General features: G+C 71.6%; 213 protein-coding genes, 3 tRNA genes, 2 pseudogenes and 1 riboswitch (2 of these 219 running past the window's edge). Of the genes and pseudogenes, 103 read left to right on the top strand and 115 right to left on the bottom strand.

Annotation, left to right across the window (positions count from 1 at the left end; all coding sequences use genetic code 11):
* The 4 genes from ACF059_RS19775 to ACF059_RS19790 form a co-directional block, all read left to right on the top strand.
* Positions 1–1,035 carry the 3' portion of a DUF4246 domain-containing protein gene (locus ACF059_RS19775; protein ID WP_392058763.1) on the top strand. The gene continues 474 nt to the left of window position 1, outside the view, so 1,035 of the gene's 1,509 nt are visible here — the last part of the coding sequence; the start codon falls outside the window, past its left edge; the stop codon is at positions 1,033–1,035.
* Between the two features lie 33 nt (positions 1,036–1,068).
* Positions 1,069–2,013, top strand: a complete 945-nt coding sequence (locus ACF059_RS19780; protein ID WP_392058766.1) for an RNA polymerase sigma-70 factor — start codon at positions 1,069–1,071, stop codon at positions 2,011–2,013.
* A 112-nt stretch (positions 2,014–2,125) separates the two neighbouring features.
* Complete coding sequence (locus ACF059_RS19785; protein WP_392058769.1) at positions 2,126–3,340, top strand: NAD(P)/FAD-dependent oxidoreductase; 1,215 nt, start codon at positions 2,126–2,128, stop codon at positions 3,338–3,340.
* A gap of 80 nt (positions 3,341–3,420) precedes the next feature.
* Positions 3,421–3,828 carry a hypothetical protein gene (locus tag ACF059_RS19790; RefSeq protein WP_392058772.1) on the top strand — a complete coding sequence of 136 codons (408 nt, stop codon included), beginning with the start codon at positions 3,421–3,423 and terminating at the stop codon, positions 3,826–3,828.
* Here ACF059_RS19790 and ACF059_RS19795 read toward each other — a convergent pair.
* Genes ACF059_RS19795 through ACF059_RS19805 form a run of 3 tightly spaced genes read right to left on the bottom strand, consistent with a single transcriptional unit; the run spans position 3,803 to position 5,118 of the window.
* On the bottom strand, positions 3,803–4,009 hold the full coding sequence (locus tag ACF059_RS19795; protein WP_392058775.1) for a YncE family protein: 207 nt from the start codon (positions 4,007–4,009) through the stop codon (positions 3,803–3,805). The two genes, ACF059_RS19790 and ACF059_RS19795, sit on opposite strands and share 26 nt — an antisense overlap.
* 10 nt (positions 4,010–4,019) lie before the next feature.
* A complete protein-coding gene (locus tag ACF059_RS19800; RefSeq protein WP_392058778.1) occupies positions 4,020–4,409 on the bottom strand; it encodes an STAS domain-containing protein in 390 nt (129 codons plus the stop codon).
* Positions 4,410–4,449: 40 nt separating this feature from the next.
* Positions 4,450–5,118 carry an HSP18 transcriptional regulator gene (locus ACF059_RS19805; protein WP_392058780.1) on the bottom strand — a complete coding sequence of 223 codons (669 nt, stop codon included), beginning with the start codon at positions 5,116–5,118 and terminating at the stop codon, positions 4,450–4,452.
* Positions 5,119–5,247: 129 nt separating this feature from the next.
* Here ACF059_RS19805 and ACF059_RS19810 point away from each other — a divergent pair, with 129 nt between their 5' ends.
* The 8 genes and pseudogenes from ACF059_RS19810 to ACF059_RS19845 all read left to right on the top strand — a co-directional run bounded on the left by ACF059_RS19810 (position 5,248) and on the right by ACF059_RS19845 (position 11,107).
* Entirely contained in the window at positions 5,248–5,682 is a 435-nt protein-coding gene (locus ACF059_RS19810; RefSeq protein ID WP_366867576.1) for an Hsp20/alpha crystallin family protein, read from the top strand.
* 157 nt (positions 5,683–5,839) lie between these two features.
* Positions 5,840–6,235: a DUF2267 domain-containing protein gene (locus tag ACF059_RS19815; RefSeq protein WP_366867577.1), complete on the top strand. Its 396-nt coding sequence runs from the start codon at positions 5,840–5,842 to the stop codon at positions 6,233–6,235.
* A gap of 95 nt (positions 6,236–6,330) precedes the next feature.
* The gene (locus ACF059_RS19820; protein ID WP_392058783.1) at positions 6,331–6,774 is read left to right on the top strand and encodes a DUF2267 domain-containing protein; all 444 of its coding nucleotides are present in this window, start codon (positions 6,331–6,333) and stop codon (positions 6,772–6,774) included.
* A gap of 308 nt (positions 6,775–7,082) precedes the next feature.
* Complete coding sequence (locus ACF059_RS19825) at positions 7,083–7,286, top strand: cold-shock protein (protein ID WP_392058786.1); 204 nt, start codon at positions 7,083–7,085, stop codon at positions 7,284–7,286.
* A gap of 248 nt (positions 7,287–7,534) precedes the next feature.
* Complete coding sequence (locus tag ACF059_RS19830) at positions 7,535–9,073, top strand: DEAD/DEAH box helicase (RefSeq protein WP_392058789.1); 1,539 nt, start codon at positions 7,535–7,537, stop codon at positions 9,071–9,073.
* A gap of 46 nt (positions 9,074–9,119) precedes the next feature.
* Positions 9,120–9,449: pseudogene (locus tag ACF059_RS19835) on the top strand (hypothetical protein); the annotation flags it as partial.
* A gap of 59 nt (positions 9,450–9,508) precedes the next feature.
* Complete coding sequence (locus ACF059_RS19840; protein ID WP_361951953.1) at positions 9,509–9,820, top strand: SCO5918 family protein; 312 nt, start codon at positions 9,509–9,511, stop codon at positions 9,818–9,820.
* Positions 9,821–10,768: 948 nt separating this feature from the next.
* On the top strand, positions 10,769–11,107 hold the full coding sequence (locus tag ACF059_RS19845; protein WP_366867582.1) for a MerR family transcriptional regulator: 339 nt from the start codon (positions 10,769–10,771) through the stop codon (positions 11,105–11,107).
* A 65-nt stretch (positions 11,108–11,172) separates the two neighbouring features.
* On the opposite strand, the gene ACF059_RS19850 is transcribed toward ACF059_RS19845, so the two are convergent.
* On the bottom strand, positions 11,173–11,424 hold the full coding sequence (locus ACF059_RS19850) for a DUF6213 family protein (protein WP_392058793.1): 252 nt from the start codon (positions 11,422–11,424) through the stop codon (positions 11,173–11,175).
* Between the two features lie 813 nt (positions 11,425–12,237).
* On the opposite strand from ACF059_RS19850, the gene ACF059_RS19855 reads away from it, so the two are divergent.
* The 3 genes from ACF059_RS19855 (at position 12,238) to ACF059_RS19865 (ending at position 16,528) form a co-directional block, all read left to right on the top strand.
* Positions 12,238–13,734 (top strand): hypothetical protein, encoded by a 1,497-nt coding sequence (locus ACF059_RS19855; RefSeq protein ID WP_392058796.1) that lies wholly within the window; start codon positions 12,238–12,240, stop codon positions 13,732–13,734.
* 281 nt (positions 13,735–14,015) lie between these two features.
* Entirely contained in the window at positions 14,016–14,477 is a 462-nt protein-coding gene (locus ACF059_RS19860) for a C40 family peptidase (protein WP_392058799.1), read from the top strand.
* 482 nt (positions 14,478–14,959) lie between these two features.
* Positions 14,960–16,528, top strand: a complete 1,569-nt coding sequence (locus tag ACF059_RS19865; RefSeq protein WP_392058801.1) for an ice-binding family protein — start codon at positions 14,960–14,962, stop codon at positions 16,526–16,528.
* A gap of 61 nt (positions 16,529–16,589) precedes the next feature.
* On the opposite strand, the gene ACF059_RS19870 is transcribed toward ACF059_RS19865, so the two are convergent.
* From ACF059_RS19870 to ACF059_RS19890, 5 genes are all read right to left on the bottom strand, one after another.
* Positions 16,590–17,450 carry a helix-turn-helix domain-containing protein gene (locus tag ACF059_RS19870; RefSeq protein ID WP_392059541.1) on the bottom strand — a complete coding sequence of 287 codons (861 nt, stop codon included), beginning with the start codon at positions 17,448–17,450 and terminating at the stop codon, positions 16,590–16,592.
* 163 nt (positions 17,451–17,613) lie between these two features.
* Positions 17,614–18,543 (bottom strand): GNAT family N-acetyltransferase, encoded by a 930-nt coding sequence (locus tag ACF059_RS19875; protein WP_392058804.1) that lies wholly within the window; start codon positions 18,541–18,543, stop codon positions 17,614–17,616.
* A gap of 73 nt (positions 18,544–18,616) precedes the next feature.
* Positions 18,617–19,783, bottom strand: coding sequence for a serine hydrolase domain-containing protein (locus ACF059_RS19880; RefSeq protein WP_392058807.1), 1,167 nt, complete (start codon positions 19,781–19,783; stop codon positions 18,617–18,619).
* Positions 19,784–19,964: 181 nt separating this feature from the next.
* Entirely contained in the window at positions 19,965–21,335 is a 1,371-nt protein-coding gene (locus ACF059_RS19885; protein WP_392058810.1) for an FAD-binding oxidoreductase, read from the bottom strand.
* Between the two features lie 19 nt (positions 21,336–21,354).
* Complete coding sequence (locus ACF059_RS19890; protein ID WP_392058813.1) at positions 21,355–21,690, bottom strand: hypothetical protein; 336 nt, start codon at positions 21,688–21,690, stop codon at positions 21,355–21,357.
* Between the two features lie 156 nt (positions 21,691–21,846).
* Here ACF059_RS19890 and ACF059_RS19895 point away from each other — a divergent pair, with 156 nt between their 5' ends.
* The 3 genes from ACF059_RS19895 (at position 21,847) to ACF059_RS19905 (ending at position 23,470) form a co-directional block, all read left to right on the top strand.
* Positions 21,847–22,596 carry a PP2C family protein-serine/threonine phosphatase gene (locus tag ACF059_RS19895; RefSeq protein WP_392058815.1) on the top strand — a complete coding sequence of 250 codons (750 nt, stop codon included), beginning with the start codon at positions 21,847–21,849 and terminating at the stop codon, positions 22,594–22,596.
* 191 nt (positions 22,597–22,787) lie between these two features.
* Positions 22,788–22,991: a cold-shock protein gene (locus ACF059_RS19900; RefSeq protein ID WP_030011983.1), complete on the top strand. Its 204-nt coding sequence runs from the start codon at positions 22,788–22,790 to the stop codon at positions 22,989–22,991.
* A 107-nt stretch (positions 22,992–23,098) separates the two neighbouring features.
* Positions 23,099–23,470 carry a hypothetical protein gene (locus tag ACF059_RS19905; protein WP_392058820.1) on the top strand — a complete coding sequence of 124 codons (372 nt, stop codon included), beginning with the start codon at positions 23,099–23,101 and terminating at the stop codon, positions 23,468–23,470.
* A gap of 124 nt (positions 23,471–23,594) precedes the next feature.
* Here the strand turns inward: ACF059_RS19905 and kdpC are convergent, their stop codons facing one another.
* The 5 genes from kdpC to ACF059_RS19930 form a co-directional block, all read right to left on the bottom strand.
* Positions 23,595–24,230, bottom strand: a complete 636-nt coding sequence (kdpC, locus tag ACF059_RS19910) for a potassium-transporting ATPase subunit KdpC (protein ID WP_392058823.1) — start codon at positions 24,228–24,230, stop codon at positions 23,595–23,597.
* Between the two features lie 6 nt (positions 24,231–24,236).
* A complete protein-coding gene (gene kdpB / locus ACF059_RS19915; protein ID WP_392058825.1) occupies positions 24,237–26,339 on the bottom strand; it encodes a potassium-transporting ATPase subunit KdpB in 2,103 nt (700 codons plus the stop codon).
* The gene (gene kdpA, locus ACF059_RS19920) at positions 26,336–28,030 is read right to left on the bottom strand and encodes a potassium-transporting ATPase subunit KdpA (protein ID WP_392058828.1); all 1,695 of its coding nucleotides are present in this window, start codon (positions 28,028–28,030) and stop codon (positions 26,336–26,338) included. The genes kdpB and kdpA overlap by 4 nt, the downstream gene beginning before the upstream one ends.
* Before the next feature lie 6 nt (positions 28,031–28,036).
* On the bottom strand, positions 28,037–28,126 hold the full coding sequence (kdpF, locus tag ACF059_RS19925) for a K(+)-transporting ATPase subunit F (RefSeq protein WP_392058831.1): 90 nt from the start codon (positions 28,124–28,126) through the stop codon (positions 28,037–28,039).
* Positions 28,127–28,326: 200 nt separating this feature from the next.
* The gene (locus tag ACF059_RS19930) at positions 28,327–29,343 is read right to left on the bottom strand and encodes an alpha/beta hydrolase family protein (protein ID WP_392058834.1); all 1,017 of its coding nucleotides are present in this window, start codon (positions 29,341–29,343) and stop codon (positions 28,327–28,329) included.
* 64 nt (positions 29,344–29,407) lie between these two features.
* Between ACF059_RS19930 and ACF059_RS19935 the strand changes: the two genes are divergently transcribed.
* The 4 genes from ACF059_RS19935 (at position 29,408) to pucL (ending at position 33,427) form a co-directional block, all read left to right on the top strand.
* Positions 29,408–29,995 carry a GNAT family N-acetyltransferase gene (locus ACF059_RS19935; protein WP_392058837.1) on the top strand — a complete coding sequence of 196 codons (588 nt, stop codon included), beginning with the start codon at positions 29,408–29,410 and terminating at the stop codon, positions 29,993–29,995.
* A complete protein-coding gene (locus ACF059_RS19940; RefSeq protein ID WP_392058840.1) occupies positions 29,992–30,864 on the top strand; it encodes a PaaX family transcriptional regulator C-terminal domain-containing protein in 873 nt (290 codons plus the stop codon). The genes ACF059_RS19935 and ACF059_RS19940 overlap by 4 nt, the downstream gene beginning before the upstream one ends.
* 58 nt (positions 30,865–30,922) lie before the next feature.
* Complete coding sequence (locus ACF059_RS19945) at positions 30,923–32,278, top strand: aspartate aminotransferase family protein (RefSeq protein WP_392058843.1); 1,356 nt, start codon at positions 30,923–30,925, stop codon at positions 32,276–32,278.
* A 231-nt stretch (positions 32,279–32,509) separates the two neighbouring features.
* Positions 32,510–33,427, top strand: a complete 918-nt coding sequence (pucL, locus tag ACF059_RS19950) for a factor-independent urate hydroxylase (RefSeq protein ID WP_392058846.1) — start codon at positions 32,510–32,512, stop codon at positions 33,425–33,427.
* Positions 33,428–33,431: 4 nt separating this feature from the next.
* On the opposite strand, the gene ACF059_RS19955 is transcribed toward pucL, so the two are convergent.
* Positions 33,432–33,887, bottom strand: a complete 456-nt coding sequence (locus ACF059_RS19955) for a histidine phosphatase family protein (protein WP_392058850.1) — start codon at positions 33,885–33,887, stop codon at positions 33,432–33,434.
* Between the two features lie 81 nt (positions 33,888–33,968).
* Here ACF059_RS19955 and ACF059_RS19960 point away from each other — a divergent pair, with 81 nt between their 5' ends.
* From ACF059_RS19960 to ACF059_RS19980, 5 genes are all read left to right on the top strand, one after another.
* Positions 33,969–34,187: a CbtB-domain containing protein gene (locus ACF059_RS19960; protein WP_366867600.1), complete on the top strand. Its 219-nt coding sequence runs from the start codon at positions 33,969–33,971 to the stop codon at positions 34,185–34,187.
* 162 nt (positions 34,188–34,349) lie between these two features.
* Positions 34,350–34,592, top strand: a complete 243-nt coding sequence (locus ACF059_RS19965; RefSeq protein WP_360896481.1) for a hypothetical protein — start codon at positions 34,350–34,352, stop codon at positions 34,590–34,592.
* A gap of 205 nt (positions 34,593–34,797) precedes the next feature.
* Positions 34,798–35,397 carry a hypothetical protein gene (locus ACF059_RS19970; RefSeq protein WP_392058854.1) on the top strand — a complete coding sequence of 200 codons (600 nt, stop codon included), beginning with the start codon at positions 34,798–34,800 and terminating at the stop codon, positions 35,395–35,397.
* A gap of 157 nt (positions 35,398–35,554) precedes the next feature.
* The gene (locus ACF059_RS19975) at positions 35,555–35,923 is read left to right on the top strand and encodes a hypothetical protein (protein ID WP_392058857.1); all 369 of its coding nucleotides are present in this window, start codon (positions 35,555–35,557) and stop codon (positions 35,921–35,923) included.
* Positions 35,924–35,992: 69 nt separating this feature from the next.
* Positions 35,993–36,175, top strand: a complete 183-nt coding sequence (locus tag ACF059_RS19980) for a hypothetical protein (RefSeq protein ID WP_392058860.1) — start codon at positions 35,993–35,995, stop codon at positions 36,173–36,175.
* A 65-nt stretch (positions 36,176–36,240) separates the two neighbouring features.
* Here ACF059_RS19980 and ACF059_RS19985 read toward each other — a convergent pair whose 3' ends face one another.
* Positions 36,241–36,648 carry a hypothetical protein gene (locus ACF059_RS19985; protein WP_366867604.1) on the bottom strand — a complete coding sequence of 136 codons (408 nt, stop codon included), beginning with the start codon at positions 36,646–36,648 and terminating at the stop codon, positions 36,241–36,243.
* 141 nt (positions 36,649–36,789) lie between these two features.
* Between ACF059_RS19985 and ACF059_RS19990 the strand changes: the two genes are divergently transcribed.
* The 4 genes from ACF059_RS19990 to ACF059_RS20005 all read left to right on the top strand — a co-directional run bounded on the left by ACF059_RS19990 (position 36,790) and on the right by ACF059_RS20005 (position 41,744).
* Positions 36,790–37,617, top strand: a complete 828-nt coding sequence (locus tag ACF059_RS19990; RefSeq protein WP_392058863.1) for a hypothetical protein — start codon at positions 36,790–36,792, stop codon at positions 37,615–37,617.
* 80 nt (positions 37,618–37,697) lie between these two features.
* Positions 37,698–39,692, top strand: a complete 1,995-nt coding sequence (locus tag ACF059_RS19995; RefSeq protein ID WP_392058866.1) for an FUSC family protein — start codon at positions 37,698–37,700, stop codon at positions 39,690–39,692.
* A 94-nt stretch (positions 39,693–39,786) separates the two neighbouring features.
* The gene (locus ACF059_RS20000; RefSeq protein WP_392058869.1) at positions 39,787–40,497 is read left to right on the top strand and encodes a hypothetical protein; all 711 of its coding nucleotides are present in this window, start codon (positions 39,787–39,789) and stop codon (positions 40,495–40,497) included.
* Positions 40,485–41,744 carry a sensor histidine kinase gene (locus tag ACF059_RS20005; RefSeq protein WP_392058872.1) on the top strand — a complete coding sequence of 420 codons (1,260 nt, stop codon included), beginning with the start codon at positions 40,485–40,487 and terminating at the stop codon, positions 41,742–41,744. The genes ACF059_RS20000 and ACF059_RS20005 overlap by 13 nt, the downstream gene beginning before the upstream one ends.
* Before the next feature lie 58 nt (positions 41,745–41,802).
* Here the strand turns inward: ACF059_RS20005 and ACF059_RS20010 are convergent, their stop codons facing one another.
* Entirely contained in the window at positions 41,803–43,890 is a 2,088-nt protein-coding gene (locus ACF059_RS20010) for a PhoX family protein (protein WP_392058875.1), read from the bottom strand.
* A gap of 309 nt (positions 43,891–44,199) precedes the next feature.
* On the opposite strand from ACF059_RS20010, the gene ACF059_RS20015 reads away from it, so the two are divergent.
* Positions 44,200–45,735: a VWA domain-containing protein gene (locus ACF059_RS20015; protein ID WP_392058878.1), complete on the top strand. Its 1,536-nt coding sequence runs from the start codon at positions 44,200–44,202 to the stop codon at positions 45,733–45,735.
* A gap of 72 nt (positions 45,736–45,807) precedes the next feature.
* Here the strand turns inward: ACF059_RS20015 and aspS are convergent, their stop codons facing one another.
* Positions 45,808–47,625 carry an aspartate--tRNA ligase gene (aspS, locus tag ACF059_RS20020; protein WP_392058881.1) on the bottom strand — a complete coding sequence of 606 codons (1,818 nt, stop codon included), beginning with the start codon at positions 47,623–47,625 and terminating at the stop codon, positions 45,808–45,810.
* A gap of 159 nt (positions 47,626–47,784) precedes the next feature.
* On the opposite strand from aspS, the gene ACF059_RS20025 reads away from it, so the two are divergent.
* Both ACF059_RS20025 and ACF059_RS20030 read left to right on the top strand, forming a co-directional pair.
* The gene (locus ACF059_RS20025) at positions 47,785–50,010 is read left to right on the top strand and encodes a SpoIIE family protein phosphatase (RefSeq protein ID WP_392058883.1); all 2,226 of its coding nucleotides are present in this window, start codon (positions 47,785–47,787) and stop codon (positions 50,008–50,010) included.
* A 17-nt stretch (positions 50,011–50,027) separates the two neighbouring features.
* Positions 50,028–51,092 carry an AI-2E family transporter gene (locus ACF059_RS20030; protein ID WP_392058886.1) on the top strand — a complete coding sequence of 355 codons (1,065 nt, stop codon included), beginning with the start codon at positions 50,028–50,030 and terminating at the stop codon, positions 51,090–51,092.
* Positions 51,093–51,104: 12 nt separating this feature from the next.
* On the opposite strand, the gene ACF059_RS20035 is transcribed toward ACF059_RS20030, so the two are convergent.
* A complete protein-coding gene (locus tag ACF059_RS20035; RefSeq protein WP_392058889.1) occupies positions 51,105–51,683 on the bottom strand; it encodes a TetR/AcrR family transcriptional regulator in 579 nt (192 codons plus the stop codon).
* Between the two features lie 66 nt (positions 51,684–51,749).
* Here ACF059_RS20035 and ACF059_RS20040 point away from each other — a divergent pair, with 66 nt between their 5' ends.
* Entirely contained in the window at positions 51,750–52,250 is a 501-nt protein-coding gene (locus ACF059_RS20040) for an SRPBCC family protein (protein WP_392058892.1), read from the top strand.
* Positions 52,251–52,417: 167 nt separating this feature from the next.
* Positions 52,418–52,987, top strand: a complete 570-nt coding sequence (locus ACF059_RS20045) for a GNAT family N-acetyltransferase (RefSeq protein WP_392058895.1) — start codon at positions 52,418–52,420, stop codon at positions 52,985–52,987.
* Positions 52,988–53,138: 151 nt separating this feature from the next.
* Here ACF059_RS20045 and ACF059_RS20050 read toward each other — a convergent pair whose 3' ends face one another.
* The 5 genes from ACF059_RS20050 to ACF059_RS20070 form a co-directional block, all read right to left on the bottom strand.
* Complete coding sequence (locus ACF059_RS20050; protein WP_361948361.1) at positions 53,139–54,140, bottom strand: pirin family protein; 1,002 nt, start codon at positions 54,138–54,140, stop codon at positions 53,139–53,141.
* A gap of 129 nt (positions 54,141–54,269) precedes the next feature.
* Positions 54,270–54,644: a hypothetical protein gene (locus ACF059_RS20055; RefSeq protein ID WP_392058897.1), complete on the bottom strand. Its 375-nt coding sequence runs from the start codon at positions 54,642–54,644 to the stop codon at positions 54,270–54,272.
* Between the two features lie 118 nt (positions 54,645–54,762).
* The gene (locus tag ACF059_RS20060; RefSeq protein ID WP_392058900.1) at positions 54,763–55,728 is read right to left on the bottom strand and encodes a helix-turn-helix domain-containing protein; all 966 of its coding nucleotides are present in this window, start codon (positions 55,726–55,728) and stop codon (positions 54,763–54,765) included.
* A 27-nt stretch (positions 55,729–55,755) separates the two neighbouring features.
* Positions 55,756–56,217, bottom strand: coding sequence for an SseB family protein (locus ACF059_RS20065; RefSeq protein WP_360896431.1), 462 nt, complete (start codon positions 56,215–56,217; stop codon positions 55,756–55,758).
* A 157-nt stretch (positions 56,218–56,374) separates the two neighbouring features.
* Entirely contained in the window at positions 56,375–57,274 is a 900-nt protein-coding gene (locus ACF059_RS20070; protein WP_392058903.1) for a helix-turn-helix transcriptional regulator, read from the bottom strand.
* A gap of 115 nt (positions 57,275–57,389) precedes the next feature.
* Here ACF059_RS20070 and ACF059_RS20075 point away from each other — a divergent pair, with 115 nt between their 5' ends.
* The 5 genes from ACF059_RS20075 to ACF059_RS20095 all read left to right on the top strand — a co-directional run bounded on the left by ACF059_RS20075 (position 57,390) and on the right by ACF059_RS20095 (position 62,175).
* Complete coding sequence (locus ACF059_RS20075; RefSeq protein WP_392058906.1) at positions 57,390–57,596, top strand: hypothetical protein; 207 nt, start codon at positions 57,390–57,392, stop codon at positions 57,594–57,596.
* Complete coding sequence (locus tag ACF059_RS20080) at positions 57,593–57,985, top strand: ATP-binding protein (RefSeq protein ID WP_392058909.1); 393 nt, start codon at positions 57,593–57,595, stop codon at positions 57,983–57,985. The genes ACF059_RS20075 and ACF059_RS20080 overlap by 4 nt, the downstream gene beginning before the upstream one ends.
* A 94-nt stretch (positions 57,986–58,079) precedes the next feature.
* On the top strand, positions 58,080–59,906 hold the full coding sequence (locus tag ACF059_RS20085) for an acyl-CoA dehydrogenase (RefSeq protein WP_392059544.1): 1,827 nt from the start codon (positions 58,080–58,082) through the stop codon (positions 59,904–59,906).
* Positions 59,907–60,053: 147 nt separating this feature from the next.
* Positions 60,054–60,782, top strand: coding sequence for a hypothetical protein (locus ACF059_RS20090; RefSeq protein ID WP_361947704.1), 729 nt, complete (start codon positions 60,054–60,056; stop codon positions 60,780–60,782).
* Positions 60,783–60,882: 100 nt separating this feature from the next.
* On the top strand, positions 60,883–62,175 hold the full coding sequence (locus ACF059_RS20095) for a M18 family aminopeptidase (RefSeq protein WP_392058912.1): 1,293 nt from the start codon (positions 60,883–60,885) through the stop codon (positions 62,173–62,175).
* Positions 62,176–62,243: 68 nt separating this feature from the next.
* Here ACF059_RS20095 and ACF059_RS20100 read toward each other — a convergent pair whose 3' ends face one another.
* Both ACF059_RS20100 and ACF059_RS20105 read right to left on the bottom strand, forming a co-directional pair.
* Positions 62,244–64,115: an NHL domain-containing thioredoxin family protein gene (locus tag ACF059_RS20100; RefSeq protein ID WP_392058915.1), complete on the bottom strand. Its 1,872-nt coding sequence runs from the start codon at positions 64,113–64,115 to the stop codon at positions 62,244–62,246.
* Positions 64,112–64,843 carry a helix-turn-helix domain-containing protein gene (locus tag ACF059_RS20105; RefSeq protein ID WP_392058918.1) on the bottom strand — a complete coding sequence of 244 codons (732 nt, stop codon included), beginning with the start codon at positions 64,841–64,843 and terminating at the stop codon, positions 64,112–64,114. Before ACF059_RS20105 ends, ACF059_RS20100 begins: the two co-directional genes overlap by 4 nt.
* A 222-nt stretch (positions 64,844–65,065) precedes the next feature.
* Here ACF059_RS20105 and ACF059_RS20110 point away from each other — a divergent pair, with 222 nt between their 5' ends.
* Positions 65,066–65,737, top strand: a complete 672-nt coding sequence (locus tag ACF059_RS20110; protein ID WP_392058921.1) for a DUF4097 family beta strand repeat-containing protein — start codon at positions 65,066–65,068, stop codon at positions 65,735–65,737.
* A 7-nt stretch (positions 65,738–65,744) separates the two neighbouring features.
* Here the strand turns inward: ACF059_RS20110 and ACF059_RS20115 are convergent, their stop codons facing one another.
* Positions 65,745–66,560: a hypothetical protein gene (locus ACF059_RS20115; RefSeq protein ID WP_392058924.1), complete on the bottom strand. Its 816-nt coding sequence runs from the start codon at positions 66,558–66,560 to the stop codon at positions 65,745–65,747.
* Between the two features lie 32 nt (positions 66,561–66,592).
* Here ACF059_RS20115 and ACF059_RS20120 point away from each other — a divergent pair, with 32 nt between their 5' ends.
* Entirely contained in the window at positions 66,593–67,093 is a 501-nt protein-coding gene (locus ACF059_RS20120) for an LURP-one-related/scramblase family protein (protein ID WP_392058927.1), read from the top strand.
* 83 nt (positions 67,094–67,176) lie between these two features.
* On the opposite strand, the gene ACF059_RS20125 is transcribed toward ACF059_RS20120, so the two are convergent.
* Complete coding sequence (locus ACF059_RS20125; RefSeq protein WP_392058930.1) at positions 67,177–67,956, bottom strand: carbon-nitrogen family hydrolase; 780 nt, start codon at positions 67,954–67,956, stop codon at positions 67,177–67,179.
* 149 nt (positions 67,957–68,105) lie between these two features.
* Between ACF059_RS20125 and ACF059_RS20130 the strand changes: the two genes are divergently transcribed.
* The gene (locus ACF059_RS20130; RefSeq protein ID WP_392058933.1) at positions 68,106–68,936 is read left to right on the top strand and encodes a maleylpyruvate isomerase family mycothiol-dependent enzyme; all 831 of its coding nucleotides are present in this window, start codon (positions 68,106–68,108) and stop codon (positions 68,934–68,936) included.
* A gap of 31 nt (positions 68,937–68,967) precedes the next feature.
* Here ACF059_RS20130 and ACF059_RS20135 read toward each other — a convergent pair whose 3' ends face one another.
* The 3 genes from ACF059_RS20135 to ACF059_RS20145 form a co-directional block, all read right to left on the bottom strand.
* Complete coding sequence (locus ACF059_RS20135; protein ID WP_392058937.1) at positions 68,968–70,302, bottom strand: nitrate/nitrite transporter; 1,335 nt, start codon at positions 70,300–70,302, stop codon at positions 68,968–68,970.
* Complete coding sequence (locus ACF059_RS20140) at positions 70,299–71,006, bottom strand: GntR family transcriptional regulator (protein ID WP_392058940.1); 708 nt, start codon at positions 71,004–71,006, stop codon at positions 70,299–70,301. The genes ACF059_RS20135 and ACF059_RS20140 overlap by 4 nt, the downstream gene beginning before the upstream one ends.
* Positions 71,007–71,092: 86 nt before the next feature.
* Positions 71,093–72,985 carry a C1 family peptidase gene (locus tag ACF059_RS20145; protein WP_392058943.1) on the bottom strand — a complete coding sequence of 631 codons (1,893 nt, stop codon included), beginning with the start codon at positions 72,983–72,985 and terminating at the stop codon, positions 71,093–71,095.
* Between the two features lie 171 nt (positions 72,986–73,156).
* Between ACF059_RS20145 and ACF059_RS20150 the strand changes: the two genes are divergently transcribed.
* A complete protein-coding gene (locus tag ACF059_RS20150) occupies positions 73,157–74,362 on the top strand; it encodes a DUF1266 domain-containing protein (RefSeq protein ID WP_392058946.1) in 1,206 nt (401 codons plus the stop codon).
* Positions 74,363–74,382: 20 nt separating this feature from the next.
* On the opposite strand, the gene ACF059_RS20155 is transcribed toward ACF059_RS20150, so the two are convergent.
* The 11 genes from ACF059_RS20155 to pdhA (ACF059_RS20205) all read right to left on the bottom strand — a co-directional run bounded on the left by ACF059_RS20155 (position 74,383) and on the right by pdhA (ACF059_RS20205) (position 86,864).
* A complete protein-coding gene (locus tag ACF059_RS20155) occupies positions 74,383–75,321 on the bottom strand; it encodes a GNAT family N-acetyltransferase (RefSeq protein ID WP_392058949.1) in 939 nt (312 codons plus the stop codon).
* 75 nt (positions 75,322–75,396) lie between these two features.
* On the bottom strand, positions 75,397–75,807 hold the full coding sequence (locus ACF059_RS20160; RefSeq protein ID WP_392058951.1) for an Imm50 family immunity protein: 411 nt from the start codon (positions 75,805–75,807) through the stop codon (positions 75,397–75,399).
* Entirely contained in the window at positions 75,794–76,279 is a 486-nt protein-coding gene (locus ACF059_RS20165) for an Imm50 family immunity protein (protein WP_392058954.1), read from the bottom strand. Before ACF059_RS20165 ends, ACF059_RS20160 begins: the two co-directional genes overlap by 14 nt.
* Positions 76,280–76,346: 67 nt before the next feature.
* Positions 76,347–76,940: a DUF4291 domain-containing protein gene (locus ACF059_RS20170; RefSeq protein WP_392058957.1), complete on the bottom strand. Its 594-nt coding sequence runs from the start codon at positions 76,938–76,940 to the stop codon at positions 76,347–76,349.
* Positions 76,937–77,494: a hypothetical protein gene (locus ACF059_RS20175; protein WP_392058959.1), complete on the bottom strand. Its 558-nt coding sequence runs from the start codon at positions 77,492–77,494 to the stop codon at positions 76,937–76,939. Before ACF059_RS20175 ends, ACF059_RS20170 begins: the two co-directional genes overlap by 4 nt.
* Before the next feature lie 13 nt (positions 77,495–77,507).
* Entirely contained in the window at positions 77,508–82,133 is a 4,626-nt protein-coding gene (locus ACF059_RS20180) for a putative T7SS-secreted protein (RefSeq protein WP_392058962.1), read from the bottom strand.
* Complete coding sequence (locus ACF059_RS20185) at positions 82,133–82,690, bottom strand: hypothetical protein (protein ID WP_361947654.1); 558 nt, start codon at positions 82,688–82,690, stop codon at positions 82,133–82,135. The genes ACF059_RS20180 and ACF059_RS20185 overlap by 1 nt, the downstream gene beginning before the upstream one ends.
* A complete protein-coding gene (locus tag ACF059_RS20190) occupies positions 82,690–83,097 on the bottom strand; it encodes a hypothetical protein (RefSeq protein WP_392058966.1) in 408 nt (135 codons plus the stop codon). Before ACF059_RS20190 ends, ACF059_RS20185 begins: the two co-directional genes overlap by 1 nt.
* 148 nt (positions 83,098–83,245) lie before the next feature.
* The gene (locus tag ACF059_RS20195) at positions 83,246–84,673 is read right to left on the bottom strand and encodes a dihydrolipoamide acetyltransferase family protein (RefSeq protein ID WP_392058969.1); all 1,428 of its coding nucleotides are present in this window, start codon (positions 84,671–84,673) and stop codon (positions 83,246–83,248) included.
* An 11-nt stretch (positions 84,674–84,684) separates the two neighbouring features.
* Positions 84,685–85,665, bottom strand: a complete 981-nt coding sequence (locus tag ACF059_RS20200) for an alpha-ketoacid dehydrogenase subunit beta (protein ID WP_392058972.1) — start codon at positions 85,663–85,665, stop codon at positions 84,685–84,687.
* Positions 85,665–86,864, bottom strand: coding sequence for a pyruvate dehydrogenase (acetyl-transferring) E1 component subunit alpha (gene pdhA / locus ACF059_RS20205; protein WP_360897256.1), 1,200 nt, complete (start codon positions 86,862–86,864; stop codon positions 85,665–85,667). Before pdhA (ACF059_RS20205) ends, ACF059_RS20200 begins: the two co-directional genes overlap by 1 nt.
* Positions 86,865–87,187: 323 nt before the next feature.
* On the opposite strand from pdhA (ACF059_RS20205), the gene ACF059_RS20210 reads away from it, so the two are divergent.
* Positions 87,188–87,847 carry a response regulator gene (locus tag ACF059_RS20210; protein WP_392058975.1) on the top strand — a complete coding sequence of 220 codons (660 nt, stop codon included), beginning with the start codon at positions 87,188–87,190 and terminating at the stop codon, positions 87,845–87,847.
* A 126-nt stretch (positions 87,848–87,973) separates the two neighbouring features.
* Here ACF059_RS20210 and ACF059_RS20215 read toward each other — a convergent pair whose 3' ends face one another.
* Complete coding sequence (locus ACF059_RS20215) at positions 87,974–89,557, bottom strand: protein kinase (protein WP_392058978.1); 1,584 nt, start codon at positions 89,555–89,557, stop codon at positions 87,974–87,976.
* A gap of 229 nt (positions 89,558–89,786) precedes the next feature.
* Between ACF059_RS20215 and ACF059_RS20220 the strand changes: the two genes are divergently transcribed.
* From ACF059_RS20220 to ACF059_RS20265, 10 genes are all read left to right on the top strand, one after another.
* On the top strand, positions 89,787–91,445 hold the full coding sequence (locus tag ACF059_RS20220; RefSeq protein ID WP_392058981.1) for a protein kinase: 1,659 nt from the start codon (positions 89,787–89,789) through the stop codon (positions 91,443–91,445).
* Positions 91,446–91,629: 184 nt separating this feature from the next.
* Positions 91,630–92,043 carry a hypothetical protein gene (locus tag ACF059_RS20225; protein WP_392058984.1) on the top strand — a complete coding sequence of 138 codons (414 nt, stop codon included), beginning with the start codon at positions 91,630–91,632 and terminating at the stop codon, positions 92,041–92,043.
* Between the two features lie 74 nt (positions 92,044–92,117).
* Positions 92,118–92,789: a PadR family transcriptional regulator gene (locus ACF059_RS20230; RefSeq protein ID WP_392058987.1), complete on the top strand. Its 672-nt coding sequence runs from the start codon at positions 92,118–92,120 to the stop codon at positions 92,787–92,789.
* 25 nt (positions 92,790–92,814) lie between these two features.
* Positions 92,815–93,567: an ABC transporter ATP-binding protein gene (locus tag ACF059_RS20235; RefSeq protein ID WP_392058990.1), complete on the top strand. Its 753-nt coding sequence runs from the start codon at positions 92,815–92,817 to the stop codon at positions 93,565–93,567.
* 101 nt (positions 93,568–93,668) lie between these two features.
* Complete coding sequence (locus ACF059_RS20240; RefSeq protein WP_392059546.1) at positions 93,669–96,425, top strand: FtsX-like permease family protein; 2,757 nt, start codon at positions 93,669–93,671, stop codon at positions 96,423–96,425.
* A gap of 92 nt (positions 96,426–96,517) precedes the next feature.
* On the top strand, positions 96,518–97,054 hold the full coding sequence (locus tag ACF059_RS20245; protein ID WP_360897242.1) for a bacterial proteasome activator family protein: 537 nt from the start codon (positions 96,518–96,520) through the stop codon (positions 97,052–97,054).
* A gap of 50 nt (positions 97,055–97,104) precedes the next feature.
* A complete protein-coding gene (locus ACF059_RS20250) occupies positions 97,105–97,995 on the top strand; it encodes an NTP transferase domain-containing protein (protein WP_392058993.1) in 891 nt (296 codons plus the stop codon).
* Positions 97,992–99,296 (top strand): molybdopterin molybdotransferase MoeA, encoded by a 1,305-nt coding sequence (locus tag ACF059_RS20255; RefSeq protein ID WP_392058996.1) that lies wholly within the window; start codon positions 97,992–97,994, stop codon positions 99,294–99,296. The genes ACF059_RS20250 and ACF059_RS20255 overlap by 4 nt, the downstream gene beginning before the upstream one ends.
* Positions 99,284–100,384, top strand: coding sequence for a potassium channel family protein (locus ACF059_RS20260; RefSeq protein WP_392058999.1), 1,101 nt, complete (start codon positions 99,284–99,286; stop codon positions 100,382–100,384). Before ACF059_RS20255 ends, ACF059_RS20260 begins: the two co-directional genes overlap by 13 nt.
* Before the next feature lie 26 nt (positions 100,385–100,410).
* Entirely contained in the window at positions 100,411–101,388 is a 978-nt protein-coding gene (locus ACF059_RS20265; protein ID WP_392059002.1) for an NAD(P)H-quinone oxidoreductase, read from the top strand.
* Positions 101,389–101,464: 76 nt separating this feature from the next.
* Here ACF059_RS20265 and ACF059_RS20270 read toward each other — a convergent pair whose 3' ends face one another.
* From ACF059_RS20270 to pdhA (ACF059_RS20280), 3 genes are read right to left on the bottom strand one after another with little or no spacing between them, the layout of a single operon-like run.
* Complete coding sequence (locus ACF059_RS20270; RefSeq protein WP_392059005.1) at positions 101,465–102,787, bottom strand: dihydrolipoamide acetyltransferase family protein; 1,323 nt, start codon at positions 102,785–102,787, stop codon at positions 101,465–101,467.
* Complete coding sequence (locus ACF059_RS20275; RefSeq protein ID WP_361949329.1) at positions 102,787–103,806, bottom strand: alpha-ketoacid dehydrogenase subunit beta; 1,020 nt, start codon at positions 103,804–103,806, stop codon at positions 102,787–102,789. The genes ACF059_RS20270 and ACF059_RS20275 overlap by 1 nt, the downstream gene beginning before the upstream one ends.
* Positions 103,803–104,963 (bottom strand): pyruvate dehydrogenase (acetyl-transferring) E1 component subunit alpha, encoded by a 1,161-nt coding sequence (gene pdhA / locus ACF059_RS20280; protein ID WP_392059008.1) that lies wholly within the window; start codon positions 104,961–104,963, stop codon positions 103,803–103,805. Before pdhA (ACF059_RS20280) ends, ACF059_RS20275 begins: the two co-directional genes overlap by 4 nt.
* 202 nt (positions 104,964–105,165) lie before the next feature.
* Between pdhA (ACF059_RS20280) and ACF059_RS20285 the strand changes: the two genes are divergently transcribed.
* Positions 105,166–105,762, top strand: coding sequence for an Lrp/AsnC family transcriptional regulator (locus tag ACF059_RS20285; RefSeq protein WP_392059011.1), 597 nt, complete (start codon positions 105,166–105,168; stop codon positions 105,760–105,762).
* Between the two features lie 65 nt (positions 105,763–105,827).
* Here the strand turns inward: ACF059_RS20285 and ACF059_RS20290 are convergent, their stop codons facing one another.
* The gene (locus ACF059_RS20290; protein ID WP_392059014.1) at positions 105,828–106,436 is read right to left on the bottom strand and encodes a TetR/AcrR family transcriptional regulator; all 609 of its coding nucleotides are present in this window, start codon (positions 106,434–106,436) and stop codon (positions 105,828–105,830) included.
* Complete coding sequence (locus tag ACF059_RS20295; RefSeq protein ID WP_392059017.1) at positions 106,433–107,947, bottom strand: 3-hydroxyacyl-CoA dehydrogenase; 1,515 nt, start codon at positions 107,945–107,947, stop codon at positions 106,433–106,435. The genes ACF059_RS20290 and ACF059_RS20295 overlap by 4 nt, the downstream gene beginning before the upstream one ends.
* 124 nt (positions 107,948–108,071) lie before the next feature.
* Between ACF059_RS20295 and paaN the strand changes: the two genes are divergently transcribed.
* Positions 108,072–109,763: a phenylacetic acid degradation protein PaaN gene (paaN, locus tag ACF059_RS20300; protein ID WP_392059020.1), complete on the top strand. Its 1,692-nt coding sequence runs from the start codon at positions 108,072–108,074 to the stop codon at positions 109,761–109,763.
* Here paaN and ACF059_RS20305 read toward each other — a convergent pair.
* The 3 genes from ACF059_RS20305 to ACF059_RS20315 form a co-directional block, all read right to left on the bottom strand.
* Entirely contained in the window at positions 109,760–110,518 is a 759-nt protein-coding gene (locus tag ACF059_RS20305; RefSeq protein ID WP_392059023.1) for a TrmH family RNA methyltransferase, read from the bottom strand. The genes paaN and ACF059_RS20305 overlap by 4 nt on opposite strands.
* A gap of 182 nt (positions 110,519–110,700) precedes the next feature.
* The gene (locus ACF059_RS20310) at positions 110,701–111,876 is read right to left on the bottom strand and encodes an HTTM domain-containing protein (RefSeq protein WP_392059027.1); all 1,176 of its coding nucleotides are present in this window, start codon (positions 111,874–111,876) and stop codon (positions 110,701–110,703) included.
* A complete protein-coding gene (locus ACF059_RS20315) occupies positions 111,861–112,523 on the bottom strand; it encodes a DUF5819 family protein (RefSeq protein WP_392059030.1) in 663 nt (220 codons plus the stop codon). Before ACF059_RS20315 ends, ACF059_RS20310 begins: the two co-directional genes overlap by 16 nt.
* 136 nt (positions 112,524–112,659) lie before the next feature.
* On the opposite strand from ACF059_RS20315, the gene paaA reads away from it, so the two are divergent.
* The 6 genes from paaA to ACF059_RS20345 all read left to right on the top strand — a co-directional run bounded on the left by paaA (position 112,660) and on the right by ACF059_RS20345 (position 117,553).
* A complete protein-coding gene (paaA, locus tag ACF059_RS20320) occupies positions 112,660–113,688 on the top strand; it encodes a 1,2-phenylacetyl-CoA epoxidase subunit PaaA (protein ID WP_392059033.1) in 1,029 nt (342 codons plus the stop codon).
* Positions 113,685–113,969 (top strand): 1,2-phenylacetyl-CoA epoxidase subunit PaaB, encoded by a 285-nt coding sequence (gene paaB, locus ACF059_RS20325; protein ID WP_030009045.1) that lies wholly within the window; start codon positions 113,685–113,687, stop codon positions 113,967–113,969. Before paaA ends, paaB begins: the two co-directional genes overlap by 4 nt.
* Before the next feature lie 17 nt (positions 113,970–113,986).
* Positions 113,987–114,691 carry a 1,2-phenylacetyl-CoA epoxidase subunit PaaC gene (gene paaC, locus ACF059_RS20330; RefSeq protein WP_366866208.1) on the top strand — a complete coding sequence of 235 codons (705 nt, stop codon included), beginning with the start codon at positions 113,987–113,989 and terminating at the stop codon, positions 114,689–114,691.
* On the top strand, positions 114,685–115,191 hold the full coding sequence (gene paaD, locus ACF059_RS20335; RefSeq protein WP_361949295.1) for a 1,2-phenylacetyl-CoA epoxidase subunit PaaD: 507 nt from the start codon (positions 114,685–114,687) through the stop codon (positions 115,189–115,191). Before paaC ends, paaD begins: the two co-directional genes overlap by 7 nt.
* Positions 115,192–116,295 (top strand): 2Fe-2S iron-sulfur cluster-binding protein, encoded by a 1,104-nt coding sequence (locus tag ACF059_RS20340; protein WP_392059037.1) that lies wholly within the window; start codon positions 115,192–115,194, stop codon positions 116,293–116,295.
* A gap of 115 nt (positions 116,296–116,410) precedes the next feature.
* Positions 116,411–117,553, top strand: a complete 1,143-nt coding sequence (locus ACF059_RS20345; protein ID WP_392059041.1) for an acyl-CoA dehydrogenase family protein — start codon at positions 116,411–116,413, stop codon at positions 117,551–117,553.
* A 7-nt stretch (positions 117,554–117,560) separates the two neighbouring features.
* On the opposite strand, the gene ACF059_RS20350 is transcribed toward ACF059_RS20345, so the two are convergent.
* From ACF059_RS20350 to ACF059_RS20375, 6 genes are all read right to left on the bottom strand, one after another.
* Positions 117,561–117,905, bottom strand: a complete 345-nt coding sequence (locus ACF059_RS20350) for a rhodanese-like domain-containing protein (protein WP_366866058.1) — start codon at positions 117,903–117,905, stop codon at positions 117,561–117,563.
* A gap of 70 nt (positions 117,906–117,975) precedes the next feature.
* Entirely contained in the window at positions 117,976–118,809 is an 834-nt protein-coding gene (locus tag ACF059_RS20355; protein ID WP_392059044.1) for a J domain-containing protein, read from the bottom strand.
* Positions 118,810–118,933: 124 nt separating this feature from the next.
* Positions 118,934–120,334: a DUF2252 domain-containing protein gene (locus tag ACF059_RS20360; RefSeq protein WP_392059047.1), complete on the bottom strand. Its 1,401-nt coding sequence runs from the start codon at positions 120,332–120,334 to the stop codon at positions 118,934–118,936.
* Positions 120,335–120,386: 52 nt separating this feature from the next.
* Complete coding sequence (locus ACF059_RS20365; protein WP_360897198.1) at positions 120,387–121,046, bottom strand: response regulator transcription factor; 660 nt, start codon at positions 121,044–121,046, stop codon at positions 120,387–120,389.
* 8 nt (positions 121,047–121,054) lie between these two features.
* Entirely contained in the window at positions 121,055–122,737 is a 1,683-nt protein-coding gene (locus ACF059_RS20370; RefSeq protein ID WP_392059050.1) for a sensor histidine kinase, read from the bottom strand.
* A gap of 222 nt (positions 122,738–122,959) precedes the next feature.
* Positions 122,960–123,042: transfer RNA gene (locus tag ACF059_RS20375), tRNA-Leu, on the bottom strand.
* A 293-nt stretch (positions 123,043–123,335) separates the two neighbouring features.
* Between ACF059_RS20375 and ACF059_RS20380 the strand changes: the two genes are divergently transcribed.
* From ACF059_RS20380 to pknB, 6 genes are all read left to right on the top strand, one after another.
* Positions 123,336–124,181 (top strand): DUF3662 and FHA domain-containing protein, encoded by an 846-nt coding sequence (locus ACF059_RS20380; RefSeq protein ID WP_360897194.1) that lies wholly within the window; start codon positions 123,336–123,338, stop codon positions 124,179–124,181.
* 10 nt (positions 124,182–124,191) lie between these two features.
* Entirely contained in the window at positions 124,192–124,689 is a 498-nt protein-coding gene (locus ACF059_RS20385; RefSeq protein ID WP_360897191.1) for an FHA domain-containing protein, read from the top strand.
* A gap of 147 nt (positions 124,690–124,836) precedes the next feature.
* A complete protein-coding gene (locus tag ACF059_RS20390) occupies positions 124,837–126,294 on the top strand; it encodes a PP2C family serine/threonine-protein phosphatase (protein ID WP_366866064.1) in 1,458 nt (485 codons plus the stop codon).
* 31 nt (positions 126,295–126,325) lie between these two features.
* The gene (locus tag ACF059_RS20395) at positions 126,326–127,750 is read left to right on the top strand and encodes an FtsW/RodA/SpoVE family cell cycle protein (RefSeq protein ID WP_392059053.1); all 1,425 of its coding nucleotides are present in this window, start codon (positions 126,326–126,328) and stop codon (positions 127,748–127,750) included.
* Positions 127,747–129,210 carry a peptidoglycan D,D-transpeptidase FtsI family protein gene (locus ACF059_RS20400; protein WP_392059056.1) on the top strand — a complete coding sequence of 488 codons (1,464 nt, stop codon included), beginning with the start codon at positions 127,747–127,749 and terminating at the stop codon, positions 129,208–129,210. The genes ACF059_RS20395 and ACF059_RS20400 overlap by 4 nt, the downstream gene beginning before the upstream one ends.
* Positions 129,211–129,404: 194 nt before the next feature.
* Positions 129,405–131,414, top strand: coding sequence for a Stk1 family PASTA domain-containing Ser/Thr kinase (pknB, locus tag ACF059_RS20405; RefSeq protein WP_392059059.1), 2,010 nt, complete (start codon positions 129,405–129,407; stop codon positions 131,412–131,414).
* Between the two features lie 344 nt (positions 131,415–131,758).
* On the opposite strand, the gene ACF059_RS20410 is transcribed toward pknB, so the two are convergent.
* The 6 genes and pseudogenes from ACF059_RS20410 to ACF059_RS20435 all read right to left on the bottom strand — a co-directional run bounded on the left by ACF059_RS20410 (position 131,759) and on the right by ACF059_RS20435 (position 135,746).
* On the bottom strand, positions 131,759–132,484 hold the full coding sequence (locus tag ACF059_RS20410) for a class E sortase (protein ID WP_366866069.1): 726 nt from the start codon (positions 132,482–132,484) through the stop codon (positions 131,759–131,761).
* Between the two features lie 22 nt (positions 132,485–132,506).
* A pseudogene (locus ACF059_RS20415) lies at positions 132,507–133,361 on the bottom strand (class E sortase); the annotation flags it as partial.
* Positions 133,328–133,966, bottom strand: coding sequence for an aminodeoxychorismate/anthranilate synthase component II (locus ACF059_RS20420; protein WP_366866070.1), 639 nt, complete (start codon positions 133,964–133,966; stop codon positions 133,328–133,330). The pseudogene ACF059_RS20415 and the gene ACF059_RS20420, both read right to left, overlap by 34 nt.
* A complete protein-coding gene (locus ACF059_RS20425) occupies positions 133,963–134,139 on the bottom strand; it encodes a hypothetical protein (RefSeq protein WP_185902496.1) in 177 nt (58 codons plus the stop codon). Before ACF059_RS20425 ends, ACF059_RS20420 begins: the two co-directional genes overlap by 4 nt.
* Before the next feature lie 91 nt (positions 134,140–134,230).
* Positions 134,231–135,001 (bottom strand): class E sortase, encoded by a 771-nt coding sequence (locus ACF059_RS20430; protein WP_392059064.1) that lies wholly within the window; start codon positions 134,999–135,001, stop codon positions 134,231–134,233.
* A complete protein-coding gene (locus ACF059_RS20435) occupies positions 134,973–135,746 on the bottom strand; it encodes a DUF881 domain-containing protein (RefSeq protein ID WP_392059066.1) in 774 nt (257 codons plus the stop codon). The genes ACF059_RS20430 and ACF059_RS20435 overlap by 29 nt, the downstream gene beginning before the upstream one ends.
* A gap of 91 nt (positions 135,747–135,837) precedes the next feature.
* Here ACF059_RS20435 and crgA point away from each other — a divergent pair, with 91 nt between their 5' ends.
* Entirely contained in the window at positions 135,838–136,092 is a 255-nt protein-coding gene (gene crgA / locus ACF059_RS20440) for a cell division protein CrgA (RefSeq protein WP_319721979.1), read from the top strand.
* Positions 136,093–136,207: 115 nt separating this feature from the next.
* On the opposite strand, the gene ACF059_RS20445 is transcribed toward crgA, so the two are convergent.
* Complete coding sequence (locus ACF059_RS20445; protein WP_392059069.1) at positions 136,208–137,083, bottom strand: rhomboid family intramembrane serine protease; 876 nt, start codon at positions 137,081–137,083, stop codon at positions 136,208–136,210.
* 148 nt (positions 137,084–137,231) lie between these two features.
* Positions 137,232–137,759 (bottom strand): peptidylprolyl isomerase, encoded by a 528-nt coding sequence (locus ACF059_RS20450; protein WP_366866209.1) that lies wholly within the window; start codon positions 137,757–137,759, stop codon positions 137,232–137,234.
* Between the two features lie 175 nt (positions 137,760–137,934).
* Here ACF059_RS20450 and ACF059_RS20455 point away from each other — a divergent pair, with 175 nt between their 5' ends.
* Positions 137,935–138,642 carry a DUF5324 family protein gene (locus ACF059_RS20455; protein WP_392059072.1) on the top strand — a complete coding sequence of 236 codons (708 nt, stop codon included), beginning with the start codon at positions 137,935–137,937 and terminating at the stop codon, positions 138,640–138,642.
* 78 nt (positions 138,643–138,720) lie between these two features.
* Here ACF059_RS20455 and ACF059_RS20460 read toward each other — a convergent pair whose 3' ends face one another.
* Positions 138,721–139,245 carry a LysM peptidoglycan-binding domain-containing protein gene (locus ACF059_RS20460; protein WP_392059073.1) on the bottom strand — a complete coding sequence of 175 codons (525 nt, stop codon included), beginning with the start codon at positions 139,243–139,245 and terminating at the stop codon, positions 138,721–138,723.
* A gap of 193 nt (positions 139,246–139,438) precedes the next feature.
* Between ACF059_RS20460 and ACF059_RS20465 the strand changes: the two genes are divergently transcribed.
* Positions 139,439–140,356: a hypothetical protein gene (locus ACF059_RS20465; protein WP_392059075.1), complete on the top strand. Its 918-nt coding sequence runs from the start codon at positions 139,439–139,441 to the stop codon at positions 140,354–140,356.
* An 88-nt stretch (positions 140,357–140,444) separates the two neighbouring features.
* Entirely contained in the window at positions 140,445–140,618 is a 174-nt protein-coding gene (locus tag ACF059_RS20470; RefSeq protein ID WP_392059078.1) for a hypothetical protein, read from the top strand.
* A 77-nt stretch (positions 140,619–140,695) separates the two neighbouring features.
* On the opposite strand, the gene ACF059_RS20475 is transcribed toward ACF059_RS20470, so the two are convergent.
* Complete coding sequence (locus tag ACF059_RS20475; RefSeq protein WP_392059079.1) at positions 140,696–144,055, bottom strand: BTAD domain-containing putative transcriptional regulator; 3,360 nt, start codon at positions 144,053–144,055, stop codon at positions 140,696–140,698.
* Between the two features lie 173 nt (positions 144,056–144,228).
* Between ACF059_RS20475 and ACF059_RS20480 the strand changes: the two genes are divergently transcribed.
* Positions 144,229–145,683: an NB-ARC domain-containing protein gene (locus ACF059_RS20480; protein ID WP_392059082.1), complete on the top strand. Its 1,455-nt coding sequence runs from the start codon at positions 144,229–144,231 to the stop codon at positions 145,681–145,683.
* 3 nt (positions 145,684–145,686) lie between these two features.
* On the opposite strand, the gene pepN is transcribed toward ACF059_RS20480, so the two are convergent.
* Genes pepN through ACF059_RS20545 form a run of 13 tightly spaced genes read right to left on the bottom strand, consistent with a single transcriptional unit; the run spans position 145,687 to position 161,230 of the window.
* Positions 145,687–148,311, bottom strand: a complete 2,625-nt coding sequence (gene pepN / locus ACF059_RS20485; RefSeq protein ID WP_392059085.1) for an aminopeptidase N — start codon at positions 148,309–148,311, stop codon at positions 145,687–145,689.
* Complete coding sequence (locus ACF059_RS20490) at positions 148,308–149,300, bottom strand: MmcQ/YjbR family DNA-binding protein (protein ID WP_392059087.1); 993 nt, start codon at positions 149,298–149,300, stop codon at positions 148,308–148,310. The genes pepN and ACF059_RS20490 overlap by 4 nt, the downstream gene beginning before the upstream one ends.
* 29 nt (positions 149,301–149,329) lie before the next feature.
* Positions 149,330–150,475: an FAD-dependent oxidoreductase gene (locus tag ACF059_RS20495; RefSeq protein WP_361938921.1), complete on the bottom strand. Its 1,146-nt coding sequence runs from the start codon at positions 150,473–150,475 to the stop codon at positions 149,330–149,332.
* Between the two features lie 36 nt (positions 150,476–150,511).
* Positions 150,512–151,792 (bottom strand): ATP-grasp domain-containing protein, encoded by a 1,281-nt coding sequence (locus ACF059_RS20500; RefSeq protein WP_392059090.1) that lies wholly within the window; start codon positions 151,790–151,792, stop codon positions 150,512–150,514.
* A gap of 5 nt (positions 151,793–151,797) precedes the next feature.
* Positions 151,798–152,301 carry a YbaK/EbsC family protein gene (locus tag ACF059_RS20505; RefSeq protein WP_360897148.1) on the bottom strand — a complete coding sequence of 168 codons (504 nt, stop codon included), beginning with the start codon at positions 152,299–152,301 and terminating at the stop codon, positions 151,798–151,800.
* On the bottom strand, positions 152,301–154,136 hold the full coding sequence (locus ACF059_RS20510) for an ABC transporter substrate-binding protein (protein ID WP_392059093.1): 1,836 nt from the start codon (positions 154,134–154,136) through the stop codon (positions 152,301–152,303). The genes ACF059_RS20505 and ACF059_RS20510 overlap by 1 nt, the downstream gene beginning before the upstream one ends.
* Complete coding sequence (locus tag ACF059_RS20515) at positions 154,133–154,468, bottom strand: hypothetical protein (RefSeq protein WP_361938912.1); 336 nt, start codon at positions 154,466–154,468, stop codon at positions 154,133–154,135. Before ACF059_RS20515 ends, ACF059_RS20510 begins: the two co-directional genes overlap by 4 nt.
* The gene (gene ddaH, locus ACF059_RS20520) at positions 154,465–155,274 is read right to left on the bottom strand and encodes a dimethylargininase (RefSeq protein ID WP_392059096.1); all 810 of its coding nucleotides are present in this window, start codon (positions 155,272–155,274) and stop codon (positions 154,465–154,467) included. The genes ACF059_RS20515 and ddaH (ACF059_RS20520) overlap by 4 nt, the downstream gene beginning before the upstream one ends.
* Complete coding sequence (locus tag ACF059_RS20525) at positions 155,267–156,514, bottom strand: ATP-grasp domain-containing protein (protein WP_392059099.1); 1,248 nt, start codon at positions 156,512–156,514, stop codon at positions 155,267–155,269. The genes ddaH (ACF059_RS20520) and ACF059_RS20525 overlap by 8 nt, the downstream gene beginning before the upstream one ends.
* A 14-nt stretch (positions 156,515–156,528) precedes the next feature.
* Entirely contained in the window at positions 156,529–157,869 is a 1,341-nt protein-coding gene (locus ACF059_RS20530; RefSeq protein WP_392059102.1) for an MFS transporter, read from the bottom strand.
* 17 nt (positions 157,870–157,886) lie between these two features.
* Entirely contained in the window at positions 157,887–159,506 is a 1,620-nt protein-coding gene (locus ACF059_RS20535) for a class I tRNA ligase family protein (RefSeq protein ID WP_392059105.1), read from the bottom strand.
* Positions 159,503–159,871 (bottom strand): cupin domain-containing protein, encoded by a 369-nt coding sequence (locus ACF059_RS20540; RefSeq protein ID WP_392059108.1) that lies wholly within the window; start codon positions 159,869–159,871, stop codon positions 159,503–159,505. The genes ACF059_RS20535 and ACF059_RS20540 overlap by 4 nt, the downstream gene beginning before the upstream one ends.
* Before the next feature lie 54 nt (positions 159,872–159,925).
* Positions 159,926–161,230 (bottom strand): lysine N(6)-hydroxylase/L-ornithine N(5)-oxygenase family protein, encoded by a 1,305-nt coding sequence (locus ACF059_RS20545; protein WP_392059111.1) that lies wholly within the window; start codon positions 161,228–161,230, stop codon positions 159,926–159,928.
* A 337-nt stretch (positions 161,231–161,567) separates the two neighbouring features.
* Here ACF059_RS20545 and ddaH (ACF059_RS20550) point away from each other — a divergent pair, with 337 nt between their 5' ends.
* Positions 161,568–162,434 carry a dimethylargininase gene (ddaH, locus tag ACF059_RS20550; RefSeq protein ID WP_392059114.1) on the top strand — a complete coding sequence of 289 codons (867 nt, stop codon included), beginning with the start codon at positions 161,568–161,570 and terminating at the stop codon, positions 162,432–162,434.
* A gap of 57 nt (positions 162,435–162,491) precedes the next feature.
* Here the strand turns inward: ddaH (ACF059_RS20550) and ACF059_RS20555 are convergent.
* Positions 162,492–162,564, bottom strand: a tRNA-Ala gene (locus ACF059_RS20555).
* Positions 162,565–162,725: 161 nt separating this feature from the next.
* On the opposite strand from ACF059_RS20555, the gene ACF059_RS20560 reads away from it, so the two are divergent.
* A complete protein-coding gene (locus tag ACF059_RS20560) occupies positions 162,726–163,274 on the top strand; it encodes a DNA-binding protein (protein ID WP_392059117.1) in 549 nt (182 codons plus the stop codon).
* Between the two features lie 51 nt (positions 163,275–163,325).
* Positions 163,326–164,537 (top strand): serine/threonine-protein kinase, encoded by a 1,212-nt coding sequence (locus ACF059_RS20565; RefSeq protein ID WP_392059120.1) that lies wholly within the window; start codon positions 163,326–163,328, stop codon positions 164,535–164,537.
* Here ACF059_RS20565 and ACF059_RS20570 read toward each other — a convergent pair.
* The 11 genes from ACF059_RS20570 to dnaA form a co-directional block, all read right to left on the bottom strand.
* A complete protein-coding gene (locus tag ACF059_RS20570; protein ID WP_392059549.1) occupies positions 164,524–165,834 on the bottom strand; it encodes a hypothetical protein in 1,311 nt (436 codons plus the stop codon). The genes ACF059_RS20565 and ACF059_RS20570 overlap by 14 nt on opposite strands.
* A 122-nt stretch (positions 165,835–165,956) precedes the next feature.
* The gene (locus ACF059_RS20575) at positions 165,957–166,091 is read right to left on the bottom strand and encodes a DLW-39 family protein (protein ID WP_208809277.1); all 135 of its coding nucleotides are present in this window, start codon (positions 166,089–166,091) and stop codon (positions 165,957–165,959) included.
* 145 nt (positions 166,092–166,236) lie between these two features.
* Positions 166,237–166,310, bottom strand: a tRNA-Ile gene (locus ACF059_RS20580).
* Positions 166,311–166,427: 117 nt separating this feature from the next.
* Positions 166,428–166,964 carry a DUF3566 domain-containing protein gene (locus tag ACF059_RS20585; protein WP_392059123.1) on the bottom strand — a complete coding sequence of 179 codons (537 nt, stop codon included), beginning with the start codon at positions 166,962–166,964 and terminating at the stop codon, positions 166,428–166,430.
* An 87-nt stretch (positions 166,965–167,051) separates the two neighbouring features.
* A complete protein-coding gene (gyrA, locus tag ACF059_RS20590; protein WP_366866094.1) occupies positions 167,052–169,670 on the bottom strand; it encodes a DNA gyrase subunit A in 2,619 nt (872 codons plus the stop codon).
* Positions 169,671–169,713: 43 nt separating this feature from the next.
* On the bottom strand, positions 169,714–171,735 hold the full coding sequence (gyrB, locus tag ACF059_RS20595; RefSeq protein WP_392059552.1) for a DNA topoisomerase (ATP-hydrolyzing) subunit B: 2,022 nt from the start codon (positions 171,733–171,735) through the stop codon (positions 169,714–169,716).
* 391 nt (positions 171,736–172,126) lie between these two features.
* A complete protein-coding gene (locus ACF059_RS20600; RefSeq protein ID WP_366866095.1) occupies positions 172,127–172,666 on the bottom strand; it encodes a DUF721 domain-containing protein in 540 nt (179 codons plus the stop codon).
* Positions 172,663–173,799: a DNA replication/repair protein RecF gene (recF, locus tag ACF059_RS20605; RefSeq protein ID WP_361938827.1), complete on the bottom strand. Its 1,137-nt coding sequence runs from the start codon at positions 173,797–173,799 to the stop codon at positions 172,663–172,665. Before recF ends, ACF059_RS20600 begins: the two co-directional genes overlap by 4 nt.
* Before the next feature lie 65 nt (positions 173,800–173,864).
* Entirely contained in the window at positions 173,865–174,740 is an 876-nt protein-coding gene (gene gnd, locus ACF059_RS20610; RefSeq protein WP_392059127.1) for a phosphogluconate dehydrogenase (NAD(+)-dependent, decarboxylating), read from the bottom strand.
* A 232-nt stretch (positions 174,741–174,972) separates the two neighbouring features.
* Positions 174,973–176,103 (bottom strand): DNA polymerase III subunit beta, encoded by a 1,131-nt coding sequence (dnaN, locus tag ACF059_RS20615; protein ID WP_360897114.1) that lies wholly within the window; start codon positions 176,101–176,103, stop codon positions 174,973–174,975.
* 909 nt (positions 176,104–177,012) lie between these two features.
* On the bottom strand, positions 177,013–178,809 hold the full coding sequence (dnaA, locus tag ACF059_RS20620; RefSeq protein ID WP_392059130.1) for a chromosomal replication initiator protein DnaA: 1,797 nt from the start codon (positions 178,807–178,809) through the stop codon (positions 177,013–177,015).
* Between the two features lie 356 nt (positions 178,810–179,165).
* On the opposite strand from dnaA, the gene rpmH reads away from it, so the two are divergent.
* The 9 genes from rpmH (at position 179,166) to ACF059_RS20665 (ending at position 185,630) form a co-directional block, all read left to right on the top strand.
* A complete protein-coding gene (rpmH, locus tag ACF059_RS20625; RefSeq protein ID WP_008741645.1) occupies positions 179,166–179,303 on the top strand; it encodes a 50S ribosomal protein L34 in 138 nt (45 codons plus the stop codon).
* A gap of 21 nt (positions 179,304–179,324) precedes the next feature.
* Positions 179,325–179,699, top strand: a complete 375-nt coding sequence (rnpA, locus tag ACF059_RS20630; RefSeq protein WP_078658317.1) for a ribonuclease P protein component — start codon at positions 179,325–179,327, stop codon at positions 179,697–179,699.
* On the top strand, positions 179,696–179,977 hold the full coding sequence (gene yidD, locus ACF059_RS20635; RefSeq protein WP_076043740.1) for a membrane protein insertion efficiency factor YidD: 282 nt from the start codon (positions 179,696–179,698) through the stop codon (positions 179,975–179,977). The genes rnpA and yidD overlap by 4 nt, the downstream gene beginning before the upstream one ends.
* A gap of 3 nt (positions 179,978–179,980) precedes the next feature.
* Positions 179,981–181,087 (top strand): membrane protein insertase YidC, encoded by a 1,107-nt coding sequence (gene yidC / locus ACF059_RS20640; RefSeq protein WP_361938816.1) that lies wholly within the window; start codon positions 179,981–179,983, stop codon positions 181,085–181,087.
* A 15-nt stretch (positions 181,088–181,102) separates the two neighbouring features.
* Complete coding sequence (locus ACF059_RS20645) at positions 181,103–181,615, top strand: protein jag (protein ID WP_392059135.1); 513 nt, start codon at positions 181,103–181,105, stop codon at positions 181,613–181,615.
* A 141-nt stretch (positions 181,616–181,756) separates the two neighbouring features.
* Positions 181,757–182,473, top strand: a complete 717-nt coding sequence (rsmG, locus tag ACF059_RS20650; protein ID WP_360897101.1) for a 16S rRNA (guanine(527)-N(7))-methyltransferase RsmG — start codon at positions 181,757–181,759, stop codon at positions 182,471–182,473.
* Between the two features lie 264 nt (positions 182,474–182,737).
* Complete coding sequence (locus ACF059_RS20655; protein ID WP_366866098.1) at positions 182,738–183,826, top strand: ParA family protein; 1,089 nt, start codon at positions 182,738–182,740, stop codon at positions 183,824–183,826.
* Positions 183,823–184,911, top strand: coding sequence for a ParB/RepB/Spo0J family partition protein (locus tag ACF059_RS20660; protein WP_392059139.1), 1,089 nt, complete (start codon positions 183,823–183,825; stop codon positions 184,909–184,911). Before ACF059_RS20655 ends, ACF059_RS20660 begins: the two co-directional genes overlap by 4 nt.
* A gap of 101 nt (positions 184,912–185,012) precedes the next feature.
* Positions 185,013–185,630 carry a GNAT family N-acetyltransferase gene (locus ACF059_RS20665; RefSeq protein WP_360897092.1) on the top strand — a complete coding sequence of 206 codons (618 nt, stop codon included), beginning with the start codon at positions 185,013–185,015 and terminating at the stop codon, positions 185,628–185,630.
* Positions 185,631–185,696: 66 nt separating this feature from the next.
* On the opposite strand, the gene trxA is transcribed toward ACF059_RS20665, so the two are convergent.
* The 7 genes from trxA to ACF059_RS20700 form a co-directional block, all read right to left on the bottom strand.
* Positions 185,697–186,038, bottom strand: coding sequence for a thioredoxin (gene trxA / locus ACF059_RS20670; RefSeq protein ID WP_361938803.1), 342 nt, complete (start codon positions 186,036–186,038; stop codon positions 185,697–185,699).
* Between the two features lie 50 nt (positions 186,039–186,088).
* Entirely contained in the window at positions 186,089–187,048 is a 960-nt protein-coding gene (gene trxB / locus ACF059_RS20675; RefSeq protein ID WP_392059143.1) for a thioredoxin-disulfide reductase, read from the bottom strand.
* A 123-nt stretch (positions 187,049–187,171) separates the two neighbouring features.
* Entirely contained in the window at positions 187,172–188,089 is a 918-nt protein-coding gene (locus tag ACF059_RS20680; RefSeq protein WP_392059146.1) for an anti-sigma factor family protein, read from the bottom strand.
* Positions 188,086–188,781 (bottom strand): RNA polymerase sigma factor SigM, encoded by a 696-nt coding sequence (gene sigM / locus ACF059_RS20685; RefSeq protein WP_392059149.1) that lies wholly within the window; start codon positions 188,779–188,781, stop codon positions 188,086–188,088. The genes ACF059_RS20680 and sigM overlap by 4 nt, the downstream gene beginning before the upstream one ends.
* 25 nt (positions 188,782–188,806) lie before the next feature.
* Positions 188,807–190,528, bottom strand: a complete 1,722-nt coding sequence (locus ACF059_RS20690; RefSeq protein ID WP_392059151.1) for a serine/threonine protein kinase — start codon at positions 190,526–190,528, stop codon at positions 188,807–188,809.
* 117 nt (positions 190,529–190,645) lie between these two features.
* A complete protein-coding gene (murJ, locus tag ACF059_RS20695) occupies positions 190,646–192,820 on the bottom strand; it encodes a murein biosynthesis integral membrane protein MurJ (protein ID WP_366866103.1) in 2,175 nt (724 codons plus the stop codon).
* Positions 192,821–192,866: 46 nt separating this feature from the next.
* A complete protein-coding gene (locus tag ACF059_RS20700) occupies positions 192,867–195,131 on the bottom strand; it encodes a DUF6049 family protein (RefSeq protein ID WP_392059154.1) in 2,265 nt (754 codons plus the stop codon).
* A 186-nt stretch (positions 195,132–195,317) separates the two neighbouring features.
* Between ACF059_RS20700 and ACF059_RS20705 the strand changes: the two genes are divergently transcribed.
* Positions 195,318–196,784 (top strand): CCA tRNA nucleotidyltransferase, encoded by a 1,467-nt coding sequence (locus ACF059_RS20705; protein WP_366866105.1) that lies wholly within the window; start codon positions 195,318–195,320, stop codon positions 196,782–196,784.
* A 67-nt stretch (positions 196,785–196,851) separates the two neighbouring features.
* On the opposite strand, the gene ACF059_RS20710 is transcribed toward ACF059_RS20705, so the two are convergent.
* The 3 genes from ACF059_RS20710 to ACF059_RS20720 form a co-directional block, all read right to left on the bottom strand.
* Entirely contained in the window at positions 196,852–198,120 is a 1,269-nt protein-coding gene (locus ACF059_RS20710) for an MFS transporter (RefSeq protein ID WP_392059158.1), read from the bottom strand.
* 105 nt (positions 198,121–198,225) lie between these two features.
* A complete protein-coding gene (locus ACF059_RS20715; RefSeq protein ID WP_366866107.1) occupies positions 198,226–199,308 on the bottom strand; it encodes an inositol-3-phosphate synthase in 1,083 nt (360 codons plus the stop codon).
* A 49-nt stretch (positions 199,309–199,357) separates the two neighbouring features.
* Entirely contained in the window at positions 199,358–199,960 is a 603-nt protein-coding gene (locus ACF059_RS20720; RefSeq protein WP_360904659.1) for a helix-turn-helix transcriptional regulator, read from the bottom strand.
* A gap of 274 nt (positions 199,961–200,234) precedes the next feature.
* Here ACF059_RS20720 and ACF059_RS20725 point away from each other — a divergent pair, with 274 nt between their 5' ends.
* Positions 200,235–202,823, top strand: a complete 2,589-nt coding sequence (locus tag ACF059_RS20725; protein ID WP_392059161.1) for a transglycosylase domain-containing protein — start codon at positions 200,235–200,237, stop codon at positions 202,821–202,823.
* Positions 202,824–202,925: 102 nt separating this feature from the next.
* Complete coding sequence (locus ACF059_RS20730) at positions 202,926–204,386, top strand: glycosyltransferase family 87 protein (protein ID WP_392059164.1); 1,461 nt, start codon at positions 202,926–202,928, stop codon at positions 204,384–204,386.
* Positions 204,387–204,396: 10 nt separating this feature from the next.
* Here ACF059_RS20730 and ACF059_RS20735 read toward each other — a convergent pair whose 3' ends face one another.
* The 3 genes from ACF059_RS20735 to ACF059_RS20745 form a co-directional block, all read right to left on the bottom strand.
* Positions 204,397–205,428 (bottom strand): alanine racemase, encoded by a 1,032-nt coding sequence (locus ACF059_RS20735; RefSeq protein ID WP_361938770.1) that lies wholly within the window; start codon positions 205,426–205,428, stop codon positions 204,397–204,399.
* Positions 205,429–205,472: 44 nt separating this feature from the next.
* Positions 205,473–206,591 (bottom strand): peptidoglycan bridge formation glycyltransferase FemA/FemB family protein, encoded by a 1,119-nt coding sequence (locus ACF059_RS20740; RefSeq protein ID WP_361938767.1) that lies wholly within the window; start codon positions 206,589–206,591, stop codon positions 205,473–205,475.
* 132 nt (positions 206,592–206,723) lie between these two features.
* A complete protein-coding gene (locus tag ACF059_RS20745) occupies positions 206,724–207,047 on the bottom strand; it encodes a hypothetical protein (RefSeq protein ID WP_392059167.1) in 324 nt (107 codons plus the stop codon).
* A gap of 248 nt (positions 207,048–207,295) precedes the next feature.
* Between ACF059_RS20745 and rpsF the strand changes: the two genes are divergently transcribed.
* The 4 genes from rpsF to rplI all read left to right on the top strand — a co-directional run bounded on the left by rpsF (position 207,296) and on the right by rplI (position 209,000).
* Positions 207,296–207,586, top strand: a complete 291-nt coding sequence (rpsF, locus tag ACF059_RS20750; RefSeq protein ID WP_004950685.1) for a 30S ribosomal protein S6 — start codon at positions 207,296–207,298, stop codon at positions 207,584–207,586.
* A gap of 72 nt (positions 207,587–207,658) precedes the next feature.
* Positions 207,659–208,255, top strand: coding sequence for a single-stranded DNA-binding protein (locus ACF059_RS20755; RefSeq protein ID WP_360902751.1), 597 nt, complete (start codon positions 207,659–207,661; stop codon positions 208,253–208,255).
* A 43-nt stretch (positions 208,256–208,298) separates the two neighbouring features.
* On the top strand, positions 208,299–208,535 hold the full coding sequence (rpsR, locus tag ACF059_RS20760) for a 30S ribosomal protein S18 (protein ID WP_005315025.1): 237 nt from the start codon (positions 208,299–208,301) through the stop codon (positions 208,533–208,535).
* Between the two features lie 18 nt (positions 208,536–208,553).
* Positions 208,554–209,000 carry a 50S ribosomal protein L9 gene (gene rplI, locus ACF059_RS20765; RefSeq protein WP_360902748.1) on the top strand — a complete coding sequence of 149 codons (447 nt, stop codon included), beginning with the start codon at positions 208,554–208,556 and terminating at the stop codon, positions 208,998–209,000.
* Between the two features lie 134 nt (positions 209,001–209,134).
* Here rplI and ACF059_RS20770 read toward each other — a convergent pair whose 3' ends face one another.
* A complete protein-coding gene (locus ACF059_RS20770; protein ID WP_392059170.1) occupies positions 209,135–210,472 on the bottom strand; it encodes an MATE family efflux transporter in 1,338 nt (445 codons plus the stop codon).
* Positions 210,473–210,923: 451 nt separating this feature from the next.
* Here ACF059_RS20770 and dnaB point away from each other — a divergent pair, with 451 nt between their 5' ends.
* Together dnaB and ACF059_RS20780 are read left to right on the top strand one after the other, a co-directional pair.
* Entirely contained in the window at positions 210,924–212,393 is a 1,470-nt protein-coding gene (dnaB, locus tag ACF059_RS20775) for a replicative DNA helicase (protein ID WP_366866213.1), read from the top strand.
* 9 nt (positions 212,394–212,402) lie between these two features.
* Complete coding sequence (locus tag ACF059_RS20780) at positions 212,403–213,788, top strand: serine hydrolase domain-containing protein (protein ID WP_392059173.1); 1,386 nt, start codon at positions 212,403–212,405, stop codon at positions 213,786–213,788.
* 9 nt (positions 213,789–213,797) lie between these two features.
* Here the strand turns inward: ACF059_RS20780 and ACF059_RS20785 are convergent, their stop codons facing one another.
* Genes ACF059_RS20785 through ACF059_RS20795 form a run of 3 tightly spaced genes read right to left on the bottom strand, consistent with a single transcriptional unit; the run spans position 213,798 to position 216,395 of the window.
* Positions 213,798–214,973, bottom strand: a complete 1,176-nt coding sequence (locus tag ACF059_RS20785; protein WP_392059177.1) for a winged helix DNA-binding domain-containing protein — start codon at positions 214,971–214,973, stop codon at positions 213,798–213,800.
* 54 nt (positions 214,974–215,027) lie between these two features.
* On the bottom strand, positions 215,028–215,489 hold the full coding sequence (locus tag ACF059_RS20790; protein WP_392059180.1) for a GNAT family N-acetyltransferase: 462 nt from the start codon (positions 215,487–215,489) through the stop codon (positions 215,028–215,030).
* 15 nt (positions 215,490–215,504) lie between these two features.
* The gene (locus ACF059_RS20795; RefSeq protein ID WP_392059183.1) at positions 215,505–216,395 is read right to left on the bottom strand and encodes a GNAT family N-acetyltransferase; all 891 of its coding nucleotides are present in this window, start codon (positions 216,393–216,395) and stop codon (positions 215,505–215,507) included.
* A 175-nt stretch (positions 216,396–216,570) separates the two neighbouring features.
* Here ACF059_RS20795 and ACF059_RS20800 point away from each other — a divergent pair, with 175 nt between their 5' ends.
* Together ACF059_RS20800 and ACF059_RS20805 are read left to right on the top strand one after the other, a co-directional pair.
* The gene (locus tag ACF059_RS20800; protein ID WP_392059186.1) at positions 216,571–217,221 is read left to right on the top strand and encodes an HAD family hydrolase; all 651 of its coding nucleotides are present in this window, start codon (positions 216,571–216,573) and stop codon (positions 217,219–217,221) included.
* A gap of 121 nt (positions 217,222–217,342) precedes the next feature.
* On the top strand, positions 217,343–218,548 hold the full coding sequence (locus ACF059_RS20805) for a globin domain-containing protein (protein ID WP_392059189.1): 1,206 nt from the start codon (positions 217,343–217,345) through the stop codon (positions 218,546–218,548).
* A gap of 35 nt (positions 218,549–218,583) precedes the next feature.
* Here the strand turns inward: ACF059_RS20805 and ACF059_RS20810 are convergent, their stop codons facing one another.
* From ACF059_RS20810 to ACF059_RS20830, 5 genes are all read right to left on the bottom strand, one after another.
* Positions 218,584–219,063 carry an NUDIX hydrolase gene (locus ACF059_RS20810; RefSeq protein ID WP_360902724.1) on the bottom strand — a complete coding sequence of 160 codons (480 nt, stop codon included), beginning with the start codon at positions 219,061–219,063 and terminating at the stop codon, positions 218,584–218,586.
* 59 nt (positions 219,064–219,122) lie between these two features.
* Positions 219,123–220,064: a LysR family transcriptional regulator gene (locus tag ACF059_RS20815; RefSeq protein WP_392059192.1), complete on the bottom strand. Its 942-nt coding sequence runs from the start codon at positions 220,062–220,064 to the stop codon at positions 219,123–219,125.
* Between the two features lie 174 nt (positions 220,065–220,238).
* Positions 220,239–221,405 carry a cystathionine gamma-lyase gene (locus tag ACF059_RS20820; RefSeq protein WP_392059555.1) on the bottom strand — a complete coding sequence of 389 codons (1,167 nt, stop codon included), beginning with the start codon at positions 221,403–221,405 and terminating at the stop codon, positions 220,239–220,241.
* Between the two features lie 56 nt (positions 221,406–221,461).
* The gene (locus ACF059_RS20825; RefSeq protein ID WP_392059195.1) at positions 221,462–221,953 is read right to left on the bottom strand and encodes a low molecular weight protein-tyrosine-phosphatase; all 492 of its coding nucleotides are present in this window, start codon (positions 221,951–221,953) and stop codon (positions 221,462–221,464) included.
* A gap of 11 nt (positions 221,954–221,964) precedes the next feature.
* Positions 221,965–222,345 carry a phage holin family protein gene (locus ACF059_RS20830; RefSeq protein ID WP_360902712.1) on the bottom strand — a complete coding sequence of 127 codons (381 nt, stop codon included), beginning with the start codon at positions 222,343–222,345 and terminating at the stop codon, positions 221,965–221,967.
* A gap of 89 nt (positions 222,346–222,434) precedes the next feature.
* On the opposite strand from ACF059_RS20830, the gene ACF059_RS20835 reads away from it, so the two are divergent.
* From ACF059_RS20835 to ACF059_RS20850, 4 genes are all read left to right on the top strand, one after another.
* Positions 222,435–222,752: a cupin domain-containing protein gene (locus ACF059_RS20835; protein ID WP_366866123.1), complete on the top strand. Its 318-nt coding sequence runs from the start codon at positions 222,435–222,437 to the stop codon at positions 222,750–222,752.
* A 148-nt stretch (positions 222,753–222,900) separates the two neighbouring features.
* Positions 222,901–223,128: a DUF5326 family protein gene (locus ACF059_RS20840; RefSeq protein ID WP_392059199.1), complete on the top strand. Its 228-nt coding sequence runs from the start codon at positions 222,901–222,903 to the stop codon at positions 223,126–223,128.
* Positions 223,129–223,491: 363 nt separating this feature from the next.
* On the top strand, positions 223,492–224,238 hold the full coding sequence (locus ACF059_RS20845; RefSeq protein ID WP_392059202.1) for an IclR family transcriptional regulator: 747 nt from the start codon (positions 223,492–223,494) through the stop codon (positions 224,236–224,238).
* Positions 224,239–224,334: 96 nt separating this feature from the next.
* Positions 224,335–224,784 (top strand): SsgA family sporulation/cell division regulator, encoded by a 450-nt coding sequence (locus tag ACF059_RS20850; protein ID WP_360902700.1) that lies wholly within the window; start codon positions 224,335–224,337, stop codon positions 224,782–224,784.
* 82 nt (positions 224,785–224,866) lie between these two features.
* On the opposite strand, the gene ACF059_RS20855 is transcribed toward ACF059_RS20850, so the two are convergent.
* Positions 224,867–226,297 carry a YibE/F family protein gene (locus ACF059_RS20855; RefSeq protein WP_392059205.1) on the bottom strand — a complete coding sequence of 477 codons (1,431 nt, stop codon included), beginning with the start codon at positions 226,295–226,297 and terminating at the stop codon, positions 224,867–224,869.
* A 39-nt stretch (positions 226,298–226,336) separates the two neighbouring features.
* A riboswitch (TPP riboswitch) is annotated at positions 226,337–226,482 on the top strand.
* Here ACF059_RS20855 and thiC point away from each other — a divergent pair.
* Positions 226,477–226,567: the 5' end (the start) of a phosphomethylpyrimidine synthase ThiC gene (gene thiC, locus ACF059_RS20860; RefSeq protein WP_392059208.1), read on the top strand. Its footprint extends 1,700 nt past the window's final position; the window shows 91 of its 1,791 coding nt (coding positions 1–91); its start codon is at positions 226,477–226,479; the stop codon falls past the right edge of the window. Its footprint overlaps the riboswitch before it by 6 nt.

A 226,567-nucleotide genomic window follows, 5' to 3' on the forward strand; every position in this document is an offset into this window, starting at 1 on the left:
AGCACGTGGCAGAACCCGGCGGACCGGTACGCGAAGTACGAGTTTTCGGAGAAGTTCCAGTGGCTGCCCACGGACGTGGACGTCACCGAGGACGGCGAGGTCGTCTTCCGCTCCTACGTCAACAACCTCCACCCCGAGGCCCATCGCGAGCTGGCCGACGTCCTGCCGGACGTGTTCGCGCGCATGCGCCCGCTGCTGGAGAACGTGCTCACCGATCTGCGTCATCCGCGGCCGCTGCGGATCGAGGCCGATCCGTACGGCTGGTACGACTCGGAGCCGGTGTATCCGGACAAGGCCTCCTACAGTGACGCCGACGCCTACGCGGAGGCCCGCAGCGCATGGGACGACGCCATCGAGGACTGGTGGGAGAACCGCCGTCCGGTCGTCCCGGACGCCCCCGACTTCACCCCGCCCCCGTCGCCCGCCGCATCCGCCCGGGTCGACCTGCGCGGCCGCGGTCTCCAGGTCATCGTCAAGCTCGCCACGATTCACCTGACCCCGGACAAGCCCGAGTACCCCGGCGGTTCCTGGCACGTCGAGGGGATGATGAACGAGCGGATCGTCTCCACCGGCATGTACTACTGGGACAGCGAGAACATCACCGAGAGCCGCCTCGGTTTCCGGGCGGCGCTCGACGACCCGCACTACCAGCAGAACGACGACAACGGCATGCGCGAGGTCTACGGCCTGGAGGACGAGGACGCGCTGAACCAGCTGCTGGGGTCGGTGGCGACCCCGGCGGGCCGCTGCCTGGCCTTCCCGAACATCCTGCAGCACCGCGTCGACTCGTTCCGCCTCGCCGACCCCACCCGGCCGGGACACCGCAAGATCCTCGCGTTCTTCCTGGTCGACCCGTCGGAGAGGATCGTCTCGACGGCCGACGTGCCGCCGCAGCAGCCGTGGTCCGACACCGCGACGATGACGCTCGAACAGGCCAAGGAGTACCGCGAACAGCTCATGCACGAGCGCAAGTTCTTCGTGGACGAGCACAACGAGCAGCTCTACGAGCGAGAATTCTCGCTCTGCGAGCACTGACCCGCCGGGAGGGTCCCCTCTAGGATCGGGAGCATGGCCCTGATCATGAGTGACGTGGACCGGTTCGAGACCGCCAGGCCCCGGCTGGAGGCCATCGCCTACCGGCTGCTGGGCTCGGCGAGCGAGGCGGAGGACGCCGTGCAGGAGACGTTCCTGCGCTGGCAGGCCGCCGACGTCGAGCGGATCGAGGTGCCCGAGGCCTGGCTGACCAAGGTCCTCACCAACTGGTGCCTCAACATGCTCACTTCGGCGCGGGCCCGGCGCGAGACGTACGTGGGCAGGTGGCTCCCCGAGCCCCTGCTCGCGGGGGACCCGATGCTCGGCCCCGCCGACACCGCCGAGCAGCGCGAGTCGGTGTCGTACGCCGTCCTCGTGCTGCTGGAGCGGCTGTCGCCGGGCGAGCGGGCGGTGTACGTGCTGCGCGAGGCCTTCGACTACCCGCACCGGGAGATCGCCCAGATCCTGGACGTCACCGAGGCGGCCAGCCAGCAGATCTACCACCGGGCCAAGAAGCACATCGCGGACGGCAAGGCGCGCACCGACATCGACGAGGCCGCCGCCCGCAGGATCGTCGAGGAGTTCCTGGCCGCGGCGACCAGCGGCCGCACCGAGCCCCTCGTACGCCTGCTCACGCAGGACGCCGTCTCCGTGGGCGACGGCGGCGGGAAGGTCCCGGCGCGTGCGAAGGCGTTCGAGGGTGCGCGCGCCGTCGCCACGTTCCTGCGCGGCCTGTTCAAGCCCAGCCCGGCCAAGCGGGCCCATGTCGGCGGGGCGCCCGACATCTACGCCACGACCGCCAACGGCGAGCCCGCCATCGTGGCCGTCGTGGACGGCAAGGTCGTCGGGATCAGCTGCCTGGAGGTCACCGCGGAGGGCATCGCCGCGGTCCGCAGTCAGGTCAACCCGGACAAGCTCGTCCGCGCGACCGAGCAGTGGGCCGCCACGGGCCGCGGTCAGGCGCCGCTCCACACCCTCTGAGAGCGTGTGACGCAGGTCACATCTCGATCCTGTCAGGGAACGGGGGGCTGTCCGGTTCAAGAGGCGAAACCACGCCGGACACGGCAGCCCCCGCCCAGACAGGAGCACGGACATGCAGCACCGCATCGTCGTCCTCGGAGCCGGCTACACCGGTGCCGTCGCCGCCGGCCGCCTCGCCAAGCGGCTGCACCAGCAGGACGTCACGCTCACCCTCGTCAACCCCGAGCCCGACTTCGTCGAGCGCGTCCGCCTGCACCAGCTCGCCGCCGGCCAGGACCTCCGGCCCCGCCCGTTCGCCGAGGTGTTCGCGGGCACGGGCGTGGAACTGAAGCTCGCGAAGGTCACCGCCGTGGACGTGGACCGCAAGACGGTGACGGTCGTCCCCACGGGCGGTCGCGCGACCGGCGCCGAGCAGGAGGAACTGGGGTACGACACCCTGGTCTACGCCCTCGGCAGCGGCTGGAACGACGGCGGTGTCCCCGGCGTCGCCGAGCACGCGCACGAGATCGCCGGCCGGGCCGGCGCCCTGCGCCTGCGTGCACGCCTGGCCGGCCTGGAGGCCGGCCGGCCCGTCGTCGTGGTCGGCGGCGGCCTGACGGGCGTGGAGGCCGTCACCGAGATCGCCGAGGCCCGTCCGGACCTCGACGTCGCGCTGGCCGTCCACGGCGTCCTCGGCGGCTGGCTCTCGGAGAAGGGCCGCGCCCACCTGCGGAAGGTGGTGGACGGTCTGGGCATCACGGTCCACGAGCACACCGCGGTCGACGCCGTGGAGGCGGACCGCGTGAGGACCGCCGACGGCCGGACCCTCCCCGCCGAGGTCACGGTCTGGACGACCGGTTTCGCGGTCCACCCGATCGCCGGGGCCACCACCCTGGAGCTCGCCGACCACGGCCGGATCGCGGTCGACTCGACGATGCGCTCGCTCTCCCACCCGGACGTGTACGCGGTGGGCGACGCGGCGACGGCGATCGGCCCGGGCGGCAAGCCCCTGCGCATGTCCTGCGCCTCGGGCGTCCCCATGGCCTGGCAGGCCGCCGACGCCATCGCCGCCCGGCTCACCGGCGCCGAGGCCCCCCGCGTCCCGATCCGTTACGTGCAGCAGTGCATCTCGCTGGGCCGCAGGGAAGGCCTGATCCAGTTCGTCACCGCCGACGACCGGGCGGTCGACCGCGCCCTGACGGGCCGCATCGCCGCCCGCTACAAGGAACTGATCTGCAAGGGCGCGGCCTGGGGCGTCGCCCACCCGACGCTGGGCCTGCCGACCCGTCGCCGGCGGGTCGTACGGCAGGAGACCCCCGACCGCGCCCGCGCGCGGGCGGCGGCCTGACCCCGCCACGGCCGAACTGCCGCCAGCGGCAGGCTCGGTGCGGGGGGCGAGTGTCAGTGCCGGGGCTTACCGTCTGGTCCATGGCGAAGAGACCTTCTGACACATGGCGTACCCAGATGGCCGAGAGGGCCCGCAAGGTGGCGACCGGGGCCCTGGCCCCGGAGAGCGCCGGCGCGGCCGTTCCCTACCCGGAGTCCTTGCTGCTGGCGACGGACGCCGCGCTGGAGGCGTTCGAAGACGAGGTGCGTGCGCTGCGGGAGCCGTCCGACGACGCCGTCTTCGGGACCGTCGAGCGGGTGGTCCTGGCCCTCAACGCGATCGACGGGGACGACGCGCACGGCGGCGCGGGCTTCTGCACGCTGGAGCGGGAGCAGCTGTGCGACTACATCGACCTCACCCTGGGCGGGCACGGTGTGGACGTGACCGCCCTGACGGCGAGGCGGGGCCTCGACCGGTCGGAGCTCACGGACCGCTGGCGCGACTGGTGAGAGCCGGGCCCTGCGGCGGCCCTCCCTCACCGGCGGCGAGGTCGACCACCGACACGGTGCCCTCACCGCTGTTGGCCACGTAGAGCCGGTTGCCCTGGGGCTCGAAGGCCAGGCCCGCGGGCTCGGCGCCCACCTCAAGGGTGGCGCTCACGCTGCCGGACGCGGCGTCGATCGCAGCCATGTACGGCCGGTCATGCGCGGCCTCCCCACGGGCCGCGCCCCGTCGCCGGCGGGCACCGGTCCACCGGGAAGAGCGACAGCGCGCCGGTGAGCTCCAGAAGGCGCTGGAGCTGGAGGTTGGGCGCGGCCAGGCGGATGACGGTGCCGCTCTCGTGCGCTGCGCGTCGCGCGGCGAGCAGCGCGTTCAGCGCCGAGGAGTCGCAGAAGGTCAGGCGGCTGCAGTCGACCGCCACCGGCCTGGCCGGCGAGGCGTGGGCGAGAGCCTCGAAGAGGGCGAACCGCAGGGAGGCCGCCGTCTCGATGTCGATCTCGCCGGTGGGCCTGACCGCCACGGTGTGGTCCAGGACCTCCACGGCGATGTCGTTGCTGCCGCCTGCCTCCTGGAGTGGGCGTTCGGCCATGGTGATCCCTCCTTGGATCTACGGGCGTGACCCGCCGGCGTCAGGTGCTGCGCTGGTCGCGGATGTCCTGGCGGAGCCGGTCGGTATGCCGGGTCAGGGCGTCGATGCGTTCGGCGAGCTCGGCGTCCTCGGCCCGCAGATGGGCCCGGGTGTCGGTCAGGGGGCGGACGAGACGGGCGGCGTCGTTGTCGGCGAGGGCCTCGTTCAGGTCGCCGATGGCGTTCTGGGCGCTGGCGGGCAGGCCCGTGAGGGCGGTGATCTGACCGGCGAGCCGACGCAGGTCGGCCGCGTTGTCGCGGGCCCAGGCGGAGACGGTGCGGTCGGCGGCGCGCGTGTCGCGGGTCGCCTGGACGCGCTCCTCGCCGGTGCTTCCGGCGGTGCCGGGGCGCAGCCTCAGATAACGGCGCTCGGCTGCCTGACGGCTGGCCACCCCGAGGGGGCCCGCGAGGTCGGCCCAGCTCGCGCCCCGCCCGCGGGCGGTCTCGATCAGGCCGCTCTCCCAGCCGGCGAGCTGCTCCCGCACCTCGCGCAGCGTCAGCAACGCGGCCAGGGCCGGGTGCGGACCGGCGTCCGCTGCGGGCGCCGCGTCGGCTGCCGATGCCGTCGCGGAGTGCTGCTGCGCCTCCTTCAGGGCCTGGTCGATGGTCTCCAGCGCCGCGGCGGCGGCCAGGAAGGGAACGGGTGCTGTCGGCTCGGCGGCCTCGTTCATGGCGTTCTCCGTCGCTCTGTCATCCTCCAGATGACTCCTTGCTTGTCATCGTTTGGATGACATGTTACAACAGGAGCACGTGGAAGCGCATTGGCAGTTCCTGCCTGAGCCAACTGGAGGTGTTTCGCGATGTTGATGCGCACTGACCCGTTCCGCGAGATGGACCGGATCGTCCAGCAGCTGTCGGGTGCCTCGGGTACGTGGTCGAAGCCGTCCGTCATGCCGATGGACGCGTACCGCCAGGGCGACGTGTACGTGATCGCCTTCGACCTCCCCGGTGTGAGCCCCGAGGCCATCGACGTCGACGTCGAGCGGAACATGCTGACCGTGAAGGCCGAGCGCCGGCCCGCGGAGAAGTCCGAAGGCGTGCAGATGGAACTGTCCGAGCGGCCCCTCGGCGTCTTCTCCCGCCAGGTCATGCTGGCCGACACCCTGGACACCGAGCACATCGAGGCGGACTACGAAGCAGGTGTCCTGACCCTGCGGATCCCGATCGCCGAGCGCGCCAAGCCCCGCAAGATCAGCATCGGCGGCGAATCCGGCCGCAAGCAGATCTCCGGCTGAACCGCCCGCCACAGCCCGGCACAGCCCGTCACCAGCGGCGGAGGACGGGGAACCGACCCCCTCCGGCACCCCGCCCTCCGCTCCCCGGCCCCGCACCCTTGGCCGTAAGCCGTAAGCCCTTCGCCCCTTCGCCCCGCCCTCCCCCGGAGGAGACGTGATGTCGATGCGCTGGGAGGCGTTCTTGGACCAGGTCCAGGAACGCGGCAAGTACCAGACCCGAGCGGAAGCCGAACGCGCGACGCGCGTCGTCCTGGCCCTGCTGGGCGCCCACCTGGTCGGCACCGTACGAGCCGAGCTCGCGGCCCGGCTCCCCGAGACGTACGCCCTGATCCTCCTCAACCCGCTGCCGGCCGCGGAACCCCTCTCCCCCGAACGCTTCGTCCGCGCGACCGCGGCCTGGATCGAGGGCGCCACCGAGAAGACGGCCCTGTGGGACATCGGCGCCGTCCTGTCCACCGTGGCCGTCGCGGCGGGGGACGTCCTCACGCGCGAGGCCCTGCTCCAGCTGCCGCCCGGCTACGACCTCCTCTTCGGCCACCCCCAGCCCACCTGACCGGCCACCTGGCCATCCGACCGGCCCCCGCCGCCACCGCCCCGCCGTCACCACCCCGCCGCCGAACCATCGAAGAGAAAGGCAACCGCGCCCCCATGTACGACCAGCCTCGACCGCACCTGGCCGCCCCCGCCATGACGTTCGAACAGATGCTGGAACGCGTGCGCTACGAAGGCGCCTACCCCACCCGCGAACGCGCCGAGGAAGCGGTCCGCACCGTCCTCGCCGCCCTCGGCCGCCAGGTCACCGGAGAGGAACGCGTGGACCTCGCCCACTGCCTGCCCGTCGAGGCCGCCCTCGCCCTGACCGCCCAGATCCCGGACACCGAGCAGCTCACCGGCTGGGGCTTCATCAAGGACATCGCCGCCCGCACCGGTGCCACACCCGCCACCGCCCGCTGGGACACCGGCGCCGTGCTCGCCATCGTCTCCCGCCTGGCAGGACCCGACCTGCTCGCGCGGATCCTGCGCCGGCTCCCCGGCGGCTACGCCCTGCTCTTCGGGCAGGCGGAACTGCGCCAGCCCCAGCCCGCTGCCTGATCCACCGGCCTGATCCCCCGAATGAATATCTGTGTCCGCGGTCTGAGAATTTAATAGACCCCGCCAGGAGAGTTCTTACCGGCACCGCACAGCGCGAAAGCATTTAACCTACACAGGCCTCCGCGACGTGCTACTGTCGATCTCGGTTGCAGTTTTGGTACCCAAAAACTTCAAGCGTTCCGGCCGGCCTCCGCGCCGCACGGAAGCGCTTCATATTTCCCGGTGTCTTTTCCGGGCGGGGCATCATCGCGGCGACACGGTGACCGCACTGTGCGGCCGCCGGTGTACTGCCCCAAGGGAGATATGACATGGCCGCTGGCACCGTGAAGTGGTTCAACGCCGCAAAGGGTTTTGGCTTCATCGAGCAGGACGGGGGCGGCGCTGACGTGTTCGCCCACTTCTCGAACATCGCCGCCCAGGGCTTCCGCGAGCTCGCCGAGGGCCAGAAGGTCACTTTCGACATCGCGCAGGGCCAGAAGGGCCCGACGGCCGAGAACATCCTTCCCGCCTGACGCCGACGTACACGTGTAGCTGGGGCCCGCATCCCTCGGGGTGCGGGCCCCAGCTGCCCGCATTTCCGCAGTGTTTTGACCTGCAACCCCCGTGACGTGACGTCACGCATTTCAGCACTCGCACCGCCCGCCATTTCCGGTGGGCCGAGTTCGCTCTCGCATTTCATTTCGGCCGTTCTCGTGATTCCCCGCGCTGCTCCTCTGCTGCGGGAATTCCTTGATACGCGCCGTATCAAGGAAGGTTCTGAATGAACCCCGTACGTACGAACGACCGCTCTGCCCGCACCCGCAGCCGTACCGGCGGCCCCTCTTTCGGCTCCACCGCCGGCTCGGGCCGCGGCAGCCGCTTCGGCTCCTCCGCCCCGACCCGTTCGGGCGGGGGCCCCAGCCGTTCGGGAGGCGCTCCGAGCCGCTCCGGCGGCTACGGCCGACGGCCCTCCTCGGTGCAGGGCGAGTTCGCCCTGCCGAAGACGATCACTCCGGCGCTGCCCGCCGTCGAGGCGTTCGCCGATCTCGACCTCCCCGCGGAGCTGCTCGCCGCGCTCGGCGTCCAGGGGCTGACGATGCCGTTCCCGATCCAGGGGGCGACGCTGCCGAACTCCCTCGCCGGCCGTGACGTCCTCGGCCGCGGCCGGACCGGCTCCGGCAAGACCCTCGCCTTCGGCCTGGCGCTCCTGGCCCGCACCGCCGGCCAGCGCGCCGAGCCCCGCCAGCCGCTGGCCCTGATCCTCGTACCGACCCGGGAACTCGCCCAGCAGGTCACGGACGCGCTCACCCCGTACGCCCGCGCCGTCAAGCTGCGCCTGGCCACCGTCGTCGGCGGGATGCCGATCGGCAGGCAGGCCAGTGCGCTGCGCGGTGGCGCCGAAGTCGTGGTCGCCACGCCCGGACGCCTCAAGGACCTCATCGACCGCGGCGACTGCCGGCTGAACCAGGTCGGCATCACCGTCCTGGACGAGGCCGACCAGATGGCCGACATGGGCTTCATGCCGCAGGTCACCGCGCTCCTGGACCAGGTGCGTCCCGAAGGCCAGCGGATGCTGTTCTCCGCGACGCTGGACCGCAACGTCGACCTGCTGGTCCGCCGCTACCTGACCGACCCCGTGGTCCACTCGGTGGACCCCTCCCAGGGCGCGGTCACCACGATGGAACACCACGTCCTGCACGTCCACGGCACGGACAAGCACGCGACGACCACCGAGATCGCGGCCCGCGAGGGCCGGGTGATCATGTTCCTGGACACCAAGCACGCGGTGGACCGCCTCACGCAGGACCTGCTCAACAGCGGGGTCCGCGCGGCGGCCCTGCACGGCGGCAAGTCGCAGCCGCAGCGCACCCGCACCCTGGCCCAGTTCAAGACCGGCCACGTCACGGTGCTGGTGGCGACCAACGTCGCGGCGCGCGGCATCCACGTCGACAACCTCGACCTCGTCGTGAACGTCGACCCGCCGACCGACCACAAGGACTACCTCCACCGCGGCGGCCGCACCGCCCGCGCCGGCGAGTCCGGCAGCGTCGTCACCCTGGTCACGCCCAACCAGCGCCGCGACATGACCCGCCTCATGGCCGCCGCCGGGATCGTCCCCCAGACGACCCAGGTCCGCTCCGGCGAGGAGGCGCTGCGCCGCATCACCGGCGCCCAGGCCCCCTCCGGCATCCCGGTCACGATCACCGCGCCGGCCTCCGACCGGCCCAAGCGCAGCGCCGCCTCCCGCGGCCGGCGCAGCCCCGCCTCGGCGGCCCGCCGCGCGAGCGGCCGGCAGACCTCCTTCAACGCGGCGGCCTGAACACCACTTGATCAGGAAACTGACCCATCTCTGCAGGAGGCACGTTGTGACGCTGGTCCAGATGCAGCCCCGCTCGGCGCACGCCCTCCCTGTGTTCCGGGCGGTGGCCGAGGCCGTGGAAGCGGGCGGCGGCCCGCAGATCGGTGACGACATGACGGTCGAGGTGGCCCTGTCCGTCATGGCCAGTGCCCGTACGGGTCATCTGGTGGTGCTGGACGAGGACGGCCTGTGGGCGGGACGGGTCACCCAGGCCCAGCTCGCGGCCGTCCGTGACGGCGACGCGTACACGGACCGGGTCCGGCTGCGCGACGTCCTCGGCGACGGCGGGGCGTTCGCCCCGCACCTGACCGCGACGGCCGACGCCGAGCTCGCCCTCGCGCGCTGAACCGCCTCACCGCGGTCCGACCCCTTCCCTCTTTCTCCCTGTGAGGCATCATGCGCTGCGTCATCGCCCGCTTCCCGTTCGACCTGACCAAGAGCGGCGTCCTGGAATCGATGAAGGGCGTCAAGCCCGAGCAGGTCACGGGTGAGTCCGTGATCATCGGGCGCCGCACCTACCCGGTCAAGCAGGTCGGCCAGGTCATCACCCGCCAGGACCGCCGCGACTTCAGCGCCGGTGAGGTCGTCCGGGCCATGACCCAGCTCGGCTTCACCTGCCGCGGCCTCCCCATGGCCGCCGCGCCCGCCGCCGCCCTCAGCCCGCTCCAGCGGGCCTCCGCGATGCTGGGCACCCCGGTGACCGTCTGACCGTCGGACGGGGCGACCGTCCGACACCCGAACAGAGCAGGGCCCGACCGGCACACGCCGGTCGGGCCCTTTCGCGTACCTGCGGGTCCTGACCTGCGACGCAGGCCGTTTTCCCCATCCTGACGCCGTCACGGAGGGCTAGCTTCCCTCGGTGCGCACGAAAATCTATCGCGGTCGGAGTAGACATTGGGCGGTGGCCTGGCTATGGTTTCTCTCGTAGCCCAGAGAGACAGCAAGGCCCGGCAGAGACGAACTGCCGGGCAAGCAGGACCAGTTGAAGTGCGCAGAACGGTGCGGTGGTGGAGTTCCGAAGCTACGTTGTCGAAGGACGGCGACGGGACTGACGACCGGACCGGGTGGCCCGCAGTGATCAGGGGCCGCCGCCAGCAGTACCGCGGTTGACGCAGTGGCAGTACCCGCAAGTGCAGTGCGCAGTACCCAGCAGTGAAGTCAGTGAGCAGCACCTCGGTGAAGGCGTCGGCTGCGGACGCGCGCACCGGGAAGTTCGGCAGTGGGGTTCCAAGCCCGAGCAGATGCAGGATGGGCGACGGGGCTGGCTGCCGGAGAGTGGCGCTGACACAGGCCACGGAGCAGTTCGCAGTACCCGTAGTAGGCAGTACAGCAGTAAGCAGTACAGCAGTGAGTAGTACAGCAGTATGCAGTCCCCCGTAGGTAAGTAGTTGATCACCGAGGGAAGAACGGAGGAGCCCCGCGCCATCAGGATCGCCCGGGCGGCAGTCTGGAACCCGGGTACCGCAGGACATCGATAGTGAGGTGGTCTCCGGTCAAGCAACCGCGATCCCCGCACCCCCGACAGCGACTCGGTCGGGTCTGCGGAAACCGAAGGCCGGCGCAGTACTGAAGCCGGCAGATGGTGTAGTAGTTCCTTCGGGGCCCTGGTGCCGTTCGGCACCAGGGCCCCTCCACGCGTTCCATGAGAGAGGTTCAATGACAGCAGACGACTCGTTCGGCCGTCTCGACGACGACGACTACCCCGCCTACACCATGGGCCGGGCCGCTGAGATGCTCGGCACCACCCAGGGCTTCCTGCGTGCCATCGGCGAAGCCCGCCTCATCACCCCGCTCCGCTCCGCGGGCGGACACCGTCGCTACTCCCGCTACCAGCTGCGCATCGCCGCCCGCGCGCGGGAGCTCGTCGACCAGGGCACCCCCATCGAGGCCGCGTGCCGCATCGTCATCCTGGAAGACCAGCTCGAAGAGGCCCAGCGCATCAACGCCGAATACCGCCGCGCCGCCGAATCCTCGAACCAGTCGGACTCGGCCTGAGGTACGTGTGCCCGCCGGCTGCGGACAGGGTCTGCGGACCTGTCTGCGGCGGCGACCGCCTTCCCTCAGGGCGCCGGCGAGTCCTCGTCCCCGCTCCTCATCGGCATGTACCCGATGCACTCCACGTCGATCTGATCGGCGAGCTCCACCAGGACGCCGGCCAGCCCGAGGGCCGTACCCGGATCCAGCTCCGTCTCCCCTTCGTACACCGAGTGCAGCCACCCGGAGGCGAGGCGCCGCAGCAGGGCCGTGACCTCGTCGGCCGGGATGAGCAGCTGGCCGTCCGCCACGGAGACCAGCGGAATGAGCGCGCTCATGGTGGCACCTCCTCCGCGCCGGGTATGTCGTAGGCCGCAGGGGCGCCGACCCGCGCCCCGCTCGTACGGCCGGCCCTCCTGCCTCAGTCCGCGACCGGGGGCGGCTCGGGCTTCGGCGCCGGCGCCGGGCCGGGCCTGGGCGTCGGCCGCGGCGCCTGCGGGTCGACCGGGAACGGCCGCGTGGGCGGGGCGGGGTGCGGATCCCCGGGGTCCTGCGGGAACGGGCTGGTGGGCGGTCCGTTCTTCTCACGCTGCACGGCGCACCACCCTTCGTCGTGGGACGTTCCGGCGCTCCCTGCCCCCTCGCCGAAAACCGGCCCCCACAGGCCGCTACCCCCTGCCGAAGCCGTTACGCAGGGCGGCGCGCCCGCCGTCGGCCGCCGCTCAGGTGAGGGGCTCGGGCGCCGGTACGGGACCGGGCAGCGGCCCGGGCTGCGGCTGCGGATCCGGCCGCGGCGCGGGCGGCGGCTCGGGGTCGGGTCCGGGCTGCGGCGGGGCCGGCGGCACGGGATCGGGCCCCGGAGCCGGTACGGGCCCGGGCACGGGCCCGGGCTGCGGCCCGGGGCCGGGACCCGGCGCCGGGGTGGGGGTGGGAGGAACGGGATCGTTGGGAGGGGTACCCATGGCGCTCTGCTCCTTCGGTCGGGAACGTGTACGCGACGCCCGCGCGGGGGGGGCGTCCTCCGCCCCCCGCCTGCCCGCTCCCGGGCAGGCGAATCTCCGGGCCGAGCGACCGTGACGAACCAAGACGTCCGGGTCACCCGGATGCCCCCGCAGGCTGCGACCCGCTCGCGCCGCGCCGATCCTGGGGCCATGACGCCCCGCCGGCCGCAGGTCATCGTGCACGCACCCGACAGCCGGGGCCTGCGGGAGGTCAGCGTCGCAGGGCGGACCGTGGGCCGGGCGTGGTCCCCACCGGACCTGCGCCGGGTGCTGCGGCGGGCGGGGATGCCGCCGGACCTCGACCTCGGCCATCCGGGGGAGGTCCGATGGCGGGCCGACCCGGGCCTCTGGCCGGACCGCCCCTGGCGCAGGCGGGCCCAAGCCTGCTCCATGACGCTCGGGCTCCTGGTGTCCGCCGCCGTGCTGTTCCGGGTGGGGCTCTCGGACGCCCTCAGGGCGCTGACCTTCGGTGGGCGTGTCATGGGGGTGGTGTTCCTGGCCGGAGCGCTGCTGGAGACGGTCGCGGCAGGCGCCGTCTTCGACCGCTGGGGCAAGCGGACCACCCGGTACGCGGCACAGTGCGTACTGCTGGGCGTCGTCATCGCGACCGTCACCAGCCTCATGTTCCTGGTCCTGCAGTGGGAAGGCGGCTACCACGCCGGGTTGTTCCCGCTCTGGATCGCCCTGGTGGTGTGGTCCGCCTGGGCGTGGTGGGAGATGAACCGCCAGAAGGTCTGGCGGGAGATCGAACACCCCAAGAGCTTCGCGACCGGCGTCGCCCTGTCGGCCCTCATCGGTTCCACGAGCGTGGCGTACTCCGCCATGTACACCCCGTACGTCGCCCCGCCCAAGGTCCCCTTCATGGTCTCCTTCGGCAAGCCGACCCTGAACGCCGCCGGCACCAGCCTGTACGTGCCGGCCCACTTCACGTTCCGCAACGAGGGAACGATCAGCATCTTCGTCATCGGAACGCAGTGGTCGGCCACGGTCTGGCCGAGCACCTTCCGCGAGAAGGGCACGGGGCTCTCGCGGTGGCGCGACGAACTGGGCGACGGGTGGGACACCCATCGCCACGAGGACTTCAACCACCCCGTGCGCATGCTGGCGGCCGGTCAGATCGCCTCCGCGGGCAGCCGCCTCGACCCCGGGGACGACTTCTCCAAGGACGCCGTCATCGAGGTGCCGCTGCGCGGTTCGTCCCAAGGGCGCCTCCAACTCGCCGCCGACATCTCGTTCATCCGGGCGGACCGCTGCAAACTCTCGAACAGTTACCCGCAGTCGATCGAGTACTCGTGGGACGTGGACTCCGCCGATCGCAAGCACCTCTGGGACGCGCCACGGTGGCTCGCGAACCCGGGTGACGACTTCTTTCGCTACCGGTCGAGGATCTACCGCAGCAGCGCAATCATGAACATGACCCAGGCTCCCGACTGGGCGGCCATGTGGTGGGTGATCCCGAAATGGCACGAGGGCGAACTCTTCGCCCCCGGAGAGACCATCCCGTACATGCAGGTCCACATCTCCCGCGACCCGAACAGCCGCGAAGTGCTCAGCGAGGACGAACAGGAGCCCTACGGGATGAAGACCAGGTCGACGGCGGTGGACCGACCGGTCGACCTGCTTCGGCGGGCGGCGCAAAGCCCCTGAGGGACGCTGGACGCGCCGGCGCCGACAGCGGAAACCGCAGAGCAGCGCGCGGCGTTGCCGGGCCGATCCCTGCCTTCGGGCAGCGACTCGCCGGAAATCATCTCTCCATACCATCTCGGATTCTTTGCTAAACCGGGACAAAATCACGCTGTGTCCGATGCCCGAGAGCGAAAAGCATCGGAGAAAACTGGGCGGCTATCGAGAGCCAGAACGCATGTCACCGAAAGCCTGAACTTCCCAGCTCCGACTGACTGTTCTCTGCATCCGATGGAGGTATCACCATGCCCTGCTCCAGAACGGACCCCCGCAAGGCCCACGTCTTCTTCCTCCTCCTGCTCTTCCTCGTCACCGCCACGGCGACCGCGCCGGCTGCCCAGGCCCGCACCGGCTCGCCGTACGGCATCAGGGCGGTGGCCGTGGCCGCGTCCAAACAGGGCTCGCCGTACGCCTACGGCGCGACCGGTCCCAAACGCTTCGACTGCTCCGGCCTGACGCTCTACGCCTTCCGGCAGGTCGGCAGACGACTGCCGCGCACGGCGGGGCAGCAGTACGAACACACCCGCCACATCTCGCGCAGCCACCGCGCTCCGGGTGACCTGGTCTTCTTCCCCAAGGGCCGCACCATGGGCCATGTGGGCATCTACGCCGGCCACGACAGGATCTGGCACGCCCCGTACCCGGGCACCCGCGTACGACTGGAGAAGATCTGGAGCGGCAGCGTCCGCTACGGACGCGCCACCTGACGCGGACCGCGCGCGTCGCCGAGGGCGCGGGACGCCCTCGGCCCTCCCCTTCACGGTGCCGCACGGAGTCCCCGCGGGGCCGTGCATCCCGACGTCACGTCGGCCATATAGACCAGTTTTTACGATTTACGACCGATAGCTGTGAAATATGCGTGACTCCTTCCACGTGACGGCGTATCACTACCTCCGGCAGGGAGTCGCTCTCGGTCCCGATCCCGGGGAGTCTGCGCGCCGGCGCGGACAGGGGGCCTGCGGCTCTGGCCAGCCCTCGTCGCGGGCGCTCGGGAACCTCCGTCGGGAGGGCTGAGACCCGGAGCAACAAGAAAGGTCCTGCTGTGGCATTGGATGGCATCCGGTCGGGTCCACCCGACCAAAGACCTCGACGCAATCTGTTCAAACGGGGAATCCTCGTCCTGCTTCCCGCAGCGCTCCTCGCGGCTGCGACCCTGGTCCCGAACCTCGCTCACGCGCTGGAAGCCCCCGTGAACCTGGGGACCGCCACCAATTACGCGGTCCTGGCCGGTTCGACGGTCACCAACACGGGCCCCACCGTCATCAACGGCGACCTGGGGCTCCACCCGGGTAGCTCGGTGACCGGCTTCCCGCCCGGTATCGTCAACGGCACGCAGCACATCGCCGACGCCGCCGCCGCCCAGGCGAAGTCCGACCTCGTCATCGCCTACAACGACGCCGCGAGCCGGGGTCCGGGCACCGCCACTCCGCCCGACATCGGCGGCCTGACGCTGGCCCCCGGCGTCTACACGGCCTCGTCGACGCTGAACCTCACGGGAACGGTCACTCTCGACGGCCAGAACAACCCCGACGCCGTCTTCATCTTCCAGATCCCCTCGACCCTGATCACGGCTCCGGCGAGTGTCGTGGCCCTCATCAACGGGGCAAATGCCTGCAACATCTTCTGGCAGGTGGGCAGCTCCGCCACCCTCGACACGAACACCCAGTTCAAGGGCAACATCCTGGCCCTGCAGTCCATCACGCTGAACACCGGCGCCGTACTCGAAGGCCGCGCCCTGGCGCGCAACGGTGCGGTCACGCTGGACACCAACACCATCACGAGGGCGGCCTGCGCGGTTGGCCCGCCCGGGCCTCCCGGACCGAGCGGTCCGCCCGGACCGACGGGCTCGCCCGGCCCGACCGGCGCCCCCGGCCCGACCGGCGCTCCCGGACCGACGGGTGAACCCGGTCCGACCGGCGCCCCCGGCCCGACCGGCGCCCCCGGCCCGACCGGCGCCCCCGGCCCGACGGGTGAACCCGGCCCGACCGGCGCCCCCGGACCGACCGGCGCCCCCGGACCGAGCGGCAGCCCTGGCGCCCCCGGACCCACCGGCGCCCCCGGACCCACCGGCGCCCCCGGACCGAGCGGCAGCCCTGGTGCCCCCGGACCCACCGGTGCACCGGGACCGACCGGCGCCCCCGGACCCTCGGGGCCGGCCGGACCCTCAGGGCCCGCTGGACCCGCCGGACCCTCAGGACCGGCCGGACCCGCTGGGCCCGCCGGACCGGCCGGACCCGCCGGACCGGCAGGACCCGCTGGGCCCGCCGGACCCGCCGGACCCAAGGGGCCGCGCGGTGACAAGGGCGAAAAGGGTGACTCGGGCGACCACGACCACGACCACGACCACGGTCACGGTCATGACGACGAGGACGAGGGCGACCACGGTCCCGGCGACGGCGACGGCGACGAGGGCGACCACGGTCACGACGACGACCACGGCAAGCCCGGCCACGGCCCCGACGGCCCCGGCGGCCACGACCAGGGCAAGCCCCCGTGGGCCGACTACCTGCCCGGGGGCCTCGACGGCGCCCTGGGCCACATCGCCCCCGGACACACGGCCAAGGGCGTCAACTTCGCCCACGTGAGCGCCGCCACCGACCGACAGGCGAAGGAGACCTCGCCCGTCCCCACCGCGGCAGGCTCACGCAGCGAGACCGGCGTCATGGCCGCCACCGCAGCCGCGCTGGCCTTCATCGTAGGCTCGGCCGTCTTCGCCATGAAGCGGACCCGACGCGGTACGGCAGCCCGCAGGGACTAGCCCTCGCGGCGACCGGGCCCCTGGACACCCAGTCCAGGGGCTCAGTGGCGTCGGCCGGTGATCAGCTCCGGCCGTACGCCTCGACGGCTTCCTCGATGAAATGCCGGGTATGGTCCGGGCTCAACGCCTGAGCCTGCAAGTGCGCGTACATATCGCTGTAGCGCTGCACGTCGGATCGTTTCTCCAGATAGAGGTCGCTGGTGAACCGCTCCAGATAGACCACGCTCACATCGGTGGCGTCTACGAATTCGAGCAACGCGAACTGTCCCGAGACGCCCGGGTGCGCACCCGCGTCGTGCGGGAGCACCTGCAAGGTGACGTGCGGCTGGGTGCTGAAGTGGCTCAGGTGGTTCAGCTGCTCGCGCATGACACCAGGGCCGCCCACGACGCGCCGCAGCGCCGATTCGTCGAGCACGACCCACAAGCGCAGCGGATTGACCGGGGCGCGCAGCCGGTCCTGGCGCCTCATCCGCACCTGGAGGCGGGTGGCGGCCTGTTCGGCGGTGGCGTGCGGGATCGTTCCTGCGATGACCGCCCGGGCGTAGGCGGGGGTCTGGAGCAGACCGGGGATCACCATGGGCTCGTAGATGCGGATCGCGGCGGCCTCGGCCTCCAAGCCGATGTAGGCGCCGTACGGAACGTCCTCGTAGGCGTTCCACCAGCCCTGCCGGCCCGATTCGTCGGCCAGCCGCATCAGGTGGTCCACGCGCCGCTGGTCCTGAACTCCGTACAGCCCGCAGAGGTCGCGCACGTCGCGCGGCTTGATGACGCGGCGGCCGTTCTCCAGCAGACTGATCTTCGGCTGGGACATCAGCAGGCGCGCCGCCACTTGCTGCGTGGTCATACCGGTGCTCTCCCGGAGCCGACGCAGCTCCGCCCCCAGCCGGCGTCTGGTGATGGTGGGATTGACGTCGGCACCCACAGGGCGCATACCTCCGCTCCAACAAAAAATTGCGCTGGCGAGAAGACTGCCACGGCCGGTCCGACTGAATCCGACGCGGCCCGTGTCATGCCCCGTAATTCGCTGCGGGCGCAAAGCGAGCTGAATTTCTCATAAATGCCGTCCGGCTGACCGTATTTACGGGTCACAGGGCGCGGCTGAACTCCAGCCGGTCGGCGAAGTTCTCGTAACCGGCCTTGCCGAACGCCTTCGCCATGGCCGTGTTGGCCGCGTCGCAGTCACCGCGGATCTCGGTGGCCCCGTGCGCCGCGAGGATCCGCGTGCCGCGGACGACGACCGAGGAGGCGTAGCCCTTGCCGCGGTGGGCGGGCGCGACGCCGACGAAGCCGATCACGTGCGCGCTCGGGTTCCGGGCCGGCAGGCTGATCACCGCGGGCGCGCCGGCCGCGTCGTAGCCGATCTCCCACCAGTCCGGCTCGTACGTCAGCTGCGTCATGTCCTCGAAGAGCCGCTCGGCCGCTCCCCGCGCCCCGTGCACCCGGACGTCGTCGGTCAGCCGGGCGTCCGCGGTGTCGACGAGCAGCTCCTCCAGCAGGTCGACGAACGGCCCGCGCCCCAGATCGGTGAGGCCGCGGAACGTCAGCCGGGGATCGTCGGCCGGCAGCTCACCGGGGACCCGCAGGCGGAACCTGCGCCCGTCGCGGATCACCCGGAAGCCGGAGCCGCTCAGCAGCTCCTCCCGGCGCTTCGGCTCCCGCTGGAACTGCGGCTCCTGCGCGGGGGAGTCGACCACGTGCTCCAGCTCCTGCGCGCCGAGCCCGCGCGCCGTCGCGGCAGCCGCCTCCAGCAGCTCCGCCCCGGCCCGCTCCGCACCGGCCGCCGCCTCGAACAGGACGAAGGCGTAGGGGACTTCCTGTCCCGGCAGCGTCCACAGCACCACGCTGCCCACCAGCCGTCCCCCGTCCTCGGCGACCAGGCACCACTCGGGCCGGGTACACCGCGCCTCCAGCAGCTCGGCCAGGTAGACCCGGGCCGCGGCGTTGCGTTCGGTGTCGTCCGGGTGCTCGAACAGCGCGGGCAGCTCGGCGGGACGGGCGGTACGGATCAACGTCACTAGGCGGCCTTCGCGCAGGGGGACGTGCGGGTCGCCCCGAAGGTAACCGCCTCCCCCGCACCCGGCCAGCCATTTACCTCTTGCACAGCGCGGTGTCGAGGAGCGCGTCGGAGTGCTCGTAACCCTGCGGCGTCGGCGGGGTGTTGGCGGTGACGACGACGGTGGCGGCGCGGCCGTCGTCGGTGACGCCGGGCACGGAGTGGAAGCCAGGGGTGTCACCGCCGTGCCCCCACGCCACGCCGCCGCAGCTCAGCGGCGTGCTCGACAGCCCGAGCCCGTAGCCGGTGCCGGGCAGCCAGCCGGAGTCGGCGGGCGTCGCGACGGTGGTGCGCATCTGGGCGAGCTGGGCGGGCGCCAGGAGCTCGCCGCCCACCAGCGCGGAGAAGAACCGGTTCAGGTCGCCGGGGGTGGAGATCAGCTGACCTGCGGCCCAGCCCCAGGACAGGTCCAGCTCGGTGACGTCCTTGAGGCCGCCGGGCAGCGCCGCGTAGCCCTTGGGGTGGGCCTCGCGGATGCTCTCGTCGCCCACGCCCGGGAAGTAGGTGTGGCGCAGTCCGATGCGGTCGATGACCCGCTTGGTGATCTGCTCGGCCAGCGGGCGGCCGGTGACCTTCTCGATGAGCAGCCCGGCCACGATGTAGTTGGTGTTGCTGTACGCCCAGCCCTTGCCGGGGGCGAAGTCGGCCTTGTGGGCGAGCGCCACGTCGATCAGGTGGCGGGGCTGGTAGTAGGTGTGGCGGCCCTCGCCGAAGACGTCGTCGAGCATGAAGGCGGTGTAGTTGGGCAGTCCGCTGGTGTGCTGGAGCAGCTGGCGCACGGTGATCTCGCGCCCGTCGATGCCCTCGCCGCGCAGCAGGTTGGGCAGGTACCGCTCGACGTAGGCGTCGAGGTCGACCTTGCCCTCACCGACCAGTTGCAGGACCACCGTCGCGGTGAAGGTCTTGGTGTTGCTGCCCGCCCGTATCTGCCCGTCCACCGGCACCCGCGCCCCGGTCCTGGTGTCGGCGACGCCCGCGGTGTAGTGGTGCGTGCGCCCGTCGCGACCCGTGACGGCGGCCAGCGCGGCCGGAAAGCGGTCCTCGTCCACCAGCCGCTCCAGGCCCTGGCGTACGGCGTCCCGCGGGCCCCGGACCGGCGCCGCCGAGGCGGGCGAGGTCCCGGCCACGGCCACGGCGGCGGCGATGACCGCCACCGCCGCCGCCATACGAACACGCCGCGGCTTCTGCGAACGAACAGACATGAGTGAACTCCCCTGAGCGCCAGGCTGGTTGCGTCGACGGTCAGGTCGACGATCTCGATGCCCTCAGCCTGGCGGCCGGGAGGTGCGCAGGGACAGCCGGAGAGCCCGCCGAAGCGCCGGGGGGACATCCCCCGGGACCGCGGTCCCCCCGCCCGGGACCCCGGTCCCACACGAGGCCCGCCTACGGGGTGATGTTCTGGTTCATGTGGAACAGGTTCCCCGGGTCGTACGTGCGCTTGACCTCGACCAGGCGGTCGTAGTTCCCCTTGTAGTTGGCCCTGATCCGGCTCTGGTCGTCCTCGGCCATGAAGTTGACGTAGCCGCCCTCCTGCGAATGCGGCGCGGTCGCCTCGTAGTAGTCGCGGACCCAGGCGGTGTTCGCCTCGTTGTCGGCGGGGTCGGGCCACATGCCGGCGATGACGGTGGCGAACGAGGCGTCGCGGTAGGCGAAGGCCGTCGCGTCCGGGGCGACGCGGTGGCAGGCGCCGTTGATGGGGTAGATGTGGATCGTCGAATTCACGACGGGCAGCCGCGCCGCGTGCTCCACGTGCGCCGCGATCGCGGCGTCGCTGAGCTCGTTCACGAAGTTGGCCTTCCAGTAGTGCTGGAGCCCGGGCGGTACGAGGGCGTCGAAGGCGCTGTTCAGCGCCGGATACGGCATCGGGCCGACGTGCTCGGCGACCACGGGGGCGAAGTCGCGGAAGGCCTGGACGGCGGCGGGGCCCTCGTCGAGCGGCCCGGACCAGCACGCCACGATCAGCACGAAGGTGTCCCCGTGCCGGTCCTCCGGGATGAACGGGAGCGGCGGGGCGATCTGGAAGGCCGGGAAACCGCCCAGTTCCTCCGGGGCGTCGGCGATGAGCTCGCTGAAGGAGCGCAGGACGGCGGGGGCGTCCTGCAGCTCGTAGAGGATCGGGCCGCCGTAGACGTCCTTGACGGGGCTCAGCCGGTATTCGAAGGAGGTCACGGCGCCGAAGTTGCCGCCGCCTCCGCGCAGGGCCCAGAACAGGTCGGCGTTCTCCTCCTCGCTCGCCACCACCAGGCGGCCGTCGGCGGTCACCACGTCGGCCGAGATCAGGTTGTCGCAGCTCAGGCCCTGCCCGCGGCAGAGGTATCCGATGCCGCCGCCGAGGGTGAGGCCGCCGATCCCCGTGGTGGAGATGATCCCGCCGGTGGTGGCCAGCCCGAAGGCGTGGGTCGCCGCGTTGAAGTCGCCCCAGGTCGCGCCGCCCTCGGCGCGCGCCGTCCGGCGTGCGGCGTCGACGCGGACACCGCGCATCGCGGACAGGTCGGCCACCACGCCGCCGTCGCAGGTGCCGAAGCCGGGCACGCTGTGCCCGCCGCCGCGTACCGCGAGATCGAGTCCGTTCGACCGTGCGAAGTCGACCGCTGCCATGACGTCGCCCGCGTGGGCGCAGCGCACGACGGCGGCCGGCCTCCGGTCGATCATGGCGTTGTAGACCTTGCGCGCCTCGTCGTAGGCCTCGTCGTCGGGGGTGACGACGGGCCCGCGCGTCCGTTCGCGCAACTGGTCGATCGAGAGCTTGCCCATGACCATCGCTCCTCGTGGCTCACGCTTCGTGTGGGAGGTGACCGGACGGGAGGTGACCGGGCTGGAGGTGGCTGAAGCCCACCTCGAACCGTTCCACCGAGACGATCCGCTGGCCCTCCCGCCGTGCGGTCTCCTCGCGGATCCGGCTGGCCTGCTCCTCGCTGGCCAGCATGGTCCCCTCGTCCTCCCACAAGGTCAGTGACTTGGCTTGCCCCGTGGCCCGGTCGACGAGGTAGTAGACGCCCCGGAAGCCGGGGACGTCCTGGACCTGCCTGACGACCGCCTCCGACTGCGCGGTCAGGTCCCCCTCCGGGGGAACCGGTGATCCCTGGTAGGTGCTCAGCCTCGCGAACATCTCCGGAAATCCTTCCTGGCCGGGCCGCCGGTCGGGGGGACAGGCAGCTCCACGACCAGCGTGCTCCGGCGGACCGCAGCCCGCATGCCGGAGCGGCGTGACAATGGTGGTGACGTTGCCTTTCGCCGCTGTCGTCCGGAGAGGCGGGACGCCGAGGTGCCGTACATAGCCGTGACCGCGCTGAGCCATGTCGGGCTGGTCCGCGACCACAACGAGGACAGCCTCGTCGTCGGGCCGTGGACGCTGTGCGGCACGGTGACGCAGAACCCCCAGACGCTCCTGTTCCCCTTCGGCAGACCGCTCGTCGTGGCCGTCGCCGACGGGCTCGGCGGGCAGCCGGGCGGCGAGGTGGCCAGCGCCCTCGTGGTGAACGAACTGGCCGCGCTCGGTCCCTCGCTCGACGACACGCAGAGCGTCGGGGACGCCCTGAACCTGTGCAACCGCGCCGTGTACTCGGCCGCCGAAGGGCGCCCGGACCTGGCCGCCATGGGGACCACGGTCGCCGGCACCCTCCTCCTGCCGGAGTCCCTGCTCGCGTTCAACGTCGGCGACAGCAAGGTGTTCCGGACCGGCCCGGACGGCGCCCTGCGCCAGGTCAGCGTGGACGACAGCCCGCCGCCGGCACCCGGACACCGCACCACGTCGGCCGTCACGCAGGTGCTCGGCGGCAGCCGCGGCTACGAGGACGTCACCCCCCACCTCGCGTCCTTCGCCCTGTCCGAGGGCGACCGCTACCTGGTGTGCAGCGACGGGCTGACCGACCCCGTGCCCGACGAGGAGATCGAGGCCCTGCTGCGGGTCCACGACGACGGCAGAGCCGCCTTCGAGCTGTGGAAGGCCGCCATCGACGCCGGTGGCCCCGACAACATCACGCTCGCGCTGATACGGATCGGCGACACCCTCTGACGTCCCGTGCGCCCCGGGCGCCACATGCCTAGGCCGGGGCTCACGGCACTTTTTATATGACTTTCAGCATCGGATATCTATTACCGCAGGCACAGAATTTCCGGCTGCGGGAATTTCCGCTGCGCCACATTTCGTGTGCTAGTGTGACGCCGTTGCAGTTTCCGTTGGGCGCAGTTTTCAGGAGAATTAATATGGCATCTGGCACCGTGAAGTGGTTCAACGCGGAAAAGGGCTTCGGCTTCATCGAGCAGGAGGGTGGCGGCGCTGACGTGTTCGCCCACTACTCGAACATCGCCTCCTCCGGCTTCCGTGAGCTTCAGGAAGGCCAGAAGGTCACCTTCGACGTCACGCAGGGCCAGAAGGGCCCGCAGGCCGAGAACATCGTTCCCGCCTGACGCCCACGCGTACCCGCAGCCGAGGCCCGCACCCAACGGTGCGGGCCTCGGCTCGTTGTCGCTCCAGGCGCGGCCCTTTCTTGACGGGCTTGCTAGAGTCCGTGCCCATGTCGATCCCTGACGACCTGCTCCTCGATCTCGCCGCCATGGTCGAGTCGGTGCAGACCAATCAGATGTCCCTGACCGTCGTGGTTCACGGCGCCGTCATCACCGGCCGCCTCGCCCCCGAAAGCGTCTGGCGTCAGCGGGTGGCGGAGGTCCTCCAGGACTCCGACCAGCTGGCCCCGTTCGCCGAGGTCTTCAGGTCCTCCGGAGGCGGCGGCAGAGAGCCCGCCGAAGCACCCTCACACCTGCACTTCCACGTGGCACGCATCCTCCAGGGCACCCTGGGCATCCCCGAGACCGGCGGGATGTACCGGATCGCCGTCAAGGACGTCAGCGCCTGGACCGTCGGAGACTTCAGCTACTCCGACAAATAGCCACCTGACACCCGCCCCCGCACCCACGAATACCGGAAACACGGCCCCCGCAGTCGAACGCGGGGGCCGCATCCGGCGAATTCTCCACCGGCCGGAAAACGCCTGTGCGGGCCACGTAGCTCCGCTAGCCGCGGGTCAGCGCCTCCAGGGCCACGTTCAGCTCCAGCACGTTCACCCGGGGCTCGCCCATGAAGCCGAGGGTGCGGCCTTCGGTGTGCTCCTCGACCAGCGCCCGCACCCGCTCCACCGGAAGGGCGTTGAGGTACGCCACCCGGTGCACCTGAAGGGCCGCGTACGCCGGGGAGACGTGCGGGTCCAGCCCGGAGCCGGAGGAGGTCACGGCGTCGGCCGGAACCTGCCCCGCCGTGGGCGTGTAGCCGGGGACCGTGTTGTCGGCCAGCACCTTCGCCTTGGTCTCCTTGACCGCCTCGACCAGCTCGGGGTTGTCGGCGGCCTTGTTGGAGGCCCCCGAGACCAGCAGCTCGTACCGGGTGTTGACGGTGTTCTCGCCGAGTCCGGCCGACGGCCGGGGCTGGAACCAGTGCAGGTCGCCCCCGTACCCCTGGCCGATGAGCGCGGAGCCGACCGCCCGGCCGTTCCCGTCCTTGACCGGGGAGCCGTTGGCCCGGTCGGTGAAGGCGGCCTGGGCGACGCCGGTGACCGCGAGCGGGTAGAGGACCCCGCAGAGCACGGTTAGGGCCAGCAGGGCGCGCAGCCCCGCCCCGAGGAGGCGTGCGGTGTTGCCTACGGAGTGGTTCATGGCGGGTCACCCAATGCCGGGGATGAGGGAGAGGAACAGGTCGATGAGCTTGATGCCGACGAACGGGGCGATCAGGCCGCCCAGTCCGTAGACGGCGAGGTTGCGGCGGAGCATCGCGTCGGCGCTGCTCGGCCGGTAGGGGACGCCCCGGAGGGCGAGCGGTACGAGGGCGACGATCACGAGCGCGTTGAAGACGACGGCCGAGAGGATCGCGGACTCGGGCGAGTGCAGGCCCATCACGTTGAGCCGGTCGAGGCCCGGGTACACCACGGCGAACATGGCCGGGATGATCGCGAAGTACTTCGCCACGTCGTTGGCGAGGGAGAAGGTGGTCAGGGCGCCCCGGGTGATGAGGAGCTGCTTGCCGATCTCGACGATCTCGATGAGCTTGGTGGGGTCGGAGTCCAGGTCCACCATGTTCCCGGCCTCCTTGGCGGCCGAGGTGCCGGTGTTCATGGCCACGCCCACGTCGGCCTGCGCCAGCGCCGGCGCGTCGTTCGTACCGTCGCCGGTCATCGCGACGAGCTTGCCGCCCGCCTGCTCCCGCTTGATGAGCGCCATCTTGTCCTCGGGCGTCGCCTCCGCGAGGAAGTCGTCCACGCCCGCCTCCTCGGCGATGGCCCGGGCGGTCAGCGGGTTGTCGCCCGTGATCATGACGGTCCGGATGCCCATGCGGCGCAGCTCCGCGAACCGTTCGCGCATGCCCTCCTTGACGACGTCCTTGAGGTGGACGACGCCCAGGACCCGCGCGCCCCGCTCGTCCTCGGCCGCGACCAGCAGCGGGGTGCCGCCGAGGGAGGAGATCGCCTCGACCCTCGCGGCCGCGTCGGCCGCCACCCGCCCGCCCCGGTCGGCCACCCAGGCGGTGATCGCCGAGGCGGCGCCCTTGCGGACCCTGCGGCCGTCCACGTCGACGCCCGACATGCGGGTCTGGGCGGTGAAGGGGATCCACTCGGCGTGCGCGACCTCGCCCCGGTGGCGCTCGCGCAGCCCGTACTCCTCCTTCGCGAGGACGACGATCGAGCGGCCCTCGGGGGTCTCGTCCGCCAGGGAAGACAGCTGCGCGGCGTCGGCGAGTTCCGCTGCGGTGGCCCCGCCGACGGGTACGAACTTCGAGGCCCGGCGGTTGCCGAGGGTGATGGTGCCGGTCTTGTCGAGCAGCAGGGTGGAGACGTCCCCGGCTGCCTCGACCGCGCGGCCGCTCATCGCGAGGACGTTGCGCTGGACGAGCCGGTCCATGCCCGCGATGCCGATGGCGGAGAGGAGCGCGCCGATGGTGGTGGGGATCAGGCAGACCAGCAGGGCGGCCAGCACGGTCATCGACTGCTCGGCGCCCGCGTAGACGGCGAACGGCTGGAGGGTGACGACCGCGAGCAGGAACACGACGGTCAGCGAGGCGAGCAGGATGTTCAGCGCGATCTCGTTGGGCGTCTTGTGGCGTGCGGCGCCCTCGACCAGGTTGATCATGCGGTCGATGAAGGTCTCGCCGGGCTTCGTGGTGATCTTGATGACGATCCGGTCGGAGAGGACCTTCGTACCGCCCGTGACGGCCGAGCGGTCCCCGCCCGACTCCCGGATCACCGGGGCGGACTCACCGGTGATCGCCGACTCGTCGACCGACGCCACGCCCTCGACGACGTCCCCGTCGCCCGGGATGACCTCGCCCGCCTCGCAGACCACCAGGTCGCCGACGCGCAGCGCGGTGCCGGGGACCCGCTCCTCCACCGCGCCGTCCAGCCGCCGGGCCACGGTGTCGCTCTTCGCCTGGCGCAGGGTGTCGGCCTGGGCCTTGCCGCGGCCCTCCGCCACCGCCTCCGCGAGGTTCGCGAACACCGTCGTCAGCCACAGCCAGGCGGCGATCGCCCAGCCGAACCAGTGCGTCGGCTCGCAAGCCGCCAGCACGGTGGTGACGACGGAGCCGACCTCCACCACGAACATGACCGGCGACTTCACCATCACGCGCGGGTCGAGCTTGCGCAGCGCGTCCGGGAAGGACCTGACCAGTTGCCCCGGATCGAAGGGCCCTGTGCCGGCCCGGCCGCGGCCGGGCTCCCCGTGGCCGGTGGGAGCGTCCTGGTGGGGCGCGCGGAGGGGGGTGACGGTGCTCATGAGGCGAGCCCTTCGGCGAGCGGACCCAGCGCGAGGGCCGGGAAGTAGGTCAGACCGGTGACGACGAGGATCGTGGCGACGAGCAGGCCGGTGAACAGCGGCTTGTCGGTCCGCAGCGTGCCCGCCGTGGCCGGTACCGGCTGCCGGCGCGCGAGCGAGCCGGCCAGGGCCAGCACGAAGACCATGGGGAGGAACCGGCCGATCAGCATGGCCAGCGCGGTGGTCGTGTTGAACCACGGGGTGTCGGCGTTCAGGCCCGCGAAGGCCGAGCCGTTGTTGTTCCCGGCGGAGGTGTAGGCGTACAGCACCTCGGAGAAGCCGTGCGCGCCGGGGTTGCCCGTCGAGTGGACGGGGGTGGGCAGCGCCATCGCGAGCGCCGTGAAGCCGAGGACCACCGCCGGGGTGACGAGGAGGTAGCAGGCCGCGTACTTGATCTCGCGGGTGCCGATCTTCCTGCCGAGGTACTCCGGCGTGCGGCCGACCATCAGACCGGCGAGGAACACCGCGATGACCGCCATGATCAGCATGCCGTAGAGGCCGGAGCCGACGCCGCCCGGGGCGATCTCGCCGAGCTGCATGCCGAGCAGCTGGATGCCGCCGCCCAGGCCCGTGTACGAGGAGTGGAAGGAGTTGACCGAACCGGTGGACGTCAGGGTCGTCGCCACGGAGAAGATCGCGGAGGCGCCGATGCCGAACCGGGTCTCCTTGCCCTCCATCGCGCCGCCCGCGGCCTGGAGCGCCGGGCCGTGGTGGGCGAACTCGGTCCCCATCATCAGCGCGGTGAAGCCGAGCCAGAGGGTGGCCGCCGTCGCGAGGATCGCGTAGCCCTGCCGGACCGAGCCGGTCATGCGGCCGAACGTGGCGGTCAGGGACACGGGGATCAGCAGGATCAGGAAGACCTCGAAGAGGTTCGAGAAGGGGGTCGGGTTCTCGAAGGGGTGCGCGGAGTTGGCGTTGAAGTAGCCGCCGCCGTTGGTGCCGAGCTGCTTGATGACCTCCTGCGAGGCGACGGCGCCGCCGTGGCCCTGCCGGGTGCCGCCCGTGAACTGGCCGGCCTCGTGGATCCCGGCGAAGTTCTGGACGACCCCGCAGGCGACCAGGACGACCGCGCCGACCACGGAGATCGGCAGCAGGACGCGGACGGTGCCGCGCACCAGGTCCGTCCAGAAGTTGCCGAGTTCGCCGGTGCGGGCGGGGCCCTCCCCCGCGCGAGGGGCCGGGGGCGGGGCGAAGGCCCGTACGAGCGCCACCGCGACGGCCATGCCGACGGCGGCGGACAGGAAGTTCTGCACCGCGAGCCCGCCGGTCTGCACGAGGTGGCCCATGGCCTGCTCACCGGCGTACGACTGCCAGTTGGTGTTCGTCACGAAGGAGACGGCGGTGTTGAAGGCCTGGTCCGGCTTGATGGAGGCGAAGCCCATCGAGCCGGGCAGGCTGCCCTGCACCCGCAGCAGCAGGTACAGGAAGAGCACGCTCACCGCGGAGAAGGCGAGGAGCGCGCGCAGGTACGCAGGCCAGCGCATCCGGGCGTCGGGATCGGCACCGATCGCCTTGTAGATCCACCTCTCCGGCGCGTAGTGCCTGGTCGAGGTGTAGACGCGGGCCATGTACGCGCCCAGCGGCCGGTGGGCCAGGGCCAGCGCCGCGACGAGCGCGAGCAGCTGGAGCACCCCGGCCAGAACGGGACTCATCGGGGCTCAGAACCTCTCCGGGTACACGAGGGCGAGGATCAGATAGCCGAGGAGGGAGAGGGCGACCAGCAGGCCGACGATGCTTTCGGCGCTCACAGCGCGGCCACCCCCTTGGCGATGACGGCCACCAGCGCGAAGAACGCGATCGTGGTGGCGACGAAGGCCAGGTCGGCCATCGTGGGCTCCCGTGGGTGCGAGGGCGATATTCGGACAACTCCGAGTGGAACGTCTTTTCGGAGCCCGTCGGCCCCCCTTGACGGGCCCCATACGCCCCCGCACGCGCCTTTGACGGCTCCCTAACGGGGCAGCTCCTCCAGGAAGCGCTGTTGGTCGGCGAGGAGGCCGGACGGGAAGAGGGTGCGCGGGGCGAACACGGCCGTCAGGGTCAGCCGCCAGGAGGAACGCTCGACCGAGGTGCGCAGCAGGGAGTGGCTCGCTCCCGGATAGCGGCGGACGGTGAGGGTGCCGGGCGCGAGCAGGCTGCGGTACGCGGCTTCGGTCTCGGCGCCGTCCACGTTCCGGTCGTCGGCGCCCGAGAGCAGCAGCACCGGGACGTGCGGCATCGCCCGCAGGTCCGCGGTCGCGTCCGCGGTGTGGTTGCGGCTGATGAACGACCAGCGCTCAGCGGTGAGTTCCCGGTCGGCACCGGGGCTCGCGCGGTACTCCTCGTACGTCGCCCCGCGCCGCAGCAGCGCCAGGGTCTGTTCCCGGGTGCGCAGGGCGGCCGCCGTGCGCTCGGCGTCGGCGCCGGCCGCGCGGAGCTCGGCCCGCAGGTGGTACTCGCCCTGGCGCTCCCAGTTCACGGCGGTGCCGACCGCGATGACGAAGCGCACCCCGGGGGCCGGGGCCCGGGCCACCACCTTCGGCAGGACCCAGCCGGCCTGGCTGGCGCCCCACAGGCCGATGCGGGCGGGGTCGATCTCGGGGCGGGTGGCGGCCGCCCAGGCGATGGTGTCGACGGTCTCGCGGGCGCGGTCGTCCATGCTCTGGCCGAGCCAGTCGGCGGGTTTGTCGAGGGAGAGCGAGGCGTATCCGGCGCGCGCGAAGGCCTCCCAGTACGGGCGGTAGAAGCCCTCGTGGGTGGCGTCGACCTCGCCGTCGCCGTGCACGAGGACCACGAGCGGGAAGGGGCCGGGGCCCTTGCCGACGGGGGTGGCGAGCACGCCGGGCAGGCGGTGGCCGGCGGCGGGGACGGTGACGCGCTCCTCGTGGATCGCGTAGCTGTTCTGCCACAGGACGACACCGGTGAGGCCCGCCGCGAGGAGCACGGTGGTCAGGGCGACGAGCAGGACGGTGCGGAGCGTGCGGGACATGACCGCGCCTTTCGATCGAAGTAAAAACGATCGTATCGCGAATGAACGTATTAGACTCGTTCGCATGACGACATTGCAGCGCGGGGTGCCCGAGGGCGCCGAGGAGCGGGTGGCGGAGCTGTACTGGGAGGCCTTCGGCGGGAAACTGGGCCGCGCGCTCGGCCCCGCCGAGGCCGGGCGGCGGTTCATCGCCGGGCACCTGCACGCGGACCGGGCCGTGACGGCCCTGGACGAGGACGGCCGGGTGGTGGGCGTGGCGGGCTACCAGCTGGCGGGGCGCGGCCTGGTCGGCGGCGACGCGGCCGCGGTCCGGGCGCAGTACGGGCGGCTGCGCGGCCTGCCCCGGGTCTTCCTGCTGGCCCTGATGGAGCGCACTCCCGCCCGCGACGAGCTGGTCATGGACGGCATCGCCGTGGACCCCGCCGCGCGGGGCCGGGGCGTCGGCGGGCTGCTCCTGGGGGAGATCGACGCCGTCGCCGCGGAGCAGAGGTGCCGCCGGATCCGGCTGGACGTGATCGCGGAGAACCCGCGCGCCCGGGCGCTGTACGAGCGGCACGGATTCACGGCGGTGCGCGTGCAGCGGACGCCCTGGCTGCGGGACGTGCTGGGATTCGGAGCGGTGACGACGATGCACAAGGCGGTGACGCGGTGAGCTCGATCCCGACCAGGACGGTCGTGCACGCGCTGGTCCGGGAGGACGGGACGGTCGCGGGCGAGGAGCTGTACGAGGTCGCCGGGCTGCTCGGGATGAGCGACCAGCAGGTGCGGCTGTGCGTGAAGCGGCTGGTGGCGGAGGGCCGGTTCGCGATGGAGGGCCGGGGGCGGCGCGCCGTCCTGCGGACGGTGGGGGCGGGGCCCGGGCTGCCGCTCGTACCGGAGGTGGAGTTCGTACGGCACGCCTACCGGCAGGACCGGGGCCAGGAGCCCTGGGACGGGCGCTGGCACGCCTTCGCCTTCGCCGTACCGGAATCCGCCCGGGCGGCGCGGGACGCGCTGCGGGACGCCCTGACCCGGCTGGGGGCGGCGCCGGTGCAGGGCGGGCTGTACGTCACGCCGAACGCGATCGGCCCGTACGTGCGCGCCCACGCGGCGGAACTGGGGCTGTCCCAGGCCCTGAGCTGCCTGAGCACCCGGGACCTGGCGGTGGGCGGGACCGCCGAGCCGCGGGCCCTGGCGGCGCGGCTGTGGCCCTTGCCCGAGATCGCGGACCGGTACGAGGCGCTGCGCGCCCTGGCGCAGGAGACGGAACCCGGGGCGGCAGAGGCGGACGGCGCCGGTGAAGCGGACGCGGCGGCGGACGGCGCCGGGGCGGCGGCGGGGCTGGCGCGGGCCGTCGCGCTGGCCGCGGCCTTCTCCGAGGCGATGCTGCCGGATCCGCTGCTGCCCCCGGAGCTGCTGCCGCAGCCCTGGCCGGGGACGACGGCCCGGGCGGCGGCCGCCGACGCGTGGGCGCGGCTGGCGGCCGCCGCACCGGCCGGCGGCCCCAGGCTTTTCCGCCTGTACGGCGAGGTCCTGGGGTGAGCGGCCGGGACGGGGCGACCCCCGCCGCGTCCACATCCTGGACAACTACCCTCATTTCATGAACGCAGAAGCCGACGCCCTCGCCCTCGCCCGCGTGAAAGACGCCGACCGGAAGCACGTCTTCCACTCCTGGTCGGCGCAGGAGCTCATCGACCCGCTCGCCGTCGCGGGCGCGCAGGGCTCGTACTTCTGGGACTACCAGGGCAACCGCTACCTCGACTTCTCCAGCGCGCTCGTCTACACCAACATCGGCTACCAGCACCCCAAGGTCACCGCGGCCATCCAGGAGCAGGCGGCCGCCCTGTGCACCGTCGCGCCCGGCTTCGCCGTCGACGTCCGCTCCGAGGCCGCACGCCTCATCGCCGAGCGGACCCCCGGCGACCTCGACAAGATCTTCTTCACGAACGCCGGGGCCGAGGCCGTCGAGAACGCCGTCCGCATGGCCCGCCTGCACACCGGCCGGCCCAAGGTGCTGTCCGCCTACCGCTCCTATCACGGCGCCACCTCCACCGCGATCAACCTGACCGGCGACGCCCGCCGCTTCGGCAACGACTCCGCGACCGCCGGGGTCGTGCACTTCTGGGGGCCCTTCGCCTACCGCTCGCCCTTCTACGCGGCGACCGAGGCCGAGGAATGCGAGCGCGCCCTGCGCCACCTGGAGGACACGATCGTCTTCGAGGGGCCGCAGTCCATCGCCGCGATCATCCTGGAGACCGTCGGCGGCGCCCCCGGCGTCCTCGTGCACCCGGACGGCTACCTGGCGGGCGTGCGCGCGCTGTGCGACCGCTACGGCATCGTCTTCATCCTCGACGAGATCATGGTCGGCTTCGGCCGGACCGGCAGGTGGTTCGCGTCCGAGCACTGGGACGTCACCCCCGACCTGCTGTGCTTCGCCAAGGGCGTGACCAGCGGGTACGTCCCGCTCGGCGGCGTCGCGATCTCGGCCGCCATCGCCGAGACCTTCGCCCGCCGGCCCTACCCGGGCGGGCTGACGTACTCCGGGCACGTGCTGGCCTGCGCGGCCGCCGTCGCGACGATCGGCGTCATGGAGGAGGAGGGCGTCGTCGAGCAGTCCGCCCGCACCGGCGAGGAGCTGCTCGGCCCGGGACTGCGCGCCCTCGCCGCACGCCACCCCAGCGTCGGCGAGGTCCGCGGCCTGGGAACCTTCTGGGCGCTGGAGCTCGTACGGGACCGGGAGACGCGCGAGCCGCTGGTCCCGTACAACGCCTCGGGCGCCGACAACGCGCCCATGGCGGAGTTCGGGGCGGCCCTGAAGAAGGGCGGTCTGTGGCCGCTGCTCGCCGGCAACCGCATCCACGTCGCGCCGCCGTGCACCATCGCGCCCGAGGACGTGGCCAAGGGCCTGGCGATCCTCGACGAGGCCCTGTCGGTCACCGACGCGCACATGGCCTGACCTGCACGGACGCACGGTCGCCCAATCCGTGGGTGCCTCTCTCGGAGGATTCGCGCCATTACGAACAGCACGTGAACGTGCTGAAATCCGACAGAGCACCTACGGACCGGGATGCACGTCAGTCCCGGGGCGGTCCTCCGTGACCGAACGGCGGGGAGCGGGCCGACCGCTGGACGCCGGGCGTACGGGATCCCCTCAGCCGGACTCCGTGTACCCGAAGGAAGTCTTCCCATGAGCAAGCACGTCCTGGCCCAGAACCAGTACGGCAAGGCCGAGAACCGCATCGTGAAGGTCACGCGCAAGGGCGCCGACGGTTCCTGGCACGAGATCCGCGACCTCAACGTCTCGGTCGCGCTCCGCGGTGAGTTCCGCGACGTCCACCTGACCGGCGACAACGCCAACTGCCTGCCGACCGACACCACCAAGAACACGGTGTACGCCTTCGGCAAGGAGCACGGCATCGCCTCCCCCGAGGCCTTCGGCATCCTGCTCGCCAAGCACTTCGTCTCCTCGCAGGAGCCGATCCGTGAGGCGCAGATCCGCATCGAGGAGTACGTGTGGGACCGCATCCCGGTCCCGACGCGCAAGGAGCAGCACTCCTTCGTCCGCAAGGGCCAGGAGGTGCGCACCGCGCAGATCACCTACAGCGAGACGACGGGCCTCCAGGTCATCTCCGGCCTGAAGGACCTGACGGTGATGAACTCGACGAACTCCGAGTTCCACGGCTACATCAAGGACAAGTACACGACCCTGCAGGAGGCGTACGACCGCATCCTGGCGACCAAGGTCACCGCGCGCTGGGCGCACTCGGCGCTGGCCGCCGACGACGCCTCGTACGACTGGGACCAGTCGTACAAGAAGGTTCGCAAGAACATGCTGGAAGCCTTCGCGGAGACGTACTCGTACTCGCTCCAGCAGACCCTGAACCAGATGGCCGAGCGGGTGCTGGACACCTGCCCCAGGGTCAACGAGGTGCGGCTGAACCTCCCCAACAAGCACCACTTCCTGGTCGACCTGGAGCCCTTCGGCCTCAAGAACGACAACGAGGTCTACTTCGCGGCGGACCGCATGTACGGCCTGATCGAGGGCACCGTCCACCGCGACGGCGTGCAGCCGGTGATCGCGACGTCCGACTGGATCGTCGCGTGACGCGCTAGCGCTCCTCCTCGGGCTCCCCCACCAGGAGGTTCCAGCGGCCCGCGCGCCCGGTCAGCGTGGTCACCGACTCCGGCCGCACGTCCAGGCGCCAGAACGTCGCGGCGGGCAGCTCCAGGGCGTGCACGACGGCCGCCCGTACGACGGCCTGGTCGACCACGGCCCGGTGCGTACCGGCGGCCAGAGCGGCCAGCTCCGCCCCCACGCGGGCGATCAGCGCGTCCACCGACTCCCCGCCGGGCGGGGCGAATCCGGGATCCGTCAGCCAGGCGTGCAGGGCCGCCGGGTCCTCGGCCGCCACCTCGTCCAGGGTGCGCCCCGTCCACCGGCCCATGTCCATGCCGCGCAGGCCGTCGTGGCCGGGGCAGGGCTGCGCGTGACCGAAGCGTCCCTGGCGGGCGGCTGCGTCCAGTGGGAGTCGCACGAGCCGGACTCGTACCAACGGGGTCTTCATGAGGGGAGCCTAAGCGCGGTACGGTCACGGACGAGACGCGAGCACCACTGACCGGAACGCGCTCCCCCTGGAGGTACTGCCATGGCCGCCCACTCCGCCGTGCCCACGACGACCGCACCTGCCATCGCCCCCATCTCCCTCTCCGCGCTGGCCCCCTGGGCGGCGTTCGCCGGCATCCTGATGCTGGTCCTGCTCTACTTCGTCGGCGCCGAACAGGGCGCCACCGCCGTCTTCCAGGGCGAGACCGTCCACGAGTGGCTGCACGACGGCCGCCACCTGCTCGGCTTCCCCTGCCACTGATTCGTCTGCCGGCCTGCCACGGGCCCCGGCCGGCCGCGCTGTGGACGACTTTCGGCCTGGCCGTCTGTTTTCTAGCCGACCGGACCCTTGTGCCCGCCCCCCGCACCCAAGGAGGCTGTGCTGCCGACGAGTTGACCAAGAACAAGAGGGGGCCGGTCGCACATGCCGACGGCGATCAAGGAATGGCGCGGCTGGACGGGCGCTGCCCCGTTCTGGCTCAATTCGCTGCTGCTGCTCCTGGCCCCCTGTTGTGCCGTCACCCTGTTCGGCCAGATCGGCGTCATCGCGGGTCTGGCCGCTCTCGGCGGCCTGGCCCGCCACCTCTGGTACGGCGACTACGGCCACCCCGCGGTGCACCTGGCCGCCGTCCTGATGGGCGCGGGCACGGCGGCCGTCGTCATGTGAGAGCCCCTCACTCGTTCGGACGCACGGTGCGCGAGACCGGCGGCCGACGGGGGGACCCCGTGCGAGCTGCGGAGATCTCCGGATCCGGAGGCGACACGCCCGTGACGTTCTGTCAGCCTCACGTGTTGCACGGGGTGCGGACGGGCAGAGGAGGTGTCCACTGCTCACATGACCCGGCCGCACGAGCCGGACTGGAGGGATTCTCATGCCCCGCGCCAAGTGGGTCGTCGCCTCGCTGACGGTGGCTCTGCTGAGCACCGGCATCGTGGCGTTGAACCGGACCGAGGGTGCCGGGCCCGCGGCCGCGACCACCGACGACGCGCTTCCCTCGCGGGCGCTGGGACTGTCCGGTCACCGCCGGCTCGTGCGCGAGCTGGAGCAGTCCGGCGCCCACACCCCCGGCAGCGGCGCCCGGTCGCCGCGGACCGCCGCCGGGCCACTGCGGGCGGCCCCCGCACCGCTGCGGGCGGCGCGGCCCCTGCGCCTGCGCATCCCGAGTCTGGGCCTCGACGTGCCGCTGACCGGCGAGCACGAGGACCTCGCCTGGGACACCGGCAGCCCCGCGCCGGGTACGGCCGGTACGGCCGTGGTCACCGGAGCCGGGCTGCGCCTCGGCGAGCTGCGGCGGGGCCGGACCATCGAGGTGCCCCGCGCGGACCGCCGTACGGCCGTCTTCACCGTCGTACGGGTCTCGCCCGGCGCGACCGCCGGGCGCGAGGATCCGGCGGGCCGGGCCCAACTGCGGCTCGTCAGCGGCGAGACCGCGGTCCTGGCCCGGCTGACCGGCCAGCGCCACACCCACTGAGCCGAGCCCACTGAGCCGGGCCCACTGAGCCGGGCCCACTGAGCCGAGCCCGCCCGCGGCCACCCGCTCAGCCGTGGGGGGTGTCTTCGTTCCCCCGGTCGGAGGCTTCTTCACGCCGCGCCGGGAGCCCTCGGGCGCGGCGGGGCACACCCCTCGCATGAGCGGGAGTCGACGCGCGCGTACGGCACTGACCAGGGTCCTGACCGTGGTCTGCGTCGTGCTGCTGTGCGTGTTCGGCGCCGGTCCGGCCGGCCAGGCCGCCGCCGAGTGCCCTGCGGGGCCCTCCGCGCCCTACGCGCCGGCCGAACCCACCGAACCCATGGAGGGCCCGTCCGATCCGGCGGCCGACCCCGGCGTCCGGGCGGCCGTGCGGACGTTCGTGCGCGGGCTGCCGGGCGTACGACACTCCCCGCTGACCGTGTTTCACGTGAAACATCCGGACGCCCCGCCGAGCGGGCCGGTCGCGGAGAGGGCCCAGCCGGCCCTGACCCCGCGGGCGGTACGGAGTGTGGTCCTGCGCTGCTGACCGGGCCGGACGGCCCATGAGTCCCAGCGCAGTCCCCCACACCCCTCTGAGACACCGCGAGGTTCCGCCATGCCCATCGACCCGTACACCGCGCTGAACGCCATGCTCCGCGCCGAAGTCACCCGGTGCGCCCCGCCGGTCCGCCGCTCCCAGCCGGTCGAGCAGTCCGAGCCGGTCGAGCGGACCGGGCACGCCGACCCGGCCGCGTCGCCGAAGACCCCCACCGCGGCCGCAGCGGACCCGGCCGCGTAGGAGCGGCCGGGGCAGTGGAGGGGCGCCGGTCCCCGGGCACGCGGCCGGACACCGGCGCCCTCCGCTCAGGGCTCGCGGGTGTAGTAGCGGTAGAACGCCGCCCCGCCGACACCCAGGCCGACGAACAGGCCGATGACGGTGGCGCGGAGCACGGAGGAGTTGGTGAGGCTGTGCAGGTAGCCGGCGGCGATACCGGCGAAGACGCCGTAGGCGGCGGCGTGGGCCTCCCGCTTGAGGCGGGGGCCGATCCGGGCCAGGCCGAAGACGATCGCGGCGAACAGCGCGCCGCACAGGATCCCGTAGAAGACGTTCCCCGCGTCCACGGGGCCCGTCTGGCGCTGGATGAAGGCCGCCCAGACGCCGTAGACCAGTCCGAGGAGCAGGGGTCGTGCGTAGGCGCTCCTGCTCAGGTGGCCCATGTCCGAGGACTGCCAGCCGTGCCGCCGGTGGGCGGTGGGTGCCGCATGTGCCATGACGGGCTCCTCTCTCCATCCTCCAGGGCACACCCGCCGCCCCCGCCCGGCAAGTGGATCAGTGGCCGCCGGGGGTGCACCCACCACCCGCCCGCAGCAACACCGCTCGCGCCCGGCCCCGCGCGCGCTTTCCCTGGTGACGTGCGCACCATCCTGTCGGCGGTACTCCTCGCGCTCGTGGCCCTGCTGGTGCCCGCGAGCGCCGTCGCGTACTGGGCCGACCACGAGCTGGGCGACGCCGACCGCTACACCGCCGCGATGTCCCCGCTCGCCGGGAACCCGGCCGTGCAGAACGTCGTCGTCACCCAGACCTCCCGGGCCCTGTCCGGTCAGATCGACGCGGGCCCCTTCCAGAGCGGTGTGGACGCGCTGATAGACGAGGCCCTGCGCTCCTTCGCCGGCACCCCCGCCTACCGCACCGCCTGGGACGCGGCCAACCGGGCCGCCCACGCGGCCTTCCTCGACGCACTCACCACCGGCCACGGCGACGCCGTCACCATCGATCTGGCACCCGTCATAGGCCAGGTGAAGGGCGAACTCGTCGAGGACGGAGTGCCCTTCGCCGACCGCATCCCGGTGACCCACCTGTCCGTGAAAGTCATGGAGTACGACGACCTCGGCGCACTCCGGGAGGGCTTCCGCATGCTCCAGGTCGCCGGTGTCTGGCTCCCCGTCCTGACCGTGGTCCTGGCCGCGGCGGCCATCGCGGTCGCCGTCCACCGGCGGCGCGCCGTCGTCGCCACCGGCCTGGGGCTGGCGATCGGGGCGGGACTGCTGTGGCTGGCGGTGGAGGTCACGCGCAGGCTCACCCTGGACGACCTGCCGGCCGACATCGACCGCTCGGCCGCCGGAGCCGTGTACGACGCCCTCACCGCGTTCCTGCGCACCACCACCTGGGTGGTCCTGGCGATCGGCCTCGCCGCCGCGCTGAGCGCTTGGGTGCTGGGACGACTGCGCCGCACCCCATAAGCTCGGAAGGTACCAACATATGTAGAACGACGCGGTACCACACAGAAGAACCGATTCGCGAGCGGCGGCACGGAAGCGCAATGAGCACCGAACGCACCGAAGACATAGCGTCGCGGCGAGCCCGGCACCGCCCACTGGCCCCGCCCGCCTGGCTCCTGAGCGGCCTGAAACCGAGCGCCGCTCCGATCCCCTGGGCCGCCGTGGCCCGCGCGGCGGTCGCGATGTCGGCCCCGCTCGCCGCCGGATTCGCCCTGGACGAGCCGGAGTACGGCGCGCTCGCCTCCATGGGCGCCCTGTCCGGGGTCATCGGCGACACCGCGGACGCCTACCGGATGCGGGTCCTGAACATCGCCGTACCGCAGCTCCTCGGCGCCGTCGGAGTCACGCTCGGCACCCTGGTCTACGGTCACGGCTGGCTGGCCGTCGGCGTGCTCACCCTCATCGCCCTCGTCTCCGGGATGATCTCCTCCGTCGGCACGGTCGCCTCCGTGTCCGGGCTGCTGCTCCTGCTCAACGCCGTCGTCGGGGCCGGCCTGCCGATGCCGGAGCCCTGGTGGACCGCCCCGCTGCTGCTCAGCGCCGGCGGCCTGTTCGTCCTCGCCCTGACCCTGCTGGGCTGGCCGGTGCGCGGCCGGCAGCCGGAGCGGGAGGCCGTCGCCGCCACCTACCGCGCCCTGGCCGACGCCCTGGAGGCCGCCGGGGGCCCCGGGGCCGCCTACGACGAGCGCCGAAGGCAGCTGACCCAGGCCCTGAACCAGTCCTACGACCTGGTGCTGGGCCGCCGGGCCCGGGTGCACGGGCGCAGCCCCTCGCTGGTGCGCATGCTCGCCCAGCTCAACGTGGTCATCCCGCTGGTGGAGGCCGCGCCCGCGGCGCACCTGCGCGGCCGGCCGCTGCCGCCCGAGGTCCCCGCGGCCGTACGGGAACTGGCGGCCGCCGTCGAGGAGGGCCGCACCGCGGCCCCCGCCTTGGAGCTGCCCGAGGCCCACGGGCCGGCCGAGCGGGCCATCGACGCGGCCCTGCGCCATGCCGCGCGGATCGTGCACCTCGCCGAACCGGACCCGTACCGCGTCGACGACCGCCTCGGGCGGCCCGCCGCGCTGCGGGTGCGGGCCCGCCGGGCGGTGCGCGAGATGGTGCTGTCCGGGGCCTCCTGGCGGTACGGGCTGCGGCTCGCGCTGTGCATCGGGCTCGCGCAGTCGCTCGTCTCCGTGGTCGAGGTCGAGCGGTCCTACTGGGTCGCGCTGACCGTCACCTTCGTCCTCAAGCCGGACTTCGGCTCGGTGTTCTCCCGCGCCGTCCTGCGCGCGCTCGGCACCGCCGCCGGGCTGGTCGTCGCCGCCGCCGTGCTCGCCGAGGTACCGCGCGGCTGGTGGACCGTGCCCGTGATGATGGTGCTCGCCGCGCTGATCCCCGCCTTCTCCGCGAAGGGGTACGCCTTCCAGACCGCCGCGATCACCCCGGTCATCCTGCTGCTCTCGGACCTCCTCAACCACCAGGGCTTCGACCTGATCCGGCCCCGGCTGCTGGACAGCCTGATCGGATGCGCCATCACCCTCGTCGCGGGATACCTGCTGTGGCCCGAGAGCTGGCACTCCCGGATCGGGGACCGGCTCGCCGACACCGTGGACGACGCGGCCCGCTACGTCGAGCGGGCCTTCGCCCCCGCCCCGGACCAGGCCGCGCACGCGGCGGCGCGCACCGCCCGCCTCCAGGACCGCCGGAGGATCTACCGGGACCTGTCCGGCGTGCGCAGCGAGTTCCAGCGGGCCCTGACCGAGCCGCCGCCGACGGGCGAGCGGGCCGCCGCCTGGTGGCCGCTGGTGGTCGCCGTCGAGCGGATCGTGGACGCCACCACCGCCGCGCGGGTCCGGGTCGACCACGGCGCGGCGGCGCCGGCGGCGGGCGAGGTCGAGTCGGTCGCGCGGCAGCTGCGCGAGCTCGCCGTGCGGGTGCGCAGCAGCACGACCCCGGTCCGGGTCGCAGCGGAGCCCGCGGGCGACGAGTCGAGCGTCCTGGCCGCGGTCCAGCAAGAACTCGCGGCGGCCCGCGCCATCGCCGGCCCCGGGGCCTGAGCGGCTGCGTCGGGCCGGTGCCCGGCGCAGGGCCCCGTCCTCCGGATGGTCCAGTGTCCGGGCCGGGATCCACCGGACGCGGGAGCATCGGACCATGCACTGCCTCCGCCTCCTCCCGGCCCTCGCCGCCGCCATGGCGGCCACGGCGGGGTGCGCCGACGTGGAGGGACTCAAGAGCGAGGGCGACCTCGGCACGGTGCACGCCCCGCGGACCCTGTGGGGCGACATCCGCCCCGCCCCTCCCGACCCGGACCAGAAACCGGGGACGGCCGCCGTGATCCCGGGCCTGCCCGAGGTGCCCGGCCTGAGCATGCGCACGGTGAACGCGCTGGACGTCGTACGGGCGGACGTCGCCGCGGCCACCGCCGCCGACGGCGGGAACGGGCTGCTCGTGGACCCCCGGGCCGTCCGGCGGCTCGCGCTCTGCACACAGGCTGTGGACGGCGGGCCGAACTGCCCGGTGCGCCCCGGGGTCCTGCACGACCTGACGGGCAACGGCCGCGAGGAGCTGATCACCGCCCTGGACCTCGACGGCCGGCTCAGCGAGCTGCGCGTCTACACCGTCCAGGACGACGGCAGGATCGCCCGGATCCTGTCCCGGCGCGCGGTGCTGGAGGGCGTGGAGGTGGCCGCCGAGCACCTCGCGGTCCGCGAGCCGACGTCGAACCCCGCGTACGTCGCCGTCTACGACTACGTGTGGGACCCCGAGGCCGAAATCATGAACCTGTCCCAGCTGACCCTCGACGAGTGCGCCGCCCTCACGCAGACTCCGCTGAACGGGGACGGAGCACGATGCCGGCGTTGAGCAGCCTGCGCTGGAAGATCGCCCTCACCACCACCATGGTGTGCTGCCTCGTCGCCGCCGCGCTCGGGATCCTCGTCCACAACGTGGTCGCCCGGCAGATCGTCGGAGAGGTCCGCAAGGAGGCGGACGGGGAACTGGACCACGCCCTCGGCCACTACGAGTACGGCACCGCGCACGGCGACGTGGACATCGCCCTGGACCCGACCGACCTGCCCGGGCCGCTGCGCGCACTCGTCGCCCGCGGACAGACCGGCAGCATGGTCGGCGAGCGGAAGGGCGAGCCCGTCATGTGGGCGGCCGGACCCGCCGACGGCAAGGCCCTGGCGGTGTGGCTCCCGTACGGGAACACCCGCGACCGGCTGCGGGACATCGACGCCGCGATCCTGGCCTCCTCGGCGCTCGCGGCCGGAGTGGTGGCGCTGGCCGGTGTCTTCCTCGCCAACCGGATCAGCCGGCGGCTCGTGACCACGGCCGACGTGGCCCGCCGCATCAGCGCCGGCGACCTCGACGCCCGGGTGGACTTCCCGGCCGACGGCGACGACGCCCGGCCGGCCCGTTCACGGGACGAGGTACGGGACGTGGCCCACGCGCTGGACTCGATGGCCCGCTCGCTCCAGGCCCGGCTGGAGGCGGAGAAGCGCTTCACGGCGGACGTGGCGCACGAACTGCGCACCCCGCTCACCGGCTCGCTGGCCGCGGCGGCGCTGCTGCCCGAGGGCCGCCCCAAGGAAATGATCAACGACCGGCTCAAGGCGCTGCACCTGCTGACCGAGGACCTGCTGGAGATCTCCCGGCTGGAATCGGGCGGCGAACGGGCCGAGCTCGCCCCGGTGGAGCTCGGGCGGGCGGTGGAACGGGCCGTCGCGATGACCGGGCTGGCCGCCTCCGTGCGGGTCGTCCGGGAGGCGGTGGTGCTCACCGACCGGCGGCGCCTGGACCGGATCCTGGCGAACCTGCTGGCCAACGCCCACCAGCACGGCCGGCCCCCGGTGGAGGTGACCGTGACGGGCCCGGTGGTGGTGGTCCGCGACCACGGACCCGGCTACCCGGACGAGCTGATCGAACAGGGCCCGCAGCGGTTCCGCACGGGGGACCCGGGCCGTGGGCGCGGCCACGGTCTGGGCCTGACGATCGTGGCAGGTCAGGCGGCGGTGCTGGAGATCGGGCTGAGCTTCGCCAACGCGCCGGACGGGGGCGCGCTGACGACGCTCACGCTTCCCGTGGGGCGGCTGCCGGACGGGAAGTGACCGCTGCGCACCGTGTCGTGGACGATGTTTCACGTGAAACACCGTCCACGGAGACGGATCAGACGCCGATGTTGCGGCCGTCCTTGCGCCAGACGGAGACGACCGCGGGGCGGACGATCTTGCCGGGGCCGTCGGGCCACACCGACTGCGGCTTCTCCACGGACGCGCCGTCGATCTCACCGGGGTGCTGGACCGACACCAGGACGCGCTTGTCCTGGATCAGCGGACCGCAGGTCTCGGCGCCGCGCGGGACGGTCAGGAACTGCTTGAGCTCGCCGCGGCGCTCGCCGGCGGTCGCGACGCCGAACAGGCCGTCGTGCGAGCCGAGCTGGTTGCCGTCGGTGGAGATCCACAGGTTGCCGTGCGGGTCGAAGGCCACGTTGTCCGGGCAGGAGATCGGGCTGACCTTGTCCTTGGGGAAGCCCGCGAAGTAGGTGGCCGGGTCGTTGGGGTCACCGGCGACCAGGAAGAGGCGCCAGGCGAAACCGTCGCCGGCCGGGTCGTCGAAGTTCTCGGCGAGCTCCAGGATCTGGCCGTGCTTGTTCAGGTTGCGGGGGTTGGCCTCGTCCGCGCCCGCCTTGCCGGCCTTGCCGCGGTCGCTGTTGTTGGTCAGGGCGACGTAGACGCGGCCGGTGCGCGGGGAGGGCTCGACGTCCTCGGGGCGGTCCATCTTGGTGGCGCCCACCTTGTCGGCGGCCTGACGCGTGAAGACGTACACCTCCTCGGCGGTCATGCCCTCGACGTGCGAGACGTTGCCGGTGGCCAGCTTGATCCAGACGCCGGAGCCGTCGAACTCGCCGTCGGCGGGGAGCTTGCCGGTGCCGTCGATCGAGGCGGCCGGGGAGTCGCCCGTGAGCTTGGCGACGTACAGGGTGCCCTCGTCGAGCAGCGTGAGGTTGTGCTCCTTCGCCGCGCGGGAGTTGCCCTTCTTCATCTGCTTCGAGGAGACGAACTTGTAGAAGTAGTCGAAGCGCTCGTCGTCACCCATGTAGACGACCGGGCGGCCGTCCTCGGTCAGGCGGGGCTGCGCGGCCTCGTGCTTGAAGCGGCCCAGTGCGGTGCGCTTGCGGGGCACCGAGTTCGGGTCGTACGGGTCCAGCTCGACGACCCAGCCGAAACGGTGCGACTCGTTGGGCTCCTGCGCGACGTCGAAGCGCTTGTCGAACCGCTCCCACTTGCGCTCGGTGGCGCCGGCGGTGACGCCGTAGCGCTTGAGGCGGGCGGCCTGCGTGGGGTCGGTGACCTGGCCGGCGTTGCCGAAGTACTGGTTGAAGTTCTCCTCGCCGTGCAGCGTGGTGCCCCACGGGGTGGTGCCGCCCGCGCAGTTGTTGAGGGTGCCGAGCACCTTGGTGCCGGAGGGGTCCACGGAGGTCTTCAGCAGGGCGCTGCCCGCGGCCGGACCGGTCATCTTGAACTCGCTGGTGGCGGTCAGGCGCCGGTTGAGCTGGTGGCGGTTGACCGCGGTCAGCTTGCCGCTGCGGTGGTCCTCCTGGACGACGACCACGGACAGGCCGTGGGCGGCCCAGGCGATCTCGACCTGCTCGCGGGTCGGGTTGGCCGGGTCGTACGCCTTGAACATGAGGTTCTCGTCCGTGTACTCGTGGTTGGCCACGAGCAGCTGCTGGCGCTCGTAGTCACCGCCGAGCGGGAGCAGGCTCAGGAAGTCGTTGTTGTAGCCGAACTGACCGGCCTGCGCGGCGGCGGTCTGCCGGTCGGGGTTGAAGCCCGGGGCGCCCTTGACGATCGGGTCGCCCCAACGGATGACCACGTTCTGCTCGTGGCCCTCGGGGACGGTGACCTTGTCGTCGGTGTTCGGCGCGACGGGCTTGAAGCGCAGACCGCGGGCGGCCTCGCCGCTCTTGCCGGCGCCGGCGGCCCCGGCCTCGGCGGCGGGGGTGGCGTTGGCGCTCTGGCCGGGGGCGGCGATGGCCACGGCGGTACCGGCGGCGGTGGCGACGGTCACGACGGCGGCGGTGCGCAGCATCGAGCGGCGGGAGTAGGCGCGGGCGATGACGTCGCCCGCGTACTCGTTGTCGCTGGTGTTCGGCACCTCGTGGAAGCAGGCGTCGCCACAGCGGTAGCGACAGGTGAGAGCGGAACGGCCGCTCCCATGCGGGTTGCCTATGAGCGGCAGGAGCTTGCGCACGAGTGTCCTCCGAGATAGCTGCGTGGGCGCCGACAACCTGTCGGAACGATCCAGCCGTGACGCTAGGCCCGGGTGGCGCCGACGCGGCGGCGCGGGGATGAACGGCCGGTGAACCCGGCACGGCGGTGCGGGAGTTCGAGAGGGGTGCGAGGGGGCGGGGGAGCCGGACGCCACGAAAGGCGACCCTGCCGAAGATCGAGCCGGGCGGCCGATAACCTTACGTGTCCACTCTGGGCAGGGATCATCCGCGCAGCACGGACAAATGACGCACGCACACATGCGAAAGGCCTGGCCATGGGTATTCGGAGCTTGTTGCGCAAGGTATTCGGACGGTCCGGGGAATCCGTTCCGGAAACTACGGACGCCCAGACGGCCGCTGTCCCGAACCAGACGGAACGCACGCCGCTGGACGCGGCCGCCGAACTGGTGGCGGCGTCCTTCGACAACCCCACGGTGCCGCCGCAGTCCGCCCCCCGGGACCGCGAGCCGGGCACGGTCCTCACCGCCCCGGCCCCCGCCCCGACGGTGGACCCGACGGTCCCGGAAGCCCGCCGCTCGCCTGCCGGCCCGCCTGCGGCGAAGCCCGACCAGGAAACCCCCACGCCCCCGGCGGAACCGCTGACCGCGGAGGCCGCCGAGCCCGAGCCCGCCGCGCCGCAGGCGCAGGAGCAGGCCGAGGCCGAGCCCGTCGCTGAGGCTGCCGCGCAGACCGAGCCCGCCGCGGCGGAGCCGGTCACCGCCAAGGCCACCACGCCGGAGGCGGACACCACCGCCGCCGAGGCCGAGGCCGAGCCCGTCGCGCCGCAGGCGCAGGAGGAGCCGCTGGCTGAAGCCGAGCTCGTTGCTGTGGCTGCCGCGCAGCCCGAAGCTGCCGCGCCGCAGGCGCAGGAGCAGGCCGAGGCCGAGGCGCCCGCGCCGCAGGCGCAGGAGGAGCCCGCTGCGGCGGAGCCCGTCACCGCCGAGGCCACCCCGCCGGAGGCGGACACCACCGCCACCGCCACCGAGGCCGAGGCTGCCGCGCCGCAGGCGCAGGAGGAGGCCGAGGCCGAGCTGCCGGCCGCCGAGGCCACCACGCCGGAGGCGGACACCGCCGAGCCCGCGCCGCAGGCGCAGGAGGCGGCCCCGGCCGAGCCGCTGGCCGCCGAGGCCGACGCCGAGCCCCAGGCCGGCGAGGCCGAAAGCGGCGACGGGCCCGCTCACGCCGCGGCCGTCGTGCGGCGGCGGGCGCCCGAGGTGGCCGGTGCGTACAAGGCCGCCGGGCAGGTGCTGCGGGGCAAGGGGAAGGCCGGGGCGCGCGCCAAGGTCTACCTCGTCCTGGACCGGTCCGGTTCGATGCGCGGGTTCTACAAGGACGGCAGCGCCCAGTACCTCGCCGACCACGCCCTCGCCCTCGCCGCGCACCTCGACGAGGCGGCGACCGTGCACACGGTGTTCTTCTCCACCGAGGTGGACGGGACCGCCGACCTGACCCTGGACGACCACCAGGGCTGGGTCGAGGCCCGCCACGCCGAGCTCGGCCGCATGGGCCGTACGAGCTACCACGTGGCCGTCGAGGCCGTCGTCGAGCGCTACCAGAAGGACGGCGGCGAGGGCCCGGCCCTGGTCGTCTTCCAGACGGACGGCGCACCCGACAACCGCCAGCCCGCCCGCCAGGCGATCGCCGACGCGGCCACGACCGCCCCCGGCATCCACTGGCAGTTCGTCGCGTTCGGCGACCACGACGCCAAGGCCTTCGACTTCCTGCGCAAGCTGGACGCCGAGAACGCCGGCTTCTTCCACGCCGGCCCCGCCCCCACCGAGCTGACCTCGGCCGCCCTCCTCAAGGGCATCCTCGAACGGTTCTAGCCGCGACACGACGAGGGGCCCGGGATCATCGATCCCGGGCCCCTCGCCTTCAGCTCACCCCTAGGCGCCGGCCTAGCGCGCGGCGTCCGGGTGGACGGCCTCCGTGATCGGCTTCGCGTCCGCCGGCTTGGTCTCGACCGGCTTGCGCAGCGCGATGTTCAGCTCGCGCAGGCGGGCCTCCTCCAGCACCGTGGGCGCGCCCATCATCAGGTCCTGCGCGTTGCCGTTCAGCGGGAAGGCGATGGTCTCGCGGATGTTCGGCTCGTCGGCCAGCAGCATCACGATGCGGTCCACACCCGGGGCGATGCCACCGTGCGGCGGGGCGCCGAGGCGGAACGCGCGCAGCATGCCCGCGAATTCGCGCTCGACGGTCTCGGCCTCGTAACCGGCGATCTCGAAGGCCTTCAGCATGACCTCGGGCTCGTGGTTGCGGATGGCGCCGGAGGACAGCTCGATGCCGTTGCAGACGATGTCGTACTGCCACGCCAGGATGTCGAGCGGGTCCTTCTCCTCCAGGTCCTTCATGCCGCCCTGCGGCATCGAGAAGGGGTTGTGGGAGAAGTCGATCTTGCCGGTCTCCTCGTCCTTCTCGTACATCGGGAAGTCGACGATCCAGCAGAAGCGGAAGACGTTCTCCTCGAACTGCCCGGCCCGCTTGGCCGCCTCGACGCGCACGCCGGACATGATCTTGGAGACCTCGTCGAACTCGCCCGCGCCGAAGAAGACGGCGTGGCCGGCCTTCAGGCCGAGGCGCTCGGTGAGGACCTTGACGTTCTCCTCGGTGAGGAACTTGGCGATCGGGCCGGTCAGGGCGCCCTCCTCGCCGACGCGCACCCAGGCCAGGCCCTTCGCGCCGAGGGAGACCGCGTAGTCGCCCAGGCCGTCGAAGAACTTGCGCGGCTGGTCGCCGGTGTCCGGGACGGCCAGCGCGCGCACGTGCTTGCCGGCGAACGCCTTGAACTCCGAGCCCTCGAACACGTCGGTGATGTCGACGAGCTCCAGCTTGGCGCGCAGGTCGGGCTTGTCGTTGCCGTACTTCAGCATCGACTCGCGGAACGGGATCCGCGGGAACGGCGAGGTGACCTCGCGGCCGTTGCCGAACTCGGTGAAGAGCTCGGTCATCAGGCGCTCGATCGGCTGGAAGACGTCCTCCTGCTCGACGAAGGACATCTCGACGTCGAGCTGGTAGAACTCGCCCGGCGAGCGGTCGGCGCGGGCGTCCTCGTCGCGGAAGCAGGGCGCGATCTGGAAGTAGCGGTCGAAGCCGGAGATCATCAGCAGCTGCTTGAACTGCTGCGGGGCCTGCGGCAGGGCGTAGAACTTGCCCGGGTTCAGGCGGGACGGCACCACGAAGTCACGGGCGCCCTCGGGGGAGGTCGCGGTGAGGATCGGGGTCGCCATCTCGTTGAAGCCGAGGGCCACCATCTTGGAGCGGATGGAGGCGATGACGGCCGAGCGCAGCATGATGTTGCGGTGCATGCGCTCGCGGCGCAGGTCGAGGAAGCGGTACTCCAGGCGCCGTTCCTCGTTCACGCCGTCGTCGGTGTTGATCGTGAAGGGCAGCGGGGCGGCCGCGCCGAGCACCTCGACCTCGGAGACCTCGATCTCGATCTCGCCGGTGGGCAGCTCGGGGTTCACGTTGTCCGCGCCGCGGGAGACGACCTTGCCGTCGATGCGGACGACGGTCTCCTTGCTGACGCTGCTCAGCGCCTCGTTCGCGGCGGTGCCGGGACGGGCCACGAGCTGCGTGATGCCGTAGTGGTCACGCAGATCGATGAAGAGGATGCCGCCCAGGTCTCGACGGTTGTGCAGCCAGCCGCTCAGCCGGACGTCGGCGGCGACGTCAGAGGCGCGGAGCTCGCCGCAGGTGTGGGACCTGTACCGATGCATCAGTCATCCAGTTCTTCGCGATACCTAAGGTGGATTCAACCGTCCCAAGGTTACCGCCCGGGAGCGCAGCCGGTCGGGCACAGTCCTCCCGCCCCCCGAAACGCACCCGGCGGGCCCGCGAACAGGCACGGCACGGGGATGACCTGTAAAGATGACCGGGTGCGTACCGAGGACGTCCTGGCCGCCATCGCGACGGGCCTGTGGCGGTGGGACAACGCCTCCGGGACGGTCACGCTCGACGGCGAGGCCGCCCGGCTCCTCGGGCTGCCCGCGGAGCCCGTGGTGCTCCCCGAGGTCGCCGTACGGTCCCGTTTCCACCCGGTGGACTGGAACGAGATCAACGGCATCGTGAACCTGGCCGTCGCCGAGGGCACGCTCGCCGAGGCCCGGCTCCGGATCATGGACGAGGACGGGCGGGTCCTGCGGACCGTACGCAGCCGCTCGAAGCCGGTGGAGAGCCGGCCGGCCGAGGGATCCGCGCAGCGCGAGCCCGGCGGGACCCTGGACTACGAGCTGATCGGCACCATCCAGGAGATCGCCGAGCCCCAGCCCGGCACCACGGCCGCGCACACCACGATCACCGGCGACTGGCGGCGCTCCCGCGAGGCCTTCCTGCTGGACGCGGGCCGCGCCCTCGCGGAGGCACGGTCCACCGCCGAGGTGCTGCGCGTCGCGGCCTCGCTGTCCATGCCCGGCTTCAGCCCCGACGGGCTGGCCGTCTTCGGCCTGGCCGGGGACCGGCTGTCGGTCATCGGGCACCACGGGCACGACCCGGGGGAGGAGGGGCCCTTCACGGACATGCCGCTGGACACGGACTATCCGGCCGCGGAGGTCGTCCGTACCGGGCGGGCGGTCTACCTGGCCACCCCCGAGGACTACAAACGGCGCTTCCCGGCCGCCTGGCCGCTCGCCCAGCGCTTCGGACGGGTGTCCTGGGCGTTCCTGCCGCTGATCGTGGCCGGGCGGACCATGGGCGCCTGGATGGCCGCCTTCAAGCACCCGGCGTCCTTCTCGCCCGACGAGCGGTCCGTCCTGACCACGGTGGCCCGGATGCTGGCGCAGGCCCTCCAGCGCGCCGGGGTGGCCGAATCGGAGCGGGAGCTCACCACCGGCCTGCAACGGTCGATGATGCCGCAGCTCGGCCCCGAGATCCCCGGCATGCAGATCGCCGCCCGGTACGTGCCCACGGGGGGCGGCCTCCAGGTCGGCGGCGACTGGTACGACATGATCCCGCTGCCCTCGGGCCGGTTCGCGCTGGTCATCGGCGACGTGCAGGGCCACGACGTCCGCGCGGCCGGGCTGATGGGCCAGCTGCGGATCGCCGTACGGGCCTACGCGTCGGAGGGCCACCGCCCGGACGCGGTGCTCTCGCGCGCCTCGCGCTTCCTCGCCGGGCTGCACGCGGGCGCCGACGAGCAGGCCGAGCCCTACGACGACGCCGACTTCCTCAGCCCGCGCTTCGCGACCTGCCTCTACGTCGAGTGCGACCCGAAGACCGGCATGCTGGAGGTGGCCCGCGCCGGTCACCCCGATCCCGCGATCCGGATGGCGGACGGCACCGTACTGATGCGCCCCACGGCGGGCGGGCTGCCCCTGGGGATCGTTCCCGACACCGACTACCCGACCACCCGGTTCACGCTGGAACCGGGCGAGACGATGATGCTGTGCACCGACGGGCTCATCGAGACCGGCGGCCACGACCTGGACACCGGCTGGGCGCGGCTGCGCGCGGTCCTGGAATCCGACGCGCACGAGCACGGGGGGCCGGAGGGCGCCGCCGACGGCGTCGACGGCGCGCACCTGGACGGCCACCTCGAAAAGCTCGCGGACCTGCTGGTCCAGGCCGTGCACGGACCCTCCTCGCACCACACCACCGGCCCGCTGGCCGACCGCCGCGAGGACGACATAGCCGTGGTGCTGCTGTGCCGCGAGGGCGAGAACTGCGGCTGCGGTGCGACCCTGCCGCACCCGGCCCGCCCCGCGCGCCGCACGGCCCTGACCGTGGCCCAGGCCGAACCGGAGCGGATCGCGGGCGCGCGCCGCCAGATCCGCGAACTGCTGCACGACTGGGCCGACGCCGATCAGGTGGACTCGGCGGTGCTGATGGTCTCCGAGATGGTGACGAACGTACTGACGCACACCGACGGCGACGCGCTGCTGGTGGCCGAGGCGCTGGGCGAGCTGGGCGGGCGCCGGCTGCGCGTGGAGGTCGCCGACTCCAGTGACGAGCTGCCGCACAAGCGGCAGCCGGGCGAGATGTCCTCCAGCGGCCGCGGGGTGCTGCTGATGGAGATGCTGGCCGACTCCTGGGGCGTGGACCCGCGCGGCGCGGGCAAGTCGATCTGGTTCGAGCTGCACGAGCAGTCCAAGGCCGCCTCGGACTGACGTGGTTGGATGAGCGCGTGCCCAACTCCCTGCTGCCCGAACCCGTGCGGCGGCTCGCCGCCTGGTGTGCCGTCTTCCTCCTGGTCACCGGCGTCGCCGCGGTCCTGATCTGGCTGTGCATCACCTTCAAGGCGGCGGTCACCCCTGCGCTGCTCGCCCTGCTCGGCGCCGCCCTGCTCCGTCCGATGCACCGGCGGCTGGTGCGGATGCGGGTGAACCGTTCCCTCGCCGCCGCGCTCACCTGCCTGGCCGTGGTCGCGGTGGTCGGCGGGGCGGGGTACGTCGTGGTGCTGGCGCTGATCGAGACCGGCGACCAGATCATCGACTCGCTGCGCAAGGCGGGCAAGGACCTCGCCGAGCACTTCGGGGCGGCGGGCACCTCGCTGGAGGACCTCGCCAAGAACTCGAAGGACCTGCTCTCGAAGTTCGGCGGCACCGCCGCCTCCGGTGTGATCACGGGCATCAGCGTCGTCGGGCAGATGCTGGGCACCGCCCTGCTGGCGCTCCTGCTGATCTTCTTCTTCCTGCGCGACTCCGACCGGGCCGCGGCCGGCCTGCGGTCCCTGGTGCCCAGCCGCTCGGGCGACATGATCGAGGCCATGGGGCGGCGCGCCTTCGAGGCCGTCGAGGGCTTCATGCGCGGCACCACCTTCGTCGCGCTGATCGACGCCGTACTGATCACCATCGGGCTTCTGGTCCTGAAGGTGCCGGGCGCCGTGGGATTGGGCGCCCTGGTGTTCGTGACGGCCTACATCCCCTACCTCGGCGCCTTCCTGTCCGGCGCGGTGGCGGTCCTGGTCGCCTTCGCCGACCGGGGCTGGGTGGTCGCGGCGTGGACCCTGGGCGTGGTCCTGGCGGTCCAGGTGATCGAGGGCAACGTGCTCCAGCCGGTGGTGCAGAGCCGCACGGTGCAGATGCACCCCGCCGTGGTCATGCTGGCGATCACGGCGGGTGCCAGCGTGGCCGGGATCCTGGGCATGCTGCTCGCGGTCCCCCTGACCGCGGCCGCCTTCGGAGTGATCTCGGAACTGCGGACCCGGTACGCGGCGTCCACCCCGCCCGGGCCCGTGGACCCCACCTAGCCCCCTAGACCCCTACAGCAGCGCGGCCGCGCACTCCTCGGCGAGGTCCTCGGCGTGCGGCGGCAGCGGCCCCCCGGCGCGCAGATGGCGGCGGACGACCGAGAGCGGCAGGTCGACCATGGCCAGGGTGACGCGCTCGTGGCCCTGGGGGTCCGTCGCGCCGAGGGCGGCGGCGAGCGAGCGCACGGTACCGAGGACGCGGTGATTGCCCCGGTCCGCCCGTGCCCGGTGTTCCTCGGACCAGTCGGCGCGGCCGAACTCCTCGGGCCCGTGGAGCAGCAGCGAGGCCTCCTGCGGGTGGGCGCGGCTCCACGCCACGACGTGCCGGGCGGCCGCGCGGGCGGCCCGTCGGGGGTCGGGGTCGCCGTCGAGGACGGCGGAGTAGCTCTCCTGGAACCGCTCGACGGTACGCAGCCACACCTCGGCGAGCAGGGCCGTACGCCCGGCGAACCGGTGGTACATGGAGCCGCTCGGCGCCCCGATCGCCTGGGCGACGGCGGACATGGTCACGGCGCCCGGGCCGGCCGAGGCGGCCAGCCGGACGGCCGCGTCGAGGATCTGGTCGGTGTCGAAGCGGGGTGGTCTCGCCATGAATCAGAGAGTACCCTCCAATTTATTAGAGAGGACTCTCTAATATGGTGACGGGAGGACCGACGCATGGCCGTCTACAACGTGCACGAGCGCTTGCTGCCGGCGAAGGGGAGCGAGGTGGGCGCGCTCGTCGACACCCTGTCCCAGGGGGAGGCGGACCGGCTCTGGCCGCACGCCTGGCCGCCCATGGAGTTCGACCGCGGCCTGACGGTGGGCTCAGCCGGCGGCCACGGCCCGGTCCGCTACCGGGTCACGGCGTACGTGCCGGGCACCTGGGTCCGCTTCACGTTCAGCGGGCCGCGCGGATTCCACGGCTTCCACGAGTTCGCCGTGCTGCCCGTCGACGAGGAGCGCACGGTCCTGCGGCACACCCTCGCGATGAGGACCACCGGCCTCTCGCGCCTGGCCTGGCCCCTCGTCTGGCGCCCCCTGCACGACGCGCTGCTGGAGGACGGCCTGGACCGCGCCGAACGCGCGACCGGCGGGGCGCTCGCCCGCCCCGCCCGCTGGAATCCGTACGTCCGCCTCCTCTACACCCTCATCCGCGTCCTCGGGCCCAAGCGCTAGACGAGGAGGCGGCTGGGAGCGTGGGTCGGTGAACACCTCCTGGAATGTCGCGCGTCGTGGTGAAGTGCGGCTGCCGAGCGCTGCTCCAGAAAAGGCGTGGCCGCCGGGCAGTCGCGATGCGACAATCCGTCCGCAACTTGATCCACATCCGCGTCCCGGAGGTCCGCATGGACGTCGCCTCGCTGCTGCCGTTGACCACGTCCCGGTTGTCGCTGCGTCTGTTCACTCCCGGCGACGCCGATGACCTGTACGCCTACCAGAGCCTGCCGAGCGTGGCGCGCTACTTGTACCGGCCGGCGCACACGCGTGAGCGCAGCGAGCAGGTTGCCGCCGAGCGTGCGGCGCAGACGGCCTGGTGCGCCGACGGGGACAAGCTGGCGCTCGCTGTCTGCCGACGCGATGAGCCCGGCGTCCTTGGAGAGGTGAGCCTCACCCTGGCCGATGCCCGCGCCGCCCAGGCCGAGATCGGCTGGACTCTCGACCCAGGTCACCAGGGGCACGGCTACGCGACCGAGGCGGCCGCGGCGCTGGCCGAGTTTGCCTTCGCCGCGCTGGGCGTGCACCGGCTCTACGCACGGCTGGATGTGGAGAACACCGGGTCTGTGCGGGTCTGTGAGCGCCTCGGGATGCGCCGGGAGGCGCACCTGGTCGAGAACGACCTCGACGGGGATCGCTGGGGCAGCGAGTACATCTATGCGGCGCTGTCCGCGGATCTCGGCAGTCGATCAGGCGATTGAGCCCGACGGCGCATCCTGTTCCCGATCCTCCCTACGACACAAGGCGATGAGCTACGGCCGTCTGATCGACAAGGAGGAACGGATCGAGGCCGAGATCGCCGCATTGGAGGCCAAGGCCGCCGCCCTGCTCGCCGACGACCGGCCCACGCTCCTAGGCGGTCTCTTCGTCCACCTGACCGGTGCCGCGGTGGCCGAGGCCCGTGCGCGCGGTCGTGGGGATGCGTCCGAGCCGGCCCGCCTGGAAGTCGTCGAAGGCCTGCTGGAGCTCCTGCTTGCTGTTCATGACGAACGGCCCGTAGTGCGCCATCGGCTCCCGGATCGGAAGCCCGCCGAGGAGGACGACCTCCAGGTCCGGCGCGTTGGAGTCCTGGGACTCGTCCGCGCGCACCGTGAGCGAGCCGCCCTCGCCGAACACGGCCGTCTGTCCGGTGCGGACGGGCCGGCGGTCCTCGCCGACCGAACCGCGTCCGGCCATGACGTACGCCAGGGCGTTGAAGTCCGCGCGCCACGGCAGGGTGATCTGCGCGCCCGGGCTGACGGTCGCGTGGATCATCGTGATCGGGGTGTGGGTGATGCCCGGACCCGCGTGGCCGTCGAGCTCACCGGCGATCACGCGGAGCAGGGAGCCGCCGTCCGGGGTGGTCAGCAGCTGGACCTGGCCGCCGCCGATGTCCTGGTAGCGCGGGGGCATCATCTTGTCCGAGGCCGGGAGGTTCACCCACAGCTGGAGGCCGTGGAAGAGCCCGCCGGACACGACGAGGGACTCCGGCGGGGCCTCGATGTGCAGGAGGCCCGAACCGGCGGTCATCCACTGCGTGTCGCCGCCGTTGATGACTCCGCCGCCGCCGTTGCTGTCCTGGTGGACGAAGGTTCCGTCGATCAGGTACGTCACGGTCTCGAAGCCGCGGTGCGGGTGCCAGGGGGTGCCCTTGGGCTCGCCCGGCGCGTACTCCACCTCACCCATCTGGTCCATCATGATGAACGGGTCGAGGTACTGGTAGTTGATCCCGGCGAACGCGCGGCGCACCGGGAATCCCTCGCCCTCGAACCCACCGGGAGCGGAGACGACGGCCAGCACCTTGCGTGCGGTGGCGGCCTGCGGCTCGGCCACTCGCGGAAGGGTCAACGGGTTCTCAACAGTCACTGCGGGCATGGTCAGGACCTCCTTCTGCGTCGAGTTTAGTTGAAACTCGAACTTTCTGCCACACCCGACAGAACAGCGGAGCCCCGGAGGAAATTTCCTCCGGGGCTCCGGGTGGTCCCCCCCTGCGGTGAGGGGTGTTTACGGGGTCACGATGACCGAGTTGTACGAGGTGAGATCGACGTCCGCCCAGGCGCCCGGGTAGAAGGTCCAGTCACAGTTGTCCCCGTTGGACCCGTGGCACAGGATGAACTTCCATCCGTCGGTCTGGTTGTTGAAGACCGTGTGGACGCCGTACTGGTTGTAGAGCTTGTGGACCCCGCGGGACCAGTACTGGTTGGTCACGCCGCCGCTCCCGCCCGGCCCCCTGTAGATGCAGGCGGCCCCGGACGGGCAGCCGCTGGGCGCGGACGTGGCGGCCTCGGCCGGAGCGGCGGCCAGGACTCCCGTCCCCAGCGCCATGATCGCGGTGGCCGCCACCGCGGCGAACTTCGTGCGTACCGACGTACCTGACATTTCCGTCTCCCTGGTCGGTGGGTGCGGGCCCCGTCGTCTGCCCCGCGGCGCCGATCCTCGCCCGGCCCCGCCACCGGCCGCGATCCTTTCGGGGCTCGCCGAAAGCACCGCCTTCCGCTCACGCGTCGCGCACGCTGTGCAGCAGGTCCACGCCGAGCCCCGTCACCGAGTGCAGGACCGCCTTGCCGTCCCGCTCGGTGGTGATCAGCCCGGCCGCGCGCAGGGTGCGGGTGTGCTCCGAGACCGAGGGGAGGCTGATGTCGAGGTCCCGGGCCAGTTCGCTGGTCGTGCACTGGCGGACCAGACGCTGCAGTACGGCCGCCCGCGTCCGGCCCAGCAGCGCGTCCAGCGCGCCCTCCGCGGCCTCGGCCTCCGCCAGCGGCAGGGGGGTCAGCGCGGGGTACAGCAGGGCGTGCGGGCCGCCGGGCGGCCCCGAGAGCAGGGGGCGGCCCCTCCAGAAGGCCGACGGCATGAGCGTCAGGCCGCTCCCGCCCAGGTGCACCTCGTAGTCCGGCGGGCTGCCCACCTCGAAGACCGTCCCGGACCAGCCGGCGGCCGGATGCGTGCTCGCGAGGGCCGCCTTGATGCCGTGGGAGGCCAGCAGCCGGGTGCGCCAGGCGACGTCCGCGTGGAACGACCGCCGTATGCGCGGCCAGTGAGGGGCGAGGACCGAGGCGTGGGCGGAGCGGAGCGCGCCGTCGAGGACGTCCCACGCGTCACGGTCCTGGTCCCACAGCGCACGCAGCCAGGAGGCCGAGCCGGGGGCGCGGGCAGCGGCCCGGCGCAGCTCCTCCAGGGTGAGCAGCGGGCCCGCGGCGCGCACCAGCAGCAGTCCCTCTTCGAGGTCCCGTACGAAGGGCTCGACGAACTCCGGGTTCTCGCCGTCCGGCCGCAGCAGGTCGAGCAGGGGACGCGCCCGCTCGGGGAACTGCCGCCCGACCCGGCCGCGCCAGCGCCCGAAGACCTCCTGCTCGTCGGTGCGCTGCCAGACGACGAGCGCCAGGGCCAGCTCCACCAGCGGGATCGGCTCGGTCGCGAAGGTGACGTTGAACAGGTCCTCGGCCGTGAAGTGCACCCGAAGCATCGCCCACCCCCCGGAGGCGTCGGCCGGCTATCCGTACATGCGGCGCATCGCGAAGTCGACCATCTGCTCGACCGCCTTCGCGTCGAAGACCATCCGGTGGTCACCCTCCATGTCGAGGACGAAGCCGTACCCGGTGGGCAGGAGGTCGATCACCTCGGCGCCGGTGATCACGAAGTACTTGGACTCCTTGCCGGCGTACCGGCGCAGCTCCTTGAGCGTGGTGAACATGGGGATGACGGGCTGCTGGGTGTTGTGCAGCGCGAGGAACCCGGGGGTGTCGCCGCGGGGGCAGTACACCTTCGAGGTGGCGAAGATCTGCTGGAAGTCCTCGGCGGCGAGCTGCCCGGTGGTGAAGGCCCGTACCGCGTCCGCGAGGGAGGGCGGGGACGGCTCCGGGTACAGCGGCTGCTCGTACCCCGCGCCGGGCATCTGCTGCTGCGGCGGGGCGTACTGCTGCTGGGCACCCGGGTTCTGGTCGTAGCCGTACATGGGGCGAAGCCTACCGAGGCCTTGGCCGGCCGGGCGCGCGGTTACCGGTCAGCTTGCCCCGCCGCTTGCCTTGACGGCGTCGAGGAAGGGGGCCCAGGCCGCCGCCGACACCACGAGGACGGGCCCGCCCTCGACCTGCCCCCCTGGCCCCAGGGCCTCAGTGGCCGTGCAGCCGGTGCTCCTCTGCCAGGCGGCTGCGCTCGCGCCGACGGGCATGGGTGCCATTGCCGTAATCCTCCGCTGCCGCCTCGATCATTGCCAGAGACGCCTCCGGCGGAAGGGCCGCCGCGCGGAGGCGGTTGTATGCCTGCTGGCCCCGCCTCACGACGTCTGGGTCGTCGACGATTTGACCGCTGTACGCACCCTCCGTGTACATGACCGGCGGAGCATCGCTGAAGCTCATGAAGAACGTCGACCCCGTCATGAGCGGTTGCGCTCCGGCACTACACGGGAGGATCTGTGTAATGAAATGGCGGCGGCGGGCAATTGCGGCGACGTGAGCCAATTGCTCGGCCATGAGCTGGTCCCCGAGGACCGGTTGCCGAAGGATCGACTCATGGAGGACGACCCAGGACGCCGGGCCTTCCGCGTCCTCGAAGACCCATGCACGATCCCGCCGCGCCCTGACCAGCCGGGCGGCCCGGCGCTCTTCGCACCCGGGCTCGGAGGCGCTGATGAGCTGCCGGAAGTACGGCTCCAGTTGCAACGGCCCGGGGATGGCCATGGGGTTCCACTCCTCGATCTCCCGGGCGCGCGCCTCCATTTCCAAGACCTGCTGGAAGCACGAGGCGGGCGCGCCGGCCCGCGCGTTGCGGACGTCTTCGCACCGCCTGGCGAAGAAGCCGTCGGTCTTCAGCACCCTGTCCACGTGCCGGGCCAGGTCCACCGGCATGCGCCGATGACCGCGCTCGATCTCGCTCAGGTAGCTGCCCCCGTAGAAGCTGCCCTCCACCGTCTGCTGAAGCGTGAGGCCCGCCGCCTCCCGCTTCCAGCGCAGCTCCTTGCCGTAAAAGGCAGGCACGCTCGCCGACCCGTCAATCTCCTTGCGTGCGGCCACTGTCGCCCGCCTTTCCACACCTCGCTCTGTGGAACCGAAACCCTTCCCACGCTACGCCGACCGACGCCACGCTGTGAGCGGTTCGTCACAGTCCGCACAGGAACGGAAGACCCCCATGAGCAGCCACCCCCACGACCGCGAAGCCACCGAGACCCTCGCCCGCCTCCGCTCCGCGCTGGCCGGGCACGGGATCACCCTGCCCTCGCTCGACCTGCACCTGCCCTCCTACGCCAGTAGCCACGGACCGGCGCCGCTCATCAGCCCCGGCAACTGCAACACCGCCACCGCCCGGGCCCTGGCCGACGCCCTGAGCCCGCGGTGAACGCGCTCACCGTCCACCTCCTGGCCGTCCCCAAGGCCGTCCCCCTCCTCCGGCACGCCGTGCGCGAGCACCTAGGGGCCGGCGCCAGCCCCGACGCCGAGCTGTGCGTCAGCGAGCTGCTCACCAACGTCATCACCCACGTCGGCGAAGGCACCCCCGTCACCCTGCGGATCAGCGACAGCGGAAGGGCAGCCCGTACGCGGGTCGAGCTCACCGATCCCGATCCGCGGGCGTGGCCCCTGCCGCGGCAGGCGGGCGGGACCGACGAGTCCGGGCGGGGGCTGGCGCTGCTGGCCGCCGTATCGCTGCGGTGGGGGGTGCGCAGGGCCCCGGACGGCAAGACGGTCTGGTGCGAGCTGCCGAGAGAGTCGTCACAGTGGCAGGCGTAGGGGTTGCACCTTATTACTCGCGGGTAGCATTATTACGTTACCGATTGGTATGTACGAGGAACCTGTCTCCCCGAGCCTTAACGGAGCCGTCGCCATGGGGCACTACAAGTCGAATCTCCGCGACATCGAGTTCAACCTCTTCGAGGTGCTCGGACGCGACAAGCAGTACGGCACCGGTCCGTTCGAGGAGATGGACACCGAGACCGCCAAGAGCATCCTGGCCGAGCTCGCGCGCCTCGCCGAGAACGAGCTGGCCGAGTCCTTCGCGGACGCGGACCGCAACCCGCCGGTCTTCGACCCGGCCACCAACACCGCGCCCGTCCCGGCCTCCTTCAAGAAGAGCTACGAAGCCTTCATGGACTCGGAGTACTGGCGCCTGGGCCTGCCCGAGGAGATCGGCGGCACCACCTCGCCCCGCTCCCTCATCTGGGCCTACGCGGAGCTGCTGCTCGGCTCGAACCCGGCCGTGTGGATGTACTCCTCCGGCCCGGCGTTCGCCGGCGTCCTCTTCGAAGAGGGCAACGAGGCGCAGAAGAAGATCGCCCAGATCGCCGTCGAGAAGCGCTGGGGCTCCACCATGGTCCTCACCGAGCCGGACGCCGGCTCGGACGTGGGCGCCGGCCGCACCAAGGCGATCCAGCAGCCCGACGGCTCCTGGCACATCGAGGGCGTGAAGCGCTTCATCACCTCGGGTGAGCACGACATGGAGGAGAACATCCTCCACTACGTCCTCGCGCGCCCCGAGGGCCACGGCCCGGGCACCAAGGGCCTGTCCCTCTTCCTCGTCCCGAAGTTCCACTTCGACTGGGAGACCGGCGAGCTGGGCGAGCGCAACGGCGTCTACGCCACGAACGTCGAGCACAAGATGGGCCTCAAGGCCTCCAACACGTGCGAGATGACCTTCGGCGACCAGCACCCCGCCAAGGGCTGGCTGATCGGTGACAAGCACGACGGCATCCGCCAGATGTTCATGATCATCGAGTTCGCCCGGATGATGGTCGGCACGAAGGCCATCGCCACCCTCTCCACCGGCTACCTCAACGCGCTGGAGTACGCCAAGGAGCGCGTGCAGGGCCCGGACCTGGCGAACTTCATGGACAAGACCGCGCCCAAGGTCACCATCACGCACCACCCCGACGTCCGCCGCTCGCTCATGACGCAGAAGGCGTACGCCGAGGGCATGCGCGCCCTGGTCCTCTACACGGCCACCGTCCAGGACGAGATCCAGGTCAAGCAGGCCGCCGGTGAGGACACCGCGTCCCTCGTCGGCCTGAACGACCTGCTCCTGCCGATCGTCAAGGGCTACGGCTCGGAGAAGTCCTACGAGCTGCTCGCGCAGTCGCTGCAGACCTTCGGCGGTTCCGGTTACCTCCAGGAATACCCGATCGAGCAGTACATCCGCGACGCGAAGATCGACACCCTCTACGAGGGCACCACCGCCATCCAGGGCCAGGACTTCTTCTTCCGGAAGATCGTCCGCGACCAGGGTGCCGCGCTGAACGTCCTCTCCGAGACGATCAAGAAGTTCCTGGCCGAGGCCGTCGGCGGCGACGAGCTGGCCGACGCCCGCGACGCGCTCGCCAAGGCCGCCGTGGACCTGGAGGCCATCGTCGGCCAGATGATCGTCGACCTCACCGCCACCGGCGAGGACGTCAAGAACATCTACAAGGTCGGCCAGAACACCACCCGCCTGCTGATGGCCTCCGGCGACGTGGTCGTCGGATACCTGCTGCTCAAGGGCGCCGCCGTGGCCGCGGAGAAGCTGGCGGGCGCCTCCGCGAAGGACGTCCCCTTCTACACCGGCAAGATCGCCGCCGCGAAGTTCTTCGCGGCCCAGGTCCTCCCGGGCGTCTCGGTCCAGCGCCAGCTGGCCGAGGTCGTCGACAACTCCCTCATGGAGCTCGACGAGGCCGCCTTCTAGGCTGCGCCGCCACGCCGTCGTCACCGGCCGGGTCTCCGCACGGAGGCCCGGCCGCTGCCGTACCGGCCCCTGTACGCCCCGCCCCGTCGCAGGGCCCTGTCCTGCGGTTTTCCCGCGTTGTCAGTCGTTCATGGGACGCTCGTAGGCATGAGTCCACAGGATCAGCACGGCAGCAGGGGGTATTCCGTCCCCACCGGGCGGCCGTATGCCCTCAAGGAGCTGCAGGCGACCCTGGGCAGCCTCGGCGACCACCTCCGCGAGCTGTACGACGGCTCCCACCCCGCCGAGTACGACGGCATCGCCGACGCGCTCTACGTGGCCTTCCAGACCGCCGCGGCCCTGGCCCCCGCCAAGAGCTACACCGGCTGCCCCGAGCACCCCAACGGCGCGCTCGACCCCGAGGCCCCCGAAGGCTGGGGCCGCTGCCTCATCTGCAACGCCCGGCGCCGCCTCGGACGGCGGCTCCAGGGCGCCCGGGCCGCCGGGCCCGCCGGCGAGCAGCGCCGCCTCGGCTATCCCGTACCGGAGGGCCCGTACACGCTCGCGGCACTGCGCCAGTGCCTGCGGACCGTCGAGGACCAGCGCTTCCACCTGAGCCTGTCCTCGCCCCCCGAGGACTTCGTCCGCATCGCCGACGACCTCCACCGCGCCTTCATCGTCGCCCGCGAACTGTCCCGGCCGCGCAACGCCTCGGGCTGCTCCGAACACCCCGGAGCCCCCATCGACCCCGACGCGCCGCCCGGCGAGGCCTGTATCTTCTGCGCCGGACGCAAGAGACGCGCGCAGCGCTCCCCGCAGACCCCGGAGATGCTCCCGCGCATCCGCCGGGGCGAGCGCAGACAGCTGCAACGCCGATTCGAGCGCCCGCCGGGCTGAGAATCGCACGGACCGCAGATCACACCCCCTGCGGCCCTCATCCTCGGCTATCCGCCGCAGTCCGGCCATGGCGAACACGACCGTCGTTAAGGTGAACCACATGAGCTCTCCCGCCCGCTTCGACCGCGGCCACACCGACGACCTGATGACCTTCCTGACGGCCAGTCCGTCGCCGTACCACGCCGTGGCCAACGCGGCCGAGCGGTTGGAGAAGGCCGGCTTCAGGCAGCTGTCGGAAACGGACGCCTGGGATGCGGGCACCGGGGGCAAGTTCGTGCTCCGCGGCGGTGCGCTCATCGCCTGGTACGTCCCCGAAGACGCGGCCGCGCACACCCCGTTCAGGATCGTCGGCGCCCACACCGACTCCCCCAACCTGCGGGTCAAGCCGCTGCCGGACACGGGCTCGCAGGGCTGGCGGCAGATCGCCGTCGAGATCTACGGCGGCACCCTCCTCAACACCTGGCTGGACCGGGACCTGGGCCTGGCCGGGCGGTTGACCCTGCGCGACGGCACCGAGCGCCTGGTGAACGTGGACCGCGCGCTGCTGCGCGTCCCCCAACTCGCCGTGCACCTGGACCGGTCGGTGAACACCGACGGCCTCAAGCTCGACAAGCAGCGGCACATGCAGCCGATCTGGGGGCTGGGCGAGGTCCAGGAGGGCGACCTGATCTCCTTCCTGGAGGAGGAAGAGGGCCTGGAACAGGGCTCGGTGGCGGGCTGGGACCTGATGGTCCACTCCATCGAGCCGCCCGCGTACCTCGGCCGCGACCGCGAGCTGGTGGCCGGCCCCCGGATGGACAACCTGCTGTCGGTGCACGCGGGCGTCGCGGCGCTGGCCGCGGTGTCCGGCGCCGAGAAGCTGGACCACATCCCCGCCCTGGCCGCCTTCGACCACGAGGAGAACGGCTCGCAGTCGGACACGGGCGCGGACGGACCGCTGCTGGGGAACGTGCTGGAACGTTCAGTCTTCGCGCGCGGAGGTACCTACGAGGACCGCGCGCGGGCCTTCGCGGGCACCATCTGCCTCTCCTCGGACACCGGGCACGCCGTGCACCCCAACTACGGCGAGCGCCACGACCCCACGCACCACCCGCGCGCCAACGGCGGCCCGATCCTCAAGGTCAACGTCAACCAGCGGTACGCGACGGACGGCAGCGGGCGCGCGGTGTTCGCCAGCGCCTGCGAGCGGGCCGGCGTGCCGTGGCAGACCTTCGTCTCCAACAACTCGATGCCGTGCGGCACGACGATCGGCCCGATCACGGCCGCCCGCCACGGCATCCAGACCGTGGACATCGGCGTCGCGATCCTCTCGATGCACAGCGCCCGCGAACTGTGCGGCGCCGACGACCCGTTCATGCTGGCGAACGCCCTGGTGGCCTTCCTGGAGGGCTGAGCCCCCCAGGCCCAGGTCCAAGGCCCCGGCCGAAGGCGCCTGACGCGCCGGCCGGGGCCTTCGTGGCGTCAGGCGTCGTCGTCCATCCCGGCGAGGACGAGCGGGAGGCGGGTCGCGGCTCCCGGGGTGATCCGCAGCGGAACGCCCCAGTCCTGCTGGTGGACGTGGCAGGCGGGGTACTCGTTGTCCGGGTCGTCGTCGCAGGACGCCGCCATCGCCGAGACGTGCAGGACACCCTCGGTCAGCTCCGGGTTCAGCGTGAGCTCCCGGAACAGGTCGGTCCCGGCGCCCTCGCCGCCCGCCAGCAGCTCCGGCGGGGTCGAGGAGACCAGCAGGCGGGTCGACGGCCCGTAGCGGGTGTCGAGCTTCTGCCCGGCCGGGGCCTGGAAGACCACGTCGAGGCGGAGCGTGCCGGGGGCCACCTCGGTGGCGGCCCGCTGCGTACGGTGGGCGACCGCGTCCACCCGTACCGCCTCCTCCGGGAGCCGCAGGCGGGTCAGGCGGTGCCGGGCCGACTCGACGACCACGATGTCCCCACCGACCAGCACGGCGTCGCTGGGCTCGCGCAGGTCGGTGGCGAGCGTGGACACCTCGCCGGTGGCCGGGTCGTACCTGCGCAGCGCGTGGTTGTACGTGTCGCACACCGCGACCGAACCGTCGGGCAGGGCGGTCACCCCGAGCGGGTGCTGGAGCAGGGCCTGGCCCGCGTCGCCGTCGCGGTGCCCGAAGTCGAACAGGCCGGTCCCGACGGCGGAGGTGACGACGTAGCCGTCGGAGGGGTCGGGGGCGGGCGTCACGTACCGCAGGGCGCTGGTCTCGGAGTCGGCGATCCACAGCCGGTCCCCGGCGGCCGCGAGCCCCGACGGCTGGGCGAACCAGGCCTCGGCGGCCGGTCCGTCGTGCAGCCCCTCGTTGGTGGTGCCGGCCGCGACCTCGACCGTCCCCTGCGCCGGATCCCAGGTCCACAGCTGGTGCACGCCGGCCATGGCGATCCACACCTTGCCCTGCCACCAGGCCACGTCCCACGGCGAGGACAGGTCCACTTCGAGGGCCGGCCCGGAGGTCGGCGAGCCCTGCCACCACTGGCGGCCGGTCCCGGCGACGGTCTCCACGGCCCCGCTCTCCAGGTCGAGGACGCGCAGCGCGTGATTGACGGTGTCCGCGACGACCACCCGCCCATCGGGCAGCAGCGCGAGCCCCTGCGGCTCGTTGAAGCTCTCCGCGGTGAAACCGCGCGAGCCGCTCCCGATCCGGCGTACGACGCTCTCCCCGTCGGGGGCCAGCTCGACGAGCTGGTGCCGCGTCGAGTCGGAGACGAGGAAGTTCCCCGAGGGCAGCAGCAGCGCCTTCCCGGGGAAGCGCAGGTCGCTCGCGACGGGCTCGGGCGCCACGTACGGCCCGTCGCCGCGCCGCAGGGTGCCCTTGGCCTCGTGCTCTGCCTCCAGCTCCTCGACGAGCCGCGCGATCGCGTGCGCGTGCCCCTCGCCGGCGTGCTGGGCGACGATGTAGCCCTCGGGGTCGATCACGACGAGCGTGGGCCAGGCCCGTACGGCGTACTGCTTCCAGGTCGCGAGCTCGGGGTCGTCCAGCACCGGGTGGTGCACCTCGTAGCGCTCGACGGCGTCGACGACGGCGGCGTGCTCGGCCTCGTGGACGAACTTCGGCGAGTGCACGCCGACGATCACGACGGTGTCGCGGTGCTTCTCCTCCAACTCGCGCAGCTCGTCGAGGACGTGCAGGCAGTTGATGCAGCAGAACGTCCAGAAGTCCAAGATCAATACGCGACCTCGGAAGTCGGCGAGCGTCAGGTCCTTCCCGCCGGTGTTGATCCAGCCGCCCTTGCCGGTCAGCTCGGGGGCACGGACACGGGCACGCTTACGGGGTGCGGGCGCGGAGGCGGGAGTGGGCGCAGGGGTGGGCGCCGCGGCAGCATCGTTCATCCTTCAAGCTTGCCATCCGCCGGTTTCGCGTGGAGGACCTCTCGGGCCTGCTCCGCGGCGCGGGTGATGCTCTCGGAGACGAAGTCGACGAAGCGGGCGATGTTTTCGAGGCGGGTGGCGGCCGGGGTGTGGGCGCCGAGGACGGCGACGCCCTCCCGCGCGGTCTCGACGAGCTGGGCGGTGCCGCGGGCGCTGGCCATCACGGACTGGTACCAGACGTCGTCGTCGACCACGTAGCGCTCGCGGCGGCCCTCTTCGCGCTCCCGGCGGACCAGGCCCTGGCCTTCGAGGAACGCGATCGCCTTGGAGACGGACGCCGGGCTGACCTGGAGCCGCTGGACGAGTTCGGACGCGGTGAGGCTGCCGGCGTCGGTGGTGTAGAGGCAGGTCAGTACGCGGGCCATCATCTTGGGCGTGCCCGAGGCGATGAGGACGGTGGTGAACCGCTCCTCGTACTCCCGCACCGCCTCGGCGTCCCGCCCGTGGGGCTGCGGGGGCGCCTGCGGCTCCGGGGGCGCGGTCCGGGTGCGCCGGCGAGCGCGCTGTTCGGTCGCGCGGTGGGCCAGGTCGGCGCGGTAGGCGGTGGGGCCGCCGTTGCGCATCACCTCGCGCGTGATCGTCGAGGTCGGACGGTCGAGACGCCGGGCGATCTCCGCGTAGGGCAGGCCGCCGGCCACTCCCAGGGCGATCTGCTGGCGTTCCGGCTGGGTGAGCCTGCCTCCCGGCATCGCGGTCTCCTTCGCTGTCCTTGGTGGCGCCAGCATAGCGTTCACATGCAGCTCATTGCAATGAATGCACTGCGCGCGTTGCGTTAACCGCGAGTCCCGTTGCAATGATTTTGGCCCATCGACCTGCATATATGGGTTTTCTACGCCCCGACTCTATTGAAGGACCTACGAACGCAACGTAGCTTTTCCTCCATCGGAAACAACGAATCGAAGGAAAAGATCATGCAGAAGTTCACCACCTCCGCCCCGATCGCCGCCGTCCTCGACATCCCCGCGGGACGCATCCGCTTCATCGCCGCCGACCGCGGCGACACCACCGTCGAGATCCTGCCCGCCGACGCCTCCGACGGCCGCGACGTCAAGGCGGCGGAGCAGACCACCGTCGCGTACGGCGACGGCGTCCTGCGGATCACGGCCGCACCGGCCAAGAACCGGATCCTCGGCAACTCCGGATCCGTCGAGGTCACCGTCCAGCTGCCCGCCGGCTCCCGTGTCGAGGCCAAGGCGGCCGACGCCGACTTCCGGGGCGTCGGGCGGCTCGGCGACGTCACCCTTGAGGGCGCGCAGGGCGCGGTCAAGCTCGACGAGACCGCGGGCGCCCAGATCACCCTGCTCGCCGGCGACGTCTCCGTCGGCCGCCTGGGCGGCCACGCCCGCATCAGCACCCAGAAGGGCGACATCCGGATCGCCGAGGCCGTGCACGGCGCGGTCACCCTGCGCACCGAAGCGGGGGACGTGTCCGTCGGCGCCGCCCGCGGGGTCAGCGCCTCCCTGGACGCCGGCACCGGCTACGGGCGGATCCACAACGGCCTCATGAACACCGGGGGCGCCGACGCCGGCCTGAGCATCCACGCGACCACCGCCTACGGCGACATCACCGCCCGCAGCCTCTGAGGAGCGCTCAAGCGGCGCCGGACAGGAAGGAGTGCAGGGAGCGGGTGAGCGCCGCGACGAAGGCGTCCTGAACTCGCTCCGGCACGAGGTCCAGCGACAGGTACGGGTTCAGGTCCTCCAGCTCGACGAGCAGCAGCTCCCCCGAGGGGGCCCGGCAGGCGTCGACGCGCTGGATGCCGTGGCTGAGGGTGTTCCACGCGATGAAGGTACGGGCGAAGGCCAGGTCCGCCTCGGTCGGGTCGTAGGGCCGCAGTTCCCAGCGGCGCGCCGGATCCGGGGCGTACAGGGCGTACTGGAAGGCGTCGTCGACGAAGTAGAAGGACACCTCGTACGCGAAGTCGACGCGCGGCTGAATGAGGACCTCCCCGGCCGGGCCCGTCGGGTGCGCGGTGAAGGTGAGGCCGATGGAGTCCGCGCCCTGCTTGGGCTTGACCGCGTACAGCGGGACCTGCGGCAGCTCGGCCAGCCGGGCGGGGTCGTCGACGGTCGGGATGACCGGGTACCCGGCGGCGGTGAGGTCGAGGAGGTACTGCTTGCCCGCCATGTCGGCGCGGCCGGTGAGCGGGTTGTAGACCGGGGTGCCGACGGCGAGGGCGGCGGCGCGGAAGGCCTCGTAGGCCTCGGCGTAGTGCAGGACGGGGCCGCTGTTGCGGACGATCACCGCGTCGAAGCCCAGGGCGGTGAGCGCCTGCGCGTCGGCCGGGTGGCACAGGGCCAGCTCAAAGCCCGCGGCCCGGAGCCGGGAGGTGAGGAATATGTCCTCGTCGCCGTACCGGCGGCCGCGCGCCGGGTACGCCAGGTCGGTCACGTAGAGGAGAGGCATGGCTGAAACCTATCGCGGGCACTGATCAGCGCATGAAATACCTCGTACGGGACAAAGTGCTGGCCATCGGCGACGACTACTGGATCGAGGACGAGGAGGGACGCCACGCCTTCCTCGTCGACGGGAAGGCGCTGCGCTTCCGGGACACCCTGGAGCTGAAGGACCCGGACGGGCGGATCCTGATCACCCTGCGGGAGAAGATGCTGAGCCTGCGCGACGCCATGACCCTGGAACGGGACGACCGGCGGCTCGCGGTGATCCGCAAGAAGCGGTTCTCGCTGCTGCGCAACCACTACCTCGTGACGCTGGCCGAGGGCACCGAGCTGGACGTCAGCGGCCGGATCCTGGACCGGGAGTTCAAGGTCGAGTACGACGGGGAGCTCCTCGCGCTGATCTCGCGGCAGTGGTACCGGGTCCGCGAGACCTACGCGGTGGACGTGGTCCGCGAGGACGCGGACGCGGCGCTGCTGGTCGCGGTCGCCGTGTGCGTGATCCGGATGGCGGAGAAGGAGCGGGAGGACGACGCCTCGTAGCCGCATGCTCCTCCTGGGGGCGCCGGCGTGCCCCGTTCCCACCGGGCCGGCGGTCTGGACGTGGTTCCCGACCGGATGAGCCCTCAGCGGCCCAGGCGGCGGTCCTTCAGGGCCGGGAACTGCGCGCGGGTGTCGGCGACCTTGGCCGGGTCGAGGTCCACGGTGAGGACCTCCTCCCCGGCGCCGGCCTCCGCCAGGACCTCGCCCCACGGATCCACCACCAGGCTGTGCCCCGCCTGCTCGACGCCCGCGTGCGTCCCGGCCAGCCCGCACGCCAGGACGTACGCCTGGTCCTCGACGGCGCGCGCCCGGCTGAGCAGCGTCCAGTGCGCCCGGCGGCGCTCGGGCCAGCCCGCCGAGACGACCATCGTGGTGGCGCCGGCGTCGACCAGTCCGCGGAACAGTTCCGGGAAGCGCAGGTCGTAGCAGGTGGCGATGCCGAGGGTCTGCTCCGGCAGCTCCACCGTCGTCAGCGAGTCACCGGCCGACATGAGCACGGCCTCGCCCTGGTCGAAGCCGAACCGGTGGATCTTGCGGTAGCTGGCGGCCAGCTCGCCCGCCGGGGAGAGCACGAGGGCCGTGTTGTAGAGCGAACCGTCGCCCGCGCGCTCCACGACCGACCCGGCGTGCAACCACACGCCGGCGTCGCGCGCCGCCTTGGACATGGCCGCGTAGGTCGGGCCGTCCAGCGGTTCGGCCTCAGTCTCGAACTCCTCGTAGGAGAAGGCCCCCACGGTCCACAATTCGGGCAGGACGACGAGGTCGGAGTCCGATTGCTCCCGTACGAGCTCGGCCACCCGGGCACGCCGGGAAGACACCGACTCGCCCTCATTCACCGCGATTTGGATCAGCGAGGCGCGCACACTACCACCGTCCTGGCATTCAAGCCGTCAACTCGGGCCTACGATCGTCACACGAAAGCACTGCCGGGGTGCTCACCGGCAGCGTAGTTTTGGAAACTGAGTCCACAGCTTCCGAAACGCGTCACTGAACAGCACCGCGAGGGGTCCCGTTGACCGTCCATCCGCATCCCAGCCTCCAGCCCTATGCCGACGCGTGGACGCACTCCATCGAGGCGATAACCGAGCTGGTCCTTCCGTTGACGGAGGGCGAGTGGAACCGGGCGACCCCGTGCCCGGGATGGTCGGTGCGCGACGTCGTGTCACACATCATCGGCATCGAATGCGAACAGCTCGGCGACCCGCGGCCGATCCACACGGTAGCGCGGGACCTGCGGCACGTGGTGGACGAGTTCAGCCGGTACATGGAGGTCCAGGTCGACGTACGGCGCCACCACACCGCGCCGGAGATGACCTCGGAGCTGGAGTACACCGTCATCCGGCGGGCGCGGCAGCTGCGCAACGAGAAGCGGGCCCCGGACACGATCGTGCGCGGTCCGCTGGGCGACCAGGTGACGCTGGAGCAGGCGCTGCGGCTGCGCGCGTTCGACGTGTGGATCCACGAACAGGACCTGCGGACGGCGCTGGGCGTACCGGGGAACTGGGACTCGCCCGGCGCGTACGTGACGCGGGACCTCCTGCTGGCCGGGCTGCCGAAGGTGGTGGCCAAGCGGGCGGGGGCGCCGGCGAACTCGGCGGTCGTCATCGACGTGCACGGACAGCTGGAGTTCATGCGGACGGTACGGGTGGACGCCGAGGGCCGCGGGACCGTGGACAAGTCGCCCTCGCTCGGCCCGGCGGTGACGCTGACGCTGGACTGGGAGACGTACGTCCGGCTGGCGGCGGGGCGGGTGCGGGCGCACCACGTGGCCGACCGGGTGAAGGTGGAGGGCGACGCGGGGCTGGCGGAGGCCATCCTGACGCAGTTCTCCGTGACGCCGTAGGCGGGTCGTCGAAGCGGCCGGGTCCGCTGGATCAGGCCGGTGACCGGCCCGGTTGCGCCGGGACGGCCGCGGGTGCCGCGGAGGCCGGGCCCTGGGCCGGGATGGCCGCGCGGGCGGTTTCACGTTCCCGTTCGCGGGCCAGGGCGCGGCCGCGCAGGCGCAGGATCTGCGAGACGCCGAGGGTCTGCAGGACGAACACCGTCGAGAAGGCGACCCGGTAGTCGTCGCCGGTGGCGTCCAGCAGGACGCCCACCGCCAGCAGCGTCGTCATGGAGGCGACGAAGCCGCCCATGTTGGTGATCCCGGAGGCGGTGCCCTGACGTTCGGCCGGGTTGGCCGGGCGGGCGAAGTCGAAGCCGATCATCGATGCCGGACCGCAGGAGCCGAGGACCAGGCACAGGGTGACCAGCAGCCACATCGGCGCCCGGTCGCCCGGGTGGACGAGCACCGCCGCCCAGAGCAGCGCGGTGAGGCCGACCGTACCCAGGGCGAGCGGGATCCGCGCGGACTGGCGGCGGCCGACGATCTGGCCGTAGACCAGCCCGAGCGCCATGTTCGAGGCGACGACCAGCGTCAGCAGCCCACCCGCGGCGCTGCGCGTCAGGCCCTGCGCCTCCACCAGGAACGGCATGCCCCACAGCAGCAGGAACACCATCGCCGGGAACTGCGTCGTGAAGTGCACCCACAGGCCGAGGCGGGTTCCGGGTTCGTTCCAGGACTCCCGGATCTGGCGCCGTACGAACGCCGCGCCGCCGCCCCGCGGCGCGGGCTGCGGCTCGTACCCCTGCGGGGTGTCGCGCAGGAACAGCACGAGCGGGACCAGGACCACCAGCCCCGCCACCGCGCTGCCCGCGAAGGCCGGCACCCAGCCGACCCCGTGCAGGACCGGCGCCAGGACGAGTGTGGAGACGAGGTTGCCCGCCATGCCGACCAGCCCGGCCAGCTGCGCCACGAGCGGCCCGCGCCGGGCCGGGAACCACCGGGTGCCGAGCCGCAGTACGGAGATGAAGGTCATCGCGTCGCCGCAGCCGAGCAGCGCACGGGCGGCGAGGGCCATCCCGTAGGAGGGCGAGAGCGCGAAGCCGAGCTGTCCCGCGGTGAAGAGCACCGCGCCCAGCGTCAGCACCTTCTTCGTGCCGAGCCGGTCGACCATCAGGCCGACCGGTATCTGCATGCCCGCGTAGAGGAGCAGTTGGAGGAGGGAGAAGGTCGCCAGCGCGGAGGCGTTGACGTGAAAGCGGTCGGCGGCGTCGAGGCCGGCCACGCCCAGGCTGGTGCGGAAGATCACCGCCACGAAGTAGACGGCGACGCCGATGCTCCAGACGGCGACGGCCCTGCGTCCGCCGGGAGGATCGAGGGCGCTCACCGGGCGTCCCCGCGCATCAGGGTCGCGGCGCGGTCCAGGTGCGCCCGAACGCAGGCCGCCGCCCGGTCCGCGTCGCCGGCGCGCAGGGCCGAAAGGACCTCGCGGTGTTCGGCGAGGTTCTGCGCGACCCGGTCGGGGTGGGCGTGCATCACCGCGACGCCCATCCGCAGCTGCCGGTCGCGCAGTTGGTCGTAGAGGCGGGACAGGATCTGGTTGCCGGCGTGCCGGACGATCTCGGCGTGGAAGCAGCGGTCCTCGGCCGCGAACGCCACCAGGTCGCCGCTGTCCGCGTGCCGCTCCTGCGCCCGCAGCAGCTCCTCCAGCCGCGCGAGGAGCGCGGGCGGGGCCGGGACGGCCCGCCGTACGGTGAACTCCTCGACCAGCAGACGGGTTTCGACCACGTCCGCGATCTCCTGCGCCGACACGGGCAGGACCAGCGCGCCCTTCTTCGGGTAGAGCCGGATCAGCCCCTCCGTCTCCAGGCGCAGCAGCGCCTCGCGCACCGGCGTGCGGGAGACGCCCACGGCCTGCGCGACCTCGCCCTCGGTGAGGAGCGTGCCGCCCTCGTAGCGTCGGTCGAGGACGCCCTGCTTGATGTGCCGGTAGACGCGGTCGGCGGCGGGCACCGGCGCGGGGGCCGGGGCGGCTGCGGGTGCGGCTGCCGGAGCGGGCGCCGGTGCGGGTGCGGATGTGGAGGGCGGCATGTGCACAGGATAGATACATGGTGGGTACAGCCGTGGGGTGTCTCAGCATCCAAGACCGCCCTCGCATCCTCCCCCCTCCTCCTCCCTCAGGCCGGGCCGATCACCGGCCCTTCGTGCCAGCCCACGTCGTCGCGCCAGTAGTGCTGGAGGCGGCCGTCGGTGCGCAGGACGATGACCTCCAGGTTGAACCCGAAGCTGCCCTGGAGCATCCCGGTGACCGCGGTGACGTCGTGGCCGAAGACCGCGCCGCGGCGCCAGCCGGAGCCGCCCGCGTTGCCGCGCCACCAGTGCTCCACCCGCCCGCCCGCGACGGCCACGCACAGCTCGTAGTTCCCGGGGGTGTCCTCGTCCGCGGCCCCGTGCTGCCCCTCGATCAGGCAGGGCGCCGACACCGCGGGCGTGCCGCTGCCGAAGACCTCCCCGGGGCGCCAGACGAAGCCGTTCGCGTCGTCGCGCCACCACAGCTGCATGCGGCCGTCGGTGCGCGCGGCGACCAGCTCCAGGTGGCGGGAGCGGGTCTGGACGAGCGCGGGCCCGTAGTGGGCGATGCCGGAGGCGAAGCGGCCGCCGTCGTTCCAGGTCCAGGGGGCGCCGTTGATGCGCCACCAGTGGTTCAGGCGGCCGTCGGCGGTCCGCACCACCACCTCGAAGTTGCCCGGCTTGCCGTAGTCGCTCTGGATGAAGGCCGGGGTGGACCCGATCGCCGCGTCGCCCGGGCCGAAGGCGCCGCCGTCGCGCCAGACCCGCACGGACTGCTCGTAGTACCAGTGCCGCAGGCGGCCGCCGGTGGTCACGTGCAGGGACTCCATGTTCCGGTTGTAGGTGGTGCCGGTGAAGGCCGGCTGGCCGGAGGCGTCGTGCGCGAAGGCGGCGCCGCGGGCCCACGCGAAGGGCGCGTCGCCCTCGCGCCACCAGTGCCGCAGACGGCCGCCGGTGGTGGCGGCGAGGAGCTCGAAGTTGCGGTGGGCGCGGCCGTTGCCGCTCTCGTAGACGTTCCCGGTGTGCAGGCGGCGCTTGGTCCACGGGTCGATGTTGGTGCCGTACAGGCCGCACTTGGCCCAGTCGTCGACGGCGGCCTCCCCGTAGCCGATCCGGCCGTAGCCGCCCACGTGGTGGGCCGTCCCCCAGGAGTTCCTGAACAGCCAGCAGCCGGCCGCGTCGTCGTAGCCGACGATCAGCACGCAGTGGCCGCCCGCGAGCCGGTCGCTGGTGCGGTGGTACACCCCGGCGCCCAGGCCGAAGAAGTCGTCGTACACGTCGAGACAGGCGGTCAACGGGCCTACGGTGTCCAGCCAGACCTTCTGCTGCTCCGTGTCGCCGAGCCGGACGTAGTCGGTGATCCGCACGGTCCGCCCGCAGCGGTCCCAGCTGGGCGTGTACGCGGTGCGCCAGGCCTCGCGGCGGGCCGCCGGGAGCCCCTCGGGCGGAGTGCCGTACGGCCGGCAGTCCGGGTCGGCGAGGCCGCCGTTGTCCTTGATCCAGTCGAGCGCGGTCTCCGGGTCCGACCCCTGCCCGCAGGCGGATCTGAGGCCGTCGTGCACGTCGCCCTCGGAGCGCCGCGCCCACACGTGGTGCTCGATGCGGGCCATGGACTCCACCAGGCCGGCGGCGGCGAAGGCCCAGCTGGAGCCGCACGGGTTCTGGTCCTTCACCTTGGTGATCCACGGCCAACCCCACCGGCTGCGCCAGTCGACGGCGGCGGGCCGGCCCGCCCGGACCGCCGGGGCGCCCGGCAGGAGCCCGTGGGCGGCCCGGCGCCGGGTGAGGTGCGGATTGCCGCTCTCGTGCCCGATGAGCGCGCGCAGGTCCAGGGGCTCCACTGCCGCGGCGGGCGTCAGCTTCGTCCCGGGCTCCAGGCCCAGCGAGGGCCGCGGCACGGGCTCCTCGTCGGCGAGGTGCTCGCTGACGGACCACCGCGCCCCCTGCGCGAGGAGCCGCGCCCGCAGCTCCCCCGCCGTCTGGACGGACTCCTGCGGCATACCGGCCCCCCGTGTGCAACCGCTCGGATCGAGACCCGCGAGCGTCTCCCCGCCGCCGGGACCCGTCAAGGGGGTCCGCACGGTCGCGCGGTGGCACGGGGGGCGTGCCCCGGGCGCGCGAAGGCGGCACGGGCCGAACTGCCCCTGCGAACGCCCGTATAAAGTCCCCGTATGGGGATCTGGATCGCGCCGAGCGTCATCGAGAGAGAGCTGTACGAGGCCAAGACCGCCGGCGACTGGGCCGCGTACTTCGACGTCCTCGCCCGCGCGCCGCTCTACCTCGCCCAGCCCCGCATCCAGGCCGACGCGCATCCCGAGTCGCTCTTCTTCCACGCCACGCCGGACCGCATGCTCGTCGTCCACACCGCCGGCATGCTGCCCGCGCCCACGCCCGAGACGGTCTACGAGTCGCGGAGCCTGGGCTGGTACGCCAAGGTCTGGGCCCCCACCGACCCCGCCTTCCTCGCCGTGAACCCGGGCTCCCCCGCCGAGGCCTACCTCACCACCACCCCCGCCGACCTGGCCCGCTGGCGCGCGCACGCGGACGCCGCGCCCCACTACGGCCTGCCCGACGGGAAGGTCCACGCCCTCTTCACCGGCGGGCCGCTGCACGGGCCGATCGCCCACGGGCTCGCCGTCGGCGGCCATCTCGCCGTGTCGAACGGCGAGTTCTGGAACGCCCTGGCCTACCACGGCGGCGGCTACCACCGCGAGCGCCGCCGCCTCTCGGAGTGGTGGGGCATCACCGACCGGGCCGACTGGCTCTCCACGCTGGAGCAGCTCCTCGGCGCGGGCATGGTCAGCCCCGTCTGGGAGTACGCGCTGCGCGTGCGCCGCGTCCTGGCCTCCGACTTCGCCGGGCCCGTGGACGTCGAGCACTGGCGGCACGCCGCCGAGGCCAGCCTGCGCCGCAACGCCGAACGCTCCGCCGAGCCGCAGCTGACCCCCGACGGGGTCACCGTCGCCCAGCCGCGGCCCACCGCCGAGGTGGAGGGCGAGATCGCGGGCGTCAAGCGCCTCATCGGCCGGATAGCCCGCTACGAGCAGCGCTTCCGCGCCGACGGGCTGCTCCCCGAGGACGGCTGGGTCCGCTCGGTGGAGGGCTGGGACATCGGCCGCGCCTCCCAGATGGCCCGCTGGGGCGTCGGCTGCCGCTACGGCACGCTCCACGAGGCGGAGAAGGCCGTACAGCGCGCGGGCGAGGCGGCCCAGCGGACGTACCGCTCATGGGCGGAGTTCTCCGCCGGCTACATCCTCGGGCGCTGCCTGCACTTCGACGAGGAGGAGTTCGGCACCTGGTACACCGGCGCCCTGGCCTGCCACCTCACCCTCACCACCGACCCGTCCAGCCCCTGGCTCAACATCCCCTTCACCTGAGCGGCTCCGCGGGCGGGCCGTTACCGCGTCGACGGGGCCTCCAGGACCAGGCGGATCTCGGTGACCTGGTAGCCGGCGCGGTCGAAGGCGGCGGCCATCGGGGCGTTGACGCTGTCGGTGGTGGCGGTGATGCGCTCCGCGCCCTGCGACGCGTGGAAGCGGGTGATCTCGCCCAGGATCTCGTCGATGAGGCCCTGGCCGCGCTGCTCCGGTACGACGCCCAGGTAGCCGACGTTGCGGTGGTACGGGGTCGCCGACGGGATCGCCATGCCCGCCAGGGTGCCGTCCGGGAGGTGGGCCAGGCGCCACCAGGAACGCTCGCCGGGGCAGTCCAGGTAGAACGCGACGTCCTCGCGGGCCAGTTGTTCGGCGTCCATCGACCGGAGCTCGGTCTGCGTGTGCAGGTCCAGGCTGCCGGCGGACAGCCGGACGAAGGCGTCGAGGAACTCCTCGTCGGTGCCGTCCCGGAAGACGAGCCGGCCGGTGGGCCCGGTGGTCCCGGCCGCCGGGGTCCACTCGTAGCGCAGCCGCTCGATCTCGCGCGTCAGGCCCGCCTTGTACGCGGCCTCCTGCCGCCACGCGACCGCCGCGGCCAGCTCGGGCTCGTCCCGCCAGCCGCGCGGCAGCGAGACGTTGTAGTCCGGCAGGTTGCCGAAGGCGGCGTGCCCGGCCGCGAGCAGCCCGGCGGCGACGGCGGCCGGATCGGCCACCGAGGCACGCACCTGGAGGCAGTCCAGCGCGATGGGCCGCTCGCTGTCGGCGCGCCCCCACCACAGGGCGCGCGCGAGGACCTCCCCGTCCGCGTCCTCGGCGAACCACGTCCACTCGGGGCGCAGCCGGTTCCCGGCGAGCTCCTCACGGACCTTCTCGGCGGTCAGGGCGGCGACGGGGCCGTCGGCCGGGTAGGCGAGGGCGCGGTCGACGTCTGCGGGGTCTGCGGTGGCAGCGCGAAAGATCATCCGGGGATCCTCACACAACCGCCGCACCGCACCCAGCGATTTCCCCACGGTCCGAACGTCCGTCAGACCCGCCGGTCAGAGCGAGCCCTGGAGCTCCACACGCCGGTGGACCACCGCGGAGGCGGCCGCCGAGAAGCCGATGGAGCGCTTCTCGCTGGTCACCGAGACCCGCTGGCGGCCGGTGTCGGTCACGGTGACACGGACCGTTCGGTCGCGGCCGTCCGGGTGCTCCGCCGCGATGCCCGTCATGCGCAGCCCGTCCACGTCGGTGAACACGACGAAGAAGCGCAGCGTGTTGTACCGCTTCTCCGCCCACTCCGGCCTGGGGTGGTCCGGGAGCCGCCGGGTCTCGAAGCCGAGGGTGACGGAGGTGTCCCGCTCGTCCACGTGCACGTAATACAGCGGGCAGGACGAGAGGTCCGGCGGGGTCTCGTAGAGCGCCGCCAGCTCGGGCCACAGGGGAAGGTCCATCTCAGAGGTGCTCATAGAAGGTGTTCACATGGGTCTCGGGGACGGTGGGGAAGAGCTTGCGCTCCAGGATGCTCGTGAAGTGGTGCGGGCCGGTGTCCTCGCCGCCCGGCCCGAGGGTGAAGACGCTCAGGCGCCCCGCCAGGACGTCCGCGTTGGAGGTGTACGACAGGTCGAGCCCCGGCGCCGTCACCCGTACGTCCAGCCGGTGCCGCGGCAGTGGCGTGAGCGCGACGTCGGCCGTCACCGGCGGCCGCCACCCCGTCATCGCGAAGTCCTCCACGTGCGAGAACGCGAGGTGGCACTGCAGGGTGTCACCCGGCCCCCGGTCCCACCGGTCCGGGAACCGGGGCAGGTCCAGGCGCAGCGTGACCACCGAGCCCCAGGCGTCGAGGTGCACCGACCGCAGCCGGACCCCCGACAGCTCGGGGACCTCGTCGTAATGGGGCGCGAGGACATCCCGGTTGGGGACGAAATCAGTCCAGGTCATAGGCCCAATGCTCCTCCGCACCGTCGGGCCGGGTGGGTGATCGGCGGCCCGGGTGCGCCCCGGGGCGTCAGGCGATCCGTCCCGCGAGGGCCGCGGGCAGGGGGTACACGCGCTCTTCGGGCAGGAGGGACGCGGCCGTGTCCAGACGCCCGGCCTTCACCGCGGCGTGGATCTCGTGTGCCAAGGGGGTGACGTCCCGGATGCCGCTGATCCAGTTCTCCACGTACTGCTCGACCGCGGGGCCCGAGAGGCCGATCTGGATCGCGCGGTGCGGCAGCGGATTCAGGTGCAGATCCCGCTCCGGATCCCATTGGACGCGGACCGGGCTGGAACGAACGGCGGCACGCCATTCCTCGGCGGTCACGAATCGGGTCCCGTCGAAATGACTGAGACAGGATTGGGAGAGGGCCTCTTCGAATCCCTCCCGCGTGATGTCGATCGCGAGGACGCGTTCCTGATCGGGCTTCGTGGCCCATCCACAGCGGTACATCATCCACAGGAACGACGGCTTGATCCAGGTCATTCTGCCGCGCTTGAACGGATCCACGAAAGTGCCGGCCTCCAGGGCCGGTCCGGCAATGCGCACCGGGTACGCCTGATAGACGGTGATGCTCTCGTCGTCGAACCGCGCCCGGACCTCCCGTGCCGCCGGACCGGTCATACGGAAACCTCGGCGGCCCAGACCTGCGGCTTCGTGAGCACCGGGTCCGCCACCGTGAGCGCGCCACAGGCGTAGAGGAGCCAGCGCAGGTCCTCCCAGGCGAAGAACGGCTCGCCCCAGGTGTCCGCCCAGAGTCGCAGTCGGTCTTCCCCGTCGGGCGCCCGCGTCAGGTCCCACCAGGCCCAGCCCCGGACCTCCAGGTCCGGATCGAAGCGCGAGAGCCAGTTCTGCAGGTTCCAGGGCTGGCTGCCGGTCCGCGCGCTGTAGCGGTCGCGTCCCGCGGCCGCGAAGGGTTCCGGGGAGGCGCCGTCCCGGCAGACACCGCGGAACCACGCGGGAACGGTGCCGACGGGCAGATCGTCGTCGTCGAAGGACTCCGAAGCGGCGATCTGCAGCACGGCGTCCATGACGCCGCGCAGCCTGCTCGCGTACTGCGCCGGGTCCCCGTCCACTGCCAGTTCGAAATAGGCCAGGACCGGGGGCGCGGAATCAGTTTCCGGCCGACCGGACACCCGGGTCCTCTCCATTTCGAGGTCTTCGATTTCGTGCAGCATTTTACAATCCTCGCTAATGATCTTGGACGATCCTACCAGAGCCCGGGATGATGACCTTTCTCATCTTGTCGATCACCTCACCCGGCAACCCGTAAAGGTCCGTTCCCCTGGTGGGGTCGGAGATTTCGGGGTAAATCTGCTTCACCTGTTTCCATTCTTGTTTGGTGAAGCCGAGCCCGTCCGGCTGCTCCTGCGGAACCGCGTGCGCGCGGATGTCGTCCACAAAACTCTTCGGTACGTCGAAAGCGACGATCTGGCCGCCGTCCCCCCGGAATTCCACGGTGTGCCGCAAGTCGCCGCTCATGTTCACGTACAGGTGGTTGTTGCCGTCGATCGTGACGTTGCCGTTCTCGTCGATGTGCACCCGTTTGCTGAGCGGATGGTCGGTCTGCTTGCGGTAGACGGTGACCGTGCACTCGTCCGGAGCCAGCCCGAGGTGATCCGACCAGGTGTGGGGGTTGGGGACGTACGTCGACGGGTTGGACGCCGGGGCGAGTCCCAGGGGGTCCGGGCTGAGGTAGCGCGCCGTCTCCGGGTCGTACGTGCGGAAGACGTTGTAGTGCAGACCCGATTCGGGGTCGAAGTACTGCCCCGGGAAACGCAGTGGCGTGTACGTGGACGCGCCGCGGTTCCAGGTGGTCGCTCCCCACAGGGCGGACCGGGTGTGCCAGGCGATCTCGCCCTGCTCGTCGACGAGTTCGGTGGGCGTGCCCACCAGGTCCGTGACGATCGAGAAGAAACGGCTGTCGATCTCCTCCCGGGACGCCGCGAGGATACGTTCCGTCTGCGTCAGCGGATGGAGCCCGCGGTGATCCCAGGTCAGGGCGACCGGGTGGGGAAGCTCGGGGGAACGCGTGACCTGCTCGCAAAGGGTCGCGCCCTCCCAGGTGAAGAGGATCTCCTCCACGACCTCACCGGCCGCCGACAGCCGCTGCTTGGCGGCTCGCCGTCCCAGCGGGTCGTACAGGTAGCGCCAGACCGTGCCGTCCGGGGTCGTGACCCCCACCAGCCGGTCTTCCGCGTCCCACGCGTAGTGCCAGGTGTCCGGCTTGCGCGAGAGGCGGGTCTTGCGGCGCAGCACGACACGCCCTTGCGCGTCGTACGCGTAGCGCACGCCTCCCGCGCCCGTGAGGCGGTTGCCCGTGTAGTCGCGCGGCCCGGTCGCCACATCGGCGTCCGGATGGGTGGCGGGCCAGGACGCGGAAGTCTGGTTGCCGGCCTCGTCGTAGGCGTAGCGCTCGGACCACGACCCCGCCTCCACCGCGGTGACGCGGGCGGCGGCGTCCAGCGTGAAGGAGCGGGGGCCGCCCAGCGCGTCGTCCACCGCGGTCAGATGTCCGTCGGGCCGGTAGGTGTAACCGCGGCGCTGGAGGGTGCGGCCGTCGCGGCCCGTGAGGTGCTGCTCGGTCAGGCGGCCGACCTCGTCGAAGCCGTGCGTGAGCGTGACGCCCCCGCCGAGCCGGCGGACCGTCTCGCGGCCCGTCGCGTCGTGCTCGAAGGCCAGGGTCCGGCCGGAGGTCGTCAGACTCGCACGGCGGCCGGCGGCGTCGTACGACCACTCGCTCACCGCACCGGTCGGCGTGGTGCGCCGCGTCGTGCGCCCCAGCTCGTCGTACGCGTAGCTGAGCGTACGGCCGTTGACCGTCTCGGAGTGCAGCAGGCCCTCGCGGTTGCGGATCCGGCTCAGGGTCACGTCCGGGCCGACGGCGTGTGCGAGCTGGTCCGCGTAGTCGTACTCGTACGTGGTGACCGCACCGGCCGCGTCCTTGCGGACGGTCTGGCCGAGGTCGTTGTACTCGTACCGGACCGTCTCCCCGAGCGCGTTGGTCCGGGCGGTCAGCCGGCCCGCCACGTCGTACGCGTAGCTCAGCGTCCGGCCGTCGAAGTCCGTCTCGGCGGTCAGCCGGCCCGCCGGGTCGTAGTCGTACGTCCAGGTCAGCCCCTGGGGGCCGGTGACCTCCGTCAGCCGCAGTTCCAGGTCGTGCGCGAACGAGTAGCGCGCTCCGTCGGGACCGGTGCGCGCGACCAGGGAGTCGAAGTCGCCGTACTCGTAGACCGACCGGCCGCCCGCCGCGTCGGTGTGGCTGAGGCAGTTACCCTCGCCGTCGTACAGCCACGACTGCTCGCTGCCGTCGGGCTCCACCCGGCGCAGCAGCCGGCCCTCCACGCTCCAGGTCAGGCGGGTGACCCCGCCGAGCGGGTCGGTGACCGTGGCCGCGCGGCCGAAGGCGTCGTACGTGTACCGGGTGACCGCGCCCAGCGGGTCGGTCGACTCGACGACGAGGCCCGCCGCGTTGCACCGGAACGAGGTGGTCTCGCCCCGCGCGTTCGTCACCGAGGAGAGGTGACCCCGTTCGTCGTAGGTGAACCGGGACTTCGCACCGGATGCGTCCCGTACGGAGAGGGGGTTGCCGCGTTCGTCGTAGGTCCGGCGCACAGAGGTGCCGTCCGGACGGGTGACCCGTTCGGGAAGGCCGAGGGCGTTGTACTCGATGGCCGTGCGGCGGCCGTCGGTGCGTTCGACGGAGGTGACGAACCCGTTGTCGTCGTAGGCGATCCGCGTCGTCAGTCCCAGCGGATCGGTGCGGTTCAGCAGCCGGTTGAAGGGATCCCACGCGAAGTGGGTCGTGGAGCCGTTCGCGTCGGTCTCGGCGACGACTCGGGCCTTCTCGTCGATGGCGTAACGGCGCTGGTGTCCGAGAGCGCCGGTGACCGTCGTGACGCCGTCCTCGTACGTGAAGCGCGAGTCCACGTGCCCGTTCGTGCCGGACTGGGCGACGCAGCGGTCCCGGTCGTCGTACACGTAGTCGAAGCGGCGGCCGTTGGTGTCGGTCCACGAGACGATCCGGGCGCGCTCGTCATAGCCGAACCGCAGGGGCTTCCCGGAGGAGTTGACGACCTCGGTCAGGTTGCCTTCGGTGTAGCCGTAGTCGAGGACCTTGGTTCCGTCCGCGAGGGAGAGCGAGGTGATCCGGCCGTCGGCGGTGGTGAGTCGCACCCGGTAGCCGCCGCTGTGGCTGATGCCCGTCGGGGTTCCGTCCGCGTCGTACTCGTAGGCGATCCAGCCCCCGTTGCGGTCGTCCAGCTGGACGAGCGTGCCCTCGGCGCTGAAGTGCCAGACGCGGCCCGACTCCGGGTCGCACACCGTGAACCCGCCGTCCGGTGTGGCGGCCAGGGGCCACCGTCGGCCGTGTGTGGGCAGCACCGGCAGCCCCGGCGCGGGGTGCGGATAGGCGAGGACGCTGCCGTCCTCGCCCAGCAGGACGACACCGGCAGCGTCGATCTCCAGGCGCTGGTCGATGGTGCTCGCCCAGCGCGGGCCGAACCAGCGGCCCGCCCGGTAGGAGGACTCGAAGGTGCGGGTGAAGAGCAGCGGCAGCGAGCCCGGCAGGACGAGGTCCGTCTGGGGCAGAACCATCCGCCCGGTCGCGACGTCGACCGGGTCGTCGACGCACGTCTTGTCGTTGGCGGTGCGCGAGGGGCCGTCGGGGCCGTCCTTGTCCAGCTGGCCGCGACCGGGCCCCTTGAGGTCGTCGGCGTGTTTCGCGATCGTGGCGCCCTTCTTCAGGGCGCCCAGGCCCTTGGTGCCGACGAGTTCGGGCAGCAGTTTGCCGATGCCCTCGGAGGGGTCCTTCATGAACTCGTCGAGCATCTGCTTGCCCGCGCCCATGGGGTCGTTGGCCGCCACGGCCAGGCCCGCGACCGTCGAGTTGAGGCTGGTCAGGTACTCGGCGGGGTGGGTCAGGTTGTAGGGGTCCGTCGGGTTGACCGAGCGGACGAAGTTGACGAGACCCGCCGTTCCCTTGATGACGCCGCCCGCCAGGTGGGTCTGCGCGAGGTCCAGGTAGTCCATGCCGTCTTTGAGCTGCTCGGCGTAGGAGGGCTTGGGCGGGGCCGCGTCGCGGGCCGCGCGCACGGCCGTACGGGTCGTCTCCGCGACCTCGTTGCGCTGGATGCGGGCCCGGTCGAGCTTGTCCTGGGCGGCCTCGATCAGCGGGCCGCCGGGGTCGGTGAAGTCGTCCGACGGGCGCGGCGGCAGCGTGTCCTTCTTCGCCTCGACCGCGGCTTTGTAGTCGGTGATCGACTTGTTGTAGGCGGTGCGCGCGTCCTGTGAGACCTTCTTGGCCTTGTTGTACTCCTCCAGGGCCTCCTTGGCCTGGCCCTGCGCCCACTCGACGGTCTCCGCGAAACGGTTCATCGCGGCGGCGGCCTTGCCGAAGGCCTCGGCGGCCTTGAACCAGCGCGGCGGCTCCTTCGCCACCGCTTCCCGGAAGGCGTTCGCCGACGCGCCCTTCAGCCCGTCGCCCTCCAGCCCCTTCAGGCCGTTGCCGACCATGGTGAAGGAGGACTTGAAGTCGTTCAGGTGCGAGACCTGCGCGCGGATCTTCGACACGCTGCCGTAGACCAGCTTCTTCGGGTCCTCTGTCTGGCCGAGCTCCATCTCGGCGACGTCCGCGCCGAGCTGGTTGGCGGCCGAGCGGCTCTTGTCGCGGATCCAGTCGCCCGCGTCGTCGAGGCCGACCTCCTCGGCCACGTCGGCGACCTTGTCGCCGGTCCACTCGATCGCGTCGCCGACCTTCTCGGCGCCGTCCTCGACGACGTCCTCGACGACGTCGGGTACGAAGTCCCTCCAGCCCATCAGTGATCGCCCCCGCCGGCCTGGTCCAGCAGGTCCTTCAGCGAGCCGATCCTCCCGCTGGAGGTCAGCTTGTCGCCCGTGTCCGACCAGGTCTTCTTGATGTCCTCTCGGCTCTTCTCGAAGGACTCCGCGCTGTAGTCGGGCTTGTAGACGTCCGCCCGCCAGATGTCGTCCCAGCTCTTCTGCTCGATCTCGTCCTCGCTCGCGTGCGGATTGCCGTAGGCGGCGTTCGCGATGACCTTGAAGGAGCCCTGCATGTACTGGTCCTCCTCCCACACCGTGCCCGCCGCGATGCCGAGGTTGCCGGCGAGGCGGCTGGCGTTCTGCACGAGGCTGCGCACGCCCCACTCCCAGCGCTCGCAGAAGTCCTCGAAGTCGGTGGCCAGGCCCATGTGCCCGGCCTCCATCCCCGTCATCGACAGATCGCTGAACCCGGCGCCCATCGAGGCACCGGCCGCGTCCCCGGACTCGCGCAGCTCGGCGATCGCCTTGCGCAGGCCGTCCTGGATGTTCTTGACCGCTGCCGGGGAGACCTCCAGGTCCCCGTCGCCGGCCATCAGACGGCTTCCGCGACGTCGGGCTCCGCGTCCACGGCGCAGGCGTCCGGGACGATGCCCACGACCGGCGGGAACAGCATCGAACCGTCCTCGTCCGCGACGTCGACCGCCACCCCCGTCGGACCGTCGACCGCGGGGATCACCGCGTCGACGAGACGGGCCCCGAGGATCGCGAGGTACTCCCACTCGCGGTGGCCGGCGCCGCGCGCGTGCGCGAAGCGGGCCAGGGAGTCCTCGTCGGTGAAGGCGTAGATCCAGCGGACGCCGCCCCGCCATCCCGTCATCAGGCCGCCGTCGTCGTCCGTGGACAGCGGTACGAGCAGCGCGGTGCGGCGGAATTCACCGAGCAGACGACCCGCGTGCCCCGATCCACCGCGCATGGCGGAGATCTCCTCGACCAGTCCCACCGCGTGCCCCCGTTCCCGGGGACCGTCGGAAGCCCCCGATTCGCCTACGTTACTCAGAGGCGCCCAGGGCTCCGGATGGTTCCACAAAGCCGATGGCCGGCCTCCGCGGGGGAGGCCGGCCATCGGTGCTTGGTGCGGGGGGGTGCCGCTACGACCAGGTGATCAGGCGGCGGGGGTGTTCCAAGACCGCCGCGATGTCGGCCAGGAAGCGGGAGCCGAGCTCGCCGTCGATGAGACGGTGGTCGAACGACAGGGCCAGGGTGGTGACCTGACGCGGCTTCACCTTGCCCTTGTGGACCCACGGCTGGAGCTTGATCGCACCGACCGCGAGGATCGCGGACTCGCCGGGGTTCAGGATGGGCGTACCGGTGTCGACGCCGAAGACGCCGACGTTGGTGATGGTGATGGTGCCGTTCTGCATGTCGGCCGGGGAGGTCTTGCCGTCGCGGGCCGTGGCGACCAGCTCGGACAGGGCCGTCGACAGCTCGCCGAGCGTCTTGGCGTGGGCGTCCTTGATGTTCGGGACGATCAGGCCGCGCGGGGTGGCCGCCGCGATGCCCAGGTTGACGTAGTGCTTGAGCACGATCTCCTGGGCCGCCTCGTCCCAGGACGCGTTGACGTCCGGGTTGCGGCGGATGGCCACCAGGACGGCCTTGGCGATGAGCAGCAGCGGGTTGATCCGCAGACCGGCGAGGTCCGGGTCGTCCTTGAGCTCCTGGACCAGCTTCATCGTGCGCGTCACGTCGAGCGTGATGAACTCGGTGACGTGCGGCGCGGTGAAGGCCGAGCCGACCATGGCCTGGGCGGTGACCTTGCGGACGCCCTTGACCGGGATACGGGTCTCCCGCGCGGACGGCTCCGCCGGCGCGGCCTGGGGGGCCGCAACCTGCGCCGGGGCCGGAGCCGCGGCCGGGGCGGGCGCCGCCTGCGGGGTGATCGCCGCGGCGGCCGCCGCGTGGACGTCCTCCCGGGTCACGACCCCGCCGTCGCCGGTGGGGACCACGACGGCCAGGTCGATGCCGAGGTCCTTGGCGAGCTTGCGCACCGGGGGCTTGGCGAGCGGGCGCTCGCCGGCCGGCTGGGCCGGGACCCCGGGGAGCACGGGCGCGGCCGCAGCGGCCGGAGCCACGGGAGCGGCCGGAGCCGCCGGCGCGGCGGTGGCCGTGCCGTTCTGCGCGGCCACGGCGGGCGCCGGGCCCCCCTTGCGCGGCCGGCGCTTGGTGGAGGCCTCGGAGACCCCGTAGCCCACGAGGACCGGCTGGCGGGCCGCCGGGGCCGGTTCGGCCGCGGCGACCGGGGAGGCCGCCTCCTGGGCCGGGGCCTCGGCGGCGCCGCCCTCCGTCTGCACGGAGATGATGACCTGGCCGACGTCGACCGTGGTGCCCTCCTCGAAGAGGAGCGCGTGCACGACGCCGTCGAACGGGATCGGCAGTTCCACGGCGGCCTTGGCCGTCTCGACCTCGCAGACGACCTGACCGTCGGTGACCGTGTCACCGGGCTGGACGTACCACTTGAGGATCTCGGCCTCGGTGAGGCCCTCGCCCACGTCGGGCATCTTGAATTCGCGGATGGTCATGAACGTGCTCCTCAGTACGCCAGCGAGCGGTCGACGGCGTCGAGCACCCTGTCCAGGCCCGGCAGGTACTCGTCCTCCAGGCGGGCCGGCGGGTACGGGGCGTGGAAACCGCCCACGCGCAGGACCGGCGCCTCCAGGTGGTAGAAGCACCGCTCCGTGATGCGGGCGGCGATCTCCGCGCCCACGCCGAGGAACACCGGGGCCTCGTGGACGACCACGAGCCGGCGGGTCTTCTCCACCGACGCCTGGATCCCGTCGAAGTCAACCGGGGACATCGAGCGCAGGTCGAGGACCTCGACCGACTTGCCCTCCTCGGCCGCCGCGGCCGCCGCCTCCAGGCAGACCTTCACCATCGGGCCGTAGGCGGCCAGGGTGACGTCGGAGCCCTCGCGCGTCACGCGCGCCGTGTGCAGCGGGTAGGGGATCGCGTCGACGTCGACCTCGCCCTTGTCCCAGTAGCGCCGCTTCGGCTCGAAGAAGATCACCGGGTCGTCGCTGAGGATCGCCTGCTGGAGCATCCAGTACGCGTCGCTCGCGTTCGACGGGGAGACCACCTTGAGGCCCGGCACGTGGGCGAACAGCGCCTCGGGGGACTCGCTGTGGTGCTCGACCGCGCCGATGCCGCCCGCGTACGGGATGCGCACGACCACCGGCAGCTTGATCTTGCCCAGCGCACGGGCGTGCATCTTCGCGAGCTGCGTGACGATCTGGTCGTACGCCGGGAACACGAAACCGTCGAACTGGATCTCCACGACCGGCCGGTACCCGCGCAGGGCCAGGCCGATGGCGGTGCCGACGATGCCCGACTCGGCGAGCGGGGTGTCGATGACCCGCTCCTCGCCGAAGTCCTTCTGCAGGCCGTCGGTGATCCGGAAGACACCGCCCAGCTTGCCGACGTCCTCGCCCATGATCAGGACCTTGGGGTCCGTGTCCAGGGCCTTGCGCAGCGACTCGTTGAGCGCCTTCGCGATCGACATCTTCTCGACAGCCATCAGTGACCCTCCTCGAAGGACGCGAGGTAGGCGGCGAACTGGGCGCGCTCCTCGTCGACGAGCGCGTGCCCGTCCGCGTAGACGTTCTCGAAGATCGCCATGGTGTCGGGGTCGGGCATGGCGCGCACGGCCTCGCGCACGCGCTTGCCCAGGGTCTCGCTCTCCGCCTCCAGCTCCGCGAAGAACGCCTCGTCGGCGCCGCCGCTGGCCAGCAGGTGGGCCTTCAGGCGCAGGATCGGGTCCTTCGCCTCCCAGGCCGCCGTCTCCTCGTCCCGCCGGTACTTCGTCGGGTCGTCGGAGGTGGTGTGCGCGCCCATCCGGTACGTGAACGCCTCGACCAGGGTCGGGCCCTCACCGCGGCGCGCCCGGTCCAGGGCCCAGCGGGTCACGGCCAGGCAGGCCAGGACGTCGTTGCCGTCGACGCGGACGCCCGGGAAGCCGAAGCCCTGGGCGCGCTGGTAGAGCGGCACGCGCATCTGGCGCTCGGTCGGCTCGGAGATCGCCCACTGGTTGTTCTGGCAGAAGAACACCACGGGGGAGTTGTAGACGGCCGAGAAGGTGAACGCCTCGGCGACGTCGCCCTGGCTGGACGCACCGTCGCCGAAGTAGGCGATGACCGCGGAGTCGGCGCCGTCCTTGGCCACGCCCATCGCGTAACCGGTCGCGTGGAGCGTCTGCGAGCCGATGACGATCGTGTAGAGGTGGAAGTTGTTGGTGTTCGGGTCCCAGCCGCCGTGGTTCACGCCGCGGAACATGCCGAGCAGGTTGGTCGGGTCGACGCCACGGCACCAGGCCACACCGTGCTCACGGTAGGTCGGGAAGACGTAGTCGTCGTCGTTGAGCGCGCGGCCGGAGCCGATCTGCGCGGCCTCCTGGCCCAGGAGCGAGGCCCACAGGCCCAGCTCCCCCTGGCGCTGCAGGGCGGTCGCCTCGCCGTCGAAACGGCGGGTCAGGACCATGTCGCGGTACAGCCCGCGCAGGTCCTCGGTGGTGATGTCGGCGACGAAGGGGGCGAACTCCGCGTTTTCCGCGTTGTCGACCCGTTCCCCTTCGGGCGTCAGCAGCTGTACCAGCTGGGGTTCGGCGTTCTGCGTCTGCGCGGTGGCAGCGGTGGGCTTGGCGGCGTTGGCCGCGCCTGCCGCCCGCTTGGTGCCGCTGCTGCGTCGCGGCTTGCGCGCGGCAGTGCTCTCCACGGTCACGTGTGCTCCTCCGTCGGTCCGGCACCCGGGTTCTCCGGGGTCCAGTGCGGCTCACCTGGATCCCGGACGCGCGCACGGGGTGGGTGCGTCGCGTAGGGATTCAGGCGTGACAGGTGCCCCGGCGAGTGCCCTGCGCAATGCACGTTACCCAGTGCGCCGCATAACTGCGAAACCCCGTTTGACCTGCGATTTTGCTTGGATTTCCAAGTAAATCGACTGAAGCGGGAACAACCACTGGTCACAGCCTTGCAGGGGCCGGGAACAACGGCACGTTATCCCGGGTAACTCCGGCAGGGAAGGGGTGAGTGTGTGAAACTGACGTCGTGCGCGAAGACGGAAAAATCAAGGTATTCCTCCTGGACGACCACGAAGTGGTACGTCGGGGTGTCCACGAGCTCTTGTCGGTCGAAGAGGACATCGAGATCGTCGGCGAGGCCGGTACCGCGACGGACGCCCTGGTCCGGATTCCCGCCACCCGCCCTGACGTGGCCGTCCTCGACGTCCGCCTGCCGGACGGCAGCGGCGTGGAGGTCTGCCGCGAGGTGCGCTCCCAGAACGAGGACATCAAGTGCCTGATGCTGACCTCGTTCGCCGACGACGAGGCGCTGTTCGACGCGATCATGGCGGGCGCCTCGGGGTACGTGCTGAAGGCGATCCGCGGCAATGAGCTGCTGAGCGCCGTACGCGACGTCGCCGCGGGCAGGTCGCTGCTCGACCCCGTCGCGACCGCCCGGGTCCTGGAGCGGCTGCGCGACGGCACGAACGGCAAGAGGGACGACCGCCTCTCGCACCTCACCGAGCAGGAGCGCAAGATCCTCGACCTGATCGGCGAGGGACTGACCAACCGCGTCATCGGCGAGCGGCTCCACCTCGCCGAAAAGACGATCAAGAACTACGTCTCCAGCCTGCTTTCCAAGCTGGGCATGGAGCGGCGCTCCCAGGCCGCGGCCTACGTGGCCCGCCTGCAGGCGGAGCGGCGATAGCGGAACTCCCCTTTCCGGGGATTTCCGGCTCGGCCGAAACGGGAACGGGTGTACGGGAACGGGCCCGGCGGAAATTGATTCCGCCGGGCCCGTTCCCGTACGCCCGTGCGCGTCGGTGAGTGCGCCTCAGTCCTCGGCCGGGGCGCCGCCGCCCGTCTCCACCGGCTTGGTCGTCGGAGCCGCCGTCAGCTTCGTCGCCGTGGGCGTCGGGGACTTCGTCGCGGACGTGGCCGAGGGGGAGGCGGACGCGGTCGCGGACTGCGACGCGGAAGCCGACGCCGACGCGCTGCTGCTCGCCGTCCTGCTGCGGGTCGCCCCCGTGGGCGCGTTGTCGCTGTAGCTGGGCGAGTTGTCCTGGGAGTGCTGCGACGGCGAGGCGTCCGGGGAGGCGGACGTGCTCTGCTGCCCGCCGGGAGTGGTCTGCGTGGTCTCCGGCGTCTTCTTGTCCTTGCCCACGGTGCTGACCGCGTAGGCGACGCCGCCGGCGATCGCGATGATCGCGAGCACCGCGAACAACCACATCTTCCACCGGCTGCCACTGCCGCCGCGGTCGTCGTAACCGTCGTAGCCGCCGCCGTGGCCGCCCGGCCCGCCGTGACCGCCGGGGAAGGCCGTGCCGTCGTCCGGGTTCAGCGCGGGCACCATGGGCTGCTGGAACTGCGAGGTCATGGCGTTCGAGGGGTACGGCTGTTGGCCGCCGGTCCCGCTCACGGGCATGGCCGTGGTCGCGCCGCCGCCGCGGCCGTGCGGCAGGGCCATGGTGACCGGGCCGGTGTTCCAGGTACCGGTGTTCGGGCCCTGGTCGTGCAGCATCTGCAGCGCGTACTGGACCAGCCCGCGCATCTCCTCGGCGCTCTGGAACCGGTCGTCCGGGTCCTTCGCCAGGGCGCGCATGACCAGGCCGTCGAGCTCCTGCGGGATGTGGTGGCCCTCCGGCAGCTGCGAGGGCGGCACGGGCGCGTCCTGGACGTGCTGGTAGACCACCGACAGCGGCGTCTCGCCGGTGAAGGGGGGCCGCAGCGCGAGGAGTTCGTAGAGCAGGCAGCCCGTCGCGTACAGGTCGGAGCGGTGGTCGACGGCCTTGCCGAGGGCCTGCTCGGGCGACAGGTACTGCGGGGTGCCCATGACCATGCCGGTCTGCGTCATCGTGGACTGCGCGCCGTGCAGGGCGCGGGCGATGCCGAAGTCCATCACCTTCACCGCGCCCGTCTCGGTGATGATGACGTTCGCGGGCTTGATGTCGCGGTGCACGATGCCGTGCTGGTGCGAGTACGCGAGCGCTTCGAGCACGCCCGAGGTGATGATGAGCGCCTGCTCGGGGCCCGGCGCCTCGGCGCTGATCAGCAGGTCGCGGATGGTGCGCCCCTCGACCAGCTCCATCACGATGTACGGGACGGTGTTCGGGCCGACGCGGTCCTCGCCCGAGTCGTACACGGCGACGACGGCGTGGTGGTTCAGTCCGGCGACGGACTGCGCCTCGCGCGTGAACCGGGCCTTGGACACCGGGTCCTCGGCCAGGTCGGCGCGCAGCAGCTTCACGGCCACGGTGCGGCCCAGGCGCACGTCCTCGGCGGCGAAGACCTCCGCCATGCCGCCGCGGCCCAGCCGGTGCGTCAGCCGGTAACGGCCGTCTCCCACCAGGCCGCCGGCGCCCCAGTGCTCAGGACCATCGGTCATCCCGGCGCCGTTTCCCTCGGGTTCGGGTGCCATCAGTCCTCGCCGTCGTATGTCTCGGCCGCCGCTCAGCGGTAGTCCTCTTCTCGGTACTCCGACGAACGCTACAGCCTCGCAACCGGTCGCCGTTCGGAGAAGGCCACCCTGTACGCGTGTGGTCACGGAACGGGCACCTGGCTTGACGTGTGCTTGCCCTCCGGCAGACTGGGCGCCACATGCGCCCAGCCAGCGGCGTGGGGACACATCCCGAGGGGAAGCAACAGTCATGAGCCAGGACGGCACTCAGGGCCAGTACGCGGGCGGCTCTCTGGCCGGTGGCCGTTACCAGCTAAGGGACTTGCTGGGGGCGGGCGGCATGGCCTCCGTGTACCTGGCCTACGACACCGCCCTCGACCGGCAGGTCGCCATCAAGACCCTGCACAGCGACCTGGGCCGCGAGCAGTCCTTCCGCGAGCGGTTCCGCCGCGAGGCGCAGGCTGTAGCCAAACTGTCGCACACGAACATCGTCTCGGTATTCGATACCGGTGAGGGCGAAGTGACGTTCGGCGGCTCCGGGTCGGGCGACGGCGCGGTGATGCCGTACATCGTCATGGAGTACGTGGAGGGCCAGCCGCTCGGCTCGGTGCTGGAGGCGGACGTCCGCCAGTACGGCGCCATGCCGGCGGACAAGGCGCTGAAGGTGACGGCCGACGTGCTGGCCGCCCTGGAGACCAGCCACGAGATGGGGCTCGTCCACCGCGACATCAAGCCCGGCAACGTCATGGTGAACAAGCGCGGCGTGGTCAAGGTCATGGACTTCGGCATCGCCCGCGCCATGCAGTCGGGGGTCACCTCGATGACGCAGACCGGCATGGTCGTCGGCACCCCGCAGTACCTCTCGCCCGAACAGGCCCTGGGGCGCGGGGTCGACGCCCGTTCCGACCTGTACTCCGTCGGCATCATGCTCTTCCAGCTGCTGACGGGGCGGATCCCGTTCGACGCGGACTCGCCGCTGGCCATCGCGTACGCCCACGTGCAGGAGGAGCCGGTCGCTCCGTCCAGCATCAACCGGACGCTGACCCCGGCGATGGACGCGCTGGTGGCGCGCGCCCTGAAGAAGAACCCGAACGAGCGTTTCCCCACGGCCGCGGCCATGGGGGACGAGGTCGCGCGGGTGCTGTCCTCCGGGCACACCGGGGCGCCGGTCATCGTGCAGGGCCACGGGCCGCTGAGCAGCGGTGCGGGGGTGGCCTCGGCGGTGTTCCCGCCGGTGGACTCCGGCTTCCAGGCACCGCCGCAGTCGGTGCAGCAGCCGTACCAGGCGCCGCACACTCCGGCCCCGTACGCGCCGACGCCCGCACCGCAGTCGCACGCGCAGGGCGGTTACGCCTACCCCCACACGCCCGCGCCGCAGCAGTACGCGCCGCACACCCCGCCGCCGTACACGATCTCCCCGGCGTCCACGGCGTCCCCGTCCACCGGGGGCGGGGCCGGGAAGCGGAACACGCCGATGGTGGTGGGCGCGGTGGCGGTGGCCCTGCTGGCCGTCGGCGGTCTGATCGCGGCGATCTCGATGGGCGGCGACGACAAGGACAAGAAGGGCGACACCGCGAGCCCCGGAAGCTCCACTTCCGCGTCCGCCTCCGCCAAGGCCGGGTTCAAGGGTCCGGACGTCACGCGCACGATCGACCCGAAGAAGTGCACGGAGCCGGTGAAGCACTACAGCGAGGCCGGCAAGTACATGGCGCCGGACTTCACGTACAAGAACCTGCTGTCCGTGAAGGAGTGCATCCAGGCCTCGGGCGGCAAGTACAAGATCATCAACAAGGACGAGGCCGTGTACGGCAAGGACACCGTGCTGGTCCAGTCGCCGGCCGCCGGCGAGAAGATCGCCAAGGAGGGCACGGAGTACACGCTGACCGTGTCCACGGGCAATCCGGAGTAGCGGACCGCCAGCCGTCCCTTGGGGACCACGCCGCCCGAGCGGCGGCAGCACGACACACCGGCATCCCGGGCACCCCGATGGGGCACCCGGGATGCCGCTTTTGCCCCATTATGCAAATCTGGCGGGACACTCGGTCTCCCCCAGACTTCGCCCGGGGGGACCCCAGGGACGGGAGGGGCTCCCCGTGATCCAAGGCTTCCGCCCGCCGCGCTGGCTCGCCTCGGCGGCACTGGTCACCGCCGCGCTCCTGCCCGCCGCACCCGCCGCCGCGACCGACGAACCGCACGGGGAACTGGCCGGCAGCGCCGCCGGCGCCGGGCGCGAGCGGCCCGGACGGCCCGCGGGGGAGCCCCCCAACCCCGAGATGGTGGTCGCCGCCCGCCCGCTGCCGGCGCGCCCGCGCCCCGAGCGCGCGAGCCCGCCGCCCGTCGCCCCGCTCCCGAGCCCGACGCCGCACGAGGCGACCAGCGCGCTCGGCACCGGACCGAACGAGCGGGCCGCCGACCTGGCCGCGCACATACTGCCGCTGGGGACGGGGTTCGCCCTGATGGGGCTGGGTCTGGGCTACCTCGGCATGCGGCTGCGCCGGGGGCTTTGACCCACCCCTCCTCCTCACGGCGTACGACCCGAGATGGTTGCCCTGCGTGAACATACTCGGTATACATACTCAGTATGTCGATCCGTCACGGCCTTCTCGCCCTGCTGGAACGGGGTCCTCGGTACGGCTCCCAGCTGCGCACCGAGTTCGAATCCCGCACCGGCTCCACCTGGCCGCTCAACGTCGGGCAGGTGTACACCACGCTCGCCCGCCTCGAACGCGACGGCCTCGTCGCCCCCGGCGGCGAAGACGCCGCCGGCCACACCCTCTACGTCATCACCGACACCGGACGCGCCGAACTGCACGAGTGGTACGAGCGCCCCGTGGACCGCGCCCACCCGCCGCGCGACGAGCTGTCCATCAAGCTCGCCATGGCCGTGGGCGCCCCCGGCGTGGACATCCGCGCCGTCATCCAGGCCCAACGGCACGCCACGATCAAGGCGATGCAGGACTACACCCGGCTCAAGGCCACCGCGCTCGCCGCGGTCGAGGGCGGCCGCTCCGGCGAACGCGACGACGTGGCCTGGCTGCTCGTCCTGGAACAGCTGATCTTCCAGACCGAGGCCGAGGCCCGCTGGCTCGACCACTGCGAAGCCCGGCTCGTCCGGCTCTCCCTGCCGGCCGACCGGAGAGCCACCACGCCCGAACCGCCCCAGGCCGCCCCAACCGGATCCGAATCCGCATCCCCAGCCCCGGCCCAGGCCCCGACCACCCGGCCCCGCACCGCCCGCACGCGGCGTGGCTGAACCACCGTTCCAGGGGGGACCCTTCATGCCTGACCAGCATCCGCACCAGCCCGAACGACCCGTCCTGCAACTGGACCGGCTCGTACGCACCCACGGCAGCGGCGCCACCGAGGTGCACGCCCTGCGCGGCATCGACCTCTCCGTCTTCCCCGGCGAACTCGTCGCCGTCATGGGGCCCTCGGGCTCCGGAAAGTCCACGCTGCTGACCCTCGCGGGCGGACTCGACACCCCGACCAGCGGCCATGTGCTCGTCGAGGGCACCGACATCACCACCGCGAGCCGCAAGCGGCTGGCCGCGCTGCGCCGCCGCAGCATCGGGTACGTCTTCCAGGACTACAACCTGATCCCCGCCCTCACCGCCGCCGAGAACGTGGCCCTGCCCCTGGAGCTCGACGGCACCTCCGCCCGCAGAGCCAGGGTCAGCGCCCTCGCGGCGCTGGAGGAGATCGGGCTGAGCCGGCTCGCCGACCGCTTCCCCGACGAGATGTCCGGCGGCCAGCAGCAGCGCGTGGCCATCGCCCGCGCCCTCGTGGGCGACCGCCGCCTGGTCCTCGCCGACGAACCCACCGGCGCCCTCGACTCCGAGACCGGCGAGAGCGTCCTCGCCCTGCTGCGCTCGCGCTGCGACGCGGGCGCGGCCGGGATCCTCGTCACGCACGAGCCGCGCTTCGCGGCCTGGGCCGACCGCGTGGTCTTCCTGCGCGACGGCAGCGTGGTCGACGAGACCGTGCGCAGCAGGGCCGACTCCCTGCTCTCCGGGCAGGCGGCCGGCCAGTGACCTTCTCGCTCCGAGGCTGGTACCACTCCTGGGTCGCGGCCCTGCGCATAGCCCGCCGTGACGCCTGGCGCGCCAAGGGCCGCAGCTCCCTCGTCCTCGCCATGATCGCCCTGCCCATCGTCGGGGTGAGCGCCGCCGACCTCACCCTGCGCAGCGCCGAGCTCTCCCCCGAGCAGTCCGTCGCCCGTGTGGTGGGCGGCGCGGACGCCCTGGTGAAGTCCTCGTACATGGACACGGCGCTCTACCAGTCGCCCGACGGCTCGAACTACGCCCCCGTGGGCGGCTACAAGGACTACAACGGCCCCTCGCGGCCCAGCGGGGAGCTGCCCCCGGTCGCGTCCGCGCTCCCGGCCGGCGCCCAGGTCCTCAAGGACTCCAGCAGCTACGCCAAGGTCCGTACGACCCACGGGCTGCTCGACACCGACCTGCGCGAACTGGACACGCACAGCCCGCTGGCGGCCGGTCTGATCACGCTCGACCGCGGCCGGCTGCCCGAGCGCGCGGGCGAGGTCATCGCCACGAAGGCCTTCCTGAAGAGCTCCGGTTACAAGGTCGGCTCCTCGGTCACCCCGCGCGGCGCCACCTCCGCCTACACGGTCGTCGGCGCGTACGAGGTGCCGTCCGCGCTCGGCCGGGACGAGATCATCGCCCCGCCCGGGACCATGCTGGAACCGCTCGGACGGGATCTGAAGGCCTCCGGCGCGCGCGAGCTCCGGGGCCGGGTCGCCTACCTGGTCAAGGTCGGCGGCGATGGTTTCACGTGGAACATGGTCCAGGCGGCCAACACCAAGGGCCTGGTCGTCGTCTCGCGCGCCGTCGTCCTCGACCCGCCCGCCGACTCCGAGGTGCCCCTCTACCGGCAGGAGCCCAAGGAGAGGTTCCAGAACGGCGAGACCAGCACCACGGAGACGGCGATCCTGGCCACCGTCGTGGGCCTGGCCATACTGGAAATCTGCCTGCTCGCCGGGCCGGCCTTCGCGGTCGGCGCCCGCCGCTCGCGCCGCCAGCTCGGCCTGGTCGGCGCCAACGGCGGCGACCGCCGCCACATCCGCTCCATCGTGCTCTCCGGCGGCCTCGTGATCGGCGCCGTCGCCGCCGTCACCGGCACCGTGGTGGGCGTGGCCCTCACCGTCGGCCTCCGCCCCGTGCTGGAGGAAAAGATCGGCAACCGCTTCGGGGGCTTCGACTTCCGCCCGCTGGAACTGGGCGCCATCGCCCTGCTCGCCGTGGTGACCGGGCTGCTGTCCGCGATCGTCCCGGCGGTCACCGCGTCCCGCCAGAGCGTGCTGGCCTCCCTGACCGGCCGCCGCGGGGTGCGCCGCGCCAACCGGGTGCTGCCGGTCATCGGACTGCTCGCCGTCGCCGGCGGCGCCGCGATCGCCCTGTACGGCACCGCCTCCGGCATGGGCGCCACCGTCGTGGCGGGCGGCAGCGCCCTGGCCGAGCTGGGCGTCGTGGCCCTGACCCCCGTCCTGGTCGGCCTGTTCGGGCGGCTCGGACGGTGGCTGCCGCTGTCGCCGCGGCTCGCCCTGCGCGACGCCGTGCGCAACCGGGGGCGTACGGCGCCCGCCGTGGCCGCCGTACTGGCCGCCGTCGCCGGCACCGTCGCGGTGGCCACGTACGAGCACAGCAAGGACGTCCAGAACCGGCACGAGTACGTCGCCGACCTGCCGCACGGCACCGGGGTGCTGGAGAGCCCGGAGGCCGCCGCGTACAAGGACGTGCCCGCCCTGCGCGAGGCCCTCAGCAAGAACCTCCCAGTGTCGCTGCGGGTGGACGTGGAGCGGCTGGCCGTCGGCGATCCGAGCTGTGACACCTACTCCACGGAACCGGGCTGCGGCCGGGCGGAGATCATCACGCCCAAGGACCAGCGCTGCCCGCTCCACGGCGACACCGGCGCCCGGGCCGCCTTCACCGAGGAGCAGATGAAGGAGCTGCGCCAGGACTGGCGCTGCCGGAGCACGAGGCACGCCGCCCAGCACCCCGTCGTCGTCGCGGACGAGAAGCTGCTGACCGCGCTGGCGGTCACCGACCCCGGCTCCGTCTCCGCCCTGAAGGACGGCCGGGCCGTCTCCTTCGACAAGCGCCACGTCAAGGACGGCAAGCTCACCCTGCGCCTGGTGACCGACCCGCAGGCGGCCGAGTCCTCGCGCGAACCCGACGCCGAACTGCCCGGCGAGGACAAGGTCCTGACCGTCCACCAGGCCCCCGACACCGCCGAGAGCTGGGGCGTCGAGCTGGTCCTGCCGCCCGCGGCGGCGAAGGCAGCGGGCCTGACGACGGTGCCGTACGGCTCGTACTTCACCCTCGACGGCAGCCTCGGCACCGAGCAACGGCAGAAGCTGGCCGGGGAGATCGACCGCATGGGCGTGGACGCCTCCCTGCGCATCGAGGAGGGCTACCAGGGCAAGGACAGCCTGGGCCTGCTCGCCCTCACGGTCTTCGCGGGGCTGGTCACCATCGGCGCGGCCGGCATCGCCACCGGGCTCGCCCAGGCCGACGCCGAGGCGGACCTGAAGACCCTCGCGGCGGTGGGCGCACCGCCGCGGGTGCGGCGGACGCTGAGCGGCTTCCAGTGCGGGGTGGTCGCCCTGATGGGCGTCGTCCTGGGCTCGGCGGCCGGGATCCTGCCCGCGGTCGGGCTGCGCCTGACCCAGCGGCGGGAGCTGGAACGCCTCTACACGTACGGCCTGGACCACGGCTACACCTCGTCCCTGGACCCCCTGCCGTACGTGCCGATCTCCGTGCCGTGGGAGACCCTCGGCGGGCTGCTCGTCGTGGTCCCGCTGGGCGCGGCCCTGCTGGCGGCCCTGGTCACCCGTTCCAGCGGCGCGCTGGCCCGCCGGGCGGCCGGGTGAGAAGGCGCTGATCCGGTGCCCCCGTACAGGGTGGATCACGACTGTACGGGGGCACACCGTGGGAGGACGGAGGTGTGCGAGAGAATGACGGCATGGAGATGCCGAGGAGTGAACGGTCGCAGGACAGTCCCCCGCACGTCCTGATCGTCGGACAGGACGGGATGACGGTCGGCGACGCCGATGACGAGTCGCGCGAGGTCCCCGTGACGGAGATGGTCGAACAGCCCGCCAAGGTCATGCGCATCGGCAGCATGATCAAGCAACTCCTGGAAGAGGTACGCGCCGCGCCCCTCGACGAGGCGAGCCGGGTCCGGCTCAAGGACATCCACGCCGCCTCCGTGAAGGAGCTGGAGGACGGCCTGGCCCCCGAGCTCGTGGAGGAACTGGAGCGCCTGTCCCTCCCGTTCACCGAGGAGGCCATTCCGTCCGAGGCGGAACTGCGCATCGCGCAGGCCCAGTTGGTGGGCTGGCTGGAGGGTCTCTTCCACGGCATCCAGACCGCCCTGTTCGCGCAGCAGATGGCCGCGCGGGCCCAGCTGGAACAGATGCGCCGCGCCCTGCCGCCGGGTGCCCCCCACGACGACGAGGACGGCGGCCACGGCGCGATCCGCTCGGGCCCCTACCTGTAAGGCAAGCCGGGCATGCGGGGCCGGACCACCGGCCCCGCATACTCTGAGGCATGAGCTACGACGCGATCGTGCTGGCCGGCGGCGCCGCGCGGCGGCTCGGCGGGGCGGACAAGCCCGCGCTGAGCGTCGGCGGCCGCGCCCTCCTCGACCGCGTGCTCGACGCCTGCCCGGACGCCGCGACCACCGTCGTGGTCGGCGGCCGCCGCCCCACCGCGCGCCCGGTCCGCTGGGCCCTGGAGGACCCGCCCGGCGGCGGTCCCGTGGCCGCGCTGGACGCCGGGCTGCGCCGGACCACCGCCGGGCTGGTCCTCGTACTCTCCGCGGACCTGCCCTTCCTGGACCGCGACACCGTACGGGCCCTGCTGCTCGCCGCCGGGCCGGACGGGGCGATGCTGCGCGACGCCGACGGCCGTGACCAGCCCCTGGTCGCCGTGTACCGCGCCGAACCGCTGCGCCGGGAGATCGCCCTGCTCGCCACCGAACACGGCAGCCTGACCGGCCTCCCGCTGCGCGCGCTCACCGCCGAACTCGACCTCACCCCCGTCACGGCCCGGCCGCTCGCCGCCTTCGACTGCGACACCTGGGACGATCTCGCCGCCGCCCGAGCCCGCATCAGGGAGCATGGAACCGTGCTGGACCAATGGATCACCGCCGTCAAGACCGAGCTGGGCATCGACGTCGCCGTCGACACCGCCACCCTGCTCGACCTCGCCCGTGACGCCGCCCACGGCGTCGCCCGGCCCGCCGCCCCCCTGACCACCTTCCTCGTCGGCTACGCGGCCGCCCAGGCCGCCGCCACCGGCGCCGACCCCGCCCGGGCCGTCGCCGAAGCCTCCCGCAGGGCCGCCGATCTGGCGCTGCGCTGGGCGGCCGAGGAGAACGCCGACGAGAAGACCGGCGAGGCCGCCGACGACAACGCCGAACGGAACGGCTCCGGATGACCCCCACCGACGCCGAACAGGCCCTGGAACAGGCGCTGGCCCTCGTCAGCCGAGACCGCGGTCCCGGTACGGGCGGGGGCGGGGGCGGCGGCCACCGCGCCGCGCCCTGGCCCAGGGCCCGGGAGACCGCTTTCCACGCCGGGGCGGGCGTGCGGGCCCGTACGCACCGCGTCCCGCTCGCCGAGGCCCTCGGCGAGGTGCTGGCCGAGCCCCTGGACGCGCTGACCGACCTGCCGTCCTTCGACACCTCCGCCATGGACGGCTGGGCCGTCGCCGGCCCGGGCCCGTGGACCGTCCGCCCCGGCGGCGAGGTACTGGCCGGCTCCGGGCTGCCCGGGCCCCTCGCGGACGGCCAGGCCGTACGGATCGCCACCGGCGCGCGGATCCCCGCCGACGCCACCGCCGTCATCCGCAGCGAGCACTGCCGGGAGGCCGGCGCCCAGCTCTTCGCCGACCGGCCCGTGCCCACCGGCCAGGACATCCGCCCCCGCGGCCAGGAGTGCCGCTCCGGGGACCTGCTGCTGCCCGCCGGATCCCTGGTCACCCCGGCCGTGCTCGGACTCGCCGCGGCCGCCGGGTACGACGAGCTGACGACCAGGCCACGCCCCCGCGTGGAGATCCTGGTGCTCGGCGACGAACTGCTCACGCAGGGCCGCCCGCACGACGGACTGATCCGCGACGCCCTCAGCCCCATGCTCGGCCCCTGGCTCGCCCGCCTCGGCGCCGAGGTCGTCGCCACGCGCAGGCTCGGCGACGACCCGGCGGGGGCCGCGGCCCTGCTGGAGGCCGTCACCACCTCCACCGCCGACGTCCTGATCACCACCGGCGGCACCGCCTCCGGCCCCGTCGACCACGTCCATCCCGTGCTGCGCCAGGCCGGCGCCGACCTGCTGGTCGACGGGGTGGCGGTGCGCCCCGGCCACCCGATGCTGCTGGCCCGCGTCGGTGACCGCGCCGACGGACGGCACCTCGTCGGGCTGCCCGGGAACCCCCTGGCCGCCGTCTCCGGGCTGCTGACCCTCGCCGAGCCCCTGCTGCGCGCCCTCGCGGGCCGCCGCACGCGCCCCCGGTACACGGCCCCGGTCCACAGCGACGTACCGGGCCACCCGTACGACACCCGGCTGGTGCCGGTGGTGCTGAGCGGCGAGCACGCGGTGCCGCTGCGCTACCACGGCCCCGCGATGCTGCGCGGCGTGGCGGCCGCCGACGCGCTGGCCGTCGTACCGCCCAAGGGCGCGCGGTCCGGTCAGGACCTGGAGATCCTCGATCTGCCGTGGACCTCGGGAGGATGTTTCACGTGAAACTTCACGGTCAGGACTCCATGGCCCGCGAGGCCGACGAGAAGCTCGTCTCGCGGCGCATCAAGCTGCCCACGCGCGTCGTCGAGCAGCCGCTGAGGCAGGTCACCCGGCGTCTGCTGATGGCCCTGTTCGTCCTGTGCCTGACGGTGCTGATCGTCTGGATCGACCGCGCGGGCTATCACGACAACGCCAACGGCAAGGTCGATCTCCTCGACTGCGTCTACTACGCGACCGTGACCCTGTCGACGACCGGCTACGGCGACGTCGTCCCGCACAGCGACAGCGCGCGCCTGGTCAACGTCCTGCTGATCACCCCCCTGCGCGTGCTGTTCCTGATCATCCTGGTCGGCACCACCCTGGAAGTCCTGACGGAGCGCACCCGGGAAGAGTGGCGGCTGAGCCGCTGGAGGAAGAACTTGCGTGAGCACACGGTCGTCGTCGGCTTCGGCACCAAGGGCCGCTCGGCGCTGCAGACGCTGCTGGCCACCGGCCTCTCCAAGGAGCAGGTCGTCATCGTCGACCCCAGCTCCAAGGTGATCGACACCGCCAACGCGGAGGGGTTCACGGGCGTGGTCGGCGATGCCACCCGCTCCGACGTCCTGCTCCGCGCGGAGCTGCAGAAGGCCCGTCAGATCATCATCGCCACCCAACGGGACGACACGGCGGTCCTGGTCACGCTGACGGCCCGGCAGCTCAACCGCGGCGCGAAGATCGTCGCGGCGGTGCGCGAGGAGGAGAACGCGCCGCTGCTGCGCCAGTCCGGCGCGGACGCGGTCATCACGAGCGCCAGCGCGGCCGGCCGGCTGCTGGGCCTGTCCGTACTGAGCCCGAGCGCGGGCACCGTGATGGAGGACCTGATCCAGCAGGGCAGCGGCCTCGACATCATCGAACGGCCCGCCCTCAAGTCCGAGGTCGGCAAGAGCGTGCGGGACACCGGCGACCTGGTGGTGAGCGTGCTGCGCGGTCACCGGCTCCTCGCGTACGACGACCCGCACGCGAGCCCGATCCAGCTGACGGACCGTCTCATCACCATCGTGCGGGCCGCGCCGCCGAATGCGCCGCTGGTGACGCTCGGCCCTGCCGAGTAAGGGCGAGGTGGCGTAGCCTCCGGCCCATGCATGCGATCACCATCGAGCAGCCCGGCGGCCCCGAGGCCCTCGTCTGGACCGACGTACCCGACCCCGTGGCGGGCGAGGGCGAGGTCCTCGTCGAGGTCGCGGCGAGCGCCGTGAACCGCGCCGACGTACTCCAGCGCCAGGGGTTCTACGATCCGCCGCCCGGCGCCTCGCGCCACCCGGGGCTGGAGTGCTCGGGTCGGATCGCCGCGATCGGACCGGGGGTGTCCGGCTGGTCGGTGGGCGACGAGGTGTGCGCGCTGCTGGCCGGCGGCGGCTACGCGCAGCGGGTGGCCGTCCCGGCGGGCCAGCTGCTCCCGGTCCCGGCGGGCCTGGACCTGGTGACGGCGGCGGCGCTGCCCGAGGCCGTCGCGACGGTGTGGTCCAACGTGTTCATGGTGGCGGGACTGCGGCCCGGCGAGACCCTGCTGGTGCACGGCGGGTCCAGCGGCATCGGGACGATGGCGATCCAGCTGGGGAAGGCCGTCGGCGCGCGGGTCGCGGTGACGGCAGGCGGCCCGGAGAAGCTGGAGCGCTGCGAGGAGCTGGGCGCCGACATCCTGATCGACTACCGCGAGCAGGACTTCGTGGCGGAGCTGCGCGAGGCGACGGGAGGCGCCGGGGCGGACGTGATCCTGGACATCATCGGCGCGAAGTACCTCGCCCGGAACGTCGCGGCTCTGGCCGTCAACGGCCGGCTGGCGGTGATCGGCCTCCAGGGCGGGGTGAAGGCCGAACTGAACCTGGGCGCGCTGCTGGCCAAGCGTGCGGCGATCACGGCCACCTCCCTGCGGGGCCGCCCCCTGGAGGAGAAGGCGGCCATCGTCGCGGCCGTACGGGAGCACGTGTGGCCCCTGATCGCCGCGGGGCGCGTACGCCCGGTGGTGCACGGGAGGTTCCCCATGGCCGAGGCGGCCGAGGCCCACCGGCTCCTGGAGTCGAGCGCCCACGTGGGCAAACTGCTGCTCACGGTCTGAGCCCCGGTGGCGCGACGCGGGCGGGGCTGGTCTTCCAGCCCCGCCCGCGCCGCGCTTCAGTCCGGCCCGCCTCGCACTACAGGCTGCGCAGCAGGACCGCCGGGGACTCGACGCAGTCCGCGACGTAGCGCAGGAACCCGCCCGCCGTGCCGCCGTCGCACACCCGGTGGTCGAAGGTCAGCGACAGCTGGACGACCTGTCGGACGGCCAGCTCGCCGCCGTGGACCCACGGCTTCGCCATGATCCGGCCCACCCCGAGCATCGCCGCCTCCGGGTGGTTGATGATCGGCGTGGAGCCGTCGACCCCGAACACCCCGTAGTTGTTGAGGGTGAACGTGCCGCCGGTCAGGTCGGACGGAGCCAGCTTCCCGGCCCGCGCCAGCTCGGTCAGCCGGGCGAACTCGGCCGACAGGGACTCCGGGTTGCGGTTCTGCGCGTCCCGGACCACCGGGACCACCAGGCCCCGCTCGGTCTGCGCGGCGAAGCCCAGGTGCACCGACGGGAGCCGGACGATCTCCTTGGCCGCGAGGTCCACGGTGGAGTTCAGCTCCGGGTACTTGGCCAGCGCGGCCGTGCAGATCCGTGCCAGCAGCGCGAGCACCGAGATCTTGGGCCCGCCCACCGCGTTCATGGCGGCCCGGGCGGCCATCAGCTCGGTGGCGTCCGCGTCGACCCAGCAGGTGGCGTCCGGGATCTCGCGCCGGCTGCGCGAGAGCTTCTCGGCGACCGCCCCGCGCACGCCCTTGAGCGGGATCCGCTCGCCCGCCGCGGCAGCCGCGACCGGGGAGGCGACCGGCGCCGGCTCGGGCGCCCGCAGCGCGGCCAGCGCCGCCTCCACGTCCGCCCGCAGGATCAGCCCGTCCGGCCCCGAACCCGTCAGCGCGCGCAGGTCGACCCCGCCGTCGCGCGCCAGCTTGCGCACCAGCGGCGAGATCACGGGCACCGGCCCCGCCGCGGCCGGCGCGGGCGCGGCCACGGGTGAAGGGGCGGCCACCGGCGCGGCCACGGGTACGGCCACCGGCGCCGACACCGCTGCGGTGACGGGTCGCACCCGTCGCCGTCGCGCCGGGCGCGAAGCGTCCGTCCCGTAGCCCACCAGGACATTGCCGGAGCCCGTGGCCTGCGCCTCGGGCTCCGCGGCGGGCGCCGACTCCACGCCCACCGCGACGGTGATCAGCGGAGCCCCGACCGGCAGCTCCTGGCCCTCTTCGCCGAAGCGGGCGGTGACCACGCCGCCGTACGGGCAGGGCACCTCCACCATCGCCTTGGCCGTCTCGACCTCGACGACCGGCTGGTCGATGGCGACGACGTCGCCCACCGCCACGAGCCAGCGCACGATCTCGGCCTCGGTCAGTCCCTCGCCGAGGTCCGGCAGCTTGAATTCCATGACCTGCGGCATCAGTTCTCCCACTGCAGGCGGGCCACGGTGTCCAGGATCCGGTCGACACCGGGCAGGTGGTGCTTCTCCAGCATCGGCGGCGGGTAGGGGATGTCGAAGCCCGTCACCCGCAGCACCGGCGCCTCCAGGTGGTGGAAGCACCGCTCCGTGACGCGTGCGGCGATCTCCGCGCCCGGTCCGCCGAAGCCGCCGGCCTCGTGGACGACCACCGCGCGCCCGGTGCGGCGTACGGACTCCACGACGGTGTCCTCGTCGAAGGGGACCAGCGAGCGCAGGTCCACGACCTCCAGGTCCCAGCCCTCCTCGCGCGCCGCCTCGGCCGCCTCCAGGCACACCGGGAGGGAGGGCCCGTAGGTGATCAGGGTCGCGCTCGTGCCCGTGCGCCGGACCAGGGCCTTTCCGATGCCCGGCACCGCCGTCGGCGCCTGGGGCGACCAGTCGGCCTTCGACCAGTACAGCCGCTTGGGCTCCAGGAAGACCACCGGGTCGTCACTGGCGATGGACGCGCGCAGCAGCCCGTACGCGTCCTCGACCGTCGCCGGGGTCACCACGTGCAGACCGGGGGTGGCGACGTAGTACGCCTCGGAGGAGTCACAGTGGTGCTCCACACCGCCGATCCCGCCGCCGTACGGCACGCGGATGGTGATCGGCAGGGGCATCGCGCCGCGGGTGCGGTTGCGCATCTTCGCCACGTGGGAGATCAGCTGCTCGAAGGCCGGGTACGCGAAGGCGTCGAACTGCATCTCGACCACCGGCCGCAGCCCGTACATCGCCATGCCGACGGCCGCGCCCAGGATCCCGGCCTCGGCGAGCGGGGTGTCCGTGCAGCGCTCCTCGCCGAACTCCTTGGCGAGCCCGTCCGTGATCCGGAAGACACCGCCCAGCGTCCCGACGTCCTCGCCCATGACGTGGACCGTCGGGTCCTCGGCCATCGCGTCGCGCATCGCCCGGGTCAGGGCCTGCGCCATCGTCGCGGGCTTGACCCCCGACTTCGCGGTCTTCGCCGCCACCGTGGTCATCCGCCGTTCTCCGCTTCGTTCTCCGCGTCGTCCTGCGCCACCAGCTCGGCGCGCAGCATCGCCGCCTGCTCGCGCAGCCTGTCGGTCTGCTCCGCGAAGACGTGCGCGAACAGGTCCATCGGATCCACCACCGGATCCGCGTTCATCCCCTCGCGCAGCGCCGCCGCCATCACCTCGGCGTCGTCGCGCGCCGCCTGGATGCCCGCCTCGTCGAGGATCCCGCGGGCGGTCAGCTCACGCTCCAGGAGCTCGATCGGGTCGTGCGCCTTCCAGGCCTCGACCTCGGCGTCACCGCGGTAGCGGGTCGCGTCGTCGGCGTTCGTGTGGGCCTCCATCCGGTAGGTGACGGCCTCGATCAGGGTCGGACCACCGCCCGACCGGGCCCGGCGGACCGCCTCGGCCAGCACCTCGTGCACCGCGGCGATGTCGTTGCCGTCGACCAGCCGGCCGGGCATCCCGTACCCCACGGCCTTGTGGGCCAGCGTCGGGGCGGCGGTCTGCTTGGCGAGCGGGACGGATATCGCGAAACCGTTGTTCTGGACGAGGAAGACCACCGGGGCCTGCCACACGGCGGCGAAGTTCAGCGCCTCGTGGAAGTCGCCCTCGCTGGTGCCGCCGTCGCCGACCATGGCGAGGGCCACGACGTCGTCGCCGCGCAGCCGGGCCGCGTGCGCCAGGCCCACCGCGTGCGGCAGCTGGGTGGCGAGCGGGGTGCACAGGGGGGCGATGCGGTGCTCGCGCGGGTCGTAGCCCGTGTGCCAGTCGCCGCGCAGCAGGGTCAGGGCCTGGACGGGGTCCAGGCCGCGCGCCACGGCCGCCAGGGTGTCGCGGTAGCTCGGGAAGAGCCAGTCCTGGTCCTCCAGGACCATGGCGGCCGCGATCTCGCAGGCCTCCTGGCCGACGGTGGACGGGTAGACGGCGAGCCGGCCCTGCCGGGTCAGTGCGGTGGCCTGGGCGTTGTACCGACGCCCGCGCACCAGCTCCGCGTAGCAGCGCAGCATCAGCGCGGGGTCGAGCCGGTCGGCGGCCCCGGTGCCCAGGACCCGGTAGGGCTCGGCGTCCGGCAGCAGCGGGCCCGCGTCCGTGCGGGGCCTCCAGGCGGGCGGCGGGGTGGAACGGTGGGACGCACCGGCACCGGGCAGCTCTTGGACCGTCATGGCGGCGTACACCTCCTCGTGGGAAGTAGTCGGGGGGACCCCCGGGTGACCCCAGCGGTGGCTGGGGGAGTGTGAGGCCCCTCACCTACCGATTGTTCGGTTGTCCGCGCAATTTGGCTACAGGCGACTCCAGGCTGTGGACAAACGGGCGTCGGGGCCCTGGGATGGATGCAGGACGTCCAGGAGAGGGAGGCATCGGGCAATGCCGGATGAACAAATGGCCGGAGCGGGTGCGGCGCCGGTCCCGTCGGGGGGAGCACCGGGGGCACCGGGCGCACCGGCGGCCCCTGGAGTCCCGGCCGCGGCGCCCCGCCCCCTGGACCCGATCGACCGGTCGATCATGCGGCTGCTCCAGGCGGACGGCCGCGCGTCCATACGGTCGGTGGCGGAGCAGGTCCACGTCTCGCGGGCGAACGCCTACGCCCGCATCAACCGGCTCATCGACGACGGCGTGATCCGCGGGTTCACGGCCCGCGTCAACCACGAACGCGCGGGCCAGGGCGCCTCCGCCTACATCACCCTCAAGATCGTCCAGAACTCCTGGCGCACGGTCCGCGAACAGCTGCGCGAGCTCCCCGGCGCCGCCCACATCGCCCTGGTCAGCGGGGACTTCGACGTCCTGCTCCTGGTCCACACCCCGGACAACCGGACCCTGCGCGAGCTGGTCCTGACCCGCCTCCAGGCCATCCCGGAGGTCCTCTCCACCCGCACCCTGCTGGTCTTCGAGGAAACGGACCTCCTGGACACCGGCCCGGGCCTCCCGGGCCCGAATGGCGCCCCACCACTCAGGGAGGAATAGGCCGTACGGACGACAGCGCCCCGGGAACGGGCCTGAAGGCCGTCCCCGGGGCGCTCACCGGCCTCTCAGGCCGGTCCCGCCGGTCCCCGGCGGAGCGTCCGCAGGCCGTCCAGGGCCATGGTGACCACGGCGTCCGCGAGTTGGTCGGGGCCCGTGCCCGGGTGGGGGCGGTACCACTCGACCAGGGAGTTGACCATGCCGAAGAGCAGGCGGGTGGCCAGCCGGATGTCCACGTCCGCGCGGAGGTCGCCCTCGGCCGCGGCGGCCTTGAGCAGCTCGGCGACCTGGTGGTCGAACTCGCGGCGGCGCTCCAGCGCCCAGCGCTCGGTCCGCGTGTTGCCGCGCACGCGCAACAGCAGCGTCACGTACGGCAGCTCCGCGACCAGCACCTCCACCGTGCGGCGCGTGACGTACTCGACGCGGTCGACCGCCCGGCCGCGGACCGCGCCCGGCTCCTCCAGGACCGCGAACAGCCCGTCGAGGGCGCGGCTGACGGCCCGCCGCAGCAGTTCCTCCTTGCCCGCGACGTGGTGGTAGATCGAGGACTTCGAGATGCCCGCGGCCTTGGAGAGGTGCTCCATCGAGGTGCCGTCGTAACCGCGCTCGTTGAAGACCTGGACGGCGACGGACAGCAGCGTCTCGGGGGTGTAGGTGTCCCGCTTGGCCGTGGTCACCGCCCCTCCTCCTCGTCGTCGCCCGCCGCGTAGCCCAGCTTGAACAGGGCCAGCGAGGGCGCGTAGCGACCGCCGGGGACCCGCTCGTCGAGGTGGTGCAGCAGGTCGTAGGCCCAGTCCCGGCCGAGCCGGTCGTGCCATTCGGCGGGGCCGAGCGGGTAGTTGACGCCGAGCTTCATCGCCGTGTCGATGTCCTCGCGGGAGGCGACGCCGCGCGCGACGGCGTCGGCCGTGAGGTCGATCAGCATCGCGACGGTGCGGGCGACGATCATGCCGGGGACGTCACCGATGACGGAGACCTCCTTGCCCAGCTTCTGGAAGAGGCCGATCGCCTCCGACAGGGTCCGCTCGCTGGTGTCCTCGCTGGCGGAGAGCGCGATGCGGGTGGCGCCCCGGTAGTCGAGCGCGAGGTCGAAGTAGACGACGTCCGCGAACTCGACGGAGGTCTTGCCGTCCGCGAGGACCAGCTGGCCCTCCCCGGGCAGCTGGATGTACGGGCCCCCGTGCTCGGTGGCCGTGACCGCGATCCCGGCCTCCTCCAGCAGCGCGGCCAGCTCCGCCGCGGGCCCGAGGTCGCCGACGACGGTGACCTTGTCCGGGGCCTGCTCGGGGCCGGCCGTGTGGGGCTGCGGGGCGACGGCCTGCGGGCCGTACGGGAACCAGCCGTGCCCCGACTTGCGGCCCAGGCGGCCCGACTGGACCAGCCGGCGCTGGGCGAGGGAGGGGGTGAACTTGGGGCTGCGGAAGAAGGAGTCCCACACGGAGCGGGTGACGGCCTCGTTGACGTCCTGGCCGATCAGGTCGGTCAGCTGGAACGGGCCCATCTTGAAGCCGCCGCTCTCGCGCAGCACGGCGTCGATGGTGGCCGGGTCGGCGCCCTGCTCCTCGTACACCGCGAAGGCCTCGGCGTAGAAGGGGCGGGCGATCCGGTTGACGATGAAGCCGGGGGTGTCGGCGCAGCGGACCGGCGTCTTGCCCCAGCCGAGGACGGTGCGGTACGCGGCATCGGCGGCGGCCGGGTCGGTCGCGGAGCCGCTGACCACCTCGACGAGCGGGAGCAGCGGGGCCGGGTTGAAGAAGTGCAGGCCGAGGAAGCGGCCGGGGTGCGCGAGCCCGGCGGCGAGCTCGGTGACGGAGAGGGAGGAGGTGTTGGTGGCCAGCAGCGCGTCGGGCCCGACCACCTCTTCGAGGGCGGCGAACAGGGCGCGCTTGACGCCGGCGTCCTCGACGACCGCCTCGATCACCAGAGCGGCGCCGGCCAGGCTCGGCAGACCGTCGGCCGCAGCGATCCGGCCGATCGCGGCCTCCGCCTCGGCGTGATCCAGACGGCCCTTGGCGGCCATCCGCTCGACGCGGTCCTGCACGAAGGAGACCCCGTCGGCGGCGAGGGAGGCGTTGATGTCGTAGATCAGCACGCGGTGACCTGCGAGAAGGGCGACCTGGGCGATGCCCTGCCCCATGGTGCCCGCGCCGACGACCGCCACTGTGCGGGACCGCTCGATTGCTGTCATGTCCTGATCCTCCCGCACCGACTTATCCACAGGTCCGCCGGGCCCTCTTGTCCCGACCGATCGTTCGGTTACTCTAACTCCAGTCTGCTCTCCTTCGCCCGGCTCAACGAGGAGTTGGTCCCTGATGGCCGCCGATCTCACCGTCCCCCAGCTGTCCGCCCTCTCCGCCAAGCACCGGCCCACCCTGGACCAGGCCCTGTCGGCGATCCGCAGCCGTGCCTACTGGTCCCCGCACCCCGAGCACCCCAAGGCCTACGGGGAGAGCGCCCCGGCCGACGGGCTCGCCGCCTTCGAGGCCCTGCGCGGGACGCGGATGGACCTGGGACAGCCCGGCACCGACGGCTGGACGGGCGGCGAGGTGTCCCCGTACGGCCCGGAGCTCGGCGTGGAGTACCCGCACGCGGACCCGGACGTGCTGCTGCCCGCGATGAAGGCGGGCATGGCCGCATGGCGCGACGCGGGACCCGAGGCGCGCGCCCTGGTCTGCATCGAGATCCTGGCCCGCATCTCCGCCCGTACGCACGAGTTCGCGCACGCGGTCATGCACACCAGCGGCCAGGCCTTCATGATGGCGTTCCAGGCGGGCGGCCCCCACGCACAGGACCGCGGCCTGGAGGCCGTGGCGTATGCGTACGAGGAGCAGACCCGCGTCCCGGCGCAGGCCGACTGGTCCAAGCCGCAGGGCAAGAAGGACCCGCTGGCGCTCGGCAAGAGCTTCACGGCGGTCCCGCGCGGCATCGCGCTCATGATCGGCTGCAACACCTTCCCGACGTGGAACGGTTACCCGGGCCTGTTCGCCTCCCTCGCCACGGGCAACGCGGTGCTGGTCAAGCCGCACCCGCGGGCCGTCCTCCCGCTGGCCCTCACGGTCCAGGTGGCCCGCGAGGTCCTCGCCGAGACGGGCTTCGACCCGAACCTGGTCGCGCTCGCCGTCGAGCGCCCGGGGGAGGGCATCGCCAAGACCCTCGCCGTCCGCCCCGAGATCAAGGTGATCGACTACACCGGGTCGACGGAGTTCGGGGACTGGCTGGAGTCCCACGCCCGCCAGGCGCAGGTCTACACGGAGAAGGCGGGGGTCAACACCGTCGTCATCGACTCGACCTCCGACTACAAGGGCATGCTCTCCAACCTGGCCTTCTCGCTCTCCCTCTACAGCGGCCAGATGTGCACCACCCCGCAGAACCTGCTGATCCCGCGCGACGGCATCGACACCGACGCCGGCCACAAGACGTACGACGAGGTCGTCGCCGACCTCGCCGCCTCGGTCGGCGGCCTGCTCGGCGACGACGCCCGGGCCAACGCGCTGCTGGGCGCGCTGGTCAACCCGGACGTCAAGAGCCGCCTGGAGGCGGCGGCCGCCCTCGGCGAGGTCGCGCTGGCCTCCCGCGAGGTCACCAACCCGGACTTCCCGGACGCGGTGGTCCGTACCCCGGTGATGGTCAAGCTGGACGCGGCCAAGCCGGACCCGGACGCCGCCTACCTCTCGGAGTGCTTCGGCCCGGTCTCCTTCGCGGTGGCGGTGGACTCGACGGCCGACGCGCTCGACCTGCTGCGCCGCACGGTCCGCGAGAAGGGCGCCATGACGGTCGGCGCCTACACCACCTCCCCGGACACCGAGCGGGCGATCGAGGAGGTCTGCCTGGAGGAGTCCGCGCAGCTCTCCCTGAACCTGACCGGCGGGGTCTACGTCAACCAGACCGCGGCCTTCTCCGACTTCCACGGCTCGGGCGGCAACCCGGCGGCGAACGCGGCCCTCTGCGACGGCGCCTTCGTGGCGAACCGCTTCCGCGTGGTGGAGGTCCGCCGCCAGGCCTAGGTCTGGCGGGGCCCGCCCCAGTGGAAGAGGGTCATGGCCACGCTGGTGGCCAGGTTGTAGCTGGAGACCTGCGGGCGCATCGGCAGGGACACCAGGTGGTCGGCGCGGGCGCGCAGCTCGGGCGAGATGCCGTGGCGTTCCGAGCCGAAGGCGAGCAGGGCGTCGTCCGGGAGGGTGAGGGCGCGGATGTCCTCACCCTCCGGGTCGAGCGCGTAGAGCGGCCCGGGCGGCAGTTCGTCCAGGGCGAGGCGTTCGACGGTGGTGGCGTAGTGCAGCCCGGCGCCCGCCCGGACCACGTTCGGGTGCCAGGGGTCGAGGTCGCCGCGGGTCACCACGCCGGTGGCGCCGAAGCCGGCGGCGAGCCGGACGACGGCTCCGACGTTGCCGAGGTTGCGGGGGTTGTCGAGCACGACGACCGGCGCCGACCTGGGCATCCGGGCCAGCCCCGCGAGGCCCTCGGCCCGGTCCGGCCGTACGGCGAGGGCCGCGACCCCGGTGGGATGCACGCGGGGCAGGAAGTCCTTGAGCACGGCCCGGCGCACCAGCCGCACCACATCGGCCTCGACGTCCGGGGCCAGCTCGCGCGCGAGGGCCCGTACGGCGCCCGGATCACCGGCGACGGCCATGCGCACGCCGGCCCCGAAGCGCAGGGCGTGCTTCAGCGCGTGGAACCCGTCCAGCAGCACGAGGTCCCCCGCCCCGGCGGCCTCCTGCCACTGCCGCGCGATCTCCTCGGGGCTGTCGTCCTCGCTCATGCGACGAGCTTAGGGGGCGTCTGGTGGGTCACGCCGGGCTCGCGGGGCCTGGCACCGCGCCTCGCCGCGTTGTCGTCGCTCGCCAATGCTCCGCATTGACTCTCTCCTCCGCCTTGCGATCCACGGCACCAGACCCCGCTCCCTGATCCGGCCTGACCCACCAGACACCCCCTAAGGGGCGTTCAGCGCGGGACCGGGCTCGGCTCCGCGGCCACCGGGACCGGGTCCGCGGCCGCCGCGCGCGCCCCGGGCCGCAGCGCGGCCACCCGCGCGCCCAGCCAGACCAGGAACACGGTCGGCAGGAAGACGGCGTCGGCCGCGATCATCGCCAGGGAGAAGAAGGGCAGGCCCAGCAGCACCGCGATCCCGGCGTGCTCCAGCATCATCACGCCCAGCAGCACGTTCTTGATCCGCCGGTTGAACAGCGTGAAGGGGAACGCCACCTGCACCGCGACCGTCCCGTACGACAGCAGCATCACCAGCGTCCCGCTGCCCGCCAGCAGCGCGGACAGCGCCGGCCACGGCGTGAAGTAGTCCAGCCCCAGCGGGTAGTACAGGGCCGTCCCGTCCTGCCACCGCGAGCCCTGGATCTTGTACCAGCCCGCCGTCGCGTAGATCAGGCAGACCTCCGCCATGATCACCAGCATCCCCGCGTTGTGCAGGACGTTGGCCAGCACGTCCAGCAGGGCCCGGCCCTGTCCCGCGGGCTCGTGGCGGTCGGCCGTCCACCACAGGCCGCAGCCCACCCACACCGCCGCGAACGCCGTCAGCCAGCCCGCGCTGAACCGCCCGGTCGCCGCCCCGTACGCGAAGAACAGCCCCAGCACGCCCCACAGCACGGGCCCGGCCGCCCCCGCCGTCGCCGAGCCGCGCGTACGGACCCTGCGCGCGTCCAGCGACCACACCTGCCCGCACCGGGTCAGCACCAGGTAGATCGCCATCAGGTGGATGACGTTGTCCCCGCCGTCCCCCATGAACACGCTGCGGTTCTGCAGCGACAGGACTCCGATCATGAAGAGCACGGAGGTCGCCCGCGTCCGCCAGCCCAGCAGCAGTCCCGCGGCGGCCAGCACCGCCACCGCGTAGACGCCCTCGAACCACAGCGTCGAGTCCGACCACATCAGCACCGTGAAGGCCCCGTTGGAGTCCGTCAGCCGCTCCGCCATCCCCCAGCTCCAGGGGCCGTCCGGCCCGTACAGCTCGGCGCGGTGGGGGAACTCGCGCAGCAGGAAGAACAGCCAGGTACCGGCGAAGCCGATGCGGACCACCGCGCTCTGGTACGGGCCCAGCGCCCGCCCGGTGACCTGCGCGACCGCCCGCCCGAGCGCCTCACGGGCCCGCCTCACACCGTCCACCACGGCAGCTCCCGGTAGTAGGTCTCGGTGTCGGTGGTCTCGGTGCTCCACTGCGGCGCCGCGAGCGCCGTCGTGGCCGAGCGCAGCTGGATCCGAAGGACGCGCCCGGCGCGCTGCTCCGGGGTCAGCCGGGCCACCGCGATCCGCCGCAGGTACTCCTCGGACAGCTCGCCGCGCTCGCCGTTCGGCTTGTTGTCCTCGTCGTGGGAGCCGGTGAAGAAGTCCCAGGCCCGGCGCAGCTCGTTCTGCTCGGTGTGGCTCGGCAGCAGGCTGTGACGGATGGCGGCGGCGTCCTCGGCGCTCAGGTCGCGCCAGTCGGTGGTGACCAGCGCCCCGTCGTCGGTCCGCAGCTGTGCGCGCGCCTCGACCGCGATGTTCTGCTGGAGCGGGTTGGGGGCGAAGAGCTTCCAGTTCTGTTCGAACTCGGGGTAGATCCAGCCGTCGACGGTCCGCGCGTGCTGCTTGCTGACCGTGTTGGGCGGGGCGACGTGCAGGAAGACGAGGGCCAGGTGGGTGCAGGCGGCCACGGCGACCGCGCCCAGCGCCAGGGCGGCGACCACGCGGTACGGGGTGGACAGACCGGCGATTCCGGGCGCCCGCTCGGGCGGCGCGGCAGCCCCTTCGGCGGGCTCGCGCGTGTTCGAATCCATCCCGCCCCCGACCGTCCGGCGTCCACAGGGTTGACCACAGAGGTTGACACCCTACGGGCCGTCGACCGACCATTGAAGCGGATGAACCGAACGATCGGTCGGTCGGGCGGACGGCAGACTCTCACAGGGGGCCGCAATGGTGGCAGTGACACCGGAAACGGGACCGGACGCGGCCCTCGGGACAGACGGGACGGACGGCACAGGCATGACCGCTGACCTGGGCGCACAGCTCCTGGCGGCATTCGACGCGGCCGTGGCGGCCGACGAGCGCGTGGAGCCGCGCGACTGGATGCCCGACGAGTACCGCGCCTCGCTGGTGCGCCAGATGGCCCAGCACGCGCACTCCGAGATCATCGGCATGCAGCCCGAGGCGAACTGGATCACCCGCGCGCCCTCGCTGCGCCGCAAGGCGATCCTGATGGCCAAGGTCCAGGACGAGGCGGGCCACGGCCTGTACCTCTACAGCGCCGCCGAAACGCTCGGGACGAGCCGCGACGAGCTGCTCGACAAGCTCCACTCGGGGAAGCAGAAGTACTCCTCGATCTTCAACTACCCCACCCTGACCTGGGCGGACGTCGGCGCCATCGGCTGGCTCGTGGACGGCGCCGCGATCACCAACCAGGTGCCGATCTGCCGCTGCTCCTACGGTCCCTACGCCCGCGCGATGGTCCGCATCTGCAAGGAGGAGTCCTTCCACCAGCGCCAGGGCTTCGAGCTCCTCATGGCCCTCTCCAAGGGCACCGAGGCCCAGCACGCGATGGCCCAGGACGCCGTCGACCGGTGGTGGTGGCCGTCGCTGATGATGTTCGGCCCGCCGGACGACGAGTCGGCGCACTCGGCGCAGTCGATGGCCTGGCGGATCAAGCGCCACTCGAACGACGAGCTGCGCCAGCGGTTCGTGGACATCGCCGTCCCGCAGGCCGAGTCCCTCGGCCTGACGCTGCCCGACCCCGACCTCAAGTGGAACGAGGAGCGCGGGCACCACGACTTCGGCGCCATCGACTGGTCCGAGTTCTGGAACGTGCTCAAGGGCAACGGCCCCTGCAACGAGCAGCGGATCAACCAGCGGCGCAAGGCCCACGAGGACGGCGCGTGGGTGCGGGACGCGGCCGCGGCGTATGCGGACAAGCACGTGAACAAGAAGAACGAGGAGGCACGGGTATGACGCAGAACTGGCCCCTGTGGGAGGTGTTCGTTCGCTCGCGGCGCGGCCTCTCGCACACGCACGCGGGAAGCCTGCACGCCCCCGACGCGGAGATGGCCCTGCGCAACGCCCGCGACCTGTACACCCGGCGCGGCGAGGGCATCTCCATCTGGGTGGTGCCCTCGACCGAGATCACCGCGTCCTCGCCGGACGAGCGGGACCCGTTCTTCGCCCCGTCCGCCGACAAGCCCTACCGCCACCCCACCTTCTACGACATCCCGGAGGGGGTGAGCCACCTGTGACCAGCACCGACGTCACCCTGTCGGCCGCCCTCGCCCTCGGCGACGACGCGCTGGTGCTCTCCCACCGCCTCGGTGAGTGGGCGGGGCACGCCCCCGTGCTGGAGGAGGAGGTCGCCCTCGCCAACATCGCGCTCGACCTGCTCGGCCAGGCCCGCATCCTGCTGTCCATGGCCGGCGACGAGGACGAGCTGGCGTTCCTGCGCGAGGAGCGGGCCTTCCGCAACCTCCAGCTGGTCGAGCAGCCGAACGGCGACTTCGCCCACACCATCGCCCGCCAGCTCTTCTTCTCTCTCCACCAGCACGAGCTCTACGGGGAACTCGCCCGCGGCGACGGCCCGTTCGCGCCCCTGGCGGCCAAGGCCGTCAAGGAGACCGCGTACCACCGCGACCACGCCGAGCAGTGGACCCTGCGGCTCGGTGACGGCACCGAGGAGAGCCACCGCCGCATGCAGGCGGCCCTTGACGCGCTGTGGAAGTACACCGGGGAGATGTTCCAGCCGGTGGAAGGCCTGGACGGCCTGGACTGGGCCGCCCTGGAGGGGCGCTGGCTGGCCACGCTGACCGGCGTACTGGAGCAGGCCGGGCTCACCCTTCCCGAGGGGCCGCGCACCGGCGCCTGGGCGGCCGGGGCCGGCCGGCAGGGCCTGCACACCGAGTCCTTCGGACGGATGCTCGCGGAGATGCAGCACCTGCACCGCAGCCACCCGGGGGCGTCGTGGTGACCGCCGACGCCGGGACGACCCGCCTGGAGGCGGAGCTGGCCGAGCTGGCCGGTTCCGTCCCGGACCCCGAGCTGCCCGTGCTGACCCTCGGTGAGCTCGGCGTGGTGCGCGGCGTGCGGATGCACGAGGACGGCCACGCCGAGGTGACCCTCACCCCCACCTACACCGGCTGCCCGGCCATCGAGGCCATGTCGGCCGACATCGAGCGGGTCCTCACCGGTCACGGCATACCCGAGGTGCGGGTCACCACCGTGCTGGCCCCCGCCTGGTCCACCGACGACATCAGCGCCGAGGGCCGGCGCAAGCTGGCCGAGTTCGGCATCGCCCCGCCGCGCCCGCACGCGGCCGGCGGGCCGGTCCCGCTGACCCTGTCGGTCCGCTGCCCGCACTGCGGATCGACCGAGACCGAGCTGCTCAGCCGGTTCTCCTCCACCGCGTGCAAGGCGCTGCGCCGCTGCACCGCCTGCCGCGAACCGTTCGACCACTTCAAGGAGCTGTAGATGGCCGCACCCCGCCACGGCGCGTTCCACCCGCTGACGGTGGCGGCAGTCGACCGGCTCACCGACGACTCGGTGGCACTGACCCTCCGGGTCCCCGAGGAACTGCGCGAGGAGTACCGGCACGCCCCCGGCCAGCACCTCACCCTGCGCCGCACCGCCCCCGACGCGGCCGGCGAGGTCCGGCGCACCTACTCGATCTGCTCCCCCGCCCCGGCGGCGGACGGCCCGGGCCCGGCGGCACTGCGGGTCGGCGTGCGGCTGGTGGAGGGCGGGGAGTTCTCCACCTTCGCGCACAAGGAGATCGCCGCCGGGGACGTGCTGGACGTCATGGTCCCGGCCGGGCGGTTCGTGCTGGACCCCGCCGCCGCACCGGCCTCGGCGCACTATGCGGCGATCGTCGGCGGCAGCGGCATCACCCCCGTGCTGTCGATCGCCGCGACCGTGCTGGCCGCCCGGCCCGACGTCCGCTTCTGCCTGGTACGCAGCGACCGTACGGCGGCCTCGACGATGTTCCTGGAGGAGGTCGCCGACCTCAAGGACCGCTATCCGGCGCGGTTCCAGCTGGTGACGGTCCTCTCCCGCGAGGAGCAGGAGTCCGGGCTGCCCTCCGGACGGCTCGACGAGGAGCGGCTGACGGCCCTGCTGCCCGCGCTGCTGCCGGTGGCGGAGGTGACGGGCTGGTTCCTGTGCGGGCCCTACGGCCTCGTACAGGGCGCGGAGCGGGCCCTCGGCGCGCTCGGCGTCGCACGCACCCGGGTGCACGAGGAGATCTTCCACGTCGAGGACACCGCGGCACCGGTCCGCAGGGCCACCTCGGCGGCCGCCTCGCACGGCCGGGTCACCGCGCGGCTCGACGGACGCTCGGGCACCTGGCCCGTCCAGGACGGCGAGTCCCTGCTGGACGCGGTGCTGCGCAACCGCGCGGACGCCCCGTACGCCTGCAAGGGCGGGGTCTGCGGCACCTGCCGGGCGTTCCTGGTGTCCGGTGAGGTCCGGATGGACCGCAACTTCGCCCTGGAGGCCGAGGAGACGGAGGCCGGGTTCGTGCTGGCCTGCCAGTCGCACCCCGTCACCGAGGAAGTGGAGATCGACTTCGACCGCTAGGCCCGGGGTCGCGGCCGGACGCTCGCCCGGAGCGGTGGAGCTCCTCTGTCCAATTCCCAGAACCTGTTCTATCTTGACGCACCGTCAGATCTGAACGCGCGCGGGAGGACAGGCAGTGGACTTCACCTTCACCGAGGAGCAGCAGGCCGCCGTCGAGGCGGCCAGGGCGGTGTTCGCGGACGTCGCACCCGACGGCGTCCCCAGCCCCGCGCTCACCCCGGGCGCCGTCGCCGACGACTTCGACCGCCCGCTGTGGGCCAGGCTCGCCGGGTCCGACCTGCTGAGCCTGGTCCTCGCGCCCGAGCACGGCGGCGCCGGCCTGGACGCCATCGCCCTGTGCCTGGTGCTGCGCGAGGCCGCCCGGGTGCTGGCGCGCGTGCCGCTCCTGGAGCACTGCGCCACCGCCATGGCCGTCCAGACCCACGGCAGCCCCGAACTGGCCGCCGCCCTGCTCCCCGGCGCTGGGGACGGCACGCTCGTGCTCACCGCCGCCGCGCACGGCCGCTCCGGCCACGATCCCGCCGAACTCGCCGTCCTGGCCCGCCGCGACGGCGAGGCCTGGATCCTGGACGGCACCCAGACCGCCGTGCCGTGGGCGCAGAGCGCCGACTGGATCGCCGTACCGGCCCACACCGGCGAGGGCGAGGCCGTCCTCGCGCTCGTCGCGCGCACCGCCGAGGGACTCGCCCTCGCCGAACAGGTCTCCACCAGCGGGGAACGCCTCGCCGAACTGGCCCTGGACGGCGTACGGGTGGACCGGTCCCACCTCATCGAGACCCCGGGAGCCTGGGAGCGGCTGCGCCAGCTCCTCGCCACCGGGACCTGCGCCCTGGCCCTCGGGCTCGGCGAGGGCGTCCTCGCCATGACCAGCCGGTACACGAGCAAGCGCGAGCAGTTCGGCTTCCCGGTGGCCACCTTCCAGGCCGTCGCCGTCCAGGCCGCCGACCGCTACATCGACCTGCGCGCCATGGAGGTCACCCTCTGGCAGGCGGCCTGGCGGCTCGACGCCGCGACCGGCGGCGCCGGCGGTCCGCTGCCGAGCTCCGGTGACGTGGCGGTCGCCAAGATCTGGGCCTCCGAGGGCGTGCGCCGGGTCGTGCAGACCGCCCAGCACCTGCACGGCGGCTTCGGCGCCGACACCGACTACCCGCTCCACCGCTACCACGCCTGGGCCAAGCAGCTGGAACTCCAGCTCGGCCCGGCGGCCGCGCACGAGGAGGCCCTGGGCGACCTGCTGGCCGCCCACCCCCTCGGCTGAGCCGCGGCTACAGGACGAAGGCCGGGCTCCCGTTGTCCGTCACCATCGGGCGTCCGGCACCGTCCCAGGCCTGCATCCCGCCGTCGACGTTCACGGCGTCGATCTCCTGGCGCACCAGGTACTGGGTGACCTGCGCGGAACGCCCGCCGACCCGGCACATCACGTACACCCGGCGGCCGTCCTCGATGGCCTCGGTCAGCTCGCCGAAGCGCGCCACGAAGTCGCTCATCGGGATGTGCAGAGCGCCCTCGACGTGACCGGCCGCCCATTCGTCGTCCTCGCGGACGTCCAGCACAAAGCCTTCGGAGGGCACCGCGGCGGCGTCCACCGAGGGAAGCGGTCCGAAGTTCATACGTCGCCTTCTCTCCTCGCAGATGGTGCGTCCAACCTAGCCGACACCGCCCGCCGCCCGGCGGCCCGCGTCACCCCGCGGCGAGCGCCGCGGCCAGCTCCGCCTCCCGCTCGCCGACCTGCGCCAGCAGCTGCTCCGCGATCTCCTCCAGCAGCCGGTCCGGGTCGTCGGGCGCCATCCTCAGCATCGACCCGATCGCGCTCTCCTCCAGCTCCCGCGCCACCAGCGCCAGCAGCTCCTTGCGGCGCGAGAGCCACTCCAGCCGCGCGTACAGCTCCTCGCTCTCGCCCGGCGCCGCCGCCTCGGGCGCCGGCCCGGCCGCCCACTCCTCGGCCAGCTCGCGCAGCAGCGCCTCGTCGCCCCGCCCGTACGCGGCGTTGACCCGCGCGATGAACGCGTCGCGCCGCTCCCGCTCGGCGTCCTCCTGGGCGAGGTCGGGGTGGGCCCGGCGGACCAGCTCGCGGTAGAGGCGGCGCACCTCCTCCGAGGGGCGCACCCGCTCCGGCGGCCGCACGGGCCGGTCGGTGAGCATCGCGGAGGCGTCGTCGCAGATCCCGTCCGAGCCCAGCCAGTCGTGGAAGAGCTCCTCCACCCCCGGCATCGGCATGACCAGCGCCCGCGCGTCCTTCGCCCGCTGGAGGTCCTCGGGATCGCCGGTGCGGGCCGCCTTCGCCTCGGCGATCAGCGCGTCCAGCTCGTCGAGCCGCGAGTACATCGGGCCGAGCTTCTGGTGGTGCAGGCGGGAGAAGTTCTCCACCTCCACCCGGAAGGTCTCCACCGCGATCTCGAACTCGATCAGGGCCTGCTCGGCGGCCCGCACGGCCCGCTCCAGGCGCGCCTCGGGGCGCTCTTCCTCGGTGACGGCGGAATCGTCGGGGACGTTCTGCTCGGTGTGCTCGCTCACCCGGCCAGCCTACGGCCCGCCCGCACGGGCGACGCCGGACCGGGGCCCGCGGACCCCGCCCCCGCCGGCCGGGAGGGCCACTTAAGCCCCGCCCCGCCCGGCCAGGAGGGGCGGGGCGCCTCGCTCAGACCCCGGACTCCGCGGCGATCCGCCCGCCGCGCACCGCCGCCACCAGGTCCGCGTGGTCGGCCTCGGTCCGGTCGGCGTAGGCCACCGCGAAGGCCGCCATCGCCTCGTCCAGCTCCTCGTTCTTCCCGCAGTACCCGGCCAGCAGCCGCGGGTCCGCGCTGTGCGCGTGCGCCCGGGCCAGCAGGGCCCCGGTCATCCGCCCGTAGTCGTCGAGCTCGCCGACGGCCAGCGCCGCCGGGTCCACGCTGCCCTTGCGGTTGCGGAACTGCCGCACCTGGAACGGCCGGCCCTCCACCGTGGTCCAGCCCAGCATGATGTCCGAGACCACCTGCATCCGCTTCTGCCCGGCCACCACCCGGCGCCCCTCGTGCTCCTGCGCCGGCGGGGCGAAGCCCAGCCCGGGCAGGTGCGGCAGCAGCACCGAGGGCCGCGCCTCCTTCACCTGGAGCACCAGCGGCTCGCCCCGGTGGTCCAGCAGCAGCACCACGTACGAGCGGGTGCCGACGCTCCCGGTGCCCACCACGCGGAAGGCCACGTCGTGGATCGCGTACCGGGACAGCAGCGCCAGCCGGTCCCCCGGGAGCGTCTGCAGGTAGGGGCCCAGCGAAGCCGACACGGCCGCCGCCTCCGCGTCCCCGACCCGCCGCAGCACGGGCAGCGCGTCGACGAAGCGCCGGCCCCCGTCCTCCCCGATCTCCGTCGACCTGGCGGCGAACCGCGCGGAGGTGTTGTTGCGGGCCTTGTACGAGACCCGCTCCAGCGTGCCCAGCAGATCGTGGGCGTCGGCGTGCGAGACCAGCTCCTCGTCCGCGATGGCGTTCCACGCGTCCAGCGCGGGCAGCCTGGCCAGCAGGCGCATGGTCCGCCGGTAGGCGCCGACCGCGTCCAGGGCGGCCGCCCGGCAGGTGGCCTCGTCCGCGCCCGCGACCCGTCCGGCCAGCACCAGCGAGGTGGCCAGCCGCTTCACGTCCCACTCCCACGGGCCGAACACGGTCTCGTCGAAGTCGTTCAGGTCGATGACCAGGCGTCCGCGCGCATCGCCGTACAGGCCGAAGTTCGCCGCGTGCGCGTCGCCGCAGATCTGCGCGCCGATCCCGGTCACCGGGCCGCCGGACAGGTCATGGGCCATCAGGCCGGCCGCCCCGCGCAGGAAGGCGAAGGGGTTCGCCGCCATCCGGCCCACCCGTATCGGAGTCAGCTCCGGGACCCGCCCGACGTTGGACTCCTCCACCGCCCGCACGGCGTCCGGCCGTCCGGCCGGCGCCACGAAGGCCGCGTGGGCCGCGCGCGGGACGCGGGTGCGCAGCGCCCGGCCCTCCGCCTTGGGCGAATCCGCCGCCACCCGCGGCGCGAAGCCCGCCACGTCCGCAATCCGCTGCCCCGCTACCGCCGCCATCGGCGCCGCCCCCACCCGTTCACTGATCGCTTCCAGAACGGGCTGACCGTATCTACAGCCCGGCGTCCCTGGCCAGCAACGCCGCCTGGACCCGGTTCTCGCAGCCCAGCTTCGCCAGGATCCGGCTCACGTACGTCTTCACGGTCGCCTCGCTCATGTGCAGCCGCCGGCCCGCGTCCGCGTTGGACAGGCCCTCGCCCAGCAGGGCCAGCACCCCGCACTCGCGCTCGCTCAGCTCCGCGACCCGGCGCCGGGCCTCCTCGCCGCGCGCGGCGGCCGTCCCCGACGCCAGCTGGTCCACCACGTGCCGGGTCGCCCCCGGCGAGAGGTACGCGTCCCCGGCCGCGGCCGCGCGCACGGCCCCGATCAGCTCGCCCGGCGCCGAGTCCTTCAGCAGGAAGCCGGCGCCGCCCTGGCCCAGCGCCCGCAGCACGTTCTCCTTCTCCCCGAAGGTGGTCAGGATCAGCGCCCGCACCTCCGGCGCCGCCCGCCGCAGTTCCCCCAGGGCGCTGAGCCCGTCCATCACCGGCATCTGGATGTCCAGCAGCATCACGTCCGGGGCGTGCGAGCGGGCCAGTTCCACCGCCTCGCGGCCGTTCGCCGCCTCCGCGACGACCTCGATGTCCGCCGCCGAGGTCAGGATCATCCTGATCCCGGCCCGGATCAGCGGTTCGTCATCGGCGATCACCACGCGGATCACTTCGGCTGTCACCCGTGCTCCTACTGCTTGACCTCGAACGCCTGCTTGTCCACGAGCTTGCCGTCCCGGAAGCAGAACCGGAAAACCCTGTCGGTGGTCAGCTCCGTCTCCTCCGTCGACAGCAGCGTCACACAACTCGAACCCGGCGGCCGCGGCGGCCCCTTGCGGTCCATGCCCGACGTCAGGATGGTCCCCCCGGAGGGCAGCCGGCCGCGGACCTCCTGCTCCGAGTCCCCCACCCGCACGGCGTCGAACTCCGCCCGGTCGAGCATCGCGTCGTCGACCGAGCCGATCATCAGGACCGCGAAGATCCCGATGACGATCACCAGCAGCACCACGGCTGCCACCGCGATCCCGCAGCCCAGCGCCACCCCGCCGGTCCGGTCGCGCCCCCGCACCGCCAACTCCCGGTCCACCGCCGCCCAGTCCATCGGCGGCGCCCCGAGCGCCGGCTGGGCCTGCGCCTGCTGCCCGAAGTCGTCCGCGACGTCCACCACCCCGGCCGGCTCGGTCCCGTACGGCAGCACCCCGGCCACCCGGAACCCGCCGCCCTCGGTCACCCCGGCGTGCACCATCCCGCCGACCAGCCGGGCCCGCTCGCGCAGCCCCGTCAGCCCCTGGCCGCCGGAGACCACCTCGCCCGCGCCCGGGGCCGCCGCAGGCCCGTTGGAGATCTCCACCACCAACGAGTCGTCCTCGTAGCGCAGTTCCACCGCGATCGGCGCCCCCGGGGCGTGCTTGTACGCGTTCGTCAGGGCCTCCTGCACGATCCGGTACGCCGCGTGGTCGCAGGCCGCCACCAGCGGCCGCGGCTGCCCCGACGCGCTCAGCCGTACGTCGGTCCCCGCGCCGCGCGCCGCCTCCACGACCCCGGCGATCCCGGCCACCCCCCGCGCGGCGGGCTGCGCCGCCTCCTGCGCGGGCAGCGGCGCCTCGACCCCGTCGCGCAGGATGCCGACCACCTCGCGCAGCTCGTGCATGGCCGCCACGGAGGCCTGGCGCAGCACGCCCACCGCCTCGCGCTGGCGGTCGGTCAGCTTGGGATCCACCTCCAGCGCGCCGGTGTGCACCGAGATCAGCGCCAGTTGGTGCCCGAGGCTGTCGTGCATGTCCTGGGCGATCCGCTGCCGCTCGCGCAGCCTGGCCTGACCGGCGACCATGGCGCGCTCGCGCAGCAGCTGCCCGTTGCGTTCCTGGAGGGCGCGCAGCAGCGTACGGCGCTGGTGCCAGTACCGGCTAGCCAGGCCCGGCATGACCGTCATGGCCAGGAACATCAGGGTCGAGAAGACGATCACCAGGAGCGGCCTCATCTGCGACCACTCGTGCAGGACGCTGAAGCCGACCGCCGCGAGGAAGGCGATCGTGAACGCGGCCAGCGCCCGTCCCACCCCGACGATCCGGCGCCCCGCCGACCAGCCCAGCAGGCCCGTGACCAGGAAGGACCCCGGCAGGTACGGGCTCAGCGCCGACGCGATCACCAGGGTCGTCGCGGGCAGCCTGCGCCGCAGCAAGGTCAGCACCAGCACGGCCGCGGCGCTCGCCAGCATCCGCTTCCCGGAGCCGTGGTCGAGCTCCTCGACCCCCAGCCCGAGCAGAGCCAGTACCGAGGCGAGCAGCAGGTCCCCCGCCAGCATCCGCCCGGTCCACGGCTCCGGCCCCTTCAGCCAGTCCCAGCCCGCACGCGTCTTCGCCTTCGCATCCACGCGACCGACCCTAGACACCCGCACCCCCGCCGGGCCGCCCTCTTTCGTCGCGCCCCGTACGACGAAAGTCGGACGGCGGCCGCGAGACCGGGCACGTGTCCTGGATCACCTCTGTCCGGATCACTTCTGTCCCGGAGCACCTCTGTCCCGGATCACCACGGAACGTCAGGGCAAAGCGAAACGGCCGCCACCGCTTTCGCGATGACGACCGTTTCGTCGATGTGGGCGAGGGGGGATTTGAACCCCCACGTCCCGAAGGACACTGGCACCTGAAGCCAGCGCGTCTGCCGTTCCGCCACTCGCCCGAGCAGCGCCCCAGTGGTTCTTCCCTTTCGGGCCGTTCCCCTGGCGACGTCGAAACATTAGCACGGCGGACGGGGTGGAATCACATCGCTTTCCCGTCGCCCCGGCACCCCGGCGCGGACGGCCCCTCCCGCACTCCGCCCCAGGTGCGGGACACTGTCCCTGGTGCGCCCCTACGATCCCTTGTGAGGACCAACACTCGTCCTCACAGGACCGATGGGGAACCACCCGAATCCGCCACGCGTGGATACGATCAGTAAGCAGTACAGGGCGACAACGACGGAGGAGGTGCCCCATGGGAGTTCTGAAGCGATTCGAGCAGCGACTCGAAGGTCTGGTGAACGGCACCTTCGCCAAGGTGTTCAAGTCCGAGGTGCAGCCGGTGGAGATCGCCGGAGCCCTCCAGCGGGAGTGCGACAACAACGCCACCATCTGGAACCGCGAGCGGACCGTCGTCCCCAACGACTTCATCGTCGAGCTCAGCGCCGGTGACTACGACCGGCTGAGCCCGTACTCCGGGCAGCTCGGCGACGAGCTCGCGGGCCTGGTCCGCGACTACGCCAAGCAGCAGCGCTACAGCTTCATGGGCCCCATCAAGGTCCACCTGGAGAAGGCGGACGACCTCGACACCGGGCTCTACCGGGTCCGCAGTCGCACCCTCGCCTCCAGCACCTCCCAGCCCCAGGCGGGCGGCGCCCCGCACGGCCAGGCCCCCCAGGGCCCGCCGCAGGGCGGCTACGGCTACCCGCCGGTCGCCGCCCCGCCCATGCCCAGTGCCCCGCCGCCCGGCGGGCCCGGCGCACGGCGGCCCGCCCCCGGCGGACCCGTCGGCGTGGCCCCCGTGGCCAACTCCGGCGCCCCCCGGCGCCACTGGATCGAGATCAACGGCACCCGCCACCAGATCTCGCGCCCCACGCTCGTACTCGGCCGAAGCACGGAAGCCGACGTGCGGATCGACGACCCCGGCGTCTCGCGCCGGCACTGTGAGATCCGGACCGGAACGCCCTCGACGATCCAGGATCTCGGGTCCACCAACGGCATCGTGGTGGACGGGCAGCACACCACCCGCGCTACGCTCCGCGACGGCTCGCGGATCGTCGTGGGCAGTACCACCATCATTTACCGGCAAGCCGAAGGGTGAAGCGGGGGCAATGTCAGAGCTGACCCTGACGGTCATGCGGTTGGGTTTCCTAGCCGTTCTGTGGCTGTTCGTCATCGTGGCCGTCCAGGTCATCCGCAGCGATCTCTTCGGGACGCGAGTGACCCAGCGCGGCTCCCGCCGCGGCGGCGCCGCCGGCGCCCCGCAGCAGGCGGGCCGCCAGGCCGCTCCGCCGCAGCAGCGCCAGCGCCGTGGTGCGCCGACCAAGCTCGTCGTCTCCGAGGGCACCCTCACGGGAACCACGGTGGCCCTCGCCGGCCAGACGATCACGCTGGGCCGCGCCCACGACTCCACGATCGTGCTGGACGACGACTACGCGTCCAGCCGCCATGCCAGGATCTATCCCGACCGTGACGGGCAGTGGATCGTCGAGGATCTCGGGTCCACCAACGGCACGTATCTCGACCGGACCCGGCTGACCACCCCGACGCCCATTCCGCCGGGCGCACCGATCCGCATCGGCAAGACCGTCATCGAGCTGCGGAAGTAGTACGAGAATGAGCGAGCGGAGCGAGCGCGCGGCGGCGATCCGTCCCACCGAGGGCACGGACCCGAGCGCGCTCCCGACCGGAGGGTGGGCAGTGTGGCTCGAGACCGGTTGTACCCGGAGGAAGCTTCGTCGACAGGGCAGGTGCGCATGAGTCTGTCCCTGCGGTTCGCCGCCGGATCCCACAAGGGCATGATCCGTGAGGGGAACGAGGACTCCGGTTACGCCGGTCCCCGTCTCCTCGCGATCGCCGACGGCATGGGAGGCCAGGCCGCCGGCGAGGTCGCGAGCTCCGAGGTGATCTCCACCCTCGTGCAGCTCGACGACGACGTCCCGGGCTCCGACATCCTCACCTCCCTCGCCACGGCCGTGCAGCGCGCCAACGACCAGCTGCGCGTCATGGTCGAGGAGGACCCCCAGCTCGAAGGCATGGGCACCACCCTGACCGCCCTGCTGTGGACCGGCCAGCGCCTCGGCCTCGTCCACGTCGGCGACTCCCGCGCCTACCTGCTCCGCGACGGCGTCCTCACGCAGATCACCCAGGACCACACCTGGGTGCAGCGCCTCGTCGACGAGGGCCGCATCACCGAAGAGGAAGCCACCACCCACCCGCAGCGCTCGCTCCTCATGCGCGCGCTCGGGAGCGGCGACATCGTCGAACCCGACCTCTCCATCCGCGAGGTCCGCGCCGGCGACCGCTACCTGATCTGCTCCGACGGGCTGTCCGGCGTCGTCTCCCACCAGACCCTGGAGGAGACCCTCGCCGACTACCACGGCCCCCGCGAGACCGTGCAGTCGCTGATCCAGCTCGCCCTGCGCGGCGGCGGACCCGACAACATCACCTGCATCGTCGCCGACGTCCTCGACACCGACAGCGGCGACACCCTCGCCGCCCAGGTCAACGACACCCCGGTGGTCGTCGGTGCGGTCGCCGAGAACCAGCACCAGCTCTTCGACGGCGGCAACGCCATGCAGACCCCGGCCGGCCGCGCCTCCGGCCTCGGCCGCCAGGCCCCCCCGCCCGCGGGCGCCTTCGGGCCCCCCGGCAGCGGCGACGCACCCGGCTACGGGTACGGCGACCAGGGCCAGGGCGGCGCGTACGGCAGCTTCGGCGAAGCCGAGGGCTACGACGGCGACGCGGGTTACGAGGACACGTACGACCACCCCCGTCGGCGCCGCGGCAAAGGGCGCAAGTGGACCACCCGCACGCTGCTCCTGCTCCTCGTCGCCGGCGTCATCGGCGGCGGTTGCTACGCGGGCTGGCGCTGGACGCAGACCCAGTACTACGTCGGCGTCAAGGGCGAGCACGTGGCGCTCTTCCGCGGGATCAGCCAGAAGCTGGGCCCGCTGGAGCTCTCCAAGGTGGAGACCGACCGCCCCGACATCGAACTGAAGTACCTGCCGCCCTTCAAGCGCAAGCTGGTCGAGGCCACCATCAGCGAAGGCAGCTTCGACGCCGCCCGCGAGAAGATCGACGAGCTCGGCGTCCAGGTGTCCGCCTGCAAGAAGGACGAAGAGCGCCGCAACGCCGAGGCGCAGAACCAGACACCGGGCTCCACCCTGACTCCCGCGGAGCAGCAAGTGGTCAGCCTGTGCGGCAAGCAGTAGACACCCGCGGGCACAGGGGGCCTGCCACACCATGAGCGTTGTCACCAACACGACCACCATCGGCGCCATCGAGCTGCCGAGCCGGCGGAACACCGAGCTCCTGCTGCTCGCGTTCGCCGTGGTCATCCCGATCTTCGCCTACGCCAACGTGGGCCTGTCGATCCACGGGAAGCTGCCCCCCGGCATGCTCACCTACGGCCTCGGCCTGGGCGCCCTCGCCGGGATCGCGCACGCCGTCGTACGCCGGTACGCCAAGTACGCCGACCCGCTGCTGCTGCCGCTGGCCACCCTCCTCAACGGGCTGGGCCTCGTCCTGATCTGGCGCCTGGACCAGTCCGAGCGGCTGCAGAACCTCGCCAAGCGGTCCTTCGGCGCCTTCACCCCCTCCGCGCCGCGCCAGATGATGTACACGGCCCTGGCCATCGCCCTGTTCGCGGGCGTCCTGCTGGTCCTCAAGGACCACCGCGTCCTGCAGCGCTTCACGTACATCTCCATGGCCGGCGCGCTGATCCTGCTGATCCTGCCCGTCGTACCGGGCCTGGGCGCCGACGTCTTCGGTGCCAAGATCTGGATCAGCGTGGGCGGCTTCTCCATCCAGCCGGGGGAGTTCGCGAAGATCGTGATCGCGATCTTCTTCGCCGGTTACCTCATGGTGAAGCGGGACGCGCTCGCGCTCGCCAGCCGCCGCTTCATGGGCCTCTACCTGCCGCGCGGCCGCGACCTCGGCCCGATCCTGATGATCTGGGCGATGAGCCTGCTCGTCCTGGTCTTCGAGAACGACCTCGGCACCTCGCTGCTCTTCTTCGGCATGTTCGTGATCATGCTGTACGTGGCCACCGAGCGCACCAGCTGGATCGTCATCGGCCTGCTCATGTCGGTCGGCGGCGCCACCGTCGTCGGCGCCACCGCCAGCCACGTCAAGGCCCGCGTCACCGCCTGGCTCGACCCCTTCGACTGCTACGCCACCTCGGGCGCCTGCGAGCAGGTCGGCCAGTCGATCATGAGCTTCGGCTCCGGCGGCGTCCTGGGTGCCGGATGGGGCCAGGGCAACTCCGACCTGATCGGCTTCGCCGCGAACTCCGACTTCATCTTCTCCACCGTCGGCGAGGAACTGGGCCTCGCCGGGGTGATGGCCTTCCTGCTGATCTACGGGCTCATCATCGAGCGGGGCGTGCGCACCGCCCTCGCCGCCCGCGACCCCTTCGGCAAGCTCTTCGCGATCGGCCTCTCCGGAGCCTTCGCGCTCCAGATCTTCGTCGTCGCCGGCGGAGTCATGGGCCTGATCCCCCTCACCGGCATGACCATGCCGTTCCTCGCGTCCGGCGGCTCCTCCGTCCTCGCGAACTGGATCCTCATCGCCATCCTCATCCGGATCAGCGACACCGCACGCCGCCCGGCCCCGGCCCCCGCCCCGTCCCCCGACTCCGAGATGACCCAGGTGGTCCGCCCGTCATGAACAAGCCCCTGCGCCGCATCTCGCTGTTCTGCGGGCTGCTCGTCCTCGCCCTGCTGATCCGCACCAACTGGCTCCAGTACGTCCAGGCGGAGGAACTCAGCACGCGCAAGGAGAACCGCCGGGTCCAGATCGCCCAGTACGCCACCGAGCGCGGCAACATCATCGTCGCGGGCGAGCCGATCACCGGCTCCGCGGTCACCAACGGCAGCGACTACAAGTACAAGCGGACCTACAAGGACGGCCAGCTGTGGGCCCCCGTCACCGGGTACGCCTCGCAGGCCTTCGGCTCCACCCAGCTCGAATCCCTCGAAGACGGCATCCTGACCGGCAACGACGACCGGCTCTTCTTCGACCGCACCATCGGCATGTTCACCGGGGAGAAGAAGGCCGGCGGCAACGTCGTCACCACGCTCAACCCCGCCGCCCAGAAGGCCGCCTTCGACGCGCTCGGCTCCAACAAGGGCGCGGTCGCCGCGATCGACCCGCGCACCGGCGCCATCCTCGCGCTGGTCTCCACCCCCTCGTACGACCCCTCCCGCTTCGCCGGCAACTCCAAGGACGACGAGAAGGCCTGGGTCGAGCTGAAGGACAGCGAGGACAAGAACCTCGTCAACCGCGCCCTGCGCGAGACCTACCCCCCCGGCTCCACCTTCAAGGTGGTCACCGCGGCCGCCGCCCTGGAACACGGCGTGGTCAAGGAGATCGACGACCCGACGGACACCCCCGAGCCCTACTTCCTGCCCGGCACCAGGACCGTGATGGAGAACCACGCCAAGGGCTGCGAGAAGGCCAGCCTCAACGAGGCCCTGCGCGTGTCCTGCAACTCCGTCTTCGCGAACCTGGGCGACAAGGTCACCCGCGACAAGATGGTGGAGACGGCCGAGAAGTTCGGCTTCAACAACGACAAGATCGACATCCCGGTCCGCGCGTTCGCCAGCATCTACGACAAGAAGATGGCCAAGGACGGCAACGCCCTGAGCTCCATCGGGCAGTTCAACACCGCCGCCACCCCGCTCCAGATGGCCATGGTCACCGCCGCGATCGCCAACGACGGCAAGCTGATGAAGCCTTACATGGTGGACCAGCTCACCGCCCCCAACCTGGACGTCATCGAGAAGCACTCCCCGCAGGAGATGAGCCGGCCCCTCTCCGCCGCCAACGCGCAGAAGGTCCAGCAGATGATGGTCAACGTCGTCGAGAACGGAACCGGCGGCAAGGCCAAGATCAAGGACGTGAAGGTCGGCGGCAAGACCGGCACCGCGCAGCACGGCGAGGGCAACAAGAAGCGCCCGTACGCCTGGTTCATCTCCTACGCCGAGAGCCCGGACGGCACCTCGCCCGTCGCCGTCGCCGTCGTCATCGAGGACAGCGAAGCGGAACGCGAGGACATCAGCGGTGGCGGACTGGCCGCGCCCGTCGCGAAGGCCGTCATGCAAGCGGTGCTCAAGGGCCAGCAGTAACCAACGGATAACGGACCGGAGCGCAGTGATCCATGTCACTGATCCCGCCCGGATCCGAGCGTACGGTACCGGTCCAGTATCAGGCTGTGGCCACGAACCGATCACGGACGATCGGCCGGTAGCCTTTGCGCGAACAGCACACCGCCGGACCACACACAGGTGCGGTCGGGACTGACGGAGAGGGCTGCAACGTTATGGAAGAGCCGCGTCGCCTCGGCGGCCGGTACGAGCTGAGCCACGTGCTCGGCCGCGGTGGCATGGCCGAGGTCTACCTCGCCCACGACACCCGGCTCGGCCGTACCGTCGCCGTCAAGACCCTGCGTGCCGACCTCGCCCGTGACCCGTCCTTCCAGGCCCGGTTCCGTCGCGAGGCCCAGTCCGCCGCGTCGCTGAACCACCCGGCGATCGTCGCCGTCTACGACACCGGCGAGGACTACGTCGACAACATCTCCATCCCGTACATCGTGATGGAGTACGTCGACGGATCCACCCTGCGCGAGCTGCTGCACTCGGGCCGCAAACTGCTGCCCGAGCGCACCCTGGAGATGTGCATCGGCATCCTCCAGGCCCTGGAGTACTCGCACCGCGCCGGCATCGTGCACCGCGACATCAAGCCCGCCAACGTGATGCTGACCCGCACCGGCCAGGTCAAGGTCATGGACTTCGGCATCGCCCGCGCCATGGGCGACTCCGGCATGACCATGACGCAGACCGCGGCCGTCATCGGCACCGCCCAGTACCTCTCCCCGGAGCAGGCCAAGGGCGAGCAGGTCGACGCGCGCTCCGACCTCTACTCCGCGGGCTGCCTGCTCTACGAGCTCCTCAGCGTCCGGCCCCCGTTCGTCGGCGACTCCCCCGTGGCCGTCGCCTACCAGCACGTACGGGAAGAACCGCAGCCGCCGTCGAACTTCGACCCCGAGATCACGCCCGAGATGGACGCGATCGTCCTCAAGGCACTGGTCAAGGACCCCGACTACCGCTACCAGTCGGCCGACGAGATGCGCGCCGACATCGAGGCCTGCCTCGACGGCCAGCCCGTCGCCGCCACCATGAGCGCGGGCGGCTACGGCTACCCCGACCAGAACCACGGCTACGGGCAGCCGGGCTACGACCAGCCCACCACCGCCCTGCGCACCACCGACGCCGGCCAGACCTCGATGATGCCGCCGATGCCCCCGGGCGACGGCGGCTACGGCTACGGCGACCAGGGGCACGGCGGCTACGACCAGGGCCCGCACCGGCGCCAGCAGAAGAAGAGCAAGGCCTCCACGGTCCTGCTCGTGGCGGCCGGCGTGCTCGTCCTCGTCGGCGCGATCCTCATCGGCCGCTCCCTCTTCAGCGGAGGCGCCGACAACCGGCCCTCGGTGCCCAAGTTCCTCGGGCAGACCCTGGAGCAGGCGCAGAAGAGCGGCGACAACGTGGGCCTGAAGGTGGTCAAGGGCGGCGACGCCCCCTGCGACGACCAGCCCAAGGGCACCGTCTGCAAGCAGGACCCGGTGGCCGACACCAAGGTCGACGAGGGTTCCACGGTCACGGTGACGATCTCCTCGGGCGCCCAGAAGATCCCCGTCCTCGACGTGCTCAACATGAAGTACGAGGACGCGGAGCGGGCGCTGAAGGACAAGGGCTTCCAGGTCGACCGCAAGCTCCAGGAGTCCGACCGCACGCCCGGGACCGTCATCGACCAGAACCCGAAGGCGGGCAGCGAGGCGGAGAAGAACAGCATGATCACGCTGACCGTCGCCAAGGAACTGTCCAAGGCGGAGGTCCCCGAGCTCAAGGGCAAGACGAAGGACGAGGCGGTCAAGGCCCTCACCGACGCCAAGCTCAAGCTCGGCAGCGTGACGGAGGCCGAGCAGCCCGGCGCCGCCCCCGGCACGGTCGTCCTCCAGCAGTACGCGGCGGGCCAGCAGCTCGAAGTGGGCAAGACGGTCAACATCACCATCGCCAAGGTCGCGCAGGCGACGGCCGTCCCGAGCTTCGTCGGCAAGACCCTGGGCCAGTACAAGGACGACCTCAAGCGCGCCAACCTGAAGCTCGGGATCGTCACCGGCCCGACGGACGACAACGCGCTCGTGGCGGCCTGCGACCCGCCGCCGAACACCCCCGGCGTCTCGGGCCAGTCGGTCAACGTCTGGACGACGGCGGGCCAGCAGGACGGCGGCCTCATCGCGGGCCTGACGGGCGGCAACGGCCGCCGCTAGCCTCCGGCCCGGCCCGCAGCCCATACGGTCCGGCCCCTCTCCTGGGAGAGGGGCCGGACCTTTTTCCGAGGACCTCGCAGCCAACGGCCTGGCCGTGCTCCGGGGTTCGGAACTGCGGGATTTTGAGAGTGACAACTTGTCACTCTCAAACACCGCACCGCACGGACCGCCGATGGGGTCCTCGGCGCGTCCAAGGTCCTCCACCGGGCCGATGTGGCCCTCTACGTGGCCACGTGCGCGTTTACGCGGGAGGCGTTGGCCATCTCGGCCCAGGGAGGGGTCACGGCCGTTCACAGGGGGCTTCTGGAGGCGTGGAGCGCCGGGGTCCGGCTTCAGGTGCTGCGTTAGCGCAGTTCCGCCGGAGGCGTGCGCTTCGCGTCGACCTTTTCCGTCCGGACCAGCTCGCCCCACACCACGTACCGGTACTTCGACGTGTAGACCGGGGTGCACGTGGTCAGGGTGATGTAGCGGCCCTCGGCGGTCCTGCCCGATTCCTTCGGGACCGGGTTGATCACGTCCGTGTTGTACTTCGAGGTCTGGCGCAGCTCCGCGAAGACCTTGTAGACGTACCAGGTGTCGCGCGTCTCGAAGACGATCGCGTCGCCGTTCTTCACCTTGTCGATGTTGTGGAACTTCGCCCCGTGCCCGTCCCGGTGCGCCGCGAGCGAGAAGTTCCCCTTCGGGTCCCACGGCAGGGCCGACTTCACCGGCTCCGTGTAGTACCCGGCCACCCCGTCGTCGAGCACGCCCGGCGTCGTCCCCGCCTTGACCAGCACCTCGCCGTTCTTCATCGCCGGCACGTGCAGGAAGCCGACGCCGCCCGCCGTGTCCAGCGCCCCCGGCTCCGCCGGAGCGGGCGCCGGTGCCCGCCACTGCTGGCGGATCTCGTCGCCGCGCGCCGACGCCTGCCGGTCGGCGAGCACGTTGGTCCACCACAGCGAGTAGACGACGAACAGGCCGAGGACCAGGCCCACGGTGATCAGGACCTCGCCCAGCAGGCTCAGGAACCCGGCGAGCACACTGCGGCTGCCGGCGGGCGGGGCCGCGGCGCGGCGGCGGGAACGAGACACTGCTGATGCGTCCTTAGAGCGGCTACGGGCTGGTCAGCGCGGGCGGCGGGCCCTGGCTGCGGGGGCGTTCATCGGTCATCCTGCCCCATACGATCATCCGGTAGGTGCTGGTGAACTCCGGGGTGCAGGTCGTCAGCGTGATGTACCGGCCGGGCCCGGTGAACCCCGAGCCCTCCGGCACCGGCTTGATCACGGACACGTTCGCCGGCGAGGTCTGCGCCAGCGCCGAGGTCATCTCGTACGTGTAGTACGCGTCCCGGGTCTCGACGACCACCGGATCCCCGGGCACCAGCCGGTTGATGAAGCGGAACGGCTCGCCGTGGGTGTTGCGGTGTCCCGCCACCGCGAAGTTGCCCTGGGGGTCGGCCGGCATCGCCGTCTTCAGCGCGCCCTCGCCGTAGTGCCCGACCATCCCCCGGTCCAGCACCTTCGGCTTGCTGATGCCCTCCGCGACCGGGACCTTCACGTCCAGCTTCGGGATGTAGAGGATCGCGAAGCCCTGGCCCGGCTCGAAGGCCGTCGGGGCGGGCGCGGCGCCCCCGCCGCCGGGATCCCGCTCCCAGGTCTGGCGCAGCGAGCCCGCCGCCCCGTTCGCCGTCCGCTCGGCCAGCAGGTTCGTGTACCAGAGCTGATAGGCGACGAACAGCAGCATCACCAGGCCCAGCGTGATGAACAGTTCTCCGGCCAGCCGGCTCGCGATGACCACCGGGCCGCCGGAGGCGGGCCGCCTGCGCCGCCGGCCGCCCCGTCTGCGGCCGGCCTTGGCGGCCCGTTTCGCGGCCTCCTGAGCTGCCCTGCGTCGCGCGGCCCGGCCCTCCGTGGGCACGGACGGCGCGATCGCGGTCACGCGACGGCCTTGCCCACCACCGGGGCCAGCCCCACCGAGCGTTCCACGGCGCCCGCGTCACCGCACCGGACGAGCCAGTTCGCGAGCATCCGGTGGCCCCACTCGGTCAGCACCGACTCGGGGTGGAACTGCACGCCCTCGACGTCGTGCTCCCGGTGCCGCAGGCCCATGATGATCCCGTCCTCGGTCCGCGCGGTGACCTCCAGCACGTCGGGCAGGGTCTGCGGCTCGGCCGCCAGGGAGTGGTAGCGGGTCGCGGTGAAGGGGGAGGGCAGGCCCTCGAACACGCCCAGGCCCTCGTGGACCACCGGCGAGGTCTTGCCGTGCAGCAGCTCGGGCGCCCGGCCCACGACCCCTCCGTAGGCGACCGCCATCGACTGCATGCCGAGGCACACGCCGAAGACGGGGACGCCCGTGCGGGCGCAGTGCCGGACCATGTCGACGCAGACGCCCGCCTCCTCCGGCGTGCCGGGGCCGGGGGACAGCAGCACGCCGTCGAAGCCGTCCTGCGCGTGTGACAGCTCGACCTCGTCGTTGCGCAGCACCTCGCACTCGGCGCCGAGCTGGTAGAGGTACTGGACCAGGTTGAAGACAAAGCTGTCGTAGTTGTCCACAACCAGAATGCGCGCGCTCACGGAGTGGCTCCCGATCCCTCGTCCACCGTCACGTCATTGAACGGAAGGAGCGGCTCGGCCCACGGGAAGACGTACTGGAAGAGCACGTAGACCACCGCGAGGACCAGTACGAGTGAGATCAGCGCGCGTACCCACGCGTTGCCCGGCAGATGCCGCCAGATCCAGCCGTACATGCCGTCCGTTTCCCTTTTCCGTCCACGATCGTCCCACGCACCGCAGGAGCGGTACGCGAACAGACTAAAGGCAGCGGCCCGGCGGGGTGGCTCACCCGGACGAACCGTCCGGCCGGCCCTGTCCCACGGTGCGCGTCCCGGTCAGCTCCGCCCAGACGACCAGCCGGTGGCTGTGGCCCCATTCCGGGTCGCAGGTCGTCAGGGTCAGGTAGCGGCCGGGGGCGGTGAACGGCGACGTGCGCGGGACCGGGTCGACCACCCCGGTGTCGGTCGGCAGCGTGCGCACGGGCCCGCCGCGGACCGTGTACGTGTACCAGGCGCTCGCGTCCTTGAGGATCACCTCGTCCCCCTCGCGCAGCTGCGGGAAGTCCTTGAAGGGGTCTCCGTAGGTGCGGCGGTGGCCCGCCACCGAGAAGTTCCCGGGCGCGCCGAGGCGGGCGGTGGCGGCGTAGTGGCCCAGGCCCTTCTTCAGCACCTCGGGGTCGGTGCCCTCCAGGACGGGCTTGTTCCAGCCGGGGCCGAAGCGCGGGATGTACATCTCGGCGAAGGCGCGGCCGGCGGGGTAGCGCTCCCCGGGCGCCGGCCCGGCCTCGGGCGCCGGCCCGGCCGGGGGCGTGGGCCGCGCGGGCGCCGGCTGCGGCGCGCTCGCCCGGTCCGCCGCCGCCCAGCGGTCGCGCAGCCGGTCCATCTCGCCGTCCATGGCCCGGTCGGCCTTGACCCCGGTCCACAGCAGGACGTAGGCCACGAACAGCACGATCAGCGTGCCGGCCGTCAGGCACACCTCGCTGAACGTCCGTACCACCAGGCGCAGGACGACATCGGGACGGGCCCGTTCACGGGGTGGCTGCCACCGGCTTCGCATAGTGGAGGTCCACTGTGCCGGAGTAGGCGGGAAGTGTCAGCGCCTTGTGCTCGTCCACTTTCCAGCCGAGCCCGTACGCGTTCACGTACAGCTGGTAGTTCTGCAGGGCCGTCGACGCGGCCATGGCCCTGCGCAGCGCGCCCGGGTCGCCGACCGCCGACACCTTGTACGGCGGCGAGTAGACGCGGCCCTGGAGGATCAGGGTGTTGCCCACGCAGCGGACCGCGCTGGTGGAGATCAGCCGCTGGTCCATGACCTGGATGCCCTGGGCGCCGCCCTGCCAGAGGGCGTTCACCACGGCCTGGAGGTCCTGCTGGTGGATCACCAGGTCGTTGGGCTGGGGCTCGGGCACGTTGGGGATGCGGGCGGTGGCGTTCGGCGGGGCGTCGTTGAGGGTCACGGTCAGGCCCTTGCCGGAGAGCTCCTCGGTGCCCGAGGCCTTGCGCAGGGCGGCCAGCCGGGCGTCCTCGGCCTTGGTGCTGCCGTCGTCGCGCTCGGCGAGGGCGTCCACCCGGCTGCGGACCGCTCCGGTGCTCTCCTCCAGCGCCGCGTTGTTCTGGCTGCGCTCCTCGATGAGGTCCGACAGCTTCAGGAGCGAGGCGTCCGTGCGGATGTTCGTACCCTTGGACGTGTTGAAACTGGTGACGAAGAGCAGCCCGGCCAGGGCGAAGACGGCGGCGCTCAGCAGCCGGACCGGTCTGGCCCGGCGACGGGGACCCGCGGAGGAGTCGTCGGAATTGCTCAACGTACCCTTCTCCTTCTACGCCACAGGTCCACTACGCTAACGGACGCCCGGGGCAGGCAAGGTCCCCAGCGCATCGACAGGAGAGCCCCTCGTGCCGAAGTCACGTATCCGCAAGAAGGACGACTACACGCCGCCGCCGACGCGGCAGCCGCAGGCCATCCGGCTGACGAACCGCAGCTGGGTCGCCCCGGTCATGCTGGCGTTCTTCCTGATCGGACTCGCGTGGATCGTCGTCTTCTACGTGACCGAGACCCAGCTGCCGATCGAGGCCCTGGGCAATTGGAACATCGTGGTCGGTTTCGGCTTCATCGCCGCGGGATTCGGCGTTTCCACGCAGTGGAAGTAGCACGCTCCGGCCTCTGACGGAAGCTCTCCCCATGAGTTATCCACAGCGTCATCCACAGCTGAGGAAAAGACAGAAGATCTGTGGATAACCCTGTGGAGAGTTGACGCCGGTGTGATCAGGTGAGTTCCGCCGTACGGAGCAGGATCACGGCCGCTGCCAGCAGGAACACGCCCGCACAGGTCACTCCTTGGATGACTGTGCGATTCCTGCCGGTGGCGGGCGTGAGCATGCCCAGGCCCACCAGGGCCCCGGTGATCAGGCCGCCCACGTGGGCCTGCCAGGACACGGTGAAGTGGCCGCCGATCGGCACGAAGGTCAGCACCAGCATCAGCACGACCATGGTGATCACCGGCCGCATCTCGTACCGCAGCCGCCGGGCCAGCACGACGGTGGCCCCGAGCAGGCCGAAGACGGCGCCGGACGCGCCGAGGGTCGCGGCGTACGGCTCGGTCAGCAGGTAGACCAGGGCGCTGCCGCCCAGGCCCGAGAGCAGGTAGACGGCGAGGTAGCGGCTGCGGCCCAGCGCCGCCTCCAGCGGGCCGCCGATCACCCACAGGCCGATCATGTTGCTGATGACGTGCCACCACTCGGTGTGCAGGAATACCGAAGTCAGGAGGCGGTAGTACTCGCCTGTGGACACCCCTTCGACGGGGGCGCCGAGGAACTCGACGTACCGGCCGAGCAGCGCCAGCCGGACCGCGAGCGCCGGGGCGGCCAGGGCGGCGAGGAACACCGCGACGTTGATCCCGATCAGGGTCTTGGTCAGCAGGTGCGGATCGGCCGCGACCACCCCGCCGGCGAGGGTGCGCGGCGCGTTGGCGGCCGGGGAGTGACCGGTGCCGGAGCCCGCGCGGACGCATGCGGGGCACTGGAAGCCGACCGAGGCGCTGATCATGCACTCGGGGCAGATGGGGCGCTCGCAGCGGGTGCAGCGGATCCCCGTGTCGCGGTCCGGGTGGCGGTAGCAGCCCGGCAGACGGTCGGTGTCCATCGGTCCCCTCGATCAGCGGCGCGGCAAAGGGTGCGCCCCGCCGGTCCGGCTCGGCCCCGCACGGGGTACGCATGCAGGACGGACGGGCGGGGCGGAAGGTTCCCGGGGAGCGGGCGGGGGCGGGGTCGCGGGACGGGTCCCGGGGCCGTCAGCGCCTCTCGATGACGACGGACTGGATGATCACGTCGTCGACGGGGCGCTCGGTGCGCGGGTTGGTGGCGCTGGCGGCGATGGCGTCCACGACCTTCTGGCTGGCCGGGTCGGTGACCTCGCCGAAGATGGTGTGCTTGCGCGTCAGCCAGGCGGTGGGGGCGACGGTGATGAAGAACTGCGAGCCGTTGGTGCCCGGGCCCGCGTTGGCCATGGCGAGCAGGTAGGGCTTGGTGAAGGCCAGGTCGGGGTGGAACTCGTCCGCGAACCGGTAGCCGGGGCCGCCGGTGCCGTTGCCGAGCGGGTCGCCGCCCTGGATCATGAAGCCGCTGATGACACGGTGGAAGACGGTGCCGTCGTACAGCGGGTCCGTGGTCTTCTGGCCGTCGGTGGGACGGGTCCACTCGCGGGCGCCGGTGGCGAGCTCGACGAAGTTCCGGACGGTCTTCGGAGCGAAGTTCTCCAGAAGCTCGATCTGGATGTCGCCCCGGCTCGTCTTCAAGGTGGCGTAGAGCTTCTCGGCCACGGGTCTGCCTTCCATAGTCATCACTGTCGGTCCAGATGGTCGCACGGAGCGCTCCACAGCACAGAAATCCTCCACCCGTATGCCCTGTCACGCATGCCACTCAGCGCGGTGGCAGGCATGATCCGACAAAGGGTGGAAAGGTGAACTGTGTCCGCCACCGAGAAGGAGGAATCCTGTGACCCGCAAGGACAGCGTGCTCGCGGCAGCCGAAAGCGCCAAGGAGACCGCGCGGCACGCGTCGGAAGTGGTGGCACCGTACGCAGGGACCGCCAAGGACGCCATGGCGCACTACGCGCACGAGATGAACGAACTGCTCGCCCCCAAGCTCTCGCACGCGGCCAACGAGGCCGCGCGCCAGGCCCGTACGACCTACGACAGCCACCTGCATCCGCGGCTCAGGGCCGCGCGCACGCACGTGCCGCCGAACGTGGACCGTGCGGCGACCAAGGCCGTCAAGCAGACGCGCCAGGCGGCGCGGCAGGCCGCCGAGTACACGCAGCCGCGCATCGAGAGCGCGATCGCGGCCGCCACCCCGATGGCGGGGGAGGCCGCGGCGCGGTCCGCCGCGGCGCTGGCCGCGCTGCGCGGACAGGTGTCGGCCAAGGAGATCCAGAAGCTGGTGCGGCGCCATGAGCGGCGCGCACGCCTCGGCCGGGTGCTGCGCGGTACCGCGGTGGTCGGCGTGGTGGCGGGCGCGGCCTTCGCGGCGTGGAAGTGGTGGGACCGGCAGTCGAACCCGGACTGGCTGGTCGAACCCCCGGCGGCCACGGAGCTGTCCTCGCGCGACGCCGCGCCGGCGAGCTTCGAGGACGAGCTGGAGGAGAAGGAGCGCGAGGCCCGGCCGAAGCCCGGTCCGTCGTCTTCGGACGGCACCCAGCGCTGAGCGACGCGCCCCCCGCTTCGTAGCGCGAAGGGCCCGGATCCTGCCGGATCCGGGCCCTTCGCGTGCGTGCGGGCCGGTTCAGCCCGGGAGGGTCAGGACCATGCCCGGCCGGATCAGGTTGGGGTTGGAGCCGATGAGGCGCCTGTTGACGGCGTAGAGCTCGCGCCAGCGGGCCTCGTTGCCGAGCTCGCTGCGGGCGATCGCGGCGAGCGTGTCGCCGGCCCTCACCGTGTACGTGCGCTTCTTGGCCGCGGCGCCGGGCGCGGGGGCCGGCGCCGCCGGAACGGCCTTGTGCGCGGCCGACGCCGGGGACGGGGTGTGCGGCAGGACGGGCGTCGGGGAGGCCGCGGCGGGCTTGGGCGGCCCGGGGGCGGTCTTGGGGGCCACCGGAACGGCCTTGTGCGCGGCCGACCGGGGCGTCGGACTCGCGGGCCTCGGCGGGGCCGCGGCGGCCGCGCGCTCGCCGGCGCCGCGGGGGGCCGACGCGGCGCCGCGCCCGCCTCCGGCCTGCTGCCGCATCTCCTCCTTCGCCTTTTCGGCGACCTCGTGTGCCTTCTTCTGGTCGGACTTCTTGTCGGACTTCAGGAAGTCGAACAGTCCCATGTCAGTGCGCCTCCGGCGTGATCTCGCCCCCCTGGGCTGGTGCCTTCCCCCACTGTCCGACACGGGGCGCCGGGCGGCCCCGCGACCGGGCCATACGGGGGATGCCGGGACCGTACATCTTTCCGGTACCGCGCCGGGAAGGAACCGGGAAGGCACGGCGCGAGCATCGTGGGACACGATGGAGGAGAGTGCTGTGAACATCAGACAGGCCGCGGAGCGGGTCGTGCTGGTCAGGCCCGGACCCGGGCTCGTACGAGCCGCGGTGGTGGCGGGCCTGCACGTCTGGGTGGTGTCCGATCTCGCCGGGTGGCCGCCGGAGGCCCGGCTTCCCCCCGAGCTGCCCGCGCAGCGGCTCCTGCGGGTGGAGTTCGACGACGCGGCGGCGCTGCGCGCCCTGCTGACGGACACGGTCGTCCGGCACGGGATCGGGCACGTCCTGTACCTCGCGGGGGATCTCGGGAGGGGCCTGGGCCAGGGTGTGGCGGCGGCCGCCGAGGAGGTGCTGCGGGAGCTCTCCCCGGGCGGGGACGAGCCGGCGGACCGGCTGCCGGACCCGGTGGCGGTGCGGCGCATCCTCAACGAGAGCCGGACCTCGGCCGTGCGCGCACGGGAGGCGCGGTCCGTCGCGGAGGCGCTCGCGGTCGCGGCGGACTTCCCCTTGCCCGTCGTCATCAAGTCGGCCGACGAGACGGGCTGTTGGTGGACCGTACCGGTGCACGACCGTCCCGGTCTCGAACGGTGGGCGCACCAGGTGACCGCCGCCCGGCACGCGGCCCCCTACCTCGTCGAAGAGCTTTTGACGGGAGCCAAGTTCCGTGTGGAGACGCTGACGGTCGACGGCATGCACCTGGTCGCCGACATCACCCCCGAGCGGGACGCGGCGCCGCTTCCCGAGGCGGACCGGGCCCAGATCCGTGCGACGGTGCGGGCCCTGCTGGATCTGGCCGGGTACAAGTCGGGGGCCACGCGGACGGACGTGCTGGTCAGCGCGCGGGGATCGCGGATCGCGGCGGCCACGGAACCGGACCGGGAACGGCGCGTCCGCAGTGCTTCCCCGACCCGGGAAACCAACGGGATCGGGGGCGGGATCGAGAGGGGAACGGTCCGGTAAGGGCCTCGGCCAGTCTGTGTCTTGTCGAGAGCGGCCGCCGCACCACACGGGGCCGCACAGCGGAAACACGACCAGGGGGTTCCACACAATGCGCAGCAAGCTGGCTGGACTGATCGGGATCATCGCGGCGGCCCTGGCGATCGGGGTCGGTGTGACGGTCCAGGCGACGGACGCCGGTCAGCCCTCCGGGTACCAGGTGGTCGCGGACGACAAGGGCCCGGGACTCCCCTCCCCGGCCCCGTCCCCGGTCACCGGCCAGTAGTCCGGCCGCTCGCCGCGCACCCCACGCGCACGTGCCCCGCACCGTCCGTCCGGTGCGGGGCACGTGGCGTTGGCGGGTCAGTACGTCCGGCGGTGCGCCGGCAGGCCCATGAGGTCGAATAACGTCTCCGCCGCACGCCGGTGACCTGCGGCCGCCTCCACGTCGCCGAGCGCTTCGGCCGCCCAGCCGAGCCCCACCAGCGCGCAGGCCTCCTCGGCACGGAAGCTCATCGGCGCCGCGACCTTGTAGGCGTGGGCGTGCAGGTTCAGCGCCGCCTCGTGTTCCCCCCAGGTCATGTGGAGTTGGCCGAGGACGTTCACGACCTTCGCGAGCCGGATCGGGGCGCCGCTCGTACGGCCGAGCGCCAGGGCGCGCTCCGCGAACGTGCGCGCCTGCGCGCTGTCGCCCCGCTGCTCCGCGACCCGGGCGGACAGGGCCAGGACCAGGGCGACGTCCCCCGGCGACCTGGTCTCGTCGCACAGGTCACGGGCGCGCTGGAGACTCTCGTGCGCCTCGGTGAACTCCCCGAGGCCCACCTGGGCGAAGGCCAGGTCCGTCAGGGCCGCGATCTCGTTGCTGCGGTAGCCGAGGTCGCGGTCGATCTCCAGGGCCTGGCGGGCGGCGGCGGCCGCCTCCGGATAGCGCCCCCAGCGCTCGTACAGCGTGCTGAGCGTGGTCAGGGTCTCGGCCTCCGCGCGCGGGTTGCCCAGTTCCCTGGCCATGGCGACGGACCGCTGGAGGAGCGGGAGCGCCTCCCCGTACCGCCCGAGCATCGACAGCAGCAGCCCGATGGTCGATTCGCTGTTCGCCTCGGTGTGGCGGTCTCCGGCGCGTATCGCCGTGTCGCGCGCCTCCCTGGCCACCCCCAGTCCCTCCTCGAAGCGTCCCAGCTTCCAGCAGGCGGCGCCCAGGTTGGCCAGGCTGATGCCGAGGAGCGCCGGATCGTCGAGGCGGCGGGACGCGGCGACGGCGAGGTGCCCCACGCTCCAGAACTCGTCGAGCTGTCCCTGCGCGTGCAGGTGGAAGCCGAGATTGCGGCTGAGGCAGGCCGCGTACCGGTCGTGGCCGCAGCGCTCGGCGAGGGACACGGCCGCCAGCAGCCCGGCCTGTTCCCGGTCGAACCAGCTCACGGCCTGGTCGGCGTTCCTGAACGACGGCCGCTCGCCCAGGTAGCGCGCGATGCCGGTGGGGCGGGCCTCGCGGCCGGGGAACAGCACCTCGCAGGCCTCGTCCGAGGTCGTCATGTAGTAGCCGAGCAGCCGTTCGACCGCCGCCGCGTCGTCGTCCGCCGTCGCCGGTCCCCGCAGGCTCTGGGCGAAGCTGCGCACCAGGTCGTGGAAGGTGTACAGGCCGATGTCGGGCTGCTGGACCAGGTGGACGTCGAGCAGGAACTCCAGGGCGTCCTCGGCGTCCCGCAGGGGGGTGCCGAGGAGCGCGGCCGCCGCGTACACGTCGGTACCGGCGCACGGGTACAGGCTCAGGATGCGGAACGCGGTGCGGTACTCCTCGTCCATCGCCAGGTAGGACAGCCGCAGGGTCGCCGCGACGCTGCGCTCGCCCGAGCTCAGCTCGTCCATCCGGCGCGTCTCGTCGCGCAGCCGCTCGACGAGGTAACGGACGGTCCAGCGCGGCCGGTTGCGCAGCCGGGCCGTCGCGATCCGCAGGGCCAGCGGCAGGTGGCCGCACAGCTCGGCCAGTTCGGCGGAGGCCGCCGGCTCGGCGGCCACCCGGTTCAGACCGAGGGTCTCGGTCATCAGGCTGGTGCTGTCCTCGGGCTCCATCATCCCGATGGACACCCACTCCACGCCGTCGAGGTCCAGCAGCCTTCCCCGGCTCGTGATGAGCACCAGGCAGCCGGGGGAGGCCGGCAGCAGTGGCCGGATCTGCGCGGCGTCGACGGCGTTGTCGAGCAGGAGCAGCACCCGCCGGCCGTCGAGCTTCGCCCGCCACAGGGCCGTGCGTCCCTCCAGGTCCTCCGGGATGCGGTCGCCGGGGGTGCCCATGGTCCGCAGCAGGCTGTCGAGCGCGCCTGCCGGCGAGACGGGCATGCCGCCCGGCGTGAATCCGTGCAGGTCGATGTGGAGCTGGCCGTCGGGATACCAGCCGGCCAGGCGGTGGGCGGCCCGCACCGCGAGGGTGGTCTTGCCCATGCCGCCCATGCCGTCGATGGCCACGATCCGGGAGTACCGGTCCCCGGCCCGGCTCTCGTCCTGGACGTAGTCGAACAGTTCGGCCAGTTCCTTGGCGCGGCCCGTGAAGTCGGGCAGGTCGTACGGCAGGGTGCACGGGGCCTCGGCCGGTGCGGGCGCCGCGGCCCGCGGCTCCGCCTGCTGCGCCGCCTCCGGCTCCCGCTGTTCCCGCTCTTCGCGCCGCGGCGGCTCGGGAACGGCGTGCGGGAAGGGCTCGGGATCCGTGCCCGCGTCCCCTTCCCGTACGGGTACCCCGGGCCCGGGCGCCGGCCGTACGAGGGTCCCCCGCCCGGGTGCCGTGCGTAGGGGCGCCGGTCCCGCGGCCGCCGGTCCCCCGAGCGCCGGGCCCGCGAAGGCCGTGCGCACGGGAGCCGGTCCCGCCGGCGCCGGATGTACGGGCGCCGCTCCCGCCTGCGCCGCGTGGACGGCGGCCGGCCGCTCGGGAGCCGCCAGCTCGGGGCTGTCGCGCAGGATCGCCTCGTACAGCCGGGCCAGCCGCGGCCCCGGGTCGATGCCGAGCTCGTCGACGAGCAGCTCGCGCACCTCCCCGTACTCCTTGAGCGCCTCGGCCTGCCGTCCCGAGCGGTACAGGGCGAGCATCAGCTGGCCGCGCAGCGTCTCCCGCAGCGGGTGCTGGGTGATCAGTTCACGCAGGCCGGAGATGAGCTCGCCGCTCTCGCCCAGGGACAGGCACAGGTCGAAGAGCTGCTCGGCCGCGGCCAGCCGGCGCTCCTCCAGCGCGGTCGCCGCCGCCTCGATGACCGGTCCCCCCGCGCCCGACAGGACGGAGCCGCGCCACAGCGCGAGGGCGCTCCGCAGGGCGTCGGCGGCCTCGGCCGGCCGGCCCTCCCGCACGGCCTGCGCGGCCGCCTTGGTCAGGGCGTCGAACTCCAGGAGGTCAACCTGGTCGTCCGCCACCACCACGCGGTATCCGGGCCCGTCGGTGGCGATCACCGCACTGCCGGCCGGCATCCGCCGGCGCAGGTCCGCGACGGCCTTGCGCACCTGGTGCGCCGCCGTCGCGGGCGGGTCCTTCTCCCAGGTCGCCTCCACCAGCCGGGCGACGGGCACCACCCGCCCCGATTCGAGCAGCAGCATGCAGAGGACGCGTTCCTGAATCGCTCCCCCCAGCCTGAGCCTCGACTGGTCCACCCATCCCTCAAGGGATCCGAGGACGTTGAAGCGCAGGTGACCTCCCACTGCAACCACCCTGCGTCTCTCCCCGGATTCCGTATCCGCCCCCGGCATCGGACATCCACCCCCAATAAACACGGCCCCTGGCCAGGCCATGTCAATCGGATCATAGGGGCTTCCCCTCGCGCGCGGTAAGCATCCGGTAGCAGATCGGGAAGGGCCGGGCGGACAGTTCACGGGCAGGCCACAGCAGCCAGCACACAGAGCGAGTGCCAAAGGAGCAGAGTGTGGGAAGACTGGAGAGACCGCTGGCCCCCGATGCCGGACCAGTCACCGCGTTCGCCCGGGAGTTGCGCAGGCTGCGGACCGCGGCCGGCAGTCCCGGCTACCGCGACATGGCCACCCGGGCCATGTTCTCCGCGTCGGTGCTCTCCGACGCGGCCGCCGGCTACCGCCTCCCGACCCTCCAAGTGGCCCTCGCCTTCGCGGAGGCCTGCGGCGGCGACCGCGCCACCTGGGAGCGCCGCTGGCACGAGGCGGCCCGCGCCGAAGGCGACGACGGCACCACCCGCCCGGCGGCCAAGGCCGTCCAGCAGCACCAGGAGAACGAACTGCGCGCCGCCGACGTACGTGCCCTGCTGCCCCCTCCGGCGCAACTGCCCATGGAGCCGCACCCCTTGGTGGGCCGCGGCGAGCTGATCCAGCAGGCCCGGGCCCTGACCGCGCCCAGCTACGGCGAACAGCGCCCGGCCGCCCCGCTGCTGATCAGCGGGCAGGTCGGCGCGGGCAAGTCGGCGTTCGCACTGCGGCTCGCCCACGAGCTGGCGGCGAGCCTTCCGGACGGTCAGCTCTACGCGAACCTGGACCCGGCCGCCGACGGCCGCAAGGACGCCGCCGGGATCGCGGGCGGCTTCCTGGAGGCCCTCGGCATCCCCGCCGAACGCATACCGAACGACCCCGGGCAGCGGATCGGCCTGTACCGCTCGCTGCTGAACCGGCGGCGGCTGCTCGTGGTCCTCGACGGCGTGCAGCACGAGCGCCAGGTACGGGACCTGCTCGTCGCCGCCCCCGAGAGCCGCATCGTCCTCACCAGCCGGTCCCGGCTGCTGGGCCTCGACGGAACGAGCCGGATCCTGATGCCCGTACTGGACCGGGACGAGTCGATGGAGCTCCTCGTCCAGCTCCTGGGCCGCGAGCGTGTCGGCGCCGAACCGCGCGCCTGCCTGCGGCTGGCCGACGCCTGCGGCGATCTCCCGCTCGCCCTGAACCTGGCGGGCCGGCGGATCGCCGCCCGTCCCGAGTGGATGCTCCAGGACGCGGTGACGGACCTGATCGGCGAGGGGGCGCGGGAGGCCGGCCGCTTCCTGACCCGGCTGCGGGCCGGGGACGACGCCATGACCCTGCGCCTGGACGCCGCCTACAAGGGCCTGACCCCGTGGGCCCGCCTGATGCTGCGGCAGTTCGCGGGCAGCGACGGCCCGCCCTCGGTGGACAACGTCGTGTACGAGTCCACGGACGCCCTGGCCGTCCTGGTCGAGCGGTCCGCCCAGCCGGTGGAGGACCTCCTCGAACGCCTCCTCGACGCGGGCCTGCTCGAACACTCCGACCTGCCCGGTCAGTACGGGATGCCGCCGCTGGCCCGGGCCTTCGCCCTGAACCAGCCCGACCCGACGGAGGGCGACCCGGCGCCGCAGGCCCGCGCCCAGGCGCCCGCGCCCCCGGCCGCGCGGGCCCTGCGCTAGGCCTTAAGCGGCCATGCCTTGCGCGGCGGGTGCGGCGGCCGCGGCGGCGTCCACCCGCTGGGCGCGCAACGACCGGATCACCTCGTCGCGTCCCTCGATCAGCAGGCGCCGCAGCGCCGGGGCGGGCGCGGCCTCCGCGAGGTAGGCGTCGGTGCGGTCGACGGTCTCCTGCTCGACCAGCAGGCGGGGGTAGAGCCCGACCACCACGGTGCGCGCCACCTCCGCGGAACGCCCGGCCCAGACCTCGCCGATCTCGGCGAAGTAGCGCTCGGTGTGCTCGCGCAGCAGATCGCGCCGGCCGCTCTGGACCACGCCGAGGCCGATCGGGCTGAAGGTCCCGCCGATCAGGGCGCGTTGGGTGCCGTTGCTCACCGTGCCGTGTACGGCGGCCTCCCAGGCCTCGGCCGTGGCCCGCGCGTCCGGCATGGCGGCCAGCGCCCCGGCGGCGTTCTCGGCGCCCGTCGTGGTGCCGTCGAGCTCCCGCTCGGCCTCGATCTCCGCAGGACCCGCCTGGCCCGCCCGTACGAGCGCGGCGAGCAGGGCCCAGCGCAGCTCGACGTCGACCGCCAGGCCCTCGACGGTGGCCTCGCCCGCGCGCAGGTCCGCGATCAGCGCCAGGTCCTCGGGCCGCTGGGCGACCCGGGCGAAGAGCAGCGCCCAGGAGAGCTGGACGTCGCTGCCGGGCGGTGAGGTGCTCAGGCGCCGGCGGGCCGCCTCGGCCACGGTGTCGGTGAGCCGCGTCCGCGCCTCGGGGGCCACGTACTGGTCGAGGGCGGTCAGCAGGGAGGCGTGCAGGCTCTGGACGACCTCGGTGTCGCTCTCGCTGTCCACGCCCGCCAGGACCAGGCGGATGTAGTCGCGGGCGGCCAGTTCGCCGGCGCGCACCATGTCCCAGGCGGCGGCCCAGCTCAGGGCCCTCGGCAGGCCCTCGGTGAAGTCCCCGATACCGGCGGCCGAGCCGAGCAGGGCGCCCAGCGAGTGCTCGTCGAGCCGGATGAGGGCGTAGGTGAGGTCGTCGTCGTTGAGCAGGACCACATCGGGCCGCCGCGTGCCGATGAGTTCGGGCACCTCGGTGCGGGCGCCCGTCACGTCCACCTCGACGCGGCCGACCCGCTCCAGGCCGCGCTCCCCCCGGGAGTAGAGGCCGACGGCCAGCCGGTGCGAGCGCAGGGTGGGGTGCTCCTCGGTCGCCTCCTGGAGCACGGCGAACGAGGTGAACGCGCCGTCCGCGTCCACGGTGTACTGCGGGCGCAGGGTGTTCACGCCCGCCTGCGAGAGCCACTCGCGCGACCAGGCGCCCAGGTCGCGGCCGGAGGCCTGCTCCAGTGCGCCGAGCAGGTCGGCGAGGGTGCTGTTGCCCCAGGCGTGCGCGGCGAAGTACTTGCGCATGCCCTCGAAGAACTGCTCGTCCCCGACCCAGGTGACCAGCTGTTTGATGGCGGAGGCGCCCTTGTAGTAGGTGATGTGGTCGAAGTTCTCCAGGGCCTGCTCGATGTCACCGGCCGGGCTGTAGACGGGGTGGGTGGAGGGCAGCTGGTCCTGCCGGTAGGCGTTGGCCTTGTCGGCGTTGGCGAAGCCGGTCCACGAGTCGCTCCAGCGCGTGGTGGCGACCTGGGCGCGCACCGACATGTAGGTGGCGAAGGTCTCCTTGAGCCAGATGTCGTCCCACCAGCGCATGGTCACCAGGTCGCCGAACCACATGTGGGCCAGTTCGTGCAGGATCGTCGCGGCCCGCCGGTGGCGGACGGCGTCGGTGACCTTGGACCGGAAGACGAAGGTCTCGCGCAGGATCACGGTCGCCGCGTTCTCCATGGCGCTGAGGTTGTACTCGGGCACGAAGATCTGGTCGTACTTGGCGAACGGGAAGTCGGAGCCGAAGACGTCCAGGTAGTAGTCGAGACCGCGCTTGGTGATCTCGAATATCTCCGCGGCGTCGAGGTGTTCGGCGACCGAGGCGCGGGCCGCCACCCGCAGCGGGACCTCCTGCCCGGACGCGGAGGTGTAGGTGTCGCCGACGACGTGGTACTCGCCGGCCGCGATCGAGGTCAGGTAGGTGGGCAGCGGGGGCGTCGGCGCGAACCGCCAGACGGCGTGGGCGCCGTCCGCCGACGGCTCGGGAGCGGGCGTCGGGGACGCGGAGAAGACCGTCCAGCCCGCGGGCGCCGTCACGGTGAAGGTGAAGGGCGCCTTCAGGTCGGGCTGTTCGAAGGTGGTGAAGACGCGCCGGGCCTCCTGCACCTCGAAGTGGGTGAAGAGGTAGACCCTGCCGTCGACCGGGTCCACCGAACGGTGCAGGCCCGCGCCGGTGTTGGTGTAGGCGCAGTCCGCCACGACCCGCAGCTCGTTCTCGGCGGCCAGCCCGTCCAGGGCCAGGCGCTCGTCGCGGTAGACGGCGTCCGGGTCGAGCGGCCGCCCGTTGAGGGTGATCTCGTGGACCCGCTCGGCGAGCAGGTCGGCGAAGGTGACCGGAGCCGGGTCGGCGTCGGCTCCGGTGTCGGCCGTGAAGCGGATGAGGGTCGTGGAGCGGAAGGTGTCCGCGCCCCGGGTGAGGTCGAGGTCGATCTCGTACGAGGTCACCCGCAGCAGGGCGCCGCGGACGGCCGCCTCTTCATACGTCAGCTTGCTCATGTCGCGGACTTCCTCGCTCGGTAGGTGATGGTCAGGTAGAGGTGTTCGTCGAGGATCTTGGCCAGGGAGATGCCGGGCCGGCCGAGATCGGCGCACAGGGCCGCCTCGGGCGGGCCGCCGGCCTCGGCGAGCGCCGCACGGGCCCAGGTCCGGCCGATCGTGAGGTGGCGGGCGAAGGCGGCGCCGTCGCGGACCCCGTAGAGCCGCTCGGCGATGGCCGCGTCCCACGGCATGACGGAGTCGGGACGCAGGGCGTACAGCGCCTTGGACGCGGCGGTCGGGCCGAGGCCGCGGCGCCCGACGGGCAGGGCCGCCAGCGCCTCGTAGGCCTTGGCGAACCGGGAGATCTCGCGGGCGGTGAGCGCGGCCAGGGGCGCGTCGGGCAGCGGGTGGCGCGCCGCCCACGCGGCGAGGCCGGCGCCGAACGCGTCGGGCTCGCCCTCGCGCGGGTAGCGGATGCGGCAGCCCCAGGAGTTCAGCCAGCGGTGCAGGGCGGTGCGGTGTCCGGCGTCGGAGAGGTCCGGGCGCGGTCCCGTCTCCTCGCGCAGCGCCCGCCAGCTGCGGTCCACGCCCGGGAACGCGTGGAACACCTCGGCGGAGGCCCGCAGTTCGGCCAGGGTGGGGGTCGGGGGAGGCGGCGGCACGACGGCCCGTTCCAGGTGGTCGCGGGCCACGCGGGCCGGCACCACCAGCCGCCAGGCCTCGGTGACCAGCTCCGTCAGCTCGTCCAGGTCCAGGGCCGCCAGCCTCGCCTCGGCCCAGTGGAAGCGCAGGTCCGACGCGCGGGGCAGGAAGAACTTGTCCGGCTCGGCGGCGACCAGCGCCGCGCGCTCCTCCTTGGGGAAGGCGAAGCCCAGTTCCGTCTCGTCCCGCGACAGCGCGAGGTAGACGATGGAGCCGATCCGGAACTTCACCCGGTCCCGGATCAGGTGCTCCTCGGTCCTGGGCAGGCCGAGCGCGAGCCGCCGTACGTCCTGCGTGGTGACCACCGTGTCCTCCTTCACCCCCGGCCGCCCGCTCACAGGCCCGCGAGCTGCGGGGTGTGGGCGTCCAGCGGCGGTCCGTCGAGCGCACCGAGGCCGATCGGCGAGGGCGTCCGGCCGGTCAGCCGGTCCGCCAGCGACCGCGCGATGAGCGGTGCGAACTTGAAGGACGTGCCGCCGCAGGCCGCGTACGCGTAGGCGTCGCCGCCCAGCGCGACCATCAGGGGGCCGCCGGTCTCGCTGAAGGAGGAGTAGTAGGCGTCCTTGGCGGCGGTGACCCAGGCCGGACCGAAGCCGGGGAGCAGGTCGCCGAACTCCTTCTCCAGCCTGCGCTGCCAGTACGGATCGGTGGCGTGGTCGGTGAGTTCGTCCACGACGCGGCAGACGGTGGCCGAGGTGAGCTTGAGGGCCGTGCCCGCCACCGGCGGGATCAGCCAGGCGCCCCCCTTGGTGCCGAGCGCGGGGATGGCCGGGGTGGAGGCCCAGGCGTGGGCCTGGTGCCGGGGCACCCTGCAGTACAGGAGGGACTGGCGGAAGAGCGTCAGCCGCTCGGCGATGCCGTCGGGCATCAGCCCGCGGGACCAGGGCCCCACCGCCACCAGGACCGCGTCGCCGCGCAGCACCCGCCCGTCCACGAGCCGTACGCTGCCGCTCTCGCCGTCCACGGCGGTCACGGCCCGGTGCTCGATGAGCTCGATGCCCGGCTGCCACTTCAGCCAGCCGACGCAGGCGGCCAGGACCCGCTCGGCGAGCAGGACGCCCGCCTCGTCCTCCAGGACCGCGCCGAGGGCGCCGTCGACGTGCAGGTGCGGATAGCGGTCGGACAGGCCGGCCGCGGTCAGCTCCCTGACGCTGCCTCCGGCGTCGGCGAGCATCGTCGCCGCGTCCGCCGCCGCCGCGGGCGGCAGCACCGTGAGGGCGCCGACCTGCTCGTAGAAGCGGGTCATGAGGAGCTCTTCGAGTTCGACCCAGCGGTGGTGCGCACGCAGTGCGGCCGCCGTGGTCCGCGGGTCCGCCGGGTGCAGGGCCCGCAGGATCCGGTGCTGGTCGAAAGAGGTGGCTCTGCTGTGCGGGATGGGGCCCTGGTCCACGACCGTGACCCTGTGTCCGTCGAGCACGCACTCGACTGCCGTGAGCAGGGCGATCACACCGCCGCCCACTACCGTCACCCTCGCCGACATCACACACCTCCTTTCCGTGTTCCGGGAGCCGACGGATCAGCTGTCGAGGACGATCGTGGTCAGTGCGGCGGCCTTGGCGAGGTACTCCTCGCAGCCGGGCCGGTCGTCGGCGGCGCAGATCACGTTGGCGTACCGGCTGAGGTATCCCTCCGGCGGCAGCAGCAGCGTGGTCCCGGGCGCCACCATGGCGTTGGCCTCCAGCAGCCCGGGGGTGTCCGTGGCGGCCGGTACGTCCACCGAGCGGACCGTGCCGTTGCGGTGCGGGTACAGGAAGCGGATGCCGACCGTGCGGGCCCGGGACGGGGTCCACGCGGGGCGGGTGCCGGTGGCCAGCTCCACGGCCACCTCGCCCGGCTCGACGCCGGTGGCGAGCGCGCCCAGGTACGGGATGAGGTCGCCGCCCAGCCGGGCGTTCACCTCGATGATCACCGGGCCGCGGGAGGTCAGCTTCACCTCCGTGTGGGTGATGCCGTAGCCGACGCCCAGCGCGCGGTGTGCGTCCCTGAGGACGCCGAGCAGCTCCTCGTCGGCGAGCAGCGGATCGGTGGCGCTGACCACGTGCCCGGTCTCCTCGAAGTAGGGCTCCAGGCCCACTTCCTTGTGCGCGAGGAACAGCGGGGTGTACGAGCCGTCGAAGACCGCCCCGTCGATGCTGATCTCGGGCCCCATGACGCACTCCTCGACCAGCACCCCGCCCTCGTAGGCGCTGTTGCCGCCGTGGCTGGCGCTGTCCGCGACCTCGAAGGCCGCGCGGACGCCCTCGGGGCCGTCGACCCGGATGACACCGATGCTGGCCCCCATGCCGCGGGGCTTGAGCACGACCGGGTACCCGAAGGAGTCGGCCGCCGCGAGCGCCTGTCCGGCGTCGGTCACGTAGGCGAAGTGCGGCTGGGGCAGCCCGGCTTCGGTCAGCAGCCGGCGGGTGTTGTGCTTGTTGCGGCAGTTGTCCGCGCCCCGGGCGGTCAGGCCGGGCAGGCCGAGCCGCTCGGCGATCAGGGCCGTGGTGACCACGAGCGTCTCGTCGTAGCTGAACACGCCCACGACGCGGTGCGCGGCGGCCACCGCCTCGGCGGCCCCGATCAGCCCCTCCTGGTCGGGCACCAGGCGTTGCGCGTCGAGCAGGGGGACCGTGGTGGACCCGATCACGTACTCGTTCTGCCAGGTCGCCGGGGTGGCGTCCAGGATCCAGACCGGGCGCCGGCGGGCCGCGCCCGCCAGGAGGTACTCGCGGTAGGCGCGCTGTCCGCTGCCGACCAGGATCACGATGCCGTCGTCGGGCAGGGAGGCGCCCTTCGTGGTCTTGCCGTCGTCCGTCATGTCCGTCACCTCGCGGAGTGGGTAAGGACCCGGTCCCCGGCCGTCGCGATCGCCGCCGCCTGGGGCGCGGCGATGGCGAGGTAGTCGGAGGTGGACAGGGCCACGGAGCGGTCCAGCCGGGCCGCGTTGAAGTAGATCTCTTCGGTCAGGAGCAGGTTCTCGTCGACGACGAGGTGCAGGTCGGGGTGGAAGCTGAAGGGCATCACCGTGCCGCAGACGCTGCCGGCCAGGCGTTCGGCGATCTCGGGCGTGGCGAAGGCCGTCCGGCCCCCGCCCACCAGGGAGGCGACCGCGTCCAGGTCGACCTGCCGGTCCCCGGGCACCACCGCGAGCACGTACTTGCCGACCCGCTTGGTGATGCTGACGCGCACGATGATGCACTTGGCGGCCTGGTCCAGCGGATGGCCGCGCAGCACGCTCGCCAGGTCCGTACGGCCCTCCGCCGGATGGTCGATCAGCCGGTAGCGGGCCCGGTGTCCGTCTAGGAGGTCGATCAGTCGCTGGTACATCACGCCACCTCGCCGACGTAGTGCCAGTCCTCGGGGTTGATCAGCCCGAAGGGGTTGACCGGGGCGACGCCCCGCAGGTTGGCCGCGACCTCCAGCAGGCGGAAGGGGAAGTTCGGCATCCAGATGACCGGGACCTGCTGCGCGATGTAGTCCTGGTAGGCGTAGAGGTCCTCCAGGTCGTCGCTGACCACGGTGCGGGCGATCAGCTCGTCGGCCTTCGGGTCGCTGTAGCTGCCGAAGTTGACGGAGGATCCGGTGGAGTAGAGGGCCTCTCCGGTCGGGTAGAAGCCGGGGCCGTAGCCCCATCCGCCGTTCCAGTCGCTGAACTCCCACAGGCAGGGGCTGTCGGGCCCCGGGGTGCAGGTGGTGTCCTCCAGGACCAGCACGCTCGCCTCGACCTCGCTCAGCACGATCTCGATGCCCGCCTTCGCGGCGTCGGCGGCGAACGTGCGCATGACCGCGGTGAGGGTCTCGTGCCCCGCCGCGTAGCGCATGGAGAAGGTCAGCGGGGTGCCGGCGGGTATGCCCTCGCCCGCCTCCCCGGGTCCGGTCCCCTCGCGCACGCACACGGCCGGGGTGGTGCTGGTGTCCCAGCCGTTCTCGCTCAGCAGGCGCCGGGCCCGGTCGACGTCGAAGGGGTACGGGTCCTGGTGCGCGGCGGGCGAGAGCAGCGGGCTGTCCGGGAGGGCCGGGATCGGCCCGGTGGTCGGGTAGCCGTAGCCCTTGTAGACGTCGCGGATGGCGCCCCGGGAGTCGAGGCTGGACTGCAGGGCCTGGCGGAAGTAGAGCTGCTTGAAGATCTTTCCGGAGACGGTGGGGTTGTTGAAGTTGATCGGGAAGTAATGGATCTTGTAGGTGAGCTGGGGCACGAGGTCGTAGTGCTCGCCGAGCGGGTTGGGCCCGCCCAGTTGCGGGTCCTCGGCCGGCTCGGTGACCTCGTCGAAGGGCAGGAAGCCGATCTGCACGCCGTCGACGGCGTCCGGGCCGCGGCGGAGCATCTCGTACTGGTCGGTGTCCGAGGCGGTGGGCACCAGCCGGAACGTGTCGAGGTGGGGCTTGTTGGGGCCCGAGTAGCTCTCGTTGGGGACCAGGACGGCCTCGCCCGAGGTCCCGTCGATCGTGTAGCGGTCCAGCTTCCAGGGGCCGTTGACCACGCTCCACACCGGGCTGCTGTCCCAGGTGTCGCGGGCGTCGTTGCAGGCCCGCAGGTAGGCGTAGACCGCGGAGGCCTGGGACGGGTCGTGGGTGGCGTCGGCCGGCCGGTCGTCGCCGGTGCGGTCCCAGGCCCGGGGCAGCGGGGTGATGGTGCTGAACTGGTTCATCAGGACCCAGTTGTGCGAGTAGGCCCGGTCGAAGGTGAAGCTGACCTTGTCCTCGGCGACCTTCTCGTAGCCGGTCAGGTTGTCGGGGAAGAAGCCCGGCGTGTAGCCGCCGAAGCTGTCCTTCTCCGCCTCCAGGAGGTGCATCCACAGCATCACGTTGTCGGCGTCGACCGTCTCGCCGTTCGACCACTTGTAGGGCTTGACCGTGATCGTCGCCGTACGGCCGTCCTCGCTCCACACCGGGGGCTCGGCGAGGCTGCGCTCGTAGTCGACGGTCGGCTTGCCGCCGGTGCCGTACCAGTACAGCGGGCGGTACATCAGGGTCTGGAACTCGTGCAGGTTCGCCACCCCGTAGTACTCGCCGGGGGTGAACGGGAAGATGAAGACCGGGCTGAAACCGCTGGTGCAGGCCCAGGTCACGCTGCCCCCGCGGAGCGGGACGGCGGTCGTGGTGGCCGCGGCGGCCGCGGTCGTGGTGGGCGGGGTGGTGAGGGTCGTGGTGGGCGGGGTCATCTCGGTACCTCCTCCAATGCCGATGCGCCGCTGTCCGCGTGGGCTCCGTAGCGCTCCCAGCGCTCGTTCAGCCGGATCCGTCCGTCGTCGAGGAATTCGGGGGTGCTCCAGCACCGCCCGGCGACGACCTCGCCGTCCGTGAGGACCATCGTGTAGGCGAATTCGAGCCGTCCGTCGGCCGCCACCCGCCCGTTCAGCGAGCCCCTGCGGACGGGGCCGCCGTCGAACTCGGCCCAGAGCAGGTCGCCTTCCTGGCGGTACCGGCCGACCGGCGCGTCCTCGTCCTTCGCGTAGCCGGTGTTGCGGAAGCTTCTGCCGTCGTAGTCGATCACCGGTGTCGTATCTCCTGAGTGATGCACTTGACCGCGCCGCCGGCCTTCATCAGTTCCGACATGTCCACGCCGTGCGGTACGAAGCCGCGGGAGCGCAGCTCATCCATCAGGTGCGTGGCGGTCTCGGTCAAGACCACGTTCCGTCCGTCGCTGACCGCGTTCAGGCCGAAGGCCTCGGCGTCCTCCCGGGTGGCGAGGATCGCGTCCGGGTACAGCTCCCGCAGTACGGCCCGGCTCTCCTCGCAGAAGGCGGCGGGGTAGTACATCACCAGGTCGTCGTCGAGGACGCACAGGGCGGTGTCCAGGTGGTAGTAGAGCGGGTCCACCAGGGTCAGGCCGACCACCGGCAGGCCGAAGAACTCGCGGAGCTCCTCGTGCGCGCCGGGCTCGCTGCGGAAGCCCGCGCCGGCCAGGATCCGCCGGCCGGCCGGGGCGAAGTCCCCCTCGCCCTCGTTGACGTGCACCGGCAGGTGGACCTCGGTGTGGCCGTGGTCCTGGAACCAGGCGCGGTAGGCGTCGGCCTCCGGGGCCCGCTCCTGGTGGCGGAACCGGGCGATCAGCACCTTGTCGTCCACGACGGTGGCGCCGTTGGCCGAGAACACCATGTCCGCCAGGCCCTCGACCGGTTCGATGTACGAGACCTCGTGCCCGAGTCCGAGGTAGAGGTCCCGCACCCGCTCCCACTGCGCGAGCGCCAGGTCGGCGTCCACGGGCTTGTCCGGGTTCATCCACGCGTTGATCGCGTAGGTGACCTCGAAGTGGGTGGGGCGGCACATCAGGTAGTGCCGCTTCGTCGCCTCACGCATGTTCCGGCCTCATCTCGGTGCGGATGCGGCTGGCCACGATGTGCGCGGTGCTCAGCGCCTCCTCCAGGGAGGCGCCCGTGGCGCCGAGGAAGCCGAGGATGTTGTTGCCGGCGGGCGGACGCTTGATGACCGTCCCCGGCGTGGCCGTGATCTTGAGGAAGAAGACGGAGGACGGGACCTCCTGCGGCACCTGCACCGACTCGACCGTGCCCGCCCCGCTGATCAGGCACATCGCGGCGGTGTGCACGGAGGTCGGCGCGTAGTGCGAGACCTCGGGCCTGGCGCCGCGGGCCACGTCCACCACGCACTGGATGGGGTCGTGGCCGGCGCTGATGCGCGCCATGTGGTCGAGACCGCCGCCGCCGGGACGGATCGCGATCTCCAGGATGAAGGGCTTGCCCTGGTGGAACCGCACCTCCGCGTGGAGCACGGACCGGCGCAGGCCCTGGGCGTGCGCGGCGTCCCGGACCACCTCGTGGACCGCGGCGATCTGCGCCTCGGTCAGGGAGCTGGGCGCGTGGTGGACGTCGTCGTCGAAGGTGCCGCTCTCGACGGTGATGCGGTCCACGATGGAGCCGAGGTACACCTCGTCGTCCCAGGCCAGCGCCTCGATGAGGTGCTCGTGACCGTCGAGGTAGCCCTCGACGATGATCCCGTTCGGCCCCAGGTCCAGGCCGTCGGCCTCCATCAGCGCCCAGGTCATGGTCTCGATGCCCCGGGTGGCGTCCGCGAAGCGGGCGCGCATCTCCTCGGGGTCGTCGACCTTGAAGACGAAGTTGCTGGCGGCGCCCAGGGTGGGCTTGAGGATCAGCGGGTAGCCCAGCTCGGCGCCGGCGGCCAGGGCGGCCTCGACGTCGGGGGCGTAACGGAAGCCGGGGTGGGCCGCGTTGCCGCGCTCGTGCGCCTGGCGCATCAGCAGCTTGTTGCGGCTGGTGCGGGCGGCCTCGAACCCGATGCTCGGCAGGCCCAGCGCCTCGGCGACGACCGCCACGGTGACGACTCCGGACTCCGAGAAGGTCAGGACCCCCTCGAACTCCTCTTCCGCGTGCCAGGCCTTGGCGGCCAGGACGATGTCCTCGATCTGCTTGGATCCGGCGATGCGGTAGCGCTCCGCGGCCCAGAAGTCCTCGGTGCCTATGCCGTTGAGGACGTAGACCTCGGCTCCGCGCTCCTCGATCTGCTGGTAGCGCGACACGTAGTAGGTGGCGTTCTGACTGGCTTCGATGGCGAGCAGCTTCACGGTGGACTCCCCCCTCAGACCTTGGCCGCGACGGGCTCGCGGGACTCGGTCGCGGCGGGGGCGGCGGCCGGGGCGGGGGCCTCGGCGCTCTCCACCGCGGCCTCGGCGGCCTCGGCGGCTTCGGCGGCTTCGGCGGCCGCCTTGGTCTCCCGGTCGAGCTTGCCCAGCGAGAGCACGGTGACGGTGCCGAGGACCGCGACGAGGGCGGCCAGGGCGTAGAAGCCGTACTGCACCTTGGTCGCGTCGACCAGCAGGGAGATCAGCACGACGGCGGTGGTGCCGGCCGCGAGGCCGAAGGCGTTGGTGGCGCCGAACACGAAGCCCGTACGGTCCTCCGGCGCCGCGCTCATCAGAGCCGTACGGGCCGAGATGCGGGCCATGCAGAAGGCGATCGCGGCGAACGGGATGACCGCCATCATCATGTACAGGTGGGTGGACTCCAGGACCAGGATCACCGAGAAGGCGAGGTACCCGATCAGGGTCGTCTTCAGCATGGTGGCCTTGGCGCTGACCTTCTTGAAGACCGCCGCGGCGAACAGCGCGCCGATGCCGAACAGCGCGTCGACGATGCCGAGGTAGCCCGCGTTGCTGTGGAAGCCCTCGATGACCAGGACCAGCATGATCGTGTTGCCGACGATGATGACGATGTTGCCGATGGCGTAGAGCAGGGCCAGGCGGGCCAGCGGCGGGCGGCTGCCCGTCAGCCGGGCGGCGGCGGCCTTGGCCGCCTTGGCCGCGGCCTCCGGAGCGCTGATCGCCACGCCGGCGGGGCGGCGGCCGATGAGGAACAGCATCGCGGCCGACACGAGGAACGTGATGGCGTTGAAGTAGAACAGCGAGGTGGTGCCGATCCAGACGATCACCCAGCCGCCGAGGGCCGCCGAGGCGAGCGTGCCGCCCTGGATGGCGATCTCCGCGTTGCCGTTGAACTGGGCGAGCCGGGACTCCGGGATGCGCTCCTTGATCAGCGCGTTGGAGGCGGGGAAGAACAGCGCCGCCGAGATCGAGAGCACGAAGCTGGCGACGTAGCTGACCGTGGACGGGTCACCGCCGAGGGCCAGCCAGACCGGCAGACCGACCGCCGCGGCGGCGCTCGCCAGGTCCGAGACCATCGCCAGGGTGCGGCGGTCGAAGCGGTCGGCGAGCTTGCCGAAGTACAGGGACAGCGCCACCTGCGGGATGGTGACGGCGATGATCAGCCAGCTGACCGCGAGCATCGTGTTCTCCGCGGAGAACACCAGGTACGAAGCGGCCGTGAGCTGGATGCCGTTGCCCAGGTTGGTGACGAAGGTCGCCGGGATGAGCAGCTTCTCGGCGCGGTTGGGCCGGGGTGGGGCGAGCGTGGACGTGGACACAAGGACTCCTCGGGGGGTCAGACGCGGATGTCGACCGGCTCGGCGACGGGCTCGAAGGCCCCCACCGCGGTGGACAGGAGGGGAAGTCGCAGGGGAGCGACCGAGGTGACCGCGACGGCGTCGGCCGACAGGGTCAGGTCCGCCCCGGCCTCCTCGGCGCGGGCGGCGAGATCGACGAGCAGCGGAGCGGCGCACGCGGTCAGCGTCCGGACGGCGAGGACCAGGTCCCCGAGGTCGCCCGGCTGCCGGGCCGAGACCCGGTCCGCCTGCTTCAGCAGCCGGTCCAGGTGCACCACGATCAGGTCCGCGGCGCGGTGCAGGCTGAAGCTCTCCAGCTCGTAGTGGGAACGGAAGCGCTCGACGACGACGGCCGCGTGCGCGGCCCCGGTCGCCGACACCGGCAGGGGCACCTCCGCCGGAGCCGCGGCGAGCAGCTCCTCCAGGCGTCCCGCGAGCCGGTTCCACGGCTCGACCAGCCGGGAGCCGGCCAGAGCGTCGAGCGCCTCGCGGCTGAAGTTGGTACGGGAGTGCTCCGGCGCGGTGAGCGCCAGGTAGAAGCGCACCAGGTCGCGCGGCACCTCGGCCACCAGGTCGGCGGCCCACACCACGTGGCCCTTGCTCGTGGAGAACTTCTCGTTCTCCAGCTCGTAGAACTCGTTCGACACGATGGCGTGCGGCTCGACGTACCGGTCGCCGTGCGCCATCAGCAGCGCCAGGTGCGTCATTCCCCAGAAGTAGACGTTGTCGAATCCGAGGAAGTACACGAGCTCGATGCCGTGCTCGGACAGCCAGTGCTCGTCGTAGCGGTCGGCGTGCTCACCGAGGCGCTCCGCCGCGTACCAGGTGCAGTACATCGAGGCGGCCATGCCCTCGGCCCACGCGTTGAGGACCTGGCCGGGGGTCTCGGCGAACGGCGCCGGGATGCCCCAGGCAGTCGGGTAGGTGATCGGGAAGTCCGGCAGCGGCCGGGCCAGCGCCTCCCGGATCAGCTGCGCCGTGTGCGGCCGCAGCACGTCCCGGTGGCGCACGTAGTAGTCGGCGAGCCGGTCGCGGTACTCCTCCATCGGCAGGACCAGGATCTGCGCCTCGCGGTGCGTGACCACGGCGTCCGGGTCGACGGTGGAACGCGGCCGCAGCAGCTCGTCGAAGTTGTTGGGGTGTCCGCAGGACTCGCACAGCCCGCCGCGGCTCTCCACCAGGCACACCGGGCAGTCGCCGGCGACCAGGCCCTCCATGAGGTACTCGCCGGTGGCCTCGACGTACGGCAGGAGCACCGTCTTGAGCCGGAACGCGCCGTCGGCGTGCAGGTCGGTGACGAAGTCGACGACGGTCTGGCGGTAGCCCTTGTCGAAGGGCGCGAAGCCGTCCACGGAGATCCCGGCGGCCTCCAGGGTCGCCCGGATCTGCGTCGCGGAGCGCAGGGCCAGTTCCTCCGGCGTCAGGCCGGCCCGCGCCGCGCTGGCCACGACGTAGGTCTGGCTGTCGTCGGTGCCGCTGGTGAAGATCACCGGGCGGCCCGACGCCCTCAGGTAGCGGGCGTACACGTCACCCGCCAGGTAGGGGCCCGCCAAGTGCCCTGTGTGCAGGTCCCCGTTGGGGGTCGGCGGCGGCGCGATGATGACCGTACGGCGTGTCATGCCTGAACTCCTTCGTGGCGAGCTGCGAACCGCTGTGTCATGTCGAGGTCCCACCAGACGCTGTACATCTCGAAGTCCGCGTCGGACTCGTTGATCACCCGGTGCTCGACACCCGGCGTGAAGTGGACGATGTCCCCGGTCACGAAGGGCGTGCGGGTCCCCTCGGACTCCAGGACCGCCGAGCCGGCGACGGCGATGAAGATCTCGTACTCGTGATGGGCGTGCGCCGTGGAGGCGGTACCGGGCCGGATGACGCACCAGGACCCCTCGAACGGGGCGTTGAGCTCGGGCCAGGGCAGCAGCCGCTGGGCGTCCAGGCCGTTCTCGTGGGTCAGTGCGTCGCGGTCGAGTTGCTTGGTGAGCATGGGGGTCGAATCTCTCCTCGTCGGGCTGCTACGTCTCGTCGCGAAGGCGGGCCGTCAGGCGAACGCCAGCTCGCGCTCCTGCGCCGGGACCGTCACCGGCAGACCCAGGCGGTGCGCGAGGATGTCCTGGGTGATCTCCGCGGAGCGGCCCGCGAGCACGCTCAGCAGCGAGTCCGCGATGCCGTGCGTGGCCTCGTTGACGCCCTGCAGGTAGCAGGCGGCGCTCGCCGGACGGCCCAGGTCGAGCCGGTAGTTGCGGCTGACGTCGACCCGCTCCAGGCCGATCGACTCCGCGAGGGCCTTGACCGCCCACGGCATCGACCGGACGAAGCCCGTGCCCAGGAGCACCAGATCGGTCCGCATCTCCCGCTCCGCGCCCGACTTGCGGTCGGTGAGGGTCAGGACGATCTCCTCGCCCTCCATGCGCGCGGCGCTCACGTCGGTCATGGCGTGCATGGCCAGACGGTCCTGCCCGGTGCGGCGGTCCTGGTAGAACTGCCGGTACAGGGCGTCGAGGGTGGCGGGCGACAGACCGCCGTAGTTGGAGCGGTACATCTCGTCGAGCAGCTGCTTGCGGGCGTCCGGCGAGGCCTCGTAGAACTCGTCGATGAAGGACGAGTAGTACAGCTCGTTGGTGAACTTGCTGCTCTCGTAGCCGTTCAGGCCGATCGAGCGCATGATCATCGTCGGCTTGCACTCGGGCAGGTCCCGCAGCGCCGCACCGAACAGCTCGGCCGCGCTCTGCGCACCGCCGACGACCGCGACCCGGTGCGGCAGATCGGCCCGCACCTGCGCGATGCGCTGGGTGTACTGCGTGCTGTGGATGACGCGCTCGGCCGGCAGGCCCTCGAACACCGCGGGCACGTGGGCGTCGCGGCCGGCGCCGATCACCAGGTAGCGGCAGCCGATGGTGTCGCCGTTGGCGAGCGTGACCACCCAGCCGGTGATCTCGCCGTCCGCGCCGGTGACCGCTTCCACGCCGGCGCACTCGCGGCCGTACTCGACCCGGACCTGGGCGAGTTCGTCGGCGACCCACTGCAGGTAGTCCGATATCTCGCTGCGGTACGGCACCCAGCTCGCCAGGTTGACGAAGGCGTCGAGGCGCTCCTGGGCGTGCAGGAAGTTGACGAAGGAGAAGCGGCTGCACGGATTGCGCATGGTGACCAGGTCCTTCAGGAAGGACACCTGGCTGAGCGCGTCGGGCAGCAGCATGCCGCGCTGCCAGACGATGTCCTGCTCGCGCTCGATCAGCAGGGTGTCGCCGGCCAGCTCGGGAGCGAGCTCCTCGACGGCGACCGCCAGCGCGAGGTTCGCCGGACCCGCACCGACTGCGAGCAGTTCGACATTGCGATGCGCCATGGAAGTACCTCCAGATGGAACAGGTGGACAGGTTCGTACGGTCAGGAAGGACGGTCCGGGCCGTCGCAGTCGTCCATGAGCTGCCTGCCGGAACCGGGTGATGACGCCATTCCACGGCGGGGCCCGATTGCCCGGAAGTCATCTCGGCCACGGACAATCAACTCCGCCGCGGACCAGGTCAGCGCGTTGATTGACCAGTGCCGCGCACCTCTTCCGGTCAATGCGGAGCGCTCTTTCCATAGGCCCTCGTGATCAGTCGCGTCACACGCATCCGGCTGCCGGAACCATCCCTCGGGCGGCCGGGCCTCCATCACCACCCCATGAGAAGGAGCCCCCCGTGCCGCTCACCGAGCCCATCACCCCCGCCGGCGCCCTCTACCGCCCCGGCACCCCCACCCGCGTCGCCACCCGCCGCCGCATCCTGATGTGCCGGCCCCAGCACTACGACGTCACGTACTCGATCAACCCGTGGATGAACCCGCAGCACAGCACGGACAACGCCCTGGCCGTGCGCCAGTGGGAGGCGCTGCGCGACCTGTACCTCGAGCTGGGCCACGTCGTCGAGGAGATCGACCCCATCGAGGGCCTGCCCGACATGGTGTTCGCGGCCAACGGCGCCACCGTCGTCGACGGCAAGGTCTACGGCGCCCGCTTCCGGCACGCGCAGCGCACCGCGGAGGGCCCCGCGTACCTGAAGTGGCTGGAGGGCCGCGGCTACACCGACACGCTGTGGCCCGAGTACGTCAACGAGGGCGAGGGCGACATCCTCACCGTGGGCCGCCGCCTCCTGGCCGGCACCGGCTTTCGCACCGACCCCCGCTCCCACGCCGAGGCCCAGGAGTTCTTCGGCCTGCCGGTCACCTCGCTGACGCTGGTGAACCCGGACTACTACCACCTGGACACGGCGCTGTGCGTGCTCTCGGACGACGAGGTCATGTACTACCCGGCCGCCTTCTCCCAGGGCAGCCAGGCCGTACTGCGCGCCATGTTCCCCAACGCGGTCCTCGCCGGCGCCGAGGACGCCGCCGTCTTCGGCCTGAACGCCTTCTCCGACGGCCAGCACGTCCTGCTGCCCGCCGCGGCCACCGCCCTGCACGCCAAGCTGCGGGCGCGCGGCTTCGAGCCGATCGGCGTCGACCTGTCGGAACTCCTCAAGGCCGGCGGCAGCGTCAAGTGCTGCACGCTGGAGCTCCGCGACCGCTGAGAAGACGAAAAAAGACCCTTCTGACTGCGTTTCCGCAGGTCAGAAGGGTCTGATATGTGGAGCCTAGGAGATTCGAACTCCTGACATCTGCCTTGCAAAGGCAGCGCTCTACCAACTGAGCTAAGGCCCCGAGAAAACGGACGCACCCCTCCCGCGCGGGAAAGCGGTCGTTCCGCAGAACAGAGTACCGGGTGTACCCCCTCCTCTCGCAAAATAATAGGGACTCCCGCCCCGCGACCACGCTCCGTAAGATGCTCGCGAGGTTCGCACCAGCGAAGGGGAGTAGTAAGAGTGGACGCAGTCCAGCAAGAGGCCACGGCCAGAGCCAGGGAGCTTCAGCGCAGTTGGTACGGGGAGCCGCTGGGAGCTCTCTTCCGCCGGCTCATAGATGACCTCGGCTTGAACCAGGCCCGCCTCGCTGCCGTGCTCGGTCTGTCGGCGCCCATGCTGTCCCAGCTGATGAGCGGCCAGCGCGCCAAGATCGGTAACCCGGCCGTGGTGCAGCGCGTCCAGGCCCTCCAGGACCTCGCCGGCCAGGTGGCCGACGGAAGCGTCAGCGCGGGGGAGGCCACCGACCGGATGGACGAGATCAAGAAGACCCAGGGAGGCTCCGTCCTCAGCAGCAGCGGCCAGAGCACCACCAGCTCCGGCGCACCCACCGTCAAGCGGGTCGTCCGCGAGATCCAGTCGCTGCTGCGCTCGGTCTCCGCGGCCGGCGACATCATCGACGCGGCGAACACCCTCGCCCCCACCCATCCGGAACTGGCAGAGTTCCTCCGGGTGTACGGAGCGGGCCGCACCGCCGACGCGGTCGCCCACTACGAGGCGCACCAGAACTGACGGGCGCGGCGCCTCACGGGCGCCGACGGGGGACGGGGGACGGGCACAGCCATGGGTGAGGTCTTCGCCGGCCGCTACGAGCTGATCGATCCGGTCGGGCGCGGGGGCGCGGGCGCCGTGTGGCGGGCCTGGGACCACCGGCGCCGCCGCTACGTCGCCGCGAAGGTGCTGCTCCAGAGCGACGCCCACACGCTCCTGCGGTTCGTGCGGGAGCAGGCCCTGCGGATCGATCATCCGCACGTACTGGCTCCCGCCAGCTGGGCGGCCGACGACGACAAGGTCCTCTTCACCATGGACCTGGTCGCCGGCGGTTCCCTCGCGCACGTGATCGGGGACTACGGCGCCCTGCCGCCCCGCTTCGTGTGCACGCTGCTCGACCAGCTCCTGGCGGGGCTGGCGGCGGTGCACGCGGAAGGCGTGGTGCACCGCGACATCAAACCGGCCAACATCCTCATGGAGGCCACCGGAACCGGGCGGCCGCACCTGCGGCTGTCCGACTTCGGCATCTCCATGCGCAAGGGCGAGCCCCGGCTGACCGAGACCGACTACGTCGTCGGTACGCCCGGCTACTTCGCCCCTGAACAACTCCTGGGCGCCGAGCCCGACTTCCCCGCCGACCTCTTCGCCGTCGGGCTGGTCGCCCTCTACCTCCTCCAGGGACGCAAGCCCGACTCCCGGGCGCTGGTGGAGCACTTCCTCGCCCACGGCACGCCCGGGCCCCCGCAGGGCGTTCCCGCGCCGCTGTGGGACGTGATCTCCAGCCTCCTGCAGCCGGAGCCCGGCCACCGGTTCAAGACGGCCACCGGGGCGCGCAGGGCCCTTGCCGAGGCGCTGGAGCTGCTGCCGCCACCCGCGTCCGACGGGGATCCGGTGGAGGTGTTCGACCAACTCGGCCCACTGCCGGACGGTTTCGGCCCGGAAGGCCCGGTGACGGCGGCCGCGCCGGGCCCGGGGGCACCGGCCACGGCCACCCCGGCCACCCCGGCCACCCCGGTCGCGCCGCAGCCGGCGGCGTACGGCCCCCCTTACAGCCAGCCGCCCGGCACCTCGTACAGCCCCTCGGAGACCGGGAGTTTCCACCTGCCGCCGCCGATCCCGGTGACGGGCCCGGGCGCGAGCCACGCCACGAGCCCCGCCGCGAGCCCGGCGCCGGCCCCGGCGCGTTCCGGGATCACCCCGCCCCCGCCCAAGGCGGTGGCGGCGCTGCTGACGGCGGCCCTGCTCTGCTTCGCGGTCGGCGTCTGGGCCCTCACCCAGGTGTAGAACGTCCCCGCCGCCCGAGCAGGGTCCAGCCGCCCAGCACGAGCAGCAGCCCCGTCCCGCCGGCGAAGCCGGCGCCCGCCACGACCCGCATCACCGAGGCCCGCTCCGCGGCGTCGGCGGCCTCCGGGGCGGTGAGCCCCTCCTCGGCGGCCCTGCGGTCCTCGGCCCCGACCCCGAAACCGCCCGCGGCCAAGCTTTCCTCGTACACGGGCGCCTTGGCCGGGGCGCCGGTGACGTCCAGGCGCAGGGTCAGCGGGACCGGGGTCGCGTCCGCGGTGAAATCGGCGACCCTCGCGCCCATCGTCACCGCGACGTAGTACCAGCCGGCGAGCGCCGCGTGCGCCACGTCCTTGCTGCTGGAGAAACGGTTCTCGTACGCCACCGGCGGGGTCTTCCCCAGCGTGACCCCGGCCTGCCTGCCGTCGTAGGAGGCGCCCTTGTGCGCGACCAGGCCGCGGTAGGGGCTGTAGAGCGACACGGTGAGCCCGCCCGAGGCCGAGCCGGACGGCTTGGTCAGCGTGGCCGAGGCCAACTCCGCGCCGACGCCCAGCTGCTGGCCCCAGTCCAGCGGCACCCGGTACCAGCGGGTCTGCCCGGGCCGCAGCGCGTCGCGCCACACCCCGCCGCCCACCGCCCGGGCGTCGTTGAAGCCGGTGCCGCCGGTGCGTGCCACCGGCTCCGTGCCGGGCAGGACCGGGGCCCCCGAGGGCCAGGCGCTGGGCGCGGCCGTGGGGCCGGCGGCGCCCCGCCCCGGCTCGCGCTGGACGCGCAGTTCCAGCGGCCAGGGGCTCTGGTCGGACCCCTTGGCCGAGGTGCGGGTCACCTTCGCGTAGTAGGGGCCGCCCGGGGCGCAGTCCGCGTCCTCCGCGCCCCACCGCACGCCGACGGCGCTGATCGGCACCGGGTCGTAGTCGAAGGACGCGCGGCCGGTGCTGCCCGGGCAGGAGCGCCCGGCGGTGGTCATGATCTCCACCTCGACGCCGTCGCTGCCGGTGACCTCGGCGCCGGCCGCGGGCCGCACCACGGCGGAGACGTACACGTTGGACCGGTCCTTCTCCAGGACGAGCCGGTAGAAGCGCTCCCCGGGGCCGAGGGTGTCCGCGTAGGTGCCGCCGGCCTCCAGCAGCGGGGCGTCCGCCGTGGAGGCCCCGCCCCCGACCGGCTTGGCGCCGTCGGCCGCCCGGTACGACGGCGCGGGCGCGGGCGCCGCCTCCCCGGCGTGCGCGGGGCCCGTCAGGCCCGCACCGGCCAGCAGTCCCAGGGCCGCCGCCCACGCCGCCACCCGTACCCGATCCATCACGCCCACCCCGAGTTTGCTAGCGCAAGCCAAATCTTTGCATAACGGAAGTTTTCGTCACAGAACAGCACAAAGCCCCGGCCGCAGCGGCAGCCGGGGCTCCGTGAGATCAACCTTGGGTCTCACACACCGGAACCAGAGGGCACGGAGTCAGTTGCCTCCGTCCACAGGTCCTGCTCGGCGCGGTCCGCCTGGATCTGGCGGTACACGAGGAGCCCGCCGATGGCGGCCAGTGCGACCAGGAGCAGCTTCTTCACCGCGCGACCTCGTCTTTCGTTGACGTAGGGGACTTCTGAAGCCCAACAATACACACGGACCGATACCGATCGGTGACCTGCCGGCCCTCCAACTGGCCCCACGACAAAGACCCCCAGGCCTGGGGCCTGGGGGTCTTCGACACTGTGGGGCTAACAGGATTTGAACCTGTGGCCTCATCCTTATCAGGGATGCGCTCTAACCAACTGAGCTATAGCCCCATCCGCGCTGCGCGCTGACTCCTGAAGATTAGCGCACAGAGCGGGTCCAGCCAAAATCCCCCGGGGCGGAGCCCCGAAGGCCGCTGCCCGCGGGTGTCCCCGCAGGTCAGTCAGCGGTCATTCGTCCTCGGCGAGCGTCAGCTCCACACCGCCGACGAAGCCCGCCGAGAGGTTGTAGATGAACGCGCCCAGCGTCGCCAGTGCGGTGGCCAGCACCACGTCGATCACCGCGATCACCGACGTGAAGATCAGGACCCGCGGCAGCGACAGGAACGACTGGAGGTCGAAGCCGTTGCTCTCGTTCGAGCCGGTCGCCTCACTGATCGTGCCGCCGACGGTCGAGAAGACGCCCATCGCGTCCATGACCATCCACAGCACCACCGCCGCCACGATCGTGCAGATGCCCAGCGCGATCGACAGCAGGAAGCTGACCTTCATCACCGACCACGGGTCGGCCTTGGCCACCCGCAGCCGCGCCTTGCGCGTCCTGGGGGCCGTACGGACCCCCGTACGCGGCACGCGCTGTCCGGCGCCGGCCCCGCCGCCCCGCGGCGCACCCGAGCCCGCGGGCGCCGCGTAGGCGTGCGGCGGCTGGTACGGCTGCTCTGCGGGTCCCGCACCGGCCTGCGGCTGCGGTCCTCGGGTGTCCGTCACGATGCCCCCTTGGGAGTCCGCGGCAGGGCCACGGGCACCGTCCTCTCCAGTCTTGGCCGGTCCGGCGCCCGTGGCTCCACTCACGACTTACTCCTCGTGCTCCCCGGCCGAAGGCTCAGTGCCCCCGGCGGCTGCCTCGGCGGCCTGTCCCTCGCCCGCCTCGGTCTCGTTCTCGTCGACCTCGACCTCATCAGCTTCCTGACCGGCCTCGGCGTTACGGGCGATACCCACCACGGCATCACGCTTGCCCAGGTTGATCAGCTGGACGCCCATGGTGTCACGGCCGGTCTCCCTGACTTCATTGACGCGCGTACGAATCACACCACCGCCGAGGGTGATGGCGAGAATCTCGTCCGTTTCGTCCACCACGAGCGCCCCTACGAGCGACCCGCGGTCCTCCACGATCTTCGCGGCCTTGATACCCAGACCACCACGACCCTGGACGCGGTACTCGTCGACCGGCGTCCGCTTGGCGTAGCCGCCGTCGGTCGCGGTGAAGACGAACGTACCGGGCCGGACCACGCTCATGGAGAGCAGTTCGTCTCCTTCGCGGAAACTCATGCCCTTCACACCCGAGGTCGCACGCCCCATCGGACGCAGCGCGTCGTCGGTCGCCGTGAAGCGGATCGACTGCGCCTTCTTGCTGATCAACAGCAGATCGTCCTCGGCGGACACCAGCTCGGCGCCGATCAGCTCGTCGTCGCTGCCGTCCTCCGTCTCGCGGAGGTTGATCGCGATGACACCACCCGATCGGGGCGAGTCGTAGTCCTTGAGCGCCGTCTTCTTCACCAGGCCGCCCTTGGTGGCCAGGATCAGGTACGGCGCCGCCTCGTAGTCGCGGATGGCGAGGATCTGCGCGATCTTCTCGTCCGGCTGGAAGGCCAGCAGGTTCGCCACGTGCTGCCCGCGCGCGTCGCGCCCGGCGTCCGGGAGCTCGTACGCCTTGGACCGGTAGACCCGGCCCTTGTTCGTGAAGAACAGCAGCCAGTGGTGCGTGGTGGAGACGAAGAAGTGGTCGACCAGGTCGTCCTGCTTCAGCTTCGTACCGCGCACGCCCTTGCCGCCGCGCTTCTGCGAGCGGTAGTCCTCGGTCTTGGTCCGCTTGACGTACCCGCCGTGCGTGATCGTGACGACGATGTCCTCTTCGGCGATCAGGTCCTCCATGGACATGTCGCCGTCGAAGGGCACCAGCTTGGAACGCCGGTCGTCGCCGAACTTCTCGACGATCGCCGCCAGTTCCTCGCTGACGATCTGACGCTGACGCTCCGGCGAGGCCAGGATCGCGTTGTACTCGTTGATCTTGGCCTGGAGCTCGTCGTGCTCGGCGACGATCTTCTGCCGCTCCAGCGCCGCCAGACGCCGCAGCTGCATCTCCAGGATCGCGTTCGCCTGGATCTCGTCGATCTCCAGCAGGCCCATCAGGCCCTCACGCGCGATCTCGACCGTGTTGCTGCGCCGGATCAGCGCGATGACCTCGTCGATCGCGTCCAGCGCCTTGAGCAGGCCGCGCAGGATGTGCGCGCGCTCCTCGGCCTTGCGCAGACGGAAGCGCGTGCGCCGGACGATGACCTCGATCTGGTGCGTCACCCAGTGGCGGATGAACGCGTCGATCGACAGGGTCCGCGGGACGCCGTCCACCAGCGCCAGCATGTTCGCGCCGAAGTTCGTCTGCAGATCGGTGTGCTTGTAGAGGTTGTTCAGCACGACCTTGGCGACCGCGTCCCGCTTCAGGACGATCACCAGGCGCTGGCCGGTCCGCGACGAGGTCTCGTCACGGACGTCGGCGATGCCGCCGACCTTGCCGTCCTTCACCAGGTCGGCGATCTTCTGCGCCAGGTTGTCGGGGTTGGTCTGGTACGGAAGCTCCGTGACCACCAGGCACTGGCGGTTCTGGATCTCCTCGACCTCCACCACCGCGCGCATCGTGATGGAGCCGCGACCGGTCCGGTACGCCTCCTCGATGCCCTTGCGGCCCACGACCAGGGCGCCCGACGGGAAGTCAGGGCCCTTGATCCGCTCGATGAGCGCGTCCTGGAGCTCCTCGTGCGAGGCCTCCGGGTGCTCCAGCGCCCACTGCGCACCGGCCGCGACCTCGCGCAGGTTGTGCGGCGGGATGTTCGTCGCCATACCGACCGCGATACCGGCACTGCCGTTGACCAGCAGGTTCGGGAAACGCGCCGGCAGGACCGTCGGCTCCTGGTTGCGGCCGTCGTAGTTGTCCTGGAAGTCGACGGTCTCCTCGTCGATGTCCCGGAGCATCTCCATGGCCTGCGGCATCAGCTTGCACTCGGTGTAGCGCATCGCGGCCGCCGGGTCGTTGCCCGGAGAACCGAAGTTGCCGTTGCTGTCCACCAGCGGCATGCGCATCGACCACGGCTGCGCCAGGCGGACCAGGGCGTCGTAGATCGAGCTGTCACCGTGCGGGTGGTAGGTGCCCATGACGTCACCGACGACGCGGGCGCACTTGTAGAAGCCCTTCTCGGGCCGGTAGCCACCGTCGTACATCGCGTACAGCACGCGGCGGTGCACCGGCTTGAGGCCGTCGCGCACGTCCGGCAGGGCGCGCGAGACGATGACGGACATCGCGTAGTCGAGGTAGGAGCGCTGCATCTCCGTCTCGAGCCCGACGGGCTCGATCCGCAGCACGGGCTGCTCCTCCGCGGCGTTCTCGGCGTTCTCGGCGGTGGGGGTGGTTTCGTCGGCCATTGCTGGTCAAGAGTCCTTTCAGGCGGCGGTCAGCGGAGCCGACTCAGATGTCGAGGAAGCGGACGTCCTTGGCGTTGCGCTGGATGAAGGAGCGCCGCGCCTCGACGTCCTCACCCATCAGCACCGAGAACAGGTCGTCGGCCTGCGCCGCGTCGTCGAGCGTGACCTGGCCGAGGACACGGTGGTCCACGTCCATGGTCGTGACGCGCAGCTCCTCGGCGTTCATCTCGCCCAGACCCTTGAAGCGCTGGATCGAGTCTTCCTTGATCCGCTTGCCGTTCTGCTTGCCCAGCTCCACCAGCGCGTCGCGCTCGCGGTCCGAGTACGCGTACTCGAAGTCGTCCCGGCCCCACTTGATCTTGTAGAGCGGCGGACGGGACAGGTACACGTGACCCGCCTCGACCAGCGGACGCATGAAGCGGAAGAGGAACGTCAGCAGCAGGGTGTTGATGTGCTGGCCGTCGACGTCGGCGTCCGCCATCAGGATGATCTTGTGATAGCGGAGCTTCTCGATGTCGAAGTCCTCGTGCACACCGGTACCGAAGGCACTGATCAGCGCCTGGACCTCGGTGTTCTGGAGGATCTTGTCGATACGGGCCTTCTCGACGTTCAGGATCTTGCCGCGGATCGGCAGGATGGCCTGGTACATCGGGTTGCGGCCGGACTTCGCGGAACCACCGGCCGAGTCACCCTCGACGATGAAGATCTCGCACTTCGTCGGGTCGTTCGACTGGCAGTCGGACAGCTTGCCCGGCAGCGAGGCCGACTCCAGCAGACCCTTGCGACGGGTCAGGTCACGGGCCTTGCGGGCCGCGACGCGCGCCGTGGCCGCCTGGATCGACTTGCGGATGATGTCCGCGGCCTCGACCGGGTTGCGGTCGAACCAGTCGTTCAGGTGCTCGTGCACGACCTTCTGCACGAAGGTCTTCGCCTCCGTGTTGCCCAGCTTGGTCTTCGTCTGGCCCTCGAACTGCGGCTCGCCCAGCTTGATCGAGATGATCGCCGTCAGACCCTCGCGGATGTCCTCGCCGGCGAGGTTGTCGTCCTTCTCGCGCAGCAGCTTCTTCTCGCGCGCGTACCGGTTGACCAGACCCGTCAGAGCCGCACGGAAGCCCTCCTCGTGCGTACCGCCCTCATGCGTGTGGATCGTGTTCGCGAAGGAGTAGACACCCTCCGTGTACTGCGAATTCCACTGCATCGCGATCTCGACCGAGAGCATCCGCTCCTTGTCCTCGGCCTCGACGTCGATGACGGTCGGGTGGATCATCTCGCCCTTGCGCGAGTTGAGGTACTTCACGAAGTCGACGATGCCGCCCTCGTAGTGGTACTTCACCGTGCGCGCCGTGGGCTCGACCGCGTCCGCCTCCGGGTCGTCCGCGCCCACGGTGGCCTTCGCCGACTCGCGCTCGTCCGTCAGCGTCAGGGTCAGGCCCTTGTTCAGGAAGGCCATCTCCTGGAAGCGCCGCGACAGCGTCTCGAAGGAGTAGTCGGTCGTCTCGAAGACGTCCGGGTCGGCCCAGAACGTCACCGACGTGCCGTGCTCGTCGGTCTCCTCGTTCCTGGCCAGCGGAGCCGTCGGCACGCCCAGCTTGTAGTCCTGGGTCCAGCGGTAGCCGTCCGTCTTGACCTCGACCGCGACCTTGGTCGACAGCGCGTTCACGACGGACACACCCACGCCGTGCAGACCGCCGGAGACCGCGTAGCCGCCGCCGCCGAACTTGCCACCCGCGTGCAGGACGGTCAGCACGACCTCGACGGCCGGCTTGCCCTCGGACGGCACGATGCCGACCGGGATGCCACGGCCGTTGTCGACGACGCGCACGCCACCGTCGGCCAGGATCGTGACGTCGATCCTGTCCGCGTGACCGGCCATCGCCTCGTCGACGGAGTTGTCGACGACTTCCTGGACCAGGTGGTGCAGGCCGCGCTCGCCGGTCGAGCCGATGTACATGCCTGGCCGCTTGCGGACCGCGTCCAGGCCCTCAAGGACCTGGATCGCACTGGCGTCGTAATTCTTCTCGTTGGAGTCGCCGGAATCGGCCACGAAGCGCCCTCTCTGGCACAGCGCAGCCCGTACTCCGGACCAGCCAGTGCGCCGGAGGAGCGGCCGCGTCGATCTGCGTTGTCTGCGTAATCCCGCAACGGGCGGGATTTGCTTCAGTCTACCGGTACCACGGACATGAATGGGGGTTTGCCGGTACCTGAGTCCTCATGTGCCGCCCTGAACCTCCTCTCTCCGACTCCCCACATCCGGGAAGGGGCTCAAAGAGGCTCACACGGGCATCCAGCGCTTCGGCCTGTCAACCTCCCACTACCGTGAGGGACACCACCCGAACCGGGCACCACACCCGTCCCGCCGACGACGTTCGCAGCGCAGGGCTCAGCCGCGGAGCCCCGGTCCCGCGGCCCCGCCACACGCTCCGGGCGCCCGGCTCCCGGCCCCCGCTCGGCGCGAGCTAGCCGTACGTGTCCCCCGGACCCGTACTGCCCGGCGCCCGCCACGGCCCGTACCCCTTCGGCCGCCCGCCCCCCGGCCCCCGCACCTGGATCATCCGCACCGTGCCCTGCCCCAGATCCGCGTTCAGCCGGGCCACCAGCTGCGGAGCCAGCAGCTTCAGCTGCGCCGCCCACGCCGAGGAATCACACCGCACGACCAGTTCACGGTCCTCGTACCGCTCCGGTTCACAGTGCGCCGCGATCTCCGGCCCCACGATCTGCGGCCAGCGCTCCATCACACCCGCCACCGCCATCGGCATCTCCCAGCCGCGCTCCGTACGCAACCGGTCCAGCGCCGCCATCAACGGCATCGGATCGCGCCCGTCCGCCCGCGCCCCCGACCGCAGCCCCGGACCCTGCTGACGCTTCTTCCCGCCCGCCGCGTTGCCCCGCGCCCGCGCCTGCTCCCGCGCCGCCGCCAGCGCCTGCCGCGCCAGATCCACCCCGGAGGCCTCCGGGACCTTGCGGCCCTCCTGCGGGCCCTCGCCCTGCTCGCTCACCACCGCGTCACCTCACCACCGGACACCGCGTACCGCGTCCCCACCAGCACCCCCGGGACGTCGTCGTCCACCGCCGCCGTCACCAGCACCTGCTCACCCGGCGCCACCAGCTCCGCCAGCCGCTCCCTGCGCCGCGCGTCCAGCTCCGCGAACACGTCGTCCAGGATCAGCACCGGCTCACTGCCCTCCGAACGCAGCAGCTCGTACGACGCCAGCCGCAGCGCCAGCGCGTACGACCACGACTCCCCGTGACTGGCGTACCCCTTCGCCGGCAGCTCCCCCAGCCGCAGCACCACGTCGTCGCGGTGCGGCCCCACCAGGGTCACCCCGCGATCGATCTCCTGCTTGCGCACCTCGGCCAGCGCCGCCAGCAACGCCTCGTAGAGCGCCTCCCGCGTCCGCGCCGCACCCCGGTCCACCGCCTCGCCCGCGGAGGACTTGTACGCCAGCCCCAGCGGGCCACCCCCGGGCGCCAGCTGCTCGTACGCCTTGTCCGCCAGCGGCAGCAGCGTCGCGATCAGGTCCAGCCGCTGCGCCAGCAGCTCCGCGCCCGCGCGCGCGAGGTGCTGGTCCCACACGTCGAGGGTGGACAGGTCCATCGAGCGACCGCCGTGCCGACGCGCCATCGCCGCCGACTTCAGAAGCGTGTTGCGCTGCTTCAGCACCCGCTCGTAGTCGGAGCGGACCGCCGCCATCCGCGGGGAGCGCGCCGTCACCAGCTCGTCCAGGAACCGCCGCCGCTCCCCCGGATCACCCTTCACCAGGGCCAGGTCCTCCGGCGCGAACAGCACCGTCCGTACGATCCCCAGCACGTCCCGCGGCCTGACCTGCGAGGACCGGTTGATCCGGGCCCGGTTCGCCCGCCCCGGATTCAGCTCCAGCTCCACCAGCTGCTGCCGCTCGCCCTGGGTCACGGCCGCGCGGATGACCGCCCGCTCGGCACCCATGCGCACGAGCGGGGCGTCCGAGGACACCCGGTGACTGCCCAGGGTCGCCAGGTAGCCGATCGCCTCGACGAGGTTGGTCTTCCCCTGGCCGTTGGGGCCCACGAAAGCCGTGACGCCCGGGTCGAGGGGAACCTCGGCCCGGGCGTACGAGCGGAAGTCGGCCAATGAGAGATGCGAAACATGCATACGGCGCCGACCTCCCCCGGCTTCCAACTGCTCGCTGTGGTGCTGTTACTGCTCGACTGCTTCGACTACTTCTTCTCGACCGCGTGGCCGCCGAACTGATTGCGCAGCGCGGCGATCATCTTCATCTGCGGGGAGTCGTCCTGGCGCGAGGCGAACCGCGCGAACAGCGACGCGGTGATCGCGGGCAGCGGCACGGCGTTGTCGATCGCCGCCTCCACCGTCCAGCGGCCCTCGCCCGAGTCCTGCGCGAAGCCGCGCAGCTGCTCCAGGTGCTCGTCCTCGTCGAGGGCGTTCACCGCCAGGTCCAGCAGCCAGGAACGGATGACCGTCCCCTCCTGCCAGGAGCGGAACACCTCGCGGACGTCGGTGACCGAGTCCACCTTCTCCAGGAGCTCCCAGCCCTCGGCGTAGGCCTGCATCATGGCGTACTCGATGCCGTTGTGGACCATCTTCGCGAAGTGGCCCGCACCGACCTTGCCGGCGTGCACGGCGCCGAAATCGCCCTCCGGCTTGAGCGCGTCGAAGACCGGCTGGACCCGGGCGACGTCCTCCGCGGCGCCGCCGTACATGAGCGCGTAGCCGTTCTCCAGGCCCCACACGCCACCGGAGACACCGCAGTCGACGAAGCCGATGCCCTTGGCCGCCAGCTCCTCGGCGTGCTTCTCGTCGTCGGTCCAGCGCGAGTTCCCGCCGTCGACGACGATGTCACCGGGCGACAGCAGCTCACCGAGCTCGTCGACGGTGGACTGGGTCGCCGCACCGGCCGGGACCATGACCCACACCACGCGGGGGGACTGCAGGCTGTCCACAAGTTCCTGCAGGCTGTGGACGTCCGCGAGGTCCGGGTTGCGGTCGTATCCGATGACGGTGTGGCCTGCGCGGCGAATGCGCTCGCGCATGTTGCCGCCCATCTTGCCGAGACCGACGAGACCAAGCTCCATCAGATGGTTCCTTAAGCGTTGTGGCCGTCTTTGCCGGGGCTCCCCGGGCCCTGTCCTCCAGGACGCACCGGGCGTCGCCCACCGGATCCGAGCCTACGCCGGGCCGTGGCGCCGAGCCCCACGGGCGCTCCACAGCGCTGTGGACGGCCGTGGAGACTGTGGACAGGCTGTGGACGACGCCGGGCCCGGCCCCGCAGCGTGCGAGACCGGGCCCGACGTCGAGGAGCGCGCGTCAGCCGGAGAGGCGCACCGGCATGATCAGGTACTTGTAGCTCTCGTCCGCCTCCGCGTCGAGGGCCGGGCGGCCGCTCAGCAGCGCGGGCTTGGTGGACGTGGTGAAGCTCAGCTGGGCCACCGGGGAGGCGATCGCGCTCAGGCCGTCCAGCAGGAAGGTCGGGTTGAAGGCGATCGAGATGTCGTCGCCGTCGAGCTGGGCGTCGACCCTCTCCACAGCCTGTGCGTCGTCGGACGAGCCGGCCTCGAGGATGAGCACGCCCTGCTCGAAGCTCAGCCGGACCGGGGTGTTGCGCTCGGCCACCAGGGCCACGCGCTTGACGGCCTCGACGAACGGCGCGGTCTCGATCACGGCGACGGAGTTGAACTCGGTCGGGAACAGCGTCCGGTACTTGGGCAGGTCGCCCTCCAGCAGCCGGGTGGTGGTGCGGCGGCCGGCGCCCTCGAAACCGATCAGACCTTCGCCCGCTCCGGAGCCGGACAGCGCCAGGGTCACGGTGTCACCGCTGGTCAGAGAGTTGGCGATCTCCTGGAGCGTCTTGGCGGGCACCAGGGCCACGGCCGACGCGTCCGGGTTCTCCGGCTTCCACAGGAACTCGCGGACGGCGAAGCGGTAGCGGTCGGTGGAGGCCAGGGTGACGCGGTCGCCCTCGATCTCGATGCGGACGCCGGTCAGCACGGGCAGCGTGTCGTCGCGGCCGGCGGCGGTGGCCACCTGCTTGGCGGCGGAGGCGAAGACCTCGCCGGGCACGGTGCCGGTGGCGGTCGGCATCTGCGGCAGCGCGGGGTATTCCTCCACAGGCAGGGTGTGGAGGGTGAAGCGGGAGGAGCCACAGACCACCGTCGCCCGTACACCGTCTGTGGAAATCTCCACCGGGCGGTTGGGCAGGGCGCGGCAGATGTCGGCGAGCAGCCGGCCGGAGACCAGGACGGTGCCGTCCTCCTCGACGTCCGCCTCGACGGAGACGCGGGCCGAGACCTCGTAGTCGAAGCCGGAGAGGCTCAGCGTGCCGTCCTCGGCCTTGAGCAGCAGGCCCGCGAGAACGGGCACCGGCGGCCGGGCCGGGAGGCTACGGGCAGCCCAGGCCACCGCCTCCGCGAGTACGTCGCGCTCCACCCGGATCTTCACCGGAACCGCCTCCTGCTGTTGCTCGCTCGTCTGCCGGCCTTCGTCGTCGGCTCGTCGATGCCTCGACCGATGCCGGGGACCAGTCTGACGTACGGCGCCGACAGTCGGTGCGGCTGGCGGTCAAGTCGGGAGCGAGGCGCCGGGGCGGCCGATCGACGAGTTGTGCACAGGCCCTGCTTGAAAACCGAAACCGGGCTCACTCTCTATGGGGGTAGTAGTAGGGCCTGTGGAAACGGTGGATAACCCCGTTCTCGCAGGTCAACCCCGGTTTTTTATCCACCGACCCTGTGGGTGACACCGGTGGACAACACGGTGTCCCTGTGGAGAACGAAAAGTTCTGCACAGGCTGTCCCCAGGGGAGCCCGATTACTCCACAGGTGTGTCCCCAGCTTTCCCCCAGTACTCCACAACCCAAACGTCTACATCCGTGTGACCGCTTTCACTCCGGACGGTGAGAGGGGGTGGCGCATTGCCGAACAGTGGACAACGGTGTGGAGAAGTCCTCGGATCCTGTGCACAGGATGCGGGAACCTGTGGGGTAGCGGTGGACAACGGCGTGGACAGAGGTGTGGACGAAAAAGTTGTCCACAGCCTGTGGACGACGTTTGTGCACACATCCACAGGCCATTGACCTGCCCTGATGGTGCCTCAACCGGCAGGCCTGTGGACAGATTGTGGGCAACGGATCCCGTCCCCAGGCTGTGGAGGAAAGAAAGTCCGGGAATCTGTGGAGAAGTTGCTCCTCAGGGGGCGTATTCGAACAGGTCAGGGGCGCGCGCACGAAGAAGGGCGCCCCCGTAGTGACCCGGGAGCGCCCTCTCGACGCGTGTGCAGGTGCCCTGGCGCGGCCTCAGATGAGGTCGTCAGGGGGCGGATTGGCCGCTTGGGAGCCGCCGGCCGACGGTGTGCTCAGCCGTTCTTGATGCGGTTGGTGAGCTCCGTGACCTGGTTGTAGATGGAGCGCCGTTCGGCCATGAGGGCCCGGATCTTGCGGTCGGCGTGCATCACGGTGGTGTGGTCGCGGCCGCCGAACTGCGCCCCGATCTTGGGCAGGGACAGGTCGGTGAGCTCCCGGCAGAGGTACATGGCGATCTGCCGGGCGGTGACCAGGACCCGGCTGCGCGAGGAGCCGCACAGGTCGTCCACGGTCAGGCCGAAGTAGTCGGCGGTGGCCGCCATGATGTCCGTGGCGGTGATCTCGGGCGCGCTGTCCTCGCCGCCGGGGATCAGGTTCTTCAGGACGTCCTCGGTGAGGCCCAGGTCGACCGGCTGCCGGTTGAGGCTCGCGAAGGCCGTGACCCGGATCAGCGCCCCCTCCAGCTCGCGGATGTTGCGCGAGATGCGGGAGGCGATGAACTCCAGTACCTCCGGAGGGGCGTTGAGCTGCTCCTGGACGGCCTTCTTGCGCAGGATCGCGATACGGGTCTCCAGCTCGGGCGGCTGGACGTCGGTGATCAGGCCCCACTCGAAGCGGTTGCGGAGCCGGTCCTCCAGGGTGACGAGCTGCTTGGGCGGCCGGTCGGAGGACAGGACGATCTGCTTGTTGGCGTTGTGGAGCGTGTTGAAGGTGTGGAAGAACTCCTCCTGCGTCGACTCCTTGCTCGCGAGGAACTGGATGTCGTCGACGAGCAGGATGTCCATCTCGCGGTACCGCTTGCGGAAGGCGTCGCCCTTGCCGTCGCGGATCGAGTTGATGAACTCGTTGGTGAACTCCTCCGAACTCACGTACCGCACGCGGGTGCCCGGGTACAGGCTGCGCGCGTAGTGCCCGATGGCGTGCAGCAGGTGCGTCTTGCCCAGGCCCGACTCCCCATAGATGAAGAGGGGGTTGTAGGCCTTCGCGGGCGCTTCGGCGACGGCCACCGCGGCGGCGTGCGCGAAGCGGTTGGAGGCGCCGATGACGAAGGTGTCGAAGAGGTACTTGGGGTTCAGCCGGGCGGTGGGCTCCAGCGGGCCCGAGGAGGAGCCGCCCGAGGGGGCCGGCGCCGCGGTGGGCCGGCCGGGGGCCTGGCGGGAGGCCGGCTGCTCGTACTGCTGCTGGTCGTACTTTTGCTGCTCGTATTTCTGCTGCTCGTACTGATGTGACTGGTGTTGCTGCTGGGACTCGTACGGGGACTGCTCGTACTGCTGCTGCTCGTAGGAGCCCTGGTCGTAGTTCGACGGCTCGGACTGCTGGAGGTAGCCCGGCTGCGGGGAGGCGTACGGGTCGCGCTCGGGGAAGCCGCCGAGGCGCGGCTGCTGCCAGCCGTAGTCGTCCTGCTGGCCGCCGCGGGGCCAGGCGCCGGGCTCGGGGCGCGGCTGCTGGTAGTCCGGGTAGGCGGGGCGGGCGGTGGGGAGCTGGTCGTCGGAGGAGCCGGCGCCGGAGCGCTGGCCGCCGTACGAGTCGTACCCGCCGGCCTGGCCGGTCTGCGGGGAGGAGGGCGCGGGTTCGCCGGCGGAGTCGTCCACGGTGATGGCGATCCGGATGGGGCGTCCGCATTCCCGGCTGAGGGCGTCGCTGATGAGGGGGGCGAGGCGGCCTTCGAGGACGCGCTTCCCCCATTCATTGGGGACGGCGAGCAAGGCGGTGTCGGCGACGAGGGCCAGGGGCTGGCACCGCTCGACCCACTGCTTGTCCTTGGGCTCGATGCCCGGCTGTCCTTCCCCGAGGAGCTTTTCGAGCACCCTTGGCCACACTGCGGCAAGATCGGCAGGTACGTCAGCCACAGAGCACGCTCTCTCACAGGGGGTCCCACGAATGTGTGGTTCTTTGGGACGGTCGGGACAAAAAATCCGGGGTCAGGCAACGGTAGTCAGGCCAGCGGGTACGGTTCAAGTCGTTGTCCACAGCCTGTGCACAGTGTGGGGCCTCGTCGGCTCGGTTTGACCGGATGGCGTAGCCGCGCGTACCGTAACGAGGTCGAGTTGTCGATGGCTGCTGCCGCCTGCCTACCGATGGGCGAAGGTCACTGTTAGTGATCCGTTAGCGGTGCCACTCGGGCGAACACGCGAGTTTCCTCGTGGGCGCACGGTGACAGCCAGGCGATGTCCCGCCACAACGATTCATTCTCTGGAGCCCCCGAGTGAGCAAGCGCACCTTCCAGCCGAACAACCGCCGTCGTGCCAAGACCCACGGCTTCCGCCTGCGGATGCGTACCCGTGCCGGTCGCGCGATCCTCGCGAACCGTCGTGGCAAGGGCCGCGCCGCCCTTTCCGCGTAACCACACGCAGGTCGTGACGTCGTGCTGTCTCCCGAGAATCGGCTGAGGCGGCGCGAGGACTTCGCGAGCGCGGTACGTCGAGGGCGTCGGGCCGGTCGCCCGCTCCTCGTCGTCCATCTACGTACAAGCGGTGCAACGGACCCGCACGAGTCGGGGGAGATCGATCCCTCGTCGCGTGCGGGTTTCGTCGTCAGCAAGGCTGTCGGCAATGCCGTCATACGTAACCGGGTGAAGCGCCGTCTGCGCCATCTGGTCCGGGAGCGGCTGTCCCAGCTGCCCGCCGGTAGCCTGGTGGTGGTACGTGCGTTGCCCGGAGCGGGTGATGCCGGCCCTGACGAACTCGCCCGGGACCTGGATGCCGCTCTGGCGCGGCTTCTGGGAGGCGTGGCTCGATGAAGTACCCGCTGCTCGCTTTGATCAAGCTGTACCAGTGGACGATCAGTCCGCTGCTCGGCCCGGTGTGCCGGTACTACCCGTCGTGTTCGCACTACGGGTACACCGCCATCGACCGGCATGGTGCGGTGAAGGGGACGGCCCTGACCGCCTGGCGGATCCTGCGGTGCAATCCGTGGTCCCCGGGTGGTGTGGACCATGTCCCACCTCGTAAACGCCCGCGTTGGCACGAGCAGCTGCGCAGTGCGTTGCGTAGATCTCGCAATGCTCAAGGAGCCTGATTAGTGGACACGATCGCCAGTATTTTCAGCTTTATCACCACACCCGTTTCGTGGATCATCGTCCAGTTCCACAAGCTGTACGGCGCGATCTTCGGTGCGGACAGTGGGTGGGCCTGGGGCCTGTCCATCGTGTCCCTGGTGATCTTGATCCGTATCTGTCTGATCCCGCTCTTCGTGAAGCAGATCAAGGCGACGCGGGGCATGCAGGCGCTCCAGCCGAAGATGAAGGCGATCCAGGAGCGCTACAAGAACGACAAGCAGCGTCAGTCCGAAGAGATGATGAAGCTGTACAAGGAGACGGGTACCAACCCGCTCGCCTCGTGCCTTCCCATCCTGGCGCAGTCCCCGTTCTTCTTCGCGCTCTACCACGTGCTCGCGAGCATCGCCAACGGCGACAAGATCGGCTACATCGACGGTCCGCTCCTGGACAGCGCGCGTGAGGCCCACATCTTCGGTGCCCCGCTGGCCGCCAAGTTCATGGACGGCTCAGACAAGGTCGCCGCTCTGGGCGCTTCGATCACCGACGTGCGGATCGTCACCGCCGTCATGATCGTCCTGATGTCGCTGTCGCAGTTCTACACCCAGCGTCAGCTGATGCAGAAGAACGTGGACCTGTCGGTCAAGACGCCGTTCATGCAGCAGCAGAAGATGCTGATGTACATCTTCCCGCTGATCTTCGCGGGCATGGGCATCAACTTCCCCGTCGGTGTTCTCGTCTACTGGCTGACCACCAACGTGTGGACCATGGGCCAGCAGATGTACGTGATCAACCAGAACCCGACGCCGGGCAGCAAGGCGCAGGACCAGTACCTCACCCGCCTGCTGAAGCACATCAGCTCGCACGGCGACGTGAAGGGCCGGAGCAAGAAGAAGACCGTCGCGGCGATCGTGGCCAAGGGCCCGGACCGCAACGACAACGAGCGCAAGTTCATCACGGCGCTGACGAAGCAGGGCCTCGCCGCCCAGCCGGACGGTTCCGTGACCAAGAGTTCCGAGGCCACGGCCGACTCGGATGCGGCGAGCGGCGGTGGCGCCGTGAAGCGGCAGCAGCCGAAGCGGCAGTCGAAGTCGCAGCGCCAGACGCCCAGCAAGCCCTCTCCCAAGAAGTAAGAAGGAGTCCCTCCCGTGACGGAAGGCACCACCACCGCCGCCGCTGAGAGTGGCGACACCCTGACCCGCCTGGAGCAGGAGGGTGAGATCGCGGCCGACTACCTCGAGGGTCTGCTGGACATCGCCGACCTGGACGGCGACATCGACATGGACGTCGAGGCCGACCGGGCCGCGGTGTCGATCGTCAGTGACTCCGCCAGTCGTGACCTGAACAAGCTCGTGGGCCGTGACGGTGAGGTCCTGGAGGCTCTGCAGGAGCTGACGCGCCTCGCCGTGCACCGGGAGACCGGGGACCGCAGCCGCCTGATGCTGGACATCGCCGGGTTCCGCGCGAAGAAGCGCGAGGAGCTGGCGGTGCTGGGCGCCAAGGCGGCGGCGGACGTGAAGGCGTCCGGGGAGCCGCTGAAGCTGGCTCCGATGACGCCGTTCGAGCGGAAGGTCGTCCACGACGCCGTGGCGGCCGCCGGCCTGCGCAGCGAGTCGGAGGGCGAGGAGCCGCAGCGCTTCGTCGTTGTGCTCCCGGCCTGATCGGTAGGGAAAAGTGTTCGGCCCCGTCTGTGTCGCAGGCGGGGCCGATGTTTGTCAGCCTGGCATGTGAACGACGCGGCATGACGCGGCATCGTGAAGACGTGGTTTTTCAGAACCATGCGGTACGGAAGGACGGTCCCCGTGACGGAGGCAGCTGAGCTTCCCCCGGCGCCTGAAGAGGCGCGCGCGGTGTTCGGTGAGTTTTTCCCGGAAGCTGTGCGGTATGCGGAGCTGCTGGCGGACGCGGGTGTCAAGCGGGGCCTGATCGGGCCGCGTGAGGTCCCGCGGCTGTGGGAGCGGCACCTGCTGAACTGCGCTGTGCTGTCGGAGGTGGTGCCCCAGGGCGTCACCGTGTGCGATGTGGGTTCGGGTGCGGGTCTGCCCGGTATCCCGTTGGCGTTGGTGCGCCGTGATCTCAAGATCACGCTGCTTGAGCCGCTGCTACGGCGGACGACCTTCCTTCAGGAGGCCGTGGAGCTGCTGGGCCTGGACCACGTGACGGTGATGCGTGGGCGGGCCGAGGAGGTCCTGGGCAAGTTGCAGCCGGTGCATGTGGTGACCGCGCGTGCGGTGGCTCCGCTGGACCGGCTGGCCGGCTGGGGCGTTCCCCTGCTGCGTCCCTACGGGGAGATGCTGGCGCTGAAGGGCGACACGGCCGACGAGGAGCTGGTGTCGGCGAAGACGGCGCTGGCCAAGCTGGGTGTGGTGAAGACCTCTGTGCTGCACGTGGGCGAGGGTCTGGTGGATCCGCTGTCGACGGTGGTGCGGGTCGAGGTCGGGGAGAGCCCCGGTGGGGTGAGGTTCGCGGCCAAGCGGGCTAAGGCGGCCCGGGTGGGGCGTACGCGTCGGCGCCGCTGACTCCCCTGATCTGGGGGTCCAGGCGGAGATTTCGTCCGTGTTGGGCTCTATAGGTATGGATTTCGGAGTGTCGTAGCGGGCTGAAGACTCCGTCCGGGCATCGTGTTTCACGTGAAACGTCGCTCTCTGCTGCACGGAATCATCAGCCGCGGTCGTGCGGCTGCCTCCCCCCGCCCCCGCAAGGACGGAAGGGGGACGGAGTTGTCCACAATGGTGGATTCATCCACAGGAGTACGGGCCCCGCTGGTTCGCGACCCGGGTGGCATGGCAGGCTCTGCTCATCGCGAGCCTGATGTCGAGGAGAGTGACACCGTGCGGTCCGACGCCAACCTCGCGGGGCCGATGGCCGATCCGGTCCCCGGTCCCCGCTCTGAATCGGCGGGCGGCGATGTTTCACGTGAAACATCGCCTCCGCCCCTTGTAGACAACGACACCCCCATCGGCCGAGCCGCCCAGCTGGCCGTGGAGGCGCTGGGGCGTGCCGGTGAGGGCCTGCCCCGGCCGGAGCAGACCCGGATCATCGTGGTGGCCAACCAGAAGGGCGGCGTGGGCAAGACCACGACGACCGTGAATCTGGCGGCCTCGCTGGCCCTGCACGGAGCGCGCGTCCTGGTGGTCGACCTCGACCCGCAGGGCAACGCGTCCACGGCGTTGGGCATCGACCACCACGCGGACGTGCCGTCGATCTATGACGTGCTCGTCGACAGCCGGCCCCTGATGGAGGTCGTCCAGCCGGTGGTGGACGTGGAGGGGCTCTTCTGCGCTCCGGCCACGATCGATCTGGCAGGTGCGGAGATCGAGCTGGTGTCGCTCGTGGCGCGGGAGAGCCGCCTGCAGCGGGCGATCCAGGCGTACGAGCAGCCTCTGGACTACATCCTGATCGACTGCCCGCCGTCGCTGGGACTGCTGACGGTGAACGCGCTGGTGGCCGGCGCGGAGGTGCTGATCCCGATCCAGTGCGAGTACTACGCGCTGGAGGGGCTGGGTCAGCTGCTGCGCAATGTCGATCTGGTGCGGGCCCACCTCAATCCGACGCTCCACGTGTCGACCATCCTGCTGACGATGTACGACGGCAGGACCCGGCTGGCCTCGCAGGTGGCGGAGGAGGTGCGCACCCACTTCGGCAAGGAGGTGCTGCGCACGAGCATCCCGCGGTCGGTGCGCATTTCCGAGGCGCCGAGCTACGGGCAGACGGTGCTGACCTACGACCCGGGTTCCAGTGGTTCCCTCTCCTATCTGGAGGCGGCGCGGGAGATCGCGTTCCGTGGGGTCGGTATGCAGTACGACGCCCAGCAGGCCCATCTGGGCGCGGGCATGAACAGCACGCAGAGTGTGGCGGAGGGGATCCAGTGAGTGAGCGACGTAGAGGTCTGGGACGGGGGCTCGGTGCGCTGATCCCCGCGGCTCCGCAGGAGAAGACTCCGCCGGTGATCGGTACCGGGTCGGCGTCTCCGTCGGCGGTGCCCGTCATGACGTCGGAGCGGGGGATCGCGGCGGCCAAGCTCGCCGCGTTGGCGCAGGCGGATGTTTCACGTGAAACATCGCTCGCGGTGGTCCCGGTGAGTGAGCCGGAGCCGGTGGACGAGGTCAATACGGTGGCGGGGGCGACGTTCGCGGAGCTTCCGATGGACGCGATCACGCCGAACCCGCGGCAGCCGCGCGAGGTGTTCGACGAGGACGCTCTGGCCGAGCTGGTGACCTCCATCCAGGAGGTGGGTCTGCTCCAGCCGGTGGTGGTGCGGCAGTCGGCTCCCGGTCGCTACGAGCTGATCATGGGTGAGCGGCGGTGGCGTGCGTGCCGCGAGGCCGGGCTGGAGGCCATTCCGGCGATCATCCGGGCGACGGACGACGAGAAGCTGCTGCTGGACGCGCTGCTGGAGAATCTGCACCGGGCTCAGCTGAATCCGCTGGAGGAGGCTGCGGCGTACGACCAGCTGCTGCGGGACTTCAGTTGCACGCATGACCAGCTCGCGGACCGGATCGGGCGTTCGCGTCCGCAGGTGTCGAACACGCTGCGGCTCTTGAAGCTGTCGCCGCCGGTGCAGCGGCGGGTGGCCGCGGGTGTGCTGTCGGCGGGGCACGCGCGGGCGCTGCTCTCGGTGGAGGACTCCGAGGAGCAGGACCGGCTGGCGCACCGGATCGTGGCCGAGGGATTGTCGGTGCGTGCGGTCGAGGAAATCGTGACGCTGATGGCGTCGGAGCCTTCGAGCACGGTGAAGCCGAAGGGTCCGCGGGCGGGTGCCCGGGTGGCTCCGGCGCTCAGTGAGCTGGCGACGCGGCTGTCGGACCGGTTCGAGACGCGGGTGAAGGTGGATCTGGGCCAGAAGAAGGGCAAGATCACCGTCGAGTTCGCGTCGATGGAGGATCTGGAGCGGATTCTGGGGACGCTGGCGCCGGGCGAGGGCCGGGTGCTGGAGCAGGGTCTTGCCGGGGAGTGATCCCGGGCCGCCGAGGGGCGGATCGTATCGGTGCGAACCGGTGCGGTCCGCCCCTTCGCTTTGCTGTCGAAGAACGAGGGGCCAGTGGATACGATGCGGTCATGGGTCGTCGGCTGGTACCGCTCACGCTGGACAACCTCCAGGACTTGCCGCGCCGTTGCCGGTCCTGTGTGTTCTGGGAGCTGGATCCGGTGAGTGGCGAGGCCGCTGTGAAGGCGGGTACGCCGGCGCTGGAGAAGGAGGCGTGGATCTCCGCTGTCCTGCTGGAGTGGGGATCCTGTGGGCGCGTGGTCTATGTGGACGACGTTCCGGTGGGGTTCGTGCTGTACGCGCCGCCGGCTTACGTTCCGCGGGCCACCGCGTTTCCGACCAGTCCGGTCTCGCCGGATGCGGTGCAGCTGATCACCGCGTGGATCATGCCGGGGTATCAGGGGCAGGGTCTGGGGCGGGTCATGGTGCAGACGGTGGCGAAGGATCTGCTGCGGCGGGGCTTCCGGGCGATCGAGGCGTTCGGGGACGCGCGGTGGGACGGGCCGGCGTGTCTGCTGCCCGCGGATCATCTCCTGGCGGTGGGCTTCAAGACCGTACGGCCCCATCCGGCGCATCCGCGCCTGCGTTTGGAGCTGAGGTCGACGTTGTCCTGGAAAGAGGACGTGGAGCTGGCGTTGGACCGGCTTCTGGGGGCGGCGCGCAAGGAGCCGGCGTTGCGGCCGCTGTGAGCCACCGCGCGAAAAACGGGGCCGCCCCCAAGGGGCGGCCCCGTTTCACGTGAAACGTCGGTGCCGTCAGGCGGTCTTGACCTCGACGAAGTCGGAGAGGTCGCGCAGGATGGCGGCCTTCGGCTTCGCGCCGACGATCGTCTTGGCGACCTCGCCGCCCTTGTAGACGTTCAGCGTCGGGATGGACATGACGCCGTACTTGGCGGCCGTGGCCGGGTTCTCGTCGATGTTGAGCTTGACGATCTCGATCTGGTCGCCGTACTCGGCGGCGATGGCCTCCAGGGACGGCGCGATCTGGCGGCACGGTCCGCACCAGGCGGCCCAGAAGTCCACCAGGACGGGCTTGTCGCTCCTGAGGACCTCGGCGTCGAAGTCAGCGTCGGTCACGTTCTTGAGGGTGCCGGCCACAGCGGCCTCCTTCTTCATTCCTGCGGGGTGTGGGTGGGGCGGTGCGGGGGTCAGGCGGTCGCGTGGGCCTTCGCGGCGTCCGCGAGGGCGGCGAGGAAGCGCTCGGCGTCGAGGGCGGCCGAGCAGCCGGTGCCCGCGGCCGTGATGGCCTGACGGTAGGTGTGGTCCACGACGTCGCCGGCGCCGAACACGCCGGTGACGCTGGTCCGGGTGGAGGGGGCGTCGACCTTGAGGTAGCCCTCGTCGTCGAGGTCCAGCTGGTCCTTGAACAGTTCGGTGCGCGGGTCGTGGCCGACGGCGATGAACAGGCCGGTCACGGGCAGCTCGGAGGTCTCACCGGTCTTGGTGTTGCGCAGGGTGAGGCCGGAGAGCTTCTGCTCGCCGTGGATCTCGGCGACCTCGCTGTCCCAGGCGAACGTGATCTTCGGGTCGGCGAAGGCGCGGTCCTGCATGGCCTTCGAGGCGCGCAGGCTGTCGCGGCGGTGGACGATCGTGACGGACTTGGCGAACCGGGAGAGGAAGGTGGCTTCCTCGATCGCGGTGTCGCCGCCGCCGACGACGGCGATGTCGTGGTCCTTGAAGAAGAACCCGTCGCAGGTGGCGCACCAGGAGACGCCGCGGCCGGAGAGGGCGTCCTCGTTGGGCAGGCCGAGCTTGCGGTGCTGGGAGCCGGTGGTGACGATGACGGCCTTGGCGCGGTGCACGGTGCCGGCGGTGTCGGTGACGGTCTTGATGTCACCGGTCAGGTCCACGGACACGACGTCGTCCGGGACCAGCTCGGCGCCGAAGCGCTCGGCCTGGCCGCGCATGTTGTCCATGAGGTCCGGGCCCATGATGCCGTCCTGGAATCCGGGGAAGTTCTCCACCTCGGTGGTGTTCATCAGGGCGCCACCCGCGGTGACGGCGCCTTCGAAGACCAGAGGCTTGAGCGAAGCGCGTGCCGTGTACAGGGCGGCCGTGTAACCGGCCGGCCCGGAGCCGATGATGATCACGTTTCGAACGTCGCTCACGGGTGTCTTCCTCGTTTCTGCGGACTGCGTGCTGCCTACCGGGGGCCGGTGCGGACTCTCACCCCACCCAACGGATCCTACGGCGCCTGCATTCCCCAACCGTCCCGTGCCGACCGGAACGGGTCAGCGGCGGGGATAGGTGCTCTTCAGGAGGACCTTCCCGGGCGTGGTGGAGGAGGTGCTCTCGCAGCCGGTGTCGACGAGGTAGGCGTCCACGCGCGCGGAGTCGTCCGGGTGCGGCAGGACGAGGAGGTAGACGGCGGTGCCCTGGTAGCTGCCGCGTTCGGAGGCGAGGGGGGCGTCGGGGCGTGCGGTGGCCTCTTGGACGCACGGGGGGACGGACGGGACCGCTCGCTGGTCGCCGGGGGTGGTGTTCTCCATCCCGTAGGTGTTGTTCTGCTCTCCCGGGACGGACTTGGGGGCCGGGGTCTGGGCGAGGAGCTGCCGGACGTCGTCCTGGAGGCCTTGGGCGGTGTAGCCGCCGCTGGTGGCGGTGGTGCCGGGGGACCGGGTGGTGGAGTCGGAGGCCTTGGTGCTGGCGGTGGTGTCGCGGGCGGGGTTGCCGGAGAGGTCGCCGAACAGGAAGAGGCCGAGGGCGCAGGCGGCGGCTCCGGCCAGACCGGTCAGGACGGCGATCCGGCGGCGCGCGCGACGCCGACCGGGACCGGTGGGGCCGGCCGGGCGGCCCGCGGGCGATGTTTCACGTGAAACATCGCGGCTTGTCGTACGGGGCCGGGGGGCGGCGGGGGCCTGGTCGCGGGGCTGGGTGGCGTCGAGGAGTGCCTCGGCGGCGAGGGCGGCGTCAATGCGGCCTGCGATGTCGGCGGGCATCCGGGCGGGTCCCGGAAGGGTGCCGAGGAGCCCGCGGATCTCCTCCAGGGAGTCGCGGACGTCGGCGCACAGGGCGCACGCGTCGAGGTGCCGGCGGACTTCGGCCGTGCGGGAGGGGGAGAGCAGTCCTTCGGTGAGGTCGGAGATCTCCGAGACGTCGGGGTGCCGGATCGTGTCCGGCGTGCCGGTCGTGCTGGTCGAGCGGGTCACGGTCGTCCACCTCCGCCCTTCACAGCGTCTGGGTCTGGATGCCTGGGTTCTGCCGCTGATGGGACGGCTGTCCCCGGCGTCCGGTTCCTTCCCCGCCCGGTGGCGGTGTTATCCCCGGCATTCGTGCGCAGATGAGTGAGGAGTGGGACGAGTTTCGCCCGGCCGCGGGCGCACCGGCTCTTCACGGTGCCGGTGGGGACGTCGAGGAGGAGGGCGGCCTCGGCGACGGGGTATCCCTGCATGTCGACGAGGACGAGTGCGGCCCGTTGCTCGGCCGGCAGGGTGCCGAGGGCGGCCAGGAGCTGGCGGTGGAGGTCCTGGCGCTCCGCGGGTGCCTCGGCGGACTCGTGGGGCTCCAGGAGGCGCTCCAGGCGCTCCGTGTCGTCGAGGGGAGTGGTCCTGCGGGAGACGGCCTTGCGGGCGCGGTCGAGGCACGCGTTGACGGTGATGCGGTGCAGCCAGGTGGTGACGGCGGAGTCCCCGCGGAACGTGTGGGCGGCGCGGTAGGCCGACACGAGGGCGTCCTGCACGGCGTCGGCGGCTTCCTCCCGGTCACCGAGCGTCCGCAGCGCCACGGCCCACAGCCGGTCCCGGTGCCGCCGCACGAGCTCCCCGAAGGCGTCGGGGTCTCCTGCGACGTGCAGCGCCAGGAGTTCCTGGTCGCTGCCGCCGCCGGGCGTCGTGTCATCCAACGGTGGGCCCCTCCCGGTAGTGCGGTCAGCCCGAGAACTTCACGTCCGTGATGCCCTGCTTGTAGCCGGCGCTGCTGAAGTTGTCCTGTGGGGCTGAAGGCATGGCGGTGATCCACAGGAGCACGTACCGCGTCTTGACCGGCTTCTCGGCGGTCAGGTGGAGTGCGGTCTCGGAGGTGGTCACGCCGGCGATCTTCGTCATGGTGCTGACGGAGCCCTTGGGCGACTTGGAGTCGGTGGCGTACAGCGTGAGGGTGGTGTGGTCGCCACCGTACTTCAGCCCTATCGACGCCGCGCTGACCTCCTGCTCGGAACCGAGGTCGTAGACGATGCCGAGGCCGTCCTTGATCTTCACTTCGGGTCCGTCGAGGTAGCTCCTGGTGCGCCAGTAGCTGCTGAGGTCTCCGTCGTAGGTGTTCGAGACGTTGCCGGCGTCCTGTGGGTTGCCGTCGGGGAAGTACTCCTGGGCTCCCTTGACCTCCAGAGGAGTGGGGCCCTTGTCCTCCTCGTGGTCGGTGGTGCCCGTTTTGGTGTTGCTGGTCCCGTTGTTGCCCTTCTGGTTGCCGCGGTCCAGGAGGGTGTCGGCCAGTTGCCAGCTGCCCAGGCCGAGCGCGGCGATGAGGAGGGCGGCGACGCCCCACTTGAGGGCCCGGCCGGTGCGGCTCTGCAGGGGTGGCGGCGGCGGGGCGACGGACAGGTTCTGGACGGTGCTCACGCCGGGCGCCGTGGGACGGCCGTAGCTGCCCTGCTGGTAGGTGGTGTGCTGGTACTCCGGCGGGGCCGTGAAGGCGGGCTCCGGGGGCCGGATGCGCGGCATCGCGGCCACGGCCTTGGCCAGCTCCTCGGGGGTGGTGCAGGCGGGCTCCTGGCGGGAGGCGGTGGCCCCGTCGTTGGCCAGGGCGCGCATGGCCAGTTCGCCCAGGCCCCGGTGGACTCCGGCGCGGACCTGGTCGGGTGCGATCAGGCCCACGCCCTTGGGCAGGCCGGTGAGGCCGTACGCGTCGTTCTCGTAGGGCCAGCGCTGGGTGAGGGCGGCGTACAGCAGGGCGCCGATCGCCTCGGTGTCGGCGCGCTGCGGGGTGTCGCTGGTGATGCCGCGCAGGGCGGCGTTCACGGCGAGGCCGCGGATGCGGTACTGGCCCGTGGAGGTGCGCAGTATCGCGCTGGGCGTCAGCCGCAGATGGGCGAGGCCCTCGCGGTGCGCGGCGGCCATCGCCTGGGAGACCTGGCTGACGAGCTGGTAGGCCTCGTGGGGCTCCAGGGGGCCCGCCGCGAGGAGCGCGGTGAGTTCGGTGGCATCGGGCAGCCACTCGTGGACGACGTAGACGAGGTCGTTCTCCTCGACGGCGTCCAGGACTTGGACGAACCGGGGGTCGCCGAGGAGGGCGGAGGAGCGGGCGGCGGCCAGGACGGAGCGTGCTCGCGGGTGGTCGGCGGGCATCAGGTGGACGCCGACGGCGCGGCGCAGCTTCTCGTCCATCGCGCGCCAGCTGCTGAATCCGTCCACACGGGTGACGCACTCTTCCAGCCGGTAGCGTCTGGCGAGCTTGTGGCCGCTGTGGAGTTCGGGTGCGGCCGCCGGGGCCGCGGGGGTACGTTCGCCGTCCTTGTCGGGCATGGGTCCGTCCGCGGCTCGTCCGTTCTGGGTGTCCACCCCGTCGGACGTGGCCTGTGCCGCCTGTGCGGCCAGCGGCTCGTCGCCACTGTTGTCGGCCACGTCGACGGCAGCCGTGCTACGTTCCGCCACCGTCGTTCCTGCCTCCCCATCCGTTGCGCGCTGTAGGCCAGCCTGCGAAGCCATGCCAATTGTGCCCACAGTCCGACGCTATGCACGACACACGAAAGGGGGCGACGGTTGTGCGCATCAGCGCCCCAAACGCCCGCGGACCATTCCGACCATCGCGTTGAGCTCTTCGATCCGCATGCGCTTGGCGGCGATGAGGAACACGGCCGCCAGGGCCAGGCCGCCGGCGACGAGGGCCGCGGCGGAGCCGCCGACTCCGCTGCCCAGCGCCTGGGTGACCCCGTAGGCGGCGGCGCCCGCCGCGGCGGCGGCGGGGACGCAGGCGCCCGTGAGGCGGGCGTAGGTGCGCATCACGTGGGCGCCGTCGAGGTCGCCGCCGAGGCGGGTCTTCAGGCGGCGCCAGGCGACGCCGACGCCGACGGTGTAGCCGAGTCCGTACGCGGCGGCCATGCCGACGACCGCCCACCGGGCGGGGAGGACGAAGAAGGAGGCGGCGGAGCCCGCTGCGTTGACGGCGGCGACGATGACGGTGTTGTAGAAGGGCGTCCGGGTGTCCTCGTAGGCGTAGAAGCCGCGCAGGACGACGTACTGGACGGAGTAGGGGATCAGTCCGAGGCCGAAGGCCATCAGGACGTAGCCGATGTTCTGGGCGCCCGCGCCGGATCCGGCGTAGAGCAGGGTGGCCATGGGGACGCCGAGGGCCAGGAACGCGAAGGCGCAGGGCACGATCGCGACGGCGGAGGTGCGCAGTCCGTAGGAGATGTCGTCGCGGACGGCGGCGGCGTCCCCGTCGTGGGCGGAGCGGGAGATGCGGGGCAGTACGGCCGTCATGACGGAAACGGTGATGATGGCCTGCGGCATCTGCCAGAGCAGCAGCGCGTAGTTGTAGGCGGTGATGCCGGTTCCGGAGTGGCCCTGCTTCTCGGCGACGGAGCCGGCCCAGGTGGCGAGCTGGGTGACGACGACGAGGCCGATCTGGTTGGCCAGGACGAAGAAGAACGTCCACTTGGCCAGGCGCGCGGCCTTGCCGAGGCCGTGGCCCTTCCAGTCGAAGCGCAGGCGCGGGGCGAAGCCCGCGTCGCGCAGGTACGGCAGCATCGCCAGGGCCTGGACGGTGAGGCCGAGCAGGGTGCCCAGGCCCAGCAGGCGCACGCCGTCGGAGGTGACGGTGGCGGCGCTGACGCCGGAGGTGGTGAAGCCGCCGAAGGCCCAGATGAAGGCGCCGAAGGTGGCGATGACGACGATGTTGTTGAGGACGGGGGTCCACATCATCGCGCCGAAGCGGCCGCGGGCGTTGAGGATCTGACCGAGGACCACGTGCACGCCCATGAAGAACATGGTGGGCAGGCAGTAGCGGGCGAAGGCGACCGCTACGTCCATCTGCTGCGGGTCGGAGGCGATCTTCGGCGACATCATCGTGATGAACACCGGTGCGGCCAGGACGCAGATGGTGGTGATGGCGGCCAGCAGGACCACGACGAGGGTCAGCAGACGGTTGGCGTACGCCTCTCCCCCGTCGTCGTCGTTCTTCATGGCCCGCACCAGCTGCGGGATGAAGACGGCGTTCAGCGCGCCGCCGCCGACCAGCACGTAGATCATCGTGGGCAGGGTGTTGGCGATCTGGTACGTGTCGTTGAACGTGCCCACGCCGATCGCGCCGGCGATGACCAGGGTCCGCAGGAAGCCGGTGATGCGGGAGACGATCGTGCCGGCGGCCATGAGCGCGCTGGACTTGAGGAGGCTGGAGGCACGTCCGGCGGGCTTGCTGGGGGCCGGGGCGGCGACGGGGGCGTCCTCGGCGGGGGTGCGGGGCGCCGCCTCCTGGTCGCGGTAGAGGTGCGCGAAGGCGTCGGGTTCGGGCTGCTCGTCCGAGGCCTTGGAGACGAGGGAGTCCACGCCCACGAACTGCGTGGTCGTGGCATGGTCGCCGTACGGCAGGTGGCGGGAGGGGCCGTCCGGCTCGGGCGGCGGGGTCTGGGCCCAGACGCGCGGGTCGGGGGAGTACGAGGGAGCGGCCGGCGCCCCGTAGAGCGGGCCGGGCTCCTGGTAGGTGCCGGGCGGCGGCGGGGGGTGGGAGGCCCGGTCGTAGAGGACCTCGGCGACGGGGTCCTGGGCGGACAGGTCCTGGGACCGGTACGGGTCGTAGTCGTAGGCGCCCTGGACGTAGGGGTCGTGGTCAGGCGCGGGCGTGGGCGCGGGAACCTGCCCCGGCACCGGAGTGCCCGGAGCAGTGCCCTGGGAGGGCGCGGGCCCACCAGTGCCCTGCGCGCGGTCACCGTCGTACGGCGCGTTCATCGAAACCCCACCTCATCGTCCCCAGGCCGACCGGCCACGGCATCGCTCAACGGTCCACTGTCTCACTCGTGCCGGACCCCTCGGTGCTTTGCGGTCCGGTGTCCGGGGACTCGTCACTCGCCTGCGTGCTCTCCTCGGCGGCCGCGCGTGCTGCGACGCGCTTGCGGCTGGCGTACATCTTGATGCCTGCCAGGACCAGGAGGAGCACACCGCCGGCGATCACGAGCATGACGGTGGGGGTGATCTCGGTGGCCTCGACGGTGAACCTGCGTTCCTTGCCGTAGGGGACGCCGTCCTTGGTGTAGAGCTGCGCGGTGACCTCGACGGGCCCGCTCGCCGTGGCGTTGGCGGTGAACTTGATCGTCTGGGTGTGGTCGCCCTGGACGGTGACCTGCTGCTCGGCCTCGCCGCTGTTGCCGAACATCAGACGCGTCGGGTTGGCGGACTTCACGCGCAGGACGAGGTCGTGCACGTCCTGGACGAGGCTGTTCTGGACGCTGACCGGGATGGTGGCGCTGTGTCCGGACAAGGTGGCGTCCGACTTGGGGATGACCTTGACCTTCTCGGTGAGGCCGATCAGATAGGCCTGCACCTGGTCCCGGTAGAGCTGGGCCTCCTCCGGACGCCCGCGCCAGGAGGTGGACATCTCCCGGTTGGTGGTGTTGCCGAAGGGGATCTCCACGCGGTCGGGTGCGGCGAGGATCACCTTGAAGTGGTCGAGGGTGCTCTGCGTCGTGCGGATCTTCTCGAACGCCGACACCGGCAGCTCCTGCTTGCGCAGGGCCTCGGGGTACTGTCCGGCGCCCGGCACCTGGGTGGTGGCCCGCGGGTCCGGCTTGGCCGCGGCCACCGCTTCGAGGTCCCCGGTGTGGGTCCAGCGGCCCGCCTGGAGGCCGCGTACGGCCTGGGCCATCGTCTGCACCTGGCTGACGGTGGGCGTGCGCTGCGGGGCGACGACGAAGCTGCGCTGCTCGTCGGTCTTCTGCAGGTTGAGGGCGAGGCTGTGGGCGAGGAACCGCTGCACGGCGAGCGTGGCGTTCCCGGCGTTCAGCATGTCGCCCTCGAAGGCGGTGGACAGCTCGGCGTCCGCGACGACGGCGGTGGTCCCGGCGCCGATGGGCCGGGCCGCGGAGGGCGTGTAGCCGAGGGCTCCGCTCTCCACGAGGCTGTCGCTGCGGGTGAGGACGTTGTGGGCGCCGGCCGAGGTGGCGACGTTGACGATCGAGGGGTCGATGGCGCCGTCCACGGGCCAGGAGAAGTCGGTGGAGGCGGTGACGTGCAGGACGGTCTCCACGGCCTGCTTCGCCTTGTCGGTGGCGGGGCGCAGCTGGCCCAGGCTGCCGGAGACGTCCTTGCCGTGGTGGGCGAGGGAGGCGAGGTCCGGGTCGGCGTAGGGCAGGGCGACGACCTTCTTGCCCTGCACGGCGGCTTCCAGGGCGCTCAGCCACTGCTCGGCGACGGCCTTGTTCTTGCCCTGGACCGGCTTGCCGCCCGGGGTGCGGACCCGGTAGCCCTTGGTCATCGCGTCGACCGTGTAGAGCAGGTCGGGGTCGATGACCCAGGTGATCGGCAGGTCCTTGCCGAGGGTGACCATCTGTTCCAGGCGGCCGCCGGCCTTGAGTTCGTCGGCGAGGGAGTCGTCGAGGAAGACGGGGGTCTGGAGCTCGTCGGAGCCGGTCTCGGCCGTCACGCGGGTGGTGGAGATCAGCGGCCAGACGTAGGCGAGCTGGGAGCGCTTGGCGGCGGCCTCGGGCTGCCAGGGCAGGAAGGTCCGCTTGATGCCCAGCACCTGCTCGGAGGGGCGGCTCTCGCTCACCCCCGACAGGGAGACGCCGAGCTGGTAGACGCCGTCCTTGTCCAGCTCCAGCTTGTTCACCGGGACGGTGAGCGTGAACTCCTGGCGCACCTTCGACGGCAGCGAGGCGATCTTGACCGCGTGGGCCGGGTCGATCTCGCCCGGGTCGATGCCGGCCCGGAAACCGGTGCGGTCGGCCGCCTCGTCGATCGAGGACCGGTCCGCGAGGAGCGGCCCCACCCGCAGGCCCACGTGGGCATCGTTGATCGTTTCGGAGCCGTTGTTGACCACGGTGCCCTGGATGGTCAGCGTGTCGCTCTTGACCGGCGCCGCGGGGGCCAAGGAGGTCAGCTGGACGTCGACCGGCGAGGCCTGCGCCGCTTCGGCCTTCGGGGCGGGAGAGTAGACCAGGGCGGCCAGCACGGGTGTCCCGGCGAGCAGGACGATCGTGCGCCGCAGCCATCGGCGCCGGACAGGAGCGGGGGACGCCCCCTGGATGTCTGCCGCCTCGGCCACGCGCTAGCCCGTCCCTCGAAGTGTCAGTGGTCGTCTTTTGTGCGTCCACGCATGGTAACGAGGCCCGCTGTGTGCGAGTGCCGCGCCTTGCTCCACATGATCGGCTCAGCCCCGGAGCGGCCGTGGACCGGGGTCGCCCCAAAACGGTGAAGCCCAGGGCGGGCCGGGCACGTACCCTTTTCTGTTGTGCCGAACGCCAACGAAGACAACCCCAGTGCCCTGAGTCAGGTGCAGCGCCGCGCGGTCAGTGAACTGCTGCGGGTCGCCCCTGTCGCCGACGAGCTCGGCCGCCGATTCCAGGAGGCGGGCTTCCGCCTCGCCCTGGTCGGTGGGTCCGTCCGCGACGCGCTGCTCGGGCGTCTCGGCAACGATCTCGACTTCACCACGGACGCCCGTCCCGAGGACGTGCTGAAGATCGTCCGGCCGTGGGCCGACTCGGTGTGGGACGTCGGCATCGCCTTCGGCACCGTCGGGGCGCAGAAGAACGCCCGCGTCGGGGACGCCGTACGGAATTTCCAGATCGAGGTGACGACGTACCGCTCGGAGGCCTACGACCGCACCTCGCGCAAGCCCGAGGTCTCCTACGGGCACTCGATCGACGAGGACCTGGTCCGCCGCGACTTCACGGTCAACGCCATGGCCCTGGCCCTGCCGGAGCAGGAGTTCATCGACCCGCACGGCGGCCTGGAGGACCTCGCCGCCGGAGTGCTGCGCACGCCCGGAACCCCGGAGGACTCCTTCTCCGACGATCCGCTGCGCATGCTGCGGGCCGCGCGGTTCGCCGCGCAGCTGGACTTCGAGGTCGCCCCGGAGGTCGTGGCGGCCATGAAGGCGATGTCCGACCGCATCGAGATCGTCTCGGCGGAGCGGGTCCAGGGCGAGCTGAACAAGCTGATCCTGTCCGCCCACCCCCGCAAGGGCCTGGGCCTGCTCGTGGACTCCGGTCTGGCCGACCGGGTGCTGCCCGAGCTGCCCGCCCTCCGGCTGGAGAGCGATGAGCACCACCGGCACAAGGACGTCTACGACCACTCGCTGATCGTGCTGGAGCAGGCGATCGCCCTGGAGGAGGACGGTCCGGACCTGGTGCTGAGGCTCGCCGCCCTGCTGCACGACATCGGCAAGCCCCGTACCCGCCGCTTCGAGAGCGACGGCCGGGTCTCCTTCCACCACCACGAGGTGGTGGGCGCGAAGATGACCAAGAAGCGGCTGACCGCTCTGAAGTACTCCAACGACATGGTCAAGGACGTGTCCCGGCTGGTGGAGCTGCACCTGCGCTTCCACGGCTACGGGGACGGCGAGTGGACCGACTCCGCGGTGCGGCGCTACGTCCGCGACGCCGGTCCTCTGCTGGAGCGCCTGCACAAGCTGACCCGCTCCGACTGCACGACGCGCAACAAGCGCAAGGCCAACGCCCTGTCGCGCACGTACGACGGGCTGGAGGAGCGGATCGCCCAGTTGCAGGAGCAGGAGGAGCTGGACGCGATCCGGCCCGACCTGGACGGCAACGAGATCATGCAGGTGCTCGGCGTCGGCCCCGGTCCGGTGATCGGCAAGGCCTACGCCTACCTGCTGGAGCTGCGGCTGGAGAACGGCCCGATGGGCCGTGAGGCGGCCATCGCCGCGCTCAAGGAGTGGTGGGCCGCTCAGGCCTGAGGCGGGACCGTCGGTGAGGGTGTTTCACGTGAAACATCCTCACCGACGCCGTTTCCGAGGCGATGTTTCACGTGAAACATCGCCGTTGCCGGGTCAGCAGCGCCGCGGTCAGGGCGTAGAGGGCGGCCACGCACAGAAGCAGGGGCACCGACCTGCCGTTGGCGGGGAGCATGAGGGAGGCCACTGCGGCGGCGCCGACGAAGGCGACGTTGAAGAGCACGTCGTACACGGAGAAGACGCGGCCGCGGTAGTCGTCGTCGACGCGGTACTGCACCTCCGTGTCCGTGGAGATCTTGGCTCCCTGGGTGGCGAGGCCGAGGACGAACGCGGCGGCCAGCATGGGGCCCGGTGTGAAGGACAGGCCGAGGGCGGGGACCAGGACCGCGGCGCCCGCTGAGCAGGCGGTGATCCAGCCGAGGGTGCCCAGCCGGCCCACCAGCCAGGGGGTCGCCACGGCCGCCGCGAAGAAGCCGGCCCCCGAGACGCCGACCGCGACGCCCAGCAGGGCCAGCCCGTCGGCCTCGTTGTCCGACCAGGAGTAGCGGCACAGCATCAGCAGCATGACGAACAGGGCCCCGTAGCAGAACCGCATCATCGTCATCGCGGCCAGCGCCCGCGCCGCCGGACGGCGGCCGGCGAGGTGCCGGAGTCCTTCGATCATGCCGCGCGTGGCCAGGGCGACCCCTTCGGCGACCGAGGGATGGATCCGGCCCGGGGGGTGGTCGGGCCCGAGGAGGCCGATGGCCAGGCGCAGCGAGACCAGGGCCGCACACAGGTAGAGCGCGGCCCCGAGCAGGACGACGAGGGCGTCGGAGTCGGAGGCGAGCACGCGGACGAGGAAGGCCAGCCCTCCGCCGGCGACCGCGGCGAGGGTTCCGGCGGTGGGGGAGAGCGCGTTCGCGGTGACCAGCTGGTCGGGTCCGACGACGTGGGGCAGTGAGGCGGAGAGCCCGGCCAGGACGAAGCGGTTGACGGCGGTCACCGACAGCGCCGAAGCGTAGAAGAGCCAGTCGGGGACGGGCGTGGCGATCAGCATCCCGGTGACGCAGGCGAGGAAGGCCCGCAGCAGGTTGCCGTAGAGGAAGACCTGGCGGCGGCGCCAGCGGTCGAGCAGCACCCCCGCGAAGGGGCCGATCGCCGAGTACGGCAGCAGCAGGACGGCCATGGCCGAGGCGATGGCGGCCGGCGAGGTCTGCTTCTCGGGGGAGAAGACGACATGGGTGGCGAGCGCGACCTGGTAGACACCGTCCGCCGCCTGGGAGAGCAGCCGTACGGCGAGCAGGTTGCGGAAGTCGCTCAGACGCAGGAGTACGCGCAGATCACGTACGACAGGCATGAGGGCAAGGGTCACATACGCCGAGGGTCCCCGGGCGCATTGCCCGGGGACCCTCGGCGGAAGAACAGCCGAAGCCAGGGTGCCGTCGGCACCCGTGCGGTTCGACTAGCGCTCGACCTCGCCCTTGATGAACTTCTCGACGTTGGCGTAGGCCTCGTCGTCGAAGTACTGCACCGGCGGGGACTTCATGAAGTAGCTGGACGCCGACAGGATCGGGCCACCGATACCGCGGTCCTTGGCGATCTTCGCGGCGCGCAGGGCGTCGATGATGACACCGGCGGAGTTCGGGGAGTCCCACACCTCGAGCTTGTACTCGAGGTTCAGCGGGACATCGCCGAAGGCGCGACCCTCAAGGCGGACGTAGGCCCACTTGCGGTCGTCGAGCCACGCGACGTAGTCGGACGGGCCGATGTGCACGTTCTTCTCGCCGAGCTCCCGGTCGGGGATCTGCGAGGTGACGGCCTGCGTCTTGGAGATCTTCTTCGACTCGAGGCGGTCCCGCTCGAGCATGTTCTTGAAGTCCATGTTGCCGCCGACGTTGAGCTGCATGGTGCGCTCAAGACGGACACCGCGGTCCTCGAACAGCTTCGCCATCACGCGGTGCGTGATGGTGGCGCCGACCTGCGACTTGATGTCGTCGCCGACGATCGGGACACCGGCCTCGGTGAACTTGTCAGCCCACTCCTTGGTGCCGGCGATGAAGACCGGGAGGGCGTTGACGAAGGCGACCTTGGCGTCGATGGCGCACTGGGCGTAGAACTTCGCCGCTTCCTCGGAGCCGACCGGCAGGTAGCAGATCAGCACGTCGACCTGGCGGTCCTTGAGGATCTGGACCACGTCGACGGGAGTCTCGGAGGACTCCTCGATCGTCATGCGGTAGTACTTGCCCAGGCCGTCCAGGGTGTGGCCGCGCTGAACGGTCACCCCGGCGTTCGGGACGTCGCAGATCTTGATCGTGTTGTTCTCGCTGGCGCCGATGGCGTCCGAAAGGTCGAGGCCGACCTTCTTCGCGTCGACGTCGAACGCGGCGACGAACTCGATGTCACGCACGTGGTAGTCGCCGAACTGGACGTGCATCAGACCGGGGACCTTGGCCGCCGGGTCGGCGTCCTTGTAATACTCGACGCCCTGCACCAGCGAGGCGGCGCAGTTGCCTACGCCGACGATGGCTACGCGAACCGAACCCATTCCGGTTGCTCCCTGTTTGTTCTCGGACGAGGTCTGCAAGATGCAGGCCTCACTTTGCAGTTTCGTCGGACGGACCGGGTCGTCTCTGATCCCGTCCCGCCCGCTCGCTCTCGATGAGCTCGTTCAGCCAGCGCACTTCGCGCTCTACGGACTCCATGCCGTGACGCTGCAGCTCAAGGGTGTAGTCGTCGAGGCGCTCCCGCGTCCGGGCGAGGGAGGCGCGCATCTTCTCCAGACGCTCCTCCAGCCGGCTGCGCCGGCCCTCCAGCACCCGCATGCGCACTTCTCGTTCGGTCTGACCGAAGAAGGCGAAGCGGGCGGCGAACGACTCGTCCTCCCAGGTATCGGGACCCGTGTGGGACAGGAGCTCTTCGAAGTGCCCCTTTCCCGCGGCCGTCAACCGGTAGACGATCTTGGCGCGGCGCCCTGCGAGTGAAGCGGCGAGAGCGTCTTCCGGGGCATTGCCCGGCTCTTCGATCAACCAGCCGTTGGCGACCAGCGTCTTGAGGCAGGGGTAGAGCGTCCCGTAGCTGAAGGCTCTGAACACCCCCAGTGAGGTGTTGAGCCGCTTGCGCAGCTCGTAACCGTGCATGGGGGACTCGCGAAGCAGGCCGAGGACGGCGAATTCGAGGATGCCTGAGCGTCTGCTCATCCGCCTGCCTCTCCTCCGACTCTGAGTCTTTATACCGAGCTGATGTATCGACTCGATACATCCAGACGATAGAACGGCCCACCAACATCGACAAGGGGGGGCGGGGTGACCGGTGTCACATCACCAATTCGTACCAGGCAGGTTGCCTGATTTGGGGTGAACTTCGGCACTGGTCGGGTTTTGAGCGTGCGTAGTCTGTGGGCCAGGAGACCGGGGGAACCGGAATTCACCTGCCGCTTCCAGGCCACTCGCCTGCCCGAGGAGTAGTCGTTCGATGAGCGAGCACCGCCGCAAACCGTCGCAGCCCCAAGGTGGTGGGCGGGCCGCGGCCCGCCGGGCCGCCCAGCAGCGCCCCGGCCGGGGCGCCACGGCCGGCCGCGACGTCCCCACCGCGTCGCCCAGCGGCCCGCATGCGGAACCGCCCGCACAGGCCAGCCGTGCGGCGGCGCGGCGTGCTGCCCGCAGAGGGACCGCGGGCCGCGGCCGGGGCGCCGGGAACGCGGCTCGCGGCAGTGGCCGCCCGGACAAGCGGCTGATCAACTACCCGCGGTCCGACCGGGACGGCTGGAAGCGCTTCGTGCCCTCCTGGAAGTTCGTCTGCGGAACGGCCCTGGGCTTCTTCGCCGTCGTCGTCGCCGGTACCGGCCTCGGCATCGCCATGGTCAACACCCCCGACCCGAACAAGGCGGCCCAGGCGCAGAACAACGTCTTCTACTGGGCGGACGGCAGCCAGATGGTGGCGACCGGCGGCTCGATGAACCGGCAGATCGTGCCCATCTCCAGCATTCCCCGGTCCATGAGGGACGCCGTGATCGCGGCGGAGAACGAGTCCTTCGACACGGACAAGGGCGTGGACCCGATGGGCATCGCCCGCGCCGTGTACAACATGGCCTCGGGCGGTTCCACCCAGGGCGGCTCGACCATCACCCAGCAGTACGTGAAGAACACCTACCTGGACTCCGACCAGACGCTCAAGCGCAAGGTCACCGAGCTCTTCATCGCGATCAAGCTGGGTGTCTCCGAGGAGAAGGACACGGTCCTCGCGGGCTACCTCAACACCGCCTACTACGGCCGGGACGCCTACGGGATCCAGGCCGCGGCGCGCGCCTACTTCGGCAAGGACAGCCAGGAGCTGAACCCCGCCGAGTGCGCCTTCCTGGCCTCCGTGCTCAAGGGCCCCAACCTCTACAACCCGGACGGCGGGATCGGCCCCGCGGCCACCCCCGCCCTCAACGAGGACCGGGCGAGGAAGCGCTGGGCCTGGGTGCTGGACCGCGAGGTCGAGGTCGGCCGGATGGACAAGGCCGAGCGGGCCAAGTACAAGGACGCGGACTTCCCGCCGCGCGTGGAGTCGGAGCAGGCCCGCGGCATGACCGGTCAGATCGGTTACCTGGTCGACACGGCCAAGGCGTACGTGATGAAGACCAAGGGCATCACCGCGGAGCAGATGGCCCGAGGCGGCTACCGGATCAAGACCACCTTCCAGAAGCCGAAGGTGGACGCCCTGGCCAAGGCGGTCGAGGACACCCGCAACGGCTTCATCGACGAGAAGAAGCGCCCCGACACCGACACCTTCGTACAGTTCGGCGCGGCCTCCGTGGACGTGAAGACCGGGGCGCTCGTGGCCCTGTACGGCGGTCCGGGCTGGGACCAGAAGTACTTCAGCAACAACGCCAACACCAGCGGTGTCCCGGTCGGCTCGACCTGGAAGCCGTACGTGCTCGCGGCGGCCATGGAGTACGGCACGCAGAACTCCAAGGGCCGGGGCATCTCGGCCGACAGCAAGTACCAGGCCAACGACCTCACCGTGATCAACAACCGTGAGGGCAAGCCGCTGCGCGACGCCTCCGGCAACCCGTTCAAGCAGAAGAACGAGAGCCCCACCGCCTTCGGGTACGTGACCCTCAACGAGGCGATGGAGAAGTCCATCAACGTCCCGTTCGCCCAGCTCGTCTTCGACGTCGGCCACGACAAGGTCCGGGAGGTGGCCATGTCCACGGGTCTCCTGAAGGAGTCGCTGAACCCGAACAACGACGCCTCCTTCGCGCTCGGCACCTCCACCCCCAGCGCCATCCGGATGGCCGACTCCTACGCCACCTTCGCCGCCTCCGGCACGCACCACGAGCCCTACTCGGTGATCGAGGTCGACAAGGACGGCGAGAAGCTGCCCGGCTTCGAGCCCCCCAAGGCGCAGCGCGCCATGGACAGCTCCATCGCGGACAACATCACCAAGGTCCTGGAGAACGTCGTCGAGAACGGCACCGGCACCAAGGCCAAGAAGCTGGGCCGGCCCGCCGCGGGCAAGACCGGTACCACCGACTTCAACAAGTCGGCGTGGTTCGTCGGCTACACCCCGGAACTGTCGACCTCGGTCACGCTCTTCCGCACCGACCCCAACTCGGCGGGCAAGGAGCTGATCTCCATGAACGGCGTGGGTGACATCCCCTCCATCCACGGTGGTGACATCCCGGCCGCGATCTGGACCGAGTACATGCGCGAAGCGCTCAAGGGCACCCCGGTCAAGGACTTCCCCGAGGCCGAGGACATCGGCGTCACCGCGGACGCCTCCGGCGCCCCCTCCCCCACGCCCTCGGCGGTCGCCCCGTCGCCGTCCGCGTCCCCGTCCATGCAGCCGTCGCCCACGCCGTCGGGCCGCCCCTCGCCCTCCAAGAGCGGCAAGCCCTGCAAGCCGTGGGAGCTGTACTGCGACCCGGAGCCCACGAGCAGCACCAGCGGAGGCACCACCGGAGGACTCATCGGCGGCGGCGACGGCGGAGCCAGCGGCTCACCGTCACCGACGAACTCGGGCAAACCGGGCCGCCCGGGCAGTTCCACCGCGGGAACGTTCACCGCACCCGAGTGACGGGCCCCGCCCGCCGCGCGCGCTGAAGTGAACGGGGAAGGCCGTCGCACCCGCTGCGACGGCCTTCCCCCATGTCCGGCCCGGTACGGCAGGATGACCCCCATGACCAAGGTGCACGAGGACCGCCCGGTACTGCCCACGCAGCAGGACGAGGTCGCCGCAGCCGGAGCCGAGCTCCTCGGCGGCCCGCTCGGCCGCCATGCCCGGCTCGGCGGACACTGGCTGGGCCCGGTCCGTGTCGTGGTCCTCATCGCCATCGGCATGTTCGCGCTCGGCATGGTGCAGAAGCTGCCCTGCTACGACTGGGCGTGGTTCCGGGGAGCGGGCTCGCAGTACACCCACGCCTGCTACTCCGACATCCCCCACCTGTACGCGGTGCGCGGCTTCGCCGACAACCTCACGCCCTACTTCGACCGGCTCCCCGGCGACATGGAGTACCTGGAGTATCCGGTGCTCACCGGGCTCTTCATGGAGATCGCCTCCTGGCTGACCCCCGGCAGCGGCTCCATGCAGCACCGCGAGCAGATGTACTGGATGGTCAACGCCGGCATGCTGATGGCCTGCGCGGCCGTCATCGCCGTGTGCGTCGCCCGCACCCACCGGCGCCGGCCGTGGGACGCCCTGCTCTTCGCGCTCGCGCCCGCCTTCGCCCTGACCGCGACGATCAACTGGGACCTGCTGGCCATCGCCCTGACCGCCGCGGGGATGCTGATGTGGTCCCGCGGGCGGGCGCTCCTCTTCGGCGTCTTCATCGGCCTGGCCACGGCTGCCAAGCTCTATCCCGTCCTGCTGCTCGGGGTGCTGTTCGTACTCTGCTGGCGGGCCGGCAAGTGGCGCGACTTCGGCCTGGCGGCCGGCGGCGCGGCCGGCGCCTGGCTCCTGGTGAACCTGCCGGTCATGCTCTTCGCCCGGGACGGCTGGACGAAGTTCTACACCTTCAGCCAGGAGCGCCCCATCGACTTCGGGTCGGTGTGGCTGCTGATCTCCCAGCGCTCCGGCAACCCCCTGACCGATGCCAACACCTACGCCACCGGGCTGACGCTCCTGCTGTGCGGGGCCATCGGACTGCTCACCCTGACCGCTCCGCGCCGGCCCCGGTTCGCGCAGCTGGCCTTCCTGGTCGTCGCCGTCTTCATCCTGTGCAACAAGGTCTACTCGCCTCAGTACGTGCTGTGGCTCATCCCCCTCGCCGCACTGGCCCGGCCGCGCTGGCGGGACTTCCTGGTCTGGCAGGCCGGCGAGGTCGTCTACTTCCTCGGGATCTGGTTCTACCTCGCCTACACGACCAGCGGGGACAAGCACCAGGGCCTGCCCGTCGAGGGCTACCAGCTGGCGATCGCGGCCCACCTGCTGACCACCGTGTACCTGTGCGCGGTCATCGTCCGGGACATCCTGATGCCCGAACGGGACGTCGTGCGCCGGGACGGCTCGGACGACCCCTCCGGAGGCGTCCTGGACGGCGCCGCGGACGTGTTCGTCCTGTCGGACGCGGCGAGGGCGCCGCAGTACGCGGCGCCCTCGGAGGGACAGCGGGTCCACTGGGGCATCGACCCCAAGGACTGACCGGGCCGGCTCAGGCGTCGACCACCCGGTCGAACTGCGTGGTGGTGTGGCGCAGGTGCGCGACGAGCTCGTCGCCGACCTTCGGCTCGGCCGCGTCCGAGGGCACGAACAGGATCGACACCTGCATGTGCGGGGGCTCGGCGAACCAGCGCTGCTTGCCCGCCCACACGAACGGCGACAGGTTCCGGTTGACCGTGGCCAGACCCGCCCGGGCGACGCCCTTGGCGCGCGGCATCACGCCGTGCAGGGCCTTGGGGGCCTCCAGGCCCACGCCGTGCGAGGTACCGCCCGCCACCACGACCAGCCAGCCGTCGGAGGCGGCCTTCTGCTGGCGGTAGCCGAACCGGTCGCCCTTGGCGACGCGCGTGACGTCGAGGACCGCGCCGCGGTACTCGGTCGCGTCGTGGTCGCCCAGCCACAGCCGGGTGCCGATGCGGGCCCGGAAGCGGGTCTGCGGGAACTGCTGCTGAAGCCGTGCCAGTTCCTCGGCCCGCAGGTGGCTGACGAACATCGTGTGCAGCGGCAGCCGGGCCGCGCGCAGCCTGTCCATCCAGCCGATGACCTCCTCGACGGCGTCCGAGCCGTCCGGGCGGTCCAGCGGCAGGTGCAGGGCGAAGCCCTCCAGCCGGACGTCCTCGATGGCCCCCTGCAGCTGGCCCAGGTCCTGCTCGGAGATCCCGTGACGGCGCATCGAGCTCATGCACTCGATGACCACCCGGGCGCCGACCAGGCCGCGGACCCCGTCCAGCGAGGACACCGAGCGGATCACCCGGTCCGGGAGCGGCACCGGCTCCTCGCCCCGCCGGAACGGGGTGAGGACGAGCAGGTCGCCGCCGAACCAGTCCTTGATGCTCGCGGCCTCGTACGTCGTGCCGACGGCGAGGACGTCGGCGCCCATGCGGGTCGCCTCCTCGCACAGGCGCTCGTGACCGAAGCCGTAGCCGTTGCCCTTGCAGACCGGGACCATTCCGGGGAACTGGTCCTGGACCTGCTTCTGGTGCGCACGCCAGCGCGCGGTGTCGACGTAGAGCGTGAGCGCCATGGCCCGTCCGGCACCTTTCTCGATAACAGCGGGGATCAGGGGGATCAGCGGCGCGACATGTAGATGTCGAGCGCCTTGTGCAGCATCTTGTTGAGCGGGAAGTCCCACTCGCCGACGTACTCGACGGCCTCGCCGCCCGTGCCGACCTTGAACTGGATCAGACCGAACAGGTGGTCGTTCTCGTCCAGCGTGTCAGAGATGCCGCGCAGGTCGTAGACGCTCGCACCGAGCGCGTACGAGTCGCGCAGCATGCGCCACTGCATCGCGTTGGAGGGCCGGACCTCGCGCTTGTGGTTGGCGGAGGCGCCGTACGAGTACCAGACGTGCTGGCCGACGGTGAGCATCGTGGCGGCGGCCAGCGGCTCCCCCTCGTGCGTGGCGATGTACAGGCGCATCCGGTTGGGGTCCTCGGAGTTGAGGGCCGTCCACTGTCGCTGGAAGTAGCTGAGGGGGCGCGGGCGGAACTTGTCGCGCTCGGCCGTGATCTCGTACAGGTGCTGCCAGGTCGGCAGGTCGTCGTAGCCGCCCTGGACGACCTCGACGCCGGCCTTCTCGGCCTTCTTGATGTTGCGGCGCCACAGCTGGTTGAAGCCCTTGAGGACGTCGTCCAGCGAGCGGTTGGCCAGCGGGACCTGGAAGACGTAGCGCGGCTGGACGTCGCCGAAACCGGCGCCGCCGTCCTCGGCCTGCTGCCAGCCCATGCGGCGCAGCTTGTCGGACACCTCGAAGGCGCGGGGCTCGATGACCGAGGCCTCCACGTCACGCAGGCGCTTCACGTTCGGGTCCTGGATACCGGCCTTGATGGCGGCCGAGTTCCAGCGCCGGATGACGACGGGCGGGCCCATCTTCACGGTGAAGGCGCCCTGCTGCTTGAGGTGGGCCAGCATCGGCTGGAGCCACTCGTCCAGGTTGGGGGCGTACCAGTTGATGACCGGGCCCTCGGGCAGGTACGCGAGGTAGCGCTTCACCTTGGGCAGCTGCCGGTACAACACGAGGGCGGCGCCGACGAGTTCCTCGGACTCGTTGAACCAGCCGAGGTTCTCCGAGCGCCACTCGTTCTTCACGTCGGCCCACGCCGGGACCTGGCAGTGGCTCGCCGAGGGCAGGCTCTGGAGGTAACCCAGATGCTGCTCTCGGCTGATGGTCCTCAGGGACAGGCTCATGCGGGGCGTCTCCTCCGGCGGCTTCGCTGGCTATGGCGCGAAGCCTACTGCGACGGGGGCGCCACCCATCTGGGGGACGGGCCGCAGCCCGGGCCGGTGTGCGGCCGGCGCCCCGTCGCGCGGGGGCCCCCGTCAGCCCAGCCAGCCGCCGAACAGGCCGCCGTGCGCCATCCCGAGGAAGAAGCCGAGGGCAGCTGCCCCAAGGCCGATGATCAGGGCAAAGCGCTCGCGTGTCGTGACCGAGACGAACTGTCCGTAGGCGCCGGTCAGGATGCCGATCAGCCCGGTCCACGAGCTGACCAGGTGCAGGTTGTGGAAGAAGGCCGTGACGAACGCCACGGCGCCGAGCACCAGCGTCACCGCCAGCAGGGTGTCCTGGAGCGGGTGGGGCTTGCCGTCGGTGGAGAGGAGGGAGATCTGGCGGGTCGTGGACTGGGGCCGCATTGCCTGTGCCATCGGAAGGCACCTCCTGGCTGAAGCTGAGCGGTGCTGCGGGCCGCCCCGGCAGGGGCCGGGGACCTAGCACCGAGCACACCCGATGGATACCGATTGTGGCCCTCTCCCGCCGGATTTCAACCGGAAGGAGTCGAGGAGGTAGTCTGTACAGCTGCGCGGTGTCTGCTTTCGGACACCGTGCGCACGCATCACGACCCTCCTGCCACGGAACGACCGTGGCCGCTGAGTCCAAAGGAGGTGGGTTCCACATGCGTCACTACGAAGTGATGGTCATCCTCGACCCCGATCTCGAGGAGCGCGCTGTCTCCCCGCTGATCGAGAACTTCCTTTCTGTCGTCCGTGAGGGCAACGGAAAGGTCGAGAAGGTCGACACCTGGGGCCGTCGTCGTCTCGCTTACGAGATCAAGAAGAAGCCCGAGGGCATCTACTCGGTCATCGACCTCCAGGCCGAGCCTGCGGTCGTCAAGGAGCTTGACCGACAGATGAACCTGAACGAGTCGGTTCTCCGGACCAAGGTCCTTCGCCCCGAGACCCACTGAACTTCGGTTCAGCGGTAATCGGGACCGAGTAGCACAGCAGCCCAGCAGCAATCCCCGCCGAGAGGTTCATCCATGGCAGGCGAGACCGTCATCACGGTCGTCGGCAATCTCGTCGACGACCCCGAGCTGCGCTTCACCCCCTCGGGTGCGGCGGTCGCGAAGTTCCGTGTCGCGTCCACCCCCCGCACCTTCGACCGTCAGACCAATGAGTGGAAGGACGGCGAGAGCCTGTTCCTGACCTGCTCGGTGTGGCGGCAGGCGGCGGAGAACGTCGCCGAGTCCCTTCAGCGAGGCATGCGCGTCATCGTGCAGGGCCGGCTGAAGCAGCGGTCGTACGAGGACCGTGAGGGTGTCAAGCGCACGGTCTACGAGCTGGACGTCGAGGAAGTCGGCCCCAGCCTGAAGAACGCCACGGCCAAGGTCGCCAAGACCACCGGCCGCGGTGGCCAGGGTGGATACGGCGGCGGCGGTCAGCAGCAGGGTGGCGGCGGCGGTAACTGGGGCGGAGCCCCCAGCACCGGTGCCCCGCAGGGCGGCGGAGCTCCCTCCGACGACCCGTGGGCGTCCAGCGCGCCGGCCGGCGGCCAGCAGCAGGGCGGCGGCGGGGGCGGTTGGGGCGCGAGCTCCGGCGGCTCCGGCGGTGGCTACTCGGACGAGCCGCCCTTCTAGGGCAGCTCGAACCCCCACTTCTTGATCACACAGGAGAGACACAATGGCGAAGCCGCCTGTGCGCAAGCCTAAGAAGAAGGTCTGCGCGTTCTGCAAGGACAAGACCGCATACGTGGACTACAAGGACACGAACATGCTGCGGAAGTTCATTTCCGACCGCGGCAAGATCCGTGCCCGCCGCGTTACCGGCAACTGCACGCAGCACCAGCGTGACGTCGCCACGGCCGTCAAGAACAGCCGTGAGATGGCGCTGCTGCCCTACACGTCCACCGCACGATAAGGAAAGGGTGACCGACTAATGAAGATCATCCTGACCCACGAGGTTTCTGGCCTCGGTGCCGCCGGCGATGTCGTCGACGTCAAGGACGGTTACGCTCGCAACTACCTGGTCCCGCGTGGTTTCGCGATCCGCTGGACCAAGGGTGGCGAGAAGGACGTGGCGCAGATCCGCCGCGCCCGCAAGATCCACGAGATCGCGACCATCGAGCAGGCCAACGAGGTCAAGGCCAAGCTCGAGGGCGTGAAGGTCCGTCTGGCCACCCGCGCGGGTGACGCCGGTCGTCTCTTCGGTTCCGTGACCCCGGCCGACATCGCCACGGCGATCGAGTCCTCGGGTGGCCCGAAGGTCGACAAGCGCCGCGTCGAGCTGGGCTCGCCGATCAAGACCCTCGGTTCGTACCAGGTCTCCGTGCGTCTGCACGCCGACGTGGCCGCGAACGTGGGCGTCGAGGTCGTCGCCGCCTAAGGGCTGTGCATGAAGGGCCGCACCCCTCGGGGTGCGGCCCTTCGTCGTTCCCTTCGTCTTTCCCAGGGCCGCGGTGATGTTTCACGTGAAACATCACCGCGGCCCTGGGACGTTTCACGTGAAACATCGCTCTGCTAGCGGGTGGCCCCGACGATCACCCACCGGCCGGAGCGGGCGCGCAGCTGGAGGGTGAGCATCCGGACCAGCATCATGAGCGTCATGGCCCACCAGAGCGTCGTCAGACCGCCGCCCATGACCGGGACGAGCAGCGCGGCGGGGGCGAACACGGCGAGGGTCAGCACCATGGCCCGGGCCAGGTACCGGCCGTCGCCGGCGCCCATCAGGACACCGTCGAGGACGAAGACGATGCCGGAGACGGGCTGGGAGAGGGCGACGACCAGCAGCGCGGGCAGCAGGGCCGCCTCGACCGTCGGATCGCTGGTGAACAGGGGAATGAACACCGGCCGGGCCAGGACCACCAGAAGGCCGAGGACGACGCCCGAGGCGATCCCCCACTGCACCATGCGGCGGCACACGGCCTTGGCACCGTCGGTGTCCCCCGCGCCCAGGTAGCGGCCGATGATCGCCTGACCGGCGATGGCGATGGCGTCCAGGGCGAAGGCGAGCAGGCTCCACAGGGAGAGCAGGATCTGGTGGGCCGCGATGTCGGCGTCGCCGAGCCGGGCGGCCACGGCGGTCGCGATCATCAGGATGGCGCGCAGCGACAGGGTGCGCACCAGCAGCGGTGCTCCGGCCTGGGCGCAGGCCCGGATGCCCGCGCTGTCCGGCCGGAGCGAGGCTCCGTGCCGACGTGCCCCGCGCACGACCACGACCAGGTAGGCGGCGGCCATGGCGCACTGGGCGATCACCGTGCCCCAGGCGGAGCCGGCGATACCGAAGCCCGCGCCGTAGACGAGGGCGGCGTTCAGCCCCGCGTTGAGGGCGAAGCCGCCGACGGCGACGTACAGGGGGGTGCGGGTGTCCTGGAGGCCGCGGATGACGCCGGTGGCGGCCAGGACCACGAGCATGGCCGGGATCCCGAGGGCGGAGATCCGCAGATAGGTGATCGCGTACGGGGCGACGGTGTCGGAGGCTCCGAAGAGGGAGATCAGGGACGGCGCCGCGGGCAGGACCACGGCGATCACGGCCGCGCCCAGAAGGAGGGCGAGCCAGATGCCGTCCATGCCCTGCCGGATGGCCGCCGGGAGGTCGCCCGCCCCCACCCGGCGGGCGACGGCCGCGGTGGTGGCGTAGGCGAGGAAGACGAAGACGCTCACGGCGGTGGTCAGCAGGGCGGCCGCGATGCCGAGGCCCGCCAGCTGGGGGGTGCCGAGGTGTCCCACGATGGCGCTGTCGGCCATCACGAAAAGGGGCTCGGCGACGAGGGCACCGAAGGCGGGGACGGCGAGTGCGAAGATCTCGCGGTCGTGCCGTCGCGGCCCGGCCTTGGGTGCACGGAGGGCCTGGGTCATGCGTTCAATCTAATCTTCCACAGGTAATGGATGCAAGGCTCTTTAGACGCTTACCAAAGCTGTGACTTGCGCGTTCCGTCCACCTCATTGGAGGCGATCTTGAGACAGTGGCCAAGATTTTTCTCTCCCACCGCTCCCGAAACGAGAAAGCCCAGCTCAGGCGGGGTGTAGGAGGGGGTCGGGTGATTTTGTCCACAGCGTCGTCCCCCGGTCCGTACACAGCTTCCGGGGAGTTACCCACAGCATTGGCGCCGTCGTCCACATCTCATCCACACACCCTGTGGATAACAAGATTGGCTGACGCCGCTCCCGGCCCTACCGTGGTGCGTTGCCCGACTCGCCGACAGACGGCTCGGGTGCCCCAAATGTCAGAGCCGTGTCGTAGAAGAGTGCCACGGCGAGGTCCGCGTTGCGGACGGGAGGAGGCGGCCCGGTGAGCATGCCCGAGCCCATGGACGACCCCTGGGCCGACAGCGGTCCGGGTGACCGTCTGCCCGCCCGTTCACGCCGCACCGGCGAAGGCCGCGGCCGCGGGGACGAACAGCACGACCGGGGCCGCGAGGGCGGCTCCTGGGACGGCGGGGGCGGTGGTGGCGGCTTCGAGCGCGTCCCCCCGCAGGACCTCGACGCCGAACAGTCGGTGCTCGGCGGCATGCTGCTCTCGAAGGACGCCATCGCCGACGTCGTCGAGGTCCTCAAGGGCCACGACTTCTACCGGCCCTCCCACGAGACGATCTACCAGGCCATCCTCGACCTGTACGCCAAGGGCGAGCCGGCCGACCCGATCACCGTCGGCGCCGAGCTCACCCGGCGTGGGGAGATCAGCAAGGTCGGCGGGGCCTCGTACCTGCACACCCTGGTCCAGTCCGTCCCCACGGCGGCGAACGCCGAGTACTACGCGGAGATCGTCCACGAGCGCGCCGTCCTGCGCCGCCTGGTCGCCGCGGGCACGAAGATCACGCAGATGGGCTACGCCGCCGACGGCGACGTCGACGAGATCGTCAACAGCGCCCAGGCCGAGATCTACGCCGTCACCGAGCAGCGGACCTCCGAGGACTACCTGCCGCTGGGCGACATCATGGAGGGCGCCCTCGACGAGATCGAGGCGATCGGCTCCCGCAGTGGCCAGATGTCGGGCGTCCCCACAGGCTTCACGGATCTCGACTCGCTGACCAACGGCCTGCACCCGGGCCAGATGATCGTCATCGCCGCCCGTCCCGCCATGGGTAAGTCCACCCTCGCGCTGGACTTCGCCCGGGCCTGCTCCATCAAGAGCAACCTGCCGAGCGTGATCTTCTCCCTCGAAATGGGGCGCAACGAGATCGCGATGCGCCTGCTCTCGGCGGAGGCCCGGGTGGCGCTGCACCACATGCGCTCGGGCACGATGACGGACGACGACTGGACGCGGCTGGCCCGCCGGATGCCGGACGTCTCCGCCGCCCCGCTCTACATCGACGACTCCCCGAACCTGTCGATGATGGAGATCCGCGCCAAGTGCCGTCGGCTCAAGCAGCGCAACGACCTGTCGCTCGTGGTCATCGACTACCTCCAGCTGATGCAGTCGGGCGGCTCGCGCCGCCCCGAGAGCCGTCAGCAGGAGGTCTCGGACATGTCCCGAAACCTCAAGCTGCTGGCCAAGGAGCTGGAGGTCCCCGTGATCGCGCTCTCCCAGCTGAACCGTGGTCCCGAACAGCGCACGGACAAGAAGCCGATGGTCTCCGACCTGCGTGAATCGGGCTCGATCGAGCAGGACGCGGACATGGTGATCCTGCTGCACCGCGAGGACGCGTACGAGAAGGAGTCCCCGCGCGCGGGCGAAGCGGACCTGATCGTGGCGAAGCACCGTAACGGCCCCACGGCCACCATCACCGTGGCCTTCCAGGGCCATTATTCGCGGTTCGTGGACATGGCCAACACGTAGCATCCGATCATGGATGACCTTTCTGAGGACCGGGAACTTCTCCCTGCCACCCGGCGTGCGCTGCGGCACCGGATCGCCGTCGCACAGAGCGAGGGGCGGGCGCCGTCCGTGGTGGCGGCCGTCATGCGGGGCGGGGAGGTGGTCTGGGAGGGCTCCCGGACGTCCGTGGAGGGGCACGGCCCGGACGGGGACGTGCAGTACCGGATCGGGTCGATCAGCAAGACCTTCACCGCTGTTCTGGTGATGCGCCTGCGGGACGAGGGGCTGCTGAGCCTTTCCGATCCGCTGGAGCGGCACCTGCCGGGGACCGGCGTCGGAGAGGTGACCGTCGCCCAGTTGCTCTCCCACACCGGCGGACTGGCGGCGGAGACGCCCGGCCCGTGGTGGGAGCGCACCCCCGGCGAGCTGCGGCCCGAACTGGCCGACGTGCTCGGTGACGAGCCGTTCAAGCTCGCACCCGGCGGCCGCCACCACTACTCCAACCCGGGCTACACGCTGCTGGGTTCGCTCGTCGAGGCGCTGCGCGGCAAGCCGTGGGAAGAGGTCCTGCGGGCCGAGGTACTGGAGCCCCTGGGGCTGGACCGTACGAGTGGTCGGCCGCAGGCGCCGCACGCGGGCGGCTGGGCGGTGCATCCGTGGGCGGACGTGATGATGCCTGAGCCGCTGGAGGATCTGGGGCTGATGGCCGCCGCCGGTCAACTGTGGTCCACGACCAGGGATCTGGCGCGGTTCGCCGCCTTCCTGCTGAACGGTGACGAGCGGGTCCTGAGCGAGGACTCGGTACGGGAGATGCGTACGTCGGCCGCGCCGCCGGAGCCGGGTCTGGCCGAGCTCGGCTACGGGCTGGGGATGCAGCTGATGAGCGACGGCGTACGCAGGCTGGCGGGGCACAGCGGATCACTGCCCGGGTTCGTCGCGGGCCTGTGGCTGAGCGAGGCCGACGACGTGGCGGCCGTGGTCCTGGCGAACTGCACCTCGGGGCTCGCGGCCGCGACGGTGGCGGCGGACCTGGTGCGGATCGTCGCGGAGGCCGAACCGGCCTTCCCGCGGCCGTGGCGGCCGCTGCGGGAGTCGGACCCCGTGGCGCTGGAGCTGTGCGGCCCTTGGTACTGGGGGACTTCGGCCCAGGTGGTGCGGCTGACCGCGGACGGGTCGCTGCTGCTGGGCCCGGTGGGCGGGAGCGGGCGCACGGCCCGCTTCCGGTCCGAGCCGGACGGCAGCTGGACCGGCCTGTCCGGCTACTACGCGGGCGAGACCTTGCGGGCCGTGCGGCGCGAGGACGGCTCGGTGAGCCATCTCGACCTCGCGTCCTTCGTCTTCACGCGGGAGCCGTACGACGCCCAGGCGCCGGTGCCCGGCGGGGTGGACCCGCAGGGCTGGCGTGGCATCGGCTGACGATGCCTCCTAGGCGACGAGTTCCCGTTCCAGCGGGGTGCGGAAGCGCGGGGTGATGCGGGCGTCGCCCACCCATGAGGCGAGGCGGGCGGCCTCGGCCGCGATCGCCTGCCCGGCGCCGCGGCCGGGGCTGCCCAGCAGCCGCCACACGACCTCGCCGTCGGAGCGCTGGGCCCAACCGCCGACGATCTCGCCGTTCCACCACACGGTGGGGCCGATGTTGCCGGCGTAGTCGAAGAGGGCGGCCTTGTGGGCGGGGTCGAGGTGGAAGCCCCGGTCCGCCCAGCCCATGCCGGTGGGGTCCAGGGCCGGGAGCAGCGCGGCCCAGGGCTCCGGGGCCGGTTCGGGTCCGGTGTCCCCCGGGCTGACGAGGGCGGTGCTGCCGTCTTCGAGCAGGACCTGGTCGGGGCCCACGGCGGCGAGGGCCTTCCGGACGTCGGTGAGGGTCCATCCGGTCCACCACTTGAGGTCGGCTTCGGTGGCCGGGCCGTACGCGTGGAGCCAGCGGCCGGCGATCTCGGCGCGGGCCTCGGCGGCGGGTACGGGGGGCCAGGGCTCGGTGTGGACCCAGCGGTACTGGCTGGAGGTCCAGGAGCCGCGGGGCCGGTCGCGGCGGATCCGCCCGTCGGCGGCCAGCAGGCGGATGACACGGGTGGCGACCCCGGTCTGCGTCTCGTACTTCTTGCCGCGGCCGACGGTGATCTTCTGGCGCAGGGCGGGCACGGCGGCGGACAACTGGCTGCCGGTGGTGGGGCCGAGGGCGTCGAGGGCGTCGAGCGCGGCGGTCTCCGCCTCGGCCAGCCACCGGGCGTCGAGTCCTTGCCCGTCCTCGTCGAGGTGCTTGAGGAGGCTGCGGCGCTCCTTGACGGCGATGGCCCGGGCGGTGGAGGAGTCGACGTACGGGGCGAGTTCGGCCGAGAACGCGAAGAGCGTGTTGCGCATGCTGAGCAGCCGGACGAGGCTGACGTCCTCGTAGAGGGCCTGCTCGACCGCTGCGGGGCCGCCTGCCGTGAGCCGGGCGCGGGCGGAGAGGAAGACGGTCGCGGCGTCGGTGGCGTGCAGGGCGACGACGGAGTCCGCCGCCTCCACCACCGTGGCGGCTCGGGCCGAGGGGGCCAGGCGGTGGCGGCGGCCGAGCCGGTGGCGGCGCTCGGCGGTGGTGACCAGGGGGAGGCGGGGGCTCATTCTCCCGATCGTAGGCCGGGTCGCTCCCGCGGCGACCCAGCGTGCGTCAGGCCGTCACAGGTGCAGTTTGAATCCGACGTGGGACGCGGTGAATCCCAGGCGCTCGTAGAAGCGGTGGGCATCGGTCCGGGTCACGTCCGAGGTCAGCTGGACGAGGGTGCAGTTCTCTTCGCGGGAGGTGTGGATGGCCCATTCGACGAACCGGCTGCCCAGCCCGCTGCCGCGCTCGTCCGCGTGGACCCGGACGCCTTCGATGATCGAGCGGGTGGCTCCCTTGCGGGACAGGCCCGGGACGATGGTCAGCTGGAGGGTGCCCACGACGCGGTCGGCGCGGACGGCGACGACCAGGTGCTGGTGGGGGTCGTCGGTCAGCCGCTTGAGCGCCGCGAGGTAGGGGCTGAGGTCGTCCGGGGACTCGCGGGTGGCGCCCAGGGGGTCGTCGGCGAGCATGGCGACGATGGCGGGCAGATCGGCCTCGGTGGCGGGCCGGATCTCCAGCTCGGGGGTGTCGGTCATGGTGAGTTCCCTCTCTCAGCCCGCGGCCACGGTGAGCGGCGCCCAGCGACGGGTCCAGTCGCCCGGCAGCGCGGGGATGCCGCGGGTCATCACGGCGTTGAAGGCGACGGAGTCGAGCCCGCGGTCCTTGAGCCAGCCCAGGAGCTCCTCGTGGCGGACGTCGACGTCGGTGCGCAGCGGCCGGTCGCCGGCCAGGGCGAGTGCGGTGATCAGGGCCTGCGCCGTGCCGAGGTCGTGGGCGACCAGGGGGCCGATGACATGGGTGTCCATGTTGGGCCAGGCTGCGGCGTAGCCCGTGAGGGTGCCGTCGCCGGAGGGGTCCTCCGCCACGACCAGCTGGTCGGCGAAGGCGGGCAGCCGGACGATCATGTGGGTGCGGTCGGCGCCGAAGACCTCGGCGTCCAGACGCAGGATGCGTGGGAGGTCCTCGGCGGTGGCCGGGCGGACCCGGGACGGGCCGTACGTGCCGGGGGCGCCCTCGGGCCGGAAGACACCGCGGAGCATCTCGGCGCGGCCCGTGGTCTCGAAGCCGAGCTCCTCGTAGAGGGGGCGGCCATAGGGGGTGGCGTGCAGGGTGAGGGGGACGCCCTTGAGCACCTCGTCGCAGACGTGGGTCATCAGGCGGCGGCCCATGCCCTGGCGGGCGTAGCGGTCGGCGACGAGCACCATCCCGATGGCGGCGAGCTCGGGGCCCGCGTGGCCGTGGCCGTACTGGGTGACGACACAGACGGCCGCAAGTCCCCGGCCGTCGGGGGCGTCGACGCCATAGCCGTTTCCGGCGGCGAGCAGCAGGCCCCACTTGTGGTCCTCACGGGGCCAGCCGCGATCTTCGGACAGGTCGGCGCAGTGGCGGAGATCGTCCACGGTGAGCGCTCGGATCGGCAGATCGGTGATGTGTGGTGTCACCGGCTCAGACTGGATCATCGACTGGGGTCCGTCCAGAGGATTTGGGCGGGGATGTTTCACGTGAAACACGTTCCCGCGGAGCGCCGGCGGTCCGAGGTGTTTCACGTGAAACGTGTCGGTGTTTCACGTGAAACATCGCGTTTCACGTGAAACGGAGGAGCTAGCCTCGACCGCTATGACCCTCCTGCACCTCTTCGACCTCGACGGGACGCTGATGTACGGCTCGGCCGCGCCCGTCGAGATCTCCCGCCAGCTCGGTCTGGGCACCGAGATCGCCGCGCTGGAACGGGCCTTCGCCGCGCGGGAGATCGGCCCGCACCAGTTCTCGGTGGCCGCGCACGCGCTGTGGTCGGAGCTGACGCCCGCGCACGTCCGGGCGGCGTTCGACGGGGCTCCCTGGCTCGCGGGGATCCGGGACGTGTGGCAGGAGATCCGGGAGCGCGGGGACTACTGCGCGGTGATCTCCCTGTCGCCGTCCTTCTTCGTCGAACTGCTGCTGGAGTGGGGCGCGCATGCCGCGCACGGGTCGCTCTTCCCGGAGGTGCCGTTCACCCGGCCCGTGGAGGCGCACGGGATCCTGACCCCCGAGGCCAAGGTCACCGTGGCGGACCGGCTGTGCGAGCAGTTCGGGGTGGGACGGAGCGACTGCGTCGCGTACGGGGATTCGGCGACCGACGCGATGCTCTTCGAGGTGGTGCCGGTCTCGGTGGCGGTCAACGCGCGCCCTCACCTGGCGGAACGTGCGACCCACATCTATGAGGGCCGGGATCTGCGGGAGGCATACCAGCTCGTAGGGGCGGTACGCCAGGGAGTTGAGGCATCTTAAGAGGAAAGTGGGTTCGAAACGCGGACTTTCGTCATTCCCCCACAGGTACCCGAGTGGCCTGGCAGGCTGTGAAACCTGGAACCACGGATTCATAGGCCGTGGCGCGTGCAGACCGACCAAGATGCTCGAAGCGAGGCACCACATGGACGCTCCGCCCACCAGATCGGCCAGAGGGGGGACGGACCGGATACCCGCCGGGGGCGGCGCGACCGATCCCTCACCGGACGCCGTGCTCATCCGCCGGACCCTCGAAGAGATCGCACCCGTTGCCGACCGGATGACCTCGTACTTCTACGCCCTGGTGTTCACCGGACACCCGGAGATCCGCGGCATGTTCCCCGCCGCCATGGACACCCAGCGCGACCGGCTGCTGAAGGCGCTGCTGACCGCCGCCGAGCACATCGACAACCCGTCCGTGCTCATCCCCTACCTGAGCCGCCTGGGCACCGGGCACCGCAAGTACGGGACGATGGCCGGTCATTACCCCGTGGTGGGCGAGGCCCTCCTCGGAGCGCTGGCCCGGTACGCGCAGGACTGGGGGCCGCAGACGGAGGCCGCGTGGGTGCGCGCCTACACCCTGATCTCGCAGACCATGATCGACGCGGCAGCGGAGGACGAGGTCAGGGCCCCGGCGTGGTGGCACGCGGAGGTGGTCTCCCACGACCTGCGCACCCCCGACATCGCCGTCCTGACGGTCCGCCCCGATCAGCCGTACCCCTTCCTGGCCGGCCAGTACACGAGCGTGGAGACCCCGTGGTGGCCGCGGGTGTGGCGGCACTACTCCTTCGCCTCGGCTCCGCGCGCCGACGGACTGCTGTCCTTCCACGTCAAGGCCGTCCCGGCGGGCTGGGTCTCCACCGCGCTCGTGCGCCACGCCCGCCCGGGGGACGTGCTGCGCCTCGGGCCGCCGGCGGGCTCGATGGTGGTGGACCACACCACGGACAACGGGATGCTGTGCCTGGCCGGGGGCACCGGTATGGCCCCGATCAAGGCGCTGATCGAGGACGTCGCGGAACACGGCCAGCGAAGGCCGGTGGAGGTGTTCTTCGGGGCGCGCAGCGACGGCGACCTCTACGACAAGGACACGATGCTGGGGCTGCAGCGCTCGCATCCGTGGCTGTCGGTGCGTCCGATGGTCGGTGACGGGCTGGCCGGGCAGCTGCCGCAGGCGATCGGCGAGCACGGGCCGTGGAGCTCGTACGACGCGTTCGTCTCGGGGCCGCCCGCGATGATCCGCAGCGGGGTGGACGAGCTCCTGCGGATCGGGATTCCCGGCGAGCGGATCCGCCACGACGCGGTGGAGGAGCTGGCGGGCATCGCCGGCTGAGACCGGCGGGCCGCCCGTCGGCCCCCCTCGTCGCCTCAGCCCAGGTCGGAGGCGTGCATGGCGCGTACACCCTCGATGTTGCCGTCGAGGTAGTGCCGCAGGGACAGCGGGACCAGGTGGACGGCGGCGATGCCCACCCTGCTGAACGGGACGCGGACGATCTCGTACTCGCCCTCGGGCTCGTCGATCTCGGGGCCGTGGCGAAGGTTCGGATCCATCGATTCGAGGCGGCAGACGAAGAAGTGCTGCACCTTCACGCCGGTCACTCCGCCGTCGGCGATGTGCTCGACGGTGTCGACGAAGCAGGGCACCACATCGGTGATCTTCGCGCCGAGTTCCTCGTCGACCTCCCGGTGGAGGGCGTCGACCACGGTGGCGTCCGAGGGCTCCACGCCGCCGCCGGGAGTGAGCCAGTACGGATCGAGGCCGGGCTTGGTGCGCTTGATGAGGATCAGGTCGTCACCGTCGAGCAGGATCGCGCGGGCGGTGCGTTTGACGACGGGACGTTCTGTCATGGGAGAAGAGTGGCCCACCGCTCCGCTTCTGAAACGCGCCACGAGCCGGAAACAGAAGCTCACCAGCGCGAGGCGGCCTCCAGCAGCCGGTCGCGGGCCATGGAGAGGTGGGTGAGGGCGAGGCTCCCGGTGCGCACGACCAGGAACCAGGTGCGCAGGGGCGGTACGGGTGGCTCCAACAGGGCCACGATCCGGCCCCGGTCGAGCGCCTCCTGGCACAGGTACCGGGGCAGGACGGCGAGTCCGGCGCCGGCCAGGACGCATTCCAGTACGGCCCGCAGGTCGGGCGCGACCACGGTGGCGGCCATGGATTTGGCGTCCGGCGCGGTGTCGAAGACGGCGGCCCAGTAGCGGGTGACCAGCGGCAGGCTCTCGTGGACCTCGACGAGCGGGATGCCGTCCAGAGCGGCCGGAGCGAGGGCGGGACCGGGGGCGGGACCGGGGGCGGGACCCCCGTGGCGCAGCCGGTCCGTGTCGACGAGGGCCGCCCAGTAGGGCGCGGCGACCAGGACGTGCTCCTCGTCGCACAGAGCGGTGGCGGTGAAGAGCCCTCCGCGGGGCTGGGCGGTGGTGACGACCAGGTCGTGGTGGCCGGCGGCGAGGCCGTCCAGGGCCGCCTCGGCGCCGGTCTGCAGGGTGGAGCGCAGGGTGTGGCCGCGGCCTACCAGGGGTGCCAGGGCGGGGAGCACGCGCAGGCACAGGAATTCGGGGGGGCCAGCGACGTGCAGGGTGCGTAACGTACCGGCGGCGTCCCGCTCGGCCTCGGTGATCCGGAGCAGGGCGTCGAGGTGCGGGGCGGCCTTGTGGGCGAGCTCGTCGCCGACGGCGGTCGGGGTGACGCCGCGGGCCCGGCGCAGGAAGAGCGGGCGCCCCAGCTGGCGTTCGAGGGTGCGGATCTGCGAGGTCACGGCGGGCTGGGACAGCCCCAGCAGGGCGGCGGCGCGGGTGAACGAGCCGGCGCGGTGGACGGCGACGAAGGTGCGCAGCAGGGCCAGATCCATCGCGGCACCTCTCGGTGGGGGCCTTCCACTATAAATATGCCGATGGCTCCCTGTCGTTACCGTGATTGGACTCTGACGCAGGGTCAACTAGCCTTGACGTGTGGTTCTTCGCGCGGAACCCGGGGCGGTCCGAGCCACTAGGGGGGAGGCTCGGACCGCCCTTCCACGCTCCGGTCAGCCCTGCTCGCCCGCGAGATCAAGGGCCCGCAGGACGTCCGCGACCAGGTCCCCGGTGTCCTCGGCCCCGGCGGAGAACCGGATGAAGCCCTCCGGCACGTCGTCACCGCCCCAGCGACCGCGCCGCTCCGCGGTGGACCGTACGCCTCCGAAACTCGTGGCGTCCTCGACCAGGAGCAGGGCGGCCAGGAACCGCTGCGCGTGGGCCCGGTCCGGCAGGGTGAAGGAGACCACCGAGCCGAAGCCCCGCATCTGGCGGGCGGCCGTCTTGTGGGAGGGGTCCGTCGCCAGGCCCGGGTAGCGCAGCCCGGTCACCTCCACACGGTCGGCCAGCGCCTCCGCGACGGCCAGCGCATTGGTCCACTGACGCTGCGCGCGCAACTGGAGGGTGGCCAGGGAACGGTGGGCGAGCCAGGCCTCCATCGGGCCCGGGATCGCGCCGACGATCTTGCGCCAGCGCCGGACCTGGGCGGCGCGTTCCGGATCGCGGCAGACGACGTAGCCCAGCAGCAGGTCACCGTGGCCGGTGAGGCCCTTGGTGCCGCTGGCCACCGAGAAGTCGGCCCCGAGCTGGAGGGGCCGCTGCCCCAGCGGGGTGGCGAGGGTGTTGTCGACGGCGACCAGGGCCCCGGCGGCGTGCGCGGCGTCCGCGAGGCGGCGTACGTCGCAGACGTCCAGCCCGGGGTTGGACGGGGTCTCGATCCACAGCAGCCGGGCCCCGTCGAGGACCGTGAGCTGGGCGTCTGCGCCGGTCGGGGCGGTGCGCACCCGGATCCCGTACGCCTCCAGCTGCTCGCGCACCAGCGGCAGCGCCTGGTAGCCGTCATCGGGCAGGACGACGGTGTCGCCGGTGCGCGCCTGGGACAGGAGGACGGCGGAGATCGCCGCCATGCCGGAGGCGAAGACGATCGTGTGCACGTCCTCGCCGGGGGCCTCCAGTTCCCCGATCGCCCGTTCCAGCAGGGTCCAGGTGGGGTTGGTGTCGCGGCCGTAGGTGTACGGGCCCTCGACGTCGCCCGGGAGGTGGAAGTGGGCGGCGAAGACCGGTCCGGGCAGCGCCGGTTCGTTCTTGACGGGTTCGGGCAGTCCGGCGCGGACGGCGCGGGTGCCGTCGCCCAGCCGGTCCGAGGGCAGCCGGTCCGTGGGCAGGCGGTCCGCGGGCAGCCGGTCGGCCGGCTCGCCGGGTCCTGCCGGTCCGGCTGTTCCGGGGGTGTGTTCGTTCACGCGGTGTGCTCCTTCAGTGCCTCGCGTACGGCGTCCAGCAGACCGGGGCTCGCCGCCTCGACCAGCGCCAGGCACGACTCGAACCCGTCGAGCGGCCCGTAGTAGGGGTCGGGTACGTCGGTCTGCGCGGTCGCGGCCGCCGGATCGTAGGACCGCAGCAGCCGGACCTTGGCGGCGTCCTGCGGAGTGGGCGCGAGTGCGCGCAGGTCCCGCAGGTGCCCGGCGTCCAGCGCGATGACGAGGTCGAGGCGGGCGAACCAGGTAGACCGGAACTGCCGGGCCCGGTGGTCCTGCGCGTAGCCGGAGGCCTCCAGGACCGAGACGGCGCGCGGGTCGGCGCCGTCGCCCTCGTGCCAGCCGCCGGTCCCGGCACTCTCCACCTCGACGAGGGTGTCGAGCCCGGCCCGCGCCACGTGAGTGCGGAAGACGGACTCGGCCATGGGCGAGCGGCAGATGTTGCCCGTGCAGACGAAGCACACGCGGTACACGGCCGGCCCGTTCAGTTCTTGTCGGGCAGGACCATGTTCACGGCCCAGGAGACGATGGAGATGATCAAGCCGCCGACGACCGCGGTCCAGAAGCCGTCGACGTGGAAGCTGAGGTCGAGCTCCTTGGCCAGCCACGAGGTCAGGAGCAGCATCAGGGCGTTCACGACCAGGGTGAACAGGCCGAGCGTGAGGATGAACAGCGGCAGCGAGAACAGCTTCACCACCGGCTTGACGATGAAGTTGACCAGGCCGAAGACCAGCGCGACCAGGAAGAGGGTGAGCGTCCGGCGGCCCAGGCTGCTGCCGTCGTCGAGGGTGATGCCGCCGAGGAGCGCGATGGCGACGGCCAGGGCCGCAGCGTTGGCCAGCGTCTTGACTACGAAATTCGTCATGTGTCTGATCGTGGCAGAGAAGATCCCGGTGGGACATCCGCAGATCAGCGGATGCCGCGGCACGATCGAGTACAAGGGGCACAACCACGATGAAAGCCTTCCGGCTTGACGAGCTCGAAGCGGAGCGGGTCGCGAACGACGGCGCCTATCTGCAGTTCCTGCGCGAACGGAACATGTCGGTCGGCCTGTACGCGCTGGAGGCGGGGCAGAGCGATCCGCAGCAGCCGCACCGCCAGGACGAGGTGTACTTCGTGGTGAGCGGACGGGCCTCGATCACGGTCGGGGAGGAGACGACGACGGTGGCGCGCGGCAGTGTGGTCTACGTCCCGGCGGGGGTCCCGCACAAGTTCCACCACATCAGCGAGGACCTGAGGGTGCTGGTGGTGTTCTCCCCGCCGGAGAGCTGACCGGGGCGCGTGAGGGTCGGCGCGCCGGCTCCCCTAAGGGGCGGATCAGGGCTCTGCGGGGGCCGGCGGGCCCCCGGAGGGGACCGCGGGCTCCTAGCATCGAGAGCAGGAAGTCAGGCACGACGACGAAGAAGAAGAGGTCGAGGACATGGACGGGATCCGAAGGACGTTCGCGGGCATGCCCTGGTGGGTGAAGTGGGTCGCCGTTCCGCTGCTGGCGCTGTTCGTCTTCGGCGGGGTGATCACCAGCATCCTCGGCGCGCTGATCGGGCTCGTCTTCAAGCTGCTCCTCTTCGTAGGCCTGGTCGCCGGCCTGATCTTCGTGGTGAAGAAGGTCGGCGGCGGCGGTTCGAAGTCCTCCGCCGGGGAGTGGTAGAAGCCGAGGAACCCAAGAGGTGCAAGCGGTGTAAGAGGTGTATGGGGCGTAAGAGGGGCGTACGGGGACCAGCCGGGCTCTTCCGGGATTAAGCCAGATGAGCGAACATGAGCCGCTAAACGGATCACGCCTCGGGAATCGGCCGATAGAGTCCCAATCTGTGCCGATCCCCTGGGCACCGCAAGCCCGGTAACACCGCTCTGAGCCCGATAACACCGCTCTGACCTGCGGTTGTCTTGACCAGTCGACCGAGCACGACCCCCAGGAGCCACGGCATACGCGGGGGCGGCCCCCGCAGGGCGGGCCCCACCGGTTCGCCGCCACACCTGGGGGTGAGCTTTGGCTTCGGTTCCCAATGCCGGTGTGCCGACCCTGATCGGTTCGGTGCAAAGGGCACTGAGACTGCTCGAAGCAGCGGGGTCCCATAGCGAGGGAGCTCCGGCCAAACAGCTGGCGCGCGAGGCCGGGCTCCCGCTTCCCACCGCGTACCACCTGCTCCGCACCCTGACGCACGAGGGCTATCTGCGCCGGGAGGGCGGAGTCTTCGTCCTGGGCGCCGCCGCGTGGCGTCTCGCCGGTGGGGGGCTTCAGCAGAAACGTCGCAGCATGATCCTCGACTCCCTCGCGCACTTCCGCGACGCGGTCGGGGCCCCCGTCTACTTCGCGGTCTACCGCGAGGGTGAGATCGAGGTCGTGGGCGTCTCGGACACCCCGTCCCGTCCGGCCTGCGAGGAGTGGGCCGATTTCCGCGCGACCGGCCACGCGCACGCCATCGGGCAGTGCCTGCTCGGCCAGCTCGACGAGAAGACGCGCAAGGACCATTACGACCGCCACCCGGTCGAGGCCGTCACCCCTTATACCGTGCGGGACCAACGGTCCCTGGAGCGCCGGATCGGGGCCCTGGGGCGAATGCAGCCAGTAATCGAGCGTCAGGAATATGCGCTTGGCACGGTCTGCGCGGCGATCCCCATCACAGCGGGCGATACCGCCGCAACGATGGCCATTTCTCTCCCCCTGCACGAGCAAGAGCGATTGCTCTATGTAGTCAATCGACTACGGAGTGAAGTAGGCGCGCTGTTGAGCACCCTCTCGTTCTCTATCAGTATCTGAAAACTCACTCCTTGTGATCTGCTAGCGCTTCCACCACTCTTGTCAAGAGGTCCCTGGGGGACATTCCTGGCCACTTCCACTACAGCGGGGTAGGCAATGCGCGAGTCGGTACAGGCAGAGGTCATGATGAGCTTTCTCGTTTCCGAGGAGCTCTCGTTCAGAATTCCGGTAGAACTCCGGTACGACGCCCGTGATCCGTACGCGGTCCGCCTGACCTTCCACCTTCCCGGGGATGCGCCCGTGACCTGGGCGTTCGGCCGGGAACTCCTCCTGGACGGCATCAACAAGCCGTGCGGTGACGGCGACGTGCACATCGCGCCCACCGATCCCGAGGACCTCTCGGACGTCCACATCCGGCTCCAGGTCGGAAGCGACCGGGCCCTGTTCCGCGCCAGCGCGGCGCCGCTCGTCGCGTTCCTCGACCGCACCGACCGGATCGTTCCGCTCGGTCAGGAGCGGAACCTCGGCGACTTCGAGGAGAACCTCGACGAAGCGCTCGACAAGATCCTGGCCGCGTCGCGGCAGAACGAGCAGAACGCCGGCTGACCCCGCCGCGCACAGCCACCGCCCCCGGCTGCCGCCCCCGGCCGCCGCTCCCGGACCGCCGCCCCCTGCCCTCGCGCAGCCCTCAGCGCTTGCGCCGCCGGCCCCGGCCCCCGCGTACCGGCCCCGCGGCCGGCCCGGCGGCCGGGGATCCCGGCCGGTCGGCGGAGACCACCAGCGCGGCGAGCGCCGTGGTCACCGGGACGGAGGCCACGAGGCCGATCGAGCCCACGAGGGTCCGTACGATCTCCTCCGCCACCAGCTCGCTGTTGGCCACCGAACCCATGCTGCTGTTCGCGATCGAGAACAGCAGGAGAAGCGGCAGAGCGGCGCCCGCGTAGGCGAGCACCAGGGTGTTGACCACCGAGGCGATGTGGTCGCGTCCGATCCGGATGGCCGCCCGGTACAGTCCGCGCGGCCCCATCGACGGGTCGGCCTGGTGGAGTTCCCACACCGCCGACGTCTGGGTGACCGTCACATCGTCGAGCACGCCCAGGGATCCGATGATCACACCGGCGAGCAGCAGACCGCTCATGTCGATGTCCGGGTAGAGACCGTGGATCAGTCCGGTGTTGTCGTCGGTGTTGCCGCTGAGGGACGCCCAGCCGATGAACAGCGAGCCCAGCAGCCCGATCAGCAGCAGCGAGACGAGCGTGCCGAGCACGGCGACCGAGGTACGGGCCGTCAGGCCGTGGCACATGTAGAGCGCGATCAGCATGATGGCGCTCGCGCCGATCACCGCCACGACCAGCGGGTTCGAGCCCTGCAGGATGGCCGGGAGGATGAAGAGCGTCAGCACGCCGAAGCTGACGACCAGCGCGATCAGTGCGAACAGCCCGCGCATCCGCCCGACGAGCACGACGGCGAGGGCGAAGATGCCGGCCAGCAGCGCCATCGGGAACTTGCGGTTCACGTCGATCACCGAGTACTGGAGGTCGCGCGGGGCGTCCGGCGCGTACGCCACGACCACCTCCTGGCCGTCCGTCAACTGCCGGGGGGCGCCCGGCTGGACGATCTCCACGAAGGTGCGGCCCTTCTCCGGGCCGCTGCCGATCTCGATGGTGGCCTTCTTGCACTCCCCGGTCTGCGCGGCCTGCGCCTCACGCCCCTCGGGGGTGGAGGTGTCGCCCGTCGGCGGCACCTGCGCGGCGTTCACTGATTTGCAGTCGACCTGTGCGAGCGAGACGACCTTGCCCTGCTGGGTCTGCCGGTCGAAGCCGACCCCCGTGCGCTCGTGGGCGGGGGCGCCGCCGGGCCAGAGGACGGCCATGCCGACGAAGACGGCGGTGGCGAAGGGGATCAGTACGGCCGCGATGACCTTGCGCAGGTGCTTCGACACCGGAGCCGCTGGGCCGTGACCATGGCTGTGCCCGTGAGCATGCCCGTGCCCGTGCCCGTTTCCGTGCCCGGGACCTGGGTGCTCGTGGCCGGTGTGGCCAGCGGGCTCGGTGGGATCGGTGGGGGGCTGCGGCGAAGTCGTCACCAGCAGATCATCGCAAGAGATGAGGGGGCCCACTGTTCAGCACGCCATGGATGACGCTAGCGTGGGGGCTACTTTGCACAACGCGGGAGCTCGGAGCACCGGGCTGAGAGGACGCTGATCACCGTACGCGCATCACGGATGCGTACGGGAAGAGGCTGCGTCGACCGCCGAACCTGTTACCGGGTAATGCCGGCGTAGGGAGATCAGGTCTCATGACCATTCAGGACGACGCACGCACGCCTGCCGTCAGCCAGGACGCCGACGGCCAGACCGAGCGCCAGCCGGGCTGGCACAAGGGATACG

The organism is Streptomyces sp. NPDC016562, assembly GCF_043076955.1.
Classification (GTDB): Bacteria; Actinomycetota; Actinomycetes; order Streptomycetales; family Streptomycetaceae; genus Streptomyces.

Coding starts and splice junctions, on each gene's coding strand:
- ACF059_RS20395 (WP_392059053.1), top strand. CDS start 126,326: ATGAGCGTTGTCACCAACACGACCACCATCGGCGCCATCGAGCTGCCG.
- ACF059_RS20060 (WP_392058900.1), bottom strand. CDS start 55,728: ATGCTTCGGGTGCACTTCACGGCCGAGGACCTGTTCAACGTCACCTTC.
- paaB (WP_030009045.1), top strand. CDS start 113,685: ATGACGCAGAACTGGCCCCTGTGGGAGGTGTTCGTTCGCTCGCGGCGC.
- ACF059_RS20720 (WP_360904659.1), bottom strand. CDS start 199,960: ATGAGCAGACGCTCAGGCATCCTCGAATTCGCCGTCCTCGGCCTGCTT.
- ACF059_RS19805 (WP_392058780.1), bottom strand. CDS start 5,118: ATGAACGAGGCCGCCGAGCCGACAGCACCCGTTCCCTTCCTGGCCGCC.
- ACF059_RS20495 (WP_361938921.1), bottom strand. CDS start 150,475: ATGTCGGCGAGGGTGACGGTAGTGGGCGGCGGTGTGATCGCCCTGCTC.
- ACF059_RS20805 (WP_392059189.1), top strand. CDS start 217,343: ATGCTCGAAGCGAGGCACCACATGGACGCTCCGCCCACCAGATCGGCC.
- ACF059_RS20565 (WP_392059120.1), top strand. CDS start 163,326: ATGGGTGAGGTCTTCGCCGGCCGCTACGAGCTGATCGATCCGGTCGGG.
- ACF059_RS20460 (WP_392059073.1), bottom strand. CDS start 139,245: ATGGGACTGTTCGACTTCCTGAAGTCCGACAAGAAGTCCGACCAGAAG.
- pdhA (WP_392059008.1), bottom strand. CDS start 104,963: ATGACGGTCCAAGAGCTGCCCGGTGCCGGTGCGTCCCACCGTTCCACC.
- ddaH (WP_392059096.1), bottom strand. CDS start 155,274: ATGCGTGAGGCGACGAAGCGGCACTACCTGATGTGCCGCCCCACCCAC.
- ACF059_RS20305 (WP_392059023.1), bottom strand. CDS start 110,518: ATGAGCGAGGACGACAGCCCCGAGGAGATCGCGCGGCAGTGGCAGGAG.
- ACF059_RS20740 (WP_361938767.1), bottom strand. CDS start 206,591: ATGAGCCTGTCCCTGAGGACCATCAGCCGAGAGCAGCATCTGGGTTAC.
- dnaB (WP_366866213.1), top strand. CDS start 210,924: ATGGACGACCCCTGGGCCGACAGCGGTCCGGGTGACCGTCTGCCCGCC.
- ACF059_RS20115 (WP_392058924.1), bottom strand. CDS start 66,560: ATGCCTCTCCTCTACGTGACCGACCTGGCGTACCCGGCGCGCGGCCGC.
- ACF059_RS20800 (WP_392059186.1), top strand. CDS start 216,571: ATGACCCTCCTGCACCTCTTCGACCTCGACGGGACGCTGATGTACGGC.
- ACF059_RS20220 (WP_392058981.1), top strand. CDS start 89,787: ATGAGCCAGGACGGCACTCAGGGCCAGTACGCGGGCGGCTCTCTGGCC.
- recF (WP_361938827.1), bottom strand. CDS start 173,799: ATGCATGTTTCGCATCTCTCATTGGCCGACTTCCGCTCGTACGCCCGG.
- ACF059_RS20340 (WP_392059037.1), top strand. CDS start 115,192: ATGGCCGCACCCCGCCACGGCGCGTTCCACCCGCTGACGGTGGCGGCA.
- ACF059_RS20285 (WP_392059011.1), top strand. CDS start 105,166: ATGCCGGATGAACAAATGGCCGGAGCGGGTGCGGCGCCGGTCCCGTCG.
- ACF059_RS20005 (WP_392058872.1), top strand. CDS start 40,485: ATGCCGGCGTTGAGCAGCCTGCGCTGGAAGATCGCCCTCACCACCACC.
- ACF059_RS19840 (WP_361951953.1), top strand. CDS start 9,509: ATGCGCTGCGTCATCGCCCGCTTCCCGTTCGACCTGACCAAGAGCGGC.
- ACF059_RS20710 (WP_392059158.1), bottom strand. CDS start 198,120: ATGCCTGTCGTACGTGATCTGCGCGTACTCCTGCGTCTGAGCGACTTC.
- ACF059_RS20270 (WP_392059005.1), bottom strand. CDS start 102,787: ATGCCGCAGGTCATGGAATTCAAGCTGCCGGACCTCGGCGAGGGACTG.
- ACF059_RS20715 (WP_366866107.1), bottom strand. CDS start 199,308: ATGGGTTCGGTTCGCGTAGCCATCGTCGGCGTAGGCAACTGCGCCGCC.
- ACF059_RS19930 (WP_392058834.1), bottom strand. CDS start 29,343: ATGTCCCGCACGCTCCGCACCGTCCTGCTCGTCGCCCTGACCACCGTG.
- ACF059_RS20255 (WP_392058996.1), top strand. CDS start 97,992: ATGACCCCCACCGACGCCGAACAGGCCCTGGAACAGGCGCTGGCCCTC.
- ACF059_RS20815 (WP_392059192.1), bottom strand. CDS start 220,064: ATGGATCTGGCCCTGCTGCGCACCTTCGTCGCCGTCCACCGCGCCGGC.
- ACF059_RS19830 (WP_392058789.1), top strand. CDS start 7,535: ATGAACCCCGTACGTACGAACGACCGCTCTGCCCGCACCCGCAGCCGT.
- ACF059_RS20540 (WP_392059108.1), bottom strand. CDS start 159,871: ATGCTCACCAAGCAACTCGACCGCGACGCACTGACCCACGAGAACGGC.
- rpsF (WP_004950685.1), top strand. CDS start 207,296: ATGCGTCACTACGAAGTGATGGTCATCCTCGACCCCGATCTCGAGGAG.
- ACF059_RS19785 (WP_392058769.1), top strand. CDS start 2,126: ATGCAGCACCGCATCGTCGTCCTCGGAGCCGGCTACACCGGTGCCGTC.
- ACF059_RS20040 (WP_392058892.1), top strand. CDS start 51,750: ATGGCCGTCTACAACGTGCACGAGCGCTTGCTGCCGGCGAAGGGGAGC.
- ACF059_RS20725 (WP_392059161.1), top strand. CDS start 200,235: ATGAGCGAGCACCGCCGCAAACCGTCGCAGCCCCAAGGTGGTGGGCGG.
- ACF059_RS19945 (WP_392058843.1), top strand. CDS start 30,923: ATGAACGCAGAAGCCGACGCCCTCGCCCTCGCCCGCGTGAAAGACGCC.
- ACF059_RS20275 (WP_361949329.1), bottom strand. CDS start 103,806: ATGACCACGGTGGCGGCGAAGACCGCGAAGTCGGGGGTCAAGCCCGCG.
- ACF059_RS20195 (WP_392058969.1), bottom strand. CDS start 84,673: ATGACCATCCGCGAATTCAAGATGCCCGACGTGGGCGAGGGCCTCACC.
- ACF059_RS20105 (WP_392058918.1), bottom strand. CDS start 64,843: ATGCCGGGAGGCAGGCTCACCCAGCCGGAACGCCAGCAGATCGCCCTG.
- ACF059_RS20510 (WP_392059093.1), bottom strand. CDS start 154,136: ATGACCCCGCCCACCACGACCCTCACCACCCCGCCCACCACGACCGCG.
- ACF059_RS19980 (WP_392058860.1), top strand. CDS start 35,993: ATGCCCATCGACCCGTACACCGCGCTGAACGCCATGCTCCGCGCCGAA.
- ACF059_RS20535 (WP_392059105.1), bottom strand. CDS start 159,506: ATGACACGCCGTACGGTCATCATCGCGCCGCCGCCGACCCCCAACGGG.
- ACF059_RS19995 (WP_392058866.1), top strand. CDS start 37,698: ATGAGCACCGAACGCACCGAAGACATAGCGTCGCGGCGAGCCCGGCAC.
- kdpA (WP_392058828.1), bottom strand. CDS start 28,030: ATGAGTCCCGTTCTGGCCGGGGTGCTCCAGCTGCTCGCGCTCGTCGCG.
- ACF059_RS19860 (WP_392058799.1), top strand. CDS start 14,016: ATGCCCTGCTCCAGAACGGACCCCCGCAAGGCCCACGTCTTCTTCCTC.
- ACF059_RS20810 (WP_360902724.1), bottom strand. CDS start 219,063: ATGACAGAACGTCCCGTCGTCAAACGCACCGCCCGCGCGATCCTGCTC.
- ACF059_RS19970 (WP_392058854.1), top strand. CDS start 34,798: ATGCCCCGCGCCAAGTGGGTCGTCGCCTCGCTGACGGTGGCTCTGCTG.
- gnd (WP_392059127.1), bottom strand. CDS start 174,740: ATGGAGCTTGGTCTCGTCGGTCTCGGCAAGATGGGCGGCAACATGCGC.
- ACF059_RS20570 (WP_392059549.1), bottom strand. CDS start 165,834: ATGGATCGGGTACGGGTGGCGGCGTGGGCGGCGGCCCTGGGACTGCTG.
- ACF059_RS20755 (WP_360902751.1), top strand. CDS start 207,659: ATGGCAGGCGAGACCGTCATCACGGTCGTCGGCAATCTCGTCGACGAC.
- ACF059_RS20780 (WP_392059173.1), top strand. CDS start 212,403: ATGGATGACCTTTCTGAGGACCGGGAACTTCTCCCTGCCACCCGGCGT.
- ACF059_RS20430 (WP_392059064.1), bottom strand. CDS start 135,001: ATGCGAAGCCGGTGGCAGCCACCCCGTGAACGGGCCCGTCCCGATGTC.
- ACF059_RS19790 (WP_392058772.1), top strand. CDS start 3,421: ATGGCGAAGAGACCTTCTGACACATGGCGTACCCAGATGGCCGAGAGG.
- ACF059_RS20235 (WP_392058990.1), top strand. CDS start 92,815: ATGCCTGACCAGCATCCGCACCAGCCCGAACGACCCGTCCTGCAACTG.
- aspS (WP_392058881.1), bottom strand. CDS start 47,625: ATGCATCGGTACAGGTCCCACACCTGCGGCGAGCTCCGCGCCTCTGAC.
- ACF059_RS20385 (WP_360897191.1), top strand. CDS start 124,192: ATGTCAGAGCTGACCCTGACGGTCATGCGGTTGGGTTTCCTAGCCGTT.
- ACF059_RS20165 (WP_392058954.1), bottom strand. CDS start 76,279: ATGACCTGGACTGATTTCGTCCCCAACCGGGATGTCCTCGCGCCCCAT.
- paaA (WP_392059033.1), top strand. CDS start 112,660: ATGGTGGCAGTGACACCGGAAACGGGACCGGACGCGGCCCTCGGGACA.
- yidD (WP_076043740.1), top strand. CDS start 179,696: ATGAAGTACCCGCTGCTCGCTTTGATCAAGCTGTACCAGTGGACGATC.
- ACF059_RS19985 (WP_366867604.1), bottom strand. CDS start 36,648: ATGGCACATGCGGCACCCACCGCCCACCGGCGGCACGGCTGGCAGTCC.
- ACF059_RS20200 (WP_392058972.1), bottom strand. CDS start 85,665: ATGGCTGTCGAGAAGATGTCGATCGCGAAGGCGCTCAACGAGTCGCTG.
- ACF059_RS20730 (WP_392059164.1), top strand. CDS start 202,926: ATGACCAAGGTGCACGAGGACCGCCCGGTACTGCCCACGCAGCAGGAC.
- ACF059_RS20045 (WP_392058895.1), top strand. CDS start 52,418: ATGGACGTCGCCTCGCTGCTGCCGTTGACCACGTCCCGGTTGTCGCTG.
- ACF059_RS20545 (WP_392059111.1), bottom strand. CDS start 161,230: ATGGCGCATCGCAATGTCGAACTGCTCGCAGTCGGTGCGGGTCCGGCG.
- pucL (WP_392058846.1), top strand. CDS start 32,510: ATGAGCAAGCACGTCCTGGCCCAGAACCAGTACGGCAAGGCCGAGAAC.
- ACF059_RS20095 (WP_392058912.1), top strand. CDS start 60,883: ATGAGCTCTCCCGCCCGCTTCGACCGCGGCCACACCGACGACCTGATG.
- ACF059_RS20445 (WP_392059069.1), bottom strand. CDS start 137,083: ATGGACACCGACCGTCTGCCGGGCTGCTACCGCCACCCGGACCGCGAC.
- ACF059_RS20145 (WP_392058943.1), bottom strand. CDS start 72,985: ATGCCGCAGGAGTCCGTCCAGACGGCGGGGGAGCTGCGGGCGCGGCTC.
- ACF059_RS20140 (WP_392058940.1), bottom strand. CDS start 71,006: ATGCCGCCCTCCACATCCGCACCCGCACCGGCGCCCGCTCCGGCAGCC.
- ACF059_RS20175 (WP_392058959.1), bottom strand. CDS start 77,494: ATGCTGCACGAAATCGAAGACCTCGAAATGGAGAGGACCCGGGTGTCC.
- ACF059_RS19825 (WP_392058786.1), top strand. CDS start 7,083: ATGGCCGCTGGCACCGTGAAGTGGTTCAACGCCGCAAAGGGTTTTGGC.
- ACF059_RS19795 (WP_392058775.1), bottom strand. CDS start 4,009: ATGGCTGCGATCGACGCCGCGTCCGGCAGCGTGAGCGCCACCCTTGAG.
- ACF059_RS20150 (WP_392058946.1), top strand. CDS start 73,157: ATGGGGATCTGGATCGCGCCGAGCGTCATCGAGAGAGAGCTGTACGAG.
- ACF059_RS20090 (WP_361947704.1), top strand. CDS start 60,054: ATGAGTCCACAGGATCAGCACGGCAGCAGGGGGTATTCCGTCCCCACC.
- ACF059_RS19780 (WP_392058766.1), top strand. CDS start 1,069: ATGGCCCTGATCATGAGTGACGTGGACCGGTTCGAGACCGCCAGGCCC.
- ACF059_RS20470 (WP_392059078.1), top strand. CDS start 140,445: ATGCGCAGCAAGCTGGCTGGACTGATCGGGATCATCGCGGCGGCCCTG.
- ACF059_RS20180 (WP_392058962.1), bottom strand. CDS start 82,133: ATGGGCTGGAGGGACTTCGTACCCGACGTCGTCGAGGACGTCGTCGAG.
- ACF059_RS20120 (WP_392058927.1), top strand. CDS start 66,593: ATGAAATACCTCGTACGGGACAAAGTGCTGGCCATCGGCGACGACTAC.
- pknB (WP_392059059.1), top strand. CDS start 129,405: ATGGAAGAGCCGCGTCGCCTCGGCGGCCGGTACGAGCTGAGCCACGTG.
- ACF059_RS20390 (WP_366866064.1), top strand. CDS start 124,837: ATGAGTCTGTCCCTGCGGTTCGCCGCCGGATCCCACAAGGGCATGATC.
- ACF059_RS20110 (WP_392058921.1), top strand. CDS start 65,066: ATGCAGAAGTTCACCACCTCCGCCCCGATCGCCGCCGTCCTCGACATC.
- ACF059_RS20840 (WP_392059199.1), top strand. CDS start 222,901: ATGGACGGGATCCGAAGGACGTTCGCGGGCATGCCCTGGTGGGTGAAG.
- ACF059_RS20085 (WP_392059544.1), top strand. CDS start 58,080: ATGGGGCACTACAAGTCGAATCTCCGCGACATCGAGTTCAACCTCTTC.
- ACF059_RS20100 (WP_392058915.1), bottom strand. CDS start 64,115: ATGAACGATGCTGCCGCGGCGCCCACCCCTGCGCCCACTCCCGCCTCC.
- ACF059_RS19890 (WP_392058813.1), bottom strand. CDS start 21,690: ATGTTCGCGAGGCTGAGCACCTACCAGGGATCACCGGTTCCCCCGGAG.
- ACF059_RS20245 (WP_360897242.1), top strand. CDS start 96,518: ATGGAGATGCCGAGGAGTGAACGGTCGCAGGACAGTCCCCCGCACGTC.
- ACF059_RS19820 (WP_392058783.1), top strand. CDS start 6,331: ATGTACGACCAGCCTCGACCGCACCTGGCCGCCCCCGCCATGACGTTC.
- pepN (WP_392059085.1), bottom strand. CDS start 148,311: ATGAGCAAGCTGACGTATGAAGAGGCGGCCGTCCGCGGCGCCCTGCTG.
- ACF059_RS20500 (WP_392059090.1), bottom strand. CDS start 151,792: ATGACGGACGACGGCAAGACCACGAAGGGCGCCTCCCTGCCCGACGAC.
- ACF059_RS20745 (WP_392059167.1), bottom strand. CDS start 207,047: ATGGCACAGGCAATGCGGCCCCAGTCCACGACCCGCCAGATCTCCCTC.
- kdpB (WP_392058825.1), bottom strand. CDS start 26,339: ATGAGCACCGTCACCCCCCTCCGCGCGCCCCACCAGGACGCTCCCACC.
- ACF059_RS19810 (WP_366867576.1), top strand. CDS start 5,248: ATGTTGATGCGCACTGACCCGTTCCGCGAGATGGACCGGATCGTCCAG.
- ACF059_RS20835 (WP_366866123.1), top strand. CDS start 222,435: ATGAAAGCCTTCCGGCTTGACGAGCTCGAAGCGGAGCGGGTCGCGAAC.
- ACF059_RS19845 (WP_366867582.1), top strand. CDS start 10,769: ATGACAGCAGACGACTCGTTCGGCCGTCTCGACGACGACGACTACCCC.
- ACF059_RS19955 (WP_392058850.1), bottom strand. CDS start 33,887: ATGAAGACCCCGTTGGTACGAGTCCGGCTCGTGCGACTCCCACTGGAC.
- ACF059_RS20075 (WP_392058906.1), top strand. CDS start 57,390: ATGAGCAGCCACCCCCACGACCGCGAAGCCACCGAGACCCTCGCCCGC.
- ACF059_RS20185 (WP_361947654.1), bottom strand. CDS start 82,690: ATGGCCGGCGACGGGGACCTGGAGGTCTCCCCGGCAGCGGTCAAGAAC.
- ACF059_RS20400 (WP_392059056.1), top strand. CDS start 127,747: ATGAACAAGCCCCTGCGCCGCATCTCGCTGTTCTGCGGGCTGCTCGTC.
- ACF059_RS20260 (WP_392058999.1), top strand. CDS start 99,284: ATGTTTCACGTGAAACTTCACGGTCAGGACTCCATGGCCCGCGAGGCC.
- ACF059_RS20155 (WP_392058949.1), bottom strand. CDS start 75,321: ATGATCTTTCGCGCTGCCACCGCAGACCCCGCAGACGTCGACCGCGCC.
- ACF059_RS20655 (WP_366866098.1), top strand. CDS start 182,738: ATGGCAGGCTCTGCTCATCGCGAGCCTGATGTCGAGGAGAGTGACACC.
- ACF059_RS20830 (WP_360902712.1), bottom strand. CDS start 222,345: ATGACGAATTTCGTAGTCAAGACGCTGGCCAACGCTGCGGCCCTGGCC.
- ACF059_RS19905 (WP_392058820.1), top strand. CDS start 23,099: ATGTCGATCCCTGACGACCTGCTCCTCGATCTCGCCGCCATGGTCGAG.
- ACF059_RS20215 (WP_392058978.1), bottom strand. CDS start 89,557: ATGGCACCCGAACCCGAGGGAAACGGCGCCGGGATGACCGATGGTCCT.
- ACF059_RS19900 (WP_030011983.1), top strand. CDS start 22,788: ATGGCATCTGGCACCGTGAAGTGGTTCAACGCGGAAAAGGGCTTCGGC.
- ACF059_RS20055 (WP_392058897.1), bottom strand. CDS start 54,644: ATGTCAGGTACGTCGGTACGCACGAAGTTCGCCGCGGTGGCGGCCACC.
- ACF059_RS19850 (WP_392058793.1), bottom strand. CDS start 11,424: ATGAGCGCGCTCATTCCGCTGGTCTCCGTGGCGGACGGCCAGCTGCTC.
- murJ (WP_366866103.1), bottom strand. CDS start 192,820: ATGAACGCGCCGTACGACGGTGACCGCGCGCAGGGCACTGGTGGGCCC.
- ACF059_RS20050 (WP_361948361.1), bottom strand. CDS start 54,140: ATGCCCGCAGTGACTGTTGAGAACCCGTTGACCCTTCCGCGAGTGGCC.
- rplI (WP_360902748.1), top strand. CDS start 208,554: ATGAAGATCATCCTGACCCACGAGGTTTCTGGCCTCGGTGCCGCCGGC.
- ACF059_RS20240 (WP_392059546.1), top strand. CDS start 93,669: ATGATCGCCCTGCCCATCGTCGGGGTGAGCGCCGCCGACCTCACCCTG.
- rpsR (WP_005315025.1), top strand. CDS start 208,299: ATGGCGAAGCCGCCTGTGCGCAAGCCTAAGAAGAAGGTCTGCGCGTTC.
- ACF059_RS20790 (WP_392059180.1), bottom strand. CDS start 215,489: ATGACCGACACCCCCGAGCTGGAGATCCGGCCCGCCACCGAGGCCGAT.
- ACF059_RS20065 (WP_360896431.1), bottom strand. CDS start 56,217: ATGTACGGCTACGACCAGAACCCGGGTGCCCAGCAGCAGTACGCCCCG.
- ACF059_RS20230 (WP_392058987.1), top strand. CDS start 92,118: ATGTCGATCCGTCACGGCCTTCTCGCCCTGCTGGAACGGGGTCCTCGG.
- ACF059_RS20850 (WP_360902700.1), top strand. CDS start 224,335: ATGCGCGAGTCGGTACAGGCAGAGGTCATGATGAGCTTTCTCGTTTCC.
- ACF059_RS20735 (WP_361938770.1), bottom strand. CDS start 205,428: ATGGCGCTCACGCTCTACGTCGACACCGCGCGCTGGCGTGCGCACCAG.
- ACF059_RS20505 (WP_360897148.1), bottom strand. CDS start 152,301: ATGTACCAGCGACTGATCGACCTCCTAGACGGACACCGGGCCCGCTAC.
- ACF059_RS20250 (WP_392058993.1), top strand. CDS start 97,105: ATGAGCTACGACGCGATCGTGCTGGCCGGCGGCGCCGCGCGGCGGCTC.
- ACF059_RS19965 (WP_360896481.1), top strand. CDS start 34,350: ATGCCGACGGCGATCAAGGAATGGCGCGGCTGGACGGGCGCTGCCCCG.
- ACF059_RS20000 (WP_392058869.1), top strand. CDS start 39,787: ATGCACTGCCTCCGCCTCCTCCCGGCCCTCGCCGCCGCCATGGCGGCC.
- ACF059_RS20425 (WP_185902496.1), bottom strand. CDS start 134,139: ATGTACGGCTGGATCTGGCGGCATCTGCCGGGCAACGCGTGGGTACGC.
- ACF059_RS20315 (WP_392059030.1), bottom strand. CDS start 112,523: ATGGATTCGAACACGCGCGAGCCCGCCGAAGGGGCTGCCGCGCCGCCC.
- ACF059_RS20360 (WP_392059047.1), bottom strand. CDS start 120,334: ATGGCGGCGGTAGCGGGGCAGCGGATTGCGGACGTGGCGGGCTTCGCG.
- ACF059_RS19855 (WP_392058796.1), top strand. CDS start 12,238: ATGACGCCCCGCCGGCCGCAGGTCATCGTGCACGCACCCGACAGCCGG.
- ACF059_RS19885 (WP_392058810.1), bottom strand. CDS start 21,335: ATGGGCAAGCTCTCGATCGACCAGTTGCGCGAACGGACGCGCGGGCCC.
- ACF059_RS19800 (WP_392058778.1), bottom strand. CDS start 4,409: ATGGCCGAACGCCCACTCCAGGAGGCAGGCGGCAGCAACGACATCGCC.
- ACF059_RS20665 (WP_360897092.1), top strand. CDS start 185,013: ATGGGTCGTCGGCTGGTACCGCTCACGCTGGACAACCTCCAGGACTTG.
- ACF059_RS20265 (WP_392059002.1), top strand. CDS start 100,411: ATGCATGCGATCACCATCGAGCAGCCCGGCGGCCCCGAGGCCCTCGTC.
- ACF059_RS20770 (WP_392059170.1), bottom strand. CDS start 210,472: ATGACCCAGGCCCTCCGTGCACCCAAGGCCGGGCCGCGACGGCACGAC.
- ACF059_RS20035 (WP_392058889.1), bottom strand. CDS start 51,683: ATGGCGAGACCACCCCGCTTCGACACCGACCAGATCCTCGACGCGGCC.
- ACF059_RS20170 (WP_392058957.1), bottom strand. CDS start 76,940: ATGACCGGTCCGGCGGCACGGGAGGTCCGGGCGCGGTTCGACGACGAG.
- ACF059_RS19975 (WP_392058857.1), top strand. CDS start 35,555: ATGAGCGGGAGTCGACGCGCGCGTACGGCACTGACCAGGGTCCTGACC.
- ACF059_RS20380 (WP_360897194.1), top strand. CDS start 123,336: ATGGGAGTTCTGAAGCGATTCGAGCAGCGACTCGAAGGTCTGGTGAAC.
- ACF059_RS20785 (WP_392059177.1), bottom strand. CDS start 214,973: ATGAGCCCCCGCCTCCCCCTGGTCACCACCGCCGAGCGCCGCCACCGG.
- ACF059_RS20295 (WP_392059017.1), bottom strand. CDS start 107,947: ATGACAGCAATCGAGCGGTCCCGCACAGTGGCGGTCGTCGGCGCGGGC.
- ACF059_RS20350 (WP_366866058.1), bottom strand. CDS start 117,905: ATGAACTTCGGACCGCTTCCCTCGGTGGACGCCGCCGCGGTGCCCTCC.
- ACF059_RS19815 (WP_366867577.1), top strand. CDS start 5,840: ATGTCGATGCGCTGGGAGGCGTTCTTGGACCAGGTCCAGGAACGCGGC.
- ACF059_RS20475 (WP_392059079.1), bottom strand. CDS start 144,055: ATGCCGGGGGCGGATACGGAATCCGGGGAGAGACGCAGGGTGGTTGCA.
- ACF059_RS19960 (WP_366867600.1), top strand. CDS start 33,969: ATGGCCGCCCACTCCGCCGTGCCCACGACGACCGCACCTGCCATCGCC.
- ACF059_RS20160 (WP_392058951.1), bottom strand. CDS start 75,807: ATGAGCACCTCTGAGATGGACCTTCCCCTGTGGCCCGAGCTGGCGGCG.
- gyrA (WP_366866094.1), bottom strand. CDS start 169,670: ATGGCCGACGAAACCACCCCCACCGCCGAGAACGCCGAGAACGCCGCG.
- ACF059_RS19880 (WP_392058807.1), bottom strand. CDS start 19,783: ATGTCTGTTCGTTCGCAGAAGCCGCGGCGTGTTCGTATGGCGGCGGCG.
- paaN (WP_392059020.1), top strand. CDS start 108,072: ATGGCCGCCGATCTCACCGTCCCCCAGCTGTCCGCCCTCTCCGCCAAG.
- ACF059_RS19935 (WP_392058837.1), top strand. CDS start 29,408: ATGACGACATTGCAGCGCGGGGTGCCCGAGGGCGCCGAGGAGCGGGTG.
- kdpC (WP_392058823.1), bottom strand. CDS start 24,230: ATGAACCACTCCGTAGGCAACACCGCACGCCTCCTCGGGGCGGGGCTG.